Annotated in this window: 172 protein-coding genes, 3 tRNA genes, 3 pseudogenes and 1 riboswitch (1 of these 179 running past the window's edge); of the genes and pseudogenes, 98 read left to right on the top strand and 80 right to left on the bottom strand. The window is 39.3% G+C overall.

Going from position 1 to position 230,686, the window contains the following annotated elements; genetic code table 11:
- The 8 genes from pyrI to VYJ22_RS08160 all read left to right on the top strand — a co-directional run.
- Positions 1–62 carry the 3' portion of an aspartate carbamoyltransferase regulatory subunit gene (gene pyrI / locus VYJ22_RS08195; RefSeq protein WP_329903477.1) on the top strand. Its footprint begins 394 nt before the window's first position, so the window shows 62 of its 456 coding nt (coding positions 395–456); its start codon lies off the left edge, out of view; its stop codon occupies positions 60–62.
- The gene (locus tag VYJ22_RS08190; protein WP_329903476.1) at positions 59–646 is read left to right on the top strand and encodes a flavin reductase family protein; all 588 of its coding nucleotides are present in this window, start codon (positions 59–61) and stop codon (positions 644–646) included. The genes pyrI and VYJ22_RS08190 overlap by 4 nt, the downstream gene beginning before the upstream one ends.
- A 19-nt stretch (positions 647–665) precedes the next feature.
- On the top strand, positions 666–1,259 hold the full coding sequence (locus tag VYJ22_RS08185) for a LemA family protein (RefSeq protein WP_329903474.1): 594 nt from the start codon (positions 666–668) through the stop codon (positions 1,257–1,259).
- A 13-nt stretch (positions 1,260–1,272) separates the two neighbouring features.
- Positions 1,273–2,616 carry a TPM domain-containing protein gene (locus VYJ22_RS08180; RefSeq protein ID WP_329903473.1) on the top strand — a complete coding sequence of 448 codons (1,344 nt, stop codon included), beginning with the start codon at positions 1,273–1,275 and terminating at the stop codon, positions 2,614–2,616.
- A 207-nt stretch (positions 2,617–2,823) separates the two neighbouring features.
- On the top strand, positions 2,824–5,379 hold the full coding sequence (locus VYJ22_RS08175; protein ID WP_329903472.1) for a TonB-dependent receptor: 2,556 nt from the start codon (positions 2,824–2,826) through the stop codon (positions 5,377–5,379).
- Between the two features lie 198 nt (positions 5,380–5,577).
- The gene (locus VYJ22_RS08170) at positions 5,578–6,195 is read left to right on the top strand and encodes a TetR/AcrR family transcriptional regulator (protein WP_329903470.1); all 618 of its coding nucleotides are present in this window, start codon (positions 5,578–5,580) and stop codon (positions 6,193–6,195) included.
- Positions 6,196–6,275: 80 nt separating this feature from the next.
- Positions 6,276–8,648, top strand: a complete 2,373-nt coding sequence (locus VYJ22_RS08165) for a TonB-dependent receptor (RefSeq protein WP_329903469.1) — start codon at positions 6,276–6,278, stop codon at positions 8,646–8,648.
- Positions 8,649–8,680: 32 nt separating this feature from the next.
- The gene (locus VYJ22_RS08160) at positions 8,681–9,904 is read left to right on the top strand and encodes a hypothetical protein (protein WP_329903467.1); all 1,224 of its coding nucleotides are present in this window, start codon (positions 8,681–8,683) and stop codon (positions 9,902–9,904) included.
- A 128-nt stretch (positions 9,905–10,032) separates the two neighbouring features.
- Here VYJ22_RS08160 and VYJ22_RS08155 read toward each other — a convergent pair whose 3' ends face one another.
- On the bottom strand, positions 10,033–11,526 hold the full coding sequence (locus VYJ22_RS08155; protein WP_329903466.1) for an acetyl-CoA hydrolase/transferase family protein: 1,494 nt from the start codon (positions 11,524–11,526) through the stop codon (positions 10,033–10,035).
- A gap of 1,866 nt (positions 11,527–13,392) precedes the next feature.
- Here VYJ22_RS08155 and miaB point away from each other — a divergent pair.
- A complete protein-coding gene (gene miaB, locus VYJ22_RS08150; RefSeq protein ID WP_329903465.1) occupies positions 13,393–14,778 on the top strand; it encodes a tRNA (N6-isopentenyl adenosine(37)-C2)-methylthiotransferase MiaB in 1,386 nt (461 codons plus the stop codon).
- A gap of 22 nt (positions 14,779–14,800) precedes the next feature.
- Positions 14,801–15,190 carry a DUF2834 domain-containing protein gene (locus tag VYJ22_RS08145; protein ID WP_329903464.1) on the top strand — a complete coding sequence of 130 codons (390 nt, stop codon included), beginning with the start codon at positions 14,801–14,803 and terminating at the stop codon, positions 15,188–15,190.
- 137 nt (positions 15,191–15,327) lie between these two features.
- Here VYJ22_RS08145 and VYJ22_RS08140 read toward each other — a convergent pair whose 3' ends face one another.
- Positions 15,328–16,494, bottom strand: coding sequence for a PepSY-associated TM helix domain-containing protein (locus tag VYJ22_RS08140; protein WP_329903463.1), 1,167 nt, complete (start codon positions 16,492–16,494; stop codon positions 15,328–15,330).
- 733 nt (positions 16,495–17,227) lie between these two features.
- Between VYJ22_RS08140 and VYJ22_RS08135 the strand changes: the two genes are divergently transcribed.
- From VYJ22_RS08135 to VYJ22_RS08085, 11 genes are all read left to right on the top strand, one after another.
- Positions 17,228–17,812: a DUF3575 domain-containing protein gene (locus VYJ22_RS08135; RefSeq protein WP_329903462.1), complete on the top strand. Its 585-nt coding sequence runs from the start codon at positions 17,228–17,230 to the stop codon at positions 17,810–17,812.
- A 14-nt stretch (positions 17,813–17,826) separates the two neighbouring features.
- Complete coding sequence (locus VYJ22_RS08130) at positions 17,827–19,464, top strand: DUF3868 domain-containing protein (protein ID WP_329903461.1); 1,638 nt, start codon at positions 17,827–17,829, stop codon at positions 19,462–19,464.
- Positions 19,465–19,565: 101 nt separating this feature from the next.
- Positions 19,566–20,675: a FimB/Mfa2 family fimbrial subunit gene (locus VYJ22_RS08125; protein ID WP_329903460.1), complete on the top strand. Its 1,110-nt coding sequence runs from the start codon at positions 19,566–19,568 to the stop codon at positions 20,673–20,675.
- Between the two features lie 255 nt (positions 20,676–20,930).
- Positions 20,931–22,376 carry a fimbrial protein gene (locus tag VYJ22_RS08120; protein ID WP_329903458.1) on the top strand — a complete coding sequence of 482 codons (1,446 nt, stop codon included), beginning with the start codon at positions 20,931–20,933 and terminating at the stop codon, positions 22,374–22,376.
- 93 nt (positions 22,377–22,469) lie between these two features.
- Positions 22,470–24,662, top strand: a complete 2,193-nt coding sequence (locus VYJ22_RS08115; protein ID WP_329903456.1) for a hypothetical protein — start codon at positions 22,470–22,472, stop codon at positions 24,660–24,662.
- Positions 24,663–24,787: 125 nt separating this feature from the next.
- Complete coding sequence (locus VYJ22_RS08110; protein ID WP_329903455.1) at positions 24,788–25,381, top strand: hypothetical protein; 594 nt, start codon at positions 24,788–24,790, stop codon at positions 25,379–25,381.
- 138 nt (positions 25,382–25,519) lie between these two features.
- Positions 25,520–25,894 carry a four helix bundle protein gene (locus tag VYJ22_RS08105; protein WP_329903454.1) on the top strand — a complete coding sequence of 125 codons (375 nt, stop codon included), beginning with the start codon at positions 25,520–25,522 and terminating at the stop codon, positions 25,892–25,894.
- 709 nt (positions 25,895–26,603) lie between these two features.
- Positions 26,604–26,738 carry a hypothetical protein gene (locus VYJ22_RS08100; protein ID WP_329903453.1) on the top strand — a complete coding sequence of 45 codons (135 nt, stop codon included), beginning with the start codon at positions 26,604–26,606 and terminating at the stop codon, positions 26,736–26,738.
- A gap of 90 nt (positions 26,739–26,828) precedes the next feature.
- A complete protein-coding gene (locus VYJ22_RS08095; RefSeq protein WP_329903452.1) occupies positions 26,829–28,181 on the top strand; it encodes an RNA-directed DNA polymerase in 1,353 nt (450 codons plus the stop codon).
- 10 nt (positions 28,182–28,191) lie between these two features.
- Positions 28,192–28,383, top strand: coding sequence for a hypothetical protein (locus VYJ22_RS08090; protein WP_329903450.1), 192 nt, complete (start codon positions 28,192–28,194; stop codon positions 28,381–28,383).
- Between the two features lie 84 nt (positions 28,384–28,467).
- Positions 28,468–28,980: an HU family DNA-binding protein gene (locus VYJ22_RS08085; protein WP_329903449.1), complete on the top strand. Its 513-nt coding sequence runs from the start codon at positions 28,468–28,470 to the stop codon at positions 28,978–28,980.
- Positions 28,981–29,189: 209 nt separating this feature from the next.
- Here the strand turns inward: VYJ22_RS08085 and VYJ22_RS08080 are convergent, their stop codons facing one another.
- Both VYJ22_RS08080 and VYJ22_RS08075 read right to left on the bottom strand, forming a co-directional pair.
- The gene (locus VYJ22_RS08080; protein ID WP_329903448.1) at positions 29,190–30,539 is read right to left on the bottom strand and encodes an IS4 family transposase; all 1,350 of its coding nucleotides are present in this window, start codon (positions 30,537–30,539) and stop codon (positions 29,190–29,192) included.
- A gap of 389 nt (positions 30,540–30,928) precedes the next feature.
- The gene (locus VYJ22_RS08075) at positions 30,929–31,795 is read right to left on the bottom strand and encodes a helix-turn-helix domain-containing protein (RefSeq protein WP_329903446.1); all 867 of its coding nucleotides are present in this window, start codon (positions 31,793–31,795) and stop codon (positions 30,929–30,931) included.
- A gap of 283 nt (positions 31,796–32,078) precedes the next feature.
- On the opposite strand from VYJ22_RS08075, the gene VYJ22_RS08070 reads away from it, so the two are divergent.
- A complete protein-coding gene (locus VYJ22_RS08070) occupies positions 32,079–33,008 on the top strand; it encodes a helix-turn-helix transcriptional regulator (RefSeq protein WP_329903445.1) in 930 nt (309 codons plus the stop codon).
- 295 nt (positions 33,009–33,303) lie between these two features.
- On the opposite strand, the gene VYJ22_RS08065 is transcribed toward VYJ22_RS08070, so the two are convergent.
- Positions 33,304–33,879, bottom strand: a complete 576-nt coding sequence (locus VYJ22_RS08065; RefSeq protein ID WP_329903443.1) for a superoxide dismutase — start codon at positions 33,877–33,879, stop codon at positions 33,304–33,306.
- Positions 33,880–34,022: 143 nt separating this feature from the next.
- Between VYJ22_RS08065 and queC the strand changes: the two genes are divergently transcribed.
- Together queC and VYJ22_RS08055 are read left to right on the top strand one after the other, a co-directional pair.
- The gene (queC, locus tag VYJ22_RS08060; protein WP_329903442.1) at positions 34,023–34,694 is read left to right on the top strand and encodes a 7-cyano-7-deazaguanine synthase QueC; all 672 of its coding nucleotides are present in this window, start codon (positions 34,023–34,025) and stop codon (positions 34,692–34,694) included.
- 101 nt (positions 34,695–34,795) lie between these two features.
- On the top strand, positions 34,796–35,602 hold the full coding sequence (locus VYJ22_RS08055; RefSeq protein ID WP_329903441.1) for a cation transporter: 807 nt from the start codon (positions 34,796–34,798) through the stop codon (positions 35,600–35,602).
- A 279-nt stretch (positions 35,603–35,881) separates the two neighbouring features.
- On the opposite strand, the gene VYJ22_RS08050 is transcribed toward VYJ22_RS08055, so the two are convergent.
- From VYJ22_RS08050 to tgt, 4 genes are all read right to left on the bottom strand, one after another.
- Positions 35,882–36,877, bottom strand: coding sequence for a class II fructose-bisphosphate aldolase (locus tag VYJ22_RS08050; RefSeq protein WP_329903440.1), 996 nt, complete (start codon positions 36,875–36,877; stop codon positions 35,882–35,884).
- A gap of 112 nt (positions 36,878–36,989) precedes the next feature.
- On the bottom strand, positions 36,990–37,451 hold the full coding sequence (gene smpB / locus VYJ22_RS08045; RefSeq protein WP_329903439.1) for an SsrA-binding protein: 462 nt from the start codon (positions 37,449–37,451) through the stop codon (positions 36,990–36,992).
- 99 nt (positions 37,452–37,550) lie between these two features.
- Complete coding sequence (locus tag VYJ22_RS08040; protein WP_329903438.1) at positions 37,551–38,639, bottom strand: LptF/LptG family permease; 1,089 nt, start codon at positions 38,637–38,639, stop codon at positions 37,551–37,553.
- A 24-nt stretch (positions 38,640–38,663) separates the two neighbouring features.
- Positions 38,664–39,797, bottom strand: coding sequence for a tRNA guanosine(34) transglycosylase Tgt (gene tgt, locus VYJ22_RS08035; RefSeq protein WP_407988804.1), 1,134 nt, complete (start codon positions 39,795–39,797; stop codon positions 38,664–38,666).
- A 962-nt stretch (positions 39,798–40,759) separates the two neighbouring features.
- Here tgt and VYJ22_RS08030 point away from each other — a divergent pair.
- On the top strand, positions 40,760–40,939 hold the full coding sequence (locus VYJ22_RS08030; protein WP_329903437.1) for a hypothetical protein: 180 nt from the start codon (positions 40,760–40,762) through the stop codon (positions 40,937–40,939).
- Positions 40,940–40,954: 15 nt separating this feature from the next.
- Here VYJ22_RS08030 and VYJ22_RS08025 read toward each other — a convergent pair whose 3' ends face one another.
- Positions 40,955–42,895 carry an NAD(+) synthase gene (locus VYJ22_RS08025; RefSeq protein WP_329903435.1) on the bottom strand — a complete coding sequence of 647 codons (1,941 nt, stop codon included), beginning with the start codon at positions 42,893–42,895 and terminating at the stop codon, positions 40,955–40,957.
- A 146-nt stretch (positions 42,896–43,041) separates the two neighbouring features.
- Positions 43,042–45,639: an ATP-dependent chaperone ClpB gene (clpB, locus tag VYJ22_RS08020; protein WP_329903433.1), complete on the bottom strand. Its 2,598-nt coding sequence runs from the start codon at positions 45,637–45,639 to the stop codon at positions 43,042–43,044.
- A gap of 416 nt (positions 45,640–46,055) precedes the next feature.
- Here clpB and VYJ22_RS08015 point away from each other — a divergent pair, with 416 nt between their 5' ends.
- The 18 genes from VYJ22_RS08015 to pckA all read left to right on the top strand — a co-directional run bounded on the left by VYJ22_RS08015 (position 46,056) and on the right by pckA (position 76,867).
- Positions 46,056–48,182, top strand: a complete 2,127-nt coding sequence (locus VYJ22_RS08015) for a tetratricopeptide repeat protein (RefSeq protein WP_329903432.1) — start codon at positions 46,056–46,058, stop codon at positions 48,180–48,182.
- 208 nt (positions 48,183–48,390) lie between these two features.
- A complete protein-coding gene (locus tag VYJ22_RS08010; protein ID WP_329903431.1) occupies positions 48,391–49,992 on the top strand; it encodes a CTP synthase in 1,602 nt (533 codons plus the stop codon).
- A gap of 76 nt (positions 49,993–50,068) precedes the next feature.
- Complete coding sequence (yidC, locus tag VYJ22_RS08005) at positions 50,069–51,931, top strand: membrane protein insertase YidC (RefSeq protein ID WP_329903429.1); 1,863 nt, start codon at positions 50,069–50,071, stop codon at positions 51,929–51,931.
- Positions 51,932–52,055: 124 nt separating this feature from the next.
- Positions 52,056–53,942: an amidophosphoribosyltransferase gene (locus tag VYJ22_RS08000; protein ID WP_329903428.1), complete on the top strand. Its 1,887-nt coding sequence runs from the start codon at positions 52,056–52,058 to the stop codon at positions 53,940–53,942.
- Positions 53,943–53,963: 21 nt separating this feature from the next.
- Positions 53,964–55,040, top strand: a complete 1,077-nt coding sequence (gene carA, locus VYJ22_RS07995; protein ID WP_329903427.1) for a glutamine-hydrolyzing carbamoyl-phosphate synthase small subunit — start codon at positions 53,964–53,966, stop codon at positions 55,038–55,040.
- Between the two features lie 28 nt (positions 55,041–55,068).
- Entirely contained in the window at positions 55,069–58,299 is a 3,231-nt protein-coding gene (gene carB, locus VYJ22_RS07990) for a carbamoyl-phosphate synthase (glutamine-hydrolyzing) large subunit (RefSeq protein ID WP_329903426.1), read from the top strand.
- On the top strand, positions 58,299–59,300 hold the full coding sequence (locus VYJ22_RS07985) for an acyltransferase family protein (protein ID WP_329903425.1): 1,002 nt from the start codon (positions 58,299–58,301) through the stop codon (positions 59,298–59,300). The genes carB and VYJ22_RS07985 overlap by 1 nt, the downstream gene beginning before the upstream one ends.
- Positions 59,301–59,727: 427 nt before the next feature.
- A complete protein-coding gene (locus VYJ22_RS07980; RefSeq protein WP_329903423.1) occupies positions 59,728–61,281 on the top strand; it encodes a DUF4301 family protein in 1,554 nt (517 codons plus the stop codon).
- Positions 61,282–61,293: 12 nt separating this feature from the next.
- On the top strand, positions 61,294–63,081 hold the full coding sequence (locus tag VYJ22_RS07975; RefSeq protein ID WP_407989470.1) for an aminopeptidase P family N-terminal domain-containing protein: 1,788 nt from the start codon (positions 61,294–61,296) through the stop codon (positions 63,079–63,081).
- Positions 63,082–63,162: 81 nt separating this feature from the next.
- On the top strand, positions 63,163–63,678 hold the full coding sequence (locus tag VYJ22_RS07970) for a gamma carbonic anhydrase family protein (protein WP_329903420.1): 516 nt from the start codon (positions 63,163–63,165) through the stop codon (positions 63,676–63,678).
- Positions 63,671–64,921: a class I SAM-dependent methyltransferase gene (locus VYJ22_RS07965; protein ID WP_329903418.1), complete on the top strand. Its 1,251-nt coding sequence runs from the start codon at positions 63,671–63,673 to the stop codon at positions 64,919–64,921. The genes VYJ22_RS07970 and VYJ22_RS07965 overlap by 8 nt, the downstream gene beginning before the upstream one ends.
- Positions 64,918–66,705, top strand: a complete 1,788-nt coding sequence (gene lepA, locus VYJ22_RS07960) for a translation elongation factor 4 (protein WP_329903417.1) — start codon at positions 64,918–64,920, stop codon at positions 66,703–66,705. The genes VYJ22_RS07965 and lepA overlap by 4 nt, the downstream gene beginning before the upstream one ends.
- A 4-nt stretch (positions 66,706–66,709) precedes the next feature.
- The gene (gene dnaB / locus VYJ22_RS07955) at positions 66,710–68,299 is read left to right on the top strand and encodes a replicative DNA helicase (RefSeq protein WP_329903416.1); all 1,590 of its coding nucleotides are present in this window, start codon (positions 66,710–66,712) and stop codon (positions 68,297–68,299) included.
- Positions 68,299–69,474: a M24 family metallopeptidase gene (locus tag VYJ22_RS07950; protein ID WP_329903415.1), complete on the top strand. Its 1,176-nt coding sequence runs from the start codon at positions 68,299–68,301 to the stop codon at positions 69,472–69,474. The genes dnaB and VYJ22_RS07950 overlap by 1 nt, the downstream gene beginning before the upstream one ends.
- 13 nt (positions 69,475–69,487) lie before the next feature.
- Positions 69,488–71,197: an alkaline phosphatase gene (locus VYJ22_RS07945; RefSeq protein WP_329903414.1), complete on the top strand. Its 1,710-nt coding sequence runs from the start codon at positions 69,488–69,490 to the stop codon at positions 71,195–71,197.
- A 152-nt stretch (positions 71,198–71,349) separates the two neighbouring features.
- The gene (coaD, locus tag VYJ22_RS07940) at positions 71,350–71,814 is read left to right on the top strand and encodes a pantetheine-phosphate adenylyltransferase (RefSeq protein ID WP_329903412.1); all 465 of its coding nucleotides are present in this window, start codon (positions 71,350–71,352) and stop codon (positions 71,812–71,814) included.
- Between the two features lie 5 nt (positions 71,815–71,819).
- Entirely contained in the window at positions 71,820–73,445 is a 1,626-nt protein-coding gene (locus VYJ22_RS07935; RefSeq protein ID WP_329903410.1) for a S41 family peptidase, read from the top strand.
- Positions 73,446–75,256: 1,811 nt separating this feature from the next.
- Positions 75,257–76,867 carry a phosphoenolpyruvate carboxykinase (ATP) gene (gene pckA / locus VYJ22_RS07930; RefSeq protein ID WP_329903409.1) on the top strand — a complete coding sequence of 537 codons (1,611 nt, stop codon included), beginning with the start codon at positions 75,257–75,259 and terminating at the stop codon, positions 76,865–76,867.
- 234 nt (positions 76,868–77,101) lie between these two features.
- Here pckA and VYJ22_RS07925 read toward each other — a convergent pair whose 3' ends face one another.
- The 3 genes from VYJ22_RS07925 to VYJ22_RS07915 form a co-directional block, all read right to left on the bottom strand.
- Entirely contained in the window at positions 77,102–78,436 is a 1,335-nt protein-coding gene (locus VYJ22_RS07925; RefSeq protein WP_329903408.1) for an MATE family efflux transporter, read from the bottom strand.
- Positions 78,437–78,539: 103 nt separating this feature from the next.
- Complete coding sequence (locus VYJ22_RS07920) at positions 78,540–79,226, bottom strand: peptidylprolyl isomerase (protein WP_329903407.1); 687 nt, start codon at positions 79,224–79,226, stop codon at positions 78,540–78,542.
- A gap of 31 nt (positions 79,227–79,257) precedes the next feature.
- Positions 79,258–80,133, bottom strand: coding sequence for a YitT family protein (locus VYJ22_RS07915; RefSeq protein ID WP_329903406.1), 876 nt, complete (start codon positions 80,131–80,133; stop codon positions 79,258–79,260).
- A gap of 347 nt (positions 80,134–80,480) precedes the next feature.
- On the opposite strand from VYJ22_RS07915, the gene VYJ22_RS07910 reads away from it, so the two are divergent.
- Complete coding sequence (locus tag VYJ22_RS07910; RefSeq protein WP_329903404.1) at positions 80,481–82,298, top strand: AMP-dependent synthetase/ligase; 1,818 nt, start codon at positions 80,481–80,483, stop codon at positions 82,296–82,298.
- Between the two features lie 47 nt (positions 82,299–82,345).
- Positions 82,346–83,471 (top strand): peptide chain release factor 2 gene (gene prfB / locus VYJ22_RS07905; protein ID WP_329903403.1). Its coding sequence is split into 2 segments (ribosomal slippage): positions 82,346–82,408 and positions 82,410–83,471, totalling 1,125 coding nucleotides; the frame shifts between segments, so codons are not numbered across the junction.
- A 163-nt stretch (positions 83,472–83,634) separates the two neighbouring features.
- On the opposite strand, the gene VYJ22_RS07900 is transcribed toward prfB, so the two are convergent.
- Positions 83,635–84,432 carry a formate/nitrite transporter family protein gene (locus VYJ22_RS07900; RefSeq protein ID WP_329903402.1) on the bottom strand — a complete coding sequence of 266 codons (798 nt, stop codon included), beginning with the start codon at positions 84,430–84,432 and terminating at the stop codon, positions 83,635–83,637.
- Positions 84,433–84,660: 228 nt separating this feature from the next.
- Between VYJ22_RS07900 and VYJ22_RS07895 the strand changes: the two genes are divergently transcribed.
- Positions 84,661–84,843, top strand: coding sequence for a (2Fe-2S)-binding protein (locus VYJ22_RS07895; protein WP_329903401.1), 183 nt, complete (start codon positions 84,661–84,663; stop codon positions 84,841–84,843).
- Positions 84,844–85,609: 766 nt separating this feature from the next.
- Positions 85,610–85,682, top strand: a tRNA-Phe gene (locus tag VYJ22_RS07890).
- Between the two features lie 547 nt (positions 85,683–86,229).
- Here VYJ22_RS07890 and ovoA read toward each other — a convergent pair.
- The 5 genes from ovoA to VYJ22_RS07865 form a co-directional block, all read right to left on the bottom strand.
- Complete coding sequence (gene ovoA, locus VYJ22_RS07885) at positions 86,230–88,335, bottom strand: 5-histidylcysteine sulfoxide synthase (RefSeq protein ID WP_329903400.1); 2,106 nt, start codon at positions 88,333–88,335, stop codon at positions 86,230–86,232.
- Positions 88,336–88,341: 6 nt separating this feature from the next.
- On the bottom strand, positions 88,342–88,887 hold the full coding sequence (locus VYJ22_RS07880; RefSeq protein ID WP_329903399.1) for a GNAT family N-acetyltransferase: 546 nt from the start codon (positions 88,885–88,887) through the stop codon (positions 88,342–88,344).
- A 123-nt stretch (positions 88,888–89,010) separates the two neighbouring features.
- On the bottom strand, positions 89,011–90,189 hold the full coding sequence (locus VYJ22_RS07875) for a MalY/PatB family protein (RefSeq protein WP_329903398.1): 1,179 nt from the start codon (positions 90,187–90,189) through the stop codon (positions 89,011–89,013).
- Positions 90,190–90,336: 147 nt separating this feature from the next.
- Complete coding sequence (locus VYJ22_RS07870; RefSeq protein WP_329903397.1) at positions 90,337–92,073, bottom strand: ABC transporter ATP-binding protein; 1,737 nt, start codon at positions 92,071–92,073, stop codon at positions 90,337–90,339.
- Entirely contained in the window at positions 92,070–93,845 is a 1,776-nt protein-coding gene (locus VYJ22_RS07865; RefSeq protein WP_329903396.1) for an ABC transporter ATP-binding protein, read from the bottom strand. Before VYJ22_RS07865 ends, VYJ22_RS07870 begins: the two co-directional genes overlap by 4 nt.
- A gap of 458 nt (positions 93,846–94,303) precedes the next feature.
- On the opposite strand from VYJ22_RS07865, the gene VYJ22_RS07860 reads away from it, so the two are divergent.
- A complete protein-coding gene (locus VYJ22_RS07860) occupies positions 94,304–95,263 on the top strand; it encodes a TraB/GumN family protein (RefSeq protein WP_329903394.1) in 960 nt (319 codons plus the stop codon).
- Between the two features lie 192 nt (positions 95,264–95,455).
- On the opposite strand, the gene VYJ22_RS07855 is transcribed toward VYJ22_RS07860, so the two are convergent.
- Together VYJ22_RS07855 and VYJ22_RS07850 are read right to left on the bottom strand one after the other, a co-directional pair.
- On the bottom strand, positions 95,456–96,754 hold the full coding sequence (locus VYJ22_RS07855) for an NCS2 family permease (protein WP_329903392.1): 1,299 nt from the start codon (positions 96,752–96,754) through the stop codon (positions 95,456–95,458).
- A 10-nt stretch (positions 96,755–96,764) separates the two neighbouring features.
- On the bottom strand, positions 96,765–97,472 hold the full coding sequence (locus VYJ22_RS07850) for a DUF5020 family protein (RefSeq protein ID WP_329903391.1): 708 nt from the start codon (positions 97,470–97,472) through the stop codon (positions 96,765–96,767).
- Between the two features lie 334 nt (positions 97,473–97,806).
- On the opposite strand from VYJ22_RS07850, the gene VYJ22_RS07845 reads away from it, so the two are divergent.
- On the top strand, positions 97,807–99,156 hold the full coding sequence (locus VYJ22_RS07845) for an IS4 family transposase (protein ID WP_329903389.1): 1,350 nt from the start codon (positions 97,807–97,809) through the stop codon (positions 99,154–99,156).
- Positions 99,157–100,472: 1,316 nt separating this feature from the next.
- Here the strand turns inward: VYJ22_RS07845 and VYJ22_RS07840 are convergent.
- The 5 genes from VYJ22_RS07840 to VYJ22_RS07820 all read right to left on the bottom strand — a co-directional run bounded on the left by VYJ22_RS07840 (position 100,473) and on the right by VYJ22_RS07820 (position 107,285).
- Complete coding sequence (locus tag VYJ22_RS07840) at positions 100,473–102,137, bottom strand: dipeptidase (protein ID WP_329903387.1); 1,665 nt, start codon at positions 102,135–102,137, stop codon at positions 100,473–100,475.
- A gap of 324 nt (positions 102,138–102,461) precedes the next feature.
- Positions 102,462–103,709 carry a DUF1015 domain-containing protein gene (locus VYJ22_RS07835; protein ID WP_329903385.1) on the bottom strand — a complete coding sequence of 416 codons (1,248 nt, stop codon included), beginning with the start codon at positions 103,707–103,709 and terminating at the stop codon, positions 102,462–102,464.
- A gap of 91 nt (positions 103,710–103,800) precedes the next feature.
- A complete protein-coding gene (locus VYJ22_RS07830; RefSeq protein WP_329903384.1) occupies positions 103,801–104,721 on the bottom strand; it encodes an NAD(P)-dependent oxidoreductase in 921 nt (306 codons plus the stop codon).
- 56 nt (positions 104,722–104,777) lie between these two features.
- Complete coding sequence (gene serC / locus VYJ22_RS07825; RefSeq protein ID WP_329903383.1) at positions 104,778–105,845, bottom strand: 3-phosphoserine/phosphohydroxythreonine transaminase; 1,068 nt, start codon at positions 105,843–105,845, stop codon at positions 104,778–104,780.
- Between the two features lie 147 nt (positions 105,846–105,992).
- Positions 105,993–107,285, bottom strand: coding sequence for a replication-associated recombination protein A (locus VYJ22_RS07820; RefSeq protein ID WP_329903382.1), 1,293 nt, complete (start codon positions 107,283–107,285; stop codon positions 105,993–105,995).
- Between the two features lie 116 nt (positions 107,286–107,401).
- Between VYJ22_RS07820 and VYJ22_RS07815 the strand changes: the two genes are divergently transcribed.
- The 8 genes from VYJ22_RS07815 to VYJ22_RS07780 all read left to right on the top strand — a co-directional run bounded on the left by VYJ22_RS07815 (position 107,402) and on the right by VYJ22_RS07780 (position 116,433).
- Positions 107,402–107,485, top strand: a tRNA-Leu gene (locus tag VYJ22_RS07815).
- 302 nt (positions 107,486–107,787) lie between these two features.
- Positions 107,788–108,783: a glycosyltransferase family 2 protein gene (locus VYJ22_RS07810; protein ID WP_329903381.1), complete on the top strand. Its 996-nt coding sequence runs from the start codon at positions 107,788–107,790 to the stop codon at positions 108,781–108,783.
- 11 nt (positions 108,784–108,794) lie between these two features.
- The gene (locus tag VYJ22_RS07805) at positions 108,795–109,757 is read left to right on the top strand and encodes a glycosyltransferase family 2 protein (protein ID WP_329903380.1); all 963 of its coding nucleotides are present in this window, start codon (positions 108,795–108,797) and stop codon (positions 109,755–109,757) included.
- 51 nt (positions 109,758–109,808) lie between these two features.
- The gene (locus VYJ22_RS07800; RefSeq protein WP_329903379.1) at positions 109,809–110,525 is read left to right on the top strand and encodes a CPBP family intramembrane glutamic endopeptidase; all 717 of its coding nucleotides are present in this window, start codon (positions 109,809–109,811) and stop codon (positions 110,523–110,525) included.
- A gap of 153 nt (positions 110,526–110,678) precedes the next feature.
- Positions 110,679–110,778: riboswitch (TPP riboswitch) on the top strand.
- 81 nt (positions 110,779–110,859) lie between these two features.
- Positions 110,860–113,127 carry a TonB-dependent receptor gene (locus VYJ22_RS07795; RefSeq protein ID WP_329903378.1) on the top strand — a complete coding sequence of 756 codons (2,268 nt, stop codon included), beginning with the start codon at positions 110,860–110,862 and terminating at the stop codon, positions 113,125–113,127.
- Positions 113,128–113,235: 108 nt separating this feature from the next.
- Complete coding sequence (pnuC, locus tag VYJ22_RS07790; protein WP_329903377.1) at positions 113,236–113,823, top strand: nicotinamide riboside transporter PnuC; 588 nt, start codon at positions 113,236–113,238, stop codon at positions 113,821–113,823.
- Between the two features lies 1 nt (position 113,824).
- The gene (locus VYJ22_RS07785) at positions 113,825–114,535 is read left to right on the top strand and encodes a thiamine diphosphokinase (RefSeq protein ID WP_329903376.1); all 711 of its coding nucleotides are present in this window, start codon (positions 113,825–113,827) and stop codon (positions 114,533–114,535) included.
- A 590-nt stretch (positions 114,536–115,125) separates the two neighbouring features.
- Positions 115,126–116,433, top strand: coding sequence for an IS5 family transposase (locus tag VYJ22_RS07780; protein WP_329903374.1), 1,308 nt, complete (start codon positions 115,126–115,128; stop codon positions 116,431–116,433).
- A gap of 250 nt (positions 116,434–116,683) precedes the next feature.
- On the opposite strand, the gene VYJ22_RS07775 is transcribed toward VYJ22_RS07780, so the two are convergent.
- The gene (locus VYJ22_RS07775; protein WP_329903373.1) at positions 116,684–116,980 is read right to left on the bottom strand and encodes a hypothetical protein; all 297 of its coding nucleotides are present in this window, start codon (positions 116,978–116,980) and stop codon (positions 116,684–116,686) included.
- A 254-nt stretch (positions 116,981–117,234) separates the two neighbouring features.
- Here VYJ22_RS07775 and VYJ22_RS07770 point away from each other — a divergent pair, with 254 nt between their 5' ends.
- The 5 genes from VYJ22_RS07770 to VYJ22_RS07750 are packed head-to-tail and all read left to right on the top strand — an operon-like array spanning position 117,235 to position 122,496.
- Positions 117,235–118,782, top strand: coding sequence for a glycine--tRNA ligase (locus VYJ22_RS07770; protein ID WP_329903372.1), 1,548 nt, complete (start codon positions 117,235–117,237; stop codon positions 118,780–118,782).
- On the top strand, positions 118,779–119,318 hold the full coding sequence (locus VYJ22_RS07765; protein WP_329903370.1) for an FKBP-type peptidyl-prolyl cis-trans isomerase: 540 nt from the start codon (positions 118,779–118,781) through the stop codon (positions 119,316–119,318). Before VYJ22_RS07770 ends, VYJ22_RS07765 begins: the two co-directional genes overlap by 4 nt.
- Positions 119,315–120,094: a 5'/3'-nucleotidase SurE gene (gene surE, locus VYJ22_RS07760; RefSeq protein ID WP_329903369.1), complete on the top strand. Its 780-nt coding sequence runs from the start codon at positions 119,315–119,317 to the stop codon at positions 120,092–120,094. Before VYJ22_RS07765 ends, surE begins: the two co-directional genes overlap by 4 nt.
- Before the next feature lie 12 nt (positions 120,095–120,106).
- Positions 120,107–121,249: a lipid-A-disaccharide synthase gene (gene lpxB, locus VYJ22_RS07755; protein ID WP_329903368.1), complete on the top strand. Its 1,143-nt coding sequence runs from the start codon at positions 120,107–120,109 to the stop codon at positions 121,247–121,249.
- Positions 121,246–122,496, top strand: coding sequence for an ABC transporter permease (locus VYJ22_RS07750; protein WP_329903366.1), 1,251 nt, complete (start codon positions 121,246–121,248; stop codon positions 122,494–122,496). Before lpxB ends, VYJ22_RS07750 begins: the two co-directional genes overlap by 4 nt.
- A 233-nt stretch (positions 122,497–122,729) precedes the next feature.
- Here the strand turns inward: VYJ22_RS07750 and VYJ22_RS07745 are convergent, their stop codons facing one another.
- Positions 122,730–123,422: a porin family protein gene (locus VYJ22_RS07745; RefSeq protein ID WP_329903363.1), complete on the bottom strand. Its 693-nt coding sequence runs from the start codon at positions 123,420–123,422 to the stop codon at positions 122,730–122,732.
- Positions 123,422–124,915, bottom strand: a complete 1,494-nt coding sequence (locus tag VYJ22_RS07740; RefSeq protein WP_329903361.1) for a PBP1 and LysM peptidoglycan-binding domain-containing protein — start codon at positions 124,913–124,915, stop codon at positions 123,422–123,424. The genes VYJ22_RS07745 and VYJ22_RS07740 overlap by 1 nt, the downstream gene beginning before the upstream one ends.
- 318 nt (positions 124,916–125,233) lie before the next feature.
- Between VYJ22_RS07740 and uvrA the strand changes: the two genes are divergently transcribed.
- The 9 genes from uvrA to VYJ22_RS07695 all read left to right on the top strand — a co-directional run bounded on the left by uvrA (position 125,234) and on the right by VYJ22_RS07695 (position 135,283).
- Positions 125,234–128,059 carry an excinuclease ABC subunit UvrA gene (gene uvrA / locus VYJ22_RS07735; protein ID WP_329903360.1) on the top strand — a complete coding sequence of 942 codons (2,826 nt, stop codon included), beginning with the start codon at positions 125,234–125,236 and terminating at the stop codon, positions 128,057–128,059.
- Between the two features lie 30 nt (positions 128,060–128,089).
- Entirely contained in the window at positions 128,090–129,481 is a 1,392-nt protein-coding gene (locus VYJ22_RS07730) for an SWIM zinc finger family protein (RefSeq protein WP_329903358.1), read from the top strand.
- A gap of 62 nt (positions 129,482–129,543) precedes the next feature.
- Positions 129,544–131,850: an ATP-dependent helicase gene (locus tag VYJ22_RS07725; protein WP_329903357.1), complete on the top strand. Its 2,307-nt coding sequence runs from the start codon at positions 129,544–129,546 to the stop codon at positions 131,848–131,850.
- Positions 131,851–132,004: 154 nt separating this feature from the next.
- On the top strand, positions 132,005–132,298 hold the full coding sequence (locus VYJ22_RS07720; protein WP_329903355.1) for a hypothetical protein: 294 nt from the start codon (positions 132,005–132,007) through the stop codon (positions 132,296–132,298).
- Between the two features lie 14 nt (positions 132,299–132,312).
- Positions 132,313–132,861, top strand: coding sequence for a 1-acyl-sn-glycerol-3-phosphate acyltransferase (locus VYJ22_RS07715; protein ID WP_329903353.1), 549 nt, complete (start codon positions 132,313–132,315; stop codon positions 132,859–132,861).
- The gene (locus VYJ22_RS07710) at positions 132,848–133,639 is read left to right on the top strand and encodes a nitrilase-related carbon-nitrogen hydrolase (protein WP_329903351.1); all 792 of its coding nucleotides are present in this window, start codon (positions 132,848–132,850) and stop codon (positions 133,637–133,639) included. Before VYJ22_RS07715 ends, VYJ22_RS07710 begins: the two co-directional genes overlap by 14 nt.
- Positions 133,640–133,716: 77 nt before the next feature.
- Positions 133,717–134,358, top strand: a complete 642-nt coding sequence (gene pyrE / locus VYJ22_RS07705) for an orotate phosphoribosyltransferase (protein ID WP_329903349.1) — start codon at positions 133,717–133,719, stop codon at positions 134,356–134,358.
- Positions 134,359–134,362: 4 nt separating this feature from the next.
- The gene (locus VYJ22_RS07700; RefSeq protein WP_329903348.1) at positions 134,363–134,782 is read left to right on the top strand and encodes an SRPBCC family protein; all 420 of its coding nucleotides are present in this window, start codon (positions 134,363–134,365) and stop codon (positions 134,780–134,782) included.
- A 33-nt stretch (positions 134,783–134,815) separates the two neighbouring features.
- On the top strand, positions 134,816–135,283 hold the full coding sequence (locus VYJ22_RS07695) for a Rieske (2Fe-2S) protein (protein WP_329903347.1): 468 nt from the start codon (positions 134,816–134,818) through the stop codon (positions 135,281–135,283).
- A gap of 111 nt (positions 135,284–135,394) precedes the next feature.
- On the opposite strand, the gene VYJ22_RS07690 is transcribed toward VYJ22_RS07695, so the two are convergent.
- Together VYJ22_RS07690 and VYJ22_RS07685 are read right to left on the bottom strand one after the other, a co-directional pair.
- Positions 135,395–137,023 carry a RagB/SusD family nutrient uptake outer membrane protein gene (locus VYJ22_RS07690; protein ID WP_329903346.1) on the bottom strand — a complete coding sequence of 543 codons (1,629 nt, stop codon included), beginning with the start codon at positions 137,021–137,023 and terminating at the stop codon, positions 135,395–135,397.
- A gap of 23 nt (positions 137,024–137,046) precedes the next feature.
- Entirely contained in the window at positions 137,047–140,181 is a 3,135-nt protein-coding gene (locus tag VYJ22_RS07685; protein ID WP_329903345.1) for a SusC/RagA family TonB-linked outer membrane protein, read from the bottom strand.
- A 1,480-nt stretch (positions 140,182–141,661) separates the two neighbouring features.
- On the opposite strand from VYJ22_RS07685, the gene rsmH reads away from it, so the two are divergent.
- The 11 genes from rsmH to VYJ22_RS07630 all read left to right on the top strand — a co-directional run bounded on the left by rsmH (position 141,662) and on the right by VYJ22_RS07630 (position 154,714).
- Positions 141,662–142,588 carry a 16S rRNA (cytosine(1402)-N(4))-methyltransferase RsmH gene (gene rsmH, locus VYJ22_RS07680; RefSeq protein WP_329903343.1) on the top strand — a complete coding sequence of 309 codons (927 nt, stop codon included), beginning with the start codon at positions 141,662–141,664 and terminating at the stop codon, positions 142,586–142,588.
- A gap of 26 nt (positions 142,589–142,614) precedes the next feature.
- On the top strand, positions 142,615–143,385 hold the full coding sequence (locus VYJ22_RS07675; RefSeq protein ID WP_329903342.1) for an FtsL-like putative cell division protein: 771 nt from the start codon (positions 142,615–142,617) through the stop codon (positions 143,383–143,385).
- 85 nt (positions 143,386–143,470) lie between these two features.
- Positions 143,471–145,648 (top strand): penicillin-binding protein, encoded by a 2,178-nt coding sequence (locus VYJ22_RS07670; protein ID WP_329903341.1) that lies wholly within the window; start codon positions 143,471–143,473, stop codon positions 145,646–145,648.
- A gap of 1 nt (position 145,649) precedes the next feature.
- Positions 145,650–147,119 (top strand): UDP-N-acetylmuramoyl-L-alanyl-D-glutamate--2,6-diaminopimelate ligase, encoded by a 1,470-nt coding sequence (locus VYJ22_RS07665; protein WP_329903340.1) that lies wholly within the window; start codon positions 145,650–145,652, stop codon positions 147,117–147,119.
- A gap of 49 nt (positions 147,120–147,168) precedes the next feature.
- Positions 147,169–148,428 (top strand): phospho-N-acetylmuramoyl-pentapeptide-transferase, encoded by a 1,260-nt coding sequence (mraY, locus tag VYJ22_RS07660; protein WP_329903339.1) that lies wholly within the window; start codon positions 147,169–147,171, stop codon positions 148,426–148,428.
- A 5-nt stretch (positions 148,429–148,433) separates the two neighbouring features.
- Entirely contained in the window at positions 148,434–149,798 is a 1,365-nt protein-coding gene (gene murD / locus VYJ22_RS07655) for a UDP-N-acetylmuramoyl-L-alanine--D-glutamate ligase (protein ID WP_329903338.1), read from the top strand.
- Between the two features lie 6 nt (positions 149,799–149,804).
- Positions 149,805–151,040 (top strand): FtsW/RodA/SpoVE family cell cycle protein, encoded by a 1,236-nt coding sequence (locus tag VYJ22_RS07650; RefSeq protein ID WP_329903337.1) that lies wholly within the window; start codon positions 149,805–149,807, stop codon positions 151,038–151,040.
- The gene (murG, locus tag VYJ22_RS07645) at positions 151,018–152,145 is read left to right on the top strand and encodes an undecaprenyldiphospho-muramoylpentapeptide beta-N-acetylglucosaminyltransferase (protein ID WP_329903335.1); all 1,128 of its coding nucleotides are present in this window, start codon (positions 151,018–151,020) and stop codon (positions 152,143–152,145) included. Before VYJ22_RS07650 ends, murG begins: the two co-directional genes overlap by 23 nt.
- Positions 152,146–152,346: 201 nt before the next feature.
- Positions 152,347–152,417 (top strand) — tRNA-Cys (locus VYJ22_RS07640).
- Positions 152,418–153,035: 618 nt separating this feature from the next.
- Entirely contained in the window at positions 153,036–154,412 is a 1,377-nt protein-coding gene (locus tag VYJ22_RS07635; RefSeq protein ID WP_329903334.1) for a FimB/Mfa2 family fimbrial subunit, read from the top strand.
- 137 nt (positions 154,413–154,549) lie between these two features.
- Positions 154,550–154,714, top strand: coding sequence for a DUF362 domain-containing protein (locus VYJ22_RS07630; protein WP_329903333.1), 165 nt, complete (start codon positions 154,550–154,552; stop codon positions 154,712–154,714).
- Between the two features lie 205 nt (positions 154,715–154,919).
- Here the strand turns inward: VYJ22_RS07630 and VYJ22_RS07625 are convergent, their stop codons facing one another.
- The 10 genes from VYJ22_RS07625 to cobU form a co-directional block, all read right to left on the bottom strand.
- Positions 154,920–155,774 (bottom strand): MBL fold metallo-hydrolase, encoded by an 855-nt coding sequence (locus tag VYJ22_RS07625; protein ID WP_329903332.1) that lies wholly within the window; start codon positions 155,772–155,774, stop codon positions 154,920–154,922.
- Positions 155,775–156,288: 514 nt separating this feature from the next.
- Positions 156,289–157,332, bottom strand: coding sequence for a ribonucleotide-diphosphate reductase subunit beta (locus VYJ22_RS07620; RefSeq protein WP_329903331.1), 1,044 nt, complete (start codon positions 157,330–157,332; stop codon positions 156,289–156,291).
- Between the two features lie 24 nt (positions 157,333–157,356).
- Positions 157,357–159,864, bottom strand: a complete 2,508-nt coding sequence (locus tag VYJ22_RS07615; protein ID WP_329903330.1) for a ribonucleoside-diphosphate reductase subunit alpha — start codon at positions 159,862–159,864, stop codon at positions 157,357–157,359.
- A 238-nt stretch (positions 159,865–160,102) separates the two neighbouring features.
- Entirely contained in the window at positions 160,103–161,356 is a 1,254-nt protein-coding gene (locus VYJ22_RS07610; RefSeq protein ID WP_329903329.1) for a Y-family DNA polymerase, read from the bottom strand.
- Positions 161,344–161,811 (bottom strand): LexA family protein, encoded by a 468-nt coding sequence (locus VYJ22_RS07605; RefSeq protein WP_329903328.1) that lies wholly within the window; start codon positions 161,809–161,811, stop codon positions 161,344–161,346. The genes VYJ22_RS07610 and VYJ22_RS07605 overlap by 13 nt, the downstream gene beginning before the upstream one ends.
- 92 nt (positions 161,812–161,903) lie before the next feature.
- Positions 161,904–162,761, bottom strand: coding sequence for a DUF3108 domain-containing protein (locus VYJ22_RS07600; RefSeq protein WP_329903327.1), 858 nt, complete (start codon positions 162,759–162,761; stop codon positions 161,904–161,906).
- Positions 162,762–162,887: 126 nt separating this feature from the next.
- Positions 162,888–163,430: an alpha-ribazole phosphatase gene (cobC, locus tag VYJ22_RS07595; RefSeq protein ID WP_329903326.1), complete on the bottom strand. Its 543-nt coding sequence runs from the start codon at positions 163,428–163,430 to the stop codon at positions 162,888–162,890.
- Positions 163,427–164,194: an adenosylcobinamide-GDP ribazoletransferase gene (locus VYJ22_RS07590; RefSeq protein WP_329903325.1), complete on the bottom strand. Its 768-nt coding sequence runs from the start codon at positions 164,192–164,194 to the stop codon at positions 163,427–163,429. Before VYJ22_RS07590 ends, cobC begins: the two co-directional genes overlap by 4 nt.
- 1 nt (position 164,195) lies before the next feature.
- Positions 164,196–165,236: a nicotinate-nucleotide--dimethylbenzimidazole phosphoribosyltransferase gene (gene cobT / locus VYJ22_RS07585; protein ID WP_329903324.1), complete on the bottom strand. Its 1,041-nt coding sequence runs from the start codon at positions 165,234–165,236 to the stop codon at positions 164,196–164,198.
- A 14-nt stretch (positions 165,237–165,250) separates the two neighbouring features.
- Positions 165,251–165,760 (bottom strand): bifunctional adenosylcobinamide kinase/adenosylcobinamide-phosphate guanylyltransferase, encoded by a 510-nt coding sequence (gene cobU, locus VYJ22_RS07580; RefSeq protein WP_329903322.1) that lies wholly within the window; start codon positions 165,758–165,760, stop codon positions 165,251–165,253.
- Positions 165,761–165,844: 84 nt separating this feature from the next.
- Between cobU and VYJ22_RS07575 the strand changes: the two genes are divergently transcribed.
- Positions 165,845–166,714 (top strand): HAD family hydrolase, encoded by an 870-nt coding sequence (locus VYJ22_RS07575; protein ID WP_329903321.1) that lies wholly within the window; start codon positions 165,845–165,847, stop codon positions 166,712–166,714.
- Positions 166,715–167,003: 289 nt separating this feature from the next.
- Here the strand turns inward: VYJ22_RS07575 and VYJ22_RS07570 are convergent, their stop codons facing one another.
- The 5 genes from VYJ22_RS07570 to VYJ22_RS07550 all read right to left on the bottom strand — a co-directional run bounded on the left by VYJ22_RS07570 (position 167,004) and on the right by VYJ22_RS07550 (position 173,488).
- The gene (locus VYJ22_RS07570; protein WP_329903320.1) at positions 167,004–168,200 is read right to left on the bottom strand and encodes a porin; all 1,197 of its coding nucleotides are present in this window, start codon (positions 168,198–168,200) and stop codon (positions 167,004–167,006) included.
- Between the two features lie 31 nt (positions 168,201–168,231).
- Positions 168,232–169,290, bottom strand: a complete 1,059-nt coding sequence (gene ansB, locus VYJ22_RS07565; protein WP_329903318.1) for an L-asparaginase 2 — start codon at positions 169,288–169,290, stop codon at positions 168,232–168,234.
- 24 nt (positions 169,291–169,314) lie between these two features.
- Positions 169,315–170,628: an anaerobic C4-dicarboxylate transporter gene (locus VYJ22_RS07560; RefSeq protein ID WP_329903317.1), complete on the bottom strand. Its 1,314-nt coding sequence runs from the start codon at positions 170,626–170,628 to the stop codon at positions 169,315–169,317.
- Positions 170,629–172,041: 1,413 nt separating this feature from the next.
- Complete coding sequence (locus tag VYJ22_RS07555) at positions 172,042–173,019, bottom strand: SPFH domain-containing protein (RefSeq protein ID WP_329903315.1); 978 nt, start codon at positions 173,017–173,019, stop codon at positions 172,042–172,044.
- A gap of 10 nt (positions 173,020–173,029) precedes the next feature.
- Positions 173,030–173,488 (bottom strand): NfeD family protein, encoded by a 459-nt coding sequence (locus tag VYJ22_RS07550; protein WP_329903314.1) that lies wholly within the window; start codon positions 173,486–173,488, stop codon positions 173,030–173,032.
- 214 nt (positions 173,489–173,702) lie between these two features.
- Here VYJ22_RS07550 and VYJ22_RS07545 point away from each other — a divergent pair, with 214 nt between their 5' ends.
- From VYJ22_RS07545 to radC, 6 genes are all read left to right on the top strand, one after another.
- Positions 173,703–174,671 carry a calcium/sodium antiporter gene (locus VYJ22_RS07545; protein ID WP_329903313.1) on the top strand — a complete coding sequence of 323 codons (969 nt, stop codon included), beginning with the start codon at positions 173,703–173,705 and terminating at the stop codon, positions 174,669–174,671.
- Positions 174,672–174,709: 38 nt separating this feature from the next.
- Complete coding sequence (locus VYJ22_RS07540) at positions 174,710–176,965, top strand: RelA/SpoT family protein (RefSeq protein WP_329903312.1); 2,256 nt, start codon at positions 174,710–174,712, stop codon at positions 176,963–176,965.
- A gap of 8 nt (positions 176,966–176,973) precedes the next feature.
- On the top strand, positions 176,974–177,615 hold the full coding sequence (gene bioD, locus VYJ22_RS07535; protein ID WP_329903311.1) for a dethiobiotin synthase: 642 nt from the start codon (positions 176,974–176,976) through the stop codon (positions 177,613–177,615).
- Between the two features lie 44 nt (positions 177,616–177,659).
- On the top strand, positions 177,660–178,919 hold the full coding sequence (locus tag VYJ22_RS07530; protein WP_329905592.1) for an anaerobic sulfatase-maturation protein: 1,260 nt from the start codon (positions 177,660–177,662) through the stop codon (positions 178,917–178,919).
- A 112-nt stretch (positions 178,920–179,031) separates the two neighbouring features.
- Positions 179,032–180,054, top strand: coding sequence for a bifunctional methionine sulfoxide reductase B/A protein (locus VYJ22_RS07525; RefSeq protein ID WP_329903309.1), 1,023 nt, complete (start codon positions 179,032–179,034; stop codon positions 180,052–180,054).
- An 18-nt stretch (positions 180,055–180,072) separates the two neighbouring features.
- Positions 180,073–180,762 carry a RadC family protein gene (gene radC / locus VYJ22_RS07520; RefSeq protein WP_329903308.1) on the top strand — a complete coding sequence of 230 codons (690 nt, stop codon included), beginning with the start codon at positions 180,073–180,075 and terminating at the stop codon, positions 180,760–180,762.
- Positions 180,763–180,800: 38 nt separating this feature from the next.
- Here radC and rlmH read toward each other — a convergent pair whose 3' ends face one another.
- The 7 genes from rlmH to rocD form a co-directional block, all read right to left on the bottom strand.
- Positions 180,801–181,274 carry a 23S rRNA (pseudouridine(1915)-N(3))-methyltransferase RlmH gene (gene rlmH, locus VYJ22_RS07515; protein ID WP_329903307.1) on the bottom strand — a complete coding sequence of 158 codons (474 nt, stop codon included), beginning with the start codon at positions 181,272–181,274 and terminating at the stop codon, positions 180,801–180,803.
- A 21-nt stretch (positions 181,275–181,295) separates the two neighbouring features.
- Complete coding sequence (locus tag VYJ22_RS07510; protein ID WP_329903306.1) at positions 181,296–181,739, bottom strand: DUF3127 domain-containing protein; 444 nt, start codon at positions 181,737–181,739, stop codon at positions 181,296–181,298.
- A 32-nt stretch (positions 181,740–181,771) separates the two neighbouring features.
- Positions 181,772–182,767: a tryptophan--tRNA ligase gene (trpS, locus tag VYJ22_RS07505; RefSeq protein ID WP_329903305.1), complete on the bottom strand. Its 996-nt coding sequence runs from the start codon at positions 182,765–182,767 to the stop codon at positions 181,772–181,774.
- 901 nt (positions 182,768–183,668) lie between these two features.
- The gene (locus VYJ22_RS07500) at positions 183,669–183,812 is read right to left on the bottom strand and encodes a hypothetical protein (RefSeq protein ID WP_329903304.1); all 144 of its coding nucleotides are present in this window, start codon (positions 183,810–183,812) and stop codon (positions 183,669–183,671) included.
- 167 nt (positions 183,813–183,979) lie between these two features.
- Entirely contained in the window at positions 183,980–185,611 is a 1,632-nt protein-coding gene (pruA, locus tag VYJ22_RS07495; protein WP_329903303.1) for an L-glutamate gamma-semialdehyde dehydrogenase, read from the bottom strand.
- A 35-nt stretch (positions 185,612–185,646) separates the two neighbouring features.
- Positions 185,647–186,564 (bottom strand): citrulline utilization hydrolase CtlX, encoded by a 918-nt coding sequence (ctlX, locus tag VYJ22_RS07490; RefSeq protein ID WP_329903302.1) that lies wholly within the window; start codon positions 186,562–186,564, stop codon positions 185,647–185,649.
- A gap of 4 nt (positions 186,565–186,568) precedes the next feature.
- Positions 186,569–187,798 (bottom strand): ornithine--oxo-acid transaminase, encoded by a 1,230-nt coding sequence (rocD, locus tag VYJ22_RS07485; RefSeq protein ID WP_329905591.1) that lies wholly within the window; start codon positions 187,796–187,798, stop codon positions 186,569–186,571.
- A 300-nt stretch (positions 187,799–188,098) separates the two neighbouring features.
- On the opposite strand from rocD, the gene htpG reads away from it, so the two are divergent.
- Both htpG and VYJ22_RS11660 read left to right on the top strand, forming a co-directional pair.
- A complete protein-coding gene (gene htpG / locus VYJ22_RS07480) occupies positions 188,099–190,153 on the top strand; it encodes a molecular chaperone HtpG (RefSeq protein ID WP_329903301.1) in 2,055 nt (684 codons plus the stop codon).
- Between the two features lie 32 nt (positions 190,154–190,185).
- A pseudogene (locus VYJ22_RS11660) lies at positions 190,186–190,314 on the top strand (IS256 family transposase); the annotation flags it as partial.
- Between the two features lie 93 nt (positions 190,315–190,407).
- On the opposite strand, the gene VYJ22_RS07475 reads toward VYJ22_RS11660, so the two are convergent.
- From VYJ22_RS07475 to mce, 7 genes are all read right to left on the bottom strand, one after another.
- Positions 190,408–191,280 (bottom strand): restriction endonuclease, encoded by an 873-nt coding sequence (locus VYJ22_RS07475; protein WP_329903299.1) that lies wholly within the window; start codon positions 191,278–191,280, stop codon positions 190,408–190,410.
- Between the two features lie 334 nt (positions 191,281–191,614).
- Positions 191,615–192,766, bottom strand: coding sequence for a sodium ion-translocating decarboxylase subunit beta (locus VYJ22_RS07470; RefSeq protein ID WP_329903298.1), 1,152 nt, complete (start codon positions 192,764–192,766; stop codon positions 191,615–191,617).
- A gap of 3 nt (positions 192,767–192,769) precedes the next feature.
- Positions 192,770–193,204: a biotin/lipoyl-containing protein gene (locus VYJ22_RS07465; protein WP_329903297.1), complete on the bottom strand. Its 435-nt coding sequence runs from the start codon at positions 193,202–193,204 to the stop codon at positions 192,770–192,772.
- Positions 193,205–193,228: 24 nt separating this feature from the next.
- Positions 193,229–193,408 carry a hypothetical protein gene (locus tag VYJ22_RS07460; protein ID WP_329903296.1) on the bottom strand — a complete coding sequence of 60 codons (180 nt, stop codon included), beginning with the start codon at positions 193,406–193,408 and terminating at the stop codon, positions 193,229–193,231.
- A complete protein-coding gene (locus VYJ22_RS07455) occupies positions 193,405–194,352 on the bottom strand; it encodes an OadG family transporter subunit (protein ID WP_329903295.1) in 948 nt (315 codons plus the stop codon). The genes VYJ22_RS07460 and VYJ22_RS07455 overlap by 4 nt, the downstream gene beginning before the upstream one ends.
- 26 nt (positions 194,353–194,378) lie before the next feature.
- Positions 194,379–195,932, bottom strand: coding sequence for an acyl-CoA carboxylase subunit beta (locus tag VYJ22_RS07450; protein ID WP_329903294.1), 1,554 nt, complete (start codon positions 195,930–195,932; stop codon positions 194,379–194,381).
- 25 nt (positions 195,933–195,957) lie between these two features.
- Positions 195,958–196,368 (bottom strand): methylmalonyl-CoA epimerase, encoded by a 411-nt coding sequence (mce, locus tag VYJ22_RS07445; RefSeq protein WP_329903292.1) that lies wholly within the window; start codon positions 196,366–196,368, stop codon positions 195,958–195,960.
- 620 nt (positions 196,369–196,988) lie between these two features.
- On the opposite strand from mce, the gene VYJ22_RS07440 reads away from it, so the two are divergent.
- Both VYJ22_RS07440 and VYJ22_RS07435 read left to right on the top strand, forming a co-directional pair.
- Positions 196,989–197,519 (top strand): WG repeat-containing protein, encoded by a 531-nt coding sequence (locus VYJ22_RS07440; protein ID WP_329903291.1) that lies wholly within the window; start codon positions 196,989–196,991, stop codon positions 197,517–197,519.
- Positions 197,520–197,655: 136 nt separating this feature from the next.
- Positions 197,656–197,823 (top strand): transposase, encoded by a 168-nt coding sequence (locus VYJ22_RS07435; protein ID WP_329903290.1) that lies wholly within the window; start codon positions 197,656–197,658, stop codon positions 197,821–197,823.
- Between the two features lie 366 nt (positions 197,824–198,189).
- On the opposite strand, the gene tamL is transcribed toward VYJ22_RS07435, so the two are convergent.
- From tamL to VYJ22_RS07365, 14 genes and pseudogenes are all read right to left on the bottom strand, one after another.
- Entirely contained in the window at positions 198,190–200,472 is a 2,283-nt protein-coding gene (tamL, locus tag VYJ22_RS07430) for a translocation and assembly module lipoprotein TamL (protein WP_456238421.1), read from the bottom strand.
- A gap of 21 nt (positions 200,473–200,493) precedes the next feature.
- A complete protein-coding gene (locus VYJ22_RS07425) occupies positions 200,494–201,246 on the bottom strand; it encodes a shikimate dehydrogenase family protein (protein WP_329903288.1) in 753 nt (250 codons plus the stop codon).
- Positions 201,243–201,965 (bottom strand): bifunctional demethylmenaquinone methyltransferase/2-methoxy-6-polyprenyl-1,4-benzoquinol methylase UbiE, encoded by a 723-nt coding sequence (gene ubiE / locus VYJ22_RS07420; RefSeq protein ID WP_329903287.1) that lies wholly within the window; start codon positions 201,963–201,965, stop codon positions 201,243–201,245. The genes VYJ22_RS07425 and ubiE overlap by 4 nt, the downstream gene beginning before the upstream one ends.
- Positions 201,949–202,902 (bottom strand): phosphoribosylaminoimidazolesuccinocarboxamide synthase, encoded by a 954-nt coding sequence (locus tag VYJ22_RS07415; protein WP_329903286.1) that lies wholly within the window; start codon positions 202,900–202,902, stop codon positions 201,949–201,951. The genes ubiE and VYJ22_RS07415 overlap by 17 nt, the downstream gene beginning before the upstream one ends.
- Before the next feature lie 24 nt (positions 202,903–202,926).
- Positions 202,927–203,910 (bottom strand): PhoH family protein, encoded by a 984-nt coding sequence (locus VYJ22_RS07410; RefSeq protein ID WP_329903285.1) that lies wholly within the window; start codon positions 203,908–203,910, stop codon positions 202,927–202,929.
- A 16-nt stretch (positions 203,911–203,926) separates the two neighbouring features.
- Positions 203,927–206,638, bottom strand: a complete 2,712-nt coding sequence (locus VYJ22_RS07405) for a 4-alpha-glucanotransferase (RefSeq protein WP_329903284.1) — start codon at positions 206,636–206,638, stop codon at positions 203,927–203,929.
- Positions 206,639–206,840: 202 nt separating this feature from the next.
- On the bottom strand, positions 206,841–207,527 hold the full coding sequence (locus VYJ22_RS07400) for an MgtC/SapB family protein (RefSeq protein WP_329903283.1): 687 nt from the start codon (positions 207,525–207,527) through the stop codon (positions 206,841–206,843).
- Positions 207,524–208,435 carry a dihydroorotate dehydrogenase gene (locus VYJ22_RS07395; protein WP_329903282.1) on the bottom strand — a complete coding sequence of 304 codons (912 nt, stop codon included), beginning with the start codon at positions 208,433–208,435 and terminating at the stop codon, positions 207,524–207,526. The genes VYJ22_RS07400 and VYJ22_RS07395 overlap by 4 nt, the downstream gene beginning before the upstream one ends.
- A complete protein-coding gene (locus tag VYJ22_RS07390; RefSeq protein ID WP_329903281.1) occupies positions 208,429–209,202 on the bottom strand; it encodes a dihydroorotate dehydrogenase electron transfer subunit in 774 nt (257 codons plus the stop codon). The genes VYJ22_RS07395 and VYJ22_RS07390 overlap by 7 nt, the downstream gene beginning before the upstream one ends.
- A gap of 180 nt (positions 209,203–209,382) precedes the next feature.
- Positions 209,383–209,817: a helix-turn-helix domain-containing protein gene (locus tag VYJ22_RS07385; protein WP_329903280.1), complete on the bottom strand. Its 435-nt coding sequence runs from the start codon at positions 209,815–209,817 to the stop codon at positions 209,383–209,385.
- 792 nt (positions 209,818–210,609) lie between these two features.
- Positions 210,610–211,143 (bottom strand): annotated as a pseudogene (locus VYJ22_RS07380) (IS982 family transposase); the annotation flags it as partial.
- Between the two features lie 206 nt (positions 211,144–211,349).
- A pseudogene (locus VYJ22_RS07375) lies at positions 211,350–211,514 on the bottom strand (IS5/IS1182 family transposase); the annotation flags it as partial.
- Between the two features lie 59 nt (positions 211,515–211,573).
- The gene (gene uvrB, locus VYJ22_RS07370; RefSeq protein ID WP_329903278.1) at positions 211,574–213,592 is read right to left on the bottom strand and encodes an excinuclease ABC subunit UvrB; all 2,019 of its coding nucleotides are present in this window, start codon (positions 213,590–213,592) and stop codon (positions 211,574–211,576) included.
- A gap of 8 nt (positions 213,593–213,600) precedes the next feature.
- Positions 213,601–214,581, bottom strand: a complete 981-nt coding sequence (locus VYJ22_RS07365; RefSeq protein WP_329903277.1) for a mechanosensitive ion channel family protein — start codon at positions 214,579–214,581, stop codon at positions 213,601–213,603.
- Positions 214,582–214,676: 95 nt separating this feature from the next.
- On the opposite strand from VYJ22_RS07365, the gene VYJ22_RS07360 reads away from it, so the two are divergent.
- Positions 214,677–215,546 (top strand): tetratricopeptide repeat protein, encoded by an 870-nt coding sequence (locus tag VYJ22_RS07360; protein WP_329903276.1) that lies wholly within the window; start codon positions 214,677–214,679, stop codon positions 215,544–215,546.
- A gap of 29 nt (positions 215,547–215,575) precedes the next feature.
- Positions 215,576–218,584, top strand: coding sequence for a PD-(D/E)XK nuclease family protein (locus tag VYJ22_RS07355; protein ID WP_329903274.1), 3,009 nt, complete (start codon positions 215,576–215,578; stop codon positions 218,582–218,584).
- A 20-nt stretch (positions 218,585–218,604) separates the two neighbouring features.
- Here VYJ22_RS07355 and VYJ22_RS07350 read toward each other — a convergent pair whose 3' ends face one another.
- The 5 genes from VYJ22_RS07350 to VYJ22_RS07330 all read right to left on the bottom strand — a co-directional run bounded on the left by VYJ22_RS07350 (position 218,605) and on the right by VYJ22_RS07330 (position 225,729).
- Positions 218,605–220,278 carry a metallophosphoesterase family protein gene (locus VYJ22_RS07350; RefSeq protein ID WP_329903272.1) on the bottom strand — a complete coding sequence of 558 codons (1,674 nt, stop codon included), beginning with the start codon at positions 220,276–220,278 and terminating at the stop codon, positions 218,605–218,607.
- A 902-nt stretch (positions 220,279–221,180) separates the two neighbouring features.
- Entirely contained in the window at positions 221,181–222,530 is a 1,350-nt protein-coding gene (locus VYJ22_RS07345; protein WP_329903271.1) for an IS4 family transposase, read from the bottom strand.
- Between the two features lie 480 nt (positions 222,531–223,010).
- A complete protein-coding gene (locus VYJ22_RS07340; RefSeq protein WP_329903269.1) occupies positions 223,011–224,336 on the bottom strand; it encodes an ABC transporter permease in 1,326 nt (441 codons plus the stop codon).
- A complete protein-coding gene (locus VYJ22_RS07335; protein WP_329903268.1) occupies positions 224,329–225,246 on the bottom strand; it encodes an ABC transporter ATP-binding protein in 918 nt (305 codons plus the stop codon). Before VYJ22_RS07335 ends, VYJ22_RS07340 begins: the two co-directional genes overlap by 8 nt.
- A 21-nt stretch (positions 225,247–225,267) precedes the next feature.
- The gene (locus VYJ22_RS07330; protein ID WP_329903267.1) at positions 225,268–225,729 is read right to left on the bottom strand and encodes a type I restriction enzyme HsdR N-terminal domain-containing protein; all 462 of its coding nucleotides are present in this window, start codon (positions 225,727–225,729) and stop codon (positions 225,268–225,270) included.
- Positions 225,730–225,776: 47 nt separating this feature from the next.
- Between VYJ22_RS07330 and VYJ22_RS07325 the strand changes: the two genes are divergently transcribed.
- The 3 genes from VYJ22_RS07325 to VYJ22_RS07315 all read left to right on the top strand — a co-directional run bounded on the left by VYJ22_RS07325 (position 225,777) and on the right by VYJ22_RS07315 (position 230,385).
- On the top strand, positions 225,777–226,553 hold the full coding sequence (locus tag VYJ22_RS07325) for an AMP nucleosidase (protein ID WP_329903265.1): 777 nt from the start codon (positions 225,777–225,779) through the stop codon (positions 226,551–226,553).
- Positions 226,554–226,613: 60 nt separating this feature from the next.
- On the top strand, positions 226,614–227,615 hold the full coding sequence (gene holA, locus VYJ22_RS07320; protein WP_329903264.1) for a DNA polymerase III subunit delta: 1,002 nt from the start codon (positions 226,614–226,616) through the stop codon (positions 227,613–227,615).
- A gap of 271 nt (positions 227,616–227,886) precedes the next feature.
- Positions 227,887–230,385, top strand: a complete 2,499-nt coding sequence (locus VYJ22_RS07315; protein ID WP_329903263.1) for a TonB-dependent receptor — start codon at positions 227,887–227,889, stop codon at positions 230,383–230,385.
- Positions 230,386–230,686: the final 301 nt, after the last annotated feature.

Raw genomic sequence — 230,686 nt, 5'->3', positions numbered from 1 at the left:
AAATACTCGAATGTAAATATTGTGGTCGTAAGATAACGAGCGACCAGGTAGAACTTCTATGAGGCAGGACTGGAAACCCGGGACATTGATATATCCGTTACCAGCTATATTAGTGAGTTGTGGCATTTCCCCCGGTGATTATAATCTATTTACAGCTTCATGGGTAGGTACTATTTGTACCAATCCTCCCATGTGTTACGTGAGCATTAGACCTTCGCGCCATTCTCACGCTATCATTAAGGAAACAATGCAGTTTGGGCTCAACCTTACTACAGTATCGATGGCCAAAGAAACAGACTGGTGCGGAGTCAATAGTGGAAGACGGTATAATAAGTTTGAGCACACGGGGTTGACTATTGAACATTCCAAGTTAATTTCGGTTCCTTTAGTAAAAGAAAGCCCTTTAAGTTTAGAATGTAAGGTTAGGGAGATTATCTCTCTTGGCTCTCATGATATGTTTATTGCTGATGTCGTAAATGTAAAAGCTGATGAGCAATACCTTGATCCTGATACCGGGCGCTTTGATATGATGAAAGCAGATCTTTTGGCATATTCACATGGAGAGTATTTTGGATTGGGCGATTTTATAGGTTATTTTGGATGGTCTGTGAAAAAGTCGGGAAAAGAAATTAAGAGAAGAAAGTAAAACTAATCAAATGATAAAAATGAAAAAAGGATCATTAATTACTATCGTCGTTGTTGTAGCAGTACTTTTGATAGGCATTTTTTGGGGAGTAGGCGTATACAATGGATTGGTAAACAAACAAGAACAAGTAAATAATTCTTGGAGCCAGGTTGAGAACCAGTACCAGAGGAGAGCTGATCTTATACCTAACCTTGTAGAGACAGTCAAAGGCTATGCAACTCATGAACGTGAAACGTTGGAAGGTGTTATAGAAGCAAGAAGTAAGGCTACCTCTACCAATATAGATGCCAATAACCTTGATGAAGCTGCGATGGCAAAATTTCAGCAATCACAGGATGCTCTCTCCAGTGCTTTATCTCGCCTCATGGTTGTAGTTGAGAGATATCCGGATTTGAAAGCCAACGAAAACTTCAAACAATTACAGGCTCAGCTTGAGGGTACGGAAAATCGTATTGCTGTAGCTCGAAAAGATTTCAACGACACAGCACGTGTTTATAATACGTCTGTTAGGAATTTCCCCACTAACATTGTAGCAGGGGTCACGGGCTTTAAGAAACGTCCTTACTTCGAAGCCCGCCAGGGTGCTGATGTCGCTCCTCAAGTGAAGTTCTAATATTTCTGTTATTATGATGCATTTTTTGCAATATAGTAAACCTCGTGCAAGCATGATGCTCTTACGTATCATGCTTTGCTCATTGGTAGCTATACTATGCAATTTTCACAATGATATTAATGCCCAGACTGTATATACTCCGAAAACTGTACCCAATGTTCAGATTGAAGATGCTAGGCAGTATGTATCGGATCCCTCGGGTGTGATTTCTAATGATGAGAAGAACCGGCTCAATAGCATGCTCTCTGACTTTAGGGAGAGACGTGGAGTAGAGTTTGTGGTTGTCGTCTTACCTTCTATAGGTGATATTGATATTGAGTCTTTTTCTACTGATCTGTTTAGATTGTGGGGACTTGGTGACAAAAAAGAGAACAATGGACTTCTATTACTCATGGTTATGGATCAAAAGAAAATTCGTTTTGAAACAGGATATGGTATGGAAGGCGATCTACCCGACGCTGCTGTATATATGATCCAGCAAAACGATATGCTCCCTTATATAAAAAAGGGAATGTATGGAGAGGGGTTCATTGCCGGTGTTCAAGCTGTGGAAAGACAACTTGAAGGCAGCGGCTATAAAAATGTTGTTACTAAAAACCCTCGGAGGACAAACTCACCACAGCAAATACCATTGAAAGGTATTATTACCTTTTATGCTATTTTTATGTTATTTATTACAGGCTGGACATTCTTCCAGTTAAATACCGAGTCTTCTATTTCGGGTAATAGAACACCCTTACAAGCTTATACGACGTTCAATAGAAAAGGTAGAGCATCAGCTCTTGTTTTGTTGTTTTTATTTCCTCCGGGAGGAGTTTTGATTTGGTTTTGGTATTTGATCCGAAAGAAAGCCATTGAGAAAATTATGAGCCTATGTCCCAATTGCGGTAAAGACGGCATGCACAAAGTTACAGATTCCGGAGCAGCGTTAGCTCTTATGACTTCTCCACAGCAATTGGAAGAGAAGTTAGGTTCGCGCCAGCATGATGTTTATACTTGCTCTTTTTGTAATTATAAGGAGGTTGTATCACAGGACGTGAGTGGATCCAAATACAAAGTTTGTAAGCATTGTGGAACCAAGGCTCTACAGTATATCAAGTCGGAGTACGTATATGATGCTCATCGCAGGCGATATATCAGAAACGAATATCGTTGCTTGTATTGTGGAAACAATCATCATGAAGATCGTCGTGATGACTCTGAAGAAAACGCAGCCTTACAAGGTATGATTCTAGGAGCTCTCTTGAGTGGTGGGCGCAGAAGCGGAGGGTTTGGTGGTGGATTCGGCGGAGGATTTGGCGGTGGAGGCTTTGGTGGTGGATCTTCCGGTGGAGGTGGAGCCACAAGCGGTTGGTAATAGCTTATTATAGTATTAATATAAAGGAGTGCGTGTACCTACTTATAGGTACACGCACTCCTTTTTGTATCCCTATATTTGTGTATTTTTGCACCTTTGCGCTCCAAAAGAGTGGCATATACACGGCTATAGGGATATTTCTTTCTAATTTCGCACCGGCAATTATTAATGAGGATTATTTTCTATAATAATATTATAAAGTAAATTATGAAAAGAGTTTTCTATTTCATTGTAGCTATGTGTATGGCTTGTAGTTATGCCTTCGCTACCGGTAATTCTCCATTACCTGATCCCAGTGATGCCAATATTGTTGGCCACGTCAAGGACGCCAAGACAGGCGAGCACCTTGTAGGTATCACCATAGGTATCAAGGGTACGAACTATGGAACGTCTACAGATGCTTCAGGTCATTATTTTTTACGTAATCTCAAACCCGGTAAAATTACATTGGTAATGAGGGGGCTTGGTTACGTTAGCCAAGAACGAACTGTAAGTATTGTAAAAGACAAAACTATTGAAGTTAACTTTGATGCTATTCAAGACAATGTGATGCTTGACGAAGTGGTTGTATCATCCAACCGTCAGGAAACACTGCGTCGTTTGGCTCCTACATTGGTAAACGTGGTAGATGACAAATTATTTCAGAAGGCCAATGTAAATAATCTTTCTCAAGGATTAATATTCCAGCCCGGAGTTCGTGTAGAAAATGACTGTCAAAACTGTGGATTCAATCAGGTGCGTATCAACGGTCTTGATGGTAGATACACTCAAATATTGATCGATAGTCGTCCTGTGATGAGCTCATTGGCCGGTGTATATGGCTTGGAGCAAATCCCTGCTAATATGATAGATCGTGTTGAAGTAGTTCGTGGTGGCGGGTCAGCTCTTTTCGGTTCTTCTGCAATTGCGGGTGTTGTCAATATTATCACAAAAGAACCTGCATTCAACTCTATGTCATTCAATGAATCTGCAACTCTGACCGGTTTCAAAAATCTTGACAATAATATCAGCTTTAATGGCTCAATGGTTAGCGCTGATTCAAAGTCCGGAGCTTCCGTATTCGGTCAAGCTCGTTATCGAAATCCTTGGGATCAGAATGATGACGGTTATTCCGAAATCGGACGTCTTGATTCTCGTTCTTTAGGTGCAAGCGTATATATCAAACCTACCGATTTCAGTAAATTATCTACGGAACTTCACACTTTGAGTGAAGATCGTCGTGGTGGTGATCATATGGATTGGCCTGATCATGTTGCAGGTGTATCAGAGCATGTACGTCACTCGGTATATAGCGGAAATGTTAAGTATGATATATTTTCTAATGACTATAAACACCACTTCCAATCCTATTTTTCAGGACAATATGTTAAGCGTAATAGTTTCTATGGGGGTATCGGTGAAATCGAGATCAACAACGAAATTGCAGGTAAAATCGGTTTACCTATTCCCAAGGATAAGTATGGCGATAACTACGGAGTAACCAAAGGGCAAACTTATAACATGGGTATACAGTACAATTATGACTTCGATCATTTCCTTTTTATGCCGGCACAGTTACTTGGTGGTATAGAATATACCTATGATAATCTTAGAGATAAGATGCCTATCAGAACTTGGGAGTCATACAAGGATAAAGATGGAAAGATACAATCTAAATTCCCTGAACTCAAGCAAAATATCCGTACATGGAGCCAATTAGCTCAGATCGAATGGAAGAACGAAGCTTTCTCTTTCCTTTTAGGTGCACGCTTGGATGAAGTCAGTGTTTTGGACAAGCCTGTGCTTAGCCCTCGTGCTACATTACGATACAATCCCGTCAAAGGTATCAACCTTAGAGCCACTTATGCCAAAGGCTTCCGTGCACCTCAAGTATTTGATGAGGATCTTCATGTCGGAGTAGTTAATGGTGAAGCCCAAAAGGTATTCAATGCTGATGACCTAAAGCCCGAAGTGTCTCATGCTTTCAGCTTGAGTTCTGATATGTATTTCAATTTTGACGAAGTACAGACCAACCTGCTTGTCGAAGGTTTCTACACTCGTATTCTTGATGTATTTACCAACAATGAACAACCTACACTCAATGATGGTATCATGCGTTTTACGCGTACCAACGGTGATGGAGCCAAAGTGCTTGGTATGAATATCGAAGGTCGCATTGTATATAAAAACTTCCAACTTCAGGGGGGGGTTACTTTCAGCTCTAATAAGTATGATGTTGCGCAGGAGTGGGGGACTCGCACGGAAGTAGGTAAAGATGGTAAATTTGTAACAGAGTTGAATGAGGACAAAAAGCAAGTATACAAAAATGAGATTATGGTTGATAAAAAGATCACCAGAACACCCTCAGTTTACGGATACTTTACTTTAGGCTATAACCCGGTGAAACCTCTCAACCTGTCTCTTACAGGTACTTATACAGGCTCTATGTATGCTCCTCATGTAATTGGTTATGGAGTGGGTGCAGCTGTTGACGACCGCAATGCTATAGCTGCCGGAACTCGTGTGGCAACAGTTGATGAGGAAGACAATGCTCCTCGTATCGATGAGTTGAAGAAAACGCCTAAATTCTTTGACTTAGGAGCTAAGATGTCTTATGATTTTAAGATCTTCAATACATCTACTCTTCAGCTTTACTTCGGTCTTACCAATATCTTCAATTCTTTCCAAAAGGATTATGATTTTGGACCGGATCGTGATAGTGCATATATCTACGGCCCTACTACTCCTCGCTCAGGTTATGCCGGAATCAAGTATACTTTCTAAGGCATTATTTCTACGGAAAGTTTAGTCAGTACCGTATAATATCAATAGACATAGCCGGCTTTATGTAATTATAAAGCCGGCATTGTTTTACAGTTATATTATTTCCATCCTACCTATTTATGATGATTTCTAACGCTCAAATAACCTATAATAGGGTATATTTCCTTACATCCCTATTATTTATTTTTGCTCTGTTTTATGATGGGTAATATAAATCTAAATCAAAGAGAGCGTATCCTTGAAGTATCTCGTGAGTTGTTTATCCAATTCGGATACAAAGGAGTTTCTATGCGTATGATTGCCGAGAAGTTGGGTATGACGCATGGGAATATCTATAATTATTTCCAAAATAAGGATATGGTATATGCGGAAATAATGAAGTCATTGCTCAAAGAGCTTGATGACTATCTCCATCGCTTCAATGATGAGATTAGAATCGATGATAAAATATTCCATGATCTTAATCTGTACATGCTCAAAGAAATGTTGCATTTAGTAGAAACTTATCCGGCAGAGCTCAACCTTCTGATTTACAAATCTCAGGGATCTCAGTATGAAAACTTCGGTGAACGGTACATTTCACGTGGAGAGAAAGTTGGAAATATGTTTTTAGAAGCTATGAAAGCAAAATACCCCTCTCTTAATACTGATTTTACCCCTTTATTCAATAGATTCAATGCATCCAGGTGGTACACATTGTTGTGCGACCTTGCTATGCATCCTGATATACCTATTGAGGAGAGGCGGCGTTTTATCAAAGAATACATGATATATAGTTCTGGAGGATGGGAAAGCCTTATGAAATCATCGCTATAAAAGCTCAGCAGTAATGTTGAGCTTTTTTATTGACCAAAATTAAGGAATGGTCAGAGAAATAAAAAATGATATATAAACTTATGTGTAGGAAGAAAAATTTTATTGTGATTGTTATTGCTTTGATGCTAGGAAATAGTCTTGGTATGTCCCTTATGGCTCAACAACGTATCCTTATGGGTAAAGTCAAAGATGCTAAGACTTCTGAAGCTATTATTGGGGCGAGTGTAAAGATCATTGGGACCAATCTGGGATGCGTAACCAATGAAAAGGGCGAGTATACTTTGAGGTTGACTCATGCCGAACCAAAGGTTATGGTGAGTTCAATGGGGTATCAATCACAGACTTTTACACCCAAATTATCAGATACCCAGGATATAAACCATGATTTCTTATTGATACAGAATTTCAATGCATTGAATGAAGTAACTATTTATGCCAAGGAAAGAGAGCGTGAAGAAATACGTGCCGTAAAAAAGAGTGGAATTCCTGTTTCAGTCATTGATGGCAGATTACTTGCTGCACGCGGCACTACTATAGAGCAGGTCTTAAATACCCAAACGGGAGTAAAGATCAGACGTACGGGAGGAGTAGGATCGTCTGCTAAAATCAATATCAGGGGATTGGAAGGCAAGCGAGTACAAGTCTATATAGACGGATATGCACTCAATACCAATGACGGAGGTTTTAACATAAATGATATTCCGTTACAGTTTATTGATCGCATTGAGATTTACAAAGGCATTGTTCCCCCTGAATTTGGAGGTGATGGTTTGGGTAGTGCTGTCAATGTAGTTACGATAGATCCCAAAGATGGATATGTCGACTTTGCAAGTTCTGTAGCATCTTATGGCGATTATGCCGGAAATATTACGCTGAATCATTATTACAAACCGTTGAAATCATATATTTCAGCATTTCTGGGAGGGAAATATGCTCTGAATAATTATAAGATGGAATCACCCATTGAAAAAGGCCTGGTAATCAAGCGTGATCATGACAGGCTTAAGATGATTGAAGGAGCATTGACACTAAAGTCCAAAGATCTTTATTTTGATCAGTTAGAGTTGGAAAATTTCTTTTATATCAGTGATAAACAGATCCAGGGAGTACTCCAGAATATTCGTCATGCCAAATCTTGGGGAGTGGGAATAGGGCTAAATCCTAAATTAGAAAAGAGTAATTTCTTGATCAACGGATTGAATCTCAAGCTTTATGGTTTAGCAGCTTACAGTAATTTAGGGCAAATAGATACAGCCAAGTACATTACGGACTTCCACGGACATCATATTCCCGGGGCTTATGCCGGAGAGGTAGGAATGATACCCAATGACTCTCATGACAAGCTATATGATTGGCGCTACAATCTTAATCTTAAGTATGAGATTATACCGGAAAAAATGTTTCTCAATCTCAATAATGGCTTCCGTACCGTACATACTGTGTCTCAAGATACTGTAGCAGACCGTTTTCTCAATGCTAATTATAGCGGATTGAAATCCGATATTTATGATATTATCACCTCTCTATCTCTTGAGAATAATTGGTTCGACAGGAAGTTTTCTACAATTCTTACGGGGCGACATTATTACTATGCATTGGAGGGCAATACAATAGATCTTGCTTTTATGGGTGAGGCTAAGCCTCAATACATTAGTACAAACGGAAGCTATTGGGGAGGTAGTTATGCCATGAAGTATAGTTTTACGAACCATTGGTTACTCAAAACCGCATTGGAATTCAACTATCGACTGCCACGTTATGAAGAGGCCTTGGGTGATAGGATGACTACTTTGACTTCTTTGGGCCTTAAGCCTGAGAGTGCTTTCAATTTTAACCTCGGACTTATGTTCGATAAGTATTATGCTGCATCTTCTCGTATTCAGTTCGATGCCAATACCTATTTCTCCAAGATTAAGAATATGATTTATCCCTCAGATTATGTCGGATATATCCTGTATAAGAATCTGGGTAAAGCTGTTTTGTATGGATTTGATGCTGAGGTAAAGTGGGATATTAATCAAAATTGGTTTGTTTCGTCTAATATTACCTGGCAGAAAAGTCTTGACGACGAGAGGTTTCAGCCCGGTACTTCTTCACATAGTATTACCTACCACAAACAGCTGCCACATATTCCTGTGTTTTTTGTCAATTGGACCGCAGACTACCGCACCCAAAATCCATGGGGATTACATGGGCAGTATGCCCGTTTTTATTATGAAGGTGGTTTTACTGATACGTATTATTATGGATTCAAACTAAGCAGCCAGCAACAATTTACTATCCCTGCTGCCACTATACATAGTGTAGGTGCTGAGTGGGGATTTATGAATCGTAAGATACTCGTCGGATGCGAATGTCGCAACTTATTTGATTCCCGTGAACTTACAAATTTCAATTATCCTCTCCCGGGACGTACACTTATGCTCAAAGTCCGATTTACTACGCTAAAATAATTATTTATCAATAGTTTAAATTTTAATAAGCAATGAAAACAAAAAAAATGTTTTTGGTACTTGCAGCCTGCTGCACTTTGTTTGCGGCCTGTGATAAGAACAACAATGATGTTCCGGATCCACACACCGGTAAGAAAGCAACCCTCATTGTAGGTGTCAATATGCAGCCCTTGGCCCAGAATGGCTATCTTATTCCTCTCTCCGATCTTAATGTGAAATCTGTTACAGGGAGTAATCTATCAGGTGCGGTGGAAACAAAGATCACACCTTATGCTATTCCTTTTGGTGATGATTTTTTCTATAGCCCGGGTATCAATGATAACAGTATCATCAAATACGGTCGTAGTGACGATGGTAAGATTATAGAACGAGGCCGTTTGCAAGTAGCTTTTGCGGGCCCCGGTATAGGCAGTATAGCCATACTCAATGAGCACAAAGCATATGCTTCCTCAATGATGGATCAGAAGATTGTAATTTTTGATCCTACTACTATGACAAAGACCGGTGAAATAAATTTGGCAAAAAAGGAATTTAGTGTAAATAAAGAAAAGCCGGCTCCCTCTCCCATCGGATTAATTATTAATGAGGGTATATTATACGTAGGTACCGGACAGTTTACTCAAGTACCTAAGACTGCCAAGGGAGCTTATGTTATACCTATTGATACCAAGACAGACTTGCCGGGCAAGATGTTCGAGGATCAACGATTGTCCTCAGCTTCGATTTTCCCTTGTGGTATGTTTAAGGATGAGAAAGGTGATGTTTATGTAACTTGTTGGGGGTCATATGGCTACGATCCCGAGCAGAAGTTTGGAATACTTAGGATTAAGAAAGGTGAGAAGTCGTTTGATCCTGATTATTGTTTCAACATGAGTGATATGAATATCAAAGATGTTTTGGGGGGTAAACTAAACTATACAATAACTGTATTCTATGGTGGAAATGGACAAATATTTACGTATGGAGCCAATTACGGCCTATCTGCAAACCCTAATAAGCCGGATGCTTTTGAAGACAAAGTGCTTTATTGCATGAAAGGTGACTTGGCTAAAAAAACATTGGAAGTATTACCTCTCCCTCATTCTAACATGTATAGTACAGCTATCTCAAGATATGGGGATCAAATCCTCTTCGGTCTCTCTCCTAAAGGCAAACCGTCAGGTATTTATACTTATAACCTGAAAACGGGCAAATGTGATGAAAAACCTGTGGTGGAGATACCGGGTACTATTATTAGTATGGCTTCGTGGAAGTAATTCCTTGATAGTTGTAAAGGCCTTGTAGCCACATTATATCACTCAAAATAAAAGTCTCAGACTTTCTCACATGGAGAGAGGTCTGAGACTTTGTTTTATAAGTAATTTTCTAATGATTGGTAATGAGATTACTTGTACTCTTCCCAGTTTACATTACGCATATCTCCACTCTTCATTATTTCTTTATGGAAAGCAAAACAAGCATCGAGGTGTTGAGCCGTTTGTCCTTTCACTCCGAGGTTGAGATATTCTCTCAGGAGAGGTCTGTAGTCGGGATGTGCACACTTCTCTATGATTTCCTCTGCACGTTGTCTGGGGCTTTTACCTCTGAGGTCAGCGACTCCGTATTCAGTCACGATGATTTTCACAGAGTGTTCGCTGTGGTCAAGGTGTGATACCATAGGAACAAATGCGCTGATCTTACCGTCCTTTGCTGTAGATGGTGTGGTAAAAATGGATAGATATCCGCTACGTGTAAAGTCGCCTGATCCTCCTATGCCATTCATCATTCTCACGCCGTTTACGTGTGTGGAGTTGATATTGCCGAATATATCAGCCTCCAGAGCGGTGTTGATGGTGATAATTCCCAGTCGGCGCACTATTTCCGGGTTATTGGAGTATTCTTGCGGACGGAGAAGGAGTTTGTCCTTGAAAAAATCCAAATTACCGTATATCTCTTTTATTACAGATCGGCTTACTGACAGCGAACATCCGCTGGCAAACTTTACTCGACCTTCTTTCATCAGCTGTATCACTGCGTCTTGTATTACCTCAGTGTATACATTAAAAGCGGGAATGTCATGGTTAGACCCCAATGCTCCCAATACTGCATTGGCTACATTACCCACACCGCTCTGCAAGGGAAGAAACTCTGCAGGGATTCTGCCGGCTTTCATTTCTTCTACAAGGAATTTTGCAACGTTGTTTCCGATGGCTTTCGTTACATCGTCCAAAGGAGCAAAACCTCCGTCATCATTAGGTTCACTGGTTCTCACCACACCTACTATCTTTGCAGGATCCACCTTTACAAAAGGGAGGCCCACTCTGTCGTCCGGCTTGTATACAGGTAGTTCTCTACGGTGAGGAGGATCCAGTGGCTCAGCAATATCATGCATACCTCGGATTTCCTTGGGGTGCTTATCATTGAGTTCGATGATGATTTTGTCAGCCATACGGCATATTGTGGGCAATATTCCCACTCCGCTGGTTGGTACTATCTCGCCATCTTCGGTAATATCGGCTGCTTCCACTATAGCAACATCTACTTTCCCAAGGAAACCATATCTCAATTCCTGTGCTTCACATGAGAGGTGCATATCGAAATAAGGGGCATCCCCATTATTGATAGCTGTCCTCATGTCTTTATTAGATTGGTATGGAGTACGGAATTTGACGGCGTTAGCTCTGGCCAGCTCTCCGTCTAATCTATCGCCCGTACTGGCACCTGTAAACATACCGATTTTGAAAGGTCTGCCTTGCTCATGTTCCTGATTTGCTCTGCGTGCTATAGCTGCAGGTACTACTTTGGGACAACCTGCGGGGGTGAATCCGCTAAAGCCTACGTTGTCATTATGCTGAACTAATGCCGCAGCTTCGTCAGCCGTAATAAAATTTAAAGCCATAATAATGATTAGAATGATTATGAATTATTGTGTTTATTCAATATATCTTTTTCAAATGGGTATATTTTTCTACAAATGTATATAAAATTATTGCTCGTTAGGCTTTGTTTTCTCTTGATTTGTCATTTCTATTTTTCTAATCAAGTAATTTCTACACAAGAGAGACTTATTATTCCCTTTTTTGATAATATTCAATGACAATAATCCTCAGTCTGCATTTCTCAAAGACACCCATATCATATCTCAATCTATGGGATTTATTAGTCATTACCCTCATGCTTGTCTGCTTAGTCCGACAGCATAGTGAGCTTTGTAAGCATAAAAGTATATGATGTTGTCTTAAATGATATGATCATAGCTTGGTTATTTTTGACATTTTGTCAAATGATGTGAGATGAAGCAGTGATCTCCTTTTTCTAATTAATGCCTCTACTCTAGACAACTAAAAAATTTAGTTAACACAGTTATTCTTCTCGATATAGAAGTTTCTTAGTTAAAAAAGGAGAATTATTTTTGCAAAAAACCAAGCAAAAAGTTTTTTCGTAGGGGAAATATAGCCCTGAAATAATGGCTAATTAAATATAATGTGAGGGTTGTTGCTTGATAATCAATAATTGCAGTATGTATGAACTAATAATTATGCTTTTTATTCTTTTATCTAAGTCAACAATTTCTTATATGATAGGTTCGTTGACTTTATATGATCGGATCACAGACCGTGTATGATGGGTCGTCTGACTTTGTATGATAAGTCTGTTGCTTTATATAGCAAACACGGACATCCTTATAGATAGAATTTTATATAAATGAGAAAAAGTCTACCATCCTTATATAAGGGATAGCAGACTTTGGGTCATCGGAATTGCAAGATATACTGCGGTAATCCTGCAATGTCTTAAGAATCTTTTAATGTCTTGCCAACGGGGCTATGTATGAAAGCTAACCTCGGGATAGATTGTACAGCAAAATAAAATGTAATACTTGGGCATGGCTGCTTCATCTGTAAAATGCCTGTGCTGTTTGAGAAAGGTATAGCAACCTCTCTGGATATAAATGATATATAGGAGTTTCTCTTCATGTAAGTGTGTATAAACGATAATATACGGGATAAGTAGAATGGGTGACTTGAATGTAAAGATACAACATCTCACCCCCCATTGTCAAGTTCGTTTACAATGGGACGAAAAGCTACACGATGTCAAAAATCAAAATGGTTGAAATATTCTAAATATATTGACGAAATGATATGTTTTATAGTTGTTAGCTTTCATTATTGTCTATGTGTAAGTTCGGTTATAGTTCTCCTCAAATGATCTGATCTATGTCAGCTATAAATACTTTATTGGCAGTATATTATTTTGTTAGATATCTCTATTTTGGTTGTTGACGTGTTCTTACGTAAGACCAGGTAAGATCTGTCGATAAGCTTAGTATAAAACTGAATATTTTATGCGAATCCCTTTTAATAGACATACTCAAAATCAAGATGATTCTCCCAACATTCTTTTTTCGGAATGTACCGATTTTATGATCATAATTTTGACTTTTTTCTGTGACTAAAATGCTTTTTCTTTATATATCATGAAGTTTCGTTACTTTTGCAAGCGTTTTTGGGTGAAGTTCTATGGCAGAGCAGATACCTATAAATTATTAAGGTAAGGTTAGAAATGAGTATTTATGATTTTAAACGGTCTGATTATCAGGATTATAAAAAAATCGGAGCAAACTTCCCAGTCTGCTCCAACCTATTAACCAAAACCTTAACTATGAAAAATCTTACATTTTCATAGACAAATATAGTAATTATATCTATTCTAAAAAAGAAATTCTCATAAAATCTCAAGAATTTTTACAAAAAAAACAATTATGGATAAAAAAGCAGGATCGGACTCTAAATCCGAAGTAATGCATGATGAAAAAAGCCTTTTTATAGAAACTTACGGTTGCCAGATGAATGTGGCTGATAGTGAAGTCGTAGCCTCAATTATGCAGATGGATGGCTATCATCTTACAGAGCATCCTGAGGAAGCAGATGCTATTTTCCTCAATACATGTTCGGTGAGGGATAATGCAGAGCAGAAAGTGCTCAATCGCTTGGAATATTACAATTCTCTTCGTAGAAAGAGGAAGAAAGGGCTTACGCTGGGGGTACTGGGATGTATGGCTGAGCGTGTCAAGGATGATCTTATCGAGAAGCACCATGTCGATTTGGTTGTGGGGCCTGACAGCTACATGGATCTGCCCAATCTGGTAGGAGCTGTGGAGAATGGCGAAAAGGCTATCAATGTAGAGTTGTCTACACAGGAAACTTATAAAGATGTTATTCCGCTTAAAATAGGCGGGGTGCATATATCAGGCTTTGTCTCTATCATGAGGGGATGTAACAATTTTTGTACTTACTGCATTGTGCCTTATACCCGAGGGAGAGAAAGAAGCCGTGAGATAGAGAGCATTCTCCGTGAGGTACGTGATCTTAAAGAGAAGAACTTCAGGGAAGTGACACTTCTGGGACAGAACGTCAACTCATATATGTACAACGATGGCGGCCGAGTATATAACTTTGCCACTTTGCTCAGTAGGGTTGCAGAAGAAGTGCCTGACATGAGAATACGTTTTACATCACCGCATCCCAAGGATATGGATGACGAAACCATCGGGGTGATGGCCAAATATCCTAATATATGTAATCACATCCACTTTCCCGCTCAGTCCGGTAGCAACAGGATACTCAAACTGATGAATCGAAATTATACGCGTGAGTGGTATCTGGACAGAGTGGCTGCTATAAGAAAAGCAATCCCCAATTGCGCTATTAGTTCTGACTTATTTTGTGGATTTCACGATGAGTCTGAGGAAGATTTTCAGGATACGCTCAAGTTGATGCGAGAGGTTGGTTACGATGCCTCTTTTATGTTCAAGTATTCTGAACGGCCCGGTACATTTGCTGCTCGACATTTGGATGATAATGTCCCTGAAGAAGTGAAGCTCGACAGACTCTCACGCATGATTGATCTGCAAAACAAACTTAGCCTGGAAAGCAATAAACGAGATATAGGCAAAACTTTTGAAGTTTTGATAGAAGGTTTTAGTAAGAGATCAAGAGAACAGTTGTTTGGTAGAACACAACAGAATAAAGTTGTTATCTTTGACAAGCAAGGATACAGGGTGGGGCAGTATGTACATGTCAAGATTACTGATGTATCATCCGCAACCTTGTTGGGCGTTATTGACGAACCCGATAAACAACCTTGATTATTATTGTTTATATGTTATCATGATGGAAAAGAATGTACAATCTCAACAAGCATCCTTTACAGGGAAGCAAGGTATGTCATACTTAAGTTTATTATACCTTTTATTGGCAGTGCTGGGACTTTCCGCCTTTGTTCTCGTGAATATAGGTATCCGCGAATATGGCGGTTTCAATGTCAAAGACTTTGTATCCAGTACATGGATCAATGATTGGTATGCCCGGAGTATCTCGGCAGACTTTATTGTAGTGGCTCTTACTGCGATCGCTTTTATGATTATCGAAGGTATGCGTGTCAGAATGAAGTATATATGGCTATTTGTCATAATGTCGTTCCTTATCGCCATTGCTTTTGCTTTTCCTTTGTTTCTTTTTTTCAGAGAACGAAAGCTAAGGAGTGGTCGTACTGTATAAATATAATCTGATACAAGAGAAAAGAGACTGCTTGGATTCAACCATGGGCAGTCTCTTTCTTTTTCATTTCGTAGGTCGGAAGTTTTTGGGATTGGGCAGCCTAAAGTAGAATACTCACCATACTTATCATAGACTTGTTATTTTCCAATACTTTTTCTTCTTTTCTTAAAACGTTTGTTGATAAAGATAAGTATACCCGTTATGGGCAATGAGGCGATGATCACACATGCCAGAAAAGCGATAATTCTACCCGGTATTCCGGCTATCCTACCCGTATGCAAGTCGTAGTTCATTCTATACAGTTTTTGTCCCCATGAGCAATCTTCATATTTAATTCCAAAAAGTCCACCTCCTTTCAGTTCGTCTAAAGAATACCGATCAAAGAACCTCATATGCCTGCGATAATATTTATTGTTGCCATCAGGGTTATATGCTACCGCATAGCTATCGGTTTTGTCAGAGGGGAAACTGATCCTCAAAGAACATTTCTCATCCATAATATAATCATCCTTGATCTGTGTCCATAAATCATCTGCATTATACTCCGGAGCATCACTGTTATATTTTGATTCGGGCATATTCCAGCCCTCATATGTTTTACCCCCGGTAATAAGCCCGTAGTATGCCTCACCAAACTTTTTGAAACTCCAGTTGAGTCCTGTAACGGCCATAATAAGAGCAAATATAGCTGTATAAAAGCCTAATATGTTGTGATAATCAAGAATCTTACGCTTGTATGGAGCTTTCTTTTTGATCGTGAAAGCTGCCATCACCGCCTTGGAGTTTTTCATGTCCGGGTACCACATCACAATTCCGGTGATAGTCACTATTATAAAGATGACTACAGACCAGCCTATCACAGGCTTACCTATATTTCTCGGTAGCCACAAGCTCCGATGTCCTTTGATAATAAACTTGAAGAAGCCGTCTTTCACCTGTTCCGTATATATTCTTTTACCTGAGTATGGATTGAGGTAAACATCTATCCTATCGCCTTTCTTACCTCCGGTAGTAAGTTTTGCTGCATGCTCAATGCCTTGGTATGTGACCTCTTTTACTTTGGACTTGCCTTGAGGGTTCTCTTTTCTGATCACGTCTTCCGCTATTTCTTTCAGTTCCAACGGAGACATCAATATCTCATTATCAGTATTGCGTATAGCAAGCGATGGTCGTTGCATATCTTCTATTTCATCCCTGAAAGCGTATACGGCACCTGTAATAGCTACTACAAAGATCACTATACCAGCCGGTATGCCCAGCCATAAATGCAACTTTCTTACTATTTTCTTTAGATTCACCCTCATCTCATTCAGTCTGTTTTTAGATTATGTCCGGTCATATTTTCTTTTCAATTCATGTTCCGGTCTTGATTGTAAATAATTATTGTAGTCGCCATAAGGCTATTTGCTGTAAAGATAACGATAAGTAAGATATATATCAGCAGTGGTGCATATTAGCCCTATTTGTATCAGCTTTAGTATGCTTATTAATAGTGAGATAGCTTGTTTATGTTCACTACCTGCAAGGGTATATCTCCGAAAGTTTTCCGTAGGATACTCTTCTATTATTATTCTCGGAAAAATCTAATCACCTCTTAGTTCTGCTCGTAATGTGCTGTTTTTTAGCCAATTAATACCTGTTTTATTATAATAAGTCACTTAATGTGTACTTTAAATACACTTATGTGCACAATTTGCCGGTGATATTTCGGAGCCTCATAAAGTAGAGCGTTCTACCTTTGCCTGTGGATACAAAAGAGCTATATCTATTGATCTATTTCCGCTAAGATCGGAGTAGAAAGATAGATGATAATGAGAATAATAGATTGTATGGACTTCAATATTAAGTGGCTACTTAAGCTTATTTGCACAGATGAAAGGGTGTAAATATTTTATCCATTTCATAATTATCATCATGCATGATTAAGAATCATATGATCGGAATTATTCTTTAGCATTGGTCAATGCTTCCTCTATTTGTAAATAAGCAAGTCACTTTTGGTATGAACTACTATTTATATATCCTAATATACACAGCATGAAACATATTTCTCTCACTTTGCTTCTGTTTATGAGCATTTTCATGACGGTACGGGCACAACGCATCGGAGTTAAAACAAATTTGCTCTATTGGGGTACCACTACTCCTAATATTGGGCTTGAGTTTCGTACTGGTGATCAGTTTACTCTTAGTCTCCATGGGGGATACAATCCTTTCAACTTCGGGTCGCATACCAAGGTTGACGGGGTGCGTGTGCATCCCAAGTTACGCCATTGGTTGGTGATGCCTGAGGTAAAATATTGGTTTTGTCAAGCTTTCGAGCGTGGTTATGTGGGTATTCACGGGGTATACGGTGAATATAATGTAGGAGGTATCTCGCTGATCAAGGATTTAAAAAATTACCGTTATCAGGGCAATGCCTATGGAGGTGGTGTAAGTATGGGGTACCAGTGGGCACTGGGTGACCGCTGGGGGGTTGAAGCTTCTTTGGGTGTTGGGTACTTGAGGTTAAACTATAAGAAGTATGACTGTGGCGATTGTGGTGATTTCCTTGGCGAGTACAAGCGAAATTACTTCGGTCCCACAAAAGCAGTATTATCACTCATCTATTATCTCAAATAAATACCAATGCTCATATGAAACATACTCTACACAATATTTTACACATATTACTGCTTTATATCGTTATCGTCGGAGGGGCTAAGGCTCAGACAGCCGGGCGTAATTTCTATAATCCCTCGCCCAAGCCTGTAGCCGCAGTACAGACCCGGGAATTATCACCCCGGACATCCATGCCCGAGCTCCGATTCCAGGAGGTTCACAATTATTTCCGGGGAGATTCACTGCATATCAATTTCAAATTGGTAATTCGTGGAGCCATCATTAACTCCGGCGATGCTTTACACATCATTCCTGTATATCGTGTAGGTGGTGTGGAACTTCGATTTCCTGAGGTATTGGTCAACGGAAAGAGGCGGGCCGCCTACTACCGTCGTGAACAGGCTTTGCTCTCACACAGTGCCTTTTGGGAGCAAAAACCCTATGTCGTGGTATCTGTTCCTACCCGTGTCGGAGACGTTCAGTCCGTTTCTTACCGGGTATCACTTCCGTTGACCAAACCTATAAATTTGGGTGGCAAGCTTACATTCGATCAGCTTATAGAGGATTGTTGCGACTGGCATCTAATGGGAGTACAGCCCTCTGATATTGAGGGCTCTCAAGCCCAGGCGGATGCGCCTCGATCATCCAAACCTTCAGTGACCCCGCCCGTATATGAGAGTAGTGTGACATTCATACGCCCTAAGAAAGAAGTGGTCAAGGAGCGTAATGAGCATCTCTCACTTCATATCAACTATATTGTGGATCGGTATGATATCTTGCCTTACTACGCAAGTAATGCCGAAGAACTTGCCAAAGTAGACAATGTGCTCAGGCCTTTGTCATCCCGTCGTGAGACCTATCGTATCCGAAGTGCTTCTATCAAAGGATATGCATCACCTGAAGCACCTTATGACTATAACCTCAAGCTATCACAACGTCGTGCTGATGGTTTCAAGCAATATCTCATCCGTAAGTACGGCCTTTACGATATCAGTATGTTCCCCGCCACAGGTATGGGTGAGGATTGGGAAGGCCTCAGGGCTGCAGTGGAAGAGAGTGACATGATGTATCGAGATGCTGTCCTTACCATTATAGACGGAGTAGACATCTTCAAGGGGCGTGAAAAGCTACTCATGGATCTGGCAGGAGGAGTACCCTACAAATATATGCTTTACAACCTCTATCCGCCTTTGAGACGTATGGAGATGGAGGTTAGCTACACGGTACGCTCTTTCGAGACCGTCGAGGCCGAGGAGGTCTTGAAGCAGAGACCTCAGGACTTATCACAAGAGGAGATCTACGAAGTAGCACGCCGGCGCAATAGTGGCGATAAGTCACAGAGAGCTGCCAAGGATTATGGTCGTGAGTACGATGTAGCTGCCAAATACTTCCCCAATGACGCCGTTGCAAATATCAATGCTGCCTCTGCAGCCCTTGTACGAGGCGATCTGGATGGAGCATGGAAGTATCTGGGCAAGGTGCAGAACGTACCGGAGGCTTACAATAATTTGGGTGTTTACTATTGGATGCGAGGCGATCTGTCTCGAGCACGTGATTACTTCCGCCGTGCCCTCAAGGTCAAGGGCGAAGAGTCTCGAGCAAAGTACAATTTGGAACAACTGGAGGAGTCATTGCAAAACAAAGGTGGTATGGTAGATAGCTCTTTTCGATAAAATTAATGCAATGTCTCTGCCTCCCCCTTGGAGAAGATAGAGGATCGGACTACTACTTTATAATATGAATAATTAGAGGCAAAGAGATGCGAAATAGCTATATGGAAGATTACAAGCCAAGAACTATGGCAGACATCAAGCAAGAAAAAGCGCAGAGGCGTCGTCGCAGAGCTATGCGATGCCGGCGAGGTATGCTGCTGGCATTGCTTGCCGGAGCTATCGTAGCCATCTTTGTCCTGGGTGGGTGCTCCACAGATGATGATCGTGATGTGTGTTGTGAAGGTGTTGATATCAGTATTCGCTACGTACGTCGTGTGGCCGAGGGAGATCGTTACCGCATCCATATACATCACTCGGAGCATTTCATCTTCGACTCTCACGGCATCCTGTTCTCCCATACGATTGTCACACGACAGCCCCAGGAGTTGCACTTCAAGCCCACGGTGCTTCCTTATGGTAAGTACACCCTACTTGTAGTAGGTAATAGAAGTACAAGGACAGCCTTCCCTTTTACAGTGGGCAAGACCCGCCTCTCGGAGATGCTCATGAGCATAAATACCCGGGAGCAAGGTAGCGCAGATGCTTATTATACCAATGGTGATGCGCTCTACTGGGGCATCCAAGATTTTGAGATGACTCGCAACCGTACAGCTCACTACATATGTGATATGAGCAATATACACTGTCTGATGCGCATTACCGTGAAGTGGAAGAGGCAACTACCCTCACAGCCCGGGCTCTACACCTTACAACTCCGAGAGGTGCCTCGTGCGTATCGGATGAGCTTACACCCACGTGTACCCAAGATTGTGATGAATACCTTTTCGGATCCCAAAGAACCGCTTTTTACAAGTACTGTCACTCAGGTGGTACACTCTTTTCCTCTCATCTTGGGTGACAATCCGGTCACTCACCGCCTACATGTCCCCATTTCATCGGCTATGCTGGATGCTCAGTTTATGACCTTGCGCTATGATGACAACTCCATACCGCTATTCCGAGTACTCAAAGACGGAGTGCCACTAATGAAGGAAATAAATCTCAAACGATTCTTCGAGGAGATGAAGTGGGTGCCATCACGGATACCGGAGCAGATATTCCACCTCATCATAGAGATAGATCCGGTTACAGGATCTGTCACCGTGACAGCGTCAGGCAATTTGAGTGTACTCGACTGGCAGGATGGGGGTACTATAGGACATGATCTTTGACAAGGAGGTTTTGTCAAGGACCATGTGCTACAGAGACAGAGATCGAGAGAGTGTAGAGAGGCTGATAACCGGAACACTCCAACAAATATGGCAACATTATTAAGATAGGATAATAAAAAAAGAAATAAGCATAGACATGAAGTCATATCAATACCGTAAGGCGGGGGAGGGGAGCTTGCTCATCCTATACTCTCCTCTCTCGAGGTATGGTTTTCTGCATTTGCTTTTATGTTTAATCAATAATAAGAACGTAGTATGAAGAAGAAAATGATTTTCTCTATGCTCGGCGCCACAGCCATACTTCTCACGGCATGTAGCAAGGAGCAGCAGATCCCCGTCGGGCCTGACCCGGCATTGCCGGCCAATAGTGTGATGTTCTCCATAGGCTTGCCCTCGGGAGAACCTGTGACTTATGCTCAGGTACACGAGCAGGACGAGTATGCTATCAATAGTCTTGACATCTTTGAGTTTGACGATGCCGGCAAGCTTGTCAAAATCTTCAAGGACATTGCCACCACAGCCGCTCCCGACGGGGACTTCGTAGCACGCAAGACGGTGGCTCAGATAGAGCTGGACAAGGGTACCAAGGGCAAGCACGACTTCCTCTTTGTGGCCAATCTCGGTAAGACCACAAACAATTGGATGCAGAAGCAGCTGAGAGACCTTCCCTTGCAAACCACTACTAAGGATGCCTTCAAGGCCGAGCTTACCAAGGCCTTGGCAAGCACCGATGCCGAGATCAAGCCTGACTTTGTGATGACCGGCAATAAGGAAGTCACCATCAATGGTAGTGCGCCTATGGATCTCACCCAGCAGGTATCCGACATCGTGATGCTCACACGTGATGTGGCTCGCCTCGACATCGCTCAGCGTCTCAAGACGAGTACTGAGACACTCACCATCACCAAGGTAGAGGTCAGGAATGCCCCCTCGCTTACGTCCCTGTTCCCTGTAACGGGCAACCTCTCTCCTGCATCGGAGACTTCCGTGAGCTACAAGGTGAAGAGTGCCGGTGAACTCACTGCTCACCTCGATGCTGTGGCTACGGCTCAGTACACCAGTCGCTACAAAAAGCTCTTCTACCTCTATGAGCGTGCACAGTCGCAGTTTACCGCCAAGGGTACCCCCACGGTGTATATCAGTGCCGACTATGTGCCTGCTACGGGTGGTGCGGCAGTGAAGATGCGCTACGAAATTCCCTTCGACCGCAACCTCACACGTAATTACCTCTACACCATAGTGCTGGGTGTGGAGCCCAAAGGCGATACTTACGAAGCTACTGCCAACATCATGACACTCAAGTGGGAGGACGAGCACAAGATCACCCAGCCCCTGAAGGCTCTCCTGAACTTTACGGCCAATACGGCCCTTGCCGCAGAATTCACTTATGACAACGCCAAGCACGAGATGACCCTCAAGAGTGGCGATGCCAAGACCCTCACCGATGCCTTCACGGTAGCCAGCGAGTATGCCGGGGACGACATCCCCACCTTCGTAGCCATCACTGCTCCCGGTACTGCCGGTGTGGCCGACCCCAACAACAGCTGGATCACCGTGACTCCTACAGCGGGTAAGATCACCATCGCAGTCAAGGAAAACAACGAGGGTGCCGAGCGTGCCGGTATCATCTGGCTCCGTAGTGCCAAGGACGTGCAGGGCAATCAGCTCTACAGCATGAAGATCATCCAGCCTAAGAAATAATAAAGGACATGCGCTTTGATAAGTGTATATGGATAAGTGTACATGCAGAAAGAACAAAAGATAAATAATAAGTAAACAAAAAAGATCACGATAATGAAGAAGAAACATTTATACATGGCTTCGCTGACCGCTCTGCTCCTGGGTATGAGTGCCTGTACGAGCGAGGCCCCGGTGGATAAGCCGGCACCCGGCCCTCTCTCGGGCGACTATCCCGTATCAGTTACCCTGCGGGGCGTCACACAGGCCACGCCCGCTACCTACGCCGTTGTATCAGCAGAGGGATTCGAGAGTGCACTCACAAGCACTCAGGCGCTCATCTTCGACGACGGGGGCAAATACCTCGGCAACAAACCCGTCACCGTGAGCAACGTGCAGCCCGCAGGCGATGCCACACACGATACCAAGGGCACAGCCACCTTCGATGCCAGCAAGGAATACGGTGCAGAGGGCAAGACCATCCAGTTTGTACTCGTGGGCAACCTCAATACCTCGGATCTGGCATCGGCACTCTCTGCTCTGGCCACAGCTAAGAGCAAAGCAGCCGTAACGGATCTTACGCTCGACGATATGAAAGAGCTGCACATCACACAGGCATCCGATGTCAAAAATCAGTTTGTGATGCTGGGCAAGCCTCAGGGCGGTGCCGTAGCCAGTGTGAAGCTCCAGCGTAATATAGCCCAAGCCTACACCGGTACCATAGACATGCAGCGCCTCTCGGCTCGCATCGATGTGAAGCTGGGGGAAGCTCCCGGCAATAAGAATCAGGGGCTCTCCATCACGAGTGTCAAGGTGGTGAAGCGCCAGACCAAGTCTTACCTCTACGAAAAGGGCGGTAAGACAGACAATCTCACCTCGGACGAGACCAAGGACTATACCTCAGCTCCATTCGTGAAGAGCATCTACACGTACGAAAACAGCAAGACGGCTGATACCCACGTGGAGGTACAGCTGGCTCTCAACAATGTGCCCCTGCGCACGGTGACAGTGCCGTTTACCGACCTGGCTATACTGCGCAACCACATCTACACCGTGGAGCTCAACCGCAACCCCAACGACAACACTGTGCCCGGTGATCCTACCATCAACCCACCCCGCATTACCTTCAAGGTAGACGTAGAGGACTGGAAGGTAGACTACCGCTACATGGAGGACTACAAGAACGAGGATGCGCCTACCGTAAGCAAAGTGACCGGGTACAACACCGCATGGTCAGCTCCGCTGGCAGCTAATGAGGTGAAGCACACAGCGAATGCTACCAACACCGACATAGCCATACGCACGGGTGAGGCTTACAACCTGCTACTCGATGTTACCGGCAAGAGCACCCAGAGTGAGGGTGTGGTCATAGAGGGAGCCCAGTGGCTATCACTCAAAGACATCACCACCTATGCCGGCATGGAGCAGCATTTCCAACTCGAAGTCAAGGCCAACCCCGTGATCAGTAGCACACCGCGTGTGGGTAAGGTAGAGTTTCGCAACAAGCTCAAGCCCGGGAACAAAGTCACAGTGACCATATCACAGCTGAGCCGCCCCAAGATGGCGCTCGAGTACGTATCAGAGTACGCCGTGAACTCCTCACGCCTCGGATTTGTGACTACACACAGCAACACTGATGCCGACTTCGGCTATTACAACTGGGCCGACGCCAAAGCCATCTTTGCTTCCGGCACAGCACTTGCCCTCCAAGGCTGGCACCTGCCCTCACGCAATGAGTGTCACGGTATATTCAACGATCATGTGGGAAGTGCAAGTACGGCTATCCGTTACTCTGAGTCATCTTTGAAGGAGAATATCTCTGAGACTATCGAGATTGCGGGTCAGACCGCTACCTACCGTGGCGACTACAAGAACATGGGCAATGTGGGCGGTAAGCTCATCACCTACGCTCTGCGCTACAAGGATGCTACCAACACCCGCCTCTCTGCATGGCGCTATAGCTATGAGGATAACACCCATGGCGGTGGTGGTAAGATGCTCGTGGTACAAGCCGTGTATCTGGGCGAGGGCTTCAGCGGTACGGTGAATACCTTTGCATCCGAGCAGTGGTGGTCCGATCACGCCTCCGAAGCGGTTACTCGCATATTCCCTACATATGGATATAACAGTAACGGTACCGCCGGTATGTCTGCCGCTTCGCCTATCAACCGTGGCTCGTACGGCTACTGCTGGTCGGCCACGGCGTTCAATAGTAGCAGCGCGTACTACATGGGCGTGGGCAATAGCTACGCGTTCGTGTACAACGGCTACCAGGCCCACGGGATGGCTGTGCGTCCGTTCTCCGAGTAACTAAAACGGCGCACTGCCGTTTTATTCGATTCATTTGTTTTATTTCGCCTCCGCCCTCAAAGGCGGAGGCGTCAAAAAGAAGTAAGAACCGCGAAGCGGTCGAATTTTTTTTTAAGATCACTACCATGACATGTATCAAAGATATACTGGCAACCGAATCTAACCACAACAGTGAACCCACTGTCAGGCTCTACGCTGAGGGCGTATTCTACAAAGCTTACGAATACTCGGCTTACTTATTTGTACACCACATCAGGAGCTACAGAGCCAAGCGCAAATATTACAAATCAGTGCATCGTGATGTAGTATCGACGGGTTTTCCCATCAGCACACTCGCCTCCCTGCAACTACCGGCAGGCTGTAAGCCCCGGGAAGAGCCCAACTCAGGAGGTAAAGTCATACTGATACCTATAAACCAAGACATGGTAGCACCGGAGGCGGACTTCGGGTCATGGAGAGAAAATATACCCATGGATACTCCTCCTGTGCGCAAAACACCCCTATTCCCCCCGAGTATGCTCACTGAGGATGTGCCGGTAGATGAGTCTCTATGCCATGATAGCATGCGTAGCATAGCCTTTACGGTGACCTCTGCAGAAAGAGCCGCACTGGAAAAGCTGAAGAACTTCCACTTGGAAGCCGCTACACCCATGAGATGTATGCTGTTTGTGGCAGAGCTGAGGCAGATGGTGGCGGAGCATGGGTGTGAGAGAGGGTAAGAATCACCTTGCTATTTTGTATGCTACTGATGGTATTTATGTTTTTCACTCCTCTTACATTACTTCCCGGGCATATCATGAGAAAATACGGACATAGATCCCATGTCGCAACATGTATAGACAAAGAAATAATCAGCCATGAACTACGAAAACCTACCGGTATACAAAGCCACCTTTGACCTGCTAATCTATGTGTACAGATACACGGTGAAGATACAGCGTGAGTACAGATACACGCTGGCAGAGGAGATGAAGCGCACCTTACAGGAAGTACTGATGGAGATATACCGTGCGAATATAGTGCGTGACAAAGCTGATCATATATCACGTGCCAGACAGGAGCTGGTGAGGGTGCGAGTGCATTTCAGGCTCATGCGAGAGCTGAAGCTACTCTCTCTCAAGCAATGTGTGATGATCACAGAAAGCATAGCTGACATATCCAAGCAACTCACCGCATGGGAGAAGCATGTGACATCTGTGACGAAGCTCCCTCATGATGCTAATGTGAGATGAGCGTGTCTCAGCCTCTTCTCCTGCCTCCCCCTCGGATGCGTTTTTTCGATAGGAAGAATGCTACGCCTCTCTGCCTCTCCCAAAAAGTAAGCAATGTCTTTGCTTCCCCCTTGGAGAAGGGGGCAGGGGGATTGACGAGAAGAGAGCTAAGTAGATGCAAGGGGATTGAGGAAAAGGAACAGCTTTTATGGATGCAAAACGAGCATTGACAAAAGCACAGCATACAGAGATAAACGTCCCTGTGTCTCTGAGTGCAACCTCAAAATGGTGTGAGGGGTGCGTGTGAGAAAAGGCCAAGTGCGATGTAAAAGCATTGTAATGAGAGTCCTGCTCCTATGTCATAGTGCAGAGCAGGAGAGGATTATGGTAGGTTCGGTAACCCACCGTCAAGGCGAGGAGGAGTGAGAGATAGCTCCAGGATGGTCACCACAGCATAGCTGCTGCCCCGTGCGAGCTTCTTGCCCACAACTGCCCGCCTCCGGTTATGTCCCGAATGCAAAGGGGTATCGCTGAGAGTGCGGGTCTCTCCGAAATATCAGGAAGAGATGCCCGGTACTCACCTCGATATAGTATCAGAGGTTACTTTTTTGTGTGACATAGTGCTGCCGCTTCGCCTAACAACCGTGGCTCGAACGGCTACTTCTGGTCGGCCACGGCGAACAATAGTAGCAACGCGTACAACATGAACGTGAACAATAGCAACGCGAACGTGAACAACAACAACCAGACCAACGGGATGGCTGTGCGTCCGTTCTCCGAGGAACCTGCCGCCTTGGCTCTATATCTCACCGCCACCTCACACTCACCGGGTGTATGCATACAAGCTCTCTCTCCTCTACGGTAGATGAAGTAAGATGAGAGGCTATGATCCCCTCTCATCTCTCTCTCTCTGCTACGGCAGATATGAAAATGAACAATGATATACAGTGATATAATGAGTACAAACGCTATAGCCACTACACAAACATACCACGAACTCATGGCTGACCTGCTGGTGGCATATACTGCTGCCTCACGGCACAAACGCAGTAGCAAGCCACGCCTGGAGTTTGAGCTACGCTTCGAGGAGGAGCTTACGGATCTGGCTCGGAGCATTATGGACGGCTGCTATGAGATCAGGCCTTGCACCCGATTCATGGTGACCTCCCCGGTACTGCGTGAGGTGATAGCGGCAGACTTCCGTGACCGCATAGTACACCACTACATCCATGCTTATCTCAACCCCACGCTGGAGAGACTGCTGATACATGATTGCTACTCATGCCGCACGGGCAAGGGTACTCACTTTGGGGTAGAGCGCCTGAAACATCACATCCTCTCCTGCTCACAGCAGTATACTCGCCCTGCCTATGTACTGCAACTCGACATTCGTGGCTATTTCATGCACATAGATCGGAATATACTCTACCGCAAGGCTATGACTCTGATGGATAAGATAGGCTCGCAGCGCCACCCTGCGGGCAAGCTACTACGTGAGCTGCCCAAGCATAGACTGGTGACTGAGCTACTGCATAAAGTGATATACCATGACCCTATCAGAAATTGTGTGTACCGTGGCAACCCTGCCTTGAGCAAAGGCTTGCCACCTTCCAAAAGCTTGCTGTACTCACCCGATATGTGCGGACTACCTATAGGCAACCTGACCTCACAGCTTTTTAGCAATCTATACCTCAACGACTTTGACCGGTGGGTCAAAAGCGACTTCCATATCAGGCACTACGGACGATATGTGGATGACTTCTACCTCATACACACGGATGCAGAGTATCTCAAATCTCTGATAGCCCCTATGGCACGCCGCCTCAGTGAAGTCTGGGGGCTGGAACTGCACCCGAACAAGATAAAACTACAGGAGGTGAAAAAGGGGGTGACCTTTCTGGGCATTCACCTCAAGCCTTACCGAAGATACCTGAGCCACGCCACCCGAAAACGCATATGCAAAAGAGTAGCAAAGCTCAATGAGGAAGTTGCTGCACAGCCTGGGGAGATAAGAAAACAACGAAAATACCGGGAGTATATGCTGGCTCATGCTAACTCGTATTTGGGGATACTAACGGGCACGGCATCATATGGCGTGCGTAAGCGTATGTTTCGAGATAGTGCGCTTTTTGAGATAGCGTATGCTACACCTTTCTTACACAAGTTTGTGCTTCATGCTCATGGGATACTGCCTGATAAGAGAGAGACACACGCAGGTGGCAACACTCTGAGACTCTCATCGGGTGAAACAAAAGTATCTCCTCTCCTCTATGATAAAGAACACCAAAAGAAAACAAGCAATCGATAGACTAAAAAAGATGGTAATAATAAAAAAGAAACTACAAGGTCGAAGGTATCCCAGACACAAACCTCTCTCTCCCTATTGCATGTACAGGCTATCACCGCTATTTGTACAGGGTGTCGATGCTGCACGTACAAGTAACGGTGTGTCTCCTGTACGTGTAGCGATGGCTGCAAGTACACCTAACGATGACCTGAAGTACAGGTAGCTACGGTGACCCTATGACAGATGCATTGGCCTGTCCAGTGAGGATGGGCGTAAACGAATATTAAACTAATAAAAAACAAAGACAATGAGTATCAAATTCAAACTCGTGGGGCGCAAGATCAATATTGGCCCCCAAAAAGGTAAAAACATCTACACGGCACAGCCGGTATACCTCGACGACATGAACTTCAAGGAGCTGTGCACTCGCATAGCAGAGTACTCTGCTATGACGAGTGCCGATGTGCGTGCGGTGCTGGATCGCATGGTGTATGTGATGAATGAGGAGTTGGTCAAGGGGCGCATAGTGCGTCTGGAAGACTTTGGCTCCTTCCGCCTCTCATTCGGTTCCAAAGCTGTAGAAAAGGAGGGCGATTTCAACACTGGGTTGATTCGTACGCCCAAGATACTTTTTACTCCTTCCAAGGAACTCAAAGCTAGTGCAACCACACGAGGTGGCCAAGGGCTCGCCTATGAGCGAGTGAGTGCTGAGACGGGGCGTCGCAAAGTCCTCAAGTCCGCTAAGCCTGGAGCGGGTGGGGTTACACCGGGAGATAATGCCGGCAGTGGGACGCCTCCAAACCCTGGCTCAGGCTTGTGACATACTTCTCCCCTCCCCCCAAAAAGTAAGCAATGTCTTTGCCTCCCCCTTGGAGAAGGGGGCAGGGGGATTGACGAGAAGAGAGCTAAGTAGATACCAAAGGGGATTGATGAAAAGGTGAGCTTTTATGGATGCAAAGGGGGAGATTAGACAAGCGGTCAATCCCCCCCCCCCGCCCCCTTCTCCAAGCTAATCTTTATACACATCTTTTAATTTTTTTGTTTCATGAAAGATAGTACAGTGAGGTGCTCATGGAAAACCTTTAGACCTTTGCACATGGTATTATATCCTGGAGGTCCGCCAGATTTTACATAAGCTTTCCATGATCCCAGTCGGGCTATTATCCACGAAGCCCAAGCTAACGAATCTTCCCGAAAAGGATTATTCCCATCTTTTGATCGAGGAGACTCTTTATGTAGCATTTCCATCTCTAGATGCAGCATCTCGCACTCTTCCTCTGTAAAGAGTCGATTACATGAAACGCTCTCATTGGCAGTGTCATATTTTTTCTTTAGAGTCATACACTTTAGCACAACATAGAACCCCATTGCCATAAGCTTTTTCATCGCCATACCGTTTTCTAATTGGGCAGAGGTAATACCCAAGCCTTTGGTTTTCATTAATCTAAAGACTTCTTCGATATGCCATCGATACTTGTACCACTGTATAATCCGGAGTGCATCTTCCTTACTCTTTACTTCGTGCGAGGTGAGCAAACGCCATTCGATAGGCTTTTCACCCTCGGGAACGCTACCGGCATCTTCTCTGACATGAACGTAGTGGCAGCTAATACTCTTTGAAACATCGTCTTTACCATTACCTGTGTTGCCGAAAGTGACTGGTGCATATTTGACGTCGAACAACGCCTTGCGAGGTTTACGCCTATTTTGCCTAGTGATCTGGGATGTGCAACTGAAACTAACCGGTTGTTTATCCAACCATTCGATGATACGTTCTTTTTTAGATTTTGAATCTCCCTCGAGAAGCCGATTGTGAATGGAGCGAATCAGAAAATCACATCCTTCTTCCAACGTCTTACTCATGACGGTGTAGATATCATTCTCACGATCACCCACCATGGTTTTACGTAAATTTTCTGGCAAATTCGCGTTTGCCATTTTAGCCGATGCAGCCCAACGAGACGATTCTTTCTCATTAAATCCAATTTTTTTACGCAGCTGTTTCTTCTGGCGTGCGTCTTTGCGATCTCTGTTATACAACTCAATCGAACTATAACCCATAGGGGTTTCTGTCTCAGGGTCAAAGAGCAAGCAAGGATGAGCAAAGATGCTGTACTCCGAACTCTTGTTGGTTCCATACCCATAATCTTCGTCATTAGGGTTTAATCTGCCACTGATATTATCAAAAGTAAACTCTGTAGTATCCTGAATGCAAAGCACATGCTTAAGATCTTTGCAACATTGTGCGCTATTTGCGGTAACGCAGTCCAAAAACTGATCCATTTTCCATCTTTTATTATTTAGGAGTCGATAAGCCCCCTGCCTTTCTGCATGATTCTTAAAACAACTGTTCATGACCCCGTCCACACGACGTGTCATTGCTGCCAAGACGAAATATAATCGCTTAGCGATACGTGCATCTTTTATGACGCCTGAAAATGTTAAGTTACATATATAAAGATACGAAAAAACAACGAGGATACAATGCAAGAAATTGAATAAAAGTATGTTAAATCGTTGAGATATGTGTATAGATTAGTTCTCCAAGGGGGATTGACGAAATAATAGCTCTCTCGCCAAAAGAAATGCCACACCTCAGCCTCCCCCTTCTCCAAGAGGGATTGACGAAATAATAGCTCTCTCGCCAAAAGAAATGCCACGCCTCTGCCTCTCCCTTCTCCAAGGGGAAGGCAAAGGCTCCGACTGCTTCACAGATCTAGGGCTTACCCCAAAAAACACCCCCAAGGGAGGGGTAGGGAGGGACAAGTTTAATGGTTACCGTGTTTCTTACGTATGGATCCCGGGGAAGCTCCCAACCAATGCTCGCAGAATTTATTGAAATGGGAGCGTGAGGAAAACTTGAAAGCATCTACAATCTGTTTGATGGGTATGTCGGACTCGCACAGTGCTACCATGACTTTATGAGCTTTGCGCTGTAGTAGCCATTGGTAGGGAGATGTACCGAATTCTTTTTTGAATTTCTTTTTGAAATTGTCAATGCCCATATTCATCTTTCTTGCCAATGTAGATATGCTCTCCTGCTCGTCTATGCATCGAAATATTTGCTGTTTGAACTCTGCCGACTTGCCGATGATGGGTCTGAAGAGATCAATAAGTTCCTGCTCTCTGAAACTAATACCTAAGAGCATCATGAGCTCTTCGCTTTTGATGGAGTGGAGTCGGGCACATTTGAAGCCTGAGAGTAGATACTCGCTAAGAACGTAGTAGAAGATGTTGATGATGCGAGGTGATTGGTATGCTTTGAATGTGTAGAGAGTGTTTTCTTTTGACTTGGAAAGCGATATGGATAGGTGAGACATGGTGACTTTGCTGCAAATGCTTTGTATCTGCTCGGATTTCATGATCACCATGGTGACATCATCAAGAGGTGTGATGTATACAGTATCTCCGGCAGGTATAAAGAAGATATGACGTGGCTCTACAGTAAGTTCAGGAAACAAATTGTATTGCACGCTTATCCTGCCCTTGAGTATGTAGATAATTCTATTTACAGTAATGTCCGGTGAGTTTACTTTGGAATCATCCGGAGACATATTGACAACATAGAATCCATTACGAGGACTGCATGTGTAACAACTGCATAGCAAGTGTTTTTGCAAATCAATAATTTTCATTGTTTATGTGACCGTGTTAAAAATTATATAAGTAGAGTCGGCTCTTCTTTATTAGTGCTAACTCTTTACGAATCAGGTTGCCAATATATTACAATTAGCTCTATGTAAATGAGAATATATGTCTATAAAATACCTACATAGTGTATACAACATGTCTACAAATCACTTTTTTGCATTGTGAATGAGTCTTATTCCGTCAAGTGTTGTGAGTTATGTAGGCAACATGGGTGTGTATATTGCAAATCTGAGTGCATATTAAAAATATTATTCTGATACAGTAATCATGTTAGATAAACTTACTATTTGGGTCACTTTGATGATAGCATCATGCCTTAGTGTGTGCAGAATGGGTTTGGTCATGGATCCTGTGTGCTATAGCTCATCCTATAATATGGTGGATGGAAATAAGTATGGAATTATTTTGAGGAGAAGACTCAACTGTGCTATAATCCCGTATGTTGTAGAAAATCCCTGTAAGACTTTCACTAATAAGCGAGTCGCTGGCGAAGGGCTGTCTGTGGCAATAAACCCTGATCCTATGGCGAATGCCTGGCGGAGCACCCATCATGATATTACCTATGGAGACACAGCCGTAAGCAATGGAAGATCTACTATGTGCTATGTGTTTCCCGTGATAGTGCTGGCATTATTGTTTGTAATGTCCTTGATGATGGTGTATTACAAAATGAAGTTTCGTGTACTGGAGGTACATAAGATCAATTTGGAGCATGAGAAAGAGTATATGGAAAAAAATCTGCAGATGAAAGAGGAACTGGAGAAACAAATCTCTCTCCGTATGAAATACGAGCAAGAGATATCCGAACTCAGATCACAGATAGAAGCCAAAGATTCAATTGAAAAAGAAGAGTCGTCCAAACTAACAGCGAGCAGATTGATAAACGATAATATGCTCACTGCTAAACAGTCAATGGCTACATTGGTAAATGAGGAAAGCCAGATGGATGTTTTGGTGGCAGAGTTTCAGGCTAATAATCGTGATTACTTCAATAAACTTGAAGAGTATTCTAATAATAAATTAACAGTTCAAGACTTGAAATACTGCGCTTGTTTTTGTATGAAACTGACTCCTAAAGAAATATCCAATATGTATAATGTGGAGAGTAAAAGTGTGAGAATGAGCAAATATCGCATCAAACAGAAGCTCAATGTGCCCTCAGATATAAGTTTGGAGGCATTCCTGCAACAGCTATGAATTTGTTGAGGGGGGCTTATGCACTAAGAATAGAATATCTGGGGTTAGAAGAATTATATGAAGATTAGATGATTGGTTTTATTCTCAAAATTCCGGGAGGAATTGGGTGAAGAGGATAAAAGAATTGAGACGATTCCCAAATGAATGATGAGCGTCTCATAGTCTCTTTTATTCCATTATTGATTCAGGTAAGAAAAGCGGTCACCATGCTGCTCTCGGATAAGAGAGCTGGTGACCGCTGAGTTTATAGGAGCCATAACATGCAACTCCTATATGGAGTTGCTACCGATGGTTTTTAGTAACGTGACTCTACAGCTGACCAGTTGATGATGCTCCATACATCTTTCACGTGATCGGCTCGGCGATTCTGATAGGTAAGATAATATGCGTGTTCCCAAACATCGACACCCAACAGAGGTTTAAGTCCGTGTTTTACGGGATTGCTGCCGTTGGGTTCTTTGGTGATTTCCAGATTCCCCTTTTCGTCAGAGGCCAACCATGCCCAACCTGAACCAAACAATGTAACGCATGCATTGTTGAATTCTTCCTGAAATTTGTCGAAACTTCCCCATTTCTTTTCAATGGCTTCCATCAACTTGCCTGAAGGCTTACCACCGCAATGAGGACCGAATTGTGTAAAATAGAGATTGTGATTCAACACCTGACCGGCGTTGTTGAATACGCCGCCATCGCTTTTCTTTACGATATCTTCCAATGACATGGACTCAAACTCTGTACCTTCGATGAGCTTGTTCAGTGTATTCACATAGTTCTGAAGGTGTTTGCCGTGATGATATTCAATTGTTTCTTTGCTGATAACCGGTTCCAGAGCTGTAGGCTCGTAAGGCAAATTGATCAATTCGTGTTTCATTGTTCTTACTATAATTTATTGTTATTAATATATCGTGAAATATCTTTTACTTTATTTTAAGTGACTTTTCACTTTTCTGTGATCTATTTTCATAACAAATATACGTTTACAATGTTTAAATTTGTATAGCTAAAAACTAAGATATGATAGATAACATCAATAATGCTTCCGGACTAATTGTAGTCTCAGGAGGCATGGACAGCATAACTCTGCTATATGAATATGCACACGATATCAGACTGGGTATAAGCTTTGATTATGGTTCTAAACACAATGATAAGGAGTTGCCTTTTGCGCGCATGCATTGTGAGCGTTTAGGTATTGAGCATATTACTATTCCGCTGAGCTTTATTGCAGAATATTTTAAGAGTGATTTACTGAAAAGCGGCGGCGATATCCCTATGGGGTCTTACGACGATGATAATATGAAAAGTACGGTGGTGCCATTTCGCAATGGAATCATGCTGAGCATAGCTGCCGGTATGGCAGAGAGTAGGGGACTATCACGCATTTATATTGCCAATCACTTTGGCGATCATGCTATTTACCCTGACTGTCGTGCTTCCTTTATTAATCCTATGACACAAGCTATCGCAGAAGGTACCGGAAATAATGTGCATATCACAGCTCCCTATACCTCTATAACCAAAGGTGAGATAGCCAGGATAGGCAAAAAGCTGGGAATAGACTATGCCGAGACTTGGAGTTGCTATTGCGGAGGTGATGTCCAGTGTGGCACATGTGGTACATGTGTAGAGCGTAAAGAAGCTATGCACGATGCAGGTATTGATGATACAACAGTATATCTGCATTGAGTGAATATTACGCTGTATAAATAATAATATTGTGGAGTAATATGCACGTATATATGTGTATACTCTCTTTGAAATAACGATTTTAATCTATTCACCTTTTGATGGAAAAGGAAGTTAAGTATCATATTCCAGCTATGGATTGCCCTTGTGAAGAGCAAATTATCAGGATGAAACTGGCTGAGTTGTCGTCAGTTCATTCTCTGGATTTTGATTTACCGGCTAGGGTGCTCACAATTGTTTTCAATGGTAGTTTTGAGCCTATCGAAGAAGCTCTTGTATCTGTAAAAATGGGGGGGACACTCGTGTCTGAGCAAGACATAAAATACTCGGAAAGCAACGACCCTCATCAAAATGTACATAATAAGCGGCAGCTAAACATTCTTATAGCCGTGCTGGTAATCAATGCGGTTTATTTTCTGGCTGAAGAAATCTTCGGGTACATTTCAGGTTCTTTGGGGCTTATGGCTGATGGATTGGATATGCTTGCCGATGCTTTGGTTTATGGCCTTGCGATATGGGCTATAGGTAAAAATACTATGCGAAAGAAACGTATCACCAAGCTATGTGCCGTGTTGCAAGGTATTTTGGCGTTGGGCGGATTATACGAAGTGGTGGAGCGTTTTATTACCCAAACTGTACGACCCGATAGTCTTACTATTATTATAGTAGCCTCATTGGCTCTGCTGGGCAATGCTGCATGCCTCTATCTTTTGACCAAAGATAAGAGTGGGGAAAGTCACATGAGAGCGGCTACCATATTTTCCTCAAATGATGTGATAGCCAATGTGGGTGTAATTTTGGGCGGTATATTAGTAGCTGTTACGGATAGTTATATACCGGATACTATTATCGGGGGTATTGTGTTTCTTCTTGTCATGCGGGGAGCATACAAGATTTCGAAACTATAGGAGACTGTTGCAAAAGTCAACAGTCTTGTGGATTTTGGAGTCAAAGCCGACAAAAGACACTTTGACCGGGCAGAGAGGGTAAAGTGCAAGGCGCTAAGAGTGAGTGCACAGGGAGTTTACTTCAGGTAAATGACCAAACGCGAATCTCGCAAGCAACGAAGCAATTTGCCTGCTATGCAACGGTCTCTATAGACTTTTTGATATTTGTTAGTCGATAATAAAAAGAGACTGCCTCAAAATTTGAGACAGTCTCTTCTGCTATATAACTGTAAAGATATTTTAGATCTTATTGTTAGAACCCAGCACGTTTTCGATCTTGTGCATGTAGAGTTCCTTCAAAGAGTCACGAGCCGGTCCAAGGTATTTACGAGGATCAAATTCGCCTGGTTTGGTCGCAAATACTTCGCGGATAGCGGCAGTCATAGCCAAGCGACCATCTGAGTCGATATTGATCTTGCAGACAGCACTCTTAGCAGCGCGACGAAGTTGCTCTTCAGGAATACCGATAGCATCTTTGAGAGCTCCACCAAATTTGTTTATGATAGCCACTTTGTCCTGAGGTACTGATGACGATCCATGAAGTACAATAGGGAATCCGGGGATACGACGCTCGATTTCTTCGAGGATGTCGAAACGCAAGGGAGGAGGAACGAGGATACCATTCGCATCACGCTCGCATTGTTCCGGAGTAAACTTATTAGCACCATGTGATGTACCTATTGAGATAGCCAAAGAGTCAACACCCGTCTTTTTTACGAAGTCATCAACCTGATCTGGCTCTGTATAAGTGTGGTGCTCAGCGCATACATCGTCTTCAACACCGGCCAATACTCCCAGCTCGCCTTCTACAGTGACATCGTGCTGATGAGCATATTCTACCACTTGCTTGGTCAAAGCTACATTCTCGTCATAGGGAAGGTGTGAACCATCGATCATTACAGATGAAAATCCCATCTCAATACAGCTTTTACACAGCTCAAAGCTATCACCGTGGTCAAGATGGAGTGCGATTTGAGGATTAGGACAACCAAGTTCTTTGGCATACTCTACAGCTCCTTGAGCCATATAGCGAAGCAAAGTTTGGTTGGCATATTTGCGTGCACCGCTCGATACCTGAAGGATCACCGGAGAGTTAGTAGCAACTGTAGCTTGTATGATAGCTTGCATTTGCTCCATATTGTTAAAGTTGAAAGCCGGGATTGCATATCCGCCTTTTACCGCTTTAGCAAACATCTCACGAGTGTTTACCAAACCTAAATCTTTGTAATTAACCATTTTTATATTCCTTTAGAAAAATTGATATTATCCAAACGTGAGCAAAGATACAATTTTCTAATTGATTGTATATAAATTTATGCTATTAATTAAAATTGTATAAAAAGGGGGCTTATCGTTTCATGGCTCTATCCATTTCGCGCCTATCATCACGCTCTTTGATAGAGGCTCTTTTGTCATATTGTTTCTTACCTTTTGCTACAGCAATTACTACTTTTGCCAAACCTCTGTCATTGAGAAATAGCCTGGTGGGTACTATAGTAATACCTGGAGCTTTAGATGTTTCTTCGATTTTCTTCAGCTCCTTTTTATTGAGTAATAGTTTGCGTTCTCTACGGGCAAGATGGTTGTTGTATGATCCGTAAAAATATTCCGAGATATACATGTTTTTTACCCATAACTCTCCTTTATGGAAATAACAAAAGGTATCTACCAAGCTAACTTTTCCTAATCTGATAGACTTGATCTCTGTCCCGACCAACACGATCCCGGCAGTATAGGTGTCTATGAATTCGTAATCGAAAGACGCCTTTTTGTTTTTTATATTGATTGCTTTCTGTACTTTCTCTTTCATAAAATTGATATTTGTCAATAATCAATGATACATATAATTTCTTTAATACCCCCTTATGGAGCTATGGCATAACTTCACTGCCAAGAAAGACGGACGATATTATTGCGGAGCTTTCTTATAAAGATATATGGCAATGAGTACGAACACAATGTTCGGTATCCATGCCGCAAGCCACGGCGGCATAGCTCCGCTCACTGCGAAGGTAGAGGTTACCGTCATAAAGAGGATATAACCAAAGCTGAGTCCAAGCCCTATGGCTATATTGAAACCCATACCTCCTTTCATCTTGCGTGATGATAATGAAGCCCCTATGATAGTAAGTATAAATGCCGAGAATATAGAAGCGTACCTTTTGTGTCGCTCAATATCGAATTGTGTAGCATTCCCTGTGCCTCGCTCTCTTTGTCTGTTGATATAGCTGGTCAGTTCCGGAGTTGTCATTGTCTCGGCATCACTTTTAGAGACCACCAAATCAAGCGGACTGATGTTGATTACTGTGTCGATTTGCATGCCCGTAGTATCTTTTTCGTACATACCACGAAACGATCTGATCTTGTAATTGTAAAGTGTCCAGTGGTTTACAGAGTCGTAGGTAATGCGCTCTGCCGTCAATCGTGATACGAGATCACTTTTCTTAAACTTGTCCATGGAGAATTGATATCCTGTTTTGGATACGGTATTGAATGAGTTAATGAAGATATACACCCCTTTCTCTATTTCGAGCTGTATACTCTCAGCATATTCTACCCTGTTGTTTTTGATGTATTTGGACTGGAAGTCAATTCTCTTGAGATTACCTGGTGGAATGATAAAGCTATTGAAAATAAATGTGATAACACCTATGATTGCAGCGGATATGACATAAGGTTTCATGAGCCTCTTGAAGCTCATGCCCGTAGAAAGCATGGCTATGATTTCTGAGTTTTCAGCAAGCTTGGACGTGAAAAATATTACCGCAATAAATACGAATAGTGGGCTGAAAAGATTGGCATAATAGGGGATAAAGTTGAGATAGTAATCGAAAATAATATCTTTGAGTCTTACCTCCGGTTTCAAGAATGCATCTATCTTTTCATTAATATCGAAGACTACCGATATGGTTATGATGAGTGCTATCGAGAATACAAATGTACCCAAGAACTTCTTGATTATATATCTATCTATTTTGCTTAGCCACTGCTTATTCATGAGGAATTTCCTAAGTTGTTTGGTTTATAGGCGATTGTCCAGTTGCTTTACCATCTTTTCTTTCCATGATGAGAAAGTTCCTTCAATGATTTGTTTACGAGCTTCCGTAACCAAATCAAGATAAAAAGCAAGATTATGTATCGATGCTATTTGTAAGCCTAAAATTTCCTGAGTCTTGATCAGATGATGCAGATACGCCAAGCTATATTGCTTGTCTACGAAAGATGTACCTAGCGGATCAATAGGCGAGAATTCTCTAGCCCATTTGGCATTCCTGATGTTTATGGTACCATGCCATGTAAAGAGTTGTCCATTGCGTCCGTTGCGAGTGGGCATGATGCAGTCAAACATATCTACACCGCGAGCTATATTCTCCAATAAATTTATAGGAGTGCCTACTCCCATCAGATAGCGGGGTTTGTCTTTGGGCAATATAGAGTTTGTAAGTTCCACCATCTCGTACATTTTTTCTGTAGGCTCTCCTACTGCAAGTCCGCCTATAGCATTACCTTCTGCTCCCAACGAAGCCACATGTTCCGCAGCTTGGGACCTCAAGTCCGGGTATACACAGCCCTGAACTATAGGGAAGAGACTTTGGTGGTATCCATATAGAGGATCAGTCTCCTTTACACGCTTCACGCATCTCATGAGCCATCTTTGAGTAAGTTCCAGAGAATCTTTAGCGTATTTATAATCGGCATCGCCCGGACAGCACTCATCGAAAGCCATCATAATATCCGCCCCTATCTTACGCTCAATATCCATTACACCTTCGGGGGTAAATAGATGTTTTGAACCATCGATGTGTGAGCGAAAGGTAACCCCCTCTTCCGTGATCTTGCGCCTCTCGGCAAGACTAAAAACCTGATAACCTCCGCTATCAGTCAGTATAGGACCATCCCAGCTGTTAAATTTATGCAATCCGCCAGCCATGTACAGCGTCTCAAGCCCTGGCCTAAGATACAGGTGATAAGTATTTCCCAGTATTATTTTGGCCCCGATATCCTCTTTCAGCTCTGTCATGTGCACAGCCTTTACAGAGCCTACAGTACCCACAGGCATAAATATAGGAGTAGGTATTACGCCATGATCTGTAGTAATACTTCCGGCGCGAGCGGATGTCTGATTACAATTGTGCTCTATATCAAATTTCAGCATAAGATGATGTCTCGTAATTCAAAAATATATTTAATCAAGAGTACAAAGATAATCTTTTCATGCTTAAACACAGACGCAAGCTGTGAGGTCGAGTACTTTATTTCCCAACTTGCACAATCCCGAAGCTATCTTAGCTCCTATTTACATAGTTGTAAGTTCAACTCCCGCTCCGGGTATAAACAAAAAGGCTAATAATTTGAAAAAAATCGGTAGATTTTTGAAAAAGTTTATAAAAGAATATTTGCGATTGGGGGCGGAAAATCTTAGTGTCAGCTTAGAGCGGCTTTAATGATGTTTTGATGAAATGTGAAAATGTTAGATATTTGATTTTGTATCTTTCTTTTTGATTAAATTGAGCTGAGTTTTGTTTCTTTTTTGATAGCGTTGTGGGTGTGGGGGATTTTTGTTTTTCGGATTTAATATTTTTCTAACTGTCTTTTACTTTTTTCTTAGTTAGATCACTTCTGTAACGTAATTAGGAAAATTCCTTTACGTAGTTAGAAAAAAAGTAAAAGGCAGTTAGAAAAATGGCAAAGTTGTGTTATAATATAGATTTGTTGAGTTTAAATTAAGGTTTGACTGAGGGATAAAAATGGAAAAGCCGTAAAGAGGTGCTGATACACGCTTTACGGCTCTTGGGTTAATGTCAGGTGTCATTTATTGCATTTTGACACTTTGATTTTTTCTTATACTTATTCTGTTTTGACAAAATGTAAGCTGACGTGTTCATACAGCAAAATCTGTATACTGGCAAAGTAGTGCTTGCCGGTATTTATTGTATGGATGTGATAGCTCTGAGCTTTCATTGATCGGGTAAAATCTTATTGTTATTTGAGACTGTTGCAAAAGTCAACAGTCTCATGGATTTTGGAGGCAAAGCCGACAAAAGACACTTTGACCGGGCGGAGAGGGTAAAGTGCAAGGCGCTAAGAGTGAGTGCACAGGGAGTTTACTTCCGGTAAATGACCAAGCGCGAATCTCGCAAGCAACGAAGCAATTGGCCTGCTATGCAACGGTCTCTATTTCTACAAAGATACAACATCCATCCCCCCTTTGTCAAGAGGAGGAGCATAAAATTTGATTTATTTTGGGGAGTTTTACTCTTTAATATCTATGTGGTATTGAGTCTACTTTACCAATAAATTTTCGAGCAAGATTTATTCTTCGGAGAAAGAATCTATTTCTTCTAACCACATAGCACTGCTGGCATCGCTGGGCATGCGCCAGTCCCCCCTTGGTGATAGGCTTATACGGCTTACTTTGGGCCCGTCGGGCATACAGTTGCGTTTGTACTGCTGGGAGAAAAATCTATGGTAGAATGTTTTCATCCATTTCTTGATCTCTTTTTTGGTATATTGCCCCTCGAAAGCTACTTGGGCCAGATAAAAGATCTTTTCCGGCTTGTACTCGTTGTAAAGAAAATGATAGATGAAGAAATCATGCAGCTCATAAGGCCCCACAATGTTTTCGGTGATCTGTGTCATTTCTCCATTATTACTTTTAGGTTTAAGTTCAGGACTTATAGGAGTATCAAGCACGCTTCTGAGTGTTTTGGACGTGTCATTGCCGAAGTAGTCTGTGTCTGCAAGATGCCTCACTATCAGCTGAACTGATGTTTTGGGAACACCTGCATTTACTGAATACATGGACATATGATCGCCATTGAAAGTGCACCAACCCAAAGCTAGTTCAGACAAATCGCCTGTGCCGATGACAGGTGCATAGTATTTGTTCGCCGTATCCATCAGGATTTGGGTACGCTCACGAGCTTGTGCATTTTCGTAAGTAGTATCATGTACTTCGGGGTCATGACCAATATCGGAGAAGTGTCTCATGCAAGCATCTGTGATATCAATATCTTTGGCGGTAATACCCAGATATTTCATCATATCCAGTGCATTATTATATGTTTGTGAAGTAGTACCAAAGCCGGGCATTGTAATCCCGATAATATTTTCGCGAGGTATACCAAGAAAATCAAAAGCTCCTACAGTGACCAGAAGTGCGAGTGTAGAGTCCAGACCTCCCGAAATCCCTATCACAGCGTGGTCACTGTGTATGTGTTTGAGCCTTTGGGCCAGACCGCATACCTGGATATCATAAATCTCTTGGGAGCGTTCGGCTCTATGGATATTATCGGGCAAGAAAGGATTTTTTTCTACTGATCGTGTTATGGGGGCAGAATGGCCTTCTGATTTCAACATAAAAGGAATCTCTGTAAGCTCCTCGGTTGCATAGTCCGAGACAGCAGCTTTGAAACTTGAGTTGATAAGGCGTTCATTTTGTATATAAGAAACATCGATATCATTGATAAGCATCCTCTCACTATATTCAAACCGCTTCATCTCTTCTATAATTTTACCACACTCTGCTATGAAGGCTTTACCTGTGTATACCAAATCGGTGGAACTCTCTCCATATCCGCAAGAACTATAGACATACCCGCAAAGACTTTGGGATGAAAGTCCGCTGATGAGTGATCGTAAATAGGTGTGTTTGCCGGCGTTTTCATTACTGGCTGATAAGTTGAAGATAATCTCTGCTCCGTAAAGAGATAGTCGTGTACCGGGGGTATAAGGTGTCCACATATCCTCGCATATCTCTACTCCGATACCAATATTACCGGAGCTGAAAATAATATTATGACCTATGGGCACATCGAATGAACCTATGTGTGCAATGGAGAACTTGAGGTCACGGGCGGGAGTAAACCAACGTGCTTCTTGAAATTCCCTGTAATTGGGTAAGTAGCTTTTGGGTATAGCTCCCAGGATTTTGCCTTTTTGGAATGCTACAGCAGCATTGAACAGCTTTTCCTCCACTCTTACAGGCATTCCTACGATAGCCATTAGTTCACACTCTTTGGTACGCTCGACCAGTCGGCACAAACACTCCGCTGCTTTATCAATAAGATAGGGATGGAGCAATAGATCTCCACAAGTGTAGCCTGTGATGCAAAGTTCAGGAAAGGCTATGATTTCTACACCTTTGCTGTCAGCATCAAAGATCATTTTTTCAATCCTCTCAATATTGTAATTGCAATCTGCTACCTTGACAAAAGGAACGGCAGCAGCCACTTTGATAAAGCCGTATTTCATTTTAGTATTATTTTAATGAGACCTACAAATGTAACGAAAGGGTTTCATAAATAGATTAAAGGTAGGCTATGTACAAACAAAAATGACCGAAAACAGGGTGTAAAACTCTGTTTCGGTCATTTTAAAAGGATATATCTCAGGGGAAATTAGCTGTTCTTGAAGATCAAAGAGTGATTTTCAGAGGAGTAATCTATAGTGATAGATGAGTCACTCTTGACAGCTCCTGAAAGAATCTCCTTGGATAACTCATTCAAAACATATTTTTGGAGGACACGTTTGACTGGTCTGGCTCCGAACTCAGGATCAAATCCCTCTTCTGAAACAAAATCCAGGGCTTTGTCAGTATAATGAAGTTTGATGCCGTTTACACCAACCAACTTGATGATTTGATCAAACTGAAGTTTCACGATCTCTTTGATCTCTTTTTCATTGAGAGGTCTGAATACTATAGTCTCATCAATGCGATTGAGAAACTCAGGTCTGATTGTCCTTTTCAACAGATCCAATACCTGATTCTTTGTTTTTTCAATAACATCTTCTTCATTGTCAGGGGTGAGTAAACTCATGTTTTCTCGAATAAGATCGGACCCCATATTTGAAGTCATAATAATGATAGTATTCTTGAAGTTTACTACACGGCCCTTGTTATCTGTAAGCCTGCCGTCATCCAATACTTGTAGCAGTACGTTGAAAACATCAGGGTGTGCTTTCTCAATTTCATCGAAAAGCACTACAGAGTAGGGTTTTCTTCTGATTGCCTCGGTAAGTTGTCCTCCCTCATCATATCCAACATATCCGGGAGGCGCTCCTATCAGCCTTGTGGCACTGAACTTCTCTTGGTACTCACTCATATCAATACGAGTCATCATATTCTCATCATCAAAAAGAAATTCGGCAAGAGCTTTGGCTAGCTCTGTTTTACCGACTCCTGTAGTCCCAAGAAAGATAAACGATCCTATCGGTCGCTTGGGATCCTGAAGTCCTGCACGGCTTCTCCTTACAGCATCGGCTACAGCTTTGATGGCCTGATCCTGACCAATAACACGTTTGTGTAATTCATCTTCGAGATGAAGGAGTTTGTCTCTTTCACTTTGGAGCATTTTGCTTACCGGAATCCCTGTCCAACGAGATACAATGTCAGCGATATCCTCGGTATCTACCTCTTCTTTGATCATGGCATTTCCGCCTTGCAACTCATTGAGCCTTTGTTGGATCTGAGCTATCTCATCCTCTTTTTGCTTGAGCTGTCCGTAACGTATTTCAGCTACTTTACCATAGTCTCCTTCTCGCTCGGCTTTGTCGGCCTGGAACTTAAGTTCCTCAATGTCTATTTTATTTTGCTGAATTTTATTGATCTGTTCCTGTTCGTTTTTCCAGCGAGCCAGTTGAGAGCTTTCCTGATCCTTCAAAGCTGCAATCTCATGATTGAGATGCTCGAGCTTTACGGTGTCGTTTTCTCTTTTGATGGCCTCACGTTCGATCTCCAATTGTTTGATACGGCGAGATATCTCATCCAGTTCTTCCGGTAAAGAGTCCACTTGCATTCTTAATCTGGCAGCAGCCTCATCCATCAGGTCAATAGCTTTGTCAGGCAAGAAACGGTCAGTAATATACCTGCTTGAAAGCTGAACTGCAGCAATGATAGCATCGTCTTTGATACGAACCTTGTGATGGTTTTCGTATTTTTCTTTGAGCCCACGTAAAATGGATATGGAGCTCAACTCATCGGGCTCATCTACCATTACCATCTGAAAACGACGCTCCAAAGCCTTGTCTTTCTCAAAGTATTTACGATATTCGTCCAAAGTAGTTGCACCTATGGATCTGAGTTCGCCTCTTGCCAAAGCAGGTTTCAAAATATTAGCGGCATCCATAGCGCCTTCACTTTTTCCTGCGCCTACGAGCGTGTGTATTTCATCAATAAATAAAATAATTCCACCTTGTGATTGGGTCACCTCATTGACTACGGCTTTTAATCTCTCTTCAAATTCCCCTTTGTACTTAGCACCTGCGATGAGGGCTCCCATGTCCAAAGAAAATATTTGTTTGTTTTTGAGATTTTCCGGTACATCTCCACGTACTATACGATATGCAAGTCCTTCTGCAATAGCAGTTTTTCCTACACCGGGCTCACCGATGAGAATTGGGTTGTTTTTGGTCCTGCGTGATAATATTTGGAGCACTCGTCTGATCTCTTCATCACGTCCTATAACGGGATCCAATTTGCCATCTCTTGCTCTTTCACAAAGATTGATTGCATATTTGCCCAAGGCGTTGTATTGATCTTCTGCGCTCTGACTTGTTACTCTGTTGCCTTGTCTGAGCTCAGCAATAGCTTTGGACAAAGCACTCTCAGAGGCTCCCATATCCTTGAGCATTTGCCCTGCTTCGTTTTTCACCGCAAGCATGGCCAAGAGAATGTGTTCCAATGCTACATATTCATCTTTGAGATCGTGGGCTTTATCTTCAGCTTTCTGTAGGATAGTGTTAAGATCCCTACCAATATAAGGCTCTCCTCCGCTTACATGCGGAAGTTTAGATATTAGTTTTTCTGTTGCATCTAATACACGTTGCTTTTGAATACCTAATTTAGAGAATAAAAATTCCACCAGACTCTCGTCGGTATCGATAATGCTTTTGAGCATGTGCTGGGCCTCAATGGCTTGATGGCCTTCTCGCCTTGTAAGCTCTACAGCATGCTGTAAAGCTTCTTGTGATTTGATTGTATAGCTGTTAATATTCATAAATTAATCTTTTTAAAAAAGAAAAACAAACTATATACCTCATAATAAAATGATGTCAAAGTGTTGTTTATTCGTGTCATATTGACATGCGTACACATTTGACCTTTCTTACAAAACTTATCGTTACTCCAATAAGTTGTGCAAAAAGCCTAAATATTCTTATAAAAATTATATTTGAACTAAGGAGAGAGTCGAAATACTTTATTTTAATCAGGTTGTAATGAATCAACTGATTGTTAATATATAACTTGAGTCTATGCCTAAAGCCTTTTTGTACGGCATAGGTTTTGTGAACACTATTGAATTATAAAGTCTTATTTAATATATAAGAAATGTTTTTATTACACCTAAAGATATTGATGGAGTAAACTAAAGGGTAAGATTAAGATTAGTATCTTTGTATATAACTATATTTTATGAATAAAGAATTCCTGAGAATTGCGTCATTGCTTCTTGATGATCGTTTGGAGCAAGCTATTGGTCAAATCAGAGCCAATATAGGTCCTTACGGCACTAAGTATACATCGGTTTTGGATGAAAAAGAGGAGATTTATAAGAATCTGTTATTGTATTTTACCAAAGCTGTAGAAGATCCGGAGAGAGCCAAAGTCCTCGATTATCTCAAAGAGGAGATATTTTACATAGCACAGCAGGTGATCAAAGAGAGAGAGATGAGTAGTACAGGTAGTCTGTACTACAGCCAACTGAGATTTAGGATTGGTGTTACAGATAATTCTATTAACAAGACCTTGCAGCTAATATCTTCTTCCTCAACGAGGCAAGATTATGACCGTTCTGTGAATGAATTATTTTACAATATCTGGATATCGGAGCAAATTACCGATATAGAATCAGATCTGCTTATGGATAGTGATGAATATATCAAGTTGGTGGCCATATCCGCCATCACTCTGGGATTACAGTTTCATTGGGACATCTCTAAGGTTTTGTTTTTGCTCAAGGCTTTATCCAAACCCATGACCGAATCAGTGAAGGCAAGATTATGGGTGGGTATTTCCATCATATTCAGCCAATACCCTGATCTTATCAAGCTTCACGCCCATAAACTTGAACCTTATTGGGATGCTGTATGGGACAGTGGTAATACTCGTCCTGATGATGTAAGGATTGTTGTAAAAAAACTTTTTGGAGCAAGACAGACCGAAAAAATATCTGAAAAGATGCAAAATGAGCTCATTGAGGGGCTTAAAAATATTACTCCGGATATTAATAAGATGAGGGGAGCCGGTGAAATCATAGACTTGTCTATGGAGCCGGGATCGGATCCTCAATGGATAAAAGCTATTGAAGATGCAGGTCTGGACTCCGCTATAAGAGAATTTAGTGAACTGCAGCAACAAGGTGCGGATGTAATGTATACTTCCTTTATGAACCTTAAAGGAAGTTCTTTCTTCAGAGAACTTCCCAATTGGTTTTTACCATTTGATCGAAATCATAGTAGGGTATTGGCGACGTTGCAAACAGATCATGCCAATGAAAATATAGATCTGATGACAGGTCAACTCTGTGACTCTGATTGTTACTCTTTCATTCTGACTTTGGAGATGATGCCATATTCAATGAGATCTCAGGCTATAGAGTCTCTTAATGCCAATATAGGAGCCATGAAAGATCAATTGAAACAAATGTCAGAAGCGGGCGTTCCGGGAGGGAATTACAAACATGCCGTCAAGAACTATATTGAGTCATTGTATCGCTTTTATAAGCTATTTGATCGTAAAAATGAATTTGATGATATCTTTGAGCAAAGCCTAACTCCGGATTTGCCATTGATGCGAGATATCTTAGGTTCCGGTGATTTCAAAGAGCAGATAGCTGATATGCTCATGTCACAAAACCGTTTTGCTGAAGCTGCCTTGTTATTAGAAGAGCTTACGGGCTTGGAGCATGATAATTCGCAGTATTTCCAGAAACTCGGCTGGGCATATCAGAAAGTTTGTAGATGGCAAGATGCACTCGCAGCATATGACCGTGCAGATATTATTACGGGTAATAATTATTGGATTACACGTCAACGAGCTGAATGTTGCCATCATTTGGGGAGAATAGAAGAGGCTATAGAATTGTATGAACAATGTAAACTACTCAATCCTAAGAATAAAAATCTATTACTGCGTATAGCATCGTGCCGTATGGCTCTTAACCAATGGGACAAAGCATTGAACTCTTACTATGAATACGAACTCACGGTGGAGGAGTCGTTGCGTACTCAGAGACCTATTGCATGGTGTCTTGTAATGAGTGGTCAGTATGAGAGAGCTATGGAATATTATCTTAAGATTATAAAAAATGAAGAGAATAAAAATAGAGCTCCCGATTATTTGAATGCCGGCCATACGGCTTTATTGCTCAATAGAATAGATCAGGCATATAATTTTTACAAACTCTCTGTTGCCGAATATCAAGGAGGTTTAGATGAATTTCTAGAGAACTTCGATGAAGACAAGGATTCATTGGTAAAAAGGGGAATATTATCAAGCGTAATCAACCTCATGCGTGATGCTGTAATTGCAGGAGTTTAAATGTAAAGGGTCGGTGTGAGTTTTTTATATGAAATGTTGTCTTGCAAAACCTTGATGTACCGCAAGATGGTCGAAAATATGCAATCATTAACACATTACAAGTGTTTTTTTACGTGAGAATAGTTTAACTTTGCACAGCGTATTATGGGACTATATGAATTATCAATAATAGTTTCAAGCTTTATAAAACCATTTAAAAGGTAAATCAGTGACTGAAACAAAGTACATATTCGTGACCGGGGGAGTTGTTTCCTCATTAGGCAAAGGGATTGTAGCTGCATCATTGGGCAAATTATTACAGGCTCGCGGGTACAAGGTAACCATTCAGAAATTTGACCCTTATATTAATATTGATCCGGGAACACTCAATCCCTATGAACATGGAGAGTGTTATGTGACGGATGATGGGCACGAGGCAGATTTGGATTTAGGTCATTATGAAAGATTTCTTAATATAGCTACTTCAAGAGCTAACAATATCACTACGGGTCGTATTTATCAAAATGTTATTCGTAAAGAAAGAAAAGGTGATTATCTGGGCAAAACAGTGCAGGTGGTACCTCATATTACGGATGAGATAAAGCGTAATGTGAAATTGTTGGGGCAGAAAAAACAATTTGACTTTGTGATCACTGAGATCGGTGGTACGGTAGGTGATATTGAGTCCTTGCCTTATCTTGAAAGTGTGCGCCAACTCAAATGGGAGTTGGGCCAGAATTGTATTTGCATACATTTGACGTATGTACCCTATATTGCTGCAGCGGGCGAAGTGAAAACTAAACCTACACAGCACTCCGTAAAACAACTTCAGGAAGTAGGTATCCAGCCGGATATTTTGGTTCTGAGAACAGAGCATGAGTTGAGTCAGGATATTATCAGAAAAGTAGCTCTTTTTTGTAATGTATCACCAGACTCTGTGATTCAGAGTATGGATGTACCTACTATTTATGAGGTACCTCTCGTATTGGCAAAACAAGGCATGGATGAAACTCTCCTTAGAAAGGTGGGGTTAGAAGTAGGTACAAAGCCTGAGATGAAACAATGGCATGAGTTTCTTCAAATGAAATATAATGCATCAGAGGTTGTGAATATAGCCCTGGTGGGTAAGTATGTTGAATTGCAAGATGCTTATAAATCTATTGATGAGTCTCTCTTGCAAGCCGCTATTTATAATAATAGGAAACTTAATCTGGTGTCAATACACAGTGAAAAAGTTACGGAAGAAAATGTAGCGGAACTTCTACATGGTATGGATGGAGTGGTTATTGCTCCCGGGTTTGGTTCCAGAGGAATAGAAGGTAAATTTATAGCATTGAAATATACTCGAGAGCATGATATCCCTACTTTAGGCATTTGCCTGGGTATGCAGTGCATGGTCATTGAATTTGCTCGTAATGTTTTAGGTTATAAAGAAGCACACACTACTGAAATCAGCCCTAACACTGCATATAAAGTGATAGATCTCATGGAAGAGCAAAAGACTATTACAGATATGGGTGGTTCGATGAGATTGGGAGGATATGACTGTATTCTTAAGAAAGGCTCAAAGCTTGCTGAAGCATATGGAAAGAGTTTTATTCACGAAAGGCATCGTCACCGTTTCGAGTTCAACAGCCAATATAGAGAAGATTTTGAAAAGAATGGTATGATATGTGTGGGTGAAAATCCTGATACAGGTTTGGTGGAAGCTGTGGAGATACCTGCCCTGAGATGGTATATAGGAGTTCAGTTTCATCCTGAATATAACAGCACCGTGGTAAATCCCAATCCGTTGTTTTTGAGCTTTATCAAAGAGGCTATTAAAAAATAATCCAATAACAAATAAATTACGATAGGCAGCAAACGTGCTAATACACGAATAAAAACTGTTACATTAAAAATTATAAATGGATAAAAACACAATTATAGGTATAGTTCTTATAGGACTGGTTCTACTTGGATTCAGTTGGTTGAACAAACCTAATCCGGTTCCTACCCAATCACCTAAGGAGGTAATAGATACCCTACATACTACAGCAGAAAATACAACCGTAGCTGATACTTTGAAGGAAAAAGCAATAGCTGATACTCTTTCTAATGATTCTTTAGCTGTAACCAATACGCCAATGTATCTTCAGAAAGGATCTGACAAAGTAGTCACACTGCAAAATAAAAAGGTGAAAGTGCAATTGGCTACATTGGGTGGATCTTTGAAAAGCGCACAATTATTGGATTATAATTCATATGGTGGCAAACCTTTGATGCTATTCAATGATAACGATTTTAGCTTTAATCTCCCACTTCGTACATTTGATAATAAACTCCTCAATACTTCAGAGTTATATTTCTCTCCTATACAAAAGAGCGATAGTTCCTTGGTGATGAGGTTAAATATAGATACTGATAGTTATCTTGATTTTTCATATATACTTATGCCTGATGATTACAGACTCAAATTTAGTATTTCAGGTCATAACTTAAATAAAATATTGCCTTCCAATATGACCATTCAGGACTTGGAATGGTCACAGAAGATTCCGCAACATGAGCAATCATGGAAGTTTGAAAATCAATATTCTTCTATCTCTTATAGATTTCCCGGTGGTAATGTAGAAGAGTTTAAAGCCGGTGAAGAGAAGAAAAAAGATGTGAAGGAATCTGTACGTTGGGTTGCATTCAAAGATAAATACTTCAGCACGGTACTTATCAGCGAGAAACCTATGGAGGATAATAAGTATACACTTAAGACTTTGTCTGAAGGATCAGGTTATATCAAAGATTGCCATGTTAGAAGTAGTTTCCCATTCCAAGTGAGAAGCAATGATGTTGCTAACTTTACTTTCTTTATGGGACCCAATAAATACTCGCTCCTCAAGTCTTATGACAAAGGCGTGGATGTAAAAGATGAATTGAATCTTGATCATCTGGTTTATTTGGGTGGAAGCGTATTTCGCCTGATCAATCAATATATGGTTATTCCTGTTGTTAATTGGTTGCAGAATTTTATCTCTAATTGGGGAATTATCATACTGTTGCTCACTATTCTTATCAAATTATTCTTGTCTCCCTTTACATACAAGAGTTATTTGTCCCAGGCAAAAATGCGAGTTTTGAAGCCTCAAGTGGAAGAAATAGGTAAGAAATATCCCGGCAAAGACCAGAGCACAATGATGAAAAAACAGCAGGAAACCATGAAGCTTTATAAAGCTGCCGGAGCCAGTCCTATGAGTGGATGCTTACCTATGCTGTTGCAAATGCCATTCCTTATTGCTCTTTATATGTATTTCCCTACATCCATTGAGCTTCGTGGCGAAAGCTTTTTGTGGGCAAAAGACCTCTCGACGTATGATGCAGTGATCAGCTGGAGTGGTAATATTCCGTTGATAACTAAATTCATGGGTAATCATATCAGTTTGTTCTGTTTGTTGATGACATTGGCAAACCTTGTTTATAATAAGTATATGATGACTCAAAACAGTAGCGGTCAGGAAGCTATGCCGGGAATGAAGTGGTTGCCGTACATCATGTCCATCATGTTCTTCTTTGTGCTGAATCAGAATGCGTCAGGTTTGAGTTATTACTACTTCATATCGCTTCTGTTTACAATTATTCAATATTTTGCCTTCCAATATGCAATCAATGAAGAGAAGCTTTTGATTCAATTAGAAAAGAATAAAAAGAAACCTCAGAAGAAGTCTAAATGGATGCAAAGACTTGAAGATGCTCAAAAGCAGCAGGAGGCGATGAAAAGACAACAAAATCGCAAATAAAGTTGAGTTGAACCTAAAAGAGAAAATAACAAAACGATGAATAAGAGAGTAAAGAGTTTGGTTAGGTAGTTATACTGATCAGTTCTCTTTACTCTTTTTGATTTTAATAACAATCGATCGAAAAATGGAACCATTAAAACATGAATGCGGCATTGCCATGGTAAGACTTAGAAAACCATTGTCATATTACCAAGAAAAATATGGTACATGGATGTATGGTCTTAATAAGCTGTATTTGCTCATGGAAAAGCAACACAATAGAGGTCAGGAAGGTGCCGGACTTGCTTGTGTCAAGCTCAATTCAAAGCCCGGTGATGAATATCTCTTTAGAGAGCGTGCTATGGGTAGTGATGCTATCAAAGTAATATTCGATAGCGTGCACAGCAAACTTGCTCCTTATTCGTATGCTGAGTTGAATGATGAAGTATTTATTGATACTGCTCTGCCTTATGCCGGACAGTGTTATATGGGCCATTTGAGATACAGTACAACAGGTAAGAGTGGACTTACATTTGTGCATCCAATGATAAGAAGGAGTAACTGGCGAGCAAAATGCCTTACAATATGCGGTAATTTCAATCTTACCAACGTGCAGAATATCTTTGATGAGATTACATCTGTGGGGCAACACCCTCGACATGTCTCTGATATGCACATCCTGCTGGAGCAGCTTGGACACCGACTTGATAGGGAAGTGGAGCGTCTTTATAAAATTAGTAAAGATGAGGAGCAACTTCAAGGGATGGATATTACCAACTACATTGAAGATCGCATAGATATCTCTAACGTTCTCAAAACCTCTGCTCATCTTTGGGATGGAGGATATGTTATGTGTGGTATCACAGGAAGTGGTGAGAGCTATGCTATGCGTGATCCTTGGGGCATACGTCCCGGGTTTTATTACATTGATGATGAGGTGATCGTTGCAGCATCCGAGCGTCCTGTCATTCAAACAGTAATGAATGTGTCTTCAGACAAGATAAAAGAGCTCAAGCCCGGAGAAGCATTGATTGTTAATAGAGCTGGTGTTGCAAAAACCGAACAGATATTATCCCCCAAAGAATATAAGCCATGTTCATTTGAACGCATATATTTCTCAAGAGGTAGTGATGAAGATATCTACAGGGAAAGAAAAGCATTGGGATATAATCTTACCGAATCGATACTCAAATCCGTAAACTATGATTTGGATCACTCTGTATTCTCTTTTATTCCCAATACCGCGGAGGTCGCATATTATGGAATGCTGGAGGGACTTACCAATCATCTAATTCAAAACAAGATTGAGGTTATCCGTAAGAATCCGCATATGAGTGAGTCTGAACTTCAAACATTGCTGGGAAAAAGAGTAAGAAGTGAAAAGGTCGCTATCAAAGATATCAAACTCCGCACTTTTATCACCGAAGGTAAGAGTCGTGATGATCTGGCTGCCCACGTATATGATATTACCTATGGCACAGTAACACCGGGTGTAGATAATCTTGTCATTATCGATGATAGCATCGTTAGGGGCACTACACTCAAACAAAGTATCATTGGTATCATGGACAGATTGGAGCCTAAGAAGATTGTGATTGTTTCAAGTTCTCCGCAGATTAGATATCCCGATTATTACGGAATTGATATGAGTAGGATGAATGAATTTATTGCTTTCAGAGCAGCAGTGGCTCTACTGCAAGAGAGGAATGAAGAATACATCCTCAAAGAGCAGTACGAAAAAGCACTGCAACTCCGTGATGAACCATGGGAAGTGCCGGTAGAAAATGTAGTGAAAAGAGTATATGAGCCTTTCAAACAAGAAGAACTATCAGCTAAAATGGTAGAATTGCTAAAGCCTGATTTTATCAAAGCTGATGTGCAGATTCTTTTTCAATCTATAGAGGGGTTACACAAAGCTATTCCCAACCACCCGGGTGATTGGTACTTTACCGGTGATTATCCTACTCCCGGTGGATACCACCTTGTGAATGAAGCTTTCATTCACTACATGGAACAAGATTATTTGAACTAAACAAATATAGAAAATCAATCTATGCAAACAAGAAGAAAAGCAAGCCTTATCCTTAGTGACGGTACCTGCTTTGAGGGGTATTCTTTCGGCAGCGAGAGGGCTTCTGCCGGCGAAGTCGTCTTTAACACAGCTATGACGGGATATCCCGAAAGTCTCACAGATCCTAGTTATCGTGGTCAGTTAATGGTAATGACTTATCCTCTTGTCGGAAATTATGGTGTTCCCGATGCGAAACAAAATGATGATCATGGCATCTCATCTTGGCTCGAGAGTGACAAGATTCATATGGAAGCAATCATTGTGTCTGATTACTCTGAGGTTTATAGCCATTGGAATGCCAGAGAAAGCCTTGCTGAGTGGCTCAAGAGAGAAGATGTTGTGGGAATTACGGGTATAGATACTCGAGCTTTGGCGAAACATCTACGTGAAGATGGTTCTATGAAAGGTAAGATTGTTTTAGAAGGAGGCGATGATATTGATTTCTTTGATCCTAATACAATCAATCAGGTTGCAGAGGTTTCTGTAAAAGAAGTTATCACTTATGGTGATGGCCCTAAAAAAGTAGTATTGGTAGATTGCGGAGCGAAAGATAATATTGTGCGTAACCTGATCAATCCCGATGTAACTCTATATAAGGTGCCGTGGGATTATGATTTCAATCAAATTGATTTTGATGGTTTGTTTTTGAGTAATGGTCCGGGTGATCCTACCATGTGTAAGACCACAGTCGATCATCTCAAAGTGGCCATCAACGGCTCCAAGCCTATCTGTGGTATCTGTATGGGTAATCAATTGCTTGCTGCTGCTGCCGGAGCCAATATTTATAAGATGAAGTATGGTCACAGAAGTCACAACCAGCCTGTAAGAGAAGTGGGTACAAACAAATGCTTTATCACGAGCCAAAACCATGGTTATGCTGTAGATCCTTCAAGTTTGGGAGAGGACTGGGAAGAAAAATATATCAATCTCAATGACGGTACCAATGAAGGGATAAGACACAAAACCAAACCATTCTTCTCTACACAGTTTCACCCCGAAGCATGTGGCGGTCCTACGGATACAATGTTTATCTTCGATGAATTCCTAAAACTTATCTAAACTCACTCCAAATTACAGACGAAGCATTATGATTGATAAAAATAAGATAGAAAAAGTATTGCTCTTAGGCTCGGGTGCTCTCAAGATCGGCGAAGCCGGTGAGTTTGACTACTCAGGTTCTCAAGCGCTCAAAGCTATCAGAGAGGAAGGTATAAAGACTGTACTTGTAAATCCTAACATTGCTACGGTACAAACCTCAGAAGGTATCGCAGACGAGATATACTTTTTGCCTGTAACCCCATTCTTTGTAGAAAAAGTAATCGCCAAAGAACGTCCGGATGGTATCCTGCTTGCTTTCGGTGGCCAAACGGCTCTCAATTGCGGTGTAGAACTATTCAAGTCCGGCGTGCTACAGAAATATAATGTTGAGGTATTGGGTACCCCTGTGCAAGCCATTATGGATACCGAAGACCGCGAACTGTTTGTTCATAAGCTTGACGAAATCAATGTAAAAACTATACAAAGCGAAGCAGTCGAAAACATGGAGGATGCTCGTCGTGCTGCTGAGCGTTTGGGATATCCGGTAATTATCAGAGCAGCTTATGCATTAGGCGGACTCGGTAGCGGATTTTGTGACAATGAATCGGAGTTGGATGTCCTTTGCCAAAAAGCATTTTCTTTCAGCCCTCAGGTTTTGGTTGAGAAAAGTCTCAAAGGATGGAAAGAGGTTGAATATGAAGTGGTACGAGATCAATATGACAATTGTATCACGGTATGTAACATGGAGAACTTCGATCCTCTGGGCATTCATACGGGTGAAAGTATAGTCATTGCACCTTCTCAAACATTGACCAATAGTGAATATCACAAACTTCGTGAACTCGCTATTCGTATCATTCGCCACATTGGTATTGTGGGTGAGTGTAATGTGCAGTATGCTTTGGATCCGCATAGTGAAGATTATAGGGTGATAGAGGTCAATGCAAGACTTTCTCGCTCCTCGGCTTTAGCTTCCAAAGCTACAGGATATCCACTTGCTTTTGTTGCTGCAAAATTGGGTTTGGGCTACGGATTATTTGATCTCAAAAATAGCGTTACTCGCACTACTCCTGCTTTCTTCGAGCCTGCACTGGACTATGTAGTCTGCAAAATACCTCGTTGGGACTTGGGTAAGTTCCATGGAGTATCACGCCTGCTGGGTAGTAGTATGAAGTCCGTGGGTGAAGTCATGGCCATTGGTCGCACTTTCGAGGAAGCGATACAAAAAGGGCTCAGAATGATAGGGCAGGGTATGCATGGTTTTGTCGAAAACAAAGAGCTTAAAATCGAAGATATTGACCGTGCGTTGAATGAACCGACTGATACTCGTATCTTCGTTATAAGCAAGGCTTTCCGTAAAGGTTATACGGTAGATCAAATACATGATCTTACAAAGATTGACAAATGGTTCCTTGAAAAACTTTATAAAATCATTACCATTGCTACCGAACTGGAGGCTTATGATGACCTCTCCGTTGTTTCCAAAGATTTGATGATGGAGTGTAAAAGAGCCGGATTTTCTGATTTTCAGATAGCGCGTGCTGTATTTAAGTACACAGAGTCCGATATGGATGCAGCTATGCTCCAGGTACGTAATTACCGAAAATCATTGGGCGTTTTACCTGTAGTCAAGCAGATTGATACTTTGGCTGCAGAATATCCCGCCGATACAAACTATCTTTATCTTACCTACAGTGGTACCTCTCACGACATTACTTTTGAACGAGATGGTAAGTCCATCGTGGTCTTGGGCTCGGGGGCATACCGTATAGGTAGCTCTGTAGAATTTGACTGGTGTGGGGTCAATGCACTCAATACTATACGTAAAGAAGGCTGGAGATCTGTCATGATCAATTATAACCCTGAGACCGTAAGTACTGATTATGATATATCCGATCGTTTGTATTTCGATGAACTTTCTTTCGAGCGTGTCATGGATATTATGGACTTAGAGGCTCCACATGGTGTGATAGTCTCTACCGGAGGTCAAATACCCAACAACCTTGCCCTTCGTCTCGATGAGCAACATATCCCCATCTTGGGCACATCAGCCATGAGCATTGACAATGCAGAAGACCGCCACAAGTTCTCTGCCATGTTGGATAAGCTGCATATCGATCAGCCACGTTGGAAAGAGTTGTCTTCGCTCGACGATATCAAGTCTTTTGTGGATGAGGTAGGCTTCCCTGTACTCGTTCGTCCCAGCTATGTATTGTCTGGGGCAGCTATGAATGTATGTTCCAATGATGAGGAACTCACCAGATTCCTCGAGCTTGCTGCTAATGTATCCAAGAAGCACCCTGTTGTGGTGAGCCAGTTTATCGAGGGAGCTAAGGAAGTAGAGATGGATGCTGTGGCAAAGGATGGTGAGATCATTGTCTATGCCATCAGCGAACACATTGAGTTTGCCGGTGTGCACTCGGGTGATGCTACAATTCAATTCCCCGGTCAAAAGCTGTATGTAGAGACCGTGCGACGCGTCAAGCGTATCTCTCGGCAGATAGCCCATGCGCTCAATATATCAGGACCTTTCAACATCCAGTTTCTTGCCAAAGGCAATGACATTAAGGTAATAGAGTGTAACCTCAGAGCTTCACGCAGCTTCCCGTTTGTCAGCAAGGTACTCAAGATCAATTTTATTGATCTTGCTACACGCATCATGTTGGGATTACCGGTACAAAAGCCCAGTAAGACTGAATTTGATCTCGACTATGTCGGTATCAAGGCTTCACAATTCTCTTTCACTCGTTTGCAGAAAGCCGACCCCGTGCTTGGGGTAGATATGACCAGCACAGGTGAAGTGGGCTGTATTGCGGATGATACTGACGAAGCCATACTGAAATCCATGTTGAGTGTGGGGTACAAAATCCCTAAAAAGAATATTTTACTTTCATCCGGGGGATACAAACAGAAGGCCATGATGCTCGAAGCCTCGCAGCTACTCGCACGCAATGGCTACAACCTATTTGCTACCCAGGGTACACACGATATGCTCAAGGAAAACGGTGTAGAGTCTACTTTGGTGTATTGGCCTGATGATGAAGGAAAAACTCCTCAAGCCTTGGATCTCTTGCGAAACAAAGAGATCGACATGGTGGTAAACATCAATAAGAATCTCACCCCGGGAGAACTGACCAATGGATATAAGCTCCGTAGGGCTTCTATTGACCTCAATATCCCATTGATTACCAACCCTCGTTTGGCTTCGGCATTTATCATCGCCTTTTGCAATCTTTCCATGGATGATATCAAAATCAAAAGTTGGCGAGAATACAAATAATGACTACTGACAAGAAACCCGAAATCTGGATAGCCAAAGCCATCGGTATCACACTGGTGGCTTATGGCCATTTCGGATCCATGCTGGACAAACCCGCATGGTATGCTCTGTCGAAGGAGTGGGTATATCTCTTTCATATGCCCCTCTTTTTGATGCTTTCAGGTTATCTTTTTCATCGCACCTTACAGCGCTACACGTCTCGTGAGGTTGTACTTCGGGCTTTCAAAAGACTCATTATTCCTTATCTTATTTTTGCTTATCTTATTACTTTGTTGCAAGTTTTGCAGCTCAGAGGTTCAGATGAGGGTGTTACGTGGCAGATGTTTGTATCACCCCTTTATGAAGCTCAGACCGGTTCTTCCAATTATCTTTGGTTTTTGCCTGCATTATTTATACTACAGATCTTTGCTGTAATGTTCAAGCCGGCAGTGGCCAATACCGGGCTTTTGATTGCGGGGCTTTTTTATCTCTTTCGTATCGGTGTTTTTAGCAATTCATATCTTTTCTTCCCTTTAGATACTCAGGTATTTTTCTTATCATATGTTTCTTATTACGGGTTATATTTTTTTATCGGACTCAAACTTGCCGAGTTTGCCTCTACTAGATTGAGTGCCTTGCAACTCGCCTTTATAGGTGTATTTTTTGCTCTGTCATCATGGGCATCCTTGGCGCTTGATTTGGCGGAGCCTCTTGTGGGCATGCTCAAACTTCTGGCGGGAGTCTCAGGTTCGTTCCTGGTGTGGCAATGTTGCAAGTATTTTACTCCATCCGGCTTTGCTTTCAGACCATTGGTCGAAGTGGGTAAAAATAGTGATGTCATCTATTTATTTCACATATTTCCCATCTATTTTATGTCATTGGTTTCGTTGCGAATAGGACTGTTCGGGATGTGCCTTATCAGTGGTATTATTTTGGCTATAGGTATGTCAGAGCTAATATGTGCTTATCTTTTGCCAAAGTCGTTGTTTTTACGCATTGTTTTTGGTCGAAATAATAAATGATCTCCCAAAGCTTTTTTTGCAATATATCTTACACTCATTCCGATGAATTGAAATCATCAATTCAAGCAACAGAAGTACTAAAACCATCAGTCAATTATCTCATAAAAAAGGATGAAAAATGGCACCAAAATCAAAGTTTGAAGTTGACCCGGTAAAAGCTTGAGATTGACGAGATCAAATTTTGAGATTGAAGGAGTCAAATTTTGAGACTGATTATATCTTTTTTTAGTATGTGCCAATTCGCTGACTTAAAGCACATTGTTCAAATCTTATTTTTCGCTCCAAATGGGGTTCAAAATATTTACCGGAAATCAATATTTTGATATCAATCCACTGTGTAATGGAAGATAAATAATTATCTTTACGAATAGACTTGGCTATTGAGCCTTGATGATATAATAATCCTCTTAATTACAACATCTTTAGCATGAATCAGGAGCTTTTTACTCCTTCTGATATCGAACAACTGTCAGAACGAGGTATTTCATTGGAAGATGCGAAATCCCAGATAGAATCAATTAAAACAGGATTTCCCTATTTGAACATTATTGATGCCGCATCATTGGATTTTGGTATTATGAGAGTCGATGAAAATGAACAATCGGCTTATTTAGATATATGGGATCAATATTTGCAGTCGTCATATGCTCATGTCTGTAAAATGATTCCTGCTTCGGGAGCTGCATCCCGCATGTTCAAGGATCTGTATAATTTTTTGGAATCTCCGAGTGAATTGCCGGAGGCAAAGTCGGTGGTATCTTTTTTTGATAATATCACTAAGTTTGCGTTCTATGAACGTCTCAATGAAGCGTGTTTGCGTACCGAGTGGAAAACGATACCTAAACTAATTACATCAGGTAAATATAAAGCTATAGTAGAGAATTTATTATTGCCCAAGGGGCTCAACTACGGCAATTCTCCTAAAGGCATTATCTTATTTCACAAGTACTACAATGATGTTCGTACGGCTGCAGAAGAGCACCTTGCAGAGGGAGCTTTGTATGCGCGTAATTTGTCGGGGGAAGTCAATATTCATTACACTGTATCTCCCGAATATTTAGAGTTGTTCAAGGCTGTACTGGATAAAAGGAAAATGAAGTTCGAAGATTTCTTTGGTGTTAATTTTGATCTCTCGTTCAGTATCCAGAAAGCATCTACCGACACATTAGCTTTGGACGAAGATGGTAATGTTTTTAGAGATAAAGACGGTAATATGCTTTTCCGACCGGGGGGGCATGGGGCTCTCCTGAGCAATGTAAATGATTTGAGATATGATGTGATTTTTATCAAGAATATCGACAATGTTGTTCCCGACTCTTACAAAAGCTCTACCATAATTAATAAGAAACTACTGGGCGGAATATTAATGCAAGCTCGCAAAAAAATATTTGACTATCTCAGGCATATTGACTCAGGTAAAGTGTCGCATGGAGACCTCATGGAAATGAGCCAATTCCTGAAAGACAATTTCTGTATCATGTTTCCTGATCAAAAAGAAATTGATGACAAAGATCTGTTGGAGATATTGAAGGCAAAACTCAATCGCCCCATACGTGTATGCGGTATGGTCAAAAATGAAGGAGAGCCGGGTGGAGGCCCATTTATTGTGCGTGAGCCAGACGGAAGTACTTCATTGCAAATCCTTGAGAGTTCACAGATTAATACTCAGATCGATAGTCAAAAAGAGCTTCTGGAGCAAAGTACTTATTTCAACCCCGTAGATCTGGTATGTTCTACTGTTGATTACCAAGGACGCTACTTTGATCTGGATAAATTCCGCAATAGTAAAACGGGTTTTGTGTCTTCCAAAAGTAAAGATGGTAAAAGCTTGCGAGCATTGGAATTACCTGGGTTGTGGAATGGAGCAATGCACCATTGGAACACCATATTTGTGGAAGTTCCCGTATCCACATTCAATCCTGTAAAGGTTATCAACGATCTTTTACGGGAAGAACATCAGACAATTATAAAAAAACAATAACTTAAAATATTAATACATATGGAAATAAAAGCAAAGATTTCTGCTCTTAGAGAGGCCATGAGTAAAGAAGGTGTCAAGGCATACATTATTCCTTCTGCCGATGCTCACTTAAGTGAATATACTCCGGAAAGATGGAAAGGAAGAGCATGGATCAGCGGATTTGACGGATCGGCCGGTACAGTAGTCGTGACAGATAAAAAAGCCGGTTTATGGACAGACTCGAGATATTTCCTTCAGGCAGAAAGCGACTTGAAAGGCTCAGAAATAGAATTATTCAAGATGGGGATGCCCGGAGTGATAAGTATAGAGGAGTTTTTGCTCCAAGAACTTAATCAAGGGGATATAGCAGCTTGCGATGGTAACTGCTATGCACATACCGATGCAGAGGAGACTCGTTCTCAACTATCTCAGAAGAATATCAAGCTACGCACTGATATCGATCTGTTTACAGAGATTTGGAAGGATAGACCATCTATTCCTGCAGAGAAAATATTCACTCATCCGGATAAATACGCCGGGAAGTCGGTGAAGCAAAAGATAGAGACTGTCTTAGACAAACTTCATAAGAAAGGATGCAACGCTACCATCATGACTATGCTGGATGAGGTGGCATGGGCATTTAACATAAGGGGGTATGATGTTCCATTCAATCCCGTAGCCGTTGTATATGGATATATTTCGGATAAAGAATCTATTCTTTTTGTGCTCCCTCATAAGATTGATAAAGATGTAATAGCTCATCTGGAGGCTGAGGGTGTAAAGGTCAAGGACTATCATGAGATAGTTTCTTACTTGGGACAGCTGGGGCAAGAAGTCAAGCTGTTTGTAGATCCCAAACGTATCTCAGAGGCAATTTTTGAAGCGATACCACAACACTGCCAAAAGATATATGGAGTATCCATCGTAACTATGCTTAAGGCCGTGAAAAATGATGTAGAAATCAAAGGCCTACGTGATGTTATGGAGCGTGATGGTGTAGCTCTTACTCGTTTCTTTATGTGGCTTGAAAAGGTGCTCAAAGAAGGTGCTACTCCTTCTGAGGTTGAGATAGGGGAGAAGCTTGCTTCATTCAGAGCGCAAGATGAGCAGTACTATGGTGATAGTTTTGATACTATAGCCGGATATCAGGCACATGGTGCTATTGTGCATTATTCAGCAAAACCTGAAACAGCATTTAACCTGAAAGCTGAAGGCGTATTGCTCCTTGATAGTGGTGGGCAGTACAAAGACGGTACTACGGATATTACCCGTACACTTGCTTTGAGCGCTCCCGGTGCAGACCTCAAAAAGGATTATACTTTAGTAATGAAAGGACACATCGGCATAGCTACTGCTCAATACCCTGAAGGTACACGTGGCGGACAATTGGATATATTGGCGCGTAAGGCTTTGTGGGATGAAGGGCTCAACTATGGACACGGTACGGGGCATGGTGTAGGTTGTTTCTTGAATGTACATGAAGGTCCGCAAAATATCCGTACTGAGATTAATCCTACTGTTTTGGAGCCTGGAATGATCACCAGCAATGAGCCGGGGCTTTATCGTGCGGGAAAATACGGTATACGTATAGAAAACCTTGTGGTAACACGTTTGAATACAGAAACGGAATTTGGTAAGTTTTTTGGTTTTGAAACTCTGACGATGTGCTATTTCGATAATAACCTTATCGAAAAGAGCCTATTGACAGAATCGGAAATCAAATGGTACAATGACTATCAAAAGACTGTTTACGATAGGCTGAGCCCCCGCTTGAATAAAGAAGAGGCCGAATGGCTAAAAGCGAAAACAGCTGCAATATAATTTAGGGTGAAAGATAAAAGGAGTTGAAAGGTATTTATATACCTTTTGACTCCTTTAGTAATTTGAAATATAGTTTGAAGAATGGCTTTAATAAAATCAGTCAGAGGCTTTACTCCGGTAATAGGCGAAAAGTGTTTTTTAGCAGAAAACTCTACCATTGTGGGTGATGTAGTAATGGGAGATGGATGTAGTATTTGGTTCAATGCCGTACTCAGAGGGGATGTCAATTCTATTCGTATTGGTAATAATGTCAATATTCAAGATGGTTCGGTATTACACACTCTCTATCAAAAGTCCACTATAGAGATAGGCGATAATGTGTCGGTAGGGCACAATGTAGTGATACACGGAGCTAAGATAAAAGAATATGCTCTGATAGGTATGGGATCAGTAGTTATGGATGATGCTGTAGTGGGTGAGGGAGCTATAGTAGCCGCCGGTTCCGTTGTTTTGTCTAAGACTCAAATAGAGCCTTACACAATTTATGCCGGATCCCCGGCGAAATTTGTGAAGAAGGTGGATCCTGAGCAAAGTCAGGAAATCAATCAGAAGATTGCGCATAATTATCAAATGTACGCATCTTGGTATAATGAATAAAGGTGAGCTTATAAATTATTGGGTTGAAAAATATAAAGACATTGGTGCCGATAGGATTTTGTTAGGTGCCAATGATATTCCTTCAGATCTGAGAAGCTTAGTCGCTACACAAATAAGTCTGAAGAGTAATTTTATGGTAAAATTACCGTCATGGTATAGCAATCCTTCTATATATATCCCCACTAAACTTGCATTAGAGCAATCTACAGGAGAAGTATGTGCTCGTTATAAACAGCGATTCATAAGTGATACAGATATATTATGTGACTTTACTGGTGGATTCGGGGTTGATTTTTGGGCCATGGCTACCAAAGCCCATAAAAGCTACTACATAGAGCAGGATAAAGATTTGTATGAAGCAGCTCGAGATAACCTGACAAGCTTATTGGGCAATGATAAAATGATTGAGTTTATTCATGGTAATTCTACGTCTTACTTGGATTACTGTGCTGATCATGATGTTTCATTTATCTTTATGGATCCTGCACGGCGTGATACAGGGGATAAGAATAGGCGCGTTTTTGCTATTGACGATTGCTACCCCAATGCTGTAGAAATAATCAGAGATATAAACAAAATATATTCTTTAAAAAGGAAAATACCACCCAAAATACTTGTGAAACTATCACCTATGTTGGATGTAGCCCATACTTTGAAGACCTTACCTCAAGCAAAGGAGTTGAACATCCTTTGTCACAAAAACGAAGTAAAGGAGATACTCGTCTACATTGACTTAGAACATACATATCAAGATTTTAAGCATATTCCTGTGATTGCAAGTAATATTCTTAAAGATGATACGGATTTGATTGATATCTTTACCAGTACATTGAACGAAGAAGGGGGATGTAAAGCTGATTATGTGGAAGAAATCGGACAATATGTTTACGAACCTAATGCCGGAATTATGAAGTCCGGGATGTTCAAAAGTCTTGGTTTGGCTTTTAATATTTTGCAGGTGAGTAATGACTCACATTTATATTCATCAGACAGATTCATACCAGACTTTCCCGGACGCAAATTTGAAGTTGAGGAAATACTTCCATTCAAATCATCTTTGTTAAAGGATTTGAAAAGTAAAAAAATAAAGGCACAAATAACATGTAGGAATTTTCCTCTTAGTCCGGATGAATTAAGAAAAAAAACCGGAATAAAGGATGATAGCTCAAGAACGATAATTGGAACAAAAATGAGTGACGGCACTCTCTTTTTGCTTAATTGCATATCTTTGTATACAAGATGAACAATATCCGAAATTTTTGCATAATTGCACATATCGACCACGGTAAAAGTACCTTGGCCGACAGATTATTAGAAACGACACAGACTGTTATCGGTAAAGACTTGCAAGAGCAGGTGTTGGATAACATGGATCTTGAGCGTGAGCGAGGCATTACGATCAAGAGTCATGCTATACAGATGAATTATGTATATGAAGGGAACCCTTACGTACTCAACCTTATCGATACTCCGGGTCATGTGGATTTTTCTTATGAAGTATCACGCTCGATTGCTGCGTGTGAGGGAGCATTATTGATTGTGGATGCGGCTCAGGGCATACAGGCTCAGACAATCTCCAATCTTTACATGGCACTCGAACACGATCTGGAGATTATACCTATAGTAAATAAAGTGGATTTACCCAGTGCAATGCCTGATGAAGTGGAAGATCAGATCATTGAACTATTGGGTTGTAAACGTGAGGAAATTATACGTGCCAGTGGAAAGACCGGGCAAGGTGTAGAGGATATACTCAAGGCTATCATAGAGCAAGTGCCTTCTCCCAAAGGAGACCCTGATGCCCCTTTACAATGCCTTATATTTGATTCTGTCTTCAACCCTTTTAGAGGTATTATTGCTTATTATAAGGTGGTAAATGGGTCTATCAAAACAGGTGACCACGTCAAGTTTATTGCTACGGGTAAGGAATACGATGCTGATGAGGTAGGTGTACTTCGCCTGGATATGGAGCCTCGTAAAGAAGTGAAAACAGGTGATGTAGGCTATATTATATCGGGAATTAAAACCAGTAAAGAAGTCAAGGTCGGTGATACCATTACGCACGTTACAAACGGTGCTAAGCAGGCCATCTCAGGTTTTGAGGAAGTAAAACCAATGGTATTTGCCGGAGTCTATCCTATCGATAGTGAAGATTTTGAGAATTTAAGGTCTTCATTGGAAAAGCTGCAACTTAATGATGCATCCTTGACATTCCAACCTGAGAGCTCTGCGGCTTTGGGATTTGGATTCCGTTGCGGATTTCTGGGATTATTGCACATGGAGATTATTCAGGAGCGTTTGGAGCGTGAGTTTAACATGAATGTTATCACCACAGTGCCCAACGTATCTTATAAAGTATATGACAAAAAAGGGGATTGCAAAGAAGTACACAATCCGTCCGGCTTACCCGATCTTACTCTGATTGATCATATCGATGAACCCTACATACGAGCCTCTGTCATAACAAATACTACATATATAGGTCCCATTATGACTTTGTGCCTTGGTAAAAGAGGTATTTTGGTCAAGCAAGAATATATCTCAGGCGATAGAGTGGAGATATTCTATGATATGCCATTAGGTGAAATTGTAATAGACTTCTATGACAAACTCAAGAGTATATCCAAAGGTTATGCCTCGTTTGATTATCACCTCAGTGATTTCAGACCGGCTAAGCTAGTCAAACTAGATATTTTGTTGAATGGCGAACCGGTAGACGCACTCTCGACATTGACTCATATTGACAATAGTGTTGCGTTTGGACGTCGCATGTGCGAAAAGCTCAAGGAACTTATACCTCGTCAGCAATTTGATATAGCGATCCAAGCAGCTATCGGAGCTAAGATTATAGCTCGAGAGACTATTAAAGCCGTGCGAAAGGATGTAACGGCCAAGTGTTATGGTGGAGATATCTCCCGTAAAAGGAAACTACTCGAAAAGCAGAAGGAAGGAAAGAAACGCATGAAGCAGATTGGATCTGTGGAAGTCCCTCAAAAAGCTTTTCTTGCTGTGCTCAAACTAGATTAATAAAATGGCGGATCCAAAATCCCGAAAGACAACAAAACAACAATCTTCTACTTCTGCTCCTGTTTTAGAAGGGCGCAAACCACCACAGGCTATAGAATTGGAAGAGGCGGTATTGGGTGCAATACTCTTGGAGAAGGATGCTTACGGACAAGTAAGCGAGCTTCTCAAGCCTTCTTCATTCTATGTAAAAGCTCATGAACATATCTATGAGGCTATCATGACCTTAGCTTTGAATCAGCAACCGGTGGATATGCTCACTGTAACCGAGCAACTGAGACGTACTGATAATTTGGAAGCAGTAGGGGGGCCATCCTACATTGCAGGGCTTACACTGAAGGTAGCGAGTTCTGCCAATCTTGAATTTCATGCTAAAATATTAGCTCAAAAAGCATTAAGCCGTGAGATTATCAACTTCTCTTCGGATGTTCTGAAAAGAGCATACGATGATACTGAGGACATAGAAGACCAGATGCAACTTGCCGAGGGTAAACTCTTTGAGATATCCCAAAGAAACATGAAGCAGGATGTAGTGCCTATCAATCCTATCATCAAAGAAGCTGTGGGCGAAATTCAAATTGCAGCAAATAGGGCAGAGGGTATCAGCGGACTTACATCCGGGTTCCCTGGTATTGACGAAATGACCTCGGGATGGCAAAGATCGGACTTGATTATTATAGCAGCACGTCCTGCAATGGGTAAGACGGCATTTGTATTGTCCATGGCCAAAAATATGACAGTGGACAAGAAAATACCCGTTGCTCTTTTCAACCTTGAAATGAGTGGAGTACAGCTTGCTAAGCGTCTGCTGAGTAATGTTTGCGAAATCACGGGTGATAAGATCAAAAACGGACGACTTGATGATGATGAATGGAAGCGTCTGATGACAAGAATTAAAGACTTGGACGAGACTCCTCTTTTCATTGACGATACACCTAGTTTGTCTATTTTTGAGCTTAGGACAAAAGCCCGTCGTTTGGTGCGAGAACATAGTGTCAAGATGATCATCATCGACTACTTACAGCTGATGAACGCAAGTGGAATGAGTTTTGGAAACCGTGAGCAGGAAGTAAGTACCATATCTCGTTCGTTGAAAGTCTTGGCCAAGGAACTCAAAATCCCTATCATTGCCCTTTCTCAGCTCAACCGTGGTGTAGAAAACCGTCAAGGTGATGCCAATAGTAAACGCCCTCAGCTTTCAGACCTTCGTGAATCCGGTGCTATTGAGCAGGATGCGGATATTGTATGCTTTATACACCGCCCCGAGTATTATAAAATATATGAGGATCCTAATACCGGAATGGACCTGAGAGGCAAGGCCGAGTTTATTATTGCTAAGCATCGTAATGGTCCTGTGGGAGATGTGTTGCTTGCCTTTAGAGCTCCCGTGGCCAAATTCTTACCTTTGGAAGAAGAGAATAACAAAATGACTCGTCGTGCTAATATTTCGGCACAATTGCCTGAAGGAAACTATCCCAGTCAGGTATCTGATAGATCTATGGAAAATCCATTGGATGGAGGCATAATCTCAATCCCTTCTTCCGACGAAGATGCTTTTATCAATGGTGTAAACCAAATCAAAAATCCGTTTAACTAATGATTCCTGAAGAATTAATCAAAGAGACCAATTTAAGAGTACAAAAAGTACAAGACGCCATGAAGGCTTCTTCTATTGATGGTGTGTTGCTATCATCTAATGTAAATCTTTTATATATATTCGGCTCTATATATGTGGGGGCAGCCTTCATCCCATGTGAAGGTGATGTTCAGTTCTTTATAAGACGTCCCAATACTTACCCCTCTAGCAATAATATTCATTATATCAGAAAGATTGAGGATATAGTAAGTATGGAGCTGATCGATACTGCAAACATCAAATCTATAGCTTTGGAGATCGATGAGTTGCCATACTCAGAGGTTGTGAGACAGTATAAATTATTCCCCGAAGTCAAGATGGAGAATGCCTCTTCTTTGATGCGACTTGTACGCTCGATCAAGACACCTCGAGAGATAGAAATATTAAGGGCTACTGTTGCTCGTCACATGAAAATGTATCGACTCATTCCGTCTTTGTATAAGAGCGGAATGACAGATAGGGAATTGCAGATCGAGATAGAGCGCCAGATGCGCTTGATGGGATCTGTAGGCGTATTTAGGACTTTTGGCCCATCGATGGAGATATTCATGGGCAGTTTGATTGCGGGAGACAACGCTGAGGCTCCATCGCCTTATGACTTTGCCATGGGGGGTGAGGGTTCTGAAGCTTTGCCTTTAGGCTCCAATAACTCTCCTCTCAAAGAAGGTATGGCTGTTATGGTAGATATGGCCGGTAATTACAGTAGCTATATCTCTGATATGACACGTACTTTCTCTATTGGAAAACTATCGTCAGAGTGTTATCGCCTCCACGATCTGAGTCGTAAGATGCATGCTGATATCATGATGAAGAGCAAGCCGGGGACAAAATGTAGTGACATATATAATGTATCTATGCAAGCTGTAAAGGATGCCGGAGCAGAAGATAAGTTCATGGGGACAAAGCAGCAGGCTGCGTTTGTGGGTCATGGATTAGGACTTCAGATCAATGAAATGCCGGTACTCACGTCTCGAAGCAAAGATATACTGATCCCCGGCATGGTTATAGCTTACGAACCCAAATTTGTAATACCGCATATCGGTGCTGTAGGGGTTGAAAACACTTACTTGGTTACCGAAAATGGAGTAGAAAAGCTAACGGGTCTCGAAGAAGATATTATTGACTTAACTCTTTAAAATTATTTTAGAAATGATCAGGTTGAAGAAATTAGCTATTATCAGTCTCTCTTGCAGCCTCACTATATTTGGGGTAGCGGCAAAAGTGCCGGAAAAGGTAACACCTGTAAAGAACATCATTCTTATGATACCTGATGGAACATCCCTAAGTTCTATCTCTTTGGCTCGGTGGTATCAAAGGTATAATAACCCGCAAGAGATACATCTGAATATTGACCCTTATATTTGTGGCACAGTACTCACTACCAGTTCCAATGCCCCTATTGGAGACTCTGCTCCCACAACATCATGTTATATGACAGGTATACCTTCGATAACGGGCTTTATCTCCACCTATCCTTATAGTGATGGTGATAATGATCTCATACCTCTTGATCCTACACTTGCATATCGACCTCTTGCCACTGTGCTCGAAGCTGGAAAAATACTTAGAGACAAAAAAAGCGGATTGGTTTTTACTTGTGAATTTCCACATGCTACTCCTGCCGATTGCTCTGCACATTCCTACAGCCGTAAGCGCTATGATGTGATAGCTCCTCAAATGGTGGCTCAGGATATGGATGTAGTCATAGGAGGGGGTGTTTCTATTCTCAATGACGATATGAGAAATACGCTCAAGAAAAACAACTACGGACTATTTCTCAATGATCTTAACGGGATGAGAAATTACAAAGGCAATAAAATGTGGGCTCTTTATGAAGATAAGGATATTCCTTACGATATTGATCGTGATAGCACTACTACTCCTTCATTGGCGGAAATGACTGCTAAAGCCATCAGTATGCTGGATTATAATAATGAAAAAGGATTTTTTCTGATGGTCGAAGGCAGTAAGGTAGACTGGGCCGCGCATGCCAATGACCCTGTAGGAGTAGCAACAGAATTCCTTGCTTTTGACAAAGCTTGTAAAGTAGCGCTTGATTTTGCCCGCAAAGATGGCAATACAGCTATTGTTATATTATCCGATCACGGAAATAGCGGGCTTAGCATCGGTAAACAATCATACAAGAATTATGATAAATTATCTAAAAAGCAGTTGTTTGGACAATTGACACGCTTCAAATATACCGCTGCCGGCCTTACCAATCTGATTAATAAGACCCCATTGGTCGAATTGAATAAGTTATTTAGAGAAGTATGCGGGTTTGATCTTTCTAAAGAAGAGCTCGACAATATAAACAATTGTAAAGATTATAGCTTGAGCACGCTCTCTAAGGAACAGCGCAAAAATTCTGATACTGCATTGTATAGCGGTTCCCTTGAGTCTTATATCTCATCCTTGTATACGGACAAGACCTCCATTGGTTTTACTACTCACGGGCATACGGGAGAAGAAGTTCTGTTGGCAGCCTATCATCCTCGTGATGAGCGCCCCATGGGTATGATACTAAACACTGAAATCAACCAATATCTCTGCAAGTTATTCGATATTGAGAATAAACTTCCGGGTCTTACTTCACAAATATTTGCTCCTCATGACGAGGTATTCAAGAATTGTAAGGTGGAAATTACCAAGCCACAGGATAAGAAGGACAAAACCATTCCTAGGCTTAGAGTAACCAATGGCAAAAAGTCTCTTGAGCTTCGTGCTTACACATCTACAGTTACATTACGTGACGGTAAAAAGAAGCCCAGCGACATAGTGCTCAAATCAGTAATTGTATATGTAGATAAAACCAATAAGTTTTATCTACCCAAAGACTTGGTCAATTACTTGAATTGATTGGCCGGTGAATCCTGACCCTAAGTAAGTCGGCACTGTATGTACTTATCTCTGGGTTATTTCAAAGCGGTCAGATGCTCTATTGTGAGCAGACCGCTTTATTTTTTAATATAAATAAGACTATATTTATTTTTAATTTATAAAAATAAACGATGCTAAGAATAGCCATGTATGCCGGTTCATTCGACCCTTTTACCCGAGGGCATGCCGACATAGTAGAAAGAGGTCTCAACCTCTTTGATCGGGTAGTAATTGCGATAGGTGTCAATGAGAATAAGAAAACACTTTTTTCTCCAGAGAAACGTCTTTGCCAAATTTCAAGATATTACATGGATGAGCCTCGTGTGGAGGTCATGACCTATAACGGGCTTACCGTAGAATTTGCACGAAGTATAGGAGTAAACTTCCTGCTGAGAGGCGTACGCTCAAGTACGGATATGGAGTATGAGCGCACATTGGCCGATCTCAATAGACATATAGCTTCTATGGAGACAGTGCTACTCCCAGCATCTCAACAGCTGACTCATATTAGTTCCACCGTAGTGCGCGAATTACTCCATTTTGGCGGAGACGTTACATCCTTTCTTCCCGATGGGTTCAGTTTATTATTAGATTAATCATTATGAAAAGAAAACCAATCATAACCCTTTTATTCACACTTTCGCTTCTTTGGTTAGGGGGCTCTCATGCCTTGGCTCAGAATAAGGTCAATCAACTTCTGAAACTAAAGTTGGTCATGGAGTCTATTAGTAATATGTATGTAGATCCTGTAAATCAAGATTCATTGGTCGAGAGTGCTATCACAGGTATGCTTAGTGATCTCGATCCTCATTCTACTTACACCAACCCTCACGAAACTCGTCTGATACTTGAGCCTCTTCAGGGGCATTTCAGCGGTATCGGTGTTCGGTTTGTGATGCTTTCCGACACATTGAACGTGATAGAAGTGATCAAAGATGGTCCTTCCTATAAAGGGGGATTAAAGCCGGGCGATAAGATACTCAAAGCAAATGGTGTGAAAATATCGGGAGATTCCGTATCCACAGATAGTATCATGCCAGTACTCAAAGGCCCCAGAGGTAGTAAAGTGGATATAGAGTACATGCGTGCTCACGCATCTCAACCAACAAGTACTACACTGATACGTGACAACATAACTATAAACAGCATCGAGAGCCATTATATCATCGACAATAAGTACGGTTATGTCAGATTAGGGCAATTTGCACAGAATACAGCCAGCGAACTCGCAGATGTGTTTAAGGAATTTAAGTCTCGTCATGTCAAAGGTATTATTATCGATCTCCAATACAACGGTGGTGGTTATCTGAATGCTGCTATAGAAATGGGTGCTATGTTTATAGGTGACAACAGAGATATTGTTACCGTTAAGAACAACAGGCATCCCTCTATCTCCAATTCATATAAGTCAAAGGGTAACCCCACATTTGATAGCAGTATGCCAGTGGTGGTCATGGTAAACGAATTTTCAGCTTCTGCATCAGAGATATTTGCCGGAGCCATCCAGGACTGGGATAGAGGTGTTATTGTCGGTAGACGCACCTATGGCAAGGGGCTTGTACAGCGTCCTATACCATTGCCTGACGAATCAATGATAAGACTTACTATAGCTCGTTATTACACACCAAGCGGACGTTGCATTCAAAAACAATATCGCAAGGGTAATAAAAAAGAGTATGAAGAAGAGATACTGAGCCGCATCAAGCATGGTGAGTTGGTCAGCAGCGACAGCATCGGCTTTCCTGATTCACTCAAATATAAGACCCTGATACACGATCGTGTTATTTACGGTGGAGGGGGTATCATGCCCGATCTCTTTGTCCCCCTCGATACTACCCGTTACAACAAAGTTGCTACCGAACTCATTATGAACAACGTGATTACTGCTGTAGCTCTCAATCATGTGAGTGAAGTGGGGCGTGCAAGGCTCTTACAGGAGTATCCTACAATGCATCAATTTTACAATTACGTCATTCCTGAAGCTATCATACGTAAGACTGCCGTATATGGTAAAGAAAAAATCAAAGAATGGGATGATAAGCTATTTGAGCAGGCAATACCGGTGATTACCCAACGGATGCGTGCCGAACTTGCTCGTGATATTTATGGTAGCGGGGCGTTTTATTATGTTGTAAATAAGGAAGATCCTACTTATGGCGCAGCGATACGACTACTGGAGAATCCATCACGGTATCACAATTTGTTGAATCCCAAACAGACGAAATAAATTTATTGCTATTAAATTGTAGATTTCGTTGAATTTATACTGAAGGACTGATGGTGATAAGTTAACTGTCAGTCCTTTATATTTTACTATATTATTAAGTCTATACATCCTTATGGCTTATTAGTCTCCCCCGGTTGAGCTTGAAGAATTAGGCAGCTCAGAACAGTAATAATCCCGAATGATGATCAAGGGAGGGGGGATTAACAAAAAGATTATTTTAAGGTCAAATATGTTACACTTTGTTAGTCCTTTTCGTGTATTTATCCTATTGTAAGTGCATATCATCCACCATCAAATTGGAGGGCTTGACACAGGTTCTCTTATGTTGTATCTTTGTAATATTAACCATTACTCATATTACACAGTTATTCCGATACACAAACTAAAACACATTTATAAAGAGATAATAGATATGAAAAAAGTGATGCATAACATTTTACAAGAAACTCTCAATCAATCATTATTTGTCAATGATAGTGCAATATATCTCCCATTTCATTACTTTGTGTGATCTATCTTCTATCTTTTCATTCTATCTTGCCAAAGGATTCTCCTTATCCTTCATCTGGCTGTCTGTCTAATTTTTGAACTTTCTATGCTATTGTTCCCTCCTTTGACTCTTCGCCACAGGTGGCCAAAATCATTATATACAGTCCACTGATCTATCATATACGGACAATCGACCTATCATATACGGACAATTGACTTGATAGGATAGGACAACTGACCTATTAGGCACGGACAGCAGACTTATCATAATAGAATTAGTCATCATTGCTGCAATATTTGTAACGCTAAGATTGGTATAAATAAATGTTATATGTAGAGATCATATCCTTAAGATATTAATTTGGTGTAACTAATATGAGTGCCACATTTATTTAGCCCTTTATATTCTTATGAATATCACGAGAAAAAGCCGATTCTTATTTAGACTTTGTACAAATAAACCCGGTGTTATAACTAAGTGATCACTATTTTTCAGCTAAATATGTATTTTATTAATTTCTTTAGAATATTGACATAGGATGAATTATGTCAATTCTTTGGAGCTAAATGTGAAGAGCCGATTTTGACAAAGTGTCAAAATTAATTTTCATAACACTCCCTTTAGGAGACTGTTGCAAAAGTCAACAGTCTTGTGGATTTTGGAGTCAAAGCCGACAAAAGACACTTTGACCGGGCAGAGAGGGTAAAGTGCAAGGCGCTAAGAGTGAGTGCACAGGGAGTTTACTTCTGGTAAATGACCAAGCGCGAATCTCGCAAGCAACGAAGCAATTGGCCTGCTATGCAACGGTCTCTTTACATTAATTATGCCCATGAATAGCTCACAAATATTGATGGTAAGAGAGAGATGATACTATAGTAGGGCATATTAAGCCTCTCTTCGTAGCAGACCGATGCATTTTGAATAATGCGTTTACGAATGGATAAATATTTATGAACTTTGGGATCAGTCCGATTTTAACGACTTATAAAGATACCTCCAGATTGGCGTGTTAATTTATTTATCATAAATATATAATAAGGTCCGTTAAAATAGCGTTATGACTACAGAGGTGAAAGTTTATAATGTTGATAATAATATTGTTATAATAATATTTCCAAATATTGGATATTTTTTTCCATATTTGTTATAAAATACAATATTTATTAATTAACTTTGTTTGTGAAAAGATAAAGACCTTAAAAAAGACCATTGTAATAACTCATCGGAAAAGAATGTTTCCGATAAATGAATTACATGGCTTTTTTTGTTATTGGACTGGAGAGTATTTATCGTATTTAATTATTTTATAAAAAGTTACAAAATGAGCAATTTAGATTTGTCAAAGTATGGCATTAATGGCGTAACGGAGATTTTACACAATCCTTCTTATGAAGAATTGTTCAGAGAAGAAACGAAACCAGAACTTGAAGGTTATGAAAAGGGTCAAGTAACAGAACTTGGCGCTGTGAACGTAATGACAGGTGTATACACCGGACGTTCTCCCAAAGACAAATTCTTTGTCATGGACGACACTACACGTGACACTATTTGGTGGACTTCTGATGAATACAAGAATGATAACAAACCTGTAACCCAAGAGGCTTGGACAGAAATCAAAAAAATCGCTACCAAGGAATTATCAAACAAACGTCTTTTCGTTGTAGATTCATTCTGCGGAGCCAATGAGAATTCTCGTCTCAAGATTCGTTTCATCATGGAAGTAGCATGGCAGGCACACTTTGTGACAAACATGTTTATCAGACCTACAGCAGAAGAACTTGCCAACTTTGGTGAGCCTGACTTTGTAGTAATGAATGCTTCTAAGGCTAAAGTAGAGAACTACAAGGAATTGGGTCTCAACTCAGAGACTGCCGTTGTTTTCAATCTTACCGAAAAGGTACAAGTTATCCTCAATACTTGGTACGGTGGAGAAATGAAAAAAGGTATGTTCTCATACATGAACTATCTGCTTCCTCTCAATGGTATGGCTTCAATGCACTGCTCTGCCAATACAAGCAAAGACGGCAAAGAAACAGCTATATTCTTCGGGCTTTCAGGTACGGGTAAGACCACTCTTTCTACAGATCCCAAAAGAGAACTTATCGGTGACGACGAGCACGGATGGGATGACGAAGGTATCTTCAACTTTGAAGGTGGTTGCTATGCTAAGGTAATCAACCTAAGCAAAGAAAACGAACCTGATATCTACAATGCTATCCGTCGTGATGCATTACTTGAAAACGTAACTGTAGATGAGCAAGGTAAGATCGATTTTAGTGATAAATCAGTAACCGAGAATACTCGTGTCTCTTATCCTATCTATCACATTGAAAACATCGTTAAGCCAATATCTAAGGCGGGTCCTGCTAATAAGGTAATCTTCCTTTCAGCTGATGCATTCGGTGTATTACCTCCGGTATCAATCCTTACTCCTGAGCAAACTAAGTATTATTTCCTTTCAGGATTTACTGCTAAGCTAGCCGGTACTGAGCGTGGTATCACCGAACCTACACCTACATTCTCTGCTTGCTTTGGTGCGGCTTTCCTTTCTTTGCACCCAACAAAATACGCAGAAGAACTAGTGAAGAAGATGGAAAAATCAGGTGCTACTGCATACCTCGTGAATACAGGATGGAATGGATCAGGCAAGCGTATATCTATCAAAGATACACGTGGTATCATTGATGCAATCTTGGATGGATCTATTGACAATGCTCCGACTAAGAGTATTCCTTTCTTTGACTTCGAAGTTCCTACAGAACTTCCGGGTGTAGATCCTAAGATTCTTGATCCTCGTGACACTTATACCGATAAGGAAGAGTGGACAAAGAGAGCTAAAGATCTTGCTGAACGTTTTACTAAGAACTTCGTTAAGTTCACTGGTAATGAAGCAGGTAAAGCCCTTGTAGTAGCTGGTCCTAAATTAGACTAAAAAGCTGAAGAACTGAATATAAGGCCATTGCTCTCATGAGCGATGGCCTTTTTTTGTGATATGACTTGAATAGTAGATATATGTGATTGAAGTATGGATGTTCATAATCTATAAATCACACTGTTAGTCTTTTAGTTGTAGTGACACTTCCGGATCAGAATAGTGAACCAAATGGATTAATCACGAGATCGGATCAGCATTAGCGATATTAAAGCGTATATTCCTAAGTTAGAGTTACCCCCTTGTCATTCTTTTGAAACGCTTGTATAACACGACTCCTAATAAGGTAAGACTTACAGGGAATGCACACCAAATAGCCATAAGCTGGAGTTTAGGTGAATCTTTTACCAAAATAAAACCAAATATATAAGAAAGGGTAGGAGCTATAATAAGATGAACGACTAGTGCTACCTTTGCGAGGTATTTGACATCTTCGAGGCCTCTGAGAGCATTGGCGTAAATAATCTGCATAGCATCACCCACCTGATATACTATCACGGGAATTAGCGTAATAGCCACCATATCCACAACCACTTGGTCTGGTGTAAATATATAGCCTAAGCTATGACGGGCAAATACGATGAGCAGGATGACCATTCCTGCTATTATCCATGATAGTTTCAGGCCTGTCAGTGCTGTTTTTCTGGCGGCATGCAGATCATTATTAGCTTTATCTCTACTTACCAATATGGTGGTTGCCGCGCCAAATCCATAGTAAACCATGAAGCCCAATGAGGTAATCACACAAAGGATTTGGTGAGCAGCCAACGGTGCATCACCTAACCAGGCTACATAGATGACCGCTATGGTGTATGATGCTGCTTCTACACCAAGTTGCAATCCTACAGGTGCCCCCAGGCTGAATAATCGGCGTAGGTTTTTGGGAGAATAAGAACTCTTTTTATATCCTTCGTGGATCTGCTTCCAGCGGGGATGTAAGGTGAAAATAAGGATGAAACAAATGAGCGTGAATATGCGTGCCCCCAATGATGAGATCCCTGCTCCGGTGAGTCCCAGCTCTGGCAAGCCCCAATTACCGAATATAAGCCCCCAGTTACCTATGATATTCAATACATTGGAAATAAGTAATACCCACATGGGTGTTACAGTGTTGCCCCAACCATCAAAGAATTGCTTGTATGCTCCGAAGGTAAGACTAAGAACGAGATTGATATTTTGTAATATAAAATAAGGCTTGATATACGGATGTATAGATTCAGGGAGATCAAACCATTGCAGATTATTATATACAACCATCATTGCCAAGGCCATACCAAAGCCTATAGCTGTATTGAGAAAAATGCTATGTTTGAGTATTTCACCAGCCTTATTCATTTTCTCTTGTGCAAAACATTGGGCTATGATAGGTGTGAGTCCATAGGAAAATCCCATCCCGGCAATAAAAGCAAATCCGAACAGATTATTTACGAACGATGCTGCGGCAAGTTCTTGTGTGGTATGATAGCCAACCATGATATTGTCTGCAAAGCTTACTATTATAATCCCGAGTTGTCCGAGTATTATAGGTAGCCCTAACGTAATCATGGTGCGATATGATTGATTGAGCATAAAAAATAGATAGGGGACTCATGCCAAAATGAATCCCCTAAATTAGTAATTTAATCCAACAGTTTGCCTTTGAATGGCATAATATCATAATGTTGCAAGTATGTTACTTGGGTGCAATGATGTGCATAGACTTGATAATTACATCTTTGATGGGACGATCTATGCCATCGGTTTCTACTCTTTGGATTTTATCGATGACATTCCATCCGTCTATCACTCTGCCAAAGACAGTGTAGCCTCCATCTAGCGAAGGGGTCCCGCCCTCATGCATATATGCTTCTTTTTGTTTGTCAGAAAATTTGATATGTTTTTTAGCTTCTAATTCCGATAAGTCAAAAGCTGTATAATACTTACCCGTTACAATATAAAACTGCGAGCCTGAAGAGGCTTTCTCAGGGTTAGATTCGTCAGGTTCTCGTGCGGCACATAGTGAGCCTCTAACATGAAATATCTGATCCGTCATGATTTCTGCGGGAACAGTTCTTTTGAGAGTATCTTGCGTCACATCTGTTTTTGCGGTAGCATGCTTTGTCATTAAGTTACCTCCTTGTACCATAAAATCTTTGATTACTCGGTGGAATATGACGCCATCATAGGCATGACTGCTCACTAGGTTGATGAAGTTTTGCTTATGTAGCGGTGTTTCGTTGTATAGCTCGATCGTAAATTTCCCTTTGTTTGTCTCAACCAATATTTTTACTCGGTTATTTTCTTTTTGCTGCGCTTTGATATTACATACAAATGCAAGACAGATAAACAGCGATGCTAATAGAGATATCTTTTTGATCATAGTCGGATAAATAATTTTGAAGTATATAAGTCTATATGGATGGCTTTATGGCATCACTGGCAGCATTGGTAGTAGTTATGAAAGCTTGAGGGTCGGTGGCTAATACCGCCTTCTTAAGCTCCAGTAGATGCTTCCTTTCTGTAATCAGAAATATAATGTCTTTCTCTTTTCCTGCATACAAGCCTTTGCCGTGAAGATATGTACCTCTAAGCCCCAAATCATTGATGATTACGTCACGTATAGCTTGTGGCATCTCTGATACTATAAATACGGCTTTATTGGGATTTTCAGGTTGCAGAAACTCTACAACTTTGCCGAATATGAAGATAACCAACCATGAGTAAAGAGGGACTTTCCAGTCACCAAAAGCAATGAGACCCAATAATACTACGGTAGAATCTATCATGATGATAAGATTACTTATCTTGATATTGGTATCTCTGGCTAGAACTCTTGAGAGTACATCCGTACCGGCACAGGTGCTGTTAGCTTTGAATATCATGAAGACACTAAGTCCGAGGATAGCTCCACCATAAAAGCTGGAAAGAATGGCATCTCCTTCCACGAGAGGTCTACCACCAGTAAGTGATGTGATAAGATCCGTAAAGAATGCTACAAGTATAAAGGTAACAACCGTTTTTCCACCCGAAAGCTTCCCAAGTCTTTTGGTTGCTAACAAGAAAAGAGGAATGTTGAAGAATAATGCTACCGTACCAATAGGTAATCCATTGGGGAATGTTTCAAACACGCCCTTGGAAAGGTGATTGATGATGATGCTTATACCATATACACCACCCGGAACAATATTGAACGGAGCTATGAAGATGGAGTATCCTACAGCTTGTATCAATGATCCGAAGAAAATAAGGAGGAAGTCCTGTGCTATCTGAGGCTTATTGTGGGTCATATAACCTTATAAATAATTGTATTAGGTGTAAATGGTCACTGTAATTCATTCTGAATGCAAAGTTATTTAATATTTTGTAGCCACAATGGTATCGGATGAAATATTTGTAATGTACGCTTAGGCATGAGTATCATAAACTCATAATATTATCAAAACATCATTTATATGTGTACTTTATGCATTGATTCTGATTTTGTAAATAAACCATGATTGTATAGCATGATTACAAGGTTTTCACGGTGTCTTGGATGATCGATGGTTACCCGTGCTCTCAAATCTGTTATAAGCATTTCTTAAACTCATCATTAAATATTACTTTTGCTTTATCTCTTAAAAACAAATTCATCATGTTGGTATATCACTTGGCCGAATTACCTCAAAGGATATTTGAGGAATATGGGAATAAAACAATCTTAAAATATTATAATAAAGAAAAAGATCATTGGGACAAGCTTCACGGCGAACACCTTTATCACGGAGCATTGGGTGTGGCAAAAGCATTTGCTCACATCATGCTCAATCCCGGGGATAAGGTAGGTATATACTCTCAGAATACAGTGAGAGGGCTATACACAGAAATGGGGATATTTATGATGAGAGGAGTATCTGTCCCTCTGTACGCCACTGCATCTCCTGAACAAGTAGAGTTCGTTGTGAATGATGCCGGTATTGAGACTATTTTTGTAGGAGAGCAATTCCAATATAATAACGCATATCATGCGCAGCTCAAGAGTAATGTCCTTAAGCGCATTATAATTTTTGATGAGCATGTTGTCCTCAACCCTGATGATAATACATCTATATTCTATAATGATTTTGTACGTCTGGGCGACTCCATGCACAATGAGATTGCTGCTAAGGTATCTGTTGGTAACGCTCTGAATTCTGATCTTGCTGTGATTATTTACACATCAGGGACTTCGGGCAATAGTAAAGGGGTTATGCTTACACACAGTAATTTCATGAGTCAGATCAGGGTGCATACTCTGATGTTTCCCTTTATCAATTCCAAGGATACAAGTATGTGTTTCTTGCCTATGAGCCATATCTTCGAAAAGACGTGGGTTTATTTTTGTTTGAGCCAGGGTGTAACTATAGCGATACTATCGGATCCTAAGAAGATACAGAAGGCATTGCCGGCAGTAAAACCGACACTTATGTGCAATGTGCCTCGTTTCTGGGAGAAAGTCTATCATGGCGTAAATATGAAAATACAAGGATCTCCCACAGTACTCCAGCGGGTTTATAAACATGCTATTAATGTGGGACGCAAATATAGGCTGGATTATTATCTCAAAAAGAAAAAAGCCCCTATGGGTTTAAGCGCTATGTTTTGGTTCTATGACAAAACAGTGTTTAGTACTCTAAAGCGGGTGTTGGGTATTCAGAATGGCAAATTCTTTCCTACAGCGGGAGCACCTCTATCCAAAGAGGTCAATGTATTCTTACAATCGGTAAACATCCCTATTATTTACGGTTACGGGCTTACCGAATCCACTGCTACCGTATCGTGCTACTCTCGTCGTGGGTTTGATATTGATTCTATTGGGCAGATAATACCCGGGTTGGAGGTAAAGATCGATCCTGTTAACAATGAGATCCTGCTCAAAGGTCCTAGCATTACCACGGGATACTACAAAAATCCCCAAGCTAATGCAGAGTCTTTTACTGCCGATGGTTTTTTCAAAACCGGTGATGCCGGGCGTATAGAAGGGAACAACCTCTATTTCCTCGAAAGGATCAAGGATTTGTTCAAGACTGCCAATGGCAAATATATTGCTCCTCAGATGATTGAGGGCTTGCTTGCTGCGGATCCTTTTATTGAGCAGGTCGCAGTCATTGGTGACACTTATAAATTTGTAAGTGCCTTGATTTACCCCAACTGGGATCTATTGAAAGCCGAGTGTGTAAAGCGCGATTTGGCTGACTGCCAATCAATAGATAAGATGGCTGTCAATCATGAGCTTTATCGCTTCATGATGGCACGTATCGAAAATGCTTTGGGTGCATTGGCTCAGTACGAGAAGATCAAACGTTTCACTCTTCTTAAAGAACCGTTTAGTATAGAAAATGGTGAGCTTACCAATACACTTAAGATCAAACGACGTATCGTCAATGAACATTATGCGGCTGAGATAGCACTGATGTATCAAGAAAATATATAAAAACAAGTAACAAATTAATTTAATATTATACATCCATCTATAATAAAATGATTACTACAGACCAACTGAACTCTCTGTTGGAGCGCCGTGACGCGCTGAGGGGGTATCTTTGACGTCGATAATAGACGTATACAATTACAAGAAGAAGAACTGAGGACTGCCGACCCTTCTTTTTGGGAAGATAATAAACAAGCCGAAATACAGATGCGCAAGGTAAAAGACTTGCGTAAATGGATTGGTTTTTTTGAAGAGATCGATACGGTTGCCGAGGAGGTCAAGCTGGCATTTGACTACTGTAAAGAAGGTATTACTTCAGAAGAAGAGGTAGATGAGGCTTATGCCAAAGCTATAGCTCTTGTAGAAGAGGTAGAACTAAAAAATATGCTTCGTGCAGAAGAGGATAATCTGGGTGCTGTGCTCAAGGTAAATGCAGGTGCAGGTGGTACGGAAAGTCAAGACTGGGCTTCTATGCTGGTGCGTATGTATCAGCGTTGGGCTGAAAAAAATGGATACAAAGTATCTATAACCAACTGGCAAGATGGCGACGAAGCCGGCGTCAAAACAGTAACCATGCAGATCGAAGGGGATCAGGCTTACGGATTTCTCAAGAGTGAAAATGGGGTCCACCGTCTTGTGCGGGTCTCTCCATACAATGCTCAAGGTAAGCGCATGACCAGCTTTGCATCAGTCTTTGTGGTGCCTTTGGTGGACGATTCCATTGAGATCAACGTAAATCCCGGTGATATTAGCTGGGATACTTTCCGTTCCAGTGGTGCAGGCGGGCAGAATGTTAATAAGGTAGAGACCGGTGTGCGTTTGCACTACACCTACAAAGATCCTGATACGGGTGAGGAGCAGGAGATTGTAATAGAAAATACTGAGAGTCGTTCACAACTTGACAACCGTGAGAACGCCATGCGCCTTTTGCGTTCACAACTCTATGAGATAGAACTCCAAAAACGTAGAGTGGCACAGGCTGAGGTTGAAGCCGGCAAGAAGAAAATAGAGTGGGGGTCTCAGATAAGAAGTTATGTCTTTGATGATCGTAGAGTCAAAGATCACCGAACAAATTACCAGACCAGCAATGTAAATGCTGTGATGGACGGTGACATTGATGAGTTTATCAAGGCATACCTCATGGAATTTGCGGGAGCCGAATCCGCCAATAAGTAAAATTGACTCTATAAAAGTGACATCATATGGGATTCATCTTGAGTGTTATATCCCTCCTATGATATGAGGAAATCTGCAAGTCATGCATCTTATGATGCCATGACTTGCTGTTTTTTTATTAATAGAAGATCGGTTTTTTCGTTTTGCTTTCAGCTTTGTACTTTCAGATAGTTTTAGATTCAGTTTTTTTACCATATAAGTAGGTGTAGGCACTTCCAACAAACAGGGCACCCCCTATTATGTTACCTATAGTTACCGGCAGTAAATTTTTTACTGCAAAATCAATCCAACTTACATTAGCTCCATGTAATATACCCGTGGGTATATAAAACATGTTAGCTATCGAGTGCTCAAAACCCATGACCACAAATCCCATAATAGGCCACCATAATCCTATTACTCTTCCTACCATACTTCGCGATGATAATGCAAGCCATACAGATAAGCAGACCATCCAATTGGCACCTATACCTCTGATCAAGGCTTGGTACCATGGTAATGCGGTTTTATATTCTGCCACATGAGCTACATAGCTTGCATATACTTCCGGTTTCATCACACCAGACAAATACACAAAAATATAATCGAAGAAAAAGGCTCCTATAAAGTTTGCAATAAAGATAATACCCCAGTTCTTAAGAATGTAAGACTTGGGAATGTCTCCATGTACGGCAGCCGGGATAAGATAAGCATTGTTTCCTGTAAAAAGCTCCGCACCAACAAGGATGACCAGCATAAGACCTAATGGGAATGTTGCCCCGCTAAGAAGTTTGGGGATTATCGGGTTTGCTTCGGCAATGCCGTTTACTCCGGCAGCGGCCATCGTGGAGAGTAATCCTCCCATGCCGATATAAAAGCCGGCAAAAATGCCCAATAAAGCAAGCTTAGGGAAAGGCGTATTATATTTCTTTTTAGCCATCTCTTTTGTGATGGCTATTACTTCTGAAGGTGAATTGATCATAATGTGGTTTCTTAATACTTATAAAATAGATAGTAAATACTTTTTGCTACTAAAAAAGCTATAATTACTCATTTCATAGTAAACCAATACTACTTTTTAGGAGTTATTCTTATGAAATCATAACAAAAATACAAAAGAATTACTATTTGATCATGATAGTTTTATAATTCGATTGTATATTTGTTAGAGATATACACGTAAGATAATCACTTAAACATTCAATTTATTATGGGACAAGAAGATGAAATAATCTGTCATTGTAATGAAATAACTCGAGGTCAGATTGAGAATGCCATTCGTGAGCAAGGGCTTAAAACCATCGATGAAGTTGGCGATGCTATTGATGCTGGCACAGTGTGTGGTAGTTGCCAAGATGATATCCAATCAATCCTTGATGAAATAAACGGATAAATTACACCATCACAACAATGATTGTCGGATTGTTCATGTATGAGCAATCCGATTTTTGTATTCTCTCCTTTATACATCGGCATCCATTATCTTCCGCACATTGATCTGATTGAGGTCTAAATCTATTAAAGTGGGCTAGCTTCAATACAGATTTCCGAAACTCCTTTTTGATATACTTGAGTGAATAGTTTATGTAAGTACAATTATTTTTAGATGTGAGAATCAATGTCTATGTATCAAAATGGGGTCATAATAAAGTGTTTCTTTAATAATGATAATTCAATACTAGCTTGCATTTACTCCTAAAAAGAATTCTTATTTGATTTTAGTGCTCAATTCCAAAAAAAATAAGGCGTATAGGTCAAAAATAGTTGCTTTTACAATCTCAAATCTTCACCATATCATTCTCAAAGATTGATTAGGTCATCTTCAAAGATTGGTAAAGTCAATCTCAAAAGCTTAGAATCAGTAGATAAATTAAGGCAAAGCAAATAAAATCTCACTTGTGTGGGTTAAAAGATGCAGTGTAGCCTTCTGTGAAGAGGCTATACACCTAGTTTTTTCATATCAGATACCAAGAAGTAATCAATATGATCAGCGAAGCAAATTAGGAAACTATTTTTCAATGACCTAAATACTATAATCCTTAGATTTGACTATTATTGAAGTAAGTAAAATCAGCCTTTTGTTGTGACATAGGTGCAAAATGCTTGTCAATTCAAATAAATGTTCTATCTTTGTCTCCGCAATAAGCTTAAAAGCTGATGGTACCATAGCTCAGTTGGTAGAGCAAAGGACTGAAAATCCTTGTGTCCCCGGTTCGATTCCTGGTGGTACCACTTTGAAGAATAGCAAAACGACGTAAACTCCTGAATTTCAGATGAATTCAGGAGTTTTCTTTTTCCTCGAATCTGCAAAATATAGCAGAATATTACCGATCCGGGTGGAGCAAAAGGTGGAGATAAAATAGCACGATTACAATCTCCACCAAATTTGGTTCTTTGTCATTGATATTCAGTGCTTTGCTTGTAGTTGAGTTGTGGGTGATTTCCGAATTTTCGGTGTATAGGTCAAAAAGTAGGCTACTTTTTATAGATATTTTTAGCTTGTTCTAATTATATTTATTTTTGTTTTTGTAAATCAAAACGGAGTAAAGCTCTGCTGAGGAGCAACTTTGCAAGGGATAGATTTTGGGCGCCTAATGCGTGTCTTTAAGAGTGTCTTCATGACACTCTTTTTTAATACGCAGTGGCAGTCCTTATGCCTTTTTTAAGTTTCACAGATTTAATAAAGCCATCTATTAACGTGAGTTCTTTACCTGCTTGTAACTTTGGTTTTGTAGTTAAATACTTTCTCAGAATAGCATATTGGAGGTATTCTGCTGATTTACTTTTTGCGCCAAAAGGTTACTTGAAGCAATCTTTTCTCTGAAATGCGGGATGACTTAGGAGATATAATTTCAAGATCTTGCGGATCGCCTACGGCATTGAAATGTTCAGAAAGACTTTTCTTAAGGGCATCTAATGCGGTTACTGGTTCGCCATCTTTTTTGTATCCACCCAACCAATATTTATGAGGAGTAATATCTAAATTCCAGTTATAGTCGGATGCAATAATCAAGTATCCGTTTTTATTTATACGATCGGATATTGAAGCCAAAAAACTTCTTGGTCGGGCAACCTCCTGTAATATATCAGATATTACCACAATATCATATCCTGTATAAATAGGCTTAAGATTATTGATGTCGGACTGCATGAAGTTGATTTTATCCATTCCTACGCCCAACCCCAAGTCTTTGAGAAGAACTTCTCTGTAAAGAACCAAGTCATTTTCGTCCTTCATCGTGTACCGCATTCCTCCTTGCTCTTGTAGTTGGTTCCCCATTCGCAACATTCTGGCGGTAAAGTCAAGAGCCATGACGGATTTATAATAAGGAGCCAATTCAAAAGCCAACCTCCCGGTATCCGCATTAAGATCAAGAACAGATGCTGATGATATTTCTCCTACAGTCTTACGAATAAGTGCGCTAAGTTTTTTTGCATAATTGGGAATTTCTGCAAATGAATCACCCCAATCTTTTTCGCAAGCCAATGTTACTTCCGGGTCTGTTTCATAATCATTTCTTATTATTATCAGGGGAGCATCGGTTTGAATATATCTAAATCCTGCATGCTGATAAAAATGCCTTCTGAAAGCATATCGAGAATGAATAGTTGCTTCATTTCCTGTAGAAATCCATGAACCTCCTTTTATCAGATTATGCTTGCCATCGAACGTAGGAGTAGAGAAATCATCATATGCTTCATGTACCTTGAATCCCGGAAACCCTGTTATTGAAGTCTCAGTCCATTGCCAAACATTACCTATTACATCAAAGAAATCACCTTGCTTAAAATCATTTACCGGACATGACGATGCATAATATTCAAGATTGATATTTCCGGGAGCTTTATCCCATTCCATCATATCTTTCAAACCTGTAGCCTCATATAAGCAATACCATTCAGCTTCTGTAGGTAAGCGATAGCTTTTTCCAGTCTTTTCACTTTTCCAGTTGCAAAATGCTTTTGCCTCTAAATAGTTAACTTCTACAGGCCAGCTCCATGGCATATCAATTTCTTCGGCCATTAAACGAAGGCGATACTTGTCATCGGATTTACGCCAAAAAAGTGGCATTGTTGCATTCTTAAATGTACGCCAACTCCATCCTTCTTCTGTCCAATACCTTTGAGTATTGTAGCCTTCATCTTGGATAAACTCCAAGAACTCTCTGTTTGACGTAAGGTACTTTGCTGCTTTAAAGTCTTGTACATCTTCATGATATACACCATACTCATTATCCCATCCATAGTATGGATGATCTTTAGGTTTTCCCAATACCATCTTTTTGCCTTGTACAAGTATAAGTTCGTTGGAAGGAGGAGGATTGTCTTTTAAGCAAATTTCGCCGAAACGCCCTCCTACAACTTCATCAATTGGGAGTTGGCGTATCAGTACTGATGATGTTTCCAAGTGAATGCGTTCATGCTCGATTCCCATCATAATAATCCAAAAAGGACTTTGCCAGCGGATAGGCATTTCTAAAGGAGCATTGTCAATCACCTTTAGTACAATATCCTTAACATCGTCTCGGAACTTACGAGTTTCAGACACAGAAGGCCAGTCATAATGATTGTTATTAAGATCATCCCAGCTCATCTCATCCACTCCTATAGCAAATATTGATTCATATGCTGCATTTACCCTTTTGTCAATTATTCTGGTAAGCATGAGTTTATTAATAAAGAAAGCAGCCGTATGTCCAAGATAAAAGAGAATTATATGTCTCAAGGGATCACCTCGGTGATAGAAAATATCATCTGATTTAAGTTGCATATACAACAACTCATCTATTTCCCACGTCTTAAGGAAATACTCCCGTATTTCCTGTCTTTTATGTTCGCTGTCACCGTTGCGTAGGTTTATTGTCTTTGTTATTAAATCTCTCATGACGTGTTACAATTTTTTGTACATGTAAGTTTTTTTCATTTCGAATTGTTCTCCTAAAACCTTAGTCTTCTGCTGAACTATGTGCGCAATGGGATTAAACCCCAAATTTCTATATAAATGTACAGCAGGCATATTATCGTCCCAGACTCGCAATAGAAGGTCGTGATATAAATCCTTCGATAATTCGTTTATCAGTTTTTTAATCATCATAGAGGCTATTCCTTTACCCCGGTAAAGGCTATTCACCATTATTTCAGCTATGTAAATAGCTTGCTTGTAATCAATTTGAGGAGCTTGCTCTTTAGGAAACTCTCTATCATAAGATAAAGGTGTTGCAATGAGTAAGCCTATCAATAGATCATCACTAAATACCATATAACCGGAGCCACTTTCAATTAACTTATCTAAAGTATGGGTAGCTGTTTCGAAAGTAATGCTTTGTGCATATTCTCCCATTGTAAAAGCCTCAATATAAAGCTGAGATATTTCAGCTCTATATTGAGGGTATGTAGATGATGAAAGCGATACGATCTCTATATGATTTTTAGTCATTATAAATGCTTATTTGTATCCAATATCTTTATCTTTAATTCTTATATCTTATTGAACAAATATTTTGTACCACTAGTTCGGATTAAATTCTTTTTTATAAAGTCATGAGGGTTCTAATTCTGCTTACTTTTGTCTATAATGTTGTATTGCCTCTTTTAATTGTGTTAATGCCTGATCCAATAATGTTCTAGGACATGCTATGTTAAAACGCATAAAACCTTCTCCGCCTTGACCAAACATTACTCCGTCATTCAGAGCTAAATGAGCTTTATCAATAAATAAATGAACTAATTCCTTTTGAGGTAGTTTTAGTTCTCTGCAATCCAGAAAAATTAAGAATGATGCTTGAGGGCGTATCATTTTTATTTCGGGAATATGATTCTGTAAGTATTCCTGAGTAAAATCAATATTCCCTTTTATGTAATCTAAAGCCTCCGAAAGCCATTCTTCACCATGAGTATAAGCAGCAATCAAACTTTTATAAGCAAATATGTGACTTTCAGAAAACTCTCCTGCTTCCATAAAATCTTGGAACTTTCTAAGAATATCATGATTTTGAATAATTGTGTATGAAGAAGCAAGTCCCGGCATATTGAAAGCCTTGCTTGGAGCCATAAATACTATACTATTTGAGGATGCATCAGAAGATACGCTTGCAAAAGGATGGTGTTGATATGGTGTTAAGGTCAGATCTGCATGTATTTCATCAGAGAAGACCAATACTCCGTTTTCCTTGCATATGGTCGCTATTTGTCGCAACTCTTCTTTTGTCCATACTCTGCCTCCGGGATTATGAGGGTTGCATAATATAAGCACTTTGCAACCTTTTACATCGTTTCTAAATCTGTCAAAATTGATTTGGTATTGTCCATCGTGTATTTCCAATGGACTAAATATCACCTCTCTCTCTAATTTTTGAGAAACAATGAAAAATGGATGGTATACCGGTGGCATTACTAAGACTTTATCATCCTTTTGAGTAAAGCATTGTAGTGCAAAAGCCAATCCCCTTACTATACCGGGGACAAAAGTTAGTTCCTCAGAGCCCACATCCCAATGGTGGCGTTTACTCAGCCATTTTATAATACTATCACCCCATGTAGCAGGTTTCATTGTATAACCTAAGACTCCTGCATTTAATTGTTTTTGTATTGATTCAATAATAAAGGGGGGAGTGCGAAAGTCCATATCTGCTACCCACATGGGTAATAAGTCATTTCTTCCCCAGCGTTCTGTAAGACCGTCCCATTTTATTGAGTCTGTATGTGTCCGATCTATGATTTCATCAAAATTATATCTCATTGGTTATTTTGCTTTAATACTAAATTTATATCAAGGTTATATATTCTATTATTTTTTGTCTGAATTGAATTATCTAGAAAACTAAAAGTAGACATAATCAATTGTATTTTATTATTTCATCCCCATCTTTTTTAATAATATTAATATCTATACTTCTATGCACGATTGCGTATTTATCATTTGTCTGTAAATACTTTCTTTATTCATTAATTCTTTTGGAGACCCACTTTCTACTACACGACCTTCTTGTAGCACCACTATCTTATCGGCATTGGCTATTGTGCGCATACGATGTGCAATTATAAGAACAGTGCGATTTTTGATAAGGTGTGATAGCGCTTTTTGTATTTGGGTTTCGTTTTCAACGTCAAGCGAAGCTGTAGCCTCATCCAACAATACAATAGGTGCGTCTTTTAAAAGAGCGCGTGCAATAGAAATACGTTGTCTTTCGCCTCCTGATAGTGTATTCCCATTTTCTCCAATGATGGTGTCATAACCCTCAGGCAACTTATTGACAAATTCGTCGCATTGTGCCAAGCTCGCCATTCGTAATACTTCTTCATCTGAAGCCTCTTTACGCCCGATTCGAATATTGTCCATTACGGAAGCATTGAAAAGAACCACATCTTGAAATACAATTGCATAATAATGCAAAAGGGTTTCGGGGTCAATACTGTTAACATTGATCCCTCCTAAAGTTATACTCCCTTTATTGATATCCCAAAATCGTGCGCTCAACTTTGCAGAGGTACTTTTACCTCCTCCTGAAGGGCCTATAAGAGCTGTGACTTCTCCTTGTTTTGCAAGAAAAGAAACATCTTTGAGTACAGATTTACCGTCTTGATAAGAAAAATCTACATGTTCAAATCTTATGTCAAAGTTATTAGGCTCACAGTGTGTTACCCCCTTTTGAGTGGGTAAGTTGAGTATTTCATTCATTCTGTCGATCCTTACATCAATATAGAATAAGATAGCACCTTGATTGAGGACTTGGAGCAAAGGCTCATAAATTACAGACGATATAATAAGAAAGAAAAGATACGTGAGAAAATCTATATTACCCTTGATCAACAAAGTTGCGCCTACGAGAATAAGAGTAGGGAGCCCCATCTTAATAATAGCTTGTATCAGATTAATGATAATTCCTATCTGCAATTCACCTTTTGTTTGATTCTTTTCATAATCATCTAGTTCTGTTTTAAGCTCATTGAGATAACGCTCTTCATGATTGTATGATTTTATTTCCTGGATTTGGTCAATCCCTTCCTGTATTTTTTCGCTCAACTTACGTTTTCTTACGTATTCCTTTTGGTGTATATTCTTTTCTATTTTTTTTGTTCCGATAAAAATAATGAGCACAATAGGTACCACCCAAAACAAAGCAATAGTCAGAGTCCAATTGAAATATCCTAAGCCGAAGAATGCAATTATCAGCGTCAGCGATGCTCCCACAAGTTGGGGTACACAGTGCGAGAATAATTGCTCCAAATCTGCTACATCACTTAATATGGTACTACTAAGATCCGACAGATTTTTTTCGCCAAAGAATGAAAGTGGAAGTTTTCTAAGTTTCTCTGCAATAGAAATGCGTCTATTGGCGCATTCTGTGTAAGTGGTGAGATATGAGCTATTATATTGCCAGTACGATGCTATGTATATAATGATACATGATATTACTATAATTGCAATATATAGCCCAATATGGCTACTTTGATTTATTGTGCCTGACATAAGGGGTAGTAGATCTTTTTCCAAAAAGATATATACCAGCATGATCGGTAGCATGAATGTCAGGTTTTGTAATGTTGTGGCAAAAGATGCTTTGAGAAAATCACGTGCGCCTTTTTCACTCATTGCAAATCGGTTCTGAATATATTTGATCATTGTACTTCCTCCATTTTAATTGTCCAGCGAACTGATTGTTGGTATTCATTCCACATAGTATAGTAAAGGCCTTTGTTATCAAGAAGCTCTTGGTGATTACCTTGTTCTGCTATAGTTCCTTCCTCTATTACTATAATTCTATCTACATTAGTTACAGAAGATAGTCTATGTGCTATCATTACTACAGTCTTATTCTCCATTAGGCTTCTAAGCGCTATTTGTATTTCATGCTCGTTTTCCGGATCTGCAAATGCAGTAGCCTCATCTAACAAAAGAATCGGAGCATCTTTGAGAAATGCACGTGCCAGTGCAATTCGTTGCTGTTCTCCTCCCGATAAATATATACCTTCAGTACCTAATTTGGTATCCAATCCATCAGGAAGCTTATTAATAATATCTTCACATTGAGCCATTTTTATGGCTCTGTCGAGTTCTTCCTGTGAAGCATCGGGCTTGCCATATAATATATTCTCTCTAATAGTTGTTTTGAAAAGGGTAGTATTTTGAAAAACAAAAGAAATATGTTTCATCAATTCTTCAGGAGTTATATGTTTCACATTTATACCACCAATACGGACTTCACCTTGCGTACAATCCCAGAACCTTGCCATTAGGCGTACCAAGGTCGTTTTACCACTACCTGATGCTCCTACCAAAGCATATGTTTTATTTTCAGGAATATGAAGGCTTAAATTATGTATAGCTTCTTTTTCACCCTTATCATAAGTAAATGATACCTTTATCAAATCGATGTCATATTTGATGATTGGCTTATCTTGTTCCTCCGTTTCGAAACAAGGGTATTCACTCATCAACTTATCTATTCTGATAAGTGCCTCATCTGCTTGCTGTTTGCCATGAGACATAAACATGATTTTCATTAAGCTCTGATTGAAGAATGGAGTAATAAGGATATAAAAAATAAGATTGATAACCACTTCTCGCCAGTCGCTTCCTGTATTAATAAGAATTACAGCAAAAGGAATGAGCAAAAATATGAACCCATTCAGAGCTAGAGTATAAATAAGCATTGGAGTACGACTATTCACAGTATATTTCCCGGCCCATTCACTATAGGTCATGATACTTTTGTAAAAACGCTTGAAACTGTATACTGTCTGTTGAAATACTTTTACTACCGGTATTCCTCGTATATACTCCACTGCTTCAGTATTCATTTTTTCCAGAAAATTCATATACTGTGTCATGCTTTCTTGGTATGTTTTATTACCCATCATGTTTTGAAACATCCATACTGCTATGATTAGAGGTATAAGGCATACCAGTCCCATCCTCCAGTCAAAAACAAATAAGAAAATAAATGTTGTCACCAGCATCATAATACCTCCTATAAGATCCGGTAGTTGATGAGCAGTGAATACATGTGTAATACTTGCATTGTCATCAATAATCTTCCTCATTTTTCCCACCGTATTTTTATTGTAAAATCCCAGTGGTATATGCACTGCTTTCTGCATGGCTGTAAAGCGCATGTTTTTTTCGACTCTGAATGCTGCTAAATGTGATAGCATCAATGAAGCAAAATACAAAATGACGCATAGAATAGAGAAGCCAAAGGCTACCCATGCGTAAAGTGAAATAGTGTCTGTAGAGTGATTGTCTTCAAAAATCATACGTACAATAACCCATATGCATATAAAGGGAATCACTCCGGCAATGCTGCTCAGAGCAGAAGTAATGAGAGACATGGTGAGTAACTCTTTTCTATTTCCCATGTACTTCCTCAAATTGGAAATGGTTGATCCTTTCATATAATGAACATTTTTAAGTGTCGTTCAAAAGAAAAGCCCAACATGTTTGTCGGGCTTTTCTCGGATTTATTATAATCCTTGCTTGTCTTGTGAAATTGCATGGCAAAAAATAATTTGGATAGCAATCTGTATCTCCTATATTCTTTCATTTGGCAATGGACGATTTATCAAATACTATTGTTTTATGGCTGGATGAGACTTCGCTGTGTAAATCAATATCTATCTCTTTTAATTAAAACGAGAATCAGGAATACTCTACCCAAAAATTTTACAAACATTTTTATTTCAATTGACAATCAAAAGTATTTATAATTAAAAAAACGTTCAATCCCTCATTATAGTGATTTTACACCTATTTATATACCCTAAAAAGGGGGCATGAGATTTTTATTTCATCTGGTAGTTACATATATTATGAGTAATATTGTATTACAAGTATATACATATAATAATATTGGATGAAAAATTTTCAAAAACTTTTGTTTTTTATTGTCGGCGTGTGTGTCCTTACTTCCTGTTTTTTATACAAGGATGCTTCTCCTGCAATTAAATCACCACGAACTGTTGCTACAACACCCAAACTCAAACAAGCTAAAGACGATGCTGTTTTATGGTATGTAACCGGAGGTAAGTTATCATCTCCAAGTTATCTATTGGGTACATTCCATGTAGTTGGCGGAAGTTATATTGATAGTATTCCTGGTTTCAAAAAAGCATGGACCCATGTCGATCGTCTTGTCACAGAGCAAGACCTTTCTCAAGAGGCTTCCACAAAAATTATGACATATATGCAGGCTGCTATGATAATGCCGGCAGATACAACTTATGATGTTTTGAGTACCCCTCAAGATCTAAAGATATTGAAAGATGCGCTCGAGAGGAATGGATTAGGAGATCAATCTATGCTTAAATTCAGACCTTCTGTAATTGGTCTGATGTTACAATTGGCGGAGTATTCCAAAATCATAGATGAAAATGGTAAAGAGGGAGCAATGGATCGTAATTTACAAAAGCGTGCTTTAAGGGATAAAAAAGAGAACGCTTTTTTTGAGATCCCCGAACAGGCAGCACGTTATATGCGTATTCTATTTACTTCTAAATCATTAGGCAGACAATATGAAGACCTTCTCAATGATATTAAATCTGAAGATTCTTTGAAAAGACAAACAAATCAGATGATTCTTAATTATAAGCATGGTTATCTCCATCGATTATCTACTGATATTGATAAGATGGATAGTGTGTTGAGGAATGTGCTAGTATATGAACGGAATCAGTTGTGGCTGGAAAAGATTATACCATATATTGAGAGTGCCCCTACATTAATAGCTGTAGGTTCAGGGCATTTGGTAGGTAAAGAAGGACTTATTGAAATCCTAAGATCCAAGGGGTACAAAGTTACTCCTATTTTGAAATAATATGAGAGGAAATTCAAGCTTCTTAGACCTACTCAAATCATAACTGTATTTTTTACTGTAATCCCTGAGAAATTCTAATCAAAAGAAAAAAGATCGTCCGATAAACTTCAATAACCTAAGTCGCTCTTCTGAATACAACTTATGTTATTGAAGTTTATCGGACAGTTTTTTTTACTTTGTAAAGACGTTACACTACATGAAAATATAGCGCAGGACAAAGAGCACGCTCAGGATGCACAGTGTTATAGAAATATCTTTCAATTTACCCGATAGTAATTTTACCAATACGTACGAGAGCATCCCGAGTACCATACCTTCAGCGATAGAGTAGGTAAGCACCATTGTGATCATAGTAATAAATGAGGGCATGGCTTCCGATATATCAGTAAGGTCGATATTCTTAATAGCATCAAGCATAAACACCCCAACGAGCACCAATGCTCCTGTAGTAGCAGCACTGGGAACAAGTAAAAACAAAGGCGAGAAAAATAGAGCTATCAAGAAAAAGACTCCTACAAAGAATGCAGTGAGACCCGTTCTTCCGCCTTCGGCAATACCGGATGCACTCTCTACGTAAGTGGTAACAGTAGAGGTTCCCAACATAGCTCCAAGACTAGTTCCTACAGCATCAGCCATCATAGCTTGCTTTATATGTATCACATTTCCGTTTTCATCCATCATATCTGTTTTGGCCGCTGCTCCTATCAATGTGCCTATGGTATTGAATATATCCATAAATACCAAAGCAAAAATGGTTAGTATCATATCGGGACTAAGGAGAGGTGCAAAATCAAGTTTGAGGAATGTAGGGGAAAGACTTTGAGGCATGGATACCGGTGAAAAATGATCCGGCAAAACGGTTACACCCATGGGTATTCCTATAATGGTACAAATAGCAATACCATAAAAAAGACCTCCTTTTACATTGCGTACTACCAATACTCCGCTGATGATAATACCTATTGATGCTAATAATGCAGGCCCGGTAAATTTGCCCAGTGTTACGAATGTAGCGGGATGTGATACTATAATACCTGCATTTTTGAGACCGATGAATGCGATGAACATGCCTATTCCAGCCGAAATAGCAAACCTGAGACTTATAGGGATACAGTTGACTATTTTTTCACGAATATTAAAAACCGTGAGAAGAATAAATATTATACCCTCAATGAATACCGCTGCCAAAGCTGCCTCCCAGCTATATCCCATGCCTTGAACCAGAGTAAACGCGAAGAAAGCGTTTATACCCATACTGGGAGCTTGCGCAAAGGGGAGTTTAGCCAAAAAAGCAAGTAGAATGGTGGCCAAAGCAGATGACAAAGCAGTAGCTGTAAATACAGCGCCCTTATCCATACCTGCTGCTTGTAAGATATCGGGATTGACGGCAAGTATATAACTCATCGTCAGGAAGGTGGTCATCCCCGCAATAAGTTCGGTGCGGAATGAATGTTTTTTGGGATTAAATCCCAATGCTGTATGCCAATTCATGTTTATTATTTTATTTTCCGAAAGTCCATTTCAAAGCCAAGGTAGGTATCCATTTCATCCCTTCGTCTACAAAGTTGTAATAGAATTTCCACTCTGTACCTACGCTCAAGTTAAAATCAGGGCTGAAGCCTTTGAGCCTATTAAGATTGAGCCATAATTGCGGTTCTGAAATGAATATCCAATTACCATAAAACCATTGATCCTGATACCACCAATCAGCGAATCCGCTAAAGAGTAGTTTATCATTTGCAAAGCTGTAACGCCATGTCCCCGTGAGCTGGAATGTATTAGGATTGTCAATACCCCTAATGTATTTGTACATAGGGGTAACAGTAAAGCCGAAATTGCCCTTAGTGCTGTTCCATCCATAGGTCAAACCACCTAAGTAAGCATCATTATAAGAGTATTTATTGGACAGACCTCCATCATATTCCAAATGTAAAGAAAGGGGGGATTTTCCAAGACTAAACTCTCGTGATATTTCCCAATAAGCACTAGAAATGCCGTCTTTGGAATATGTCATGTCTACAAAGAAATAATTACTGCCCCATTTGTCCATATTGAAATGCTCCACTGTTGTGAAAACACGAGGACGAGCGGGTAGATCTTTTGAGTACATGTCGCGACCAAAATCATAATTGAACTGGATGTTTTGTGCGTGTGATGAAGCGCCTAAAAGGATAAATAGGCTGAATACTAAGGTAGAGATTCGTTTCATAGGCCTAAAAAATTAATAGTTCGTTTGTTTTTTAGAAAGCGCAAAGATAGTTTTTTATAACTAAAAACACAATTGCTTACCCTTTTAATTATAATGTGACTCAAATAGGATATATCGGGTGATCAAAAAGATTTCTCTTTGACACATAAATTACCCTTGGGGCTCTTGACAAACTAATCTATACACATATCTCAACGATTTAACATACTTTTATTCAATTTATTGCATTGTATCCTCGTTGTTTTTTTCGTATCTTTATATATGTAACTTAACATTTTCAGGCGTCATAAAAGATGCACGTATCGCTAAGCGATTATATTTCGTCTTGGCAGCAATGACACGTCGTGTGGACGGGGTCATGAACAGTTGTTTTAAGAATCATGCAGAAAGGCAGGGGGCTTATCGACTCCTAAATAATAAAAGATGGAAAATGGATCAGTTTTTGGACTGCGTTACCGCAAATAGCGCACAATGTTGCAAAGATCTTAAGCATGTGCTTTGCATTCAGGATACTACAGAGTTTACTTTTGATAATATCAGTGGCAGATTAAACCCTAATGACGAAGATTATGGGTATGGAACCAACAAGAGTTCGGAGTACAGCATCTTTGCTCATCCTTGCTTGCTCTTTGACCCTGAGACGGAAACCCCTATGGGTTATAGTTCGATTGAGTTGTATAACAGAGATCGCAAAGACGCACGCCAGAAGAAACAGCTGCGTAAAAAAATTGGATTTAATGAGAAAGAATCGTCTCGTTGGGCTGCATCGGCTAAAATGGCAAACGCAAATTTGCCAGAAAATTTACGTAAAACCATGGTGGGTGATCGTGAGAATGATATCTACACCGTCATGAGTAAGACGTTGGAAGAAGGATGTGATTTTCTGATTCGCTCCATTCACAATCGGCTTCTCGAGGGAGATTCAAAATCTAAAAAAGAACGTATCATCGAATGGTTGGATAAACAACCGGTTAGTTTCAGTTGCACATCCCAGATCACTAGGCAAAATGGGCGTAAACCTCGCAAGGCGTTGTTCGACGTCAAATATGCACCAGTCACTTTCGGCAACACAGGTAATGGTAAAGACGATGTTTCAAAGAGTATTAGCTGCCACTACGTTCATGTCAGAGAAGATGCCGGTAGCGTTCCCGAGGGTGAAAAGCCTATCGAATGGCGTTTGCTCACCTCGCACGAAGTAAAGAGTAAGGAAGATGCACTCCGGATTATACAGTGGTACAAGTATCGATGGCATATCGAAGAAGTCTTTAGATTAATGAAAACCAAAGGCTTGGGTATTACCTCTGCCCAATTAGAAAACGGTATGGCGATGAAAAAGCTTATGGCAATGGGGTTCTATGTTGTGCTAAAGTGTATGACTCTAAAGAAAAAATATGACACTGCCAATGAGAGCGTTTCATGTAATCGACTCTTTACAGAGGAAGAGTGCGAGATGCTGCATCTAGAGATGGAAATGCTACATAAAGAGTCTCCTCGATCAAAAGATGGGAATAATCCTTTTCGGGAAGATTCGTTAGCTTGGGCTTCGTGGATAATAGCCCGACTGGGATCATGGAAAGCTTATGTAAAATCTGGCGGACCTCCAGGATATAATACCATGTGCAAAGGTCTAAAGGTTTTCCATGAGCACCTCACTGTACTATCTTTCATGAAACAAAAAAATTAAAAGATGTGTATAAAGATTAGCTTGACAAAGGGGGGTATAATGTTGTATCTTTGTTACTATACGAGTATTTTATACTACAGAAGTGAATTACACTATTAATTAAGATGAAATTTATTGGGATATACAAATGAAACAAGAATTAATATTACATTACAATCGGAGAATGATAGATACTCATATGTGATACTGCATTATGACGAATGGTCGGTCTTAAATATTGTCAGAATTAAAGAGAAAACAAGAAATATCAAATAGTCAAAAAAATAAAAAAAATAAATATCTCAAATTTATAAATTATCCGCAGATAGAGTTCTATAAACCTTTCTGCGGATATTTTGTATTACAAAATAGAGTTTTCCTTTAACTTAGATTTGTTTTTTTTGTAACTAGCTCTCAGTTTTTTTCTAACTAAGAAATTTTCATCACCTAGTTAGAAAATTAATAAGACCTAACTACAAAAATATCACGACCTAGTTCGGGAAATATAATAATAAAATACTTTCACAACAACTTATAATCTAAATCAGCGAAAAAAAAACAATATGATTTATTATTCGATAAATAATGTTACTTTTATTTAATATTCGCCTTAAAAGTTTCTAAGTGATTTTTTATTGAAATTGTAATGTCTGTATAAAATAATCAATTTGATAGAATGCTCGCATTATCACTTTATAAATATCATACTATTCCGAAAAAGTGCGTAAGGCTCAAGAATGTTGTCTTAGATTTTTGAAGGAAAAAAATAACAATAATGAGACTTATATAGGTTCCATTTAAGGAAATTATTTGAGCCTTTATTAATTCTTCGCAAGGGGAAAGTGTTTGATGGGATTGATAAGAGGAGACCGTTGCATAGCAGGCCAATTGCTTCGTTGCTTGCGAGATTCGCGCTTGGTCATTTACCTGAAGTAAACTCCCTGTGCACTCACTCTTAGCGCCTTGCACTTTACCCTCTCTGTCCGGTCAAAGTGTCTTTTGTCGGCTTTGCCTCCAAAATCCACGAGACTGTTGACTTTTGCAACAGTCTCAAGAGAGATATCGATGGAAGGAGCATGTGAGTTCTACAAAGAAGAGAATGGGCATGTTAGTAATTCACCTATGATTAATTACGGGATACTTGAACAGTGAATATCAGTACTAGATTAGGTATAGTGGGAGCTCAATAGTATGAGTGAAGTTTGCTGGTAGTATTAGATGGAAGATTCATATTAGCTGATCAAAATAGAAGCGATTGCCATAAGTCTATTAATGACTTTGTGACAATCGCTTTATAGTTTTTATAAATTGTTGATTCCTAATAGATAGGGTAGGGATTAGTGTTCTGAGGGGCCTTTGACTTCTAATCTTTCTCCTGCCGCTTTTACTACATTGCGGTAGAACTCTTCACTATAACCAGGAAAATTGGGCATTTCACTCAATCCGTAACCATTGGTTTTGAAAGCTCCGTTTTCCTCTTTCTTTTCGTTACCGTCCATGTATTTTACCAGTAAATACTCTCCCAGCCTTTTCCAACGTGCTGTAGCATTCTCTGCTTCATTGATAGAGTAATCTGTAAGGAAAGCGATGGCTTGCTTAGGATCTTTTTTATAGAGCTTTAATGCTTCCTGATCTATCATAGCTTGCTGGGCATCGAATCGATCTTCAAGTTGTTTCTGTACAGGACGTATATCTTTGATCATAGGAGCATAGCGATGATATGCCATATTAGCTACCCAGTTGTGGATCCAAAAAGCTGAAGTCCATGAAAAATGCATCATATCTCCATTGCCGGGTCTATAACATTCCGGAGCTTTTGTCATGGAGCAGTACATTGGCGTAAATACTGCCATATCTGCATCATCAACACCAAACCACAATACGCCTCCTATAGGATCGGGTAACTTATTTCTTAGTTGCGCCACAAGCACAAATCCTGTTTGTTGGGTGGCAACAGCTCTTTCATTGAAATATTCTTTACCATCCACTTTGAAATTCATAGGTCTCCAGCGGTAGGGTACATTGTAAGGACCTGCTCCAGGATCATTGGTCATGCAGAGTTCTGTTCCTTCGTAATGATTGCGCATGGCTTTTCTTACATCAGCTACAGAAACTTTACGATCAGGAACGATATATAGAGGCATAGGCTTTTGTGTTACATCGCCTTTTACAAGTGGGAGGTATTTGTCCATGTCTTTGCTAAATTCACGGAAAAACGACCAAACTCGCGCCTCACAGCCTCTAAGCCCCCCTGATGTATAGGGATTGTATGCAGCTTGGAAACTGAAATCTTTGTCATTACCCTTAAAATAACCTTTTTCACGAGCTAAATTCACCACATCTTTCTCATACATGCAGTTTTCCTTGTCATTGAATGGTATTTGTTGGATACGTGCTTGATTGGCATGCCCAGAGATAGCATTGTCAGGTATTCTGATGGCTACCCATACAGCTCCTTTTTTGCCCGGACCTTTGCCAATCATCTCCAAAATCCATACTTCGTTCTTATCTGCAATAGTAAATGACTCGCCTGAGCTGTGATAACCATAATCACGTACCAGATCAGTCATGACTTTTATTGCTTCTCTTGCAGTCTTGGAGCGTTGTAGTCCTATATAAATAAGACTTCCGTAGTCGATCATTCCTTTTTCGTCGACCAGCTCTTTGCGCCCACCCCAAGTACTTTCTGTGATTGCCACCTGATGTTCGTTGATATTGCCTATGACAGAATAAGTCTGAGAAGCTTGAGGTATGAATCCCAGTGGCTTATTGGTGTCCCATTCGATGATAGGACGCATGGTGCCTACAGGATATTTTCCCGGAGCATAATGATAGAGTTCGCCATACAGTGTGTGCGAATCTGCTGCATAACTAATAATTACAGATCCGTCTGTGGATGCTTTTTTCCCTACAATCAGATCAGAACAAGCCTTTGAAGGCGTGGACAACATACATGATCCGACGATGATAGAAAAAACTGAAAGAAAATAACTTTTTTTCATGTTTAATGAAGTGTCTATTCGGTTTAAATACGATTGTTTAGAAAGAGCCTAATATACCCTCAATAATCTTAGCCCACTCGTAATAACTAATGGAGTGTCTTACAATGATTCTTATAAAGTGTCATGTTGAACTACTAGGGGGATTTATGATCAATATATAGACTCATAATGATAGCCTATGTACATATGCCTTAATATCCTCTATATATTGTGTGGTATATTACACAAGTATTTTATAAAGATAGCAAAATAATCATAAATATACAGCCATGAGAATTATAACTCATCCTCATGGCTGTAAATAATATATGCTAAAGAATACTCTTAGCTCAACTTATGGATTACAAGACCTGAACGAAGTTTAGGCTCAAACCATGTAGTCTTTGGAGGCATGATATTACCTGAGTCTGCAATATCGATAAGTTGTTTCATCGATACGGGATATAGAGCCAAAGCCATCTTCATTTCTCCGCTATCAACACGTTTTTTCAACTCTCCCAAACCTCTTATGCCACCGACGAAATCAATGCGCTTGTCTGTTCTGAGGTCTTTGATTCCAAGTATTTTATCTAAAATCAAGTTAGAAGAGATGGTAACATCCAATACTCCTATAGGATCATTGTCGTTGAATGTGCCGGGCTTGGCTGTAAGTGAATACCACTCACCTCCTAAGTACAAGGAGAAGTTGTGCAGTTTGGAAGGCTTATAGATTTCTTTACCTTCTTTCTTTACTTCAAAGTTTTCTTCCAGTTTCTTGAGGAATTCTTCTTCTGATAATCCGTTGAGGTCTTTTACAACACGATTGTAGTCAATGATTGTAAGTTGCTCATCAGGGAAGCATACAGCCATGAAATAGTTGTATTCTTCGTCTCCTTTATGATTAGGATTTTGTTTTGCTTTTTCTGCTCCTACCAATGCAGCAGCAGCAGAACGATGGTGACCGTCTGCGATGTAAAGAGCCGGCATGCGCTCAAAAAGCTCAGTGATTCTTTTGATATCCTCATCATTGTCAATGATCCAAAAGTGATGACCAAATCCATCGAAATCTGCTACATAATCATATTCGGGTTCTTTGGCTGTATATTTCTTTACAATGGTATCAATCTCTGCATTTTCAGGATAAGCAAAGAATACTGGTTCTATATTGGCATTGTTGACACGTACATGCTTCATACGGTCTTCTTCTTTATCCTTACGAGTCAATTCGTGTTTTTTGATTACACCATTCATGTAATCATCTACGTAAGCACATACCACAAGACCATATTGAGTTTTGCCGTTCATTGTTTGGGCATAAACGTAATAATTCTCTTTATCGTCTTGTTTGAGCCAGCCCTTGTCTTGGAACTTTTGGAAATTCTCAGCGGCTTTTTGGTATACTTTCTCATCGTGTTCGTCTGTGCCTACCGGAAAATCGATTTCAGGTCGTATAATATGGTATAAAGACATTTCATTGCCTTTTGCTTCCTCACGAGCTTCTTCTGAGTTGAGTACATCATAAGGACGTGAAGCTACTTTTTCTACTAAATTCTTTGGGGGTCTTACACCCTTGAATGGTTTAATTCTTGCCATAAATATAATGTATGTATTGGGTGACCAAAAGCTCTCGAGTAAGGTTATAAACATTACCAGAGAGCTTTAGATCAATTTTTGACTTATAAAATTATTTGTTTACTCTGAATTTCTCCACACCATTTTTGATAAAATCAACGATCTGGTTAGCAGCAGCCAAGCCGGCATTATTATTAGCCTCTCCTGTTTGTGCTCCCATCTTTTTAGGTGTAGCAAAATATCTATCGCCAAACTCTTTCATTGCAGCGTCATTGCCAGGTGTGATATCAGTGTAATATTTGATATCCTCTCTATCCTTCATAGCTTTAAATACCCCTTCTTCATCAATGATTTCTTTGCGAGCTGTATTAACTAATACGGCTTTTTTAGGCATCATTGAAATGAGTTCATAGTTGATAGAGCCTTTTGTTTCGGGAGTAGCTGGTATGTGTAATGAAATCACATCGCAGGTTTTGAAAAGATCTTCTTTTGTATCTACGTGTTTTACGCCTTCTTTTTCCATACTCTCTTTGGGAGTAAAGGGGTCGAAAGCATAGATTTCCATTCCTATACCTTTGGCAATTCTTGCTACATTACGACCAACGTTTCCGTAAGCAAGTAATCCCAATTTTTTGCCCATCAATTCTGATCCGGAGGTGCCGTTGAATCGGTTTCTTGCTCCAAATAAAAGCATTCCGATAACAAGCTCTGCTACAGCATTGGCATTTTGTCCGGGAGTATTCATTACACAAACATTGTGTTGGGTAGCAGAGTTCAGGTCTACATTGTCATAACCGGCACCGGCTCTTACCACAATTTTGAGATTCTTGGCTGCATCGAAAACATCATTGTCTATCACATCACTTCTGATGATAATAGCATCTACATCCTCAACAGCTTTGAGTAAAGCGGATTTGTCTGCGTACTTTTCTAGTAATACCGTTTCAAACCCCGCCTGTGTAAGTATATCTTTTATGCCTTCCACTGCACTGGCTGCAAAAGGCTTTTCGGTAGCTATTAAAACTTTTGTCATAATATTAAAGATCTAATTAGGTTAGCCAAATTTTTTTAATCGAAAATAAGCATTAATTAATGCTTATTTTCGAAGTCTTTCATTGCCTGTACCAATGCTTCTACACTTGATTTGGGCATTGCATTGTAAAGGGAAGCACGGAATCCTCCAACAGATCTGTGACCCTTGATGCCTACCATACCACGCTCTGCAGCAAATGTAGCGAATTCAGGTTCGAGTTCTTTGTACTCGTCATTCATTACAAAGCATATATTCATGAGAGATCTATCTTCTACCGCTACTGTGCCTTTGAACAATCTATTACGATCAATTTCATCATACAATAAACCGGCTTTCTCAATGTTCATTTTTTCAAGCACTTTTACTCCGCCCAATTCTTTGTACCACTTCAGTGTCTGTAGCGCTACATATATTGGAAATACGGGAGGTGTATTGTACATAGAATCCTTTTTGATGTGGATATTATAATCCAGCATAGCAGGTAATGGACGATCTACATGACCCAAGGCATCTTTTCTTACAAGTACGAAAGTAGCACCTGCAGGAGCGATGTTTTTTTGAGCTCCACCATAAATCAGATCATATTTGGATACATCTACAGGGCGAGTGAAAATATCTGAAGACATATCTGCCACTAACCTTACATTAGTATCAAAGTCTTTGCGAATCTCTGTTCCGTAGATTGTGTTATTACTGGTGTAGTGGAAATAGTCTACATCTTCAGGGATAAAAAAACCCTTGGGGATGTATGAGAAATTTTTGTCTTCGGAAGATGCTAATACTTCAACATCTCCTACATATTTAGCTTGCTTGATAGCATTGGTTGCCCATGTTCCTGTATTAATATAGGCAGCCTTCTTTTGCAGTAGGTTCAAAGGCGCCATATAAAACTGCAAACTTGCACCGCCTCCGAGGAACAGTACTTCGTAGCCATCAGGAGCATCGATAAGTTCTTTGAATAACTTACGAGCCTCCTCCATCACTGCAGTAAATTCTTTGCCACGGTGAGATACTTCCAATAATGAAAGACCTGTACCTGCAAAATTCATTACAGCATCGGCTGCATTCTTAATTACTTCATCATGTAAGATTGATGGTCCCGCTGAGAAATTGTGCTTCTTCATAGCAGAATTGAATTTTTAATGTTAAAAAGAATTATAATTGTTTTACTATTTATCATGAAGGCTTTAGTTTCTTTATTTTATTATCTCAATCCTTCTTCGACAAAGATATTAAATGGAAATATAATAAACAACCAAAAAAGCAATATTTTAATTATCGGATTCCCTTATTTTAATCATCCTTTCAGCTATCTTCCTTTCTGTTGTGGATGATAAGTCGGGAGCCCAAAATTTTTCATCTATTAGTCGATCAGGTAGATATTGTTGTTTTACAAAATGCCCGGGGTAATCATGAGCGTACTTATAACCACTTCCATAACCCATATCTTTCATTAGGTCAGTAGGAGCATTACGCAGATGCATTGGTACAGGAAGACTCCCTATTTGCTTTACTGCTTCGAGAGCTCTTCCTATAGCTAAATATGTGGAATTGCTTTTTTCGCTGGTAGCAAGATAAACCGTGGCTTGTGCCAGAGGGATACGACCTTCCGGCCAACCTAATCGATCTAAGGCATCAGCACAAGCATTGGCTATTAATAAAGCATTCGGATTAGCAAGTCCAATATCTTCAGTTGCTGAAATCACTAACCTGCGAGCGATAAATGAAGGTTCTTCTCCACCGTCGATCAATCTTGCCAACCAATATAAAGCAGCATCAGGATCACTCCCTCGTATGCTTTTTATAAAAGCTGAAGCGATATCATAATGCATTTCTCCGCCTTTGTCGAAAGCAGATGGATTTTCTTGGACACGGTTTCGAACTAACTCATTTGTTATAAAAATAGTATTTTCAACTTCAGAACTTACTATCATATCTATAATATTGAGCGCTCGGCGTGCATCACCTCCAGCAAAGCGTATCAAAGCTTCCCATTCTTCTATGGTTATATTTTTTTTATTAAGTATCTCATCTGTAGTGATGGCATGTTTGATAAGTGATTTGATGTCTTCATCCGTAAGCGGGTTGAGGGTGAAGACCTGACATCTTGAAAGAAGAGGTCTTATTACCTCAAAACTCGGATTTTCAGTAGTGGCACCTATCAGCGTGATAATACCTCTTTCTACTGCAGATAATAAAGAATCCTGCTGACTTTTACTGAAACGGTGTATCTCATCAATGAATAAAATAGCTCTCCCTTGTCCTGCAAAAATGGAATTGTCTTGTTGTGTAATTGAGTTGATTACCTCCCTTACGTCTTTGACTCCTGAATTAATGGCACTTAATGTGTAAAAAGGGACATTTACGGCATGAGCAATAATTTCCGCAAGAGTCGTTTTTCCTACACCGGGAGGTCCCCAAAATATAATAGAAGGTATTTGCCCTTTGTCAATCATTTGGCGTAATACTGCTCCTGAACCGATCAAATGCTTTTGACCAAAGTAATTAGCAAGTGATGAGGGTCTCATTCGCTCTGCCAGGGGTTGAAATGCTTTATTAATCATACTGCTAATTTATGAAATAAATAGATACATATACTATCCTCTTTAAATCAAAAAAACAGTCAGTCTGTTTGGACTTTTAAAAGATTATTCTACCTTTGCAACCGCAATGTACTATCGCCCGGATGGTGGAATGGTAGACACGAAGGACTTAAAATCCTTTGGCCATTATGGCTGTGCGGGTTCAAGTCCCGCTCCGGGTACTTGCAATCAAAGAGCTTTCCTTTGTTTATGAGGATGGCTCTTTTTTTATGCCTTAACTAGATGTTAGGAATAATCTAATTATAAAATGCAGTATTTGGGACTGTGGAGTATTTAGAATTAAAAGTAAGTGTCGATTACAGTATCTTAGTATTAGGGTGGAACTTATTTGATTTATAGGGAACTTAAAAGTTCTTTCCTTATGGAAAGGATTAAATAATCAGCGCATACTATAATATTTATATTAAATTTGTGCTGTTTTTTGATGATTGTTTAAATAATCTTAATAATCTGTAGTTTATAAATGGATTTTACATCAAAGCCTTTGATCTCCATTGTAGTGCCGGCTTATAATGTGGAAAAATATCTAGATCAGTGTTTACAGTCTATCGTTGACCAAACCTACACAAATTTAGAAATAATTGTTATTAATGATGGGTCTACTGATAATACTCCGGCTATTGCAGATCAATGGAAAGATAAAGATAATCGCATAAGGGTAATTCATCAAGAAAATGCCGGTATTGCAGAAGTAAGGAATAAAGGTCTAACTCTTTCAAAAGGCGAATATGTCGGCTTTGTAGATAGTGATGATTGGATCGATATTAATATGTACGAAAAACTTTTTCGCCCTTTTGAATTAGACTCTGAATGTGATATTGCGATTTGTAATTTTTATTCAGAAGGCTGGACAAAAGATCTGTCAAAAAGACATTTGAATCGGTTTGGAAGAATATCTAAGAATAATGCTTTAAACTATGTGATCTATGGTAAGATCATTGAGTTATATGTTTGGAATAAATTATATCGAAAAAGTATTTTAGAGAAGTTTGGCTTTATTAATAAACGGAATTTTGAAGATATTATAAGTGTCCCAAAATTTTTCTCTGTAGCACGTAATATTTATATAATTAAAGACAAACTTTATCATTACCGTTACTGTGAAACAAGCATTGTAAATACAAAACACGCTAAAAACGAATACGATTATATTACAGCCCTTATCGACCTCTACAATTTTGTTATTCAACAAAATGATTTCCCCGATTATCAAAAAGCTTTATTCTTTACAAAGGTCTGTAAAAGAGTAATGAGATCATATTATAGGCACTCTGATTTATTTGAATTAGAAATTAATCAACAATATGATAATAAAATAAAAAGGCTATTGTCTGAATTGCTTAATGTAAAGGAATACAATCATTCTTCTTTTAAGTATTATGAAAGAATATTAAATCTTAAATTTGTTTATGTTAAACTTTTTCATGGCAAAATAAGATTAAAAACATTTACTTACTAACGATAGCAAGCATGGACGTAAGTCATCATCCTTTAATTTCTATTATTGTTCCTTTATATAATATGGAGAAATATTTTTTTCAATGTATAGACTCCATTAAAAGCCAAACATATAAAGATTTTGAAGTTATTATTGTGGATGATGGATCAACAGATAAGAGTGGAGAGATTGCTGATCAATGGGCTTTTGAAGACAAGCGCGTAAAAGTGATTCATCAGTCTAATAAGGGGCTTGCGGACGTTCGTAATGTGGGCATATCTATGTCCAAAGGCGAATATATTATGTTTATAGACTCTGATGACTGGGTAAAATCTGATTATGTAGAAAAACTATACAATGCAGCCAAACAATATATTGCTGATATCGTAATAGGAAATTATATATTTACATGGGACAAACCTTACAAAGAGAAATATTCCAAGATTGATGAGCATCCTGTAGAATATAATAAAACACAAGCTATCAAAGAACTACTTTATAACAAAAAAATAAAAAGTTATATGTGGGGAAGTATATACAAATCAGAACTTTTTAGAGATGTCATATTTCCTATAGGACGTGTTTATGAGGATTATGCTCGGGTATTTAATGTGTTTGATAAGGCAGAGAGGGTAGTGGTAATTCCTGATCATTTATATTTTTATAGGCAAGTTAATACCAGCATTGTCAATCTAAAAAAATATAAATCTGATGTCGATTATATGTTAGCATTAATTGATAGGGTGGAATTTAGTCAAAAATGTGACTCGCTAACAAGGACGGAAAAAATCAGATTTAAAATTAAGAGTGAAAAAAGACTTCTACTACGATACTCCCGATTGTTAAAGGATTATTCGGCTGATCAGTTAAATTCAGATAATTTAAAATTCTTTGATAAGAAACTTCGCACCTTTTTTGGATTACACAAGTTCACTCGATCAAGAATTTCCCTTTATCTTTTCATGAGTTACATCAAACACATCCGTTTTTTATGATAATATGTATTCTTTAGTCACTAATTTTACTCCTCCCTTTTAACTAATAATATGGAACAACATATAGAAGTCAAGTGGAAAAGTTTGGTGGTATTGCTTGTGCTTTCTTTTACGGGCTCATTAGTCTTATTTGTGGTATCAACAATGTTTTTGGGGCTGTTGGATATATATGACATTTTTGCATTCAATACCTTTTTAGTGATAGGGGCGCCTGCCATAGGGTGGTGTTCATTATATAATAGAAAACAAATCCATCCACTCAAATTTAATCGCCTTCCACCCAAATTCAACTTTTCCAAACCCTGGATTGTTGTGTTGTGTATCTTTATACTTTTATTGGGGGCGAGTGCATTATTGGCTTCCTTCTCTCAATATTTATTAGATTTTTTACCAGATGTTTTAAAAAATAAAGTTTTAGAATGGGAGGGTGATCAGGATACCCTGATTCAATCTATTATTGATGAACAGGGGATTGTGTCACAAATCAAAAAGATTGTTACAATGGCTCTCTTTCCGGCTGTTTTTGAGGAGATGTATTTCAGAGGAGCTTTACTGCCCATTACTATAAATATTACCGGAGGACGTAGGAATACCTCAATATGGATTGTCGCTATCATATTTAGCGCTGTCCATTTTTCTATAACGGGGTTTCTATCTCGTCTCGCTTTAGGTGTAGGCTTTGGTTATTTATATTCATACGGTAGAGGCCTCAAGTTGCCTATACTCGCTCATTTTATAAATAATATGCTTGCTATATATACCATGTAATATATACATTCTCTTGCCTCCATCTTCTTGGATAATTTTGAAGTTGTTTTTAGCCCATTACTTACTATCTGAACTTTAATTATCTATCAGATTGGTTTATATTTCGCAGTGGTGGCACAAATCATATTCTTTTTCTATATCTTTGTTCCGGCTTTAAGGAATAAGGGGTGCCATGCACGTAAGTTTTGGCTGAGAAATTACCCTTGAACCTGATCCGGTTAGTACCGGCGTAGGAATATTTTCTTGAGTTATCCTATTAATATCTAAGTTATACTACGTACACATCCTTTTTTCCTCATAAGCTTTGATTATTTATTAATAACAATAAAAGGTTATGAGAAAAAATATAAAATCACTTCTTATTGCATTTCCGATAATATCCTTTTTATCGCAAGAGGTTTATGCACAAGCATATCGTACCGATAAGGACTCCGTAAAGATTTATCATCTTGAAGAGATTACCATAAGTAGTACTCGTGCCGGTGTAAAAACCCCTATTTCTTTTACCAATATAGATAAATCTAAAATAAAGAAAGTCAATTACGGACAAGATATCCCTTATATTCTCGGTACAACACCTTCTGTTGTTTCTACGAGTGATGGGGGTATAGGTATTGGTTATACCGGTTTTAGAGTTCGTGGTACTGATGCTTCACGCATTAATATCACTACTAATGGTATTCCCTTGAATGACTCAGAGTCACAAGCTGTATTTTGGGTAAATATGCCGGATTTTATCAATTCAGTACAAGATCTTCAAGTACAAAGAGGGGTAGGAACGTCCTCGAATGGTGCAGGAGCCTTTGGGGCAAGCATCAATATGAAAACGGAAGGTATCAAGTCAAAACCATATGCAGAGGTAGGTGTAAGTGGTGGTTCCTATGGAGTATTTAGGCGTAGTGTAAAAGCCGGTACAGGGATCATCAATGACCACTGGTCATTGGATACACGTTTTTCAAAGTTAAATTCCGATGGCTTCGTGGATCGTTCTGGCGTAAAGCTCAAATCATACTTTATTCAAGGAGCTTACTCTGCGGATAATTCGGTGCTAAAACTGATTACATTCGGTGGAAATGAAGTTACGGGAATTGCATGGAACGGCATTTCTCCTGAAGATATCAAGAGTTATGGACGAAGATACAATACTGCAGGGTTAATTTCCAAGGAAGATCAAACAGATCCTAAAAACTTCAAATATTATAGAAATACTGATAATTATGATCAACGTCATTATCAAGCCATTTTTTCTCATGTGCTGACACCTGCTCTTAATCTGAACATCAATGGGCATTACACCAGAGGCAAAGGCTATACAGATGAGTACCGCACGAATAGGAAGTTCAAAAAATATGGTTTAGTAAGTTATAAAATCGGAGATAAAGATATTCAGAAGTCCGATCTTATTCGTCGCAAATATCTTGACAATCACTTTTATGGAGGTAATGCTTCTTTAGTCTGGTCTCCCGAAAGATTGAATCTTACGTTGGGATTGAGTGCTAACCAGTATAAAGGAGATCACTTTGGCGAAATCAAATGGATCAAAAATTATAACAAAGCCCTTGATCCAAACCATAGATACTATGAAGGAGATGGTCGAAAAACGGATTTTTTGGGATTTTTGAAGTTAAATTATGAATTGCTTCAGGGACTTAATATATATGCTGATTTGCAAATGCGTCATATCAATTATCATATTGACGGAACTATAGATCATTATGATGAAAATACAAAGGATTTGCAGGTGATGCATCTCAAGCGCAATTTCAACTTTTTCAATCCTAAAGCCGGCTTGTTTTATCAATTCAATAGTAATCATCAGGGATATGCCTCTGTAGCTGTCGCTCATAGAGAACCCAGCCGTAACAATTACACAGAATCGGGAGCTGATGCTTACCCCGAAGCCGAAAGACTTATAGACTATGAATTAGGATATAAATATGTTGATAATAATATCAGGCTTGGAGCAAACCTTTACTATATGAGTTATAAAGATCAGTTGCTGTTGAACGGTAGGTTAAGTGATGTGGGTGAAATGTTGACGGTAAATGTTCCTAAGAGTTCACGTATGGGACTTGAGCTTTCGTCCAACTGGAAAATTGCGTCGTGGTTGCAATGGGATGTTGCATTTACCCTAAGTAGTAATCAGATCAAAGATTACAAGGTATTTTACAGTGTATATGATGCACAATATAATTGGTTGAGACTCGAAGAGAAAAATCTCAAAAATGCTAAAATTGCTTTTTCTCCCGAAGTTATTGCTTCTACAGGCTTCACCGCTAATTGGAAAAATTTTGAAATTGCTCTAACAGGTCAGTATGTAGGTAAGCAATATCTTGATAATACAGAAAATGATGCTCGCAAACTCCCGTCGTATTTTGTAAGCAATCTTAGGTTAGGATATGATTTTAGAGCATTTAAACTTGCAAACTGTAATCTTGGGCTTCAGGTAAATAATCTTTTCAATAAAGACTACTCATCCAATGGTTATGTTTATGATAATGGTTTTGTACAAAAAGGTCAAAGCCTAGAAGAATACAGTGATATCCGATTGTTCCCACAAGCCGGAACGCATGTCTTAGGATCACTGACAATTACATTCTAATATCTCCATGTATACACACCCGACCGATTATCGAGACTCTTTTATAGAGAGTACGGTAATCGGTCTTTTTTACTACCTTGCGCAATTATTTAAACAATTTTTCATTAAATGATAGAATTTATTACGGCCCATTGGATAGAACTCCTAGCCGCTTTCATTAATTTTATTTGGGTATATCTTGAGTTCAAAGCCAGCACTTGGTTGTGGCCTGTAGGTATCATTCTTCCCATGCTTTACATTGTAGTTTCGCTCAATGCACATTTCTATGGAAATGTAATTATAAATGTCTATTATCTCGTAACCAGTATTATCGGTTGGATAATGTGGTTGCGTAAGGGTAACTCGCAAGAAGCTGCTCCTATTACAGATATTAGCCGTCGCGCTGTGTTTATTAGCCTTGGCCTTGGCATAGTAGGTTATATCAGTGCTTACATTCTTTTGAAATCTTATACTGATAGTTTAGTGCCATGGGCAGATGCCTTGGCGACAATTATAAGTTTCATTGGTATGATTTGGTTGGCCAACAAATGGCAACAACATTGGTTTTGTTGGATGATAGCCAATTTTATCAGCATATTTATATTTTATGCATCCAGAGATTATATTTCCACTTTTGTATTTTTCGTCAATACCATTGTTTCCGTATTAGGTTTCTTCAATTGGCGAAAGATGAAGATGCAACAAAATATAAAGTAGTATGATTTCATTCCGTAAAATTAGTGCTCTCAACGCTCCCTCCATTGTAGTGTTTGCCAATGGAGACTTCCCTCAGGATACTGTAATAAAAGAGATTCTTAATGTCACAGTGCGTGAGAAGGATAGATTACTTATCGTGTGTGATGGGGCGGTAGACAAGCTTCTTACACATACGGGATTGATACCTGATATTGTGATTGGGGACCTTGATTCGCTGAGTAGCGCAGAAAAAGAGATTCTTTCTTGCAAGCTCATCCAGATCTCCGAACAAGAAACAAACGATCTTACAAAGGCTGTTACCTATGTGCAGAATTATTATAATCCTGAATCAATACTTATCTTAGGAGCTTCAGGAGGGCGTGAAGATCACTTGATTGCCAATGTATCTTTGCTCAATAGATATGCACACAAAACCCCTCTCATTATCATGATGACAGATGAGGGGGTTTTTCTATCGTTCCAAAATAACGTTGTTGAGTTTTCTTGTGAGCCGAGACTACAGATATCTCTTTTTGATTTTCTTGGTAATGCCAGGATTACTACCCATGGCTTGAGATGGGAACTTAATGATGCTATTTTTGAAGAATTGTGGTGCGGTACCCTCAACGAAGCAGTTGGAAATATGGTCTCTGTTTCGGTAACGGGAGGATCGATCTCCATATTTATATCCAATGAAGTAAAAGAGAGCAATACCTCCGTTCCTAAACATTGAGTCAGTACATATATTTCAATTAGTATCTACTTCGTCTGACACAGAAAGAGATGCAACCGTGTATTTTTGTAATGTCAAAAATAAAACACATCTCAGCCCAAAACTTTCAGAAAACTGACTTAGAAACTGTGGTAATATAATGCTCTGAAAAAATTATCCGTTCCTCTTGACAAGGGGGGAGCAATGTTGTATCTTTGTGAGGAAAGAATAACACAAATCGAAAGACAATGAATATTGTAATAAATTACAGACTAAACACCGCTGCATCTGTCAAGGTCTGCTGTGTAGCATGCCCAATGAGGATTGAGGCTTGTCGGAGCTTACATTTTGTCAAAATAAGACAAAAGGCGTGAAATATTAAATTGTCAAATATAGCAATATCCTCTTACAATCAAGGCAAAAAGCCGTATGGAGTATTCAATATACTCTCTACGGCTTTTTGGTTAGAGTGAAGTAATGTGTGTTTTTCTTAACTAGTCGCCCCTTAAAATCGTGTTTATTTTCTGATATACAGCAAATTGCACTCTTCTATTCTTTGATAAATCTGCAAGTTTTTGTATCTTTGGATATAGAAACTTGCAGATTTTTTTATGATACGCCCTACTCAAACAGTTCAATCTCTGTTCTCTTCGCTGGACGATTTGCTCAACCAGCAACATCCTCTGTATAAACTTTCCCATAAAATCGATTGGAAAAGGTTCGAAGAGGCTTTTTCTTCCTTGTATTGCCCTGACAATGGTCGTCCCGGTAAGCCTATTCGTTTAATGTGTGGTCTTTTAATTCTCAAGCATTTGCGCAATATTTCAGATGAATCTGTTGTAGAACAATGGAGTGAGAACGCTTATTTTCAATATTTTTGTGGCATGCAGGAGTTTACACCTTCCTTTCCCTGCAATGCCTCGGAACTGGTTCACTTCCGCAAACGTATCGGCGAAAGAGGGATAGAGCTTATTCTTGCAGAAAGTATTCGTGTGAATGATGACAAAAATGATAAGGATCACCACGATACCGCTTTTATAGACTCCACCGTGCAGGAAAAGAATGTGACCTATCCTACAGATGCCAAGTTGCATAAGAAGATAGTAGGCAAGGTTCTCAAAATCGCAAGGGCTCTCAATCTACCCATTCGTCAAAGCTATACTTTCGTATTGAAAAGAATTTATCGGGATCAACGTTTTCGCAACCATCCCAAGAACCGTAAGAAAGCTCTTAAAGCGGATAAACGGTTACGAACAATAGCGGGACGTTTGGTTCGGGAACTTAAACGAAACCTAGGTAGTAACAGGGAGTACGACAAACTCATTTCCCTCTTTGAAAGGATTCTTTCGCAACGGCGTAATTCCACTCAAAAGATTTATTCTCTTCATGAACCGGATGTTCAATGCATCAGTAAAGGTAAGGAGCACAAAAAATATGAGTTTGGAAACAAAGTCTCGATTATACGCTCCATGACGGGAGTGATTTTGGGAGCCTCTTCTTTCCGTAATGAGTACGACGGACATACCATAGAGCAAAGCCTCGATCAGGTGAAGAGACTCACGGGAGAAAGGATTAAGAAACTGGCCGGAGATAGAGGTTACCGTGGAAAAAAAGAAATAAACGGTACGCAGATATTGATTCCTGACACTCCAAAAGCTAAAGACAGTTATTATCAACGTAAAAAGAAGCATCGACTTTTCTGCAAGCGTGCAGGAATAGAACCAACTATCGGACATTTAAAATCAGATTATCGCTTGGGACGTAACTTTTACAAAGGGCTCTTCGGGGATGCTATCAATGTAATGTTAGCTGCAGCGGCATATAACTTCAAAAGAGCCATGAAGCTTCTTTTGTACCTAATAAACAAAATCAGCGAAACACTCCCAATGGAGAGGATTGCGCTGAAATGTGCTTTTTAAGGGACGACTAACTACATTTCATTATTTTTCTAACTAAGTCTTGATATTTTCTTAACTACGACATTCAGATTTTTTAGTTAGAAAAAAAATGAAACGTAACTAAGAAAATATCAAGACTTAGTTAAAAAAATATTAAGAGAGTTTTAGCTCCGCATTACTTTTTTATAAGTATCCAGTTTGCCGGAAATTACTATCGATTTGATTCGATTTTGTGTATTTGTGTAGCTATTTGATGTTTTGTGGGTCTAGGCTAAGAGGTAGGCCAAATAAACAAAATGTAACCTGACTCTGTTCTATTTGTTTTATCACTATTAACTACTGTTATGCAATATTTGCCACCTATGACCATGTCTTTATAGAGGTTGCAATAATTGCTATCATTATTTTGAGACCGTTGCATAGCAGGCCAATTGCTTCGTTGCTTGCGAGATTCGCACTTGGTCATTAACCTGAAGTAAACTCCCTGTGCACTCACTCTTAGCGCCTTGCACTTTACCCTCTCTGCCCGGTCAAAGTGTCTTTTGTCGGCTTTGCCTCCAAAATCCATGAGACTGTTGACTTTTGCAACAGTCTCATTTTATGAATGAATAAATAATCAAACTATAATGAACGAAGACCTTTTTCATCCGCCATTGTTTGATGAATCTTCTTTTTAAATATTGTTTTGGTACCTACTTCGATCTCTCTAGAAGTATTGCCCAATACGCTTATATTGATATGGAATTAAATATCAACTCTAAGCTTGGTACACAGAAAGAAAAGTGTTTACTTTGTATCTTTGATAAGAAATAGATAAGCTAAATGGCACAACAAGACGATTTATTCAAGAAAATCATATCACACTGTAAAGAATATGGTTTTGTTTTCCCTTCATCTGAAATTTATGATGGACTCAGTGCAGTATATGACTATGGACAGTATGGTTCGGAACTGAAAAACAATATCAAACGGTATTGGTGGGAAGCAATGACTCTGCTCAATAGAAATGTAGTAGGTATTGACTCAGCCATCTTTATGCACCCTAAGATATGGAAAGCTTCAGGTCACGTGGATGCTTTCAATGATCCGTTGATTGATAATAAGGATTCGAAAAAAAGATATCGTGCTGATGTCCTTATTGAGGATTACCTTGCAAAGATAGAAGAGAAGATCAATAAAGAAGTAGCCAAAGCAGCAAAGAAATTTGGTGATCAATTTGACGAAGCACAATTCCGTGCAACCAACCCTCGTGTATTAGACAATTTAAAGAAATACGAGGAAGTACATACACGTTTCAGCAATGCTCTCAATGATAATAATCTGGAGGATTTACGTGAGATCATTGTGGACTGTGAGATTGTTTGCCCTATAAGCGGCACCAGAAATTGGACAGAAGTGCGCCAATTCAATCTCATGTTTGCCACTGAGATGGGATCTACAGCAGAAGGTGCAATGAAAGTATATTTACGCCCTGAAACAGCTCAAGGTATTTTTGTAAACTTTCTCAATGTCCAAAAGACGGGGCGTATGAAAGTGCCTTTCGGAATAGCACAGATAGGAAAAGCTTTCAGAAATGAGATTGTGGCTCGTCAGTTCATTTTTCGTATGAGGGAATTTGAGCAGATGGAAATGCAGTTTTTTGTAAGACCCGGAGAAGAATTACAGTGGTTTGAACATTGGAAGAGTATGCGCCTCAAGTGGCATAAGGCTTTGGGATTGGGTGATACTAAATATCGCTATCATGATCACGAAAAATTGGCTCATTATGCCAATGCAGCCACCGATATTGAATTTGAAATGCCATTTGGCTTCAAAGAGGTCGAAGGTATTCATAGCCGTACCGACTTTGACCTAAAGAGACATGAAGAGTTTAGTGGCAAAAAACTACAATATTTCGACCCCGAACTCAATCAGAGCTATGTGCCATACGTTATAGAGACATCTATAGGTCTTGATAGGATGTTCCTTACCGTGATGTTTGGTTCGTATGCAGAAGAAGCTACAGAGAGCGGAGAGGTTAGAACTGTTTTGAGATTACCTGCAGCACTTGCGCCGGTAAAATTGGCAGTGCTTCCGCTGGTTCGTAAAGATGGCCTTGCGGAAAAAGCGCAAGAAATAGTGGATAATCTTAGATTCGACTTTAACTGTCAACTTGATGAGAAAGATAGCATTGGCAAGAGATACAGAAGACAAGATGCTATAGGCACTCCATATTGTATTACGGTGGACCATCAGTCACTCGAAGATAATACTGTGACCATAAGGAATCGTGATACGATGCAACAAGAACGTGTAGCTATTGAGGATTTGGCAAAAATAATAGGAGAAGCTACAAGTATGAAAAGTTTACTCAAAAAAATTGAGCAATGAATATAACAAAAAAAAGTTTTTGGGCTCTTATAGTTACACTAAGCCTGGCAATGGTATCTTGTAAAGATGCTATTGACTCGGATCTTCAATGGCGCTCTCAGAGTGAACAGCGCTTTGATAAGTATAAAAATGATAGCCAATACAAACGAGTATCCACTTCAGGCATTTTGGGGGATAACTTCGTGATGATGAAATATATTAAAAAGGGCGAGGGTAAAGTACATCCTATTTATACGAGTAGGGTGTTGCTGCATTACCAGCAATACATACTAGGTATTGAAAATCCCATTGCAAGCAATTATTCTTCGGAAGAGCCTGACCGATTTTCTCTCAATAGAGGTGCTGATGGTAAAAACCTGCCCTTGGGAATGCGTATAGCGCTCATGAATATGGTAGAGGGAGACGAGGCGGAAGTAATTATTCCTTGGTATTTAGGGTATGGTGAAAACTCCAAACCTCTAGGTATTATGAATTTTTCTGCCTTGAGATATATTGTAAGATTGGATAAGATTATCCCGGAAAACGATCCTGATTGATGGCAGATAGAATAGAAATTCTTGTATCTAATGATGATGGCTTTCGTGCTCCTGGTATAAGGGCACTTATGCGCTCTCTTATGGAGATTGGTAATGTTACGGTAGTTGCTCCGGATTCAGCCCGTTCTGGATTTTCCTCCGCAATTACTTCTACCATTCCTATTACAATGAAACTTAGACATCAAGAGGAAGGACTCACCGTATACAGCTCTACAGGAACTCCGGTAGACTGTGTCAAGGTAGCTCTCAATACTATCTTTGCTGAGAAAAAGCCTGATATTCTGGTCTCAGGTATCAATCATGGTCGTAATGACGGAATATGTGTATTATACTCAGGAACCATAGGTGTTGCCATGGAAGGTTCTGTATGTGGGATTCAGTCCTTGGCTGTTTCTCTCAATAACAGTGAAGAAGAGCCTAATATGGAATATGCTGCCGAGTATGCCAATAAGGTGGTAAAACATATGCTCAAATACCCCGTGCCCGAAAATACATTACTTTCATTAAATGTCCCTGATGGAAAACCACTGGGCCTGAAGGTTTGTAGGATGACCAACGGACGTTTTACCAATGAGTATATGAGGAGCCAAAATGCTAAGGGAAAAGAAGTGTTTTGGATGCAAGGAAAACAGATCAATAAGTATCCTGATATTATAGGTGATTTGGAGTATTTGGAGAAAGGGTATGCTGCTCTCACCCCTATAAAGATAGAAATGACCAATTTTGATTATCTTCCTCTGCTAGAAAAATCTTTTTCTACAGATCCGGAGGAGTAATTGACTACGCCTATGCGCTATTTTCTTGTAGCCGGAGAAGCATCCGGAGATCTGCATGCTTCTAATCTAATCAAGTCTATCAGAAAGATAGACTCTCATGCCCAATTTGCATTTATGGGAGGAGATTTGATGGAAAAGGCATCCGGGCAGAAAACTGTGGTACATTACAATACTGTAGCATATATGGGAGTGATGCCGGTATTGCTGCATCTAAAAGAGATCAATCAAGCCGGCGCATATGTACAGCGAGAAATAAAGAGGTTCAATCCTGATGTAGTCATCCCTGTGGACTATGCGGGATTTAACTTTAAGTATATACTCCCTTTTGTCCATGATAAATTGAATATTCCTATCTATTACTATATTTCACCTAAACTATGGGCTTGGAAGAGATGGCGTGTAAAGTCTCTGGTGAAATATGTGGACAAGCTTTTGTGCATCATGCCTTTCGAACAAGAGTTTTATAGAAATTATGATTTGGATGTGGAATATGTGGGAAATCCTTGTGTAGATGCTATAGAATCATATAAGGATAATAGGATGGAAGATGAGCAATTATTTCAAATGAAACCTTACATTGCATTGCTTTCGGGTAGTCGTAAAGAGGAAGTACGACGTAATCTTCCATATATGTTGCGTGCAGCCAATAGTTATCCTGATTACAATTGTGTCATAGCAGGAGCTCCCGGACTTACAATAGATGACTATTTGCCATACCTCAATGAATATCCTGACACAAAGATTGTTTTTGGCAAGACATATAATATCTTGGAGCAGTCTACCGCAGCGTTGGTGACATCGGGCACAGCCACATTGGAGACAGCCCTTATCGGTACACCGCAAGTCGTATGTTATAAGATGAGTGGACTCAAGCTTTTCAACTGGGGCTTCAAAAACTTTTTCCCTATTAAGTATTTTTCATTGGTCAATCTCATAACCAATAATAAGGTGGTTGAGGAGTTATTATCGGCTGATCTTACCGATAAAGCTCTTATGCAGGAATTGGGTGCAATATTGCCCGGAGGAAACAAAAGGGAACAGGTTATAGAAGGATATAAAAAACTCTGTAACATATTAGGAACATCTGATACTTCAGACCGAGCAGCGCATGTAATTATTGATTCATTAGTTACTGTAGAGTCTAAACCCCAATGAAGTTCGAATATTTTATAGCAAAACGTCTTTACAAGAAGCCCAAAAGCAATAAGACTCAAAGTTCTACAAGACCTATCGTTAGACTTTCCTTAATCGGTATCTCGCTGAGTCTTGCCGTCATGCTTATGGCTGTATCTATCATGATGGGATTCAAAAGAGATGTAAGAAAATATGCCTATAGTACTACAGGTAATTTAGTGATTTATAAATATGGTTCTTCTGTCAATAATGCACAAGAACCTATACGAGCCCCCCATGAACTACTTCGATTACTCAAAAAAACACCCGGGGTAAAAGATACATATCCTATTATTTATCAGCCGGGAATATTCAAAACTGATAGTTTGTTTGAAGGGGCAATATTCTTGGGTGTAGATGATACATTTAAGTCGGCATATTTTTCTGATAATCTTACGCAAGGCTCTTTTGATCTCAAGGATAATTCTGATGAGCCGGTAAATCCGATCTTGATAACTAAAGAAGTAGCTCATAAAATCAATGCCAAGATAGGGGATAAAATCAAGGGCTATTTTTTCACTACAAAGATAAAAGTACGAGCTTTTACAGTCAGAGGTATATACGAAAGCGGAGGTGTAGATACGGCTCCCATTCTTTGCAATATCAACACATTGAGACGAGTCAATGGCTGGGATCAGGATCAGGTTGTGCGTATCATGATAAATGTAGATAATGCCTACAATCCTCTTACTGTGGCCAATGATATTATAAACAAACTAAAGGAACGTCAAGACCTTCTTTTCGATAATACATTGACAATCAATTCGGCAGAAGAGATCAGTCCTGAAATTTTTTCTTGGCTCGATATGCTTGACTCCAACATAATCTTATTACTTACCTTGCTGATCATTGTGAGTGGTTTTACTATGATTACAGGCCTTATCATATTAGTTTTGGATAATACTACTACGATTGGAGTACTAAAGTCTTTGGGGGCTTCTAACGGGTCTATCCAAAAAATATTCATTACACTTTCCGGAATGCTCGTCGGTAAAGCACTTGTTTTTGGGAATCTTATCGCTTTTACGCTATGTATGGTTCAGAAATACGGAAGAATTATAAAACTGAATCCCGAGACTTATTTTATGAATGCTGTGCCTATTCAATTTGATCTTGTTGCTTGGATATTGATCAATGCCGGTACACTCATTCTTATCATGCTTATGATATGGGGACCATCAAAGATTATTTATAAGATTACACCGGCGCAAACCATGAAATTCGACTGATTATAATCTGCTTTTGTATCTAACTCTTTCCCGTGGTGTATGTATTATTGACAATGATGAAGCTTTATTGTATGTTTATTTTGATTGGAACTCCCTAAATAAATCATGTTATTAAAAAAACTAATGAAGAGTTCGTTTTTGAGTAAGAGGATTACAAGATAGAAGTAAATTCAGTCGGTTCTATGCGTAGCTTTGTGATAAATGGAAGCCCCTTTCCTGTGACAAAAATTTTATCAGAAACGAAATAGATAGTTTATTTTTCCTGAAATAACTTGCTCGGATGCTTGTCCATAAGGATCAACCCTTTTTGTACGGAATACATCACCAAAAGCATAGAAAAATCTTCCTTCTACTTCAAGAAGGCTTTTATCTCCCAGTCTAATACTTACTCCGGGGCCTCCACACAAGCCCCATTCTACAGGTTGAACCGTATGCAAATCATGACGTAATTTATCAACTTCACCAAACTCACTGCCGTTTATTATCACGGACTCCTTAAACCGGTAGCCTATTTTGGGCCCGGCATTGATGAAAAATCTGACTCTCTTCATTTCATAATAAAGCTGTGTCATAATAGGAAGTTCTACATAATGTAATGTTTTTGAGTATTTCAACCCTTTGGCTACATCATAGCGCTCATGCCAGCCCTGCATGGAATAGTTAAACTCTATCTGAATACCGGCATATTTCTCAAGATCACATCGAAGAGTGATGCCAGCCAAGGCTCCTGTTTTGATATCCTGACTTACTGAAGGGCTAAATAATACTTTGCTAAAATTGGCCCCGGCAGAAGCTCCTACATAAACTTTGGGCTTGAAGGCTTTGGCTGATGGCGGCAAGATGTTCTGAGCATATATTATGCAGTAGCTCCCCAAAACTACTGAGAATATAGCTGATTTTTTTATGACTCTGAAAATATATTTCATTAGAATGCTATTCGTTTGATGGATCCGTCCTTCATAAAAGACACGAAGAATAAATTTTGGTTAAGGTATCCACTTCCTGATTTTAACGATTGGAATTTAAAGTCTGTTTGTAAGCCGTCACTAGGCAACATATAGCTTTTCCTCATAAAGCTTTTGCCATATACAGTATGAGCTCTTACGAAGTATTTAGCTATATCATATCCTAAAACCCCATATTTGGGGTAACTGAATGCTATACTATGGTTGTACCAAACATTATATTGAGAAAGAAAACGTTTTGACTCCCATGTATTAGCATCAAAGAAGAAAGTGCTGTAAATAGTAGTGTTATACTTCTTCATCTGTTCCATCTGAATGCCTCTCATTGATTGCCATTGAGCAGGAGCAAAAATAGTACATACGTCATCTTTATTAATAGATGCCAAAAGTTTCTTGGCAAGCTCCTTTTCTGCGTTCGTCGGAACCAATACAGTCCTATTACCTTGAAGAGGTAAATTACCGCTTAAGGTCAATTCTTCAAAAGGCATATTGGCTTTACGTACGGCCTCTTTTATGGCTTTTATATAATTATCTTCAAAATCTGAAGATCTGCCTATAAACTTTACAGTATAGCCTTTATATTTTCGAACAAATTCAGAGCCGATGATACGGTAAAGGTTTTCTTGCGGGGGGTTGATCTGAAATAAATTAGGGTTGTTGTCCGTGAAATCTTTATTAGAATTGAAAGGGATTACATAATTAGCTGTTTTACGAGCCATGTTGATAGCGTAAATCTGGTTTTCGGAAACACCTCCTATAATAAGATCACAACTGTTTAGCTTTCCTAAATTTATGGCATCATTCACTGTCGCATCCGTTGAAGCGTCGATTACTTTCAGTCGCACTGATATGCCATCTTTCTTGAGGTCATTTAACCCCATAAGAAACCCCTCATAAAATTCCATATACTTGACCGCATTATTCTTCTCGAGAGGTAATATCAGAGCTGCATTTACAACTTGTTTTTCTACTTTATCACTATCTGATTTATCTGTATTGATATTTGTTGAATTAGTAGGTTGTGGAGTAGGGGCTTTTGTAGAATTAGCGGGAATAATGATGTTTTTTCCAATCGGAAAAGTTCGTGCGCTTATGCCCGGATTGGCAATCATGATCCTTTCCTCCGAAACCTGATATTGCTTGCTAATAGCATATAAGGTTTCACCTTTTTTAATCACATGATTGACTGGTTGAGTTCTCAAGGCAGTACTATCTTCTTTGCTGTTTATCGGTACTAGAAGTTTTTTACCTGGGTGTATGGTATCTTTTGCCCATGGATTTAATTTGTAGATTTTTTCGGTAGAGGCATTGTATTTTTTGGCGATACTATAGATTGTCTCTTCTGATTTAATAATATGCTCTTGAATCTGTGTGCGATTCTGCGCATAGGAGTTTGCAAAATATAAGATTACTACAGAAAAAGTAATCAAAAACTTATTTAGATGAACATTCATATAATAAATCTGTGATAATGTTAAAAACTCATTTGCAAAGATACTATAAAATGGTAATTTTGTACCGAAAAAACAATTAAGAGAAAATTTGATTTATATTTAGGCTATGTAATCAATGCGATATATTTATAATGTGTATGTTTCACAGTATATTATGTTGTATAATAAAGACACTATCATAGTTTATAAGGACTGTTTTTACCAAATGATGAAATTTTTTTTGCATTAATAATTCTTATGATAAAAGTTGTTGAATTTCATTAGTATGTATTAATTGCCAAAAAGACATTTTATTTTTGCAAGAGGTTAGTTTTATTTATGCAGAATATTCAGGTTTACGGGGCAAAAGTTCATAATTTGAAAGGTATAGATGTTTCAATTCCCAGACATTCTTTGACTGTAATAACAGGAATGAGTGGAAGTGGAAAATCTTCTTTAGCTTTCGATACTTTATTCGCAGAAGGTCAACGTCGGTATATTGATACATTCGGGTCTTATGTACGAGGTTTTCTGGGAGGGGGGATGGAACGTCCTGATGCGGAAGAAATACTGGGGTTAGGGCCAGTTATTTCTATCGAACAAAAAACAACTAATAAAAATCCACGTTCTACCGTCGGTACTGTGACGGAGATATATGATTTTTTCAGACTTTTGTACGCAAGAGTAGGGACGGCATACTCTTATCTTTCAGGCTTGCCCATGGTAAAATATTCGGAATCACAAATTCTTGATTTCATTTATGAAGGCTTTGCTGACCACAAGGTGATGTTATTGGCTCCTGTAGTTAAGCAACGTAAGGGGCATTACAAAGAGCTTTTTGAGCATTTGCGTAAAAAAGGATATGTTACTGTAAGGATAGATGGTGAAATACGGGAAATCACTCATGGGCTTAAGTTGGATCGCTATAAGCAACACAGCGTAGAAGTTCAGATTGATAAGATTAAAATCACCGAGGCTAATCGTGAAAGACTTGTAGCCAGCCTGAAACTTGCCATGAAAGAGGGCGAGGGCATGATGATGCTGGAGGATATGGATTCCGGCAATATTAAATTTTTCAGCCGAACACTTATGTGTCCTGAAACGGGACTCTCATATAGTGATCCGGCTCCTCATAATTTTTCTTTCAATTCACCCAATGGATATTGTCCCAGATGCAAAGGTTTAGGAGAAGTCAATATCTTGGATATGGATGCTGTGATTCCCGATAAAAGTCTAAGTATATATAAAGGAGCCATAAGCCCTATTGGAAAGTATAAGAATACCGTGGTTTTTTGGCAGATAGAAGCTCTATGTGAAAAATATGGATATTCTATCAAAGACAAGATCTCTAAATTACCACAAGAATTAATTCAAGATATTATATACGGATCCGATGAGAAGATTGTTGTCAAGAATGATCTTATCGGATCTTCTTCCTTTCCTACGACCTTTAATGGTGTAGCTACATATATCCTTCAGATGTATGATGACTCTGATCTTTCAGCAACCGCTGAAAAATGGGTTAATCAATTCATGAAAATGGAAAAATGCCCGGAGTGTGGCGGCATGAGACTCAATAAAGAAGCTTTACATTATAAAATAGCGGATAAAAACATTGGCGAGATTAGCCAATTGGATTTATCGGAGCTTGCAAAATGGGTTGATAACGTAGATGATAGTTTAGGGCAAAACGAACGTATCATAGCCAAAGAGATACTCAAAGAAATAAAATCTCGTCTTGGCTTTATGTTGGATGTAGGTCTGGGATATTTATCAATGAATCGTACAGCGGCTACGCTTTCCGGGGGAGAGAGTCAGCGTATTAGATTAGCGACTCAGATAGGGACTCAACTTGTTGAGGTTTTATACATTTTGGATGAACCGAGTATAGGCCTCCATCAAAGAGATAATATTAGATTAATTCACTCTTTGAAAAATCTAAGAGATTTAGGGAATACTGTTATTGTTGTAGAGCATGATAAAGATATGATGCTCAATGCAGACTATGTAATAGATATGGGGCCAAAAGCCGGTCGTTTGGGTGGAGATGTTGTATTTAGCGGTACACCTGCTGAGATGCTTAAAGCAAACACCCTTACAGCTCAATATCTTAATGGTATAAAAGAAATAAAAGTCCCTGCGACAAGGAGAAAAGGTAATGGTAAGTTTATAAGAATAAACCAAGCTTCAGGAAATAATCTAAAAAATATAGATGTAACATTTCCGTTGGGTATGTTTATTTGTGTGACAGGTGTTTCCGGAAGCGGAAAAAGTACACTGATCAATAAGACATTATACCCGGCGATAAGTCAGCATTTATATAACTCATTGCTCGATCCTTTGCCATTCAAAAATATTGAGGGATTGGAGCTAGTGGACAAGATTGTATCTGTGGATCAGTCTCCAATAGGAAAAAGTCCGAGAAGTAATCCGGCAACTTATACAGGATTATTTACCGATATTCGTAATCTGTTTGTAGCTTTGCCTGAGAGTAAAGCTCGTGGGTACAAAGCCGGACGTTTTTCTTTCAATGTTGCCGGAGGAAGATGCGAGACCTGTAAGGGTAATGGGTTCAAGACTATAGAGATGAATTTTCTTCCTGATGTATACGCTCCTTGCGAAGTCTGTCAAGGCAAACGCTATAATAGGGAAACGCTTGAAGTGAGATATAAAGGAAAGTCTATAGCCGACGTTTTGGATATGACTATTAATGCAGCTGTGGAGTTTTTTGAAAATGTTCCTCACATTATCAAAAAACTCAAAGTGCTGCAAGATGTTGGTTTGGGTTACATCAAACTGGGGCAATCATCCAAAACATTATCAGGGGGGGAAAGTCAAAGAGTTAAATTGGCTTCAGAATTAAGTAAACGAGATACCGGAAATACAATTTATGTGTTGGATGAACCTACCACCGGTTTGCATTTTGAAGACATAAGAGTGTTGCTTGGCATATTGGATAGATTGGTCAATAGAGGCAATACTATTATAGTGATTGAGCATAATCTGGATGTAATCAAATGTGCCGACTGGATTATAGATATTGGTCCCGAAGGAGGGCGAGAAGGAGGGGAGCTTCTTTATGAGGGTGTCCCGGAAAATATGAAGAGGTGTAAGAAAAGTTTTACAACGCCTTTCCTCATGGATGAATTGAAGGAAAAGAAATAAATACAACATAATAGGAATAATTTATTAGTTATGATTAAAAAAGAAGGTCGATTGTCTAATAAGATTTGCCCGGACAATATGTCTGTCGAGGAATGGCAAGTAGCTCTTCGCCGTGAAAATGCTATTGATGCGGGTTTTCAGGTTGAACACTTAGATGAAAATCGTATTTGGGGCGATTACATGGTAAGCAGTGATACCGGAAGATATAGAGTTGCTTTCAGAGGAGTAAGAAGTGATAGAAATTTCTGTTCTTGCCTTGACTTTCGAACAAATGGTTTGGGTACATGTAAGCATCTTGAGGCAGTTACTCTTTATCTCCAACAACATGTCGCAGGATATCCTTGGGCAGAGATGTCATACATTCCTCCTTATTCATCTATTTATGTAAGTTACAAAGGAGGTCGGGCTATAAAACTTAAAGTAGGAGAAGTTGAGACTGAACAATACGAGGAGCTTAAAAGGAAATATTTCGATGAGGACGGAGTACTTCCTCTTGCCAATTATCGTTACTTTACCCAAATAGAGAATGAGGCTAAGGAAATATCATCCTCATTTCGTTGCTATGACGATGTATATGAACTCGTGAACCAAGAACTTGATAAGGAAGAGTGGCATCAGGATTTGGAAAATGATTATCCCGATCATAGAATACCCTTGGACGCTGTATCGCTATATGATGATTCTATAGGTATAGAGCAAAAACTGTTTGATCTGACTTATTCAGGATTTGGCCTTATTGTATCTCCCTCGAATAAGTTTTTCCCACTTTTTATGCTTCGTCTCGCTCAAGAGATATTTGTTCGGGAACCGGATAGTAAAAATGGGTATATTGTTTTGGAAGACAATCAAGAGGTTCTGGAATGGGAAAAACTTATACGTATGTACATGCCGTCTGGATTACCTTTGGAGATACTCACAGCCCAGCAATTTGCATCACATGTAGCAAATACTACACCTGAATGTAACTTTGTATTTGTAGATCATGCTGAAGGATTGAAAGAGTGGCGCAATCCAGTGTCAATGGCGATGAAGAAATTGAGCATCAAACATCTTTATATGCGTATTGATACACTACAATATCTGACTCCTGTTCAGCTTTCTTCGATATTACAACATATCAGCCCGTTTGTGTTGGGCCCTTTTTACAAATTTATTCATACATATCGCCCTATATTCCCGCTTAAGGATGATGCATCCGCTTTACCGGAAGAGGTAAAGGATTCAGTGTATCTCTTTGGCCGAGATTTACTCAAGGTTATTGAGGCTATTGTTCTAGAGGGGGGGCCTGTAGAAGACTCTGTCGTAAATCAATTCCCATTTACAGCTGAAGGTAAGGCTGAGGCTTTTTTGAGCGCACTTACCGAAATTCTTGCAGATGAAGAGGCTCGATTGATTTTATTAGAGAAGCTCAAGTCATTATAACTCGCTACATCATAGTAGCATTGTGAAAATATTTTATTCCTAATTTGTTTTATTTATTATAGGTGGTAGATCATTCATCATACCTTGAAGAGTTAAATTCTGCTCAAAGGGCAGCTGTCTTATATGATGATGGCCCAGCATTGGTGATTGCCGGTGCAGGATCAGGAAAGACAAGAGTGTTGGTGGCAAAGCTCACTCATTTATTAGAAAAAGGTTATAGCCCCGAAAAACTAATGGCTCTTACCTTTACTAATAAGGCTGCTAGAGAGATGAAGTCCAGGGTAGAATTTTATGCTGGAAGAAGTGCCAATAAGATATTGATGGGTACTTTCCACTCTGTTTTTTCTCGAATACTACGTATACATGCAGACTTGTTGGGGTATACTTCTGATTATTCAATTTATGATACTGCTGATTCCAAAAGCCGTATACGTACCATTATAAAAGATATGGGGTTGGATGACAAAAGTTATAGACCCAACAGTGTATACAATCGTATTTCAAGCGCAAAAAACAAACTTATCTCAGCACAAGCTTATGGTTCTAATATTGAGTTTGCGAAATATGATGCGCAGTGTCATATGCCTCGAATTTCAGAGATTTACAGCAGATATTCCATTGACCTGAAAAAGAGCAATGCAATGGATTTTGATGATTTATTGATGAATATCAATATCCTTTTTCGTGATCATCCTGAAGTGCTGAAGCGCTGGCAAGAACGAATCGATTATTTGTTAATCGATGAGTATCAAGATACCAATTTTGCCCAGTATATGATCGCTAAGCAAATAATGGGTGAGAAAGGGAAAATCTTTGTTGTGGGTGATGACGCTCAGAGTATATATTCTTTCAGAGGGGCTAATCTTGATAATATTTTAGGATTTAAGAATAGCTTTAAAGATGCTAAACTTTTCAAATTAGAGCAAAATTATCGATCTACTCAAACTATAGTGCAGGTTGCAGGCAGTCTCATTGCGCATAATGAAGAGCAGATACCCAAAGAAGTCTTTTCTGAGAATGTGGTGGGAGAACCCGTGGTGGTGCATGAAGCTTTTACTGCAGAACTTGAAGCTGCTTGGGTAGTCAATGAGATTAGGGTAGCCAAACAATCAGAGGGTGTACCTTACAGCGCCTCTGCAATATTATACAGAACTAATGCCCAAAGCCGTATATTGGAGCAGGAGTTGCGTAAGCGTAACGTGCCTTTTAGGATTTATGGCGGCAGATCTTTCTTTGATCATAAAGAAGTCAAAGATGTAATTGCCTATTTCAGATTACTTGTCAATCCTAATGATGAGGAGTCATTGTTGCGTGTAATCAATTATCCCAAGAGAGGCATTGGTAGTACTACGGTAGATAAGCTTCGTACTACAGCCAACCAATCTCAGATTCCTATTTCTGAGATTATCAATGATCCTTTGACCCATAATGTATCAATATCCAAAGCTACTGCAACTAAAATTTCTGCATTCTCTCAAATGTTAACTTCGTTGAGGGAGGAAATGGACAATATTGACTTTGTTGATTTTGCACAAAATGTAATTCGTACTACGGGTATTTCTTCTGATATTTTTGCGGATAATACTGCGGAAGGTATTACAAGGCAAGAAAATCTGAAAGAATTAATATTGAGCATCGAAGAGTATCAGCAAGCTCGTGAAGAAGAAGATCAGAAACCCACGCTTGCATCTTATCTTGCTGAAATATCTCTCATGACTGATCAAGATAGCAATACTTCCGATGGCGAAATGGTAACTCTCATGACTATTCATTCTGCCAAAGGATTAGAATTTCCTCACGTGTATATAGTGGGGTTGGAAGAACAATTATTCCCTTCACCTATGAGCTCAGAAGGGCGGGAATTGGAAGAAGAGCGTAGACTCTTTTACGTAGCAATCACAAGAGCCGAACAAACTTGCCATATTGCATATGCACGTGAGCGTTTTCGGAACGGACGCACAGAATCTGTAAGACCTAGCCGCTTTTTATCCGAATTATCTCCTTCTCTCATAAGATATATAAGTTTATCAGATAACGGTAACTTATGGAGGCAGGGTCTTCAAAAACGTAATGCTATCCCTGATAGATTCGATACCGAAACTGACCGCTCTTTTCTCCCACAGCGTCCTAAAGGGCGTAAAGTTCCTATTGGTACAAGGACTTTACAGGGCGATTCTTTCCCTCAAGAAACACAACACTCTTCGATAGGAGACCTTTCTGTAGGGGATAAAGTATTGCATCATAGGTTTGGACTTGGTGTTATAGAATTGTTGGAAGGAGATGGTGAGAATGCCAAAGCTACAGTTGTATTTGACCAGAATGGGTCTAAAAAGTTGCTTTTACGCTTTGCCAAACTTCGTAAAGTCTAAATTTATAAGCAATATATATACATCAAAGAACAAATGTGCCCGATTAATTTTTTTATAATCGGTAATATCCTTTTTTATTAGCATTATTTCTGGTTATCTTTGTTTGTGATAATAATTTTCTGGATATAAAAAACAATAACAATAAATAAAGACTATGGCAAGTAAAAGATCCCTAAAAAAAGAAATTATAAGCATAGCCAGTGAGCTGTTTTCAGATACTATCGTTTTACAGATGCTCGTTGAAGAAAAGGATTTGTCCAAGGTAGAAAAGATCATGAATCAGATTATTGATTGGATGAATAATACAATTAATAAAGTAGGACATCCCGATGCTAAAAACAACACCAAAATGTTGAAAAAATACTATACAGATTTGCGTCAAAGAATTCAGCAGGATGTTGATAAAATGTCTGATGAGCTTGATGCAATTGCAGAAACATTAAAATAAAATACTTTAAGCTTTTGAAAAAAATAGCACAGCGTGTACTGAGTTTGCTCGGTTGGAAAATAATAGAACCACCTAAAGGATTACCGGATAAAAGTGTAATATGTGTTGCACCGCACACTAGTAATCATGATTTCTTTTTAGGGAAGTTATACTCTTGGGCAACTTCATATACGTCAGGTTTTCTGATGAAAAAGGAATGGTTTTTCTTCCCGTTGGGTATCATCCTGAAAGCTATGGGAGGAATTCCTATTGATCGTTCCAGAAGAGGATCCACTGTTGAAGAGGTAAAGAAGTTTTTCAAGAAGCCCGGCAGTAGACATATCGCTATTACCCCGGAAGGAACTCGACGTTTAGGCGAAAAGTGGCATACCGGATTTTACTACATTGCCACAGGAGCCAACGTGCCTATTCTTTTGGCTGTTATTGATTACAAGAAAAAGGGAATAGGCGTTTTTGAAATATTTTATCCAACGGGGGATTTAGAGGCTGATATTGATTATATTAGGTCTAAATACAATCGTTCTCAAGCAAAATTTCCTGAGAAATTCTATGAAAAGAAGTGAAAAGCTCCGTATTCTCGCAGTACAATTGGATATTACATGGCATAATATTGATGCCAATATATCTGAACTCCACAAAATAGCTCATGGTCATATAGGAACAACAGACCTTATTGTTTTGCCGGAAATGTTTACAACAGGATTTTCTATGGAGATCGAAGATTTGGCGGAAATTCCAGATGGCGATACTATCACAAAACTCCAACAAATATCCGATGATACAGATATTGCCATTATGGGCAGCTATGTTGTAAATCAACATGGAAATATATACAATAGAGAGTTTCTCATTACACCGGTTCGCATTCCACAGTATTATGACAAGCGACACCTCTTTAGTATGGGAGGAGAAGATGAGGTCATGAGTGCGGGGTATGTCCGCAAGACTTTCCATCTTTACGGGTGGAGTATTTTACCCGTAGTTTGTTATGATCTCCGCTTTCCTGTTTGGTGCAGAAATGTCAATAATGAATATGATCTCATGGTTGTTGTTGCCAATTGGCCTCAATCACGTATTTCTGCTTGGGATATTTTGGTCAAAGCCCGTGCTATAGAAAATCTTTGCTATGTTGTAGCTGTGAATAGAATAGGTGTTGATCCGCACGGATTAGTATACACCGGACACTCAGACATAATAAATGCCAAGGGTGAATCTCTCCTAAACGAACAAGACAAAAACGATAGATTGTTATATGCCGAGATAGAAAAAAGTTCTCTCCAAAAAATGAGGTCTAAATTTCCGGTATGGCAAGATGCTGATAGTTTCAAGATAGAATTGTAACTTTGTAAAATTTTACATAAAAAACGGAGCCATCAAAAGCATCGTCCATACAAGAAACAATTAAAATATCTTCTAAAATGATGACACTTGAAAAGCTGATAGCTAAAGAACTAATTGACGTAAAAGCGGTAAAACTTCAGCCTAATAACCCCTTTACATGGGCTTCCGGATGGAAATCTCCGATCTATTGCGACAATAGAAAAACGCTTTCTTACCCTAAAACAAGAAGCCTTATCAAAATCGAATTAGCTAGAGTTATTGCTGAGAAATACCCCCAAGCCAATGCTATTGCCGGCGTAGCCACAGGTGCTATAGCACAGGGTGCTCTTGTCGCTGATTTATTAGGGATGCCTTTTGTTTACATTCGTTCTACCCCCAAAGATCATGGACTGGAGAATTTAATAGAAGGAGATCTCAAGCCTGATAGCAAAGTTGTCATCATTGAAGATCTCATCTCGACAGGAGGTAGTAGCCTCAATGCTGTGAAGGCTGTACGCAACTTTGGCTGTGAGGTTTTGGGTATGATAGCCATATATACACACGGATTCCCACAAGCCGAAAATGCTTTTGCTGCAGCCAACGTAGAGCTATCTACATTGAGTAATTACAATGCTGTCATTGAGGAAGCTCTTAGCACTGGCTATATCGACAAATCTGATATAGAGATGTTGAAAGAGTGGCGCAAAGATCCCGCCTCTTGGACAGGTAAAAACAAGTAAAATAATGAGTGATTATATCAGCGATATTAAATCTATCGCAGCCCCTAGACGCAAAGTTTATGATAAACTTTCGGATTTGACAAATATAGAATCTGTAAAGAACAAAATCCCGGAAGACCAAAAGATTGAGATTGAAGTTATTGATGCTGATACTTGTGCTTTTGTTGTGCCGGGAGCCGGTCGTCTTGTCCTTAAAATTATTGAGCGAGAGGATGAGAAAACCATTAAGTTTGAAACTGAAAAGTCTCCCGTCCCTGCTACTGTATGGATTCAGTTACTAGAACCCAATGAGGCTGATACACGTATGCGTCTAACGCTCAGAGCCGATTTGAATTTTATGCTCAAAAAGATGATTGGTGATCGTCTTGAAAAAGGAGTAAATCAGCTAGCATCTATGCTTGCTATGCTACCTTATAATGACTGAGCATTGATTAAATGATTGTAATCGCGAATTATTATGATGAGAATTGCAATAATAAAAGCCTTGTTCCTTTTGGGAGCAGGGCTTACTCTTTTTTCTTCATGTAGTACTGATGTTCCTTCAACCATTCCTGATGGATATCCTGTAAATTGCACTATTAATCTGAACGATGCACAATTTTCACAGTTGAAGACTCCCGGTACAGCTTTGTCTGTTAATGTCCCTTTTAGCTATAATACACAATTGGGTTATGGAGGTCTCATTATAGTGCATGCTCTAAGCCCCGAAAATACTTTTTATGCTTTCGACAGCTCATGTCCTTATGAAAAAGAACGGAATATCAAGGTGAAGGTATCTCAATTGGAAGCTATATGTCCTCAATGCGGAAGTAAATTCGATATAGTTACAGGGTTTGGGGTCCCTATTGCCGGGCCTGCACGCAATCCGCTCAAAAGATACAATAGTGTATACTTCTCAAAAGATATGATTCGAATTGTAAATTGAGGCAACATCTAAAAAAGATACAATGCTTAAAAAACTAAGCCCTGAAGAAACACAACTCTTCAGGGCTTTATTATTTCAGATATTAAACTTTCTGAATGTTTTCAAAGACAATCAATAACCTTTAGCCTTTTGAGCATCTTTAAGATTGGGGTTTCTATCGATAGCGGATTGAGGATAGGGTAACCGTACGAACTTATCATCCCAGTTACGCTTTTGAGTAAGGTCTCCGTCTATAGCATAGGTATTCACCATAACTTCTTTGCTTATCTTCCATCTTCTCACGTCATTCCAGCGTTGTCCCTCATTGGCAAGTTCTATACGTCTTTCATTGCGGATAAGCTCTCGCATGGCATCTTTGCTTCCTGCTGTAGCTTTATCTACTTCAGGCATGTCTACACGCTTTCTCACCTCATTGATAGCGTCATATACAGATTGATCAGGTCCCGCAATCTCATTTTGAGCTTCTGCATAGGAGAGCAATACTTCTGCATATCTGATAAGAGGATGGTCATTTACCTTGTGCCACATATCATTCTCCGGATCTACCATCTTTCGGTAGTTATAACCAGTCTTTGAAATATTACTTCCGGTTTTTCTCCATGAGTATTTCTTACCTTTTAGTGCCTCATTCCAGATAACACCGGGAAAAAGAATAGAAGCATACAGCCTTGTATCTCTGTTTTTGAACTCATTAAGATATTCAGGAGTATATTGTCCATTATTATATCTTTGAGCTCTCACTTCTTTTGTAGGTGCAATGAATTTCTTTCCGTTGCGAGTCCAGTATGAGTTAACTAACTCCACGGTGGGTGTGATAGAACTCCATCCTCCGCAATAGTTGTCAGCCATAAGATACAAGCCCATGTAATTGTACTCAGATGGAATAAATTCTTGGTTCAAGATTACTTCACTATTCCCACTATTGATATCGTAGAAAAGAGACTGATAGCTGTAAAGTCCTTTGCAGAAACTTTCTTTTTCTTGCGCATCTTTGAATGTAACAAAGTCTGCATAGTTATCATCCAAAATTGACTGTGGTACAGTATTCACTTTGAAGAGGCTATATCCCATTGTCATGATGTGCTTAGATGCTTCTGCGGCTTCTTTCCAATTTGCTTGCCATAAAGCGACACGTGTGAGGTATGCCAGTGCCGCAGCTTTTCCGATTCTGCTTTTTACAGCCGGGCTTTCCGGCAGATCTATCACGGCAGCCTTAAGTTCCTTTACACAAAACTCAAGGACTTCTTTTTCTGCAGTAGGAGCTATAGCCCCATCTTCGCTCTTGTCAATGTATTTAGTGTAAAACGGTATTGGACCAAACTTTGTGGTCAGATTGAAGAATTTCAGAGCCCTAAGAACTTTTACTTCGGCAATGTATTGCTTCTTCTTCTTTTCGTCCATTTTTACATCATTCACCTTCTCCAGGAAAAAGTTGAATCTTCTGATACCCATGTAATCATAACCATCGTTGAGATCAGTATTGATATTCCCTGCAGAGATTATCGCTGCGTTACTTTCCCACGGATATTGACAGAAGTTATCATCAGCGTATCCATCAGTATATGCACCATAAACGGTATTGTCAAGTTTGGCATAGCACCCCATAAGAGCCAGTTCCACGTCATGCTCTGTCTTGAAGAAGTTTTTTGTTGGAATTTTCCCTCCCGGCTCTCGATCGAGATCGCATGCTGACAATAATATTGCACTACTGACAAGTATGATTATTTTCTTTATTTTCATGATCATGTAATTCTTATATAATTTTAGAATGAAAGATTGACACCCATTGAAAGATCCTTAGTATTGGGATATGATCCACGAGATGAAGGTACTTCCGGATCAAAATCTTTCATACGTTTGTCTCCTCTTATTGTAAACAAGTTAGTTCCTGAGAGGTAAACTCTGAGCCTATTGAGATAGATTTTCTTACTGAGGTGTTGAGGTAGAGTATAACCTAACGTAAGATTCTTAATTCGGAAATAGTCTGCATTGAATAGCCAAAAAGAAGAGAATCGTTCGTTGTGTTTGTCATCTGTTGTGGGTAGAATTCTGGGATAATCAGCAGATGGATTGGGATTTTCTTTTGTCCACCGACTTTTGTGAAACTCTTTGGCGCTGGCACCGTTGAAGAAGGCATATGCTTCTTCGCCATGCAAATGCACTTTGACATCTTTTACTCCTTGTCCCTGAACAGAAAAGTCGAATCCTTTGTATTGAGCGCTCATACTGAGCCCGTAGTTGAAATAAGGGACATCATTACCTATAATAGTACGATCTTCAGCCGAAAACTTCTGATCTCCATTAACATCTACATATTTAATATCTCCAGGTTTTGTCTGCTTATCTTGCAAAATATGATTTTTTAAGTCATTATCATCTTTGAACAATCCATTCGCTTTATAACCGAAGAATGAACCGATGGCTTCGCCTTCTCTAAAGATGAAGTCACCGTTGATCTGGTCATTCAGGCCATTGAGCGAGACAATTTTATTCCATACTTTACTTAGATTTCCGCCTACTTCATAACTTAGATCACCAACGTTGCCACGATAAGTGATGTTCAATTCAATACCTTTATTATTCACTTTTCCTGCGTTTATTGAAGCCCATTCAAGATTTTTTGAATCTTCATCCAATCCCAATTCATATGGTTTGGGCATAGAGAGCAAGATGTCGCGTGTGTTTTTATTATAAATATCCAATTGGATATCCAATCCTCTGAAAAGTGTTGCATCAATACCAAAGTTGAACATCGATACAGTTTCCCATTTCAGTTTATCATTGGGTTCTTTAGATGGCCACGCTCCGTCTTGTTTGGCTCCGTTTGATATATAATTTGCTCCGATAGCCAAGCCATCCATGAAGTCATAATATCCTACGTTGTCTACATTTCCTAGTTCACCCCATGAGACTCTGAATTTCAGATTATTCACCCAGGTGATATCTTTCATAAATCCTTCTTCACTTATTCTCCATGCTCCCGAAAAAGAGGGGAATATACCCAGGCGGGAAGATTTGGCAAATTGTGAAGATCTGTCAAATCTCACATTCGATTCGAACAGGTACTTGCTGTTATAACTGTAATTGAACCTCATAAATTGAGAGAGAAAAGCTCTTTCCAGTTTGTAGCCTTCATTAGACAGATTTTCTGCTTTTGCCGACCCTGCATTCAGGTCAGAGAGATTATTCGTGGGGAAGTCTTTGCGTCCGGCTTTGAGTCTGTTATTCTCATAACTTTCATATTGCATACCCATCATCAATGAGATGTCATGCTTACCCCAAGCCTTTGTATAGGTTCCGTATATTTGGGACATCAGCGTGTGGCTATTATCCCATTGCTTTTTCATTTCATTAGGGTCTTGTTGTGTGCCTGCTATAGGTTCTTTAGATATAAAACCTATTACAGCCGGCACTCTATTGGTAAAAGTCGTTTTACTTTCGTCATACTTACGATAAGAAAAAATCCCCTTTATTTCAAGCCCATCAATGGGTTTGAGTGTAGCGGTAAGAGCTGCATTGAGTCTATTGGCTACAGAGTTGGAATATCCGTACTCCTCCAATTTCCTCAAAGGATTGTTTTCCGCATACACCTTACTTTCTGTTCCTGCTGTTACTGATCCCCACGACCCATCACTATGCTTCGCTACAGATAGCGGAGACATTCTGTTAAGGTCTGTAGTGTAGAAAGTACCTTTTTCGTCAATTTTATCTGAGACATAAGAAATGTTGGTTCCTAAAGTAAGAAAAGACGTAAAATCTCTTTCTGTATTTGCCCTGAAAGAATACCTGTCAAGAGCCTTGTGGGGGATAAGGGACTGTTGCTCATAGAAAGTTCCACTCACAAAATAGCGAGTCTTTCCTCCTCCTGAAATGCTAATGTTGTGCTCTGTCATGGGGGCATAATCTCTATACAGAAGTTTATACCAATCATTATCAGGGTATAAATCAGGAGAGTTATGCGCTTTGATTTTATTCAAAGTTTCATTGTCGTATTCAGGTTTCTTTCCTGCGTTTACGTTTGCCTCATTTTTGAGCATTGCGAAGTCCTCTGAATTAACCTTTTTGGGTAGAATTGTAGGGGTTTGCCATGCCATATAGCCATTGTAGCTTATAGTGGCTTTGCCCTCTTCACCCTGCTTTGTGGTCACCAAGAATACACCATACGCTGCACGTGATCCGTAAATGGATGATGCTGCAGCATCTCTAAGGATACTGATGGTTTTGATGTCACCCGGGTATATTCTTTGGAACTCTCCTGCCGATACCGGTACGCCGTCTACTACATAGAGTGGGGCAGCCGATCCCAAGTTGCCTCTACCGCGCACATTTACTGAGCCCATGTCATTGCCAACATCGCCGGGACGAGATGTGACAGTAACACCGGGCACAGCCCCCTGTAACGAATTGGTAAGAGAGGTAGAAGGCTTACTGATAAGATTCTCAGCCTTCACAGTTGCTACAGAGCCGGTCAGGTTTACTTTTTTTTGTTTACCAAATCCTACCACAACCACCTCATCCAAGGATGTAACGTCTTCTTTGAGCGTAATGGTGAGTGTGTTCTGACTCCCAACTTTTATTTTCTGAGACACATATCCTATAGAAGAGACTTCTAGGATGTCATTATTAGTTACATTATTCAGAGTGAATTGACCGTCAATATTGGTCTGTGCTCCATTGGTAGAATTAGACACTTTTATCGAAGCCCCTATAATAGCTTCACCTTTTGCATCCTTCACAACGCCTGTTATACTCCTTTTAGCTGATTGCTGCTCATGGTTGACCATAGGCGATCCTAAACTTGTAGGTATTGCCACCGATTGCGTTACTGAGCCAATCATCAAAGACAAAGCTGCAAGGTATGGTCTTATGTTTTTTGATAGATAGTAATTTTGTTTCATTGATGAGTCATGTGTTAAGATTCAAATGATAGTTTAACATAATAAGAGGAAGATGAATAGTCTTATGAGGAATCCATGATAATGTGAATTAATTAATAGCGTCATGCAAATATATCAATATTATTAAACTTAAGGGGTGGTCTTGCTATTTTTTTAAGATATATAAGCTGCAATTATAGTGTTATTATTAAATAGAATGTGACGTATGATATAACTTAGATATGTTTGAATTTGTATTTATATGCAATTTTATTTTCATCCTTCTAATTTTTATTCAGTAATAATCTTAATACAAATCCCGGAACTTCTTAAAATTGATCTTTTTATATTTTGTGAGGTTTATGTGCATTTTTACAATTGTTTACATATTGACTTGACAAGGGGGCAGTCAAAGAAGTATATTTGCACAAATAACCCTTTTACCTATTTTTTATTCATTAATATATATTTTGATCATGATATTACATACCCTACAAATATGCAAAACTCTCATTACTATGGCAGAAGCTGTGCGATCCGGCAATAGTGTCAGTGTATGCAAGTACTGGTTTGATATAGGATTCTTACAAAAAAATAATTTTCAAATCAATCTGAACAATGCAACACTATCTTATTCATCATGTTCGGACAGATTACGAATTTGTTCATTTTTCAAATAGCATAGCTTTGCAATAAATAATATTAATCTCATCTATGTAGAATTATAGAGCATCTAAAGCATTCAGGCTATTCTTTTTTTTCAATATATTTGTGATGATGGTTCAAAAGCAATTCTTGTTTTTGAGCCTTTTTTTATATTTCTATCTATCTAATTTGTTGGCTCTTGTAGTTAAAATGCCAATCTGTTTTAGTTAAAACACGAAAACACTTTAGTTAAGATACATCAGTATTACAGTTAAAGCATTTCAGTGTTTTAACTAAAATAGAGAAACACTTTAGTTGTAGTATATATGACAATTGTAAAGAAATATTCAGATGAAGGTTATAAATCAAATTTGATATACAACTTACCCAAATCATGATAAATATTAATTATCAAGTCTTATTTTTGTATATCTATATGATAAATAAGGATATAAATGTATTGACTTTAAAAGATAGAATATCACTATGGTGTTAAATAGTGTTGTAATTGCCGTTTTGAGTTATAAAATGTTAATCTCTGCTGTTGTTAACCTTATAATATCTGTCAGCATGCAACCAATCAATGCGAAGTAGTATCGCCGATCGGGTAGGCATACTGTCAGTCAGCCCTTTAAGCTCAATTATATTAAATAGAGCTATTGTTAGTCAAAAAATCAGTAAGGTTTATACTGCAATTTTTTTATTAAAAGACCTGTATAATGATGAATTTTTGTATCTTCAATCCGAGAGTTGGCTTACACCTGATCAGTGCTTATTTTTTTATAAATCAGATGTTGATGACAGTGTTTTTAATCACTAACTTTACACTCGAAAACTAATCGAATTAATCTTCAGAATGTCTGACAAAATATATCACGTTCCCGTAATGCTGGGTGAGTGCATTGATGCAATGAAAATAAAATCTGATGGATGTTATGTGGATGTAACATTCGGAGGTGGAGGACATTCCCGCGCTATCTTGAGCCACTTGGGCGATCAAGGGCGTTTGTATTCTTTCGATCAAGACCCTGATGCAGTTCATAATATTACTCCTGATCCTTCTTTTACTTTTATTGCTTCTAATTTCAGATATCTGGAGAGATTCATGGACTATTATGGAGAAGATGGCAAAGTGGATGCCATATTGGCGGATTTGGGCGTCTCATCTCATCATTTTGATGAGGAAGACAGGGGGTTCAGTTTTCGAAGTGATGCCCCGTTATTGGATATGCGTATGAATATCCGATCAGGCAAATCGGCAAGGGATATACTCAATGAATACGATGAAGAGCATATCGCAGACATGTTGTACAAATACGGGGAGCTCAAACAAAGTCGCCGATTGGCCAAACGCATCATCACAGCACGCTCTGCTAAGGAGCTCAAAACTGTAGGGGATCTTCTTGCCGCAATAAAGCCTGAGATCAATCCGAGAGAAGAAAAAAAGCAGTTGGCTTGCGTTTTTCAGGCCATACGTATAGAGGTCAATGATGAACTGAAAGCTCTTGAAGATATGCTGGAGGCTTCTTTGAAGGTACTGCGCCCGGGCGGACGCTTAGTGGTAATGACCTATCATTCATTAGAAGATCGCATTGTCAAAAACTTTATCAAAGACAGCAGACCTGAAGATAATAGTGCCATGGCTCAGATATATGGCAAGTCTGATAATTCATGGATAGCCGTAACACGTAAACCTATAGTGGCATCTCCTCAAGAAGTTCAGGATAACCCCAGAGCTCGAAGTGCCAAACTGAGGGTGGCGGAGCTAAGAATGAAACTCTGAAAAAATATTTGTAACATAATCAGAATATGAATATCCCGGAATCACATAACTCACCTGATAAATTGTCTGAGGATCTTATACGAAGAGCTCTGAAGGATGCAGAGGCTTTGGAGCGTGATCGTGACTGGAGTGACGACGCTGATTATTCTGACACGCAAGAGGAGCATTTGCAGGCGGATATTACGTCTATTGATGTATCTGATGATAGTCATATTATGCCTGATGATTATAGTAATATTCAGGGTGACTATGACGAAATAGCAATGGATGAGATAAGTGAGGAGGTAGCTGAAGAATATATAGATGATATTGAGTCTGATATTTCTGATGAGGAAGATGAGTACTATACGGACGAATCAGAAGATTACATCCCTGAAGATGCGACAATGCCCAATGATAATGAGCTCCTGGGAGATAGTGACAATCAAGAGCAACAAGCCCAAGAACGTAAATCGAAAAAAGGACCTTCCTTGTGGTCTTTTTTGGGCGAAGGGGTATCCAATGCAAAGTGGTTACAACGCAATGTGAGACTCATTATGTTCATCTGTATTCTGTTTGGGATTAATATCTATCGAAGGTATTCCATTATTGACAAAATAGAAGAAGTGGACAAGTTGGAGCATGAGTTGAAAGATATACAATACCGCTCACTGTTTAAATCATCAGAGGTTACGGCAAGTGGTCAGAAACTTAATATTGAGAAAGAAGTAAGAGATGCCGGCCTGAACCTGCAACCGTCAGCCACGCCTCCTTACATCATATATAGATCCCCTGCGGATAAAGAATTAAAGAAATAAGTCTATGCCGGACATAAATAATACACCACCCCAAGAAAACCGGTCACAGGGCCTAAACTCCTTAGCAAGGTACAGGATTATTTCTGTGCTTTTATTGTTTCTGCTTTTATTTATCTTTGGTAAGATACTCAATATCATGATTGTTGAGGGAGATAGATGGCGCGCCAAAGCGGAAACAATACATCGTCCCGAATTGGTACAGGTCAATCCTATTCGTGGCAATATATATGCCCGTGACGGAAGAGTGGTGGCAGTTACAGCTCCTTATTATAGGTTGTATTTCGACTTCCAGGCACAAGCGTTTAATTCTGTAAGTCGCGACAGTATGAACACATTGCTGGATACCTTGGCATATCATATAAGTAAAAAGTTTTCCACACCCGAAAGAGCTTTTAAAGCTTCTGATCTCACAAAGAAATGGCGTGAAGGGATCAAACGTAAAAGTCGATACTGGCCTGTGTATCCGTATGATATTTCTTACCTGCAACTTCAGGAATTATATCAACTTCCTCCTCTATGCCGTATGCCCAACAAAAAAGGGCGTCTTTGCGTAGGGCCTATTCCTCGTTCTATTATCAAAGAAGAAAAGTCAAGTCGTATGGATCCTTTTGGTTCTTTGGCTTCACGTACTATCGGTGAGGTTTATGGTGAAAAGCAAAGTGGACTGTCACACGGGCGTAATGGTTTGGAACTAAGTTATGATAACATGCTCAAGGGGAAAACAGGGCAGGCTATACGCATATACTCTGCAGGAAAATATAACCTGAATACCATAGTGCAACCTGAAAAAGGATATGATGTATATACAACGCTTGATATGGACAGGCAGAGTATTGTGGAGACAAGTTTGAAGGACAAACTGATCGATGCTGATGCCCAGAGTGGTACAGCCATATTGATGGATGTGGCCACAGGCGAAGTAATTGCTATAACTAACCTCCAACGTATATCTACTGGTAAATATGCCGAAACACTCAACTATGGCGTAGCGGATATGTCTGAGCCAGGCTCGACTTTCAAAGTAGCATCGATTATAGTTGCTTTAGATGATGGAGTATGTGCTCCTGATGATATTGTAGATGTAGGCAACGGTCTTTGGAAACTATCGGGGAGAGTGGTGAGAGACCACAATGCACACAGAGGTGGCTATGGAAAAATTACGGTGTCACAAGCCATACAATACTCCAGTAACGTAGGTGTAGCCAAAATCATTGTAGGTCATTACTCGGACAATCCGGACAGATATGTAGAGAAGATCAGGAAATTGGGCTTTGGCTATGATCTCAAATTGGAGATTCCCGGTGCAGGGCGTGCCCGTGTGCGCAAAAGAGCAGACAACAAAGACGGGTGGTATGGTACTACTTTGGGATGGATGAGTTATGGATACGAAACCCAAGTACCACCTATATATATGTTGGCTTTTTATAATGCCATAGCTAATGACGGAAAGTTTGTCAGACCTTATTTCGTTACAAAAGTGATGAACAAGGGAGAGATAGTAAAAGAAAATAAACCTACAGTCCTCAATGACAGTATATGCAAACCATCGACATTGAGAGAGGTAAGAGAGATGCTGAGAGATGTAGTCACCAAAGGTACCGGAAAGCCTGCCGATTCCCCTATAGTATCTATAAGTGGAAAGACAGGTACTGCTCAGCTATCCCAGGGAAAAAGCGGATATAAAGGAGCCGGAGGAGTAATGCACCAGGTTTCTTTCTGTGGTTATTTCCCGAGCGAGCATCCTAAATATTCATGTATCGTAGTGATACGTAATCCCAAAGTGGGATATCCTGGCGGAGGATCGATGGCAGGCCCCGTGGTGAGAACAATAGCTGAGAAATTGTACTCTATGGAGGCGCCAATCCCTATAGATCAGATGGGAAGAGATTCACTCGGTCGCCGTATAAATATGGTCGAGAAACTCAATATCAGTTCCGGTTATAAGCCTGATATTGCAGGTATGGCAGCTTCACATAAATTACCTGTGAAGCAAGACTCTAAGTTGCATGGTAATTGGGTTGTGGTAAGACCTACGGACAGAGGAGCGGTAATGTGTTCTATGCCTGTTTATCCTAAGGGAATAATGCCGAATGTGATCAATATGGCTCCTGCGGATGCTGCATATTTATTACAGAAAAAAGGCCTGAAACCGATCTTTAAAGGATATGGTCCTGTAGCTGCTCAGTCCATATCTGCCGGTACAAGATTTAATCCGGGTGATAAAGTGATAATTTATTTGAAAAACGATTCAACAATAGAATAAGATGATACTAAAAGACTTGCTTATTGATCTGAAAGTGACTTTACATGGTGATGAGTCTATAGATATACAGTCTGTTACGGATGATTCGCGCGAAGTAAAACCCGGAGCACTCTTTGTCGCTGTAAAGGGTGTTCATGTCGATGGGCATAAATATATAGACAAAGCTATTGAAAATGGTGCAGTAGCCATTATAGCGGAAGAAGGAAATGAGTATGAGGTAGTGGGGGCATATGATGACAGCATTGTATTGGCATATGTACAGTCATCTCATGAAGCTCTCGGGGTACTGGCTTCTGCTTGGTATGGGCATCCATCAACCAGATTGAAATTGGTGGGTATAACGGGTACTAACGGTAAAACAACTACTGCTACGTTGCTATACAAACTTATGATGTCTATGGGATATCCGTCAGGTTTGTTGAGCACTGTACGTAATTATATCAACAATACGCCTGTAGAGGCTACTCATACGACTCCTGATCCTCTATCTTTGAATAGATTGATTGCCGAGATGGTAACCTCCGGCTGTGAATACGCCTTTATGGAAGTAAGCTCACATGCTGCTGAGCAGAAGCGCATTGCCGGGCTGAAATTTGCTGGAGGCGTATTTACCAATCTCACAAGGGATCATTTGGACTATCACCTCACTGTTCAAAATTATCTTAACGCCAAGAAGTCATTTTTTGACAACTTACCTTTGGGGGCATTTGCATTGACCAATCAGGATGATAAAAACGGATTGGTAATGCTACAAAACACCAAAGCAACAAAATATTCATATGCATTGAAGAGTATGTCTGATTTCAAGGCTACAATTATAGAACGTCACCTCGATAGCACTGAGTTGGAAATTGATGGAGAAGATGTCACGGTAAGGATGGTGGGTGATTTCAATGCATACAATATTCTCGCTGTCTATGGCACTGCTCGGTTACTGGGGAGGCCAAAGAATGAGACCTTGACACATCTCTCCAAGCTCACTTCTGTGGATGGGCGTTTCCAAACCATGATTTCAGAAAAGAAAGGATACATGGCTATAGTTGATTATGCTCATACGCCGGATGCTTTAGTGAATGTGTTGGAAACCATAAGGCCTCTGATCAAAGGTGACGGTATCATATTTACAGTAGTTGGATGCGGAGGCGATAGAGACCGTGGTAAAAGACCTATTATGGCTCATGAAGCTTGTCGTTTATCCGACCGCCTGATCATAACTTCCGATAATCCCCGTACGGAGGAGCCCCAAGCCATTATAGAAGAGATGAAGAGTGGGCTCAATGATGACGAAGTAGCAAGGACATTGTGCATAGAAAACAGACGGGAAGCGATACGCACGGCCTGTATGATGGCTAAGCAGAATGATATTATCCTCATAGCCGGCAAAGGACATGAGACTTATCAGGATATTCAAGGAGTAAAACATCATTTCGATGACAGAGAAGTCGTTGCTGAAGTTTTTGCCATAGAGTAGTAATAATATTAATATCTAAATACAGATCAAACAGTAAAAGTAATCGGTCATGCTGTATTATCTATTCGATTTATTTCATGCTTGGGGTATTCCCGGAGCACGATTGTTGCACTATGTTTCTTTCCGTGTAGGCATAGCGGTTATTCTGGCATTGCTTATATCCACGGTTTACGGAGCGAGAATAATCAAGAAATTACAAAAACTTCAGATTGGCGAGACCATTCGTGATTTGGGGCTTGAAGGTCAATTGTCCAAAAAAGGAACGCCTACGATGGGTGGTATCATTATCATACTGGCTATACTGGTTCCTACATTGCTTTTTGCACGGCTGGATAATATATATATCATATTGATGATTTTGACCACAGTGCTCTTAGGTGCATTGGGATTTTTAGATGACTATATTAAGGTCTATCGCAAAAATAAAGCGGGTCTCAAGGGCAAGTATAAAATTATCGGCCAGGTAGGATTAGGATTTATTGTCGGCTTTACTCTTTATATTAGCCCGGCAGTAGTGATCAAAGAGAATAGTGAAATCATAAAAGAAGGCAATGAGCGCATCGTCAAATTCGAGACTGTAGATGTAAAATCAACCAAGACCACTATTCCCTTCTTAAAAAATAATAATCTTGATTATGCTAAGATATTCCCTTTCAAAGGTGATGCTGCTACAGTGGCAGGGTGGACTCTCTTTGTTCTCATGACTATATTCATCGTTACTATGATCTCCAATTGTGTCAACCTTACAGATGGTATTGATGGACTTGCCAGTGGGTCTTCTGCTATTGTAGGCATAGTATTGGCTATATTTGCTTACGTATCTTCGCATATCGAGATGGCTGCGTACCTCAACATCATGTTTATCCCCGGAGCCGAGGAGCTTACTATATTTGCAGCCTCTTTTGTGGGTGCTACTCTGGGCTTTTTGTGGTACAACTCTTTCCCTGCACAAGTGTTTATGGGAGATACAGGCAGCCTTACATTGGGGGGAATTATAGGTGTATTTGCCATTATCATTCGTAAGGAGCTATTGTTGCCCATTTTATGCGGAGTATTTATAGTAGAAGGGATATCAGTATTACTTCAAGTGGGATATTTCAAATACAGTAAGAAGAAAACGGGTGAAGGACGCCGTATATTCAAGATGGCTCCTTTGCATCACCATTATCAGAAGGTTGGTGGGGCACAGTGTGACTCATTGATCTCCAGACCCAACCAACCGCTTCCTGAAACTAAGATCACTGTACGCTTTCTTTTGGTCGGGATCATTTTGGCTGCTCTTACTGTAGTAACTTTAAAAATGCGATAGTACACATGGATTCAAATAAGATATATGACATCGTAGTATTGGGTGCCGGCGAAAGTGGGGTAGGTGCAGCCTTACTGTGTCATGCAAAGGGTTTGAGTGTGTTTATTTCGGATATGGGATGTATTGCAGACAAATACAAGTCCGAATTGGACAAATATGCTATCCCTTATGAAGAAAATCACCATAGTGAAAATATTATTCTCAATGCCAAAGAAGTAGTCAAAAGTCCCGGTATCCCTGAAAAAGCTCCGATTATCCAGTCTCTCTTGGAACTACAAATTCCTATAATTTCTGAGATAGAATTGGCAGGCAGATATACGGATGCTTTCATGATATGTATCACCGGTAGCAACGGCAAAACGACTACAACCATGTGGACATATCATTTACTCAAAAAACAAGGGCTCGATGTAGGACTTGCAGGTAATGTCGGTTTTAGTCTTGCACGTCAGGTGGCTTATGATCCTCATAGGTATTATGTGATTGAGTTGAGTAGCTTTCAGCTTGATAATATGTACGATTTTCACGCTAATATAGCAGTACTTCTTAATATAACTCCTGATCACCTCGATAGGTATCACTATCAATTCGACCTGTATGCTCAAGCCAAAATGCGTATAATTCAGAATCAGACTGACAATGATAGCTTCATTTATTGGGCTGAAGATCCTTTTATTGCACGATGGATAAAGGAGCATGAGATGCCTATGCATCTATTTCCATTCAGTACGCAAAGCGATGAGTCTGTAGCAGCTTGCACTCAATGTGGGGGTAAAGTACTCTCTATTATGGATAATGTGAACAATGAAGATTTCGTGATTGATATACGGGAGTTAGCTCTCAAAGGACCTCATAATCTTCAGAATGCAATGGCAGTAGCTCTTATAGGCCAATCTGTGGGAGTGGATGAGTCTGTATTACGCAGTGCCTTGAAAGATTTTGTGAATGTACCTCACCGTCTCGAACCCATTGCCACAATCAATCAAGTTGAGTATATCAATGACTCCAAAGCTACAAACATCAACTCTACCCAATATGCATTGCAAAGCATGACAAAGCCTACCATATTGATTTTGGGAGGTACAGACAAAGGTAATGACTATGGTGACATCGAAGCCTTAGTCCTCGAGCATGCAAAGGCTTTGATATTTATGTGCAAGGATAACGCTAAATTGCATCGAGCATTCGATAATAAAGTCGATAATATTTATGATGCTTCCTCTATGCGAGAGGCGGTGGATGTAGCTCATCATATAGCACAACCGGGTGATACTGTATTGCTGTCTCCGGCATGTGCTAGTTTTGATTTGTTCAAGAATTATGAAGATCGCGGAGATCAATTCCGCGAATGTGTCAACGCTTTAAAGTAATCAAAAATGAAAGGCAATATACTCAAGGGGGATAAAGTTCTTTGGATTATCTATATCTCTCTTATTATTATATCTTTTTTGGAAGTATTTAGTGCGTCCAGTACTTTGGCATATCAGGCTAAGGGTGGTTTTATGAGGCCGATTATGGGGCATACTATTATTATTATAGCTTCCTTGGCGTGTGTTTTTGTTATATCACGTCTCAAAAAGACTTTTTTTCGGAGTATTTTGCTGGCATTATATCCATTAGCTTTATTTTTGGTGATTCTAACCCTTTTCAAGGGTTCAAGCGTCAATAGTGCTACCCGCTGGATCAGCTTAGGGCCTATATCCATTCAGCCGTCTGAGGTTTTCAAGTTGGCTTTGGTCATTACAGGTGCTACATTATTGGGTGGGCGTATCAAGACAGGCTCCGGCGGGCGCAACTTTATTACTTACTGGATAGCTTGCTTTATCCCCATCGCTGTTATTACCATGGAAAATCTTTCTACAGGTATTTTTCTTACACTCTTCGTTCTTATCTTTTCATGGATTGCCAGAGCTCCGCGCAAACCATTTCTCAAACTCATTGGTGTATTTGCAGGATTGGGCTTTTTGGGTACTGTACTGCTGTTGTCATTGAGTTCGGAGCAGTTGGCAGCACTACATCACCGTGCACCCACATGGAAAAGCAGAGTGGAGACGATGTTGGGCTTGGAGAACAAACATGTAAAGCTCACTCCCGAACAGAAAGACTCTGTCAAATTTGCTATTGATAATGATAATTTCCAGGCTCAGCATGCCAAGATCGCTATTGCAAACAGTAAAGTTGTTGGTGTGGGGCCCGGACAGAGCTTGGAACGTGATATCCTCCCGCAGGCTTATTCGGATTTTATTTATGCCATTATCATTGAGGAGACCGGCATATTAGGGATGCTCCTGGTGCCTGCTTTGTATTTTTGGTTGCTATTCCGTTCCTCGCAAATAGCGACTCGTACAGAAAACAAGTATTTCAAATATATTCTTTGGGGCTTTGGGCTCATGTACCCTTTGCAAGCCATGGTCAATTTCTCTGTGGTTGCAAACCTATTTCTTACAGGACAAACACTTCCGCTAATCAGTCGAGGCGGAACATCATTTCTCATGACCAGTATAGCTTTTGGCATCATGATAGGTGTATCCCGCATTATTGATGATGAACGTGAAGCTAAAGAATTAAATATTGTAAAGGACAACCAGTATGTTGAAGAAAGTAATAATTAGTGGAGGAGGTACAGGTGGACATATCTTCCCGGCTATCTCTATTGCCGATGCTATAAGAAAACGCAATCCACAAGCTGAAATTCTTTTTGTAGGGGCTGAAGGGCGTATGGAAATGGAGCGAGTGCCTCAGGCTGGCTATGAGATCAAGGGATTGCCTATTATGGGGCTCAATCGCAAAAATATTTTCAAAAACTTTAAGGTCATCAAGCATTATCTGCTAAGTCTTACATTTGCGCGGGATATAATCCGCGAATTCAAGCCGGATATTGTTATCGGAGTAGGTGGCTACGCTAGTGCTCCTACTCTCAAAGGAGCACAAAGCTTGGGTATTCCCACACTGCTTCAAGAACAGAATAGCTATGCAGGTGTCACTAATAAAATGCTTGCACGCCGGGCGGATAAGATTTGTGTGGCGTATCCCGATATGGAGAAGTTCTTCAAAGAAGATAAAATTGTTCTTACAGGTAACCCTATCAGACCGCAGATAGAATTTCTCAATGTAAACAGAAAAGATGCACTTATATTCTTTGGCTTATCGCCTAATACCGGCAAGGTTGTTCTCGTAGTAGGGGGGAGTTTGGGTGCCCGTACTATCAATGAGAGTATAGCCGATCATTTGGCTGAATGGGCCGATAGTGGGGTAGCTCTCATCTGGCAGACCGGTAAATCTTATATGCACACAGCTCAAGAGTTGCTAGCAGGCTATAAGGGGCAAGTTTGGTGCAATGATTTTATTAGCCGCATGGATTATGCCTATTCATTAGCTGACCTCGTTATATCACGTGCCGGAGCGTGTTCTATCTCAGAACTATGCCTTTTGGGAAAGGCTTCTATCCTTGTGCCTTCACCCAATGTGGCAGAAGATCATCAAACCAAGAACGCTCTGGCACTTTCTTCGCGTCAAGCTACCATTATGATTTCAGACAAAGAAGCTCCCTCGAAGCTTTCAGCAGAAGCTCTCAAAACTGTACAGGATGATGCTTTGCTTGCCCAGTTACAGACTGAAGTGTCCAAACTTGCTTATCGTGAAGCTGCCGAGCGTATTGTGGATGAAGCAGAGAAGATACTTGAAGTGAAAGCCAATCCTCCCCAAAAGAACGCGTGATCATTCTTTTTAAGTAATGCTTTATGCTCAATATTATTATTGTATATAATATGATTGTTTATAGGCTTTTATGCCAAAATGCTGTTTGTGTGCTGAAAGAGGAGAGACAAAATAATTGAATCTACGTGTAAAATAATCCCTGTAATATTTGGTAGTTTCGTGTTAAATGGCTTCCTTTGCAATCGCAAACAAACAACAAAGGGTTCCTTGGCCGAGTGGCTAGGCACCGGTCTGCAAAACCGTTTACGGCGGTTCGAATCCGCCAGGAACCTCAAAGGAACCTCTGAAGTAGCTTATAAGGCCTTCAGAGGTTTTATTTTTGACGGTGCACAAGAGTTTTGACTGGCAAGGTGCAATGTTGAAAAAACTATCATACACGGACAACTGACCTATCATACACGGGCGACTGACTTATCGTATACGGACAATCGATTTATCGTACACGGGCAACAGACTTATCATAATAGAATTTTATATCCTCGACTTCAAGCAATTTATCTCTGGATTATAAGGGTAAAGAGATGAAAAATGAAGTTATATATCCTTCAAGTATTGATTTTAAGGACAAGATAGAGGGCCTAATTGATCATGTATAAAAATTTCAGGAGGCATATATAAAAGAGCCTTAAGTGCGGTAAGCATAGGTTAGACATCTTTCTACACAGCCGGGTCAAACTACATCTTATTAGCAAAACGATTAAGGAAGGGGATTGTCAACTATAAAATGAACATCCATGGCTCCCTTATGCTGAGCAATCCTTAACTCACCAAGGACGACTAAGTATTTTGCAGTCACAATAAAAAGGGCTTTGTGGATAAAGTATTAAATATCTCTTGGTAAAATAATTATATGTTCTTAAATTTGATCGATTTTAACCAATAAATATTTTATGAAATACACAAATTTAGTTGGTGCATTGTTGATTATATTTATTACCTCAAGATGCACCTCAGATGTAGATCGTTATAACACACATCCGGGATCAAATTCGTCGCCTAAAACTCAAAAAGTTATTACGCTGAAGATCCATAAACCAGGCATTACACTGCGGGGTATGCAAGCAGATCCGATGACATTGGTAAAAGAGTACACTCTTTATTTCTACGACCAATCCGGAAATTTTTGCTATCAAAAGTCGTTCAAAGCTACTTCCGGTAAAAATATCTATGATATAGATTTGGATTTGAAAAATGGGAAATATAAGCTTCTTGTAGTAGGGAATTCTTCCGAGCATGTAAAGGCTCATGCCTTGAGCCATATTGACAGTCTCTCTATAGATTATCCCTGCTCAATATATAAAACAATCAGCTTTGAGGATAACAATACAAAAAAGAGTAAAGTAGCAAGTATGCTCAATAAAGATGGGTTGATTGACATAACAATTGATAGTGAGAAGAGTAATATTCCTGTTGAGGTTTCATTAGAGCCCAATATCTGTCGCGTAATCGTCACTGGTAACCCGTTGGTTGAAAATGGTACCATTGAGACACATCCTTTTTGGTTCGCCATAAACAGTATGGCTAAAGGCTCAAGACTGATAAAAGGCAAACAGATGATATCCAAAGAGGCATCACAAGTGATCTATCCGGAAACTTCGCTTTATACCGGATCGCTTTCGGCAGATAAGAGTGCCTTGATGGAAAAAATCTCTTGTTATAGTGGCGATAATGACAAAGTCTTATGGTTGGTTGTCAAAGAGGCTCAAGATCCTCTTATATATAATGAAATAGGAGTATATGTAAAAGAAACAACTATAGATAAATCTGCATACCTAAAAGGATTGTGCCCTCATGTAATAATAAGAGTAAAATATCTCCCTAATAGTTTAAATTTTGTTAGTCAGGAAAAGAGCTGGGTGTGTTTCAATGATCAATATTATACATTGGCGGATTTTAGATCAGTGATGTCGAATAAATCAAATCAAAGTATTGCATTACAAAGAGCAATAGAAAAGCTATCAGAAAGCAATAAACTCTTTACCAAGAGCTTTGACGTGGGAGGAATACAATATTATCACCAAGGTATCAACTATTACATTGTATATATCGAACATTACAGAAATGACGATACCGGAAATGTGATCCTGGGAACAGTACGAAATCATGAATATCAGATACAAATAGAACGGATCACGAAAAGGGGATTACCTGAATTTCCTAATTTTAGTATGAAAGAGATGGCTTTGGAGCCGATACAATCAAAAGGAGTGAAAACTGGAATTTCCCTATCTGAGAGTAAAATAATAAAACAGAAAGTATCGTTGTAAATTTTACATATTGTCACACAGTCGTTTTTTAATATGAGATATTACAACAAAAACAGCTTATAAGGTTGTTTATTTCGTCGGCTATACATATATTTGTAATGTTATTACTGAATATATATCACTTAAACGACAAAAAAATGGCACATGTAATTACCAACGACTGCGTTGCATGCGGTACGTGTATTGACGAATGTCCTGTAAACGCAATTTCTGAAGGCGAAATCTATAAAATAGATCCTGATACTTGCATCGATTGTGGTGCTTGTGCAGCAGTTTGTCCTTCTGACGCAATTCATGGTTAGTCCCCCTTAACTTTGACCTACATCGTCCGGATATATTCAATGATCCGGGCGATTTTTTTATTTCTTTTGTCTAATATTGGCATTTATGTCTATCAATTGAGCTTTTATTCCTTGAATTCCAAAATGGGTATATCTAAAATTTAAAGATATGTGCCTACTCTTATATAAAGATCCTGAAAATTAGAGGCGAAAATGCGACTTTTCTCTATTCAATGATGACTTTGCCGGCATATAGTGGTGTACAACGGCTTCTAAGACTATGTTGCAAAAGTTTTAGAGCTTTGGCTCCAGTACAATGTCCCGGATAAAAATGAGCTTTGGGTGCTAAGTGTGCCAGCTCTTCTGCTATCGTGTTAATCTCATCTTCCGACTCGATTTCTACATGTTCATTCGGATCAATCAAATGAAATCCACCTACAACAGCGGCAATGCTTTTGTGTGGGAGTAATGTTTTGCTCATAGCTAAAATATTGAGTATACCACGATGCGAACAACCACTTAATATTGCCATACGCTCTGACTCTATTAAAGCAATGGCCAGTTCATGCCCGAATGTATCTTGTCGGGTGCAATCCTGATCATTAAAAAGAATTTTGTTTCCTTTGGGAGGTAGGTACTTGGTTCCTTCAGGACTGAAAATCACAATATCACCCAAATAATATTCTCCGGATGCATTGGTCTCTTTATTGATAAAAAGAAATCTTTCAGAATAAGTGTCTAATATTTGGGGGTAGCCAATATCTTTCTTTTCATTCCCTCGCATGGAATAGTATTGGTGACCGGGTAATTCTTTGCTCATAATTACACGGGCTTTCTTGTTAATCTCCAAAAGCCCTGGTAAACCTCCTGTATGATCATAATGGGCATGTGACAGTATGATGAAATCAATATCCTCAAGATCCACATTCATCATCAGTGCATTGTGACTAAGAGTTTCGAATGACTGTCCTGTGTCATAAAGAACCTTGTGCTGGCGTGTTTCTATATATAACGCAAAGCCATGCTCAGCCTTATACTCAGGGTGAGAGCTTCTGTTATCGACAAGTATGTTGATCTTCATTATAAAGGATTTTAATCAGTATAAGCTTGAGATAAAGATAACCATTTAGTTTGCTGAAGATGCTTACAACATAGTGAAAATGAATCAAAGTCGTATAAATTAACATTTGACATGTTTATCTTGATTTCTTTAGCCTCTATTTCATGTAATAAATAATAGGTCTATTAATACACCGTATGATGTAAAAACTCTAAAAAAGTGGCGGAATATGACGAAAATTCAAAAAATATGAAGGAAAAGTAGTTTTTTCTTGAAGAAATATTTGGTGTTTCAAAAATAAGTCGTATATTTGTTATGTGTTTTTCATGGTATTAGATTTAAGGTTAACGAAAAAGATTGGTTGTCGGGAGACAACCAATTTTTGTTTTTTATAGCCATTCCATCTTTGATCTATAATATTACATCATTTTATCTCCATCCTTTTGCAAGTCATATTTTACTCCCAAAGTAAAGCCGCTTATACCATACATCGGATGGCATAAGCGGCACACTTATGAAGATTTATAAAATTATTCTATAAGTCGTCTTCTATAGACGTTGATTTGGCATATGCACTAGGTTTAGCTTCAAAAAAGTCTGTTTTGATGAGATTGGCATTGCTGTACTGCAATACCCAGTTCATGCTAGCCGGTTCCTGATCATATCCTTCGTATAGCTGACCAAATCCTAAATTTTCAGAGCGTAAGTTGGCCAAATACTTGATGTAGTCACTAACCATTTGTTTGGTGAGACCTTCTATATCATCGCCGATAACATATTCTCCCCATTCGATCTCTTGTTCTGCACCTTCTTTTATCATAGATCTATAGAGTTCGACATTTTCCGGAGTAAAGAGTTGCGGTTCCTCTTTCTGAAGCTCTAAAATCATAGAGCGAAACAGCCATAAGTGAGTATTTTCGTCTCTATTGATGTAACGGATCTCCTGTACCGAACCTGGCATCTTACCATTGCGCCCCAGATTGTAGAAGAACATAAATCCGGAGTAGAAGTATACTCCTTCGAGAATATAATTGGCTACCATGGTCTTGAGTAATTGCTCCGGACTTTTGTCCAACTGAAATTCGTTGTATATATCGCCAATAAATTTGTTTCGTTTGAGTAAGTGCTCGTCATCCTTCCATTGGTATAGTATTGCCGATCGCTCTTCCGGCGAGCATATAGTATCCAGCATATAACTGTAAGACTGCGAGTGTACTGCTTCTTGAAAGGCTTGGATGGTAAGACAAAGATTTATCTCATTTGCAGTAATGTATTCTCCTACATTGGGTAAATTTGCCGTTTGGATGCTATCGAGGAATATCAGGAATGAAAGAATTTTATCGTAAGCATTCTTCTCGGCTGGAGATAATTCACGATAATCTTTTACATCCTGACTCATATTGATCTCTTCGGGAATCCAAAAGTTATTCATAGCTTGGCGGTACCAGTTAGCCACCCAGCTGTACTTCATATTATTAAAATCGTTGAGGTTCGTGGTATTACCATTGATGAGCCTCCGTTTATTGACTTCTATATCGCCATATTCATTGAACAAGGCTTTCTTTTTAAGATCAGACATAGGATACTTATATGATGTTTATTATTAAGCTGAACAGGTCTCACATTCTTCTACTTCAAGAGAACGGCTCCTAACGTAGTAAAGAGTCTTGACTCCCTTTTCCCATGCTCTGAGGTAGAGGTCAAGTATCTTGCGAAAGGTGAAATCCTGAGTGATATACAGATTGACTGACTGAGCTTGGTCAAGATGGCGCTGGCGTATTGCTGCTGCATCTACTACCCAAGCTTGGTCGATCTGGTGTGCAGTTTTGTAGAGCCAGAATGTGGCATCGGAGAGTTGGGGGGCTACTCGTGGTATAATACTCCCTTTTTTCTCTTCCAGGAAATAGCGGTTCATCACAGGATCTGTACCCGCAGTAGTACCGGCAATGATAGATGTAGAGCTTGTAGGGGCAATGGCAAGCAAGTAGCCATTGCGCATACCTGAGGTATGTACCTTAGAAGACAATTCTTTCCATTGCTCGCTTGTGTATGATCGTAGTTTGAAATAGTCACCTGTGTGCCAGTCACTACCTTCGAAAAAGCTGTAAGTCCCTTTTTCTTGCGCAAGTAGGTTAGAGGCTTCGATAGCATAGTAATTGATTTGCTCATACACTTTGTCCATAAAGGTAAGATGTTGTTCACTCTCCCAATGAAGACGTTTTTGTGCAAGTAAATGGTGATATCCGCTTGTCCCTAGACCTATAGGACGCATCTTATGATTGGTAATTTTAGCATATGGTATGGGATAAAAGTTGAGGTCGATAACATTGTCCAGAGCTCTTACTATAGTATGTACTACCTCTCGGAATTCTTCTTGGCTATCAGTATTGATATTACCTAATACAAGAGAGGCCAGATTACACACCACGAAGTCGCCTGCTACTGTCTCCTCTATTACTACCTCTTGTCCGTTTTCAATACGCACTATGGTCTGCTTAGTTTCTATCTCTTTTTGATTTTGAGCAATCTCAGTACATAAGTTAGAGCAGTAGATAATACCCTTATGTTTATTCGGATTCATAAGGTTTACCGTGTCCCTATTGAAGATAAAAGGAGTACCTGTCTCTACAGCAGATTTAATGATAAGGCGTAGCATATCTTTTACCTTAATAGCTCTTTTGCTGATACGAGTTTCCTGGACGCATTCGAGATAACGTTGTTTCCATGATTCACCGTAGAAATCTTCCAAGCAGTATCCTTTGATACTCTCTATCTCATGAGGGCACATCATATACCATGTACCATCAATATCTTCCTTAACCATTTGCCAAAATAAATCAGGAATGCATATGCCGGGAAAAACATCATGAGCTTTCATCCTATCATCACCGTTATTAGTTCTGATCTGTAAGAATTCGGGCATATCTTTGTGCCATATATCAAGGTATATGGCAACAGAGCCTTGGCGTACCCCGAGTTGGTCTACGGCTATAGCTGTGTCATTACACAGTTTAATCCATTTGAGTACTCCTCCCGCAACACCTTTGAACCCTCGTATATCAGAGCCTACAGCTCTTACCTTACCCATGTAGATACCCATACCGCCACCAAATTTAGACACTTGTGCAAAGTTATTGATAGTGCGGTAAATACCTACTAAGCTATCCGGCATCACATCTTCAAAGCAACTTGATAGCTGACTAAGAGGTTTGCGTGCATTACTCATGGTAGGTGTTGCCATGGTTACTTGTAATTTGCTTAAGATATCATATATTTTCTTAGCCCAAAAGACTTTATTGTTCCCTTCAGGTATGGCAAGATGCATTGCTATACCCATAAACATTTCCTGAGGACGCTCCAGTAACTTGTGATTGGTATCGGTAATAAGATATCGCTTGCTTACAAGATGGAGGCTACTGTATGTCAGTAGATGGTTACGGGTTTTATCTTGATGGGCTTCCAGCTCCTCTATTTCATGCTTGTGATAATGCTCGAGCATATAATGCCCGTAGAGCCCTTCTTGAGAAAGATAGACAATCTTTTCATAAAAGCTATGCAGATGTAGCATTTCTTCTTGTGTGCCTATATTACGCTCTATTTGCATCAAGAGCAAACGTGACGCTATAAATTCCCAATTGGGAGCTTCTGGCGTAATAAGCTCTACTGCTGCTTTGGTAAGAATTTCTAATGTGTCTGCATCTTCTTTATAAAATGCTTGATACTTGCTGTAAAGGAAATCCAAAGAGTATGCTCTGTCCGGGAAAGAAGCCTGTACGTCTTTGAGAAGTCCTATGATTTCTTGCTCCTCTATAGTCTTACGAAACTTATTAATCGTTTCTCTATACTCACTTCTCTTTTCTCTGTACAAAATATAAGCTTTGGCTACTCTATAGTATCCCGTAGCCATAAGCATTCGTTCTACAATATCCTGTACTGTTTCTACATCTGTTTCCTGACGTCCCTGAAGCTCTGTAGCCATATTTCTACATATTTCATCTATATGCTCCTCGGAAACTCTTTCTCCGCAGGCAGTAAAAGCTCTTCTTATGGCACTTTTAATCTTTTCAAAGGTAAATTCTTCAACAGCTTGATTACGCTTGAGTATTTTCATTGTTGTTATTTTATAGAGATGCAATGTGGAACTACTTTTCAATAATTATCACTCAAAGGTATATAAATTTTTATGGATTTCAGATTGAATAAATAAATTGATCGCCCAATTAATTTCCTCTCCCTTGAGGCTAGAAGAGTGTAAATATTTCGCATTACATGAATTTTAACACACATAGTAAATTATATGTTCTAAGTAAAATTTGTTTTGGAAACTCACATATTCGAGATGCATCCAATCAAATTTTTACTTTGATTACATCATCTAGATTAGTGGTGTATGCAGGTGAAAGATTGGTTTGATTCATTTTGAATGTTTTCTCCCCCATGACAGCTAAGCGTAGAGTGTTTTTATGGTATTTATGATTGATATGATCCATTGTCTGCATCAAACGTTGGTGTTTAGGGTTGGAATTGAAGAATAGAGAAGGCGTACAATTCTCTACATCCTGAAAGTCATATAAAGTAATCCCTGCTTTCTTATAATAAAATCCATCACGAAAAATCTCTTTAAGCCCTGATATGGCGAAATCAATGAGCTCTATAGTGGATGAAGAGGGGAAAGGTAGTTTTATCTCTATTCCTTGTGCATATTGAAGGTATTTATCTTTATGCTTATTGGTATGGATAAATACATGCATGCGAAGGCATAATGAGTGTTGCTCACGTAATTTGGCTGCTGATAATGCCGTAAAAGTCGCTATGCGTTCTCTTAATTCCTCAAAACTGTTGTATTCTTTATCAAAGGTTCTGGTAGTCGAGATACTTTTTCTTTTCTCGCGCTCTTCCATTACGATCGAAGATATCCCTTTTAAATCTCTTTGTAGATTAAGGCCTGTGATAGTCATATTCTTCAGAACCCAGCTTTCTGCAATATGAGTGAAGTCCAGAGCTTTGTGTACTCCTATACGATTTAATCTTTCCACATTTTTACGCCCGATACCCCAGACATCCCTTATATCAAGCCATTTTACCGCTTTTATCCTAAGTTCTTCTGTGTCTATAACATGCACGCCATTGACTTCCCGAGAGTATTTCTTGGCTATTCTATTAGCTGCTTTAGCCAGCGCTTTGGTAGGAGCTATTCCTACAGATACCGGCAATCCTGTACATATCTCTACTTGTTGCTTGATGAGTAAGCCGTATTGTCTAAGATTGGAGGCTATACCATCAATGTTCAGAAAACATTCATCAATAGAATAAATCTCCTGTTGAGGGCTATAACGGGACAAAATACTCATGACCCTTCGGCTCATATCTGCATATAATGCAAAATTGGCTGAAAATATATGTACCCCATGCTTACGGAATACATCTCTATATTTAAAAGCCGGAGCTCCCATAGGAATATCCAAACTTTTGGCTTCATCTGAGCGCGCGATGATGCATCCGTCATTGTTTGAAAGCACTACGATGGGTTGCCCTATGAGCTTCGGATCGAAAACCCTTTCACATGAGGCATAGAAATTATTAACGTCAATCAACGCAAACATCGCGTAGGAGTGGGTTTGACAATGAGAATCACTACTGCCCAGATGCTGAAATGATCCTCTTGTGATACATGTATTATCGGAAAATCTTTATTGTAGGGAATGAGATCAATACCATCTTCTGTAAGTTTCAGTTTTTTCAATGTAAACTCCCCATCTATAGCACACACTACAATGTCTCCATCCATAGGATTGAGACGCAAGGATCTATCCATATAGAAGTAATCACCATCATTGATGAATCCATCCATAGATACGCCGTAAGCTTTGCCTATGAAAATAGCCTCCGGGTTACGCATATAACGACCTAAAATATTGAGAGGTTCCAAAGAAAAATCAGATGCAGGAGAAGGAAATCCGGCTGGAATAGCCCCAACGTATGGAAACTCCTGTCCTTTATCTTCATTAGATATATTATATACTTCTACCGTATTATCATTTCTATCACCGTTCATCATACACCTTTTCTACAAAGATACTGACTTAATAGGAATGAATGGCTATGTTTAAATTCGTAATGGGTAGGACCGTGGAGATATAATATCTAGGCTTATTTTATCTCAGAGGTTAAGGGGTATCTTGTATTCATAATATTTGAGACATATATTTTGGCGTATCCTACTTTCAAAGCCATGGATCCCATGAGCAAAATCTTGTTTCTATCGGCAGAGAGCCAAAAGAATGTGTCAGCCTTCTGCCCATCTCCCGCAAATGCTTTGTCTTTCACAAAGACGGCTATTTTATAGCTGTTAAATTTACGTTTGTTGACTTCTATAACCTCTTTCCCGATGTATCTCAATGTTACAGGGACTACTGATCTACCTGAAAAAACATTATATGTAAAGGCGGTTTCTGACGCTATATTTTCCCATTTTTTTGAGCGTACATCCATTACTAATGCCACCATATCAAGTCCTTTCCGAGCCATGATAGTCGAGTCCAGTGTGAGTTCTCCCGATTTATACCTGGTCATGTGTGCATAAGTATTGCCTCCTGAATACTTATATTGATAGTTATCAATACTCGCAGTGCCGTTTTCAACTACTCTTTTTGAGCCTTGGGTAAGTAAAAGGGAATTATTATAGTAACACTCCAGCGTGTCGCGCATCTTATAAATATTGTCAAAGAAAGAGGATGTCTTGAAAAGCACCCTGGCTCTGTATCCCGAAGCATAGTAGCCGTATGTCATTGAGGCTTCACCTGCACGAGGCTTTATTCCTCCCCATTTAAAATGAGTGTTATAAATAATTCTTTCATTTATGGCCGCAAAGTTGTTGTTTAATACCACTTGTGACTTTGCCTGAAGACACCAACCAATAAATAATACAGCAAATAGAATCTTTGAAATAAATAAATTACCCTTAATAAATCTGTTAATAGAACGATGTCTTGCTTTTCTGACTTTCATAATAATTAAATATTAGTGTTCTTTATTGAAACCGAGCAAACTCTTCCACTTTAAACTCAAATAAGCACCTGAGTCTAATTGATTGCAATTTATACTGTATAATAAACAACAAATAGTTGATGAGGTTTAGTCAGTTACATCTGTCTTTAAGGTTATTATACTTCCATAGCCTGTAGTATGTTCGAATGCTTCATTCAATTTAAACTCTCCATTCCATACTCTGGCGCATAATTGCACTCCACTATGTGTAAATATAAGCACATTCTTGATATTTTTCATCATGACAAGTTCATTCATAAATTCACTTGTCCTTTTTAGTTGGTTAGCAAAGGATTCTCCATTCGTAGGTATTACATTTATATAATCTTTGTACCAGTCATTCAAAACGGGATCTTTGATATCATCAAAGCGTTGCATTTCCCAGTTGCCGAAGTTGAGTTCCATAAGACGCTCGTCTTTGATGAAGTCAGTGTATCCGCAAGCTTCTGCCAAATGCGTACATCTTCTCAACGGACTGCTGTACACCCTGTCGAATTTTATTGTTTCCAACTGTTTTTTCACCTCCAAAGCTTCTGCTTCAAATGAATCCTTGAGCCCCACATCGGTATGCCCATAACATGTCCCCGCTTGTACATTCACAGCTGTGTGTCTTACTAAATATATATTCATATACATCCTTTTGTTTGGAGAATACTAATAACCATAACACCCATATAAAATCCAAGCTCGGTGAGTAGAAACGTGGCTCCGCAACAATCACCTGTATAACCCGATAATTTATTTTTCATCATATATACCAGTATAGCGAATATAATTATGGAGAGAGAGAATGCTGCAAAATACATTGTCGGGAGTAGTATTATGGCCGGTAGCAAACCCGTTATTGCACAAATAACAAATGACCCAATCCCCATACGGTTATATACAGTGTGGGTTTTGCTTTCCTCTATGTTGCGGGCATAAGGTAGCAAGTTTGTCAATTGGGCTGTAAGAGCTTTGCATAATGGATCTCCCACAACAAGTGCAATGGATAGGATAGTGGGAGGAATAAGAATGAGCGTGTTGAAAAGAAGCAGATAATAGATTATCATTCCTACCACTCCATAGCTTCCCGTGCGAGAGTCTTTCATAATCCTGAGGATACCTTCGGCATCCCTGCCGCCTCCGAATCCATCAAATAGATCGCCCAGTCCATCCTCATGAAAAGCACCTGTAAGTAATAGACGCACTATAATAGCCAGGATAACGGCAATAGACACCGGCACAATGTACATGGTACTCCATACCGTAATTGCCATAGCCCCCCCGGTAATCCATCCGGCCACAGGCCAAAAGTCTGTGGCTCTCTCAAATGCTTGAGCCGGGATATTCTTTATGCGCCAAAAGGGTAACCGCGTAAATAGTGTTAGTGATGCCAATAATCTATCTAGCATATTAAGCAAAGTATTTAGTCATTTCTGCCTTTCTGAATGATGCCATTTCGTGTAACATAAGCACTGATGATTGTATTATAGGATAGGCGCATACGGCTCCTGTGCCTTCTCCCAGTCTCATCCCCAACTGTAGTATGGGCCTTGCATGTAGTACATGTAGCAACTTAGAATGTCCCATCTCATCCCCCTGATGTCCGAATATAGCATATTCAATAGTCTCCGGGTATAATTTACAAGCGGCAAGCATGCAAACAGTCATGATGAATCCGTCTACGAGAATAATCATTCCCAGAGATGCTGCTTGTAGCATAGCTCCTGTAGCAGCAACCATTTCATATCCCCCAAAATAGCGCATAATATCTTCTGTAGACCGATCTCCTTTATAATGCGCCATGCAATCTGATAGCACCTTATACTTATGTTCGATACCAGATTTGTCAAGACCGCTACCTGCACCTACGCATTCGTCAAGAGGAATGCCTGTTAAATAACTCATCCATACAGATGATGCCGCGGTATTGGTAATTCCCATTTCGCCAAAACTTATAATGTTACACCCATTGTCATAGGCCTGTTGCACTGATTCGCAACCGATTTCAATAGCTTTGTCAAATTCGTTCGAGTTCATAGCCGCCTCGTGCAAATAGCTACGAGTTCCTTTTCTTATTTTTCTGTTAATTACAAGATCATTAGGGGCAAAATCATAATCAACACCTGTGTCTACTACTACCAATTTGAAACCATGCTGTTTGCACAGATAGTTGATACCTGCACCTCCATCAATGAAGTTATTTACAACCTGCCATGTCACCTCTTTGGGCGACTTACTGATGTTTTCTTCTACTATACCATGATCTGCAGCAAATATAATATTGTACGGATGCTTTAAGTTAGGTTTCAGGCTCCCCGTAATCAGCCCTACTCTTATTGCGATCTCTTCCAACCTCCCTAGTGAGCCTTTGGGTTTTGTAAGGTTATTTATCTTATCTTCCAAGGCGTTTATAATCCTTTTATCAGGCTGAGTTATCTCAAAGGTCTTCATTATTTATTATTGAGTTATTTGATAAACAAGGGTATTCCACTCACCAACATGACTACCTCATCCGCTTCTTGAGCAATGAATTGGTTGAGCCATCCCTGTAAATCTGTAAATCGACGTTGAATATCGTTTTCGGAGACTGCCCCGAGACCTATCTCATTGGTCACAAATATGAAAGTTGCATCTTGGGATGTAAATTTGATAAACTCTTTTTTGAGGGCTTCCAAAGCCTCTTTTATATGAGAGTCCATATCGAAGAAAAAATTTGTAGCCCACAAGGTCACACAGTCTATTACCACTGTTTGTCCCGTAACATCGTGTTTACTCAATTCTTTTTCCTCTTCGATGTTTGTCCATTGATTCCCTCTGCGAGCCTGATGAATATGGACACGCTCCCTAAATTCATCATCCCATATTCTGGCTGTGGCTATGTATAGAGGTGTGGAACTTAGTGATAGTGCCAAATTCTCTGCATATGAGCTTTTACCAGACCGTTGCCCCCCGGTAATCAGTACTATTTTTCTCATGGTGAGTGTTTATTTTATTCCCAAAATTAGTAAAATAAACTTCTAGGTACTTACCTTTGCGTAGTAGTTTTATCTTATTCAAACATGCTCGAGGCCAATCTGTATATAATCACTTCATCCGATCTTATAGGAAATGACATGGGCTTTTGTCAGGGGTTATCCCATTTGGGTGTTGTTTTTGCCCCCATAGAGTCTTATGCTATTTGTGGCCAATCTTTTTTTAAAATTCAAATAACCTACAACCCCGATTCTGACAAACTATTGTTGGCTTATTTGCTTACATGGGCAAGGCTATACGGATGGTATATTTACAGACAGAAATATAAACGCCCCATGGTCGATATCAAATTCGCTGCATTTGATCTTGACGGCACGATAATAGTCAACGAACTTATGTCCGATCTGGCTAAAGCCAAGGGATGTAGCAAAGACATGAATTTCCTTACAGAAGAAACGATGAGAGGATACCTTCCCTTCGCCGAGAGCTACAGGTTAAGGCTCAAAATGCTCAAAGGGATTACATATAATGATATCAAGATGGTCTGTACCGATATTGTCTTTGCATCCGGCTTTGAGCATTTATTCAATTACCTCAAGAGCAAAGATGTTCTCATGTATCTTATTACAGGAGGGTGGAGTATTTTTTGTGATTATGTGAGGGAGACATACCCTTTCGATGGATATATTGCCTCTTGCCCTGTTTTTGAAAATGATGTATTTGTGGGAATGTGTAATGAGCCTCTGGTCGACGAAGAGGCTAAAGCTCGATTCTTCTCGCATATCTTAGAATCTCACAATATTGAAGCTTGTGACACTTTCGCTATGGGCGACGGAGCTAATGATATACTCATGCTTTCAATTTCAGATCATGCTTTCTTATATTCTGCAGTTGCTTCCACCCATTTTAGCCATATACCCATCGATTCATTTCTTGCTATTTGTAGAGAGGTTTGATGTCTTGAGACTGTTGCAAAAGTCAACAGTCTCATGGATTTTGGAGGCAAAGCCGACAAAAGACACTTTGACCGGGCAGAGAGGGTAAAGTGCAAGGCGCTAAGAGTGAGTGCACAGGGAGTTTACTTCCGGTAAATGACCAAGCACGAATCTCGCAAGCAACGAAGCAATTTGCCTGCTATGCAACGGTCTCGTCTTATGGCGTTGTGCAATATCTATCACATAAACAAAAAGCTCCGAAGTAACCAAATACTCCGGAGCTATTTTTCTTTTTTGTGGATTGTGTTATTTAAAACAGAGGTATCTGATAGATTACACCCAAAGAGATTCTATTGGTGTAAAAATCTTGCATGTTTTTCACTCTTTCCTCTTGGAATTTATGACTACGTCCTACATATGTGAGGAAGAAATGCAAATTGCTATTCATAGGGTAATACTCTATACCTGTAAAATAGCCCCATGATGTCAAATATTTACCTTCTGCAATATTCTTATTTTCTACTTTGAAACTCTTGTCTGCCGATGCTGTTTCATACATACCCTTTACAAACCAGTTCCAACGTGGTGCAAACCTGCAATTTACTTTTGCTATAAATGAGAGGTACGACACATCCTGTGCTGTGAATGCTTTCTCGTAGTTGTAGGTGTTGAATAGGATATTGCTCATGATACCTTTTCTATCCAATCCTTCTTTTGAATACATTACGTCAAAATACATATCCAATTTTTTAGAAAAATTGATTTGATTACCAAAAGCAAGGAAATACATATTCTTCTTGGTAGATTCGGACAAGAGAGAGGCGGACCATCGAGGTTGGAATGCTCCGTTGAATAAGTTTCCATTCCAGTTCAGAGAATATACCAATGGAACTTTTGTGCGATGAATACTCTTGTCATAGGCTACATCATAAGTTTTATCAAAGCTATGATTCAAACTATTTGCCACTTGGAACTGGATCTGATGTTCTGGAGATGGATTGAATATGAAATTAACACCGGTAAAGAAGTTGTTCATATTGTCAATCAAATTGCAATATTCGTATACTTCAATGGGGTTTAAGTCAAATTCAATACCTCCGTAAGCAGCACACTGTTTACCTACAAACATAGAGAACTTGTCCGAAATCTTTACACCTAACCCTGCTATATCAATAGAAGTAGGCATATTGTCCATCCCGGGATTGTTAGGGCTATTTAGACGTTGACGCCAACGGTAGGAGAATGTATCGTTAATATTTCCTCGAGCTTCTATACGTAGCTGACGCATATTGAAATGGCTATAATTCTGAGAGGGGTTCAGATTATTCCATTTCCCGTCGAAACTACCCTGTAGATTTAGATAAAGATTGAATTTATCATTCTTCTTCTCCAGATTGGTCACGCGCTCGTAAATACTTTTTTCATCTTTTGCCGGCTCATGATCTTGTTGTGCCAGCAATGCTCCCTCAAAAGCCAAGAAGGAGAGTACAAGTAAAGTCTTTTTCATTAAATGATCTGTTAACATAAACTATTATAAATTAATACTGATTAAAATATTCTTGGAGTTTTTTCCAATCAGTTGTTTTCGTCAAGCCCAACATGAGCAATACACGTGCTTTTTGCGGATTAAGGTTTTGTGAAGCAATAAACTCATACTTTGCATCGTCTACTTCTGCGTCAAGTGTGGTAGGCCCAAAAGGTACTCGAGAAGAGCGTACTACAAGAATGTTCTTTTTACGAGCATCTGCCAGTACAGGGAATACATCTTTGTGAATATTTCCATTACCTACACCGGCGTGGATGATACCTTTATAGCCACTTTTGATAAGAGCCTGAGTAGCTTCTGGCCCTACATTGGAATAGCTGTACACAATTCCTACTTTGGGTAGTTCTTTGAGGTTACGCACATCAAATTCCGAGTCTACAGTATGTTTGCGATTTACTAGGTGATTGTAAAATACTTTACCGTTGAGTACATAGCCGAGAGGTCCGGAGTTGGCTCCAATGAATGTCTCAGGCTGTACTGTATTTGATTTGGTTACATCACTGGCACTCACGAGGTAGTTGTTCATAGCCACAATTACACCTTTGCCCACACTTTCGGGAGCTGCTGCCGCTACCACAGCGTTATAAAGATTGAGAGGTCCATCAGCACTCAGGGCTGTTGAGGGGCGCATAGCACCTACTAATATCACCGGCTTCTTACTTTTTACGGTCAATTGCAAGAAATATGCTGTTTCTTCCATGGTGTCAGTTCCATGAGTGATTACAACAGCATCAGCTTCATTTTTTTCAAAAATTTCATTGATTCGCTTGGCAAGTGTAAGCCAAACGATATCGTTCATGTCTTGTGAGCCTATCTTTACAATCTGCTCTCCTGTAACTTCAGCAATATTTTTAATTTCGGGTACCGCACTAAGCAAAGTCCCGATAGCTACTTGTCCTGCTGTGTAATTTGTTTGTGTCGCAGAAGCTCCCGTTCCGGCAATAGTGCCACCGGTAGCCAATATATGTACACGAGGTTTTTGGGCAAAAGCCGATACCATCGCAAGCATCATCAAAATGCTTAGGATACTGAATCTTTTTGAATTCTTCATAATAATTGTGATTTTTAATTAATATTAAAATAATATCGCTATAAGCAGGAATCCCGCAAGTATCGCTACCCCAGTAGATATAATACCTGGCATCATAAATGAATGGTTTAGAATGTACTTACCGATACGGGTCGTTCCTGTTCGATCAAAGTTAATAGCTGCCACTACCGTGGGGTAATTGGGAATAAAGAAGTATCCGTTTACAGCAGGGAACATGGCTATAAGCATAGGTGAAGATATACCCAAAGCAATCCCCAGAGGCATCAATGCTCTCACGGTAGCTGCCTGGCTGAATAATAAAATAGACATGACAAATAATGCAATACCAAATAACCAAGGATATTGCGTTACGATTCCTTGTATGGAATGTGACAATTCGGCCATATTACCTTGTATAAATGTATCACCCATCCATGCAATACCGAATATGGCTATTACAGCCTGCATCCCTGCATTGAATACAGATCCTTTTGTCGCTTTGATACCATCTGTTTTCGTAACTAATAAAATGATTGCGGCGGCTGTGAGCATCAGTATTTCTATAATATAAGGCATACCGAGTTTTTCAGGATTGCCATTCACCGTAAAAGTAGGGCGCAAGGTATCAATAGATCCGAATAGAACAATCATTACTGTAGCTGCAAGGAATATCCATATTGATATGAGAGCGTTCTTTTTATTGGTTGCTCCGGAGATTTCTGCTGCGGGCTTATCCAATAATCCTTCTTTTACTCTTCTCTGGTACTCAGGATCATCTTTGAGCTCTTTACCCACCTTCATAGAGTACAAAGCTCCGGCCAATACTCCTATGATAGTAGCTGGAATACTGATCTTGAGGATGTCGAATAAGGTAATGTTGAATCCCGCCAACATACTTAGAAGAGCTACCGTTGCTGCTGATATAGGGCTAGCTGTAATAGCCTGCTGCGAAGCTATAACGGCTATCCCCAAAGGACGCTCGGGGCGGATCTTAGTCTCAGTGGCAACTTCGGCTATAACGGGCAAAACAGAGTAGGCTACGTGTCCTGTACCTGCAATAAATGTAAATACATATGTAACCAAGGGACTTAACCACACTACATGTTTGGGGTTTTTCCTAAGTAATTTCTCCGCTATTTTCACCATGTGATCAAGGCCGCCTGCAGCTTGCATACATGCGGCAGCAGAAATTACTGCTACAATCATCAACATAACATCAATAGGGGGGGATGTGGGTTGGAGACCAAATCCGAAAGTGAGTACGGCAAGCCCTACGCCTCCCATTACTCCTAATCCTATCCCTCCCAGTCGGGCGCCAATGATAATGGCGATCAGGACTACTAATAATTCAAAAATCATTGTTTCTTTCAATTAATACACAATATAATACACAAAGATATTCATCATGATCAAAGATGCAATAAAAAGGATAGAATATCTTTGGGCGGACTGCCTTTACTCTCAGCCACATAGGATCTTTATCGTCTTTATACTTTTGATTTCAAAATACATGATATCATGTGATTTTTTCTTCTTTATGAAATTGTAAAGAGTTATTGTGTTTTGGTTTTACATTACACCATCCAAGGTGTTTTTATTTTTTATTTGCAAAAATAGAAAAAACCTGGTAGGTTACAAGCCCAATGTGTAAATACTTCTTTAATTATTTTCTGTGAGATTTTTTCGTCTCGAGAGATTTGCATATTCGATTATATATGCCGTTTTTTTGACATTATGTCAAAAAACAATGCATTGATTTGACGCATATGGTTTTTGTAAATCGCTGATAAAAACCCATCTAAATAAATTAAAAAAGCCAATGATTATCTGAAAAATAAGCTCATTTTAGTTATAAAATATACTCCTATTTAGACAAAGTCTAAATAAGGATGAAGCAAAGAAGCTTGAAGAAAAAACAAAATACAGGGTATAATAAAATACGTTTGAATAATTGCATCATAACCAAGCATTCTTATCAATGGCTAAGACTAAAGTGTGTTTTGTAGGTATATAATACTTTTAACTAAGAAAAATATAAGATTGTGACGAATTATATTTGAGTCTATCTCTAGTTATGTGATGAGTTTGTTGTCCTTATATAATAGGACGAAAGTTTTTATACATCAGGCAATGATCTTTGTACATGAGTCAGCGATTTTTATATGACAAAACCGCCATTCGTATATGAAAGAATTGTAATAGAAAACGCCTGTAACGGGTTCAATATATATACAAAAAAGCACAACCTCTAAGAAATGAGATTATGCTTGACCATATAATCGTTGTGCAGATACGTAGACTAAGGTGTTGTGAGCTTAAATTACGCTATCAAAGCTTTGGGTTTTATTATATTTGCAGTATGTGTAATTAATGCTAATGCCCAATATTTGAAGAAGATACAAAACGGGTGTTAGGGAAGGGTAGTGTAGCTCGGGTGCTGAAATATAATTTAGTATTCATAACGTCTGTTTATATAAAGTATTTGATGTATAATTTGCTTTGCGAATGATGATCGGCTACAAAGATAATACATTGAAGAACCCTTGTCAAGTGCTCGTTTTCCATGTTAAGGGTTGCGGAAGCCATTCATTATGCTTTAAATCCTAAAGTTACATTTTGATAGTCTTATTCCCGTTCTGATATATAAGGATAGAACTTGATGTTAGTATACCTCATCCCCCATCAGGGTCAAAAAAAGACTCCTCAAGATTGAGGAGTCTTCATCAGGTGAATCTATCTTTTGTCAAAGATTTATTTTCGATACCTTAGGAATTATACTTTCACGATATCCTTGATCCCTCCAAGTGCGCTCAGTACACCAGATGCTTCGTAAGGCAGGTATACCGTTTTGTTGTTTTGTCCGCTTGTCATTTCTTTTAAGGTTTCCAGATATCTCATGGCTATGAGGTACTGAGCAGGGTTGGAAGTTATTCCCACAGCATCGGAGATCATGCGTATAGCTTTGGCTTCGGCTTCAGCAGTGAGTATTTGTGCCTGTGCCACAGCTTTGGCTCTAAGGACTTGTGCTTGTCTTTCGCCTTCTGCATGGTTGATAGACTCCTGCATCTTACCTTCCGACTGGCGTATAAGAGCTTCCTTTTGCCCCTCGGCCTGTAGGATTTGGGCACGTTTGTCACGCTCGGCGCGCATCTGCTTTTCCATAGCATCTCGTATGTCGCGTGGGGGATTGATGTCTTGTAGTTCCACTCGATTTACTTTTACTCCCCACTTATTTGTGGCTTCGTCGAGGATCACCCTGAGCTTGTTATTGATGGTGTCGCGGCTTGTAAGAGTTTCGTCCAGATCCATCTCCCCAATGACATTACGTAAGCTTGTCTGTGTAAGCTTCTCAATAGCATCCGGCAGATTGGATATCTCATACATGGCACGCATGGGATCTACTATCTGAAAGTAGAGAATGGCATTGATCTCTGTAACTACATTGTCTCGGGTGATTACGCTCTGTCTCGGAAAATCATATACCGTTTCCCTGAGATCAATCCTCTTCACGTCACTGAAACGTATGATACTCTCGCCTCCTTGAATGGGAAATGTGTATCTCCAACGCATAGGACGAGGCTTATCAATAAATGGGATAATAATATTCACTCCTGAATTAAGTGTTTTATAGTACTTCCCAAGTCGTTCGATAAGCATGGTTTGAGATTGTTGTACAATCTTGAGCCCGTTGGCTACGATGGAAATAGCCAGCACGGCCACTACAATAATTACAATGGCAAGTGTGTTCATAGAGAATATTTTAATTAATAAGTTTCACTTTAAGTTCGATGCTGGTACGTGCCGTAATCTCTACAGTAGCACCTTTGGGGATGATTTCATGCAAGTTTTCGGCATGAGCTCTCCAGTTATCGCCGTCTACTGCTATACGTCCGGTATCCAAACTCTCATTTATTTCTTCTGTCACTTTGGCTCTTCTTCCTATCAGGGCATCAGCTCCTGTTTTTACTTCTGGGTCTTTCCATAATCTAAGCATTATGGGTCTCAGGAGTAATAAAGACAGCACACTTGATACCGCGAAGATGATGATAAGCCATATTACATTTACTCCAAATAATGCGGGTATAGTGGTAATTAAGGCAGCCACCCCAAAACAAGCAAGTAGAAATCCCGGAGTAAAAATCTCAGCAATAAGCAGAAGAAAGCCTACTATGAGCCAAAATTGCCATCCGAAATTGAGAAAGAAATCAGAATAGTTCATGATATGTAAGTATTACATGGTTTTAATGTTGTAATCAAAGTTAAAAAAAAATAATATATCCGATAATCCTTCATGAACTTTCTATTGACAACATTCGTTCCTAATGTACTGAGTTGAGGTCGAAACATGATTTTCGGTTACGATTGGGTGGTATATAAAGTAGATTAGTAATAAAAAATTATCATCTTTGTATGATATTTCAAGAGTGTTGCATATGATATTAAACTTTCTTTTGTTTATAGCCGGCGTATTGCTCATTATAGGTGGGGCTAACTATCTTACTGAAGGAGCTGCTTTCTTGGCTCGTAAAATAGGTGTTACTCCGTTGGTCGTCGGGCTCACGGTGGTTGCCTTTGGGACATCAGCCCCTGAGTTGGTGGTGAGTCTTACATCTGCACTCAAAGGTAGTGCTGATATAGCAGTGGGTAATGTGGTAGGAAGTAATATTTTCAACATACTTATGATTACCGGTATTGCAGCCATGATAACGCCGTTGTCTGTAACACGAGGTACTATTTATAAAGAAATCCCATTGATGATATTATCTTTTGTAGTCATGGCTGTCATGTGCATGGACTCTTATTTCGATGGGTCGCTAGCTCTTGGAGGCAATGTCATTACCCGTTCCGAAGGATTGATATTGATAGCTTTCTTTCTCATTTTTTTGAGCTACACCTTCTCTATCGCCAAAAAGCATTCCGGGCCTGTGACAGAACCATCACACAAATATCCCGTATGGCTTGCGATAGTCTTTTTAGTGGGAGGTATTGCTGGGCTTATATTCGGAGGAAATCTATTTGTGGACTCATCTGTAAAGATAGCACGTGGTTTTGGAGTTAGTGAAGCATTTATCGGACTTACTTTGGTTGCCTTCGGCACTTCCTTGCCGGAATTAGCAACTTCTATAGTAGCAGCTTTGAAGAAAGAGCATGACATTGCCATAGGTAATGTGGTGGGATCTTCTCTTTTCAATGTATTTTCAGTATTAGGCATATCAGCCTCTATATCACCCATACATGTCAGTGGTATCACTCTCATTGATCTTATGGTAATGATCTTTTCCGGGCTTCTATTATATTTGGTTGGAGTATTCTTTGGTGATAAGACCATCAAGAGATCAGAGGGTACAGTACTAGTATTGGTATTCATATTATATATGGTATATCTGGGCATTAATCTCTAAGCAAATACAACTGCCCAAGCTTTAAAGAAATATTGTTAATGGAAAATAATGATAATACACAGGTAAACCGCAGTGAAAGCGAGCTGATGATTGAGAGGGAATATAAACTATTGATTCAAGATTATCTCAATTCAAATCACCGGCGAAAAATTGAAAAAATCGATAAGGCTTTCAAACTGGCTAATGAAGCTCACAAAGGGGCAAAAAGGCGAAGTGGTGAACCTTATATACTCCATCCTATTGCTGTAGCACGCATTGTATGTAAAGAAATGGGTTTGGGGTCTACTTCTATCTGTTGTGCTTTGCTGCACGATGTGGTAGAAGATACGGAATACAGCGTGGAAGACATCCGTGAGATGTTTGGTGATAAGATTGCACAAATTGTGGATGGGCTTACTAAAATATCCGGTGAGGTTTTCAGTAATACAACTTCTTTACAAGCCGAAAATTTCAGGAAGCTTATTCTTACGATGAATGATGACATACGTGTAATCCTCATCAAAATAGCAGATCGTCTGCATAATATGAGGACGTTATCATCTATGTTGCCTGCAAAGCAAATGAAAATAGCGGGTGAAACATTGTATGTTTATGCTCCATTGGCTCACCGTTTGGGCTTGTTTGCAATAAAAAGCGAACTAGAGGATCTGAGCTTTAAATATGAATACCCGGAGGAGTTTGCCTCTATCAAAGCCAAAATATGCAACACAGAGGAGAGACGGCAGGATCTCTTTCGTCATTTCGCAGAGCCTTTGAGAAAAAGATTTGCTCAAATGGGATTTCAATATGAGATGAAAGCTCGTGTCAAGTCTATTTATTCCATTTGGAAGAAAATGCAAGCCAAGGCAGTCCCTTTCGAAGAAATTTATGACTTGTTTGCAGTACGTATTATCTTTGATTCACAACCCGGATATCCCGATAAGAATCGATGTTGGGATATCTACTCAGCTATTACCGATATCTACAAGAATAGACCTGATAGGATTCGTGATTGGGTGAGTAGCCCCAAGAGTAATGGGTATCAGGCTTTGCACCTTACAGTGATGGGGCCTGATGGAGAGTGGGTAGAAGTGCAGATTCGTAGTCGTAAGATGGATGATATTGCCGAGAAAGGATTTGCCGCTCACTGGAAATATAAATCCGAAGGGGTAGAAGAGGACTCCGAATTAGATAAATGGTTACGCACTATCCAAGAAATATTGGAAAATCCAAGTCCTAACGCCATGGACTTCTTGGATACAATCAAGCTTAATTTATTCTCAGGCGAGATTATGGTGTTTACCCCCAGAGGAGATATCCAAAAGCTACCGATCGGTGCTACAGCTTTGGACTTTGCATATTCTATTCATTCCAAATTAGGTAATCATTGTATCGGAGCTAAGGTCAATCACAAACTCGTACCCCTTTCTTATGTACTCTCCAGTGGAGATCAAGTAGAGGTTTTGTCAAGTAAAAATCAGTTGCCTACAGAGGAATGGCTCAAATATGTTACTACCGCTAAAGCGAAAAGTAAAGTAGATGCAGCGATACGCAAGCAACGAAGAGACTTTACGCACAAGGGGGAAGATAAAGTAGTGGCTCATCTTGAAGCCAACAAACTCCCGGTGACTACAGCCAATCTTGACAAAATCGCGGCTTACTATGGTTTTGATAAGCGTGAGGATTATTTCTATGGCGTGGGTAAAGAGGCAATACAACTCCCTGATAATCTTAAGAAAGTATTTGAAAACGCTGGAGCTGCCCAAGGGAATTTCCTTACAAGAGCAATCCGTACGGCTCTTAATGTCACAAAAAATAAAACAAATGAGACTAAGCCTAAAGAGGTTATAGACACAAAAAAGACATATATCCTTACTGAAGACGCCCATAATCTCAATTATAGAGTAGCTCCTTGTTGCAAGCCTATTCCCGGTGATGATGCTTTCGGTATCATAGGTGAAGATGGAATGATAGAAGTACACAAACGCTCATGTCCTGTAGCGATGAGACTGAAAAGTAGTCGCGGTGACAAGATTGTATCAACGAAATGGGGTGAACACCGTAATCTTACTTTTGATGTCACATTGATTATCAAGGGTATTGATTCGAAAGGTATTCTTAATGCTATAACTCTGACTCTTCTCGAAGATTTCAACGTCAATATCAAAGAGGTCAGTATAAAGTCCAACGACGGTATTTTTGAAGGTGTTCTTACCATCTTAGTTCAAAATACCAATGACCTTAACAGGATAATCCAGATATTACAGAAGAATAATTCTATTATCTCAATCACACGTTCTACAGAAAACAGATGAAATAATTGATGGAAAAAGTATTATTTGTTACCGGTATAGACACTAATATCGGTAAGACTTATGCCACCGCTTTTTTGGCAAAAAAGTTTAGTAAAGAAGGACAGCGTATTATTACACAAAAACTTATTCAAACAGGATGTGTAGATACCTCTGAGGATATCGATACTCACCGTGCATTGCTCGGGGATGAATATAATGAAGAAGACAAAGCACATCTTACAGCTCCTGTAATATTCAGCTACCCGGCATCTCCGCATTTGGCAGCCAAGATTGATAAACGTACCATAGACTTCAATAAGATAGATGATGCTACATCAGAACTAATACACAGGGGGTATGATAGAGTCTTGCTTGAAGGGGCCGGAGGTATTATGGTGCCTTTGACAGAAGATTACCTGATTATCGATTTTATCCGAGATCATCACTATCCCGTAGCTATCGTGACCAGTGGGCGTCTAGGTAGTATCAACCATACATTACTTACAATAGAGGCCTGTTTAAGGCGCAATATAAAAATTGAAAGGATACTCTACAATCTCTATCCTCAGACAGATAGTATAATTGAAGAAGATACGATGGAATATATCCGGGAATATATTCGAAAACATCTTCCCAAAACGGAATTTGACATTATTCCCGAACATCATTAGACTATACATTGATAATCGAATCCAATAATAGTAGGCATTTATGGATTAGTCCTTTTCAAGTCATGCTCAAGCCTGCGGGCTCTTTGTGCAACATGAAATGTGACTATTGCTATTATCTTGAGAAGGCTGATCTATTGTCCCAAGGGTGCAAGACAGGTAAGACATTTATGTCTGATCAGATCCTTGAGAAATTTATAGCTTCATATATTACGTCACAGCCTCCTGGCAATGTCTCTTTTACTTGGCATGGTGGCGAAGCCCTTATACGTCCTTTATCCTTTTATAAAAAAGCCCTTGTTTTTCAAAAAAAGTATGCAGGCAATCTTTATTCGATTGATAATTCTATTCAAACCAACGGATTACTTCTGAATGAGGAGTGGTGTCGTTTTTTTAAAGAAAATAATTTCCTTGTCGGTATCTCTCTTGATGGAAGTGAACGACAGCACGATAAGTTCCGCAGGACAAATGGCGGTAATAATTCGTTCTCACGAGTAGCCAGAGGAATAAATTTACTACAGCATCATGGTGTTAATTTTAACGTATTGGCAACCGTAAACAGCTATAATGCCGATGAGCCTTTAGAATTTTACCATGCAATCAAAGGGCTTGGGGTGGAGTATATACAATTCACCCCCATAATTGAGCGTGTGGGAAGTCGTGCAAATAGTTTTGCCGAACCTGAAGATCTATCTATACTTACGAGGAGTCAAGATGGTCCTGTGGACATACCAAATACTATTACTTCTTCACCAATGGTCCCTTACAGTATAACACCTCTTCAATGGGGATATTTTACGACAACTCTTTTTGATGAATGGATCAAAGATGATGTAGGGCGTATTTTTATTCAGTTGTTTGATGTAACGTTAGCCAATTGGATGGGGATGTCCCCGGGGCTATGCAGTATGGCCAAATATTGTGGTAGAGCGGGTGTGATGGAGTGGAATGGAGACGTATTTAGTTGTGACCATTTTGTTTATCCAAGATACAAACTGGGTAATATCATGGATAAGTCTCTTGAGGAGATGATGAATAGTGAAGAACAGATACGCTTTGGCAACCTCAAGTATGATGCTTTGCCCACACAGTGTATAGAGTGTGAGTTTCTATTTGCCTGCCATGGTGAATGCCCTAAAAACAGATTTAGCCATACTGCAGACGGTACTCCTGGGCTTAATTACCTATGTCGAGGTTATTATAAGTTTTTCAAACATGTAGCTCCTTATATGGACTTCATGAAGCAATGTCTCATGGATGGTAAACCACCTGCTCTTGTTATGGATTGGATCAAGGATTTTAAATAAGTTATTGAAAAAAGCTATGAAACAATAATACATAAGCTCCGTTTTTATAGTAGAAGATATATAAATCACTCTATATATAATTATTGTATTATTTACCCAAAGTATAAAATCTATGGAATCAAAAAGAAGATATACTTACATTATAGCTTTATTATTACTATCTTGTTTCGCTTTTATAGCATTTTCAGGCAGTGGGATCAATTATTTCAGTTCCACCAAACAGATAAGTACTAATTTCAAGTATAAATCTCAAAAGACAGACTCCGTGAAAGATTTTAAAGATAATTTCAGACAACTTACCTTTGAGGAAGAGAATATCATTGTAAATAAAGGAACAGAAAGGCCTTTTACAGGTGAATTACTCAATGAGACCAGAGAAGGTATATTTCATTGCAAACGCTGTGACGCACCTCTTTATAATTCAAGTAGCAAGTTTCAGAGTCATTGTGGTTGGCCCTCTTTTGATGATGAGCTCCCCGGTGCTGTAGAGCGTAAAGTTGATAAAGATGGTATACGTACCGAAATTTTGTGTAAGAATTGTGGTGCTCACTTGGGACATGTATTCATCGGAGAAGGATTTACTTCTAAAAATACAAGACACTGCGTAAACTCATTATCCATGATTTTTAAACCTAAAACAGAGAATAAAAAGATGATAAAGAAAGCTTATTTCGCATCCGGATGCTTCTGGGGAACGGAGTATTATTTCCACAAAGAACCGGGTATAGTGGAAACAACTGTGGGGTATATGGGAGGACACAAAGATAATCCTTCTTATCAAGATGTTTGCTCCAATACAACAGGCCATTTAGAGACTGTGGAAGTAGAGTATGACCCCTCGAAAACATCTTATGAAAACCTTGTTAAGTTGTTTTTTGAGACACATGATTTTACGCAAAAGAATGGTCAAGGTCCCGACATTGGGTCACAATATCTCTCTGCAATTTTTGTTTCGGACCCTGAGGACAAGGCTATTGCAGAAAAGTATATCAAGATACTGCGTGATAAAGGTTATGATGTAGCTACCACGATAAAGCCATTGAGTCACTTCTGGAAGGCTGAAGATTATCATCAGGAATATTATGATAAAAAAGGCGGGACTCCATATTGTCATACCAAAAGAAAGATATTCTAAGACCCTTTTTCTGATACCATGAAGAAACTTTCAATCAAACAATTGGCCGAGGACGACAGACCCCGGGAGAAATTGCTTAGGCACGGCTCCAGAAGTTTGTCAGATGCAGAGCTACTTGCTATTATATTGGGATCAGGCAATTCCGAGGTATCTGCTGTAGGGCTATCGCAACAGATTCTTAGTGGCGCAGGTAACAATTGGAATATCTTGTCTCGCTCTTCAGTGCAGGATTTAGTCAAGAATTACCGAGGGGTAGGTCCTGCCAAAGCAATATCTATTATTGCAACTATGGAAATAGCAAGGAGAATGCCGGCAGATAAGTTGCCCGAGAGAGTGCAAATCGATTGTAGCAGTAAGGCGTACAAGTATATCTATCCCCATGTTGCTGATTTACCGCACGAGGAGCTTTGGATATTACTTCTAAACCAATCGGGAAGACTTATAGAAATGAAGCGTGTAGGTCAGGGTGGTGTGAGCGAAACTGTTGCAGATGTCAGGATTATCATGAAATACTGTATAGATTCCTTATGTTCTTCAATCATAATGGCTCACAACCATCCGTCAGGAGAAGTCAATCCCAGCCAAAACGACAGAGATCTTACTCGTAGAGTGAATGAGGCATGCAAGATTATGGGGATTCGTCTTAATGATCACCTCATAATCGGCAATCAAAAGTATCTTAGCTTTGCCGATGAGGGTATTCTTTGAACCCTATGAGGTGCCCTTTCCCCAAATCATATCGGTGATTATTCATGATGATAAGGTTCGTTTTTGAGTATAGTCATTGATCTGTATATTTGCTCTATAATAAATATACGTATCATTTGATGAGAAAATGTCATTTTACTTAATGAAATCTTATCATCGGCTCGGTCGTATACATCATTTGAAAAACCATATGGGCCTCCAATAATGAATACAACTCTTTTAAGCCCTGCCACCATTTTCTTTTCAAGATAATCTGCAAATTCTAAACTGGTAAGGCTTTTTCCCCTTTCGTCAAGTAAAACAACCAGATCTGACGAATCCAGTCTCTTTAATATCTCTTGTCCTTCAAGTTCTTTTTGGCGAGACTGATCTGTTTTGGCATTTTTTTTAATGTCAGGTATTACATCCATATTGAAAGGGATATAATGCTGCAGTCGTTTAGTATAAACAGCCGTCAGATCATCAATCTGACGGCTGTCTGTTTTGCCCACTACCAATAAAGTAATTCGCATGTTATATTTTTACCCTCAAAATTAGAAAGGAAGGTCATCACCTCCCATGTCAGGAGTAAAGCCTGATGAAGGTTGTGGCGTAGTCATTTGTTGCGTATTGAAACCCGGTCCGTTTTGTGATGGTATAGCCTGCTGTTGTCCGCTTTGTGGCATTGATTGCTCTCCCATAGGGTTCATATTATTGAGAGAGTTAAGTCCGCGATCTACTCGCCAAGCTCTTACGTCTGTGTACCATCTGCCGTTGAACTCACGACTTTCTATATCTATCTGTACAGTAACATCCTCACCTACCTGAAGATTGAATTGACCAATTCTGTCGCCCCACAAGTTAAAACATATTTTTTTAGGATACTGAGAGTCCAAAGTCTCCAAAATATACTCTTGCTTGCTCCAATCTTTGCCAGATGCTTTGCCTGTTCCACTTTGAAGTGGTAGTACCTCTACAATCTTGCCTTGTATTTCCATATTCTTTTTAATATTTTGTGTGTTTATCTTATTTATTTACCTATTGGTCTGAAACCAATAATATGCCTTACTTCCTCTATTGTTTTGATCGCACTTTCTCTTGCTTTTTCGGCTCCCTGAGTCGCTACTTTGGCAAGATATTCTTTATTATTGCTGAAGTCGATGATACGCTCTCTTATAGGCGCACAATAGGCATTTATATCCTCCGCCAGTTGTTTTTTCAGATCACCATATCTAATACTACAATTATTGTACTGATCATTAAAAAAGTTGTAAGTTTCTTCAGTAGAAACAATCTCCAGTAGGGTGAAGAGGTTTTCAATAGGCTCAGGTTTTACACTATTGGGTTCAGTGGGACCCGAATCTGTAACGGCTTTCATTACTTTTTTCTTGATTGTCTTTTCATCATCAATCAAATAAATAGCATTGCCTTCACTTTTCCCCATTTTCCCGGAGCCATCCAATCCAGGTATCTTTATGGCTCTATCTCCCAAAGAGAAAGATGCAGGTTCGGGAAAAAACTCCACTCCATAAATAGTATTGAAACGACGAGCAAATTTTCTTGCCATTTCCATATTTTGCTCTTGATCTTTGCCCACAGGTACTTTGATAGCTTTGTGCATCAGTATGTCTGCTGCCATTAAAGTGGGGTAGGTAAGTAGCCCTGCATTGACGTTATCAGGCTGTTTGCGCGCTTTTTCTTTGAATGAGGTAGTTCTTTCCAGTTCCCCTAAATATGCATTCATATTGAGATAAAGATATAGCTCCAATACTTCTTTAACGTCACTCTGTATATAAATGGTTGCTAAATCAGGATCTATTCCACAAGCCAGATATTCAGTCAGAATAGTGTTAGCATTATTTACAATATTTTCAGGCTTGGGATGTGTAGTTAAAGAATGCCAATCCGCAATAAAGAAATAACAATTGTACTCATGTTGCATTTGTATGAATGCTTTTACTGCTCCAAAGTAATTCCCCAAGTGTAAATTTCCTGTGGGTCTTATTCCACTAACTACGGTTTCCATTATCTATTTGTCGATCTTTTATTAATATTCCTTACAAAGTTAATAATTTGCGTGGTTATTTCTTGTAAATGCTTATTTCAAAATTATTGCAGCCTATACAAAGTATAATGAGTAAAAGTGAAGCGTAGTAATCAAAGAACTTTCTACTCATTTGCAAAATAATCTGTTACCTTGGAATTAGTCTCTTTTATCAACTGTATTGTGGTATATGATGGAAGTTTTTCATCACTATTGTTATCTATTGGCATAAGGTTTAAAATAAATGTAGCCTCACCTCTTGACAAAGGGGGGGGGTATGTTGTATCTTTGTCATAGGGCAAATGTTCTTTTTATACTAATTACAGAAACTATATTTACAGCATTAATTATACAGAAATTAACACTAATGACAGGCTTAATGAGGATTCAAAGCATTAACAAGATATTCCAAAAGCATACAGGTGTGGATTTACATATCAATATTCCATGGCTCTGTATACATCAACTCGAAATTACATTTTGTCAAAACAAGGTAATGAGAAATAAATATCAAATTGTCAGAATGTAAAAAGGCACCTGACGTTAACAATAAAAGCCGTAATGGGGATGTATACACCTCTTTACGGCTTTTTTTGTTTTTGAGCTCTATGATACTTTTTTCTTAGTTAGGTGGAGCTATTTTTCCAACTGTCTTATGCTATTTTCCTAACTACGTGTTTGGATTTTCTTAGTTAGAAAAATAGCACCACCTAACTAAGAAAATAATATGACGTAGTTATAAAAATATTCAGAGTTTTTTAGGTTACGTATCGCTTTTGTCTCTCTTCTATCATCGCTCAAAGATGTTTCCAAAATATTTCATTTTCGCTTCAAATAATACCTTTATGATATATATATATCAAAATTAATAACTATTTGTCATTTATCCATATTGCGATTTTGTAAGTAAATCAATACTCCAAAATAGTATAGGGGGCTTATGGAAACAACCGTTCATACTCGCTATATGAGACTGTTGCATAGCAGGCCAATTGCTTCGTTGCTTGCGAGATTCGCGCTTGGTCATTAACCTGAAGTAAACTCCCTGTGCACTCACTCTTAGCACCTTGCACTTTACCTTCTATGCCCGATCAAAGTGTCTTTTGTCGGCTTTGCCTCCAAAATCCATGAGACTGTTGACTTTTGCAACAGTCTCTATATGCGCGATCTATGAACGGTTGTTGATTTGAGTTATCAGTCTTTTGCTAAGAATGGGTATTCAAATTCAGTGGGAGAAACAAATGTTTCTTTAATAGTTCTGGGACTACACCAACGCATTAGATTGAGGGGACCTCCGGCCTTGTCATTGGTTCCGCTGGCTCGAGATCCACCGAAAGGTTGCTGACCTACTACTGCTCCCGTAGGTTTGTCGTTGATATAGAAGTTCCCGGCAGCATTCCTGAGCTTGTCAAGGGCAACTTCAGTTGCAAACCTATCATTGCTAAATATTGATCCTGTGAGTCCGTACTGAGTGCTTTGATCGCATATTTCGAGCGTTTTCTCAAAATCTTGGTCATTGTATACATACACAGTAAGTACCGGTCCAAAGAGTTCCTCGGTCATAGTAGGGTATTTAGGATTTGTAGTCTTGATCACTGTAGGTTCGATAAAGAACCCTACAGATTTATCTCCCTTACCTCCAAATACTACCTCGGCATCTTTATCTTTTTTTGCGGCATCGACGAAAGACATGATGTTGTCGAACGATGGTTCATCTATCACGGCATTGACAAAGTTGTCAAAGTCCATTACGTCTCCCATTTTGATCTTACCAATCATCTCCCCCATGTGCATCTTGATTTCTTCCCACATGCTTTTTGGTAAGTAAGCGCGTGAAGCCGCAGAGCATTTTTGGCCTTGATATTCAAAAGCTCCTCGTACAAGCGCTGTAGCTACTTCCCTTGCATTGGAAGACGGGTGCACCATCACAAAGTTTTTACCACCCGTTTCGCCTACAATACGGGGGTAAGTTTTGTACTTATCAATATTTTGTGCAATATTTTTCCATAAGGAGTTGAATGTCCCGGTAGAACCTGTGAAATGGAAGCCTGCAAAATCAGGACTAGAGGTAACTACCTTGCCAATAACACTGCCTTTACCGGGAAGAAAATTGACAACGCCGTCGGGCAAACCGGCTTCCTTGAATATTTGCATCAGGATATAATTGCTATACAGCGAAGTGGTAGACGGCTTCCACACCGTAGTATTGCCCATCATAGCAGGTGCAAGATTGAGGTTGGAAGCTATACTGGTGAAATTGAAAGGTGTAACGGCAAATACAAATCCTTCGAGGGGGCGGTATTCAACCCTATTAAGGCATCCTTTACTGCTGATAGGTTGGTCAGCATAGATCTGTCCTGCGTAGTACGCCCCGAAGGTTAGGAAATCTATCAACTCACAAGGAGCATCTATCTCTGCCTGCATGGGGTTTTTACTCTGTCCGAGCATCACGGATGCTGCAAGCTCATAGCGATATTTTGTAGAAATCAGCTCTGCAATACGAAGCATAATAGAGCCTCTCTCCGTCCAAGGCAGGTTTGCCCATGACTCTTTGGCTGCCAGAGCTGCATCTATAGCCATCTGCACCTCTTTTTCTCCTGCTTTGTGATATATTCCCAGTACATGCTTATGATTGTGCGGCATGACTACTTTGCCGGTATCACCTGTCTTGACTTCTTTACCGCCAATGACCAGCGGAATCTCTATCTCTGTCATCATCTGCCTTTGCAGAGCTTCTCTCAGTTTTTTTCTTTCTTCTGATCCCGGAGCATAAGCGTACACAGGCTCATTTTGTGGTTTTGCAAATCTAAATAATGAATTGTTCATTTAAATTGAAAATTTGATTGTTATAAAATGTGTTGTTAACAGAAAATTTCAGCGATCATACATCTTGCTGATCCACCTCCATTTTCTTCAATAGTGTATATCTCAGGAGATAGTATTTGATTGTACTTGAGTATCGTACTCATTTGCTTTTCGTTGAGGCTCGATTTTGCTTGTGCACTCATTATAAGGAATTTTTCTCCATCTTCATTTTCAAGTTGCAACATATTGCCGGCAAACTTGTACACTTGTTCCAATGAGATATCAATGATCTCATGTCCCGTCTGCTTGAATGATTCTATAACTTCGGTACGTTCTTTCTCATCTTTGATACATTCAAGACATATTACTGTGTACTTATCTCCCACACACATCATAACGTTTGTATGATAAATAGGATTGCCATTTAGGTCTGAAGCAGAAAAATAGTGAGACGTATAGCCGAGCTCATTACAATATTCGTCCAGCACCTTGCGTGAAGATCGCTCTGAAGCGCAGCAGTAAACAATTTTATTCACCCTGTCTAATACCATACTACCAGTACCTTCGAGGTATTGATTTTCTCTTTCGTAGCCGGATAAATTGATAACTCTTTGTACCCCCTCGAATTGTCCCACAGTAGCTAAGGTAGTGAGCTTGCGCTCCAATTGCCTATTCTGAGCAAACATGGGATAGAGTATGAGCTCTCCCGTGATATGCGTAGAGAATAGATTGTTAGGGAAGATGGAATCAGGTGTCCATGGGGTAGGAGAGTCTTGTATAACCCAAACATCTATCCCATGTCCTCTCAACAGGGATACGAAGTTGTCAAACTCATTTTTAGCTGCTTTAGAAATCTGCATTGCAGAGGTGTCACTGGCTCGCTGGAAATGATTATTGGCGGCCGTTTCAGTGTTAAATCCAAAGTTAGCAGGTCTGATCATCAGCACCCTGCTTGTAGTCTGCTTTCTTTCCACGTGATTATTCGAGTGATTTTAGAGAGTCTCTGATAATATTAACAGCTTCGATAAGCTCTTCTTTTGTGATACACAACGGAGGGGCCAAGCGTATGATATGCTCGTGGGTTGGTTTGGCCAGTAACCCTCTTTCGGCCATTTCTTCGCATACGTTCCAAGCCGTTTTTCCATTAAATGGCTCTATGATTATGGCGTTGAGCAGCCCTTTTCCTCTCACTAGTTTGAGCAATGGGCTTTCTATTTTTGATAGTTCTTCTCTGAAGAATTTCCCTAATTCTTGAGCATTCTCCATCATATGCTCTTCTTTGATTACGGTGAGGGCTGCTATGGCTACTTTACATGCCAATGGAAATCCTCCAAAAGTAGAGCCATGCTCTCCCGGCTTTATAGTAAGCATGATATGGTCATCGGCAAGTACTGCACTTACGGGTAATACTCCACCCGAAATAGCTTTGCCCAGGACTACAATGTCAGGTCTTACATTCTCATGGTCACAACAAAGCATTTTTCCTGTACGTGCAATACCCGTCTGTACCTCATCCGCTATGAAAAGCGCATTATTTTTCTTACAGATATCATATGCTTGTTTGATATATCCTTCATCAGGGACATTGACACCGGCTTCACCTTGAATGGGCTCTGCTATAAAACCTACAATATCTTTGGAATGCTGCTCAAATACTTTGTTCAAGGCATCTATATCATTGTAGGGGATTTGAATGAACCCCGGCGTATAAGGGCCATAGCCTTTGAATGCAGAAGGATCTGAGCTCATAGATACAATACTGATAGTGCGGCCGTGAAAGTTTCCTTCGCATACGATTATAATAGCTTCGTTTTCATTGACTCCTTTTACGTCATAACCCCATCTGCGTGCAAGCTTTAATGCCGTTTCCACCGCTTCGGCACCACTATTCATAGGCAACATTTTGTCATATCCGAAGTATTTGTGCATAAACTCTTCATACTCACCAAGACTATCATTATAGAACGCTCGTGAGGTAAGACAAATTTTATCGGCCTGATCTTTCAATGCCTGAGTAATCTTGGGATGGCAATGTCCTTGGTTTACCGCACTGTAAGCCGAGAGGAAATCAAAATATTTTTTTCCGTCGACATCCCATACAAATGCGCCTTTACCTTTTGATAATACGACTTCAAGCGGATGATAATTATGTGCTCCGTATTTGTTCTCGAGGTCAATGTAGGCTTGCGCCTTTTCTGTTATTTTCATCATTATCGTATTAGAAGTTAATATACTGTGCCGATTATCGACAAATCTCTCAAATTTATGAATTAATCACTGAGTTACAATATCTTTTAGCAAATAAATTATTGTATGGGATGTTATTTTAATACTCTTTTCATAAAAAACGAGTCTATTTAATACATATTACTGGTTTTATGCAGGACTTTTTGTCTTTCATCCTCTATTGGATTTCCTTTGATCGTGACATTTTGTCGTAAACTAAAATATGGCATTTACTTTGTCTTATTATAAGCAGAGCAATAAATTATAATTAAAATTATAAATATGAATAAAAACGGTAAGATTGGGGTTACCAGTGAGAACATTTTCCCCATTATAAAAAAATTCCTTTATAGTGAGCACGATATCTTTTTGCGTGAATTGGTATCTAATGCCGTAGATGCTACAGAAAAGCTTAAAACCTTGAGTTCTATTGGTGAATATAAAGGAGAATTAGGCGATATTGCAGTGCGCATAGGCTTTGATGCTGATGCCAAGACTATTACTATTAGTGATAGAGGTATAGGTATGACAGCTGAAGAAGTAGATAAGTACATCAATCAAATCGCTTTTTCAAGTGCAGAAGAGTTTCTCGAAAAGTATAAAGACGACAAAGCCGCTATCATAGGGCATTTCGGACTCGGTTTTTACTCTTCGTTTATGGTATCAGAGAGGGTAGACATTATCACTAAATCATATAAAGAAGGTGCTCCTGCTGTGAAGTGGTCATGTGACGGATCGCCCGAATATACCATGGAGGAGTGTGACAAAGCTGATAGAGGTACTGACATTGTACTGCATATCGATGAAGAGAATAAAGACTTCTTGAACAAGACCAAAATAGAGGAACTGCTCAATAAATACTGCAAATTCCTTACGGTGCCTATTGTATTCGGTAAGAAGCAGGAATGGAAAGATGGTAAGTATGTAGATACGGACGAGGATAATCAAATCAATGATACTAACCCGGCATGGACCCGCAAACCGGCCGATCTTACGGACGAAGATTATAAGTCATTCTACCGTCAGTTGTATCCTCATGTGATGGACGAACCTCTTTTCTGGATTCACCTCAATGTTGATTATCCATTCAATTTGACAGGAATTCTTTATTTCCCCAAAATCAAGAATCAGCTTGATCTTCAGCGCAATAAGATACAATTGTATTCCAATCAAGTATTCGTTACAGAAGAGGTAGAAGGCATTGTACCCGAATATCTCACCCTATTGCATGGTGTAATTGACTCACCTGATATACCATTGAATGTATCTCGCTCTTACCTCCAGAGTGATGGTCAAGTCAAGAAAATATCTAACCATATTACTAAAAAGGTAGCAGATAAGTTGGAAGAAATTTTCAAAAACGATCGTGCTACATTTGAAGAAAAATGGGATAGCCTCAAGATCTTTATCCAATACGGAATGCTCTCTGATGAGAAGTTCTATGAAAGAGCCGTAAAATTCCTGCTGTTTACAGATATCGATAATAAGAAGTATACCATGGACGAATATCGTACCTTGGTAGAGGGTGTTCAGACGGATAAGGACGGACAGGTAATATATTTGTATGCAACAGACCGTAACGCCCAATACAGCCATATACATCGTGCCGTAGAGAAGGGATATAGTGTGCTCTTGATGGATGGACCTTTGGATGTTCATGCTGTAGGACAATTGGAGCAAAAGTTGGAGAAAACTCGTTTTGTGCGTGTGGATAGCGATTCTATCAATAAGATTATCGTAAAAGATGATCATGCAGATGTAAAATTGACTCCGCAAGAAAAAGAAACTCTGACCCAAATATTCAATGGACGTCTGCCCAAAAAGGAGAAACAAAACTTCCATGTAGAGTTTGAATCTTTGGGAGAAAATGCCGATGCTATCTTGATCACTCAAAGCGAGTTTATGCGCCGTATGCAAGAGATGGCTAAGATGCAACCGGGAATGAGTTTCTACGGAGAAATGCCTGATAGCTACAACGTGATTTTGAATGCTGATCACGGACTTATTAAGAGAGTGATAGAGCAGGAAAAGGACTTGGAACACAACCTCAAAGACCTTAGATCTTCTTTGGGCGAGAAAACTGCTGAAATTGAAACCCTCAAGAAGAATCAAGAAGGAAAGAAAGATGAAGAGATACCTGTAGCTGATAAAGAAGCTCTTGAGAAGGTTACACGTGAACAAGCCGAAGTTCAGGGTAAAATCAATACTCAATTGAATGAATTTGGTTCAAACAATGATTTAGTGGGACAGTTGGTAGACTTAGCATTGCTTGGTAGTGGACTTCTCACAGGAGAGCAATTGGCTAGATTCATTCATCGAAGCCAGAAACTATTATAATCAATAGTAAAATAGTCACAAAAACCGTCTGCAATGCACTATTGCAGATGGTTTGGCTTGCGATAGGAGAGATTGAAAAGAAATGGATAATGCCTATTAGGAATTGGGGTATAATAATGAATCAATTTTTAGTTATATTTGAAAACAGAATCGAGCTTTAACTCTCGACTAAAGCTCGAACTCGAATATAGTTTACACAAAATTATGGACAGTGCCGACACAGTCCCTAAAATTTGGGTTCTCACATCTTCATTTTACAAATTATTATACCAATCTCTTTTTATTGCAACGGTTTCTGTTAATCTGGTTTCTACTCCCAAACTCAATTCTTTTAGTTTTTCGCAAAGAATTTCACCATCAATTAAATCTATAGGAGATGCTCCATCTCGTGTTGCTTCTTTTGTTGCTTCTTTTGTGAAACTCCCAGTAGTAATGAAAACACCTTTATCAGCGCGTCCTTCCATAGCTCCTCTAAAGTCCCGAATTTGGCTTGGGTTGATTGTCCCTTTATAACGCTTGCACTGAAAAATAACACGAAAACTTAAAAGACCACTTACACGAACAATTCCTTTACCGTCAATACCCCCATCACCGGCTTTCCCTGTTACTTCTACTTGGAAAAATCCACACTCTCTTAGAAGTCTTTGTGCAAGTCGCTCAAATGCTGCTGGTGAAATATTGTAGAGAACATTTAGAAGTTGGCTTTTCCATTCTTCTGTGTTTTCAACCTCATCAGACACCTCATCAAAGTTATTTTGTTTGGATTTTTCTTTTTTGCTGTTTAATTGTTGTAATCTAACCGTTCTGACAATCTCTGAATAATCAAGATTATCAATGTCAAAATCTGATTTTAAAAGAGCCCAGACTCCTTTACTGGAATTCTCTAAAAGTCCGAATTTTTTTAAATAAGTTCGGCTCCATGCAAGCCTATAATCGACTTCATATATTGTTCCTTTTTCGCCATGAGGGACTTGAATTATTTCTTCCGGAAAATTTTCAATTTCATAAACTTTTGAGTTTATCTCTTCTATTGTCCCGGACCCTCCCAGTTCAATTAGTGCTTTCAAAGTTGGAACTATAAGCTCGTCAAATTTTGGTAAGATGAGGCCTTTTTTTGTTTTTGCCATTCAATTGTCTATTTTATGCCATTGGGGTTGATATGGTAATTTATTTACATCATTTTATTTTTGAAGATTTACCAATTCAACAGCTTTTGTTGGATTAGTATAAGCATAGAGATGGTTATTTCAACCTTCAAATATACATTTATTGTTTAAATATTTGTGCGATCTTTTCTTGTTTTTCTTATCAGAAGTTTGAGTTATTAACTTAGTAGAAGAGACTTTTGGACAATCAGCGATCTGCGAGATTTTATTTTATGGGTGGATATAATATGTGGATATAAAAAACCTCGAAAACTTTTGTTTTCGAGGTTTCTTTATTTTTATTGCTGGAACAATTTTATCCAAGGAATCCGAGTAGGATACCTGCAGCCACAGCAGATCCTATTACACCGGCAACGTTGGGTCCCATGGCATGCATAAGCAAGTAGTTTGTAGGGTCATACTTGAGTCCTACTACTTGAGATATACGTGCTGAGTCGGGAACCGCTGATACTCCGGCATTACCGATAAGTGGATTGATCTTGTTTTCTTTAGAGAGGAACAGGTTGAAGAATTTTACGAAAAGCACACCACCTATTGTAGCTACAATAAATGAAAATGCACCTAATGCAAAGATCATAATAGAAGAGGTAGTAAGAAACTGTGTAGCTTGAGTAGAAGCACCTACAGTAACACCAAGGAGTATGGTGATAACGTCAATAAGTGGACCTCTTGCTGTTTCTGCTAATCTTCTTGTAACACCACTTTCCTTAAGGATATTACCAAAGAACAACATACCCAATAGCGGCAGACCCGAAGGTACAAGGAATGTTGTGAGTAACAAACCGGCTACAGGGAATATTATCTTTTCAGTATTGGATACATGACGTGGTGTTTTCATCCTGATAAGACGCTCTTTTTTTGTCGTCAGCAATTTCATGAATGGCGGTTGTATAATAGGAACCAAAGCCATATATGAATAAGCCGATACTGCAATAGCTCCCATTAGGTTAGGTGCTAATTTGGATGAAAGGAATATTGCAGTGGGGCCGTCAGCTCCTCCGATGATACCTATTGCTGCAGCCTGATTGGGTTCAAATCCCATCTGGAGAGCAATCATGTATGCCGCAAAAATACCTATCTGAGCAGCAGCGCCAATGAGCATCAATTTCGGATTAGAAATAAGTGCCGAAAAGTCAGTCATAGCACCGATACCAAGGAATATTAGCGGAGGATACCAACCCTTTGAGACCCCTTGGTAGAGAATGTTTAGTACAGATCCCTCTTCGTATATACCCACTTGTAAGCCGGCATCTTTGAAGGGAATATTACCTATAAGCATACCAAAGCCTATAGGGATCAAAAGTAAGGGTTCAAATTCATATTTAACGGCTAAGAAAATGAATAGAATCCCTACGAGAATCATGACGAAATGCCCCGGAGTGGCATTGGCAAATCCGGTATAGGAGAGAAATATCTCCAAATTCTCTAATAGGAAATTTCCGCCCATATTTTATCCTATTATTACAATATCAGAACCTTCTAGAATAGAATCACCTTTTGAAACGCGTACATCGATGATTTTACCATCTCTATCTGCATTGATGTTGTTTTCCATCTTCATGGCTTCGAGGATAGCGATTGTTTGTCCTACTTTCACTTCGTCGCCAACTTTTACCTTAATATCAAGAATGATACCTGGCAGAGGAGATTTTACACCTGATCCATTGCTGTTTGACGCATGTGCATGTGCAGGCTCTGATTTAGTAGGAGCAGCACTCGCTGTGGGGCGTGGTGCAGGCTTTACTATAGGCTTAGCTTTCTTTTCTGTAAGGATATCTACTTTGTATGATTTGCCGTTAACTTCTACCTCAGCGGCATTTTCATCAATACTGTTAATGGCCACTTTATATTCGGTACCATTAATTTTATATTTGTATTCTTTCATTTTTCTAATATTAAAGTAAATGACTTAATAACGGTTGGGGAGCTCACGCATTGTTTGTGTCTTGGTATTCCAAGAGGTACAGATATGGCGTCTTTTGAATGTCAATTTCAATGATTCTAAATCATGAGCCATATTGTAGCCTTCTTCATGCATTGCCATTGCAATGGCTATGAATACTTCGTCTTGCATAGTCTCTGAATTCATCTGCTTTGTTTTTTAATAATTTGTTGGCGCATTGTCAACGCTTTATTGTTCCAAGCTGAAGAGGCTGTCCTGTGTGATCTGTTGAAAGTCAGAGTATAACTTTCCTGATCATGGGTATCGCCCATTTCTTCGTACAAAGCCAGTGCTATAGCAGCATAAACATCGTCAGGGACAGATTCAGAACTCACGGTTACCTGTGTATTTGTGCCATCGCTCCAGGCTTCTTCCTTGCTTTTCCTTTTTTGGGATGCTGAGATAGAAGCTTTCCCGATGTATTTAAATACCAGTGCGAGAATAATGAGTCCTAGGAATACTACAAGTATTGCCGTAAGAGCCATGATTCCACCGCTGCGATCTTCTCTTTTCAAACGATCAATTTTTTCATTGGAGTCAAGCGTAACATTATTGGTGCTTGGCGTAACTTTCGTCATATTTGCCCAAGCCGACTTATTACCTATACCGCCTGCTCCGTCAAGTATTCTGCCGTAGCTTATATCTGGAGGAATTTGAGCCGGTACTGTGATGCTATCGATGATCGTTTTACCATCGGCATCTATCAAAGCGATAAAATTAGGCTTGTTGGGGTCAAGGGTAAAATTGAGGTGAAAAGTACCTTTGATAGCATCATTATCAGCCCAAAACAAAATGTGTTGATAAGGCTTTATTAACGTAAGAACGTCACCTTTAGGCACCATGTACTTTTTCAGATTAGAAATGTCATCGGTAAGATAACACCCCTTCATATCAACTGATGCCGCACTGCTATTGTAAATCTCTATCCATGGATGCCTATTTCCATAGTCGTCAATGAAGTTTGTCTCATTCGAGACAAGAACTTCATTGAGACGTAAGGAAGTAGCCTTCTGCCCCCAAAGTGGTGCAGACAATGACCCAATAGCGAGGGACAGCATCAGGGCACTTAGTTTCCTTCCGGTAATCTTCATCTTATATAATCTTTATTTAATACTGATTATAATGGAAGGTTATCATGCTTCTTAGCAGGGTTGATCTGCTTTTTAGTGCGAAGCTGCTCGAGTGCGCGAATGATACGGAAGCGAGTGTTTCGAGGCTCGATAACATCATCCATGTAACCATAAGAAGCTGCATTGTACGGATTAGCAAATGCTTTTCTGTATTCTTCTTCTTTATCAAATGCTGCTTGTGCAGGATTTTCCGATGCGGCTACTTCTTTGGCAAAAATAACTTCCACAGCACCACTCGGACCCATTACTGCAATTTCAGCTGATGGCCATGCATAGTTTATATCAGAGCGTAAGTGTTTTGAACTCATTACAATGTAAGCTCCACCGTAAGCCTTACGTAAGGTAACGGTGATTTTGGGCACTGTGGCTTCTCCATAAGCATATAAAAGTTTTGCTCCATGTACGATAACGCCATTGTACTCTTGTCCTGTACCCGGTAAGAAGCCCGGCACGTCTACCAAAGTCACCAATGGGATGTTGAATGCATCACAAAAACGAACAAAACGTGCAGCTTTGCGCGAAGCATTGCTATCCAAGCATCCTGCCATTTGCATAGGCTGATTGGCTACGATACCAACACTCTGACCATTAAAACGTGCAAAACCAATGATAATGTTTTTGGCATAGTCTGCATGTACCTCAAGGAATTCGCCATCGTCCACAATGGTACCGATCACTTCATACATGTTGTAGCCTTTGTTTGGCTCATCCGGGATGATTTCATTCAGGCTGTCATCGATACGATCGATAGGATCTGTACATTCCACACATGGAGCATCCTCCATATTGTTTTGAGGAATAAAGCTGAGAAGATGGCGAATAAGGCGTATACCTTCTTCTTCGTTCTCTACGGCAAAATGAGCAACACCGCTCTTAGAGGCATGGACGCTGGCACCACCCAATTGCTCTTGGGTTACGTCTTCTCCTGTAACGGTTTTTACCACTTTGGGCCCAGTGAGGAACATGTAGCTTGTGCCCTTGGCCATGATATTGAAGTCTGTGAGAGCAGGAGAATATACTGCACCTCCGGCACAAGGACCGAATATGGCAGAAATCTGAGGTACTACACCTGAAGCAAGGATGTTGTTTTGGAAGATGTTGCCATATCCGCAAAGGGCATTTACACCTTCTTGGATACGAGCTCCACCGGAATCATTCAGACCTATAACCGGTGCGCCCATCTTCATGGCAAGCTCCATCACTTTACAGATTTTAGAAGCCATCATTTCTGATAAAGCCCCGCCAAATACAGTAAAGTCCTGAGCGAATACATAAACAAGACGACCGTCTATAGTACCTGAACCGGTAACAACGCCGTCGCCTAAAAATTTGGTTTTGTCAATGCCGAAGTTTGTAGATCTGTGGAGTACAAATGTGTCGATCTCTTCAAAGCTTCCTTCATCGAGCAACATTTCAATACGCTCACGTGCTGTAAACTTGCCTTTTGCGTGTTGGTTTTCTATTCTTTTTTCACCACCACCCAGTCGGGCAGTCTCGCGGAGTTGAATCAACTCCTTGATTTTTTCAAATTGAACACTCATAAAATATTTATTGATGTGAAATTGATTAATCTTTTTTACAATCGCATAGTTCTGTGAGTACACCCAATGTACTTTTTGGATGGAGGAAAGCGATGTTTAGTCCTTCGGCTCCTTTACGTGGAGCTGTGTCTATCAAGCGTACACCCTTTGATTCTGCATCTTTCAGAGCTTCTGCACAGTCTGGTACAGCAAAAGCTATGTGATGGATACCTTCGCCTCTTTTCTCAATAAACTTTGCGATGGTGCTTTCTTCGGATGTGGGTTCCAGCAATTCGATCTTTGTTTGTCCTACTTTGAAAAATGCTGTCTTTACCTTCTGGTCTGCTACTTCTTCGATGTTGTAACATTTAAGGCCAAGAATCTCCTCGTAATAAGGAAGAGAGTCTTCAATACTCTTTACTGCAATACCAAGATGCTCAATGTGTGAGAGATTCATAGATATTTAATATTTATGTGATTAAAAAAATTATTAAAAGCAGTACATTGCTTTATAATTAATTACAAAAATAAGAAATAAAGCAAAGGAGCAGTGCATTTATTAAGGAAAAATCTGCCTAATAGATATTTTTATATCTCATAAACAAAAAATAAGAGAGAGAAGTGCCTTGTATATATAAAATAAGGCCTGAATTGATAATACTGTCTCAAAATTCAATTGTTTTTTGTTAAATATAAAAATACTATTCTTTCTAAAAAGATTAAGAAACTGTTTAGATTTAAATCAAAAAAGAATAACTATATTAGTAAAATCTTTCTGTGAGAATCATACTAAAACAAACTATTATGTCGCTATCTTATTCAACACTCAGATCCAATTTTGCCCGAGTGAAAAGTAAAAATGTCTCGTAGGTAGGAGAAATAATCGGCGGAAAAGTACAGGAAAACATAAAAGCCGGAGTCTTTAAGAATGCATGTGCCATAAGAATGTCTTATGCTTTTAACTATTCAGATTGCTTATTAACAAGGGGGGCGTCTGTTTCTAACTTCTAATTTCTATCTATGTGGTTAATTCTCAAAATAAATTTATCGACGCTTAACTAAACGACATTGAATCATATGTATAAAAAAAGGATAGTTACAACCGTCATCACATTAAAATTCATTGCGTTATATGCTTTGATTTCCGTTTTTAACAGTTGCGGCAGTGGCAACGGAAAAAAGTTGTTCCAAATTGAGCACAACAATTTATATGGCTATATAAATGAAAAATCCGATACGGTTGTCCAATGCAACTATCTGTTTTCCTATACCGATACCATCAAAACAATCGGGTTTGTGATGAACCAAAATAACCGGATCATTTGCCTGAATAACAAAGGCGAAGAAGTTTTTGAAACGTTCAACTACGACAATGGTCCCGATTATCCACGGGAAGGCTGTTTCCGGATCATCGGAAAAAACGGGCTAATGGGTTTTGCTGATACACTGGGAAATGTTGTTGTTGAGCCTGTATATAAATTTGCCTATCCGTTTGAAGGAGGCAAGGCTAAAGTTACCTTTACCGGCCAATTAAAGTCGGATTCCGCCTCCAATGGCGAATACCATTATTGGGAAAGCGCCATCAACAATCCGCTACGCAAAAAATAAACGAAAAAATACCTGAAACGGCTGAACGGACATTAAGAAACTGTTTTGATTTCAATAAAAAGTCTATCAGTGGCAGTCACGGCTCTTTTTCTTATCTTTAAATATAAGAACTAAATCATATTTAAAGAGTAATAAAATGGGATATTGTACTGACCTAACTGATAGAGAGGGGCAAGTTATAGAAAATCTTTTAGATGACAACGACCGCAAGCGAAAACATTCTCTTCGTTCTATTTTTAATGGCATTTTTTATTTGGTAAAAACCGGCTGCCAATGGCGTATGCTTCCTTGTGGAGACTGTTGAAAAAGTCGGATCGATAGACAGAGACATAAAACGAGCAGTTTTCCGCCCGATTTTAGTGAACAGACGAAGGAATTGTGATTCTAACTTTCTTGATTTAGCTCATTTTTGAGCTACTTGAGGGGGGCTTCCCCTTCAATCGGAGAAATGTAAGTTATTTGTATACGAACAAAGATACAACATATTTCCTTTGCCCAGAGTAAAATAAATAAAACTGACCTATATTATAGTAATTCAAAGCCAGCAACGTAAGTTTATTATGATAATACCTTGTTGTCAATGAATTCTATAATATCTAAAGCATTGCCCTACCAAAACTTTATATAAACAATAAGATTTAAGTTGAGAAGACATTAATAATACAATAGATCAGAATGGATAGCCAATACCAAAATGCCAAGCAAAGAGATCACTTCTGTTACCATTGATCATTCTCCATTTATCTTTACCTTGCTTTTGCGGGTCATATATTTTGATCCCCATATCAAACCTTAATACAAAATAGTCAAAATCAAGTCTCAAGCCTGCTCCTGTGGATAATGCTATCTCTTTATAAAATTTATCAAAGCGAAATACTCCACCGGGTTGTTGTTTGTAGTCTCTGATAGTCCAAATATTTCCGGCGTCGATAAACAATGCAGAATGAAGTTTGGATATAAGTTTTGAGCGCAATTCTACATTTAAGTCCAATTTGATGTCTCCTACTTGATCAAAAATAGTGGTGCTTTCACCCTTGGACATACTACCCGGGCCTAAAAGACGTGTACCCCAACCTCGTACGCTATTTGCCCCTCCACCGAAATAACGTAAGTCGAAGGGGATATTACGAGAGTTGCCATAAGGACAAGCTATGCCCAACCCGGTATGGAAAGCAACTGTGTTCTGCTCATTGATACGATGAGTGTGTGCATAATCAAATTCAGCTTTTACAAATTGGGAATAGTTGATATTATACAAGTCGTATGCGCCATAATTGTCCTTTTTTTGTTTACTCAGTTTAGATATCGCATAGAGTAGATTGCCGGCTGTTTGTAGATATATCCTTATGTTTGTGTTATCCCTCTCTGATCTGTTATTGACTTTTCGTGATGAATTATATGTAATAAGCATATTGGATCCTAATATGAACTGATCACGATAAATAAACATCTCAGTATAAAGCGGAATAGAGTTCCTGAAATTATCATCGATATTTACAAATCGCAGATAATTGATATTTATAGGATAGAATGTATACTGAAGCTCCGGGTGGTAGAAGCGATTCCATGTATACCCCCATTTGGCTGATAACATGATACGATCAAACTCCGGTCTGGTTTGATAATCATAAGCAAAATTGATATCAGTACTTGACTTGAGGATTTTTGCTGATTTGATCAGATTAAGATCTAAAAAGCGGGGTAGCCTTATACTTGATTCTATGCCATACCCAAAGAACTTTTTATTTTGTTGCTTGAATGACTCGAAGTTCCCTCTAAGTTTGATTTCAAACTGCTCTGCACCTCCAAAAATATTATTGTGTTTGAGTCCTAAAGAAGTAAGAAAACCTAAGTTTCCAGACGAGTTGGTAAGGTCAAGCTCGCTCGTAAATTGCTTAGTTTTCTGCGCTTGAGTAGTGATTTCACAATTTAGGATATGTGGTTCCGTAGAAAGGGCTGTATCTTGTTTATACACAATGTTTGATGAGCGTATTGCCGGCAAATCGGAATAAAAAGAGTAAGTATGCTCAGCAAGCTCTTCACTGTACTCATCCCCAGGTCTTATGAAATTACGACGATATAAAATAGATGGTCGTATATTTTTACCTTTTTTGTCATAAATTACCTTTACTCCACTGATCATGGTACTATCCAGAGAAGATGCTTTAATGTCGGATCTTGCACGATCTATGTTTGAATAAATCGTAACATGCCCAATTTTATACTTAGGTATGCTATCTCTATCTATGATTGTCTTTACCCAAGCCCCTGATTGGGGTAGGGTGTCTACTTCAAATTTTACATCATTGAGTGTAAAATCCCAATATCCACGATTGCGAAGAGCTCGGGTTATCTTTTTGCGTTCTTTGATGAGAGACTTTGGGGAGAGCGGAAGCCCGGGCTTAAGGTAAATATTCCTATCGTCTGATAAGTATTTACTATTCCTATTGTCAAAAATCTCTCTTTTTATGCTTTTGTCTTTTACAAAAAGGATTGTGCTATCTATAAAATATCTTTTCCCCAGCTGTACATCATATGTAACTGCCACTTTTTGAGTCCCTATTGTATCTATGGAAAAAGAGGTCCGAGTGTTGAAATAACCTTCGTTTTCCATAAAAGACGCGAGATTTATTGCTGACTGACGTGTATCTTCAATATTGAATATTACGGGAGCTTCTCCCATTTTTCTCAATAGCCTGTTGATTCCATTGTTGTTCAATGGATTGCTTAGATTATAAAAGAGGAGTTGGGATCTGAAAAGTCCCAGAAATTTTTGATTTGGTTTTTGGATGATATAATGGTTCATCTCATAAGAATTATTCAACTTAATATCTTGAGTAATTCTTATTTTATTTTTTTCAAGAAGGTATTGTCCTTCAGGGATGTTTTTAGTCGTTGAACAACTATAAAGTATCCAAATAGTAGAGATATAGAGCCAGCTTCTTTTTTTCACAGAGAATATCCGGTTGATTTTTTATAATTGATTCCATATCCTCCATGACTCCTCTGCTTGGATGAGTAGCATTTGCAATCCATTCTTCGTTATCGCACCGTGACTTGCTGCTTTCTCAAGGAATAGGGTAGTCTCAGGATTATAAATGAGATCGTAGCATATATGATGGTCAGTGAGGCTCTCATAAGGTATAGGAGGACATTCATTGACATGCGGATACATCCCCAATGTAGTGGCGTTTATAATAAGGCGATATTTGTCCATAATTATTGCGGGAGTAATCTGAGAATAACTCAGTATATTATCTCTTTGAGGGTCTCGACTGACCACATCATGACTAATGCCCATAAGTTTGAGAGCACGACATATCGCAATAGATGCTCCTCCCGTGCCTAAAACCAGAGCTCGATCTACACCTGAAAGATCCATATTCTGGAGGGATTCTTTGAATCCAATGATATCACTATTGTAGCCTATAAGGCTTTTCTTGCCGAAAAACCCTTTTTCTATCTTTATTACATTGACTGCACCTGCCATCTCGGCTTCAAAATCTATGTGATGGAGATATTTGAGAACCTCACGTTTGTAAGGTGATGTTACATTGAGCCCCACCAAATTGGGCTCAGAAGCTATAAGCTGTGGTAGTTCCTTGATTGACTGTATAGGAAATAAATGATATTCCGCATCAATCTTTTCCGCTTTGAATTTTTCATCAAAATACTTAGCGGAAAAAGAATGTTCGAGCGGATAACCTATTAAACCAAATTTTTTCATTTGATAGCCATATAAATTGCACATGTCCCAGGGACTAAAGATTTGTAGTAAGCCTCTGTAAACCCGGCTTCATAAAAAAGTTTGACCATCTCATCGCGTTGGGGGACTGAGGTAATAGATTTGGGAAGATATGAATAGGCATTTGCATCATTGGATATCATATTTCCAATAAAAGGAATAAATTTACCTGAATATATCTTATACCCCCAACGCATTAGACGATTTTTGGGCTCAGTAAGCTCTAGGATCATGAGAGGTTTACCTTCCTTGAGAACTCTTTTTAGTTCCTTAATAGACCCTGGAATATCTTCGAAATTCCTGATTCCGAAAGCTATGGTAATGGCATCAAATGAGCCATCTTCGAAAGAGAGCTTGAGTGCATCTTCTTTTTGGAATGAGATCTTCTCTTCAAGATTGAGGGTTCTTACTTTCTTGGAACCTATCCTCATCATTTCATCAGAGATGTCTGCTCCGATTATCTTGTTTACGGAGGGGATAGAATTGACCATATCAATCGCGAGATCCCCTGTGCCGGTTGCTAAATCGAGTATCTTTTGAGGGAGATAAGGGGATAACATCTTTATCCCCTTTTTTCTCCATTTTTTATCTAATCCTAAAGATATAATACGATTGAGCTGATCATAGCTGGGAGCGATGTGATTGAACATCTTCTTGACCTGATCAACTTTTGATTCGTTTGAATTATACGGTGTAATCATTAATTGCTTTAACAATATTTTGTTCTATTCTATTCTCCAAATCAGCTGATGATTCTTTGCGGAATTTATCACCCACCACATGCTCATAAAGCTCTATGTATCTCTCGGAAACGCTATGGCAATACTCAGGAGTCATCTCAGGAACAGCTTGTCCTTTTTGCCCTTGAAATCCATTTTCAATGAGCCACTGGCGCACAAATTCTTTTGAGAGTTGCTTTTGAGGTTGATTATTCCTGAATTTTTCTTCATATCCATCAGTATAGAAGTAACGAGAAGAATCAGGAGTATGTATCTCATCTATAAGATAAATTTCACCATTCCTTTTACCAAATTCATATTTAGTATCTACTAAAATAAGACCTTTTTCCTTAGCCATCTGCTGCCCTTTTTCGAACAAAGCATAGGTGTACTTCTCCATGATTTCATAATCTTCACAAGATACTAGGCCTTGTTTGATGATATCTTCCTTCGATATGTTTTCATCATGACCTTCATCAGCTTTCGTGGTAGGGGTAATGAGTGGAGTAGGGAACTTCTCGTTTTCTTTCATCCCATCGGGAAGAGCGATACCACAAAGCTCTCTTTCTCCATTTTTGTAAGCTCTCCATGCACTCCCTGTAAGATAACCTCTGATTACCATTTCAACTTTAAAAGGCTCACACTTATATCCAAATGTAACCATGGGATCAGGTGTACATATCTTCCAGTTGGGTACAATATCTTTTGTTGCGTCTAAGTAATAAGAAGCTATTTGATTTAGAACTTGTCCTTTGAAAGGAATCCCTTTGGGCAAGACAACATCAAATGCAGAGATGCGATCAGTTGCAATCATGGCAACATAATCATCACCGATAAAGTATACATCCCTGACCTTTCCCTTGTAAACAGCTGTTTGCTTAGGGAAGCTGAAATTAGTTTTTAGTAGTGTCTCTTCCATTTTCTATAAGTTGAAATTTATGAATTAATATCTTTCAGATGAGGATTCATCCTCAATGAAAGTTGTTTTCTTATTATCGTAAGCATCAACGATTTTTTGAACCAGAGGATGTCTTACAATATCTTGTTTTTCAAATCGTATAACCCCTATACCTTCCGTAGGTTCGAGAATTGATAATGCTTCCTTGAGGCCTGATCTTACTCCTCTGGGTAAATCTATCTGCGTGATGTCGCCTGTAACAATCATTTTACCTCCTATTCCCAAACGAGTAAGAAACATTTTCATTTGATGAGTAGTGGTATTTTGTGCTTCATCTAATATGATTACGGCATCATTAAGGGTGCGTCCACGCATAAATGCCAATGGAGCAATCTGTATTACACCTGTTTCCAGATATTCTTTGAGCTTTGGTGCCGGAATCATCTCGCCCAAGGCGTCATATAAAGGCTGAAGGTAAGGGTCAAGTTTGTCTTTCATCTCTCCCGGCAAAAACCCAAGCTTTTCGCCGGCTTCCACAGCGGGTCTTGATAAAATAATGCGTCGCACAGCTTTGGCTTTGAGAGATTTTACTGCCAAAGCGATAGCTATAAATGTTTTTCCCGATCCAGCCGGGCCTATCGCAAAATTGAGGTCATTACTATTAAATGATTTAACTAGTTTTTTTTGATTATCACCTCTTGCTGTTATTGGCTTACCTCCCACACCATACAAGATGAGGTTACCATTGGCCTTGAGTATAGCATCCGTTTCTGTTTGGTTGCCATGGGCTATATTAACAATATCTTCTTCCGTGAGCTGATTGTATGTTGCGCAATGCTTTTCTATCTTTTCCAGTAAAGAGAGCAACTTTTCTGTTTCATTGCTTTCTCCCAGAATTTTGATTACATTTTTATGAGACATGATTTTGAGTTTTGGGAACAGGTTACCCAAAAGCACAAGGTTAGACTTATTTAATCCGTAAAAAACTACGGGATCGACATCTTCAAGAATGTAAAGCCTTTCTGTCATTCAGTTTTAAATATTATTATTGACGATGAGCACTATGTATTAAATATTTTAAGTCCTCAATCCATTCGGGGTAATTATTTTCTAAATCTTCAATATAAAGAGGCACTCTAAAATTCCAGTTTTGCGCAGGATTTTCGGGATGATTTATTTGTTCGTCTTTTGGAGTTAGCAAATGTAATCTTTTATCAATAGACATCCAATCAATAAGAGGTAAAATTGCAAGCATAGAGTTAGAATGCATATGATTGTATACAATTCTATAATACAAAGGGTCTACATAGGTATTTGATGAAGATATGACCTTGGCTCCAATGTGTATGTGATAATCTCTTTGTTCCTTCTCAGAAAGTTGCTCATACCATGCTCTCAGCGATGGCATATCGTGTGTAGATGTGGTACAAACGGAATGATAGGGGAGTTTGTACAAGTCAGTAAAATTATCAAATGTTTTTTTCTTCGGCATCCTCTCTAAATCAAGGGAAAGAATATTTAGTGTGTGTAACACTTCCGGTACACATAAAGGTATCATTCCTAGATCTTCCGCACATACCAGCATATCAGAACTTTCTAGAATAGGGATGAGACGTTTGAGAGCTACATCTTTCCAGAGATTTATATTTCGATGAACATAATAATATTCCGCCATTTTATCCCAGCATTGGCGCTCTTCATAACTCCAGTGACTATACATAAGGCTTTTGTGAAAAGCTATACGAGGATGATAATTGTCTATTACAACTTTATCTTGTATAAAAGCAACTTCTGTACAAAGATGCATGAGGGTCGAAATAGTTGTTTGTCCTCCCAGGATTTTATCCTTATCTAAAGATTGATAATCGACTTGGTTTGTCCATTTCAGGGTATAAGTGTCTGGAATATCCACCTTGATCAAGATATTACTTTGGATCAGATATGAGAGTACATCTTTCTCGAATAAATCATTCAAATCGGAAAGGTGTATAAGCGGTTTGTCCAAATACCGGAAATCCACGTTTGCGCCAAAGTTGATAATTTCATCACCACAGAGTGGCAGTGCCGGATTGAATCGTCCTAATAATCCTGAGATTTGATTTTTTGGAATCTCCCATATTCTAAAGAAACCCAGTATATGGTCTATACGAAAGGCCTTAAAATAGGTAGACATTCGTTTGAAACGATTACGCCACCAATCAAAATGGTCATATTCTATTGCATTCCAATTATAAGTAGGAAAGCCCCAGTTTTGCCCGTCGGGTGCAAAATCATCGGGTGGGGCTCCTGCTGAATAATTTAGATTGAAAAGGTGAGGTTTTGTCCATGTCTCTACACTGTGGGGAGAAACTCCAATGGGAATATCTCCTTTTAATACAATATGTTTTTTTTCAGCATATTCACATACATCTTTGAGCTGGATATGAAGCAGATATTGTACATAAAAATAATATGAGGCATTCTCAATATTTGCAGGAAATTCAATATATTTTAAAGTCTTATATTTATCATAGGTAGCATATTCTCCCCATTCATGAGGCATTTTGCCGGGATTGTTATCTCTTAACAAACAAAAGGCAACGTAAGGTAGTAACCACTCCTCATGAAAAATACGGAAATCTCTGTAGGGCTTTTTTCTCATTACTTTTTCTGCATTTTCCTTGAAGTGAAGTCGTAAATATTCCTGCTTAAGTGAGCTTACACCTGTGTAGTCCAATGACATGAGTGTCCTAAACATCTCTGCTCGCTCTTGAAAATGTGCCTCCACTTCAGCATCTTTCAGAGGGGATAATGCCGAAAGATCAATATATATAGGGTTTATTGCATCTGATGAAATTGCATTATAAGGGTATGAGTCGTAAAACGATCTTGAGAAGGTGGTATCATTGATAGGTAGCAATTGTATGATATGCATGGATGCTTTTTGGGCAGTACCAATAAATCGTTTGAGACAACCAAAATCTCCAATACCAAAATCAGTATAAGAACGCAGGGAGAATAACGGAATAACGACTCCTGAAAATCGAGGTAAATAAGTACCATCACTAAATTGATAGCCTTGAATATAAAGAGCATCATAATTACTGATTGCCGGCAACTTTAGACATCGATTACTTCCAGTTTCCCATCTGATATCATCCATTTCATACTTTTCTCCGGCTATAAAAAATTTGAAGAATAGCTCTTCATACTTTTCAATTGGAGATAACTCTATTTCTGCACACCATTCACCTCTGTCAATATAACTCAATGGTATGGCTTCTTGTATTTTCCAATTACCCAGCGCTTCAGATTCTCCTGTGATATAGACTCTTTCATTGTGATGAACGGTGGGTGCATAGAGTTGTAATATGATTTTTTTACTCTCCAATGTCCTTTTGCATATACGCTTGAGTTCTTTGGAGTGAGGAAAAAAAACTTCATAGAAAGCTGATGTATAAAAAGGCGAATTACATGGTGTATCGAACCATCTATCTTGAATATATATGCTTTTGTAAGGCTCTGTAATAATAAGATGGTGCATGCGTTTCCATTCTCGTCTTATCACTGTGCCATCTTGATCTTTTACCAAATAATAGTAAAGAAAGTCTTTTTTTCTACTATCTACTGATATGGAAATATCCCAAGTATCATCGTTGATAGCTGATAACTCAAGGGATTGGTCTTCGTTCCAATTTCCCAATTCAGCTGTAGAGCCAACGATACTTAGTTTTTGTCCCCAACGAGCCAAATATTTTATGGAAAAATGTATGAACATAAATTTTACTTATCTGGTTTTCTATCTAACTTTTCTAAGAGCTGTATAAAAATAGGAAAAATAGAACAATGAAGAATACACACTTTAATATTTTACGGATTATTAAACATAATACATATTAACATTTAATAATAGTGGTGATATAATTTGTAATAAATATGGATATTAAATCAGAAGAATGGGAAAGATTATAATATGGGGATTAGTTCATGAGTTTTATTTTCGATACAGCATGAAAATCATTTAATCTTTCAATGAGCTTACCATTTACATCATCATTGTGTGTGCGTATATTGAAGACATAGGTCTTTTTTACATTAGATTTATCAATTACGACAGAAGTACTGATTATTTTGATCTTAAGATCTTTAAATATTATTTTTAATTGTGTTTCAAATTCAGGGTAAGTTTCAATCAATTGAATTTCCAGATATCTATTCTTTCCTCCCCAGATCGTACGTTTCTCGATTTGTTCATCAACGTTTAGTACTAATATAACAATAACCCCCATAGTCACTGAAGGGATATATAATCCAATCCCAATTGCAAGTCCTATCACTGCGGAAACCCAAATACTAGCTGCAGTAGTAAGTCCTTGAACGCTTGCTTTTGTTTGTATAATAGCTCCGGCGCCAATAAAACCTATTCCTGAAAGAACTTGAGCAGCTATTCGTGCCGGATCTCCATGCATTTGTTGTTCTCCTGAAGACCATGGTGCCCAAATAGATACTAATGTAGCCATCGTACTTCCTATGCATATCAGCGTAAATGTTCTGAGCCCGGCGCTTCTAAATTTCAGCTGACGTTCTAAACCGATCAATCCTCCTATAACTAAGCTAAGAAGGATACGTTCTATACATATATATAAAGTAATAGGCCCTGTAATCATAGTTGTAAAGCACCAATCAGTTCATTAATATCTTTTACTTGATGTCTGATCATATAATCCTCAATACCTGAAATAATTTTTTCGGGAGCGGTTGGATCAACAAAGTTGTATGCTCCCACCTGAATAGCAGTTGCACCTGCCAAAATAAATTCTATAGCATCTGCTGCATTGCAAATTCCGCCTATCCCGATAACGGGAATATTTATCTTCTTGGCAGTTTGCCATACCATCCTTAGAGCTATAGGTTTAATAGCAGGTCCGGAAAGTCCGCCCGTAACGGTAGAGAGCAACGGTTTCCTTGTTTCAGAATCAATAGCCATGCCCATCACTGTATTGATAAGTGATACAGCATCAGCTCCTTGATCTTGTACAGCTTTTGCTATTTCAGTAATATCTGTCACATTGGGTGATAGTTTTACTATCAGAGTTTTCTTATAAACTTCTCTTACTGCCTTGACAACAGATGCTGCTCCTGCACAAGTAACGCCAAATGCCATACCTCCTTCTTTAACATTGGGGCATGATATATTAAGTTCAATAGCCGGGATATGGGATAGTTCATTTATTTTTTCTGCAGTTTCAGCATAATCCTCCGTTTGCGAACCGCTGACATTTACTATCATTGCGGTATCATAACCTTTTATTACAGGGTAAATTTTTTCACAAAAATAATCCACGCCTTTGTTCTGAAGTCCCACAGCGTTGAGCATTCCGGCCGGAGTTTCTGCCATACGAGGGTAAGGGTTTCCTTGTCGTGGGTGTAAAGTGGTTCCTTTTACGATAATCCCACCCAATATATTTATATCAATGAAGTCTTCATATTCCGGACCGTATCCATACGTTCCGGAAGCTGTCATTACGGGATTTTTGAGTTCTAAATCTCCTATTTTTACTGTAGTATTTACCATCTTAAACGATCTATTGAAAATATTGGACCTTCAGTACACACACATATATTACCCTTATCTATAGTGTCTTCTACACAACAAAGACAAGCACCCACTCCGCAAGCCATTCTGTTCTCAAGAGATACTTCACAGTAAATGTTTTTTTCTCGAGCCAACTTTGCTACAGCTTTCATCATAGGCTTTGGGCCACATACGTATATTGCATCAGCTTTCATGTCATTCCACAAAGGGTGCTCTGTAACTCTACCTTGAACCCCCAGTGATCCATCATCAGTTGTGACTTCTACATGGCCATATTTCTCGAACTCTTCAACCATGATCACATTCTCCTTATTTCTACCGCCCAATAAAATAGTGGGACAAATACTTTTCTCTTTAAGTTTCCTAGCTAGGTATAGCATAGGGGCAATACCTACCCCTCCGCCTACAAGTAACGGTTTTGCACCGGATTTCTCAAGGCCAAAACTATTACCCAAAGGTAGTAAAAGGTTAATCATCGATTGCTCTCTGATTTCTGATAATATGCCGGTGCCTTTACCTATATTATCTATCAAAAGCCAAAGCTCATTATCTTCTTTTTCAACATTAAATACAGAGATGGGTCTTCTGAGAAATACCTGGTTACCGGGTATAAGAACTTCGACAAACTGTCCCGGCATGATATCCGGCAATTTGTCCCTCTGTGATTTAAGGATCAAAAGGAAATTTCCGGCAGATAGGGGTAGGTTCTTCTTTACGATAAAATCTAAAGACTGTTTCTTAGTCATGATCTTTTAAAATTTATTACAAAGATAAGACTAATTATCCAAGCTCCTCTGCTCGTGTTATATTTAATGAAATCTTAAAATGGGTAATTGTGTTTTTGTAGCCTAATAGAATCGGCTACTATGCATATCAGACGCCTACTTTTTTTCCTTTATGCACATTTAAAATTCTGTCAGTCGAAATCAGCTTTCCATTTTGAACACTTCAAAACTATTGTCCGTATAAAAAACCATTATTTTCTCAATCTTGCGCATCTTGAGTTTACTTATTTCTTCTTTCATCTCTACCACACGCAAACCCTCTGAGATTTGAGTTTTCGGAGGCAGACCTACATCAGCCCCGAATAATCCATTCTCGAAGCCTTTACCCGGAGGTCTATCAACTTCAAAAAAATCCTTTTTACCCATAATGAGCCATCCCGGATTACAATCGGGATAAGTCTGGATAATCTTATTGACTATCTCAATAGTGACTTTGCTCTTGTCCGAAAGAATATTAGAAATCGTAGATCGTGAGATCCCCGTAGCATCAGCAAACTCGCTTTGACTTAAATTGTGTTTGCCTAGCAATTCTACAATTCGGACTTTAATCTTATCTGAATCCAAATAATCTGCCATATTGACTTAAATCCGTTAATTCAAAAATCTAAAACCAAATATATGAAAATTAATTTATGATTTAAAATACTTTCAATTTATATTTATGAAAATAAACAAGTTGCTACAATACATAACATTGATTTATATTTGTAAATTCAATCTATATTATTAAATACAAGCTTTATATTTTCTACAGACTACACTCGTTACTATATATTTACAATCGTATAAAAATATAAAAGTTTGGTTATTTATAAATCTCGCTTGTTTAATAAGCATTTAAATAAAGTATTACTTCTTATATTAGAGTATAAAACACTCATAATCAGCATTATTACACAGTGTATTAATTTCCCCCGCTTATGTGTATTTATATTTATGGATGTAATTTTATTACAGTAAATAAACACTGTTAATCAAATAATGTTCACAATAAATAGTAGTAAAAATCCAAGTGTTTTTACGTTTACAAATATAAATCTTATTTTTCTTATTTACTACAATATATTGCTTTTTTATTTTATGTCATTTTGTCGGAGAGTCCCCCTACTCTATTTGATTAATACAATTATTCTGCTGTTTTACGGTATACTCTACAGATAAAAATAAATTTTGAATTCTCAGAGCGTTATTTATATGATTATCTCTCCTGATTATTTATATATATCACACATATCTAAATTTTTAAATCAGGAAATTATCAACTTTGGCACCTAAATCTAGATTATCCTAAAAATCAAAATAGGAAGCCTGTTTATGTTAAATAGCCACTCTTACCCTACTGTAAGGTTTTATTAACGTGAGTTCGGTCTAAGCGTGGTGTACTAAGAGGGTTGATGGATTGTGTATGATTTCTAGGTTTAATTCCGGCTTTTTGGGTAGCAGATTGTAGGCAATTATGCCGGCAATCAAATTAATGGCGAAATTATTGACGCTTCTATGTCGTGTATGCTCTATTTGACAAACGTTTTTGAGTAGGTCATTAACGGTTTCCACAAGTGCTCTTTTTCTGAGTAATATCCTATCATACAGGCTCATCAGTGTGTTTTTCATGTTTTTCTTTATCTTCGTAATCATGTGTATGTCGTCAATGAAGAGCTTATCGAAAAGACTTTGTGAGATGTATCCTCTGTCGCCAACAAGTTTGCCGAAAAGTTTCTTCGTGAAGGTTCCGCCTTTAAGTGGAGCACGGTCATCCGTATTCCCCGGTGTGATTTGATATTGAATGATTTCACCTCGGTCGTTAATCACAATATGTAGTTTGAAACCATAGAACCATCCCATACTGCATTTGCCCTTTTGGGCCCATCCTTTCATGGTCCTAAGCCCGTGTGCCCGCTTGACTCAGTAAAAAATCATTTATGGGATGCCATATCTTAGAAAAACCTTTTAGAGCTTCAAATCCACTATTGATGATAGCCGTACCGGCAATGCTGGTTCGGCTTCAAACAAGCGTAACTTGAAAGTTTTGTTTTGGAATAGCTATATATTTTTCTGGTATAGAATAATAAAAGGAGGGGGGCAGCAAGCTTTAAAACACTCCATTGTTACACAACGGACTCATCAGATATATTGCGCAAATATTTGAGAATAAGCAAACCACACATCAAACGGATCGGGTTAGCCGGACAACCATTGTCCAAGCAATAAAGAGGAGTGAATGCTTCTTCAAAAACTGACCAATTAATCTTGGGAGAGAGTTTATGCAAAGGGTGCTATCAATGGCTACTAACACTCACAATCTTTAACCTTCGAAAAGATTGTGAGTGAGTGTTTATTCTCCTTTTATTTTCTTTTCCAATTGTGCCAGTTCATTTTTCAGACGTGCAGCCTCTATGAAATCAAGTTCTTTAGCTGCAGCAAACATTTCTTTTCTCGTAATTTCGAGCAGTTCGGTAAGTTTGTCTTTTGATAAATAACCTGTAATAGGATCTGCTGCTGTCGATATTAATGGCTCTATATATGCACCCTCTTCCACTTCCGGAATATCATCTTTAGACCAAATAGCTTCACTATTTTTGACAATCTGTTTGGGTGTAATATTATGTTCTATGTTGTAAGCCATCTGTTTTTCTCGTCGCCGTAATGTCTCATCCATAGTAAGCCTCATACTTTCAGTCACTTTATCAGCATAGAATATTACATGTCCCTCAACATGCCTTGCTGCTCTACCCGCTGTTTGAGTAAGTGATCGATGAGATCTCAAGAAACCCTCCTTATCAGCATCCAATATTGCGACTAAGGATACTTCAGGAAGGTCAAGTCCCTCCCTCAGCAAATTTACCCCTACAAGGACATCATATACGCCTTTCCTAAGATCTTCCATTATACGCACACGCTCCAACGTGTCTACATCACTGTGGATATAACTACACGCTATCTTATGTCGTATTAGATATTCAGTGAGTTCTTCAGCCATTCGTTTAGTCAGAGTTGTAACAAGCACTCGCTGGTTTTTGTCTTTACATTTGACAATCTCTTCTTCTAAATCATCTACCTGATGAGCCGTAGGTCTGATCTCAATAATAGGATCAAGAAGCCCTGTAGGTCTGATAAGTTGCTCTACTACCACACCTTCACTTCTTTCCAACTCATAGTTGGCAGGAGTAGCACTGATGTATATAGTACGAGGTGTAAGGCTTTCAAATTCTTCAAAAGTAAGAGGTCTGTTATCTAAGGCAGCAGGAAGCCTAAAGCCATACTCTACCAGATTTAGCTTACGTGAGCGATCACCTCCATACATCGCATGAATTTGGGGTATTGTCACATGGCTTTCATCTATAATAAGAAGGTAGTCTTTTGGGAAATAGTCCAATAAGCAGAAAGGACGCTCGCCTGCCTTACGACCATCGAAATACCTTGAATAATTCTCAATTCCGGAGCAATAACCTATCTCTCGTATCATTTCCAAGTCATAAGTTACACGTTCGTATAATCTTTTAGCTTCAAATTCTTTACCCACCTGCTCCAACTCATTCACTCTCGTACCCAAATCTACATCAATCATACCTACGGCATTGTTTACCTGTTCCTGTGTGGTAACAAATAAATTGGCAGGATATATTTGTAGTTCGTCAAGAGAACCAAATTCGTGTCCCGTCTGAGGATCAAAGTTTGATATCCTATCCACTTCATCATCCCAAAATTCCACCCTATATGCTACACCATCATAACCTTCAATAGCCGGAAATATATCTACCGTATCGCCTTTGACTCTGAAATTACCACTCTCAAAACCTATTTTATTGTTGATGTAATAACTCTCAACCAGATATTTGATGAGCAGTTCCCGAGACAAGCGTTGGCCGGCTCTCAGGCTGATTACTTTCTCAGCAAATGCATCCGGATTTGCCATACCGTATAAGCAAGATACTGAAGAAACCACAATCACATCTTTTCTTCCGGAAAGCAATGATGCTGTAGCTCTAAGTCGGAGTTTCTCTATTTCAGCATTGATTGCCATATCTTTTTCTATATACGTATCGGTCGTAGCAATGTAAGCTTCGGGTTGGTAATAATCATAGTATGATACAAAATACTCCACCGCATTTTGTGGAAAAAAAGCTTTGAATTCACCATAAAGTTGTGCTGCAAGAGTTTTGTTGTGACTCAAAACCAATGCTGGTCGCCCCAGTTGTGCTATTACGTTGGCAATAGTAAATGTTTTGCCCGATCCCGTAACGCCTAAGAGGGTTTGATAATTCTGACCGTTATTTATTCCGTCAATCAATTCCTTTATAGCTTCAGGCTGATCTCCGGTCGGTTTAAATCGGGACGTGAGTTTGTAGTCCATGATAAATATTATAAATCGAAATTGGACGAGAAATTATCAATTTTATCTTTCGTGCGATCAGGACTAGGAGCCTTATCTGCATAATGTACCGTAAGTTGAGGAAATGGAAATGATATTCCTTTTTTATTAAACTCACTGTATACTCTTTCATTGAATGACCAGTATACTTCCCATAAGTCTTCCGATTTGGACCATGCTCTTACTATGATATCTACAGAGCTGTCATTAAGCTTATTGAGCACAATCTTTGGCGCAGGATCTTTGAGTATCCTCTTGTCTGCAGCAATGAGCCCTTCAAGCACAGATTTTACTTTATCGAAATTCTCATTATACTCTACACCGAAAGTCCACTCATTTCTTCTTGTATCATTGAGTGAGTAATTGGTAACGATACCACTACTCAGACTGCCATTGGGCACAAATACAACTTTATTGTCAAGTGTAAGTATGCGAGTATGGAAGAAAGTAACTTCCTTTACCGTACCTGTCACAGACTGAGACTCAATGAAATCACCTATTCTGAATGGTTTTGTGACTAGAATTATTACTCCACCCGCCAGATTTTGCAATTGGCCACTCAGAGCCATCCCTATTGCCAAACCCACAGAAGCCAAAATAGCAGCAAATGAAACGGGTTGATATCCCAATATATTAGCAATGAGCAAGAAAAGAATTACATATAGCGTTACTACAATAATAGAGCCCAGAAGACTTGCTACCATGGGGTCAAGTTTTTTACGGTTGAGGAGTCTTTCATTAGCTCTTACGGCTAAAGTAATAAGATAGCGCCCTATAACGAATAAGATAATAGCAATAATAACTTTGATACCAAAATTCAGCAAGCCTGCAAGCCAGTCAAAAGAAAAAGCTTTGAAATTGAAACCGTCTTCAAAAAGAGGTTTACTCACTTGATTCAACAAAGAATCTGATTTCTTGATATCGGCAGAGTCAATCGCAACGGCAGGTAAGTTTAATAATGAAAATTTCATATGATGTTTCTTTATATCTTTATAGCTAAATTATATTATCAAAGGCTGTATCTTTTTACAGATAAACGCTCGATAAGAATGCAAATATATACAGTATGCAAATTATAAAACATTTTCTTTCGCATAAAACAGTCCTTATTTTTCTAACTGTTTTTAAGTGCGGTATGTTTGGTTGTTTCGCACAGAATACCCAGGACAGCTTACAAAATGATCCCTACAAAGCTTTGATCGAGAAAAGTTTTGAAGCCGGAAATAAGGGAGAATATAATCTTGCCGAAAAGTTTTTACAAGAAGCGATAAATCTACAGCCTGATAATCCTTTCAACTCTATGTTAATGAATAATATAGCAGGGATACAACAACTCGAAGGTAAAGAAAAAGAAGCTATAAATACTTATTCAAAGGCTTTGTCTCTTATGCCAGAAGAACAAACGATAAGACATAATAGAGCCTTGCTCTATGCCAAGATGGGAATGGATACGGAGGCTATTTCTGATTATAGTATTCTCATTTCCAGAGCTCCAAAAAATGAAGTATATCTTTACCAAAGAGCTATGTTATATATGGCCAATAAGAAATACACATCTGCAGAGATAGACCTCAACGAAATCATCAAAAACAACGATAATTCATTGAGAGCCAGGATGGGATATGCTTGGCTTGAAACAATGAGAGGTAACTATGATGCAGCAGAGCGATTGTATGCCTATTTGATAAGTAAATTATCGGACAATTCTGAAGTATACGAAGGAAGAGCCCGTATGTACTTTGCTAGAAATATGAATGGCTTTGCCTTGCGAGATGTAAACAAAGCTTTTGATTTGTCGGGAAACAAAGTTTCTCCTACATTGTATATTCTCAGAGGTGAAATCAACTTAAAACTTGGCGATAAGAAAAGTGCAGCCAAAGATTTTGAAGTAGCACGTAAAATAGATCCCAAAGTAGCAATTCCACAAATACAATAAATTCTCCTATCCACCTTAGGGACTTCTTCATGGAACCATTCTTAAAACTTGTAGCAAAAGATTATTTCAACGAACTTGGTACTTCTATCAGTAATATCAGGTTTATTTTCCCGTCTCGTAGAGCCGGGCTCTTCTTTAGGAAATATTTAGGAGAATTATCGGAGAAACCTTTTTTTGCACCCGCCATTACCACAATCAATGATTTTATTATTGGTCTGGCAGCGGGGTACAGGAAGGTGTTGGACAAGACTGAGCTCCTTTTTGATCTATATTCAGCTTATTGCGAATGTGTTGACCAGCCTTCTTCTTTTGATGAGTTTCTTTACTGGGGTAATATTATTTTGGATGACTTCGATGAGATCGACAGGTACCTTATAAACCCTAAATTACTTTTTAATAATCTCGCTGAATATAAAGCTCTTGATGACGATTTGTCTCATTTGACACAAGATCAGATTGATGCCATAAAATCGTTCTGGAAGAATCTAAGTCCAAGACTAAAGAGTGTGGAATACCTCAACAATAATGATGGAGATGAAGACTATCAAGAGAATTTCATTGAATTTTGGGAAAAACTTCTTCCACTATATAAAACCTTCAACAAAATTCTCGATGTAAAAAATGCGGCTTATGAAGGTAAGATATATAACGAATTGGCTCATGATGAGGATATCCTGAGTCGGATCAAATACAAAAGAAATATTTTTGTAGGCTTGTTTGCATTCTCCAGATCAGAAGAGGTAATATTGCGACGATTGAAGAAAGCTGATTGTGCTGAGTTCTGTTGGGATGAAAATGCTTTGGTTCTTTCCGATCATAAGCATACTGCAAAGAGAATATTGGAACGTAATAAGAATCTCTTAGGACAAGTCAAAGGATCTTGGATTTCTCAGTGCGGAGAGTTCGATACGGCTATAAAAGTTGTGAAATGCGGAGGAACCATAGCTCAGGCAAAAGTATTACCGTCGGTATTATTGCAGTTTCTTGCTGATCAAGATATTCCTGAAGATGATTTATTATATACAGCCATTATACTTCCGGATGAAAAACTACTGATGCCTGTAGTTTCGGCTATACCACCTACATATGAGAAGCTCAATATTACTATGGGTTATCCTTTGAACAGAACACCTGTAGCAATATTTGTAGATAAATGGATGCGAATGGTGCGTTCTCTCAAAAAGTTTAATAATACATTTCACTATCCGGCCGATCAGGTGTTAGATTTACTGAATATGAGGCTTATCGCTGATAAATCTCAAGATTCAAGTCGACTTGTACGGCTTATAAGAGAACAAAAAAGTTATTTCTTAATTCTTTCAGAACTCCAAGCTGCTTCGGCAGATGACCCATTATTGACACTGCTCTTCCGAAAGATATCAAGCTCTGAGGATTTGCTATCTTCCCTTTTAGAAATTCTATATCTATTGGTGAATGAAAATAGTGATGATCCAAAATCACGAGAACCTGGTTCAGTGGGAAATTCTATGCCGGAAGATGAACAGTTGGATAATGGTCTTACGGCTTTTGATACAGAGTTCATATTTCACTATGCTTCTCTTGTACGTCGCCTTATAGATCTCTTGAATCATTACCATATGTCTCCACTGACGGATACTACTGTGGGATTATTGGAAGGTTTAGCGAGCCGATTTACAATTCCTTTCGAAGGCGAGCCTTTAAAAGGACTTCAAGTTATGGGTATGTTAGAGACAAGAGCATTAAACTTCAAAAACATCATCGTGCTTTCGGCCAAGGAAGGAGTGTTGCCAAAATTATCAGTCAATTCTACACTTATACCTTATACCTTACGTAATGGATATAGTTTGCCTACAGGTGATATCCAAGATGCTACTGCAGCCTATAATTTTTATCGATTGCTCAGTAATGCTGAGAATATCTATCTTTTGCACGATGCCAACGGACAGGGCAATGGCCAAGGAGAAGAGAGCCGATATATCAGACAACTTCAGTTCTTATATAATAAAAATGTTATAGACACAACTATAAAACTCAATACTTATTTCCCTCCTGCCCCTATCATCAGAATAAAGAAAACTCCGGAAATATTGGCTTCGCTCCACAGGTTTTGTATTGATAGGGAGCTTGCTCCGAGTAGATTGAATACTTACGTTAGCTGTCCTCTCAAATTCTATTACGAAGCTATTGAGAATTTATTTGAAGCAGAAGCTCCTGAAATTCTCATGGATGCGGCTGAATTTGGTTCAGTAGTACACAAGGCTATGCAAGATATTTATATGTCTTTTGAAGATGGAGGAATGATAACTTCCGATTTTATCAGTGGTTTATTGACAAAAGGTAATACTACCATAAATCGCACTGTAACGGACGCATATAAATCAGAGTATTTAAATAGACCTGACAGGAAAGATATAGGAGGGCTGGGCAAGCTATACTGCAAGATGATCACGAGATACGTACGTGCGGTATTATTATATGATATGAGCTTATGTCCTATAAGATATATTGCAGGAGAAAAGAAGTTTCACGGCCTCATTCAAATGTCCGATGGTAAAATGCTCAGAACCAAAGGAACTATTGATCGTATTGATGAAATTAACGGAACTATAAGAATAGTAGATTATAAGACGGGAAAAGATGATTATAAACTAAGAGATTGGGAGATGATATCGATGCATCCTCCAAAAACTAAGAACCAACCCAAAGCCATTGCTCAGACTCTTCTATATTGCGAGCTTATGCTCACAGGGAAGGAAAATATGACTCCGGAAAATATAAAATTGAATATAAAATCACCCATAAAACCTTGTATTTATAATCTCAGGGATATGATTAAGCAAAAGGAATTATATAATGGATATCTATCCGTTCCTCTTTCTCTCGGTGAAAAACCTGAGGAACTCGATGATTATAAACATATCAGGGATATTTATCTGGGTGAAGTACAAACAATACTTGATGAAATATTCAACCCCAATATTGATTTTGAGCAAACGGACGATACTGATTATTGTGCTTTTTGCCCGTTTGCTCTAAGTTGTGGACGGGTGCAGTAAAATCCCGATCCTATTTTGAGTTAGAATCGAATAATACCATTGAGATCATCAAGTACACGCGCATCTTTATTAGGCCTATTATCGAGCATGGAATGCAGTGCCTCCATAGCTTGCATGTAGGTTTTCGAGTTTTTCAGTCTTTGCATTATGAGACCAAAGTATGCATCGCTGTTTTGAGGAAAATATTCCTTTACACTTTTTTGAATAGCTTGTTCTATATCAGTTTCAATGTTGGGGATATATAAAAGATGCTCGTTACCCTCATAATGTGTGAGAATAAGTTTTACGGCCAATCCGCCTAAATTCTGTTTGAATATACGGGCTATTTTACTCACATCATCTTGCGAAAACTGAGCCACCTCTGCATCTGTTGCCATTCTCTGTTTAATTTTGTCAAACATATTGATGACTTGCCATTCGATTATTTGTGGCATTGTTTCGGTGAGTGATTTATAAATTTGCTCCTGGAAAGGTAGAGTGCGGGAAGGAGAATATCTCATCGGGGTATCCCGTACAAGGCGTGTCTGATACGCTATAAGCCCTCTGTTCGGACTATAATTTAACAATCTGTATGGGCAAGGATAAGTTATAGTAGATCCCGTCTCAATCTCATACAAGACTTTTCCCTCATTACTTTTGAGCACTGCCACATCGCAGGCATGGAAGTGACCTGTAAACAAAAGTTTAACATGATGCTTAAATAGAATATCAATCAAAGCGTCATTGTTTTTGAGCACATATAACGGAAGATATTGTGCTTGATGTGCAAAGTGCTCTATCACATTGTGATGTATCATCACAAATATAGTTTTATCCTTATCCAGTTTGCCCAATTCAAGATCAAGCCATTTCAAAGTAGAGTCGTTCAATCTGCCTCCTGAATTATTGAGGTTACGACTATCCCCCTTGGAGGTAAATAAATTTTCTTTATATAAATTACCGTCAAGACCTACAATGACGAGATCTTTGATAGGTTCCGCTATATAACTCAATGAATTTTTATCTTTTACCAAGGCTGATTCATATCCGTAGTGTGCATATAGAGAAGCAAATTCTTGAGGTGATACAGTCGGGGTCTGCTCTTTACTATCTCCATCAAATATGGCTGCATTGGGATCATTGATATCATGATTACCGGGAATTACTAAGATTGGGATTCCACTTTTTCTCAGAGGTTCCAACTTTTCTATAATCCTTTTGTGAGATATTAGCTCTCCATCCTTCGTTAGGTCACCGGGGATGAGTATTAACCGAGGTTTCTGTTGCTTAATATCGTTTAATACAGCATCCAAGATATCCTCACTTTCTCTAAGGAGTTTTCTGTCCGAGCGTAATTCTCGTTCTGAAAGACTACCCTCTTTCTTGATTATTTCGTGAGCCATCACATGCGGGTCAGAAAATATTGCCATTTTTATATCTCCCGGTTCTAAAACAAAAGGTGACGGCTCTACTTCGAACTTAATGGATATAGGTGATGCTACATTCCCAATGTAATACTTCACACTATATTCGCCTGCGCTTAACTTCCCAAGATTTAAGGATCCTGAATTTCCCCGTATCGTATCTGATAATTTTAGAGGGAATGCACCTTGCTCACGATACAATCGGATCTCACCCTGGGAGTCTATATTCTTATAGTTTATTTTTACATCTTCCTGATCTGAGAATTTCTGCTTAAAAAGATTTATTCTCATTTCTTTAGTTCCTGACTGATGAGTCGTATTTTCTTGAGCAAAGATGCTATGTGATGAAGATAGAATTCCTACGGTTAATAACAAGTAAAGAATTCTGGGATAACTGTTCATATTAAGAGTATTAAAATATTATTATTTATAATGAATAAACGAGCCAGAGTGCCCATAAGTTTTACATCAAAAGAAAATATGTAAGTGAAAACTACGCTGTTAATTATTGCTTTTCTGTAATTTTTTTGTCGGCAGGCAAGGACACCAAATTGAATACTTCCGACACATCTCACCTTTATCAAATCTTCCGAGTGATATAATTTGACAAACCCTGAAGCTCCTAAAATGTCAAATGAATACATATTGCTCGAATTAAAAATCACAATGGAATACTTAATGCTTAATAAATGACATATAGATAACGCCGAACAGGTCAATCACAAGATAATAGGATTTCATATATGGGACAATTGTCTCTCAATATTTTTCTAACTAAGTAGTGATATTTTCTTAACTACGCTTTTATATTTTTCTAACTAAGAAGATTGAATTGTCTGGTTAAGAAAATATCACTACTTAGTTAGAAAAATGCCTGTCTTAATACACAAACAAAAAAGCCGTAAAGAGCTTATAAAAAAACTCCTTACGGCTCTTTGTTTATTAAAAGTTATATCTTTTTATATTTTGACAAAATGATATTTTATCTTTCTCGAACCGATCTGACAAAATGTAAGTTCAACAATATTTATAAGTACATATGATATGCCGGTAAATAAGTTATTATCGGTATTGGTTTGATGTATGCTATTTATACGAGCTTTCATTGTATGGCTATAAAATATTATTGTCATATGTCAACAAAGATACAACATCACACCCCCCTTTGTCAAGCTAATCTTTATACACATCTTTTAATTTTTTTGTTTCATGAAAGATAGTACAGTGAGGTGCTCATGGAAAACCTTTAGACCTTTGCATATGGTATTATATCCTGGAGGTCCGCCAGATTTTACATAAGCTTTCCATGATCCCAGTCGGGCTATTATCCACGAAGCCCAAGCTAACGAATCTTCCCGAAAAGGATTATTCCCATCTTTTGATCGAGGAGACTCTTTATGTAGCATTTCCATCTCTAGATGCAGCATCTCGCACTCTTCCTCTGTAAAGAGTCGATTACATGAAACGCTCTCATTGGCAGTGTCATATTTTTTCTTTAGAGTCATACACTTTAGCACAACATAGAACCCCATTGCCATAAGCTTTTTCATCGCCATACCGTTTTCTAATTGGGCAGAGGTAATACCCAAGCCTTTGGTTTTCATTAATCTAAAGACTTCTTCGATATGCCATCGATACTTGTACCACTGTATAATCCGGAGTGCATCTTCCTTACTCTTTACTTCGTGCGAGGTGAGCAAACGCCATTCGATAGGCTTTTCACCCTCGGGAACGCTACCGGCATCTTCTCTGACATGAACGTAGTGGCAGCTAATACTCTTTGAAACATCGTCTTTACCATTACCTGTGTTGCCGAAAGTGACTGGTGCATATTTGACGTCGAACAACGCCTTGCGAGGTTTACGCCTATTTTGCCTAGTGATCTGGGATGTGCAACTGAAACTAACCGGTTGTTTATCCAACCATTCGATGATACGTTCTTTTTTAGATTTTGAATCTCCCTCGAGAAGCCGATTGTGAATGGAGCGAATCAGAAAATCACATCCTTCTTCCAACGTCTTACTCATGACGGTGTAGATATCATTCTCACGATCACCCACCATGGTTTTACGTAAATTTTCTGGCAAATTCGCGTTTGCCATTTTAGCCGATGCAGCCCAACGAGACGATTCTTTCTCATTAAATCCAATTTTTTTACGCAGCTGTTTCTTCTGGCGTGCGTCTTTGCGATCTCTGTTATACAACTCAATCGAACTATAACCCATAGGGGTTTCCGTCTCAGGGTCAAAGAGCAAGCAAGGATGAGCAAAGATGCTGTACTCCGAACTCTTGTTGGTTCCATACCCATAATCTTCGTCATTAGGGTTTAATCGGCCACTGATATTATCAAAAGTAAACTCTGTAGTATCCTGAATGCAAAGCACATGCTTAAGATCTTTGCAACATTGTGCGCTATTTGCGGTAACGCAGTCCAAAAACTGATCCATTTTCCATCTTTTATTATTTAGGAGTCGATAAGCCCCCTGCCTTTCTGCATGATTCTTAAAACAACTGTTCATGACCCCGTCCACACGACGTGTCATTGCTGCCAAGACGAAATATAATCGCTTAGCGATACGTGCATCTTTTATGACGCCTGAAAATGTTAAGTTACATATATAAAGATACGAAAAAAACAACGAGGATACAATGCAATAAATTGAATAAAAGTATGTTAAATCGTTGAGATATGTGTATAGATTAGCTTTGTCAAGAGGTAGCGATAGATTTATTTTACCATATCACCTAAAAACGAGCATTAAATCATTATTATCAATTACCATGAAATTTTCAGCAAATAATTATTCCTAAATGTTTATGTTTGGAAATCTTGATAATAATTGAAACTTCTAAATAGCTCTATACAACATGATGTACTACAAATCTTGTTTGTCTAAAACATAGAGTTAAAACTCTTATAAATATTAAGGCATCTCCCCTTTATAATTTTATCGGTCTAATATCTCAAAATAAAAAAGCTGCCGAAGAAAAACTGCAGCAGCTTAATTATGTCAGAAAATCGGTTATTTATATTTTGTCCACTTCCACATCTCCTTGAGAGAAGGCTTCTTGCCATACATAAGAACCCCTACACGATAGATCTTAGCCCCGATCCAAGTAACACCTACAAATGTTGCAAAAAGGAGGATAACACTCAATATCTCTTGCCATATAGGCACATCATAGGGTAATCTCACCATCATTACGATAGGTGAAGTAAATGGAATGAGTGAACACCAAAAGGCTAGAGGTCCTTCAGGATTGTTCATTGATGCAAATCCTGCATAAAATGAAAATACCATTAGTATAGTCACAGGCACCATAAGTTGGTTAGTATCTTCATCACTGGAAACAGCAGAGCCTATAGCTGCAAAAATAGAAGAGTATAATAGATATCCTCCGATAAAGAAGATAATAAATAGCGTAATGATCTCTCCAAAATTGATCCCTTGGATAATGCTGAATACTTCTTTCATATCACTGAAATCATCTGCGGAGAATCCGGCTGCCAATCCATTTACTTGGCTTGCTTGTAAAGAAGCAATAGTGCTCGCATCATACAAGCTTCCCAGTAATGTAAACTGAGCTATGATAAAGAGTATCCATGTAAGTACAGCCCAAATAGCCAATTGGGTGATACCTACAAGACCTATACCTATGATCTTACCCATCATCATATCAAAGGGTTTTACAGAAGAAACCATAACTTCCATGATACGGCTTTTCTTTTCTTCCAAGACACCTTGTAGCACCATGGATCCATACATCATGATAAACATATAACTCATCATTGTCAAGGCTATGCCTATCATGCTGGCTACCCCACCGGACGTTTTATTCTCGGCACCGTTCTCTCCCCACTTATATGTACTAGTCTTGATATTAATCTTACTGTCACGTACAATGTCTTTGAGACCTTCTATATTATAAGAACTCAATTTCTTATCCGAGAGGTAGTCAGAAAGAGTTTTATTGATATACTCTTCCAGACCGGAAGGTAACTGCTTGAAGGAATATAGACTGATAGCCTGCCTGTCTTCTAGCAAATCTTGTCGTATTTCCAGTACAGCAGTTATGCTATCACCCATTTCGCCTTTACGAAGCTCATCTATTGATTTGTTTGTTTTGACGAAAGTATAGTTGTCCGTGTCTTTGAGCAATGGCAGATACTCACCTGTGCGGTCAATGACAGCGACCTGCTGTTTGTCACCACCCAAGGTCGCTAGTAATATGGGCAAAGCTATAATGACAACAAAGAATACGGGAGCAATCAAGGTAGTAAGGAGAAACGATTTCTTCCGCACCCTTACCATATACTCCCTATTGATGATGATTCCTATTTTACTCATGAGTCAAGTTGTTTTTTACGGTGTTGACAAAAATATCATGCATACTGGGTATCTCTTCATTGAAAGATGTAATGATGATATCCAAAGGGAGAGCATTAAGAATATTGCGATTTGACTGATGTTTATCCTTTTGGATTCTCAGATAACCTCCTGTCCCACTTGTATTGATAGAGAGGATATTAAAGTGAGCCAAGCTTTCTGCTGCCAATGTCCCTTCATAAGAAATATTCACGATATCCGTTTTGTTGGCTTGGCGTATATCGGCAACAGCTCCTTTGAGCACTACTCTGGATTTATTGATAAGAGCTATGTGATCACATACTTCTTCTACCGATTGCATATTATGGGTAGAGAAAATTACAGTTTTACCTTTATCTCTAAGCTCTAATATTTCATTTTTGAGTAAGTCGGCATTGACAGGGTCAAATCCGCTAAACGGCTCGTCAAAGATAAGTAGATCCGGATCATGTATTACAGTACATACAAACTGTACTTTTTGCTGCATACCCTTAGATAACTCCTCTACTTTCTTATCCCACCAAGGCATGATATCAAATTTCTCAAACCAAGTTTTGAGACGCTCCACTGCTTCTGCGCGAGGAATTCCCTTGAGTCTAGCCAAATAGATTGCGTGCTCTCCTACTTTCATTTTTCTGTACAAGCCTCTTTCTTCCGGCAGATAACCTATTTTCTCTACATCCTTCTGCATAATGTGACCGCCATCCATCAACACCTCTCCAGTGTCGGGTGCTGTGATTCTATTGATAATGCGTATCAATGATGTTTTGCCGGCACCATTGGGGCCAAGTAAGCCAAATACTTTGCCTCGATCAATGCTTAGACTCACATCATCCAGAGCTGTGTGTTGAGCATAATGTTTGGAGACATGACGTATCTCTAAAAATGCCATAATTAATTTGTTTATAAGTAATTATATTGATTCGACAATTTCATTGTAAGAGGGAATATGTTCCAAAAAAGAATAAGAATTATTGCTATAATCAATGTGACATGCAACATGATCCAGACCATTACTTACATATAAATAAGGTACACGGAGAGTAATATTGTAACGCATGATCTGGTCAATAGTTTTCTGTGAGAGTGCCACCTGTGGAGACTTATACTCCACTAATACCATAGGAGCCAAAGTCTTGGAGTATATTACAGTATCACATCTTTTTTTCAAGGTCGCAACTTGTATGGTAGCCTCATTCATGGTCAATCCTGCCGGATATCCCAGATGAGCCAAAAGATAATGAACGAAATGCTGACGTACCCACTCTTCCGGAGTAAGCCTAACAAACTTTTTACGTATGGAGTCGTGTATGAAAATCTTTTCTTTTTCCGTCTTTAACTTATAGGGGAAAGACGGGAGATTTAGCTGAATCATCTATCTTTGTGGAACTATACCTTTAAAGGCAAATATAGTTACAATTTATGAGAACAAAAGAAGAGATTGTCAAAAACTGGCTACCACGTTATACGCACAGAACGCTTGAAGAATTCACTCCGTATATATTACTTACCAATTTTACGGATTATGTGGAAACTTTCGCAAGGCATTTTGATGTACCGGTTATGGGACAAGGTACTGTAATGAAAACAGCTATTGCTAAAGATATAACCATTATCAACTTTGGGATGGGAAGTCCCAATGCTGCTACGATTATGGATTTACTATCAGCCATAAAGCCTAAAGCGGTCTTGTTCTTAGGGAAATGCGGTGGTCTCAAAAATACGCCTTCCTTGGGTGACTACCTTTTGCCTATTGCTGCAATACGTGGAGAGGGGACATCGAATGATTATTTTGCTCCTGAAATTCCTTCACTCCCAGCATTCAGCTTATTGCGTGCAATTTCTTCTTCCATTCATGAAAAAGGCCGGGATTATTGGACAGGTACTGTTTATACCACAAACAGAAGGGTATGGGAGCACGATGATGCTTTCAAAGACTATTTGCGTAAGACTCATGCTACCGGTATAGATATGGAAACGGCAACTTTACTAATGGTTGGTTTTGCCAACAAAATACCTACAGGAGCTCTATTGATGATATCAGACAAACCCATGGATCCTGACGGAGTCAAAACCGAAAAGAGCGATATGGCCGTAACCAAACAATTCGCTGAAGAGCACTTGATGCTGGGAGTGGATGCTCTGAACAAGATAAAAGAGAATAAATCCACCGTGAAGCATATTAAGTTTTCTTGGTGATAATTCATAATTTATCCCATCTAATCAGAGGGCTATTGTTTACATTATATATTATTGACTATGATTACTTACGAGCAAGTTATAAGAAGTCTCAAAAAGCGCAATTTCAGTAAGCTGTATTTACTTGTGGGGGAAGAGCCTTACTACATTGATAAGCTTTGTGAATATTTTGAAACATTGGTGATCTCTGAAGCTGAGAAAGATTTCAATCAAACAATCCTTTATGGAGATAGCGTATCGGCCAAAGATATCATCAATGAAGCCATGCGCTTCCCCATGATGTCAGATTACCAACTCGTTGTAGTACATGAAGCCCAACAAGTAAAAGATGTAGATACTATAGCTAAATATATTGAATCCATACCTACCACCACCATACTTGTACTATGCATCAAGAAAAAGCCGGACAAAAGAAAGGCTCTATATAAAATAGGAGAAGAATTGGGGAGTGTATTTGAGTCGGTAAAAATACCCGATTATAAAATTCCTGATACCATAAGTTCTATGGCTGCAGGAAAGAATCTTATGATAGACCCTCGAAGTGCCAATATGCTGGCAGATTTTCTGGGAAATGATCTGGAAAAGATATCCTCGGAACTGGACAAATTGGCTATTTCACTGGGCAATAATGATAAAGTGATTACCTCAGAACTTATAGAACGTAATATTGGTATAAGTAAGGATTTCAACAATTTTGAGTTTCTCAAAGCTGTGATAGAAAAAGATGTAAGTAAAGCTTATCTCATTGCGTCACATTTTGCTAAGAATGAACAAGCCAATCCGATACAGTCTACATTGGCAGTGTTGTTTAACTACTTTACCAACCTCCTGATTGTGCTATATCCCCCTCGCAAAGATGAACAAACAATCATGAGCATGCTTGGCTTCAGGAATAAGTTTCAAGTAAGAGATTATATTACCGGAATGAGGTTTTACAGTTTAGGACATGTGTTTAATATAATCAGACAAATCAGACTGTCAGATGCCGCATCTAAAGGAATAGACTCTAATGCATCCAATGCAGATATCATGAAAGAATTACTTGCCGTTATTTTCAGATAGTTGTTTATATCTTCTATATTTTCCCGGCAATCCTTCAACGTTTTGAGAAAGTGCTATTTGGCTTTATAATCAAAAATAATCCAAAGGTACTCACCTTAGATTGTACCTAATAAAGTGAAATATATCCGAATTCCTCTTTTACGTATACCTATTATTGGGTATTTTATTTTGTATAGGGCAATCTACGTAAACAAACAACCTAACTTTGACTGTTTTCCAATGTTAGAATCAAATGAAATTTATATTATAATCATAATAAAAATAAAAATTTATGAAACAACAAATTACTCGCTTGATGTGCATGTTATGCATTTTTGCCGGAATTGTTAGTCATGATCTTTCTGCCCAACAGAAAGGCAAAACCACCGGATCGGTAACAGGTACAGTGGTTGATGCGCGTACCCGAGAGGCATTGCCGTATGTACAAGTTCTGATTAAAGGAACTACTTTGGGAACAACAACTGACTCAAACGGTAACTTCTCAATCAAAGGCATACCGGTAGGCACAGTAAAGCTCATTGCTCGCAACATGGGTTATGGTGACGTCATGGAGAACGTAACAATTCATGAAGGGTCAAAAAGACATATTGACCTTTATATGAAGGAGGAAGCAATATCTCTGGATGGGGTTGTAGTAACTTCCAATAGAAATGAAACTTTGAGACGTAAGGCTTCCACATTGGTTACTGTGATTCCATCAGATATATTTATCAAAACCAACGCCAGCAATCTCAGTCAAGGTCTTAAATTCCAACCGGGTCTACGTGTTGAAAACAATTGTCAGAATTGTGGTTTCAACCAAGTACGCATCAACGGCCTTGAGGGCGCATACTCACAAATCCTTATAGATAGTCGCCCTATGTTTAGTGCCCTAGCCGGTGTTTATGGCTTAGAGCAGATCCCTGCAAATATGATTGACCGAGTAGAGGTACTTCGTGGTGGAGGTTCCGCTCTTTTCGGCTCTAACGCTGTAGGTGGAGTAATCAATATTATCACCAAAGAGCCTGTGAGAAACAGTGGTGAGATCAGTTCTACGCTTACATCATTCAACAGAGAGAAGGATGGATTTAGGAAAATACAGACTGTAACCAATTTCAACGCATCAATGATCACAGAAGATCAAAAAGGCGGTGTCACTGTTTTTGGGCAGCATAGCTATCGTCCGGGATTCGATTATAATGAGGATTCTTTCACAGAACTACCGGTACTTCGCAATAGAGGGTTGGGCTTCCGCTCATTCTACAAAACCGGACTTTACAGCAAACTTACAGCTGAGTTCCACTCTATGCAAGAGTATCGCCGTGGTGGGGATCGATTGGATCTTCCCCCTTTCGAAGCTCGAATAGCTGAATATCTACAACACTATATCAATGGTGGTAGTCTTAAATTCGATCAGGGCTTTAATGAAGGTAAAAATAGACTGAGCCTTTATTTCTCTGCTCAAAATGTAAGACGTAATAGCTACTATGGCGGAGGTGACTTTGTAGATGAGTTGCTAAAAAGCATTACAGATGAAAAGACACGTGAAGAAGTACGTAACTCTTTGACATCATATGGTACCACAAAAGGATTGGATATACAAGGAGGTGCATCATACAATCATAACATCGCTGATCGCTGGGAAATTACTGCGGGAGCCGAACTCACTAGTGGTAGTCTTAAGGATCAAAGCGGTTTCAGATCCAAAGCCATAGATCAAGAGAATCTTACTTTTAGCCAGTTTGATCAGATCGAATACAAAACTGATAAATTGAGCTTACTTGTAGGTGGCCGCTTTGACTATGTTACATTGAAACAAAATGGTAAGAAAGATATCAACTCACTATTTATTTTCAGTCCCAGAGCAAACGTTAGATACAACCCTATTGAAGACCTTTCTGTAAGACTTTCATATAGCGAAGGCTTTAGAGCTCCTCAATATTTTGATGAAGAGATGCACGTAGAACTTGCCGGAGGTACTCCTGTTGCGCGTGTTTTGGATAAGGATCTGAAAGAAGAACGTTCAAGAAGCTTAAGCGGATCTATTGACTGGTACGGCAAGTCGGATAAATGGCAGTATAACTTGATGCTTGAGGGGTTTGCTACATTTATCAATGATCAGTTTACCACCTCTCCTGTGGAAAAAGAAGAGAACGGAATATCTATCCGCACTGTGATCAACCAAAAAGAAGGTACCAGCAAAGTGTTTGGAGTTAATCTTGAAGGTAGACTTGCATACGGTAGACTTTTTGACATCCAATTAGGAGCTACCATGCAGAGAAGCCGCTATGGTGTAGAGAAAGACTTGGTAGATGAGGATAAAGAAACAGGTCAAAAGGCTATAACAACTAAAGACTTTGAAAGAACACCTAATTTCTACAGCTATTTTGTTACTACTCTTCGCCCTACTCACAATCTGAGCTTTAACTTGAGTGGTACATTCACCGGTTCTATGAAAGCCTTGCATGAAGCTTATGAGGGAGACATAGAAAAAAGCAAAATAGACAAAGACGGCTTTTTTGATTATGAAATGGATGGACAAAGATTCAAAGGTGTAGCACCGGGTTTTGCTTATCTCAAAAAAACAAAATCATTCTTTGAAATGGATTTCAAAACTACTTATGAGTTCCATTTGAGTTCCACCATGAATTTGGAACTCAATGCAGGTGTTCAAAACATCTTCAATGCTTATCAAAATGACATGGATAAAGGACCCGGAAGAGCTTCAGCATATATTTACGGGCCAATGCAGCCTCGTCGAATATTCGTTGGAACAAAGGTTTCCTTCTAATTCCGGATTTTCACCCCATTACAAGGTCGCTCTTTATGAAAGGGCGACCTTTTTCTTTCTTATTACCTCCTATAATGCATCAAAAAGAAAATTAAATTTGTAACAAATCATTTCGGAATACGTCATAGAGATAAAGACGCTTTTTTTTAAAGTATTGAAGAATGATGAAAATAATAACCCTCAACATAATAAAGCAAGTATATATGCCCTGGGCATAGTAACTATAATATCAATTTAGCTGTATAGTGTAAACCGAATACTATGTATACTGATCAGGAATTTCTAAATACTTTCATCCCTT

The sequence above is a fragment of the Porphyromonas pogonae genome, from assembly GCF_036320655.1.
In the GTDB taxonomy this organism is placed as follows: Bacteria; Bacteroidota; Bacteroidia; order Bacteroidales; family Porphyromonadaceae; genus Porphyromonas; species Porphyromonas pogonae.
The sequence above is the reverse complement of the archived record's forward strand: the minus strand, read 5'-3'. Positions and strand labels throughout refer to the sequence as shown.

Coding starts and splice junctions, on each gene's coding strand:
- VYJ22_RS08190 (WP_329903476.1), top strand. CDS start 59: ATGAGGCAGGACTGGAAACCCGGGACATTGATATATCCGTTACCAGCT.
- VYJ22_RS08185 (WP_329903474.1), top strand. CDS start 666: ATGAAAAAAGGATCATTAATTACTATCGTCGTTGTTGTAGCAGTACTT.
- VYJ22_RS08180 (WP_329903473.1), top strand. CDS start 1,273: ATGATGCATTTTTTGCAATATAGTAAACCTCGTGCAAGCATGATGCTC.
- VYJ22_RS08175 (WP_329903472.1), top strand. CDS start 2,824: ATGAAAAGAGTTTTCTATTTCATTGTAGCTATGTGTATGGCTTGTAGT.
- VYJ22_RS08170 (WP_329903470.1), top strand. CDS start 5,578: ATGATGGGTAATATAAATCTAAATCAAAGAGAGCGTATCCTTGAAGTA.
- VYJ22_RS08165 (WP_329903469.1), top strand. CDS start 6,276: ATGTGTAGGAAGAAAAATTTTATTGTGATTGTTATTGCTTTGATGCTA.
- VYJ22_RS08160 (WP_329903467.1), top strand. CDS start 8,681: ATGAAAACAAAAAAAATGTTTTTGGTACTTGCAGCCTGCTGCACTTTG.
- VYJ22_RS08155 (WP_329903466.1), bottom strand. CDS start 11,526: ATGGCTTTAAATTTTATTACGGCTGACGAAGCTGCGGCATTAGTTCAG.
- miaB (WP_329903465.1), top strand. CDS start 13,393: ATGGATAAAAAAGCAGGATCGGACTCTAAATCCGAAGTAATGCATGAT.
- VYJ22_RS08145 (WP_329903464.1), top strand. CDS start 14,801: ATGATGGAAAAGAATGTACAATCTCAACAAGCATCCTTTACAGGGAAG.
- VYJ22_RS08140 (WP_329903463.1), bottom strand. CDS start 16,494: ATGAGGGTGAATCTAAAGAAAATAGTAAGAAAGTTGCATTTATGGCTG.
- VYJ22_RS08135 (WP_329903462.1), top strand. CDS start 17,228: ATGAAACATATTTCTCTCACTTTGCTTCTGTTTATGAGCATTTTCATG.
- VYJ22_RS08130 (WP_329903461.1), top strand. CDS start 17,827: ATGAAACATACTCTACACAATATTTTACACATATTACTGCTTTATATC.
- VYJ22_RS08125 (WP_329903460.1), top strand. CDS start 19,566: ATGGAAGATTACAAGCCAAGAACTATGGCAGACATCAAGCAAGAAAAA.
- VYJ22_RS08120 (WP_329903458.1), top strand. CDS start 20,931: ATGAAGAAGAAAATGATTTTCTCTATGCTCGGCGCCACAGCCATACTT.
- VYJ22_RS08115 (WP_329903456.1), top strand. CDS start 22,470: ATGAAGAAGAAACATTTATACATGGCTTCGCTGACCGCTCTGCTCCTG.
- VYJ22_RS08110 (WP_329903455.1), top strand. CDS start 24,788: ATGACATGTATCAAAGATATACTGGCAACCGAATCTAACCACAACAGT.
- VYJ22_RS08105 (WP_329903454.1), top strand. CDS start 25,520: ATGAACTACGAAAACCTACCGGTATACAAAGCCACCTTTGACCTGCTA.
- VYJ22_RS08095 (WP_329903452.1), top strand. CDS start 26,829: ATGAGTACAAACGCTATAGCCACTACACAAACATACCACGAACTCATG.
- VYJ22_RS08090 (WP_329903450.1), top strand. CDS start 28,192: ATGGTAATAATAAAAAAGAAACTACAAGGTCGAAGGTATCCCAGACAC.
- VYJ22_RS08085 (WP_329903449.1), top strand. CDS start 28,468: ATGAGTATCAAATTCAAACTCGTGGGGCGCAAGATCAATATTGGCCCC.
- VYJ22_RS08080 (WP_329903448.1), bottom strand. CDS start 30,539: ATGACACGTCGTGTGGACGGGGTCATGAACAGTTGTTTTAAGAATCAT.
- VYJ22_RS08075 (WP_329903446.1), bottom strand. CDS start 31,795: ATGAAAATTATTGATTTGCAAAAACACTTGCTATGCAGTTGTTACACA.
- VYJ22_RS08070 (WP_329903445.1), top strand. CDS start 32,079: ATGTTAGATAAACTTACTATTTGGGTCACTTTGATGATAGCATCATGC.
- VYJ22_RS08065 (WP_329903443.1), bottom strand. CDS start 33,879: ATGAAACACGAATTGATCAATTTGCCTTACGAGCCTACAGCTCTGGAA.
- queC (WP_329903442.1), top strand. CDS start 34,023: ATGATAGATAACATCAATAATGCTTCCGGACTAATTGTAGTCTCAGGA.
- VYJ22_RS08055 (WP_329903441.1), top strand. CDS start 34,796: ATGGAAAAGGAAGTTAAGTATCATATTCCAGCTATGGATTGCCCTTGT.
- VYJ22_RS08050 (WP_329903440.1), bottom strand. CDS start 36,877: ATGGTTAATTACAAAGATTTAGGTTTGGTAAACACTCGTGAGATGTTT.
- smpB (WP_329903439.1), bottom strand. CDS start 37,451: ATGAAAGAGAAAGTACAGAAAGCAATCAATATAAAAAACAAAAAGGCG.
- VYJ22_RS08040 (WP_329903438.1), bottom strand. CDS start 38,639: ATGAATAAGCAGTGGCTAAGCAAAATAGATAGATATATAATCAAGAAG.
- tgt (WP_407988804.1), bottom strand. CDS start 39,797: ATGCTGAAATTTGATATAGAGCACAATTGTAATCAGACATCCGCTCGC.
- VYJ22_RS08030 (WP_329903437.1), top strand. CDS start 40,760: ATGACCAAGCGCGAATCTCGCAAGCAACGAAGCAATTGGCCTGCTATG.
- VYJ22_RS08025 (WP_329903435.1), bottom strand. CDS start 42,895: ATGAAATACGGCTTTATCAAAGTGGCTGCTGCCGTTCCTTTTGTCAAG.
- clpB (WP_329903433.1), bottom strand. CDS start 45,639: ATGAATATTAACAGCTATACAATCAAATCACAAGAAGCTTTACAGCAT.
- VYJ22_RS08015 (WP_329903432.1), top strand. CDS start 46,056: ATGAATAAAGAATTCCTGAGAATTGCGTCATTGCTTCTTGATGATCGT.
- yidC (WP_329903429.1), top strand. CDS start 50,069: ATGGATAAAAACACAATTATAGGTATAGTTCTTATAGGACTGGTTCTA.
- VYJ22_RS08000 (WP_329903428.1), top strand. CDS start 52,056: ATGGAACCATTAAAACATGAATGCGGCATTGCCATGGTAAGACTTAGA.
- carA (WP_329903427.1), top strand. CDS start 53,964: ATGCAAACAAGAAGAAAAGCAAGCCTTATCCTTAGTGACGGTACCTGC.
- carB (WP_329903426.1), top strand. CDS start 55,069: ATGATTGATAAAAATAAGATAGAAAAAGTATTGCTCTTAGGCTCGGGT.
- VYJ22_RS07985 (WP_329903425.1), top strand. CDS start 58,299: ATGACTACTGACAAGAAACCCGAAATCTGGATAGCCAAAGCCATCGGT.
- VYJ22_RS07980 (WP_329903423.1), top strand. CDS start 59,728: ATGAATCAGGAGCTTTTTACTCCTTCTGATATCGAACAACTGTCAGAA.
- VYJ22_RS07970 (WP_329903420.1), top strand. CDS start 63,163: ATGGCTTTAATAAAATCAGTCAGAGGCTTTACTCCGGTAATAGGCGAA.
- VYJ22_RS07965 (WP_329903418.1), top strand. CDS start 63,671: ATGAATAAAGGTGAGCTTATAAATTATTGGGTTGAAAAATATAAAGAC.
- lepA (WP_329903417.1), top strand. CDS start 64,918: ATGAACAATATCCGAAATTTTTGCATAATTGCACATATCGACCACGGT.
- dnaB (WP_329903416.1), top strand. CDS start 66,710: ATGGCGGATCCAAAATCCCGAAAGACAACAAAACAACAATCTTCTACT.
- VYJ22_RS07950 (WP_329903415.1), top strand. CDS start 68,299: ATGATTCCTGAAGAATTAATCAAAGAGACCAATTTAAGAGTACAAAAA.
- VYJ22_RS07945 (WP_329903414.1), top strand. CDS start 69,488: ATGATCAGGTTGAAGAAATTAGCTATTATCAGTCTCTCTTGCAGCCTC.
- coaD (WP_329903412.1), top strand. CDS start 71,350: ATGCTAAGAATAGCCATGTATGCCGGTTCATTCGACCCTTTTACCCGA.
- VYJ22_RS07935 (WP_329903410.1), top strand. CDS start 71,820: ATGAAAAGAAAACCAATCATAACCCTTTTATTCACACTTTCGCTTCTT.
- pckA (WP_329903409.1), top strand. CDS start 75,257: ATGAGCAATTTAGATTTGTCAAAGTATGGCATTAATGGCGTAACGGAG.
- VYJ22_RS07925 (WP_329903408.1), bottom strand. CDS start 78,436: ATGCTCAATCAATCATATCGCACCATGATTACGTTAGGGCTACCTATA.
- VYJ22_RS07920 (WP_329903407.1), bottom strand. CDS start 79,226: ATGATCAAAAAGATATCTCTATTAGCATCGCTGTTTATCTGTCTTGCA.
- VYJ22_RS07915 (WP_329903406.1), bottom strand. CDS start 80,133: ATGACCCACAATAAGCCTCAGATAGCACAGGACTTCCTCCTTATTTTC.
- VYJ22_RS07910 (WP_329903404.1), top strand. CDS start 80,481: ATGTTGGTATATCACTTGGCCGAATTACCTCAAAGGATATTTGAGGAA.
- VYJ22_RS07900 (WP_329903402.1), bottom strand. CDS start 84,432: ATGATCAATTCACCTTCAGAAGTAATAGCCATCACAAAAGAGATGGCT.
- VYJ22_RS07895 (WP_329903401.1), top strand. CDS start 84,661: ATGGGACAAGAAGATGAAATAATCTGTCATTGTAATGAAATAACTCGA.
- ovoA (WP_329903400.1), bottom strand. CDS start 88,335: ATGAGAGATTTAATAACAAAGACAATAAACCTACGCAACGGTGACAGC.
- VYJ22_RS07880 (WP_329903399.1), bottom strand. CDS start 88,887: ATGACTAAAAATCATATAGAGATCGTATCGCTTTCATCATCTACATAC.
- VYJ22_RS07875 (WP_329903398.1), bottom strand. CDS start 90,189: ATGAGATATAATTTTGATGAAATCATAGATCGGACACATACAGACTCA.
- VYJ22_RS07870 (WP_329903397.1), bottom strand. CDS start 92,073: ATGATCAAATATATTCAGAACCGATTTGCAATGAGTGAAAAAGGCGCA.
- VYJ22_RS07865 (WP_329903396.1), bottom strand. CDS start 93,845: ATGAAAGGATCAACCATTTCCAATTTGAGGAAGTACATGGGAAATAGA.
- VYJ22_RS07860 (WP_329903394.1), top strand. CDS start 94,304: ATGAAAAATTTTCAAAAACTTTTGTTTTTTATTGTCGGCGTGTGTGTC.
- VYJ22_RS07855 (WP_329903392.1), bottom strand. CDS start 96,754: ATGAATTGGCATACAGCATTGGGATTTAATCCCAAAAAACATTCATTC.
- VYJ22_RS07850 (WP_329903391.1), bottom strand. CDS start 97,472: ATGAAACGAATCTCTACCTTAGTATTCAGCCTATTTATCCTTTTAGGC.
- VYJ22_RS07845 (WP_329903389.1), top strand. CDS start 97,807: ATGACACGTCGTGTGGACGGGGTCATGAACAGTTGTTTTAAGAATCAT.
- VYJ22_RS07840 (WP_329903387.1), bottom strand. CDS start 102,137: ATGAAAAAAAGTTATTTTCTTTCAGTTTTTTCTATCATCGTCGGATCA.
- VYJ22_RS07835 (WP_329903385.1), bottom strand. CDS start 103,709: ATGGCAAGAATTAAACCATTCAAGGGTGTAAGACCCCCAAAGAATTTA.
- VYJ22_RS07830 (WP_329903384.1), bottom strand. CDS start 104,721: ATGACAAAAGTTTTAATAGCTACCGAAAAGCCTTTTGCAGCCAGTGCA.
- serC (WP_329903383.1), bottom strand. CDS start 105,845: ATGAAGAAGCACAATTTCTCAGCGGGACCATCAATCTTACATGATGAA.
- VYJ22_RS07820 (WP_329903382.1), bottom strand. CDS start 107,285: ATGATTAATAAAGCATTTCAACCCCTGGCAGAGCGAATGAGACCCTCA.
- VYJ22_RS07810 (WP_329903381.1), top strand. CDS start 107,788: ATGGATTTTACATCAAAGCCTTTGATCTCCATTGTAGTGCCGGCTTAT.
- VYJ22_RS07805 (WP_329903380.1), top strand. CDS start 108,795: ATGGACGTAAGTCATCATCCTTTAATTTCTATTATTGTTCCTTTATAT.
- VYJ22_RS07800 (WP_329903379.1), top strand. CDS start 109,809: ATGGAACAACATATAGAAGTCAAGTGGAAAAGTTTGGTGGTATTGCTT.
- VYJ22_RS07795 (WP_329903378.1), top strand. CDS start 110,860: ATGAGAAAAAATATAAAATCACTTCTTATTGCATTTCCGATAATATCC.
- pnuC (WP_329903377.1), top strand. CDS start 113,236: ATGATAGAATTTATTACGGCCCATTGGATAGAACTCCTAGCCGCTTTC.
- VYJ22_RS07785 (WP_329903376.1), top strand. CDS start 113,825: ATGATTTCATTCCGTAAAATTAGTGCTCTCAACGCTCCCTCCATTGTA.
- VYJ22_RS07780 (WP_329903374.1), top strand. CDS start 115,126: ATGATACGCCCTACTCAAACAGTTCAATCTCTGTTCTCTTCGCTGGAC.
- VYJ22_RS07775 (WP_329903373.1), bottom strand. CDS start 116,980: ATGGATTTTGGAGGCAAAGCCGACAAAAGACACTTTGACCGGGCAGAG.
- VYJ22_RS07770 (WP_329903372.1), top strand. CDS start 117,235: ATGGCACAACAAGACGATTTATTCAAGAAAATCATATCACACTGTAAA.
- VYJ22_RS07765 (WP_329903370.1), top strand. CDS start 118,779: ATGAATATAACAAAAAAAAGTTTTTGGGCTCTTATAGTTACACTAAGC.
- lpxB (WP_329903368.1), top strand. CDS start 120,107: ATGCGCTATTTTCTTGTAGCCGGAGAAGCATCCGGAGATCTGCATGCT.
- VYJ22_RS07750 (WP_329903366.1), top strand. CDS start 121,246: ATGAAGTTCGAATATTTTATAGCAAAACGTCTTTACAAGAAGCCCAAA.
- VYJ22_RS07745 (WP_329903363.1), bottom strand. CDS start 123,422: ATGAAATATATTTTCAGAGTCATAAAAAAATCAGCTATATTCTCAGTA.
- VYJ22_RS07740 (WP_329903361.1), bottom strand. CDS start 124,915: ATGAATGTTCATCTAAATAAGTTTTTGATTACTTTTTCTGTAGTAATC.
- uvrA (WP_329903360.1), top strand. CDS start 125,234: ATGCAGAATATTCAGGTTTACGGGGCAAAAGTTCATAATTTGAAAGGT.
- VYJ22_RS07730 (WP_329903358.1), top strand. CDS start 128,090: ATGATTAAAAAAGAAGGTCGATTGTCTAATAAGATTTGCCCGGACAAT.
- VYJ22_RS07720 (WP_329903355.1), top strand. CDS start 132,005: ATGGCAAGTAAAAGATCCCTAAAAAAAGAAATTATAAGCATAGCCAGT.
- VYJ22_RS07710 (WP_329903351.1), top strand. CDS start 132,848: ATGAAAAGAAGTGAAAAGCTCCGTATTCTCGCAGTACAATTGGATATT.
- pyrE (WP_329903349.1), top strand. CDS start 133,717: ATGATGACACTTGAAAAGCTGATAGCTAAAGAACTAATTGACGTAAAA.
- VYJ22_RS07700 (WP_329903348.1), top strand. CDS start 134,363: ATGAGTGATTATATCAGCGATATTAAATCTATCGCAGCCCCTAGACGC.
- VYJ22_RS07695 (WP_329903347.1), top strand. CDS start 134,816: ATGATGAGAATTGCAATAATAAAAGCCTTGTTCCTTTTGGGAGCAGGG.
- VYJ22_RS07690 (WP_329903346.1), bottom strand. CDS start 137,023: ATGAAAATAAAGAAAATAATCATACTTGTCAGTAGTGCAATATTATTG.
- VYJ22_RS07685 (WP_329903345.1), bottom strand. CDS start 140,181: ATGAAACAAAATTACTATCTATCAAAAAACATAAGACCATACCTTGCA.
- rsmH (WP_329903343.1), top strand. CDS start 141,662: ATGTCTGACAAAATATATCACGTTCCCGTAATGCTGGGTGAGTGCATT.
- VYJ22_RS07675 (WP_329903342.1), top strand. CDS start 142,615: ATGAATATCCCGGAATCACATAACTCACCTGATAAATTGTCTGAGGAT.
- VYJ22_RS07665 (WP_329903340.1), top strand. CDS start 145,650: ATGATACTAAAAGACTTGCTTATTGATCTGAAAGTGACTTTACATGGT.
- mraY (WP_329903339.1), top strand. CDS start 147,169: ATGCTGTATTATCTATTCGATTTATTTCATGCTTGGGGTATTCCCGGA.
- murD (WP_329903338.1), top strand. CDS start 148,434: ATGGATTCAAATAAGATATATGACATCGTAGTATTGGGTGCCGGCGAA.
- VYJ22_RS07650 (WP_329903337.1), top strand. CDS start 149,805: ATGAAAGGCAATATACTCAAGGGGGATAAAGTTCTTTGGATTATCTAT.
- murG (WP_329903335.1), top strand. CDS start 151,018: ATGTTGAAGAAAGTAATAATTAGTGGAGGAGGTACAGGTGGACATATC.
- VYJ22_RS07635 (WP_329903334.1), top strand. CDS start 153,036: ATGAAATACACAAATTTAGTTGGTGCATTGTTGATTATATTTATTACC.
- VYJ22_RS07630 (WP_329903333.1), top strand. CDS start 154,550: ATGGCACATGTAATTACCAACGACTGCGTTGCATGCGGTACGTGTATT.
- VYJ22_RS07625 (WP_329903332.1), bottom strand. CDS start 155,774: ATGAAGATCAACATACTTGTCGATAACAGAAGCTCTCACCCTGAGTAT.
- VYJ22_RS07620 (WP_329903331.1), bottom strand. CDS start 157,332: ATGTCTGATCTTAAAAAGAAAGCCTTGTTCAATGAATATGGCGATATA.
- VYJ22_RS07615 (WP_329903330.1), bottom strand. CDS start 159,864: ATGAAAATACTCAAGCGTAATCAAGCTGTTGAAGAATTTACCTTTGAA.
- VYJ22_RS07610 (WP_329903329.1), bottom strand. CDS start 161,356: ATGTTTGCGTTGATTGACGTTAATAATTTCTATGCCTCATGTGAAAGG.
- VYJ22_RS07605 (WP_329903328.1), bottom strand. CDS start 161,811: ATGATGAACGGTGATAGAAATGATAATACGGTAGAAGTATATAATATA.
- VYJ22_RS07600 (WP_329903327.1), bottom strand. CDS start 162,761: ATGAAAGTCAGAAAAGCAAGACATCGTTCTATTAACAGATTTATTAAG.
- cobC (WP_329903326.1), bottom strand. CDS start 163,430: ATGAATATATATTTAGTAAGACACACAGCTGTGAATGTACAAGCGGGG.
- VYJ22_RS07590 (WP_329903325.1), bottom strand. CDS start 164,194: ATGCTAGATAGATTATTGGCATCACTAACACTATTTACGCGGTTACCC.
- cobT (WP_329903324.1), bottom strand. CDS start 165,236: ATGAAGACCTTTGAGATAACTCAGCCTGATAAAAGGATTATAAACGCC.
- cobU (WP_329903322.1), bottom strand. CDS start 165,760: ATGAGAAAAATAGTACTGATTACCGGGGGGCAACGGTCTGGTAAAAGC.
- VYJ22_RS07575 (WP_329903321.1), top strand. CDS start 165,845: ATGCTCGAGGCCAATCTGTATATAATCACTTCATCCGATCTTATAGGA.
- VYJ22_RS07570 (WP_329903320.1), bottom strand. CDS start 168,200: ATGAAAAAGACTTTACTTGTACTCTCCTTCTTGGCTTTTGAGGGAGCA.
- ansB (WP_329903318.1), bottom strand. CDS start 169,290: ATGAAGAATTCAAAAAGATTCAGTATCCTAAGCATTTTGATGATGCTT.
- VYJ22_RS07560 (WP_329903317.1), bottom strand. CDS start 170,628: ATGATTTTTGAATTATTAGTAGTCCTGATCGCCATTATCATTGGCGCC.
- VYJ22_RS07555 (WP_329903315.1), bottom strand. CDS start 173,019: ATGAACACACTTGCCATTGTAATTATTGTAGTGGCCGTGCTGGCTATT.
- VYJ22_RS07550 (WP_329903314.1), bottom strand. CDS start 173,488: ATGAACTATTCTGATTTCTTTCTCAATTTCGGATGGCAATTTTGGCTC.
- VYJ22_RS07545 (WP_329903313.1), top strand. CDS start 173,703: ATGATATTAAACTTTCTTTTGTTTATAGCCGGCGTATTGCTCATTATA.
- VYJ22_RS07540 (WP_329903312.1), top strand. CDS start 174,710: ATGGAAAATAATGATAATACACAGGTAAACCGCAGTGAAAGCGAGCTG.
- bioD (WP_329903311.1), top strand. CDS start 176,974: ATGGAAAAAGTATTATTTGTTACCGGTATAGACACTAATATCGGTAAG.
- VYJ22_RS07525 (WP_329903309.1), top strand. CDS start 179,032: ATGGAATCAAAAAGAAGATATACTTACATTATAGCTTTATTATTACTA.
- radC (WP_329903308.1), top strand. CDS start 180,073: ATGAAGAAACTTTCAATCAAACAATTGGCCGAGGACGACAGACCCCGG.
- rlmH (WP_329903307.1), bottom strand. CDS start 181,274: ATGCGAATTACTTTATTGGTAGTGGGCAAAACAGACAGCCGTCAGATT.
- VYJ22_RS07510 (WP_329903306.1), bottom strand. CDS start 181,739: ATGGAAATACAAGGCAAGATTGTAGAGGTACTACCACTTCAAAGTGGA.
- trpS (WP_329903305.1), bottom strand. CDS start 182,767: ATGGAAACCGTAGTTAGTGGAATAAGACCCACAGGAAATTTACACTTG.
- VYJ22_RS07500 (WP_329903304.1), bottom strand. CDS start 183,812: ATGACCAAGCGCGAATCTCGCAAGCAACGAAGCAATTGGCCTGCTATG.
- pruA (WP_329903303.1), bottom strand. CDS start 185,611: ATGAACAATTCATTATTTAGATTTGCAAAACCACAAAATGAGCCTGTG.
- rocD (WP_329905591.1), bottom strand. CDS start 187,798: ATGAAAATAACAGAAAAGGCGCAAGCCTACATTGACCTCGAGAACAAA.
- htpG (WP_329903301.1), top strand. CDS start 188,099: ATGAATAAAAACGGTAAGATTGGGGTTACCAGTGAGAACATTTTCCCC.
- VYJ22_RS07475 (WP_329903299.1), bottom strand. CDS start 191,280: ATGGCAAAAACAAAAAAAGGCCTCATCTTACCAAAATTTGACGAGCTT.
- VYJ22_RS07470 (WP_329903298.1), bottom strand. CDS start 192,766: ATGGGCGGAAATTTCCTATTAGAGAATTTGGAGATATTTCTCTCCTAT.
- VYJ22_RS07465 (WP_329903297.1), bottom strand. CDS start 193,204: ATGAAAGAATACAAATATAAAATTAATGGTACCGAATATAAAGTGGCC.
- VYJ22_RS07460 (WP_329903296.1), bottom strand. CDS start 193,408: ATGAATTCAGAGACTATGCAAGACGAAGTATTCATAGCCATTGCAATG.
- VYJ22_RS07455 (WP_329903295.1), bottom strand. CDS start 194,352: ATGAAGATTACCGGAAGGAAACTAAGTGCCCTGATGCTGTCCCTCGCT.
- VYJ22_RS07450 (WP_329903294.1), bottom strand. CDS start 195,932: ATGAGTGTTCAATTTGAAAAAATCAAGGAGTTGATTCAACTCCGCGAG.
- mce (WP_329903292.1), bottom strand. CDS start 196,368: ATGAATCTCTCACACATTGAGCATCTTGGTATTGCAGTAAAGAGTATT.
- VYJ22_RS07440 (WP_329903291.1), top strand. CDS start 196,989: ATGTATAAAAAAAGGATAGTTACAACCGTCATCACATTAAAATTCATT.
- VYJ22_RS07435 (WP_329903290.1), top strand. CDS start 197,656: ATGGGATATTGTACTGACCTAACTGATAGAGAGGGGCAAGTTATAGAA.
- VYJ22_RS07425 (WP_329903288.1), bottom strand. CDS start 201,246: ATGAAAAAATTTGGTTTAATAGGTTATCCGCTCGAACATTCTTTTTCC.
- ubiE (WP_329903287.1), bottom strand. CDS start 201,965: ATGATTACACCGTATAATTCAAACGAATCAAAAGTTGATCAGGTCAAG.
- VYJ22_RS07415 (WP_329903286.1), bottom strand. CDS start 202,902: ATGGAAGAGACACTACTAAAAACTAATTTCAGCTTCCCTAAGCAAACA.
- VYJ22_RS07410 (WP_329903285.1), bottom strand. CDS start 203,910: ATGACAGAAAGGCTTTACATTCTTGAAGATGTCGATCCCGTAGTTTTT.
- VYJ22_RS07405 (WP_329903284.1), bottom strand. CDS start 206,638: ATGTTCATACATTTTTCCATAAAATATTTGGCTCGTTGGGGACAAAAA.
- VYJ22_RS07400 (WP_329903283.1), bottom strand. CDS start 207,527: ATGATTACAGGGCCTATTACTTTATATATATGTATAGAACGTATCCTT.
- VYJ22_RS07395 (WP_329903282.1), bottom strand. CDS start 208,435: ATGGTAAATACTACAGTAAAAATAGGAGATTTAGAACTCAAAAATCCC.
- VYJ22_RS07390 (WP_329903281.1), bottom strand. CDS start 209,202: ATGACTAAGAAACAGTCTTTAGATTTTATCGTAAAGAAGAACCTACCC.
- VYJ22_RS07385 (WP_329903280.1), bottom strand. CDS start 209,817: ATGGCAGATTATTTGGATTCAGATAAGATTAAAGTCCGAATTGTAGAA.
- uvrB (WP_329903278.1), bottom strand. CDS start 213,592: ATGGACTACAAACTCACGTCCCGATTTAAACCGACCGGAGATCAGCCT.
- VYJ22_RS07365 (WP_329903277.1), bottom strand. CDS start 214,581: ATGAAATTTTCATTATTAAACTTACCTGCCGTTGCGATTGACTCTGCC.
- VYJ22_RS07360 (WP_329903276.1), top strand. CDS start 214,677: ATGCAAATTATAAAACATTTTCTTTCGCATAAAACAGTCCTTATTTTT.
- VYJ22_RS07355 (WP_329903274.1), top strand. CDS start 215,576: ATGGAACCATTCTTAAAACTTGTAGCAAAAGATTATTTCAACGAACTT.
- VYJ22_RS07350 (WP_329903272.1), bottom strand. CDS start 220,278: ATGAGAATAAATCTTTTTAAGCAGAAATTCTCAGATCAGGAAGATGTA.
- VYJ22_RS07345 (WP_329903271.1), bottom strand. CDS start 222,530: ATGACACGTCGTGTGGACGGGGTCATGAACAGTTGTTTTAAGAATCAT.
- VYJ22_RS07340 (WP_329903269.1), bottom strand. CDS start 224,336: ATGAGTAAAATAGGAATCATCATCAATAGGGAGTATATGGTAAGGGTG.
- VYJ22_RS07335 (WP_329903268.1), bottom strand. CDS start 225,246: ATGGCATTTTTAGAGATACGTCATGTCTCCAAACATTATGCTCAACAC.
- VYJ22_RS07330 (WP_329903267.1), bottom strand. CDS start 225,729: ATGATTCAGCTAAATCTCCCGTCTTTCCCCTATAAGTTAAAGACGGAA.
- VYJ22_RS07325 (WP_329903265.1), top strand. CDS start 225,777: ATGAGAACAAAAGAAGAGATTGTCAAAAACTGGCTACCACGTTATACG.
- holA (WP_329903264.1), top strand. CDS start 226,614: ATGATTACTTACGAGCAAGTTATAAGAAGTCTCAAAAAGCGCAATTTC.
- VYJ22_RS07315 (WP_329903263.1), top strand. CDS start 227,887: ATGAAACAACAAATTACTCGCTTGATGTGCATGTTATGCATTTTTGCC.